Origin of the sequence: Geobacter sp. OR-1 (assembly GCF_000813145.1) — a bacterium.
Lineage (GTDB): Bacteria > Desulfobacterota > Desulfuromonadia > Geobacterales > DSM-12255 > Geoanaerobacter.
In genome coordinates this window covers 1-162581 of the sequence record NZ_BAZF01000009.1, presented here as the reverse complement: position 1 = coordinate 162581, position 162581 = coordinate 1, and the positions used below count along the sequence as shown (strand labels likewise).

133 protein-coding genes, 3 tRNA genes, 1 other RNA gene and 4 pseudogenes are annotated in these 162581 nt (G+C 53.2%); 49 read left to right on the top strand and 92 right to left on the bottom strand.

What is annotated here, in order from left to right; translation table 11 throughout:
* Nucleotides 1-146: 146 nt before the first annotated feature.
* The 5 genes and pseudogenes from OR1_RS11450 to OR1_RS23275 all read left to right on the top strand — a co-directional run.
* Complete coding sequence (locus tag OR1_RS11450; RefSeq protein WP_041971991.1) at nt 147-401, top strand: hypothetical protein; 255 nt, start codon at nt 147-149, stop codon at nt 399-401.
* 335 nt (nt 402-736) lie between these two features.
* On the top strand, nt 737-1804 hold the full coding sequence (locus OR1_RS11445) for a DUF3644 domain-containing protein (RefSeq protein WP_041971990.1): 1068 nt from the start codon (nt 737-739) through the stop codon (nt 1802-1804).
* A 609-nt stretch (nt 1805-2413) separates the two neighbouring features.
* Nucleotides 2414-2572, top strand: coding sequence for a hypothetical protein (locus OR1_RS22300; protein WP_160295242.1), 159 nt, complete (start codon nt 2414-2416; stop codon nt 2570-2572).
* Between the two features lie 45 nt (nt 2573-2617).
* The gene (locus OR1_RS11440) at nt 2618-3121 is read left to right on the top strand and encodes a recombinase family protein (RefSeq protein WP_041971989.1); all 504 of its coding nucleotides are present in this window, start codon (nt 2618-2620) and stop codon (nt 3119-3121) included.
* Nucleotides 3122-3162: 41 nt separating this feature from the next.
* Nucleotides 3163-3744 (top strand): annotated as a pseudogene (locus OR1_RS23275) (recombinase family protein); the annotation flags it as partial.
* A 561-nt stretch (nt 3745-4305) separates the two neighbouring features.
* Here OR1_RS23275 and ssrA read toward each other — a convergent pair.
* The 10 genes from ssrA to OR1_RS11385 all read right to left on the bottom strand — a co-directional run bounded on the left by ssrA (nt 4306) and on the right by OR1_RS11385 (nt 14149).
* Nucleotides 4306-4658, bottom strand: a transfer-messenger RNA (tmRNA) gene (gene ssrA / locus OR1_RS21595).
* A 336-nt stretch (nt 4659-4994) separates the two neighbouring features.
* Nucleotides 4995-5453, bottom strand: a complete 459-nt coding sequence (smpB, locus tag OR1_RS11425; protein WP_041971986.1) for an SsrA-binding protein SmpB — start codon at nt 5451-5453, stop codon at nt 4995-4997.
* Nucleotides 5454-5500: 47 nt separating this feature from the next.
* The gene (locus OR1_RS11420; RefSeq protein ID WP_041971985.1) at nt 5501-6748 is read right to left on the bottom strand and encodes an amidohydrolase family protein; all 1248 of its coding nucleotides are present in this window, start codon (nt 6746-6748) and stop codon (nt 5501-5503) included.
* Between the two features lie 200 nt (nt 6749-6948).
* Nucleotides 6949-7347, bottom strand: a complete 399-nt coding sequence (gene panD, locus OR1_RS11415) for an aspartate 1-decarboxylase (RefSeq protein ID WP_041972009.1) — start codon at nt 7345-7347, stop codon at nt 6949-6951.
* Between the two features lies 1 nt (nt 7348).
* The gene (gene panC, locus OR1_RS11410; protein ID WP_041971984.1) at nt 7349-8200 is read right to left on the bottom strand and encodes a pantoate--beta-alanine ligase; all 852 of its coding nucleotides are present in this window, start codon (nt 8198-8200) and stop codon (nt 7349-7351) included.
* Nucleotides 8201-8340: 140 nt separating this feature from the next.
* Nucleotides 8341-9144: a 3-methyl-2-oxobutanoate hydroxymethyltransferase gene (gene panB, locus OR1_RS11405; protein WP_041971983.1), complete on the bottom strand. Its 804-nt coding sequence runs from the start codon at nt 9142-9144 to the stop codon at nt 8341-8343.
* 235 nt (nt 9145-9379) lie between these two features.
* The gene (locus tag OR1_RS11400; protein WP_041971982.1) at nt 9380-11371 is read right to left on the bottom strand and encodes a methyl-accepting chemotaxis protein; all 1992 of its coding nucleotides are present in this window, start codon (nt 11369-11371) and stop codon (nt 9380-9382) included.
* A gap of 204 nt (nt 11372-11575) precedes the next feature.
* Nucleotides 11576-12664, bottom strand: coding sequence for a 6-phosphofructokinase (locus OR1_RS11395; RefSeq protein ID WP_041971981.1), 1089 nt, complete (start codon nt 12662-12664; stop codon nt 11576-11578).
* Between the two features lie 46 nt (nt 12665-12710).
* Entirely contained in the window at nt 12711-13646 is a 936-nt protein-coding gene (locus OR1_RS11390) for an ROK family protein (RefSeq protein WP_041971980.1), read from the bottom strand.
* Nucleotides 13643-14149: an HIT domain-containing protein gene (locus tag OR1_RS11385; protein WP_041971979.1), complete on the bottom strand. Its 507-nt coding sequence runs from the start codon at nt 14147-14149 to the stop codon at nt 13643-13645. The genes OR1_RS11390 and OR1_RS11385 overlap by 4 nt, the downstream gene beginning before the upstream one ends.
* Before the next feature lie 269 nt (nt 14150-14418).
* Between OR1_RS11385 and OR1_RS11380 the strand changes: the two genes are divergently transcribed.
* The 9 genes from OR1_RS11380 to yrfG all read left to right on the top strand — a co-directional run bounded on the left by OR1_RS11380 (nt 14419) and on the right by yrfG (nt 26606).
* Nucleotides 14419-16674, top strand: a complete 2256-nt coding sequence (locus OR1_RS11380) for an NADP-dependent malic enzyme (RefSeq protein WP_041971978.1) — start codon at nt 14419-14421, stop codon at nt 16672-16674.
* 136 nt (nt 16675-16810) lie between these two features.
* The gene (locus tag OR1_RS11375; protein WP_041971977.1) at nt 16811-17557 is read left to right on the top strand and encodes an energy transducer TonB; all 747 of its coding nucleotides are present in this window, start codon (nt 16811-16813) and stop codon (nt 17555-17557) included.
* Between the two features lie 74 nt (nt 17558-17631).
* A complete protein-coding gene (locus OR1_RS11370) occupies nt 17632-18573 on the top strand; it encodes a MoxR family ATPase (protein WP_041971976.1) in 942 nt (313 codons plus the stop codon).
* Nucleotides 18574-18617: 44 nt separating this feature from the next.
* Nucleotides 18618-19433, top strand: coding sequence for a DUF58 domain-containing protein (locus OR1_RS11365; protein ID WP_237754277.1), 816 nt, complete (start codon nt 18618-18620; stop codon nt 19431-19433).
* Nucleotides 19426-21342: a DUF3488 and transglutaminase-like domain-containing protein gene (locus tag OR1_RS11360; protein ID WP_041971974.1), complete on the top strand. Its 1917-nt coding sequence runs from the start codon at nt 19426-19428 to the stop codon at nt 21340-21342. Before OR1_RS11365 ends, OR1_RS11360 begins: the two co-directional genes overlap by 8 nt.
* Nucleotides 21343-21418: 76 nt before the next feature.
* A complete protein-coding gene (locus OR1_RS11355; RefSeq protein WP_041971973.1) occupies nt 21419-23845 on the top strand; it encodes a tetratricopeptide repeat protein in 2427 nt (808 codons plus the stop codon).
* Between the two features lie 291 nt (nt 23846-24136).
* The gene (locus OR1_RS11350; protein WP_041971972.1) at nt 24137-24364 is read left to right on the top strand and encodes a hypothetical protein; all 228 of its coding nucleotides are present in this window, start codon (nt 24137-24139) and stop codon (nt 24362-24364) included.
* 145 nt (nt 24365-24509) lie between these two features.
* Nucleotides 24510-25895, top strand: a complete 1386-nt coding sequence (thrC, locus tag OR1_RS11345; protein ID WP_041971971.1) for a threonine synthase — start codon at nt 24510-24512, stop codon at nt 25893-25895.
* 18 nt (nt 25896-25913) lie between these two features.
* Nucleotides 25914-26606, top strand: coding sequence for a GMP/IMP nucleotidase (gene yrfG / locus OR1_RS11340; RefSeq protein WP_041971970.1), 693 nt, complete (start codon nt 25914-25916; stop codon nt 26604-26606).
* A 79-nt stretch (nt 26607-26685) separates the two neighbouring features.
* Here yrfG and OR1_RS11335 read toward each other — a convergent pair whose 3' ends face one another.
* The 8 genes from OR1_RS11335 to OR1_RS11300 form a co-directional block, all read right to left on the bottom strand.
* Nucleotides 26686-27996: a homoserine dehydrogenase gene (locus OR1_RS11335; RefSeq protein ID WP_041971969.1), complete on the bottom strand. Its 1311-nt coding sequence runs from the start codon at nt 27994-27996 to the stop codon at nt 26686-26688.
* A gap of 95 nt (nt 27997-28091) precedes the next feature.
* Nucleotides 28092-28502 carry a transcription antitermination factor NusB gene (nusB, locus tag OR1_RS11330; protein WP_041971968.1) on the bottom strand — a complete coding sequence of 137 codons (411 nt, stop codon included), beginning with the start codon at nt 28500-28502 and terminating at the stop codon, nt 28092-28094.
* Complete coding sequence (gene ribE, locus OR1_RS11325; protein ID WP_041971967.1) at nt 28502-28969, bottom strand: 6,7-dimethyl-8-ribityllumazine synthase; 468 nt, start codon at nt 28967-28969, stop codon at nt 28502-28504. The genes nusB and ribE overlap by 1 nt, the downstream gene beginning before the upstream one ends.
* Nucleotides 28970-29001: 32 nt before the next feature.
* Nucleotides 29002-30207, bottom strand: coding sequence for a bifunctional 3,4-dihydroxy-2-butanone-4-phosphate synthase/GTP cyclohydrolase II (locus OR1_RS11320; RefSeq protein ID WP_041971966.1), 1206 nt, complete (start codon nt 30205-30207; stop codon nt 29002-29004).
* A gap of 68 nt (nt 30208-30275) precedes the next feature.
* Nucleotides 30276-30923, bottom strand: a complete 648-nt coding sequence (locus OR1_RS11315; RefSeq protein ID WP_041971965.1) for a riboflavin synthase — start codon at nt 30921-30923, stop codon at nt 30276-30278.
* A complete protein-coding gene (gene ribD, locus OR1_RS11310) occupies nt 30908-32014 on the bottom strand; it encodes a bifunctional diaminohydroxyphosphoribosylaminopyrimidine deaminase/5-amino-6-(5-phosphoribosylamino)uracil reductase RibD (protein ID WP_370543349.1) in 1107 nt (368 codons plus the stop codon). The genes OR1_RS11315 and ribD overlap by 16 nt, the downstream gene beginning before the upstream one ends.
* 46 nt (nt 32015-32060) lie before the next feature.
* The gene (nrdR, locus tag OR1_RS11305) at nt 32061-32513 is read right to left on the bottom strand and encodes a transcriptional regulator NrdR (RefSeq protein ID WP_041971963.1); all 453 of its coding nucleotides are present in this window, start codon (nt 32511-32513) and stop codon (nt 32061-32063) included.
* A complete protein-coding gene (locus OR1_RS11300) occupies nt 32510-32977 on the bottom strand; it encodes a cytidine/deoxycytidylate deaminase family protein (RefSeq protein ID WP_041971962.1) in 468 nt (155 codons plus the stop codon). Before OR1_RS11300 ends, nrdR begins: the two co-directional genes overlap by 4 nt.
* 119 nt (nt 32978-33096) lie before the next feature.
* Between OR1_RS11300 and OR1_RS11295 the strand changes: the two genes are divergently transcribed.
* The 22 genes from OR1_RS11295 to OR1_RS22760 all read left to right on the top strand — a co-directional run bounded on the left by OR1_RS11295 (nt 33097) and on the right by OR1_RS22760 (nt 63959).
* Nucleotides 33097-33654 (top strand): HDIG domain-containing metalloprotein, encoded by a 558-nt coding sequence (locus OR1_RS11295; RefSeq protein ID WP_041972008.1) that lies wholly within the window; start codon nt 33097-33099, stop codon nt 33652-33654.
* A 64-nt stretch (nt 33655-33718) separates the two neighbouring features.
* A complete protein-coding gene (locus OR1_RS11290; RefSeq protein WP_041971961.1) occupies nt 33719-34711 on the top strand; it encodes a MoxR family ATPase in 993 nt (330 codons plus the stop codon).
* Nucleotides 34712-34713: 2 nt separating this feature from the next.
* Nucleotides 34714-35616, top strand: coding sequence for a DUF58 domain-containing protein (locus OR1_RS11285; protein ID WP_041971960.1), 903 nt, complete (start codon nt 34714-34716; stop codon nt 35614-35616).
* A 1-nt stretch (nt 35617) separates the two neighbouring features.
* Nucleotides 35618-36181, top strand: a complete 564-nt coding sequence (locus OR1_RS20835; RefSeq protein WP_052440398.1) for a hypothetical protein — start codon at nt 35618-35620, stop codon at nt 36179-36181.
* The gene (locus OR1_RS11275) at nt 36178-37173 is read left to right on the top strand and encodes a VWA domain-containing protein (RefSeq protein WP_041971959.1); all 996 of its coding nucleotides are present in this window, start codon (nt 36178-36180) and stop codon (nt 37171-37173) included. Before OR1_RS20835 ends, OR1_RS11275 begins: the two co-directional genes overlap by 4 nt.
* The gene (locus OR1_RS11270; RefSeq protein ID WP_082002916.1) at nt 37170-38150 is read left to right on the top strand and encodes a VWA domain-containing protein; all 981 of its coding nucleotides are present in this window, start codon (nt 37170-37172) and stop codon (nt 38148-38150) included. Before OR1_RS11275 ends, OR1_RS11270 begins: the two co-directional genes overlap by 4 nt.
* Nucleotides 38147-38908, top strand: a complete 762-nt coding sequence (locus OR1_RS11265) for a tetratricopeptide repeat protein (protein ID WP_041971958.1) — start codon at nt 38147-38149, stop codon at nt 38906-38908. The genes OR1_RS11270 and OR1_RS11265 overlap by 4 nt, the downstream gene beginning before the upstream one ends.
* A gap of 4 nt (nt 38909-38912) precedes the next feature.
* Nucleotides 38913-40196 (top strand): BatD family protein, encoded by a 1284-nt coding sequence (locus OR1_RS11260; protein WP_041971957.1) that lies wholly within the window; start codon nt 38913-38915, stop codon nt 40194-40196.
* A gap of 287 nt (nt 40197-40483) precedes the next feature.
* Complete coding sequence (locus OR1_RS20830) at nt 40484-41185, top strand: PEP-CTERM sorting domain-containing protein (RefSeq protein WP_082002914.1); 702 nt, start codon at nt 40484-40486, stop codon at nt 41183-41185.
* A gap of 98 nt (nt 41186-41283) precedes the next feature.
* Nucleotides 41284-43692: a PKD domain-containing protein gene (locus OR1_RS11250; protein ID WP_041971956.1), complete on the top strand. Its 2409-nt coding sequence runs from the start codon at nt 41284-41286 to the stop codon at nt 43690-43692.
* 98 nt (nt 43693-43790) lie between these two features.
* Entirely contained in the window at nt 43791-44390 is a 600-nt protein-coding gene (locus tag OR1_RS11245) for a hypothetical protein (RefSeq protein ID WP_152609872.1), read from the top strand.
* Nucleotides 44391-44425: 35 nt separating this feature from the next.
* Complete coding sequence (locus OR1_RS11240) at nt 44426-45169, top strand: YdjY domain-containing protein (RefSeq protein WP_052440395.1); 744 nt, start codon at nt 44426-44428, stop codon at nt 45167-45169.
* Nucleotides 45170-45187: 18 nt separating this feature from the next.
* The gene (locus OR1_RS11235) at nt 45188-46357 is read left to right on the top strand and encodes a prenyltransferase/squalene oxidase repeat-containing protein (protein ID WP_041971954.1); all 1170 of its coding nucleotides are present in this window, start codon (nt 45188-45190) and stop codon (nt 46355-46357) included.
* Nucleotides 46358-46429: 72 nt separating this feature from the next.
* Entirely contained in the window at nt 46430-47623 is a 1194-nt protein-coding gene (locus OR1_RS11230; RefSeq protein ID WP_041971953.1) for a 3-dehydroquinate synthase, read from the top strand.
* A 1-nt stretch (nt 47624) separates the two neighbouring features.
* Entirely contained in the window at nt 47625-47924 is a 300-nt protein-coding gene (locus tag OR1_RS11225; RefSeq protein WP_041971952.1) for a hypothetical protein, read from the top strand.
* Nucleotides 47921-48724: a TatD family hydrolase gene (locus OR1_RS11220; RefSeq protein WP_041971951.1), complete on the top strand. Its 804-nt coding sequence runs from the start codon at nt 47921-47923 to the stop codon at nt 48722-48724. Before OR1_RS11225 ends, OR1_RS11220 begins: the two co-directional genes overlap by 4 nt.
* Before the next feature lie 301 nt (nt 48725-49025).
* Nucleotides 49026-58652: a PKD domain-containing protein gene (locus OR1_RS23025; protein WP_052440394.1), complete on the top strand. Its 9627-nt coding sequence runs from the start codon at nt 49026-49028 to the stop codon at nt 58650-58652.
* A 79-nt stretch (nt 58653-58731) separates the two neighbouring features.
* A complete protein-coding gene (gene eboE, locus OR1_RS11210; RefSeq protein ID WP_041971950.1) occupies nt 58732-59838 on the top strand; it encodes a metabolite traffic protein EboE in 1107 nt (368 codons plus the stop codon).
* The gene (locus tag OR1_RS11205; protein WP_041971949.1) at nt 59816-61183 is read left to right on the top strand and encodes a nucleotide pyrophosphatase/phosphodiesterase family protein; all 1368 of its coding nucleotides are present in this window, start codon (nt 59816-59818) and stop codon (nt 61181-61183) included. The genes eboE and OR1_RS11205 overlap by 23 nt, the downstream gene beginning before the upstream one ends.
* A 2-nt stretch (nt 61184-61185) precedes the next feature.
* The gene (locus tag OR1_RS11200) at nt 61186-61902 is read left to right on the top strand and encodes a UbiA family prenyltransferase (protein WP_041971948.1); all 717 of its coding nucleotides are present in this window, start codon (nt 61186-61188) and stop codon (nt 61900-61902) included.
* A gap of 174 nt (nt 61903-62076) precedes the next feature.
* On the top strand, nt 62077-62838 hold the full coding sequence (locus OR1_RS22765) for a PEP-CTERM sorting domain-containing protein (RefSeq protein ID WP_041971947.1): 762 nt from the start codon (nt 62077-62079) through the stop codon (nt 62836-62838).
* A gap of 365 nt (nt 62839-63203) precedes the next feature.
* Nucleotides 63204-63959 (top strand): PEP-CTERM sorting domain-containing protein, encoded by a 756-nt coding sequence (locus OR1_RS22760; RefSeq protein ID WP_041971946.1) that lies wholly within the window; start codon nt 63204-63206, stop codon nt 63957-63959.
* Nucleotides 63960-64129: 170 nt separating this feature from the next.
* Here OR1_RS22760 and pyrE read toward each other — a convergent pair whose 3' ends face one another.
* From pyrE to rimP, 33 genes are all read right to left on the bottom strand, one after another.
* Nucleotides 64130-64687 carry an orotate phosphoribosyltransferase gene (pyrE, locus tag OR1_RS11185; protein ID WP_041971945.1) on the bottom strand — a complete coding sequence of 186 codons (558 nt, stop codon included), beginning with the start codon at nt 64685-64687 and terminating at the stop codon, nt 64130-64132.
* 36 nt (nt 64688-64723) lie between these two features.
* Nucleotides 64724-66124: an amidophosphoribosyltransferase gene (gene purF / locus OR1_RS11180; RefSeq protein WP_041971944.1), complete on the bottom strand. Its 1401-nt coding sequence runs from the start codon at nt 66122-66124 to the stop codon at nt 64724-64726.
* Between the two features lie 29 nt (nt 66125-66153).
* Nucleotides 66154-66984 (bottom strand): phosphoribosylformylglycinamidine synthase subunit PurQ, encoded by an 831-nt coding sequence (locus OR1_RS11175; RefSeq protein ID WP_041971943.1) that lies wholly within the window; start codon nt 66982-66984, stop codon nt 66154-66156.
* A 1-nt stretch (nt 66985) separates the two neighbouring features.
* Nucleotides 66986-69976, bottom strand: a complete 2991-nt coding sequence (locus tag OR1_RS11170) for an AIR synthase-related protein (RefSeq protein ID WP_041971942.1) — start codon at nt 69974-69976, stop codon at nt 66986-66988.
* Complete coding sequence (locus tag OR1_RS11165; protein ID WP_041971941.1) at nt 69976-71058, bottom strand: mechanosensitive ion channel family protein; 1083 nt, start codon at nt 71056-71058, stop codon at nt 69976-69978. The genes OR1_RS11170 and OR1_RS11165 overlap by 1 nt, the downstream gene beginning before the upstream one ends.
* Complete coding sequence (purB, locus tag OR1_RS11160; RefSeq protein ID WP_041971940.1) at nt 71051-72346, bottom strand: adenylosuccinate lyase; 1296 nt, start codon at nt 72344-72346, stop codon at nt 71051-71053. The genes OR1_RS11165 and purB overlap by 8 nt, the downstream gene beginning before the upstream one ends.
* Before the next feature lie 25 nt (nt 72347-72371).
* Complete coding sequence (locus tag OR1_RS11155; protein WP_041971939.1) at nt 72372-73142, bottom strand: MBL fold metallo-hydrolase; 771 nt, start codon at nt 73140-73142, stop codon at nt 72372-72374.
* A gap of 94 nt (nt 73143-73236) precedes the next feature.
* Complete coding sequence (locus tag OR1_RS11150) at nt 73237-75306, bottom strand: ATP-binding protein (RefSeq protein WP_041971938.1); 2070 nt, start codon at nt 75304-75306, stop codon at nt 73237-73239.
* 82 nt (nt 75307-75388) lie between these two features.
* Nucleotides 75389-76801 (bottom strand): glutamate--tRNA ligase, encoded by a 1413-nt coding sequence (gene gltX, locus OR1_RS11145; protein ID WP_041972002.1) that lies wholly within the window; start codon nt 76799-76801, stop codon nt 75389-75391.
* A gap of 16 nt (nt 76802-76817) precedes the next feature.
* Nucleotides 76818-76994: a DNA gyrase inhibitor YacG gene (locus tag OR1_RS21590; RefSeq protein WP_082002912.1), complete on the bottom strand. Its 177-nt coding sequence runs from the start codon at nt 76992-76994 to the stop codon at nt 76818-76820.
* 4 nt (nt 76995-76998) lie between these two features.
* Nucleotides 76999-78246, bottom strand: coding sequence for a serine hydroxymethyltransferase (glyA, locus tag OR1_RS11140; RefSeq protein WP_041971937.1), 1248 nt, complete (start codon nt 78244-78246; stop codon nt 76999-77001).
* An 87-nt stretch (nt 78247-78333) separates the two neighbouring features.
* Nucleotides 78334-78783 carry a ribose 5-phosphate isomerase B gene (rpiB, locus tag OR1_RS11135; protein WP_041971936.1) on the bottom strand — a complete coding sequence of 150 codons (450 nt, stop codon included), beginning with the start codon at nt 78781-78783 and terminating at the stop codon, nt 78334-78336.
* 8 nt (nt 78784-78791) lie between these two features.
* The gene (gene fabF, locus OR1_RS11130) at nt 78792-80024 is read right to left on the bottom strand and encodes a beta-ketoacyl-ACP synthase II (protein WP_041971935.1); all 1233 of its coding nucleotides are present in this window, start codon (nt 80022-80024) and stop codon (nt 78792-78794) included.
* Between the two features lie 86 nt (nt 80025-80110).
* Entirely contained in the window at nt 80111-80344 is a 234-nt protein-coding gene (gene acpP, locus OR1_RS11125) for an acyl carrier protein (protein ID WP_041971934.1), read from the bottom strand.
* A gap of 94 nt (nt 80345-80438) precedes the next feature.
* On the bottom strand, nt 80439-81176 hold the full coding sequence (gene fabG, locus OR1_RS11120; protein WP_041971933.1) for a 3-oxoacyl-[acyl-carrier-protein] reductase: 738 nt from the start codon (nt 81174-81176) through the stop codon (nt 80439-80441).
* A gap of 29 nt (nt 81177-81205) precedes the next feature.
* Entirely contained in the window at nt 81206-82132 is a 927-nt protein-coding gene (gene fabD, locus OR1_RS11115) for an ACP S-malonyltransferase (RefSeq protein ID WP_041971932.1), read from the bottom strand.
* A 30-nt stretch (nt 82133-82162) separates the two neighbouring features.
* Nucleotides 82163-83143, bottom strand: a complete 981-nt coding sequence (locus OR1_RS11110) for a beta-ketoacyl-ACP synthase III (protein WP_041971931.1) — start codon at nt 83141-83143, stop codon at nt 82163-82165.
* A 16-nt stretch (nt 83144-83159) separates the two neighbouring features.
* Nucleotides 83160-84200 carry a phosphate acyltransferase PlsX gene (gene plsX, locus OR1_RS11105; RefSeq protein ID WP_041971930.1) on the bottom strand — a complete coding sequence of 347 codons (1041 nt, stop codon included), beginning with the start codon at nt 84198-84200 and terminating at the stop codon, nt 83160-83162.
* Between the two features lie 36 nt (nt 84201-84236).
* Nucleotides 84237-84419 carry a 50S ribosomal protein L32 gene (rpmF, locus tag OR1_RS21585; RefSeq protein WP_082002911.1) on the bottom strand — a complete coding sequence of 61 codons (183 nt, stop codon included), beginning with the start codon at nt 84417-84419 and terminating at the stop codon, nt 84237-84239.
* 20 nt (nt 84420-84439) lie between these two features.
* Nucleotides 84440-84979: a DUF177 domain-containing protein gene (locus tag OR1_RS11100; RefSeq protein ID WP_041971929.1), complete on the bottom strand. Its 540-nt coding sequence runs from the start codon at nt 84977-84979 to the stop codon at nt 84440-84442.
* Nucleotides 84980-85156: 177 nt separating this feature from the next.
* Nucleotides 85157-85765: an L-threonylcarbamoyladenylate synthase gene (locus OR1_RS11095; protein ID WP_041971928.1), complete on the bottom strand. Its 609-nt coding sequence runs from the start codon at nt 85763-85765 to the stop codon at nt 85157-85159.
* 1 nt (nt 85766) lies between these two features.
* Nucleotides 85767-86870, bottom strand: coding sequence for an aminopeptidase (locus tag OR1_RS11090; RefSeq protein WP_041971927.1), 1104 nt, complete (start codon nt 86868-86870; stop codon nt 85767-85769).
* Between the two features lie 47 nt (nt 86871-86917).
* Nucleotides 86918-87367, bottom strand: a complete 450-nt coding sequence (gene dut / locus OR1_RS11085; protein ID WP_041971926.1) for a dUTP diphosphatase — start codon at nt 87365-87367, stop codon at nt 86918-86920.
* 18 nt (nt 87368-87385) lie between these two features.
* Complete coding sequence (locus OR1_RS11080) at nt 87386-88642, bottom strand: pitrilysin family protein (RefSeq protein WP_041971925.1); 1257 nt, start codon at nt 88640-88642, stop codon at nt 87386-87388.
* A gap of 125 nt (nt 88643-88767) precedes the next feature.
* Complete coding sequence (pnp, locus tag OR1_RS11075) at nt 88768-90861, bottom strand: polyribonucleotide nucleotidyltransferase (protein ID WP_041971924.1); 2094 nt, start codon at nt 90859-90861, stop codon at nt 88768-88770.
* A 176-nt stretch (nt 90862-91037) separates the two neighbouring features.
* Nucleotides 91038-91304: a 30S ribosomal protein S15 gene (gene rpsO, locus OR1_RS11070; protein ID WP_041971923.1), complete on the bottom strand. Its 267-nt coding sequence runs from the start codon at nt 91302-91304 to the stop codon at nt 91038-91040.
* A gap of 92 nt (nt 91305-91396) precedes the next feature.
* Nucleotides 91397-92293 (bottom strand): tRNA pseudouridine(55) synthase TruB, encoded by an 897-nt coding sequence (gene truB / locus OR1_RS11065; RefSeq protein ID WP_272946195.1) that lies wholly within the window; start codon nt 92291-92293, stop codon nt 91397-91399.
* The gene (locus OR1_RS11060) at nt 92290-93249 is read right to left on the bottom strand and encodes a bifunctional oligoribonuclease/PAP phosphatase NrnA (protein ID WP_041971922.1); all 960 of its coding nucleotides are present in this window, start codon (nt 93247-93249) and stop codon (nt 92290-92292) included. The genes truB and OR1_RS11060 overlap by 4 nt, the downstream gene beginning before the upstream one ends.
* Nucleotides 93221-93586: a ribosome-binding factor A gene (locus tag OR1_RS11055; protein WP_041971921.1), complete on the bottom strand. Its 366-nt coding sequence runs from the start codon at nt 93584-93586 to the stop codon at nt 93221-93223. The genes OR1_RS11060 and OR1_RS11055 overlap by 29 nt, the downstream gene beginning before the upstream one ends.
* Before the next feature lie 144 nt (nt 93587-93730).
* A complete protein-coding gene (gene infB / locus OR1_RS11050) occupies nt 93731-96394 on the bottom strand; it encodes a translation initiation factor IF-2 (protein WP_041971920.1) in 2664 nt (887 codons plus the stop codon).
* On the bottom strand, nt 96391-96987 hold the full coding sequence (locus tag OR1_RS11045) for a DUF448 domain-containing protein (RefSeq protein ID WP_041971919.1): 597 nt from the start codon (nt 96985-96987) through the stop codon (nt 96391-96393). Before OR1_RS11045 ends, infB begins: the two co-directional genes overlap by 4 nt.
* Before the next feature lie 5 nt (nt 96988-96992).
* Nucleotides 96993-98147 carry a transcription termination factor NusA gene (nusA, locus tag OR1_RS11040; RefSeq protein WP_041971918.1) on the bottom strand — a complete coding sequence of 385 codons (1155 nt, stop codon included), beginning with the start codon at nt 98145-98147 and terminating at the stop codon, nt 96993-96995.
* A gap of 49 nt (nt 98148-98196) precedes the next feature.
* Entirely contained in the window at nt 98197-98676 is a 480-nt protein-coding gene (rimP, locus tag OR1_RS11035) for a ribosome maturation factor RimP (protein WP_041971917.1), read from the bottom strand.
* 214 nt (nt 98677-98890) lie between these two features.
* On the opposite strand from rimP, the gene bioB reads away from it, so the two are divergent.
* Genes bioB through bioA form a run of 3 tightly spaced genes read left to right on the top strand, consistent with a single transcriptional unit; the run spans nt 98891 to nt 101949 of the window.
* The gene (gene bioB, locus OR1_RS11030; RefSeq protein WP_041971916.1) at nt 98891-99877 is read left to right on the top strand and encodes a biotin synthase BioB; all 987 of its coding nucleotides are present in this window, start codon (nt 98891-98893) and stop codon (nt 99875-99877) included.
* A complete protein-coding gene (bioD, locus tag OR1_RS11025) occupies nt 99870-100592 on the top strand; it encodes a dethiobiotin synthase (protein ID WP_041971915.1) in 723 nt (240 codons plus the stop codon). Before bioB ends, bioD begins: the two co-directional genes overlap by 8 nt.
* Before the next feature lies 1 nt (nt 100593).
* Nucleotides 100594-101949: an adenosylmethionine--8-amino-7-oxononanoate transaminase gene (gene bioA, locus OR1_RS11020; RefSeq protein ID WP_370543351.1), complete on the top strand. Its 1356-nt coding sequence runs from the start codon at nt 100594-100596 to the stop codon at nt 101947-101949.
* A 30-nt stretch (nt 101950-101979) separates the two neighbouring features.
* Here bioA and hisS read toward each other — a convergent pair.
* A pseudogene (hisS, locus tag OR1_RS11015) lies at nt 101980-103228 on the bottom strand (histidine--tRNA ligase).
* 160 nt (nt 103229-103388) lie between these two features.
* Between hisS and OR1_RS11010 the strand changes: the two are divergent.
* Nucleotides 103389-103571 (top strand): hypothetical protein, encoded by a 183-nt coding sequence (locus tag OR1_RS11010; RefSeq protein ID WP_041971913.1) that lies wholly within the window; start codon nt 103389-103391, stop codon nt 103569-103571.
* 20 nt (nt 103572-103591) lie between these two features.
* Nucleotides 103592-103888: a flagellar basal body protein gene (locus tag OR1_RS20825; protein WP_052440393.1), complete on the top strand. Its 297-nt coding sequence runs from the start codon at nt 103592-103594 to the stop codon at nt 103886-103888.
* Between the two features lie 82 nt (nt 103889-103970).
* On the opposite strand, the gene cydB is transcribed toward OR1_RS20825, so the two are convergent.
* The 8 genes from cydB to OR1_RS10965 form a co-directional block, all read right to left on the bottom strand.
* The gene (gene cydB, locus OR1_RS11000; RefSeq protein ID WP_041971911.1) at nt 103971-105026 is read right to left on the bottom strand and encodes a cytochrome d ubiquinol oxidase subunit II; all 1056 of its coding nucleotides are present in this window, start codon (nt 105024-105026) and stop codon (nt 103971-103973) included.
* Nucleotides 105027-105029: 3 nt separating this feature from the next.
* On the bottom strand, nt 105030-106376 hold the full coding sequence (locus OR1_RS10995; protein ID WP_041971910.1) for a cytochrome ubiquinol oxidase subunit I: 1347 nt from the start codon (nt 106374-106376) through the stop codon (nt 105030-105032).
* 162 nt (nt 106377-106538) lie between these two features.
* Nucleotides 106539-106946: an Rrf2 family transcriptional regulator gene (locus OR1_RS10990; RefSeq protein ID WP_041971909.1), complete on the bottom strand. Its 408-nt coding sequence runs from the start codon at nt 106944-106946 to the stop codon at nt 106539-106541.
* Nucleotides 106947-107034: 88 nt separating this feature from the next.
* Nucleotides 107035-108255, bottom strand: a complete 1221-nt coding sequence (locus OR1_RS10985; RefSeq protein WP_041971908.1) for a tetratricopeptide repeat protein — start codon at nt 108253-108255, stop codon at nt 107035-107037.
* Nucleotides 108256-108443: 188 nt separating this feature from the next.
* Nucleotides 108444-111482: a CxxxxCH/CxxCH domain-containing protein gene (locus OR1_RS10980; protein ID WP_052440391.1), complete on the bottom strand. Its 3039-nt coding sequence runs from the start codon at nt 111480-111482 to the stop codon at nt 108444-108446.
* Entirely contained in the window at nt 111412-116100 is a 4689-nt protein-coding gene (locus OR1_RS10975; RefSeq protein ID WP_160295241.1) for a CxxxxCH/CxxCH domain-containing protein, read from the bottom strand. Before OR1_RS10975 ends, OR1_RS10980 begins: the two co-directional genes overlap by 71 nt.
* 45 nt (nt 116101-116145) lie before the next feature.
* The gene (locus tag OR1_RS10970; protein WP_041971907.1) at nt 116146-120459 is read right to left on the bottom strand and encodes a CxxxxCH/CxxCH domain-containing protein; all 4314 of its coding nucleotides are present in this window, start codon (nt 120457-120459) and stop codon (nt 116146-116148) included.
* Between the two features lie 10 nt (nt 120460-120469).
* Complete coding sequence (locus tag OR1_RS10965) at nt 120470-125794, bottom strand: CxxxxCH/CxxCH domain-containing protein (RefSeq protein WP_082002908.1); 5325 nt, start codon at nt 125792-125794, stop codon at nt 120470-120472.
* Between the two features lie 888 nt (nt 125795-126682).
* Here OR1_RS10965 and OR1_RS10960 point away from each other — a divergent pair.
* From OR1_RS10960 to OR1_RS10950, 3 genes are all read left to right on the top strand, one after another.
* Complete coding sequence (locus OR1_RS10960) at nt 126683-129004, top strand: hypothetical protein (protein ID WP_152609870.1); 2322 nt, start codon at nt 126683-126685, stop codon at nt 129002-129004.
* A 75-nt stretch (nt 129005-129079) separates the two neighbouring features.
* Nucleotides 129080-129439, top strand: a complete 360-nt coding sequence (locus OR1_RS10955) for a response regulator (protein ID WP_041971905.1) — start codon at nt 129080-129082, stop codon at nt 129437-129439.
* 39 nt (nt 129440-129478) lie between these two features.
* The gene (locus tag OR1_RS10950; RefSeq protein WP_041971904.1) at nt 129479-130339 is read left to right on the top strand and encodes a chemotaxis protein CheX; all 861 of its coding nucleotides are present in this window, start codon (nt 129479-129481) and stop codon (nt 130337-130339) included.
* Nucleotides 130340-130436: 97 nt separating this feature from the next.
* Here the strand turns inward: OR1_RS10950 and OR1_RS10945 are convergent, their stop codons facing one another.
* The 5 genes from OR1_RS10945 to cobO all read right to left on the bottom strand — a co-directional run bounded on the left by OR1_RS10945 (nt 130437) and on the right by cobO (nt 134184).
* Nucleotides 130437-131156 carry a DsbC family protein gene (locus OR1_RS10945; protein ID WP_041971903.1) on the bottom strand — a complete coding sequence of 240 codons (720 nt, stop codon included), beginning with the start codon at nt 131154-131156 and terminating at the stop codon, nt 130437-130439.
* A 47-nt stretch (nt 131157-131203) separates the two neighbouring features.
* Nucleotides 131204-132079, bottom strand: a complete 876-nt coding sequence (locus OR1_RS10940; protein WP_041971997.1) for a L,D-transpeptidase — start codon at nt 132077-132079, stop codon at nt 131204-131206.
* A 49-nt stretch (nt 132080-132128) separates the two neighbouring features.
* Nucleotides 132129-133082, bottom strand: a complete 954-nt coding sequence (gene meaB / locus OR1_RS10935) for a methylmalonyl Co-A mutase-associated GTPase MeaB (protein ID WP_041971902.1) — start codon at nt 133080-133082, stop codon at nt 132129-132131.
* Between the two features lie 94 nt (nt 133083-133176).
* Nucleotides 133177-133581: a cobalamin B12-binding domain-containing protein gene (locus tag OR1_RS10930; protein WP_041971901.1), complete on the bottom strand. Its 405-nt coding sequence runs from the start codon at nt 133579-133581 to the stop codon at nt 133177-133179.
* Nucleotides 133582-133653: 72 nt separating this feature from the next.
* Entirely contained in the window at nt 133654-134184 is a 531-nt protein-coding gene (gene cobO, locus OR1_RS10925) for a cob(I)yrinic acid a,c-diamide adenosyltransferase (protein WP_041971900.1), read from the bottom strand.
* Nucleotides 134185-134374: 190 nt separating this feature from the next.
* Here cobO and OR1_RS10920 point away from each other — a divergent pair.
* Nucleotides 134375-134449 (top strand) — tRNA-Val (locus OR1_RS10920).
* Between the two features lie 371 nt (nt 134450-134820).
* Here the strand turns inward: OR1_RS10920 and OR1_RS10915 are convergent.
* Both OR1_RS10915 and OR1_RS10910 read right to left on the bottom strand, forming a co-directional pair.
* Nucleotides 134821-135381, bottom strand: coding sequence for a cysteine hydrolase family protein (locus OR1_RS10915; protein WP_041971899.1), 561 nt, complete (start codon nt 135379-135381; stop codon nt 134821-134823).
* The gene (locus tag OR1_RS10910) at nt 135378-135635 is read right to left on the bottom strand and encodes a helix-turn-helix transcriptional regulator (protein ID WP_041971898.1); all 258 of its coding nucleotides are present in this window, start codon (nt 135633-135635) and stop codon (nt 135378-135380) included. The genes OR1_RS10915 and OR1_RS10910 overlap by 4 nt, the downstream gene beginning before the upstream one ends.
* A gap of 193 nt (nt 135636-135828) precedes the next feature.
* Here OR1_RS10910 and OR1_RS10905 point away from each other — a divergent pair, with 193 nt between their 5' ends.
* The 4 genes from OR1_RS10905 (at nt 135829) to OR1_RS10890 (ending at nt 138833) form a co-directional block, all read left to right on the top strand.
* The gene (locus OR1_RS10905) at nt 135829-136068 is read left to right on the top strand and encodes a hypothetical protein (RefSeq protein WP_041971897.1); all 240 of its coding nucleotides are present in this window, start codon (nt 135829-135831) and stop codon (nt 136066-136068) included.
* A 62-nt stretch (nt 136069-136130) separates the two neighbouring features.
* Nucleotides 136131-137321, top strand: a complete 1191-nt coding sequence (locus OR1_RS10900; protein ID WP_370543350.1) for an Arm DNA-binding domain-containing protein — start codon at nt 136131-136133, stop codon at nt 137319-137321.
* The gene (locus tag OR1_RS20820) at nt 137315-138265 is read left to right on the top strand and encodes an HD domain-containing protein (RefSeq protein WP_052440388.1); all 951 of its coding nucleotides are present in this window, start codon (nt 137315-137317) and stop codon (nt 138263-138265) included. The genes OR1_RS10900 and OR1_RS20820 overlap by 7 nt, the downstream gene beginning before the upstream one ends.
* A gap of 34 nt (nt 138266-138299) precedes the next feature.
* Nucleotides 138300-138833, top strand: coding sequence for a hypothetical protein (locus tag OR1_RS10890; protein ID WP_041971894.1), 534 nt, complete (start codon nt 138300-138302; stop codon nt 138831-138833).
* 74 nt (nt 138834-138907) lie between these two features.
* On the opposite strand, the gene OR1_RS10885 is transcribed toward OR1_RS10890, so the two are convergent.
* The 25 genes and pseudogenes from OR1_RS10885 to OR1_RS21580 all read right to left on the bottom strand — a co-directional run bounded on the left by OR1_RS10885 (nt 138908) and on the right by OR1_RS21580 (nt 162430).
* The gene (locus OR1_RS10885; RefSeq protein WP_041971893.1) at nt 138908-139183 is read right to left on the bottom strand and encodes an integration host factor subunit alpha; all 276 of its coding nucleotides are present in this window, start codon (nt 139181-139183) and stop codon (nt 138908-138910) included.
* Between the two features lie 529 nt (nt 139184-139712).
* A pseudogene (locus OR1_RS10880) lies at nt 139713-140519 on the bottom strand (KUP/HAK/KT family potassium transporter); the annotation flags it as partial.
* 787 nt (nt 140520-141306) lie between these two features.
* Nucleotides 141307-141855 (bottom strand): hemerythrin domain-containing protein, encoded by a 549-nt coding sequence (locus tag OR1_RS10875; RefSeq protein WP_041971892.1) that lies wholly within the window; start codon nt 141853-141855, stop codon nt 141307-141309.
* Nucleotides 141856-141897: 42 nt separating this feature from the next.
* Nucleotides 141898-142563, bottom strand: coding sequence for a respiratory nitrate reductase subunit gamma (narI, locus tag OR1_RS10870; RefSeq protein ID WP_041971891.1), 666 nt, complete (start codon nt 142561-142563; stop codon nt 141898-141900).
* Between the two features lie 2 nt (nt 142564-142565).
* Nucleotides 142566-143099, bottom strand: coding sequence for a nitrate reductase molybdenum cofactor assembly chaperone (narJ, locus tag OR1_RS10865; RefSeq protein WP_052440386.1), 534 nt, complete (start codon nt 143097-143099; stop codon nt 142566-142568).
* A 32-nt stretch (nt 143100-143131) separates the two neighbouring features.
* Nucleotides 143132-144571 carry a nitrate reductase subunit beta gene (narH, locus tag OR1_RS10860; RefSeq protein WP_041971890.1) on the bottom strand — a complete coding sequence of 480 codons (1440 nt, stop codon included), beginning with the start codon at nt 144569-144571 and terminating at the stop codon, nt 143132-143134.
* Nucleotides 144492-146471: a hypothetical protein gene (locus tag OR1_RS10855; protein ID WP_041971889.1), complete on the bottom strand. Its 1980-nt coding sequence runs from the start codon at nt 146469-146471 to the stop codon at nt 144492-144494. The genes narH and OR1_RS10855 overlap by 80 nt, the downstream gene beginning before the upstream one ends.
* A complete protein-coding gene (locus OR1_RS10850) occupies nt 146455-147072 on the bottom strand; it encodes a hypothetical protein (protein WP_041971888.1) in 618 nt (205 codons plus the stop codon). The genes OR1_RS10855 and OR1_RS10850 overlap by 17 nt, the downstream gene beginning before the upstream one ends.
* On the bottom strand, nt 147069-148526 hold the full coding sequence (locus tag OR1_RS10845) for an ATP-binding protein (protein ID WP_041971887.1): 1458 nt from the start codon (nt 148524-148526) through the stop codon (nt 147069-147071). The genes OR1_RS10850 and OR1_RS10845 overlap by 4 nt, the downstream gene beginning before the upstream one ends.
* A 669-nt stretch (nt 148527-149195) precedes the next feature.
* Nucleotides 149196-149272 (bottom strand) — tRNA-Pro (locus tag OR1_RS10840).
* Between the two features lie 8 nt (nt 149273-149280).
* Nucleotides 149281-149640 (bottom strand): MerR family transcriptional regulator, encoded by a 360-nt coding sequence (locus tag OR1_RS10835; protein ID WP_041971886.1) that lies wholly within the window; start codon nt 149638-149640, stop codon nt 149281-149283.
* A 10-nt stretch (nt 149641-149650) separates the two neighbouring features.
* On the bottom strand, nt 149651-149929 hold the full coding sequence (locus OR1_RS10830) for an integration host factor subunit alpha (RefSeq protein ID WP_041971884.1): 279 nt from the start codon (nt 149927-149929) through the stop codon (nt 149651-149653).
* Nucleotides 149930-150022: 93 nt separating this feature from the next.
* Complete coding sequence (gene pheT / locus OR1_RS10825) at nt 150023-152428, bottom strand: phenylalanine--tRNA ligase subunit beta (RefSeq protein WP_041971883.1); 2406 nt, start codon at nt 152426-152428, stop codon at nt 150023-150025.
* A gap of 36 nt (nt 152429-152464) precedes the next feature.
* Nucleotides 152465-153481 carry a phenylalanine--tRNA ligase subunit alpha gene (gene pheS / locus OR1_RS10820; protein ID WP_041971992.1) on the bottom strand — a complete coding sequence of 339 codons (1017 nt, stop codon included), beginning with the start codon at nt 153479-153481 and terminating at the stop codon, nt 152465-152467.
* 77 nt (nt 153482-153558) lie between these two features.
* Entirely contained in the window at nt 153559-153912 is a 354-nt protein-coding gene (rplT, locus tag OR1_RS10815; protein ID WP_041971882.1) for a 50S ribosomal protein L20, read from the bottom strand.
* 150 nt (nt 153913-154062) lie between these two features.
* Nucleotides 154063-154260 (bottom strand): 50S ribosomal protein L35, encoded by a 198-nt coding sequence (gene rpmI, locus OR1_RS10810; protein ID WP_041971881.1) that lies wholly within the window; start codon nt 154258-154260, stop codon nt 154063-154065.
* Between the two features lie 17 nt (nt 154261-154277).
* Complete coding sequence (infC, locus tag OR1_RS10805) at nt 154278-154790, bottom strand: translation initiation factor IF-3 (protein ID WP_041971880.1); 513 nt, start codon at nt 154788-154790, stop codon at nt 154278-154280.
* A gap of 69 nt (nt 154791-154859) precedes the next feature.
* Nucleotides 154860-156770, bottom strand: a complete 1911-nt coding sequence (gene thrS, locus OR1_RS10800; protein ID WP_193377102.1) for a threonine--tRNA ligase — start codon at nt 156768-156770, stop codon at nt 154860-154862.
* A gap of 74 nt (nt 156771-156844) precedes the next feature.
* Nucleotides 156845-156919 (bottom strand) — tRNA-Val (locus tag OR1_RS10795).
* A 56-nt stretch (nt 156920-156975) separates the two neighbouring features.
* A complete protein-coding gene (locus tag OR1_RS10790) occupies nt 156976-158022 on the bottom strand; it encodes a glycosyltransferase family 9 protein (RefSeq protein ID WP_237754276.1) in 1047 nt (348 codons plus the stop codon).
* Between the two features lie 47 nt (nt 158023-158069).
* The gene (locus OR1_RS10785) at nt 158070-158843 is read right to left on the bottom strand and encodes a class I SAM-dependent methyltransferase (protein WP_041971876.1); all 774 of its coding nucleotides are present in this window, start codon (nt 158841-158843) and stop codon (nt 158070-158072) included.
* A complete protein-coding gene (locus OR1_RS10780; protein WP_041971875.1) occupies nt 158840-159961 on the bottom strand; it encodes a DegT/DnrJ/EryC1/StrS aminotransferase family protein in 1122 nt (373 codons plus the stop codon). The genes OR1_RS10785 and OR1_RS10780 overlap by 4 nt, the downstream gene beginning before the upstream one ends.
* A gap of 9 nt (nt 159962-159970) precedes the next feature.
* A pseudogene (locus OR1_RS10775) lies at nt 159971-160394 on the bottom strand (hypothetical protein).
* A gap of 36 nt (nt 160395-160430) precedes the next feature.
* The gene (locus tag OR1_RS10770) at nt 160431-161795 is read right to left on the bottom strand and encodes an NAD(P)/FAD-dependent oxidoreductase (protein ID WP_041971873.1); all 1365 of its coding nucleotides are present in this window, start codon (nt 161793-161795) and stop codon (nt 160431-160433) included.
* Nucleotides 161792-162430: an O-methyltransferase gene (locus tag OR1_RS21580; RefSeq protein ID WP_160295240.1), complete on the bottom strand. Its 639-nt coding sequence runs from the start codon at nt 162428-162430 to the stop codon at nt 161792-161794. The genes OR1_RS10770 and OR1_RS21580 overlap by 4 nt, the downstream gene beginning before the upstream one ends.
* Nucleotides 162431-162581 lie beyond the last annotated feature (151 nt).

The following is a 162581-nucleotide window of genomic DNA, read 5'->3' as shown; positions in this document are numbered from 1 at the left end:
AAAGCAATTGTCTGATGAAATAGTAAGACTTGCTTATAATAACTTAGCATTTAATAGCTTATATTTCGGAAATACTTCTGATGCTAATACATATATCAATAAGATAATTAAATATATTAATACTGAATCTTACTGTACTGCAACATATGGATTATTTAACATTAAAAAACGGTAATATCGATAAAGGATTAAAGTATTACGAATTGGCTATCATAATAGCAAAGTCAAAAGACATGAAAGACAGAATTAGACAAAGAATGAATCTCGAAATTGGCAAATATTATTACAGCATTGGCAATATTAAAGATAGTGTAAAGCACCTTACTAAAGCAATTAAAGAAACAAATGGTTATAGATATGCTGTTAAAGAAGGAAATACTATTTTGAAAGCAATCCAGTGAATTAGTCCAGTTAATTTTATGACAAGAACTGATATAGTTTCCCAATTCGTAAGCCAAGATATTCTCCCAAATAAAATGACTTTCCATGTTGCAAAAATCGAATGGACTGACTCACATTCTCCTGTCATATCATGGGACAAGTATTCAGAACTGGCAGGTTCCTTTTCAGAGTCTCAACAAGAAAAGGAAATAAACCGAATTCTGGCTGATAAGAAATACTTTGGTACTTGCCGCGAATGCAATGAATTGAATCCGGTAGGTTGGATGTTTGATAAACATATTTGCCAGGACTGTGCCGAAAAGAACCATGGTGTAGTTTTCTAAAAGGCCATTAAATGAAAAAAGGTACTCGATTCCTTTTTGAAAAATCCCTTGATTCCCTCCTTCTATCCATCGAACACTTCAACCGCCCTTGGGACCGTGGCCGTCCCGAAGCCGTGCTTATCCTGCTTGACCGTGCTTTTGAATTACTCCTTAAAACTATAATTCTCCATAAAGGTGGCAAAATCCGCGAAACAGGTGCAAGAGAAACCATTGGTCATGAAAAATGCGTCAGGAAGTGTATTACTGAGGTTGGAGTTAAATGCCTTACCGAAGACCAAGGGTTAACAATTCAAATCATCAACAGTTTCCGTGATGCAGCCCAACACGATATCGTTGAACTCTCAGAACGTGACCTTTACACATATAGTCAGGCCGGTGTCACTCTCTACCGTGACCTGATTCGCAAAGAACTCAAAGAAGACCTCAATACATACCTTCCAGGTCGTGTCCTCCCCATATCAACAGAACCACCGAAAAACCTGCACGCCATGATTGAAGCCGATTTTAAAGAAATCAAAGACCTCGTGCATCCTGGTGCGAGGAAACAAATTGAAGCAAAGGCCAAACTGAAAGCGTTGGCAATCATCGAATCATCGCTTGAAGGGATACGCTCTCAACCCACGGAATATGAACTGCAAAAACTCGTTAAAGAAGTGCAAACCGGTAAAACGTGGCAAGATATTTTCCCCGGAGTAGCAAGCCTTGAATTGAGCACAGAAGGGGAAGGTATCGGTATCAGCATTCGGATAAGCAAGAAGGAAGGTGAAGCGGTCTGTCTCGTTCCTGAAGGTACACCCGGTGCTACGGTACTGGCCGTAAAGAGAGTTAATGAGCTGGATTACTATTCGCTCAGCTTGAATGATATTGCGAAAAAACTCGACTTAACTCCACCTAAAACAGGTGCTCTCATGCACAAGTTGGGAATTTGCGATTCAGATGACAACTACAAGAAAATAAAAATCGGCAAATCAGCGTTCAACAGATATTCGATGAAAGCACTGGATTGTCTAGCCAAAGCTGTTCCAACTGTAGATATGTCCGAAGTATGGGAAGAGTATAAAGCAGCAAAGAAAACATAATCGAAATTTATGTTTTTAAGGAAACAAAACCTGCCTTTTAACACCACACCATTAATAACAAGCTGTAAATATTATAGTTTTCACCAAATACAGAGATTATATTTTCAGCCATACCGAAATATACCAACTTATGCAACCATAATGCCATAAAACGCAAAGCAGGAGCGGTTTTACAGAAAAAGCTTGACAAAGTTTATAAACCTGTGCTATTTTGGTTTTCGCATACTAAATCCGTCTTTTTTTCTTAAAGGAGAAAAAGGGGGATTTTTTTATGTTCAGGTGCCTGAACCACACAATTGCTTGCTTTCAAAACCGCATAGCGCAATCCCCCCTCTATCTGTACCCATCATTTGCAACACTCCCCTACAACCATCAGCTTAACAATAAACCAAACCAGAAGCCCGTGACCTTAGGGATAATTCCCGTCACCGGTTCCCTGTCTACATATCCAAATTCATTTCACAAAAATAAAGTAAATCCGCCTCGTGCGGTTGATTAGATATTTAACACTACATCAGCGATGAAGAAAGCGAGGTATTTATAATCTTAATGGCAAATGACGCACTTTTTTTGGGGATAACTTGTTAACCATGCACCAACGGGAAATTGATGAGTAATCTGAAATACAAAGAAGATGAATATTCATCAGGCAACGAATTGGACTTTGAGAGCCAGGATGTCCGCGAATTCCTGGACCACATCGCCCGTGTTCTTGCCAGAAAATACGTTGACTGCATGAAGAGTGCGGCATCGAAAGTTGAGGTGTAGCCAAGGGTAGTAGAGCAGTATAATACAATAAAAAAAGGAGGCAGAATGAAAAAAACAGCAGTCTATGCAAGGTACAGTAGTGATAACCAAAGGGAGGAGAGTCTTCAAGACCAAATCGGCTCATGTTTTGTGTATGCCAAAGCAAATAACCTCTTCATCGACCCACAACACATTTATTCCGATGCTGCAACTTCAGGAACACTGAAGGAACGGGATGGCCTGAACAAGCTACTGCAAGCAGCAAGAGCACATGAATTTCAAGTCGTACTCGTTGATGACCTGTCGAGACTTTCCCGCATGAATGCCCAGATGCTTATTCACATCCAAGAATTAACATTTATGGGAATCGAGCTGCATTCTGTTGCTGACAACCTCAACACGAGCGATGAAGAATCCAAACTTGCATATCAGCTTAAAGGGATTATCAACGAAGCATATATTGATGACTTGAGGAAGAAAACCATTCGCGGCCAATTGGGGCAAAAACTTCGAGGTTTCTTTTTGGGTGAAAAACTTACGGATTCATATCCGAACCGTATGGAAACGTGACAATCGACAAAAAAGGCCGGTCTCGTCCAGAAGGCTACAAAATGTATATCGAACCGATTGAAGCCGCAATAATCAAAAGAATTTTCGAAATGTACGATTCCGGCATGGCTCTGACCAGGATTGGAAAAGTGTTGAACAACGAGAAAATCCCTAGTTGTAAGCAGACAGATGGTGGTTGGAACGAATCTACCGTTAGACGCATACTGAAGAATGAAAAATATACTGGTCTGTGGGTTTGGGGCAAATTACAAAACAAGCGGAATCCAATTACCGGAGCTATTCGACAAGTTCCTAGAGACAAACCTTTACATACCGCAACACATGAAGATTTGCGGATAATCCCGCAAGAACTATGGGACCGCGTTCAAAAACGGCTAGTTGAATTCAATAATAATGGAACATCCCAAGTTGGTAAAGCTGGTGGGTTTCCAACAAAGCAAGTCAGCAAAGTGCATACATTCCCGCATGAACTGCTTTCCGGGGCGATGGTCTGCGATGTTTGTGGCAATACCATCGGGAAAGTCACTGGGAAAGGTGGTGGATATTACGGTTGCATGAAAGCTGTTCGTGGTGGTTGCACCAATAAATTAATGGTCAGGAAAAGCATTGTCGAGCCAATTATCATGGGTGAACTGGCAAAATTGCTCAACAACACAGAAATGCTTAAATTCATCATGACCAAAGTCGAAAAATACGTAAAAGAAATGTGCTCCACTGTTCCTGAGGAAATAGTCGTCAAAAAAACTGAATTATCAAAACTTGATAAGGTGATTCACAACCTCGTTAAGTTCATTTCTGATGGTCGCAGCAGCAAAAGCATTGCTGACTCTCTACAAGTTTCGGAAGAACGGAAGGAAGTTTTATCGACTGAATTGGTAATTTTGGAAGCAACGCACATGAAAGTATTCAAGGCTCCGCCAATCGAGTGGATTACTGACCGGGTTTCAAATATTAAAGAGGTTCTTGAGGAAAAAACAGAGCAGTCAGCCTTACTGATTCGAAAACTTATGGGGCAAATCAGACTAAAACCGGTCACTCCTGACATCGGTAGAGCATATCTCGTTGCTATCTCAAAATTCCAACCCCTTGCTTTATTTGAAGAAAAAAGGCCGTCTCCTAAAAAGGAGCGGCCTTTATCATTAACATCCGACACCGATTGGGACGGTGGTACGAATGCGCGTTCGTGGTGGAGGTGCCGGGAATCGAACCCGGGTCCGAAAGTCATCCACAGAAGGCGTCTACATGCTTGTACCAGTTTTTGATTTAACCACCTGAAGCTCCACTGGCCGGGATTTTCAGGAAGCGGTCCTGCTAAGGTTTCGCTTCAGATACGCAGGCTCTCTCATCGGCTATCCCACATTAATGACGATCTGTCCTTCCCAGCGGGAGTGAGTCGGCAGATCGGTAGCAGGTTATTAAGCTGCTACAGCGTAATTATAGTTATCGGCGTCTATAAACGCTCGGATTGTTTAACGAGCCACCCGAACCTCGGCATGCAACCTTTGCTTATTACCCCCGTCGAAACCTTTACACCCCCATTTCGGATTCGGAAAAAGTCCATCTGCTGTGTTACGCTCGGCTTTCGTCGCTGCGACGTACCTTACAGGTACGTCTCACTCCTCTTTCCTCGCAAGCCTTGCATCTGGAACTTTTTGCGAATCCTCATTCTCTTGGTTCAGAAAAAATCCATCTACGGTGTTACGCTCGGCTTTCGTCGCTGCGACGTACCTTACTAGGTACGTCTCACTCCTCTTTCCTCGCAAGCCTTGCATCTGGAACTTTTTGCGAATCCTCATTCTCTTGATCCGGAAAAAGTCCATCTGCTCTCTATATCTTCAATCTAGCACGTTACATCAGGCAAAGCAAATTAACCCTACCCGCGGTGACGCTCCTTGAGCGCCTGGGCAAGCTCACGCTTATGGTCTTTCTGCTTCAGGTCCTCGCGCTTGTCGTACAGCTTTTTACCCTTTGCCAAGCCGAGTTCGATCTTTACCAGCCCATTCTTGAAGTAAACCCTTAACGGTATCAGCGCATAACCCCGCTCCTGGGTCTTTATAAACAGCCTGCCGATCTCGGCTTTGTGAAGCAGGAGCTTGCGAACCCGGTCGGGATCATGGTTCTCGCGGTTGCCGAAATCGTACGGAGGGATATGGAGGTTGTGAATACTGACCTCTCCCCCGCGGACCAGTGCAAAAGAGTCACCCATGTTCGCTTTGCCGGCCCGGAGCGATTTCACCTCGGTGCCGAGCAGGGATATCCCGGCCTCGAACTTCTCCTCAATGAAATACTCGTGATAGGCCTTCTTGTTGTTGCAGATCAGCTTTTCGCCCATGATGAGGGATAGTAGCAGAGGGTTTTGGATACTGCAAGGAGAACCAGCTACGAATCGATGCGTTCTCCGGCAAGATAGACGGTTGCGACAACAGCGGAATCGAGGAGCAGATCGGCCAGTTTACCGGAGGTCAAAGCACCTGATGGGGAAAGCACCTGGATATCGGCCCGTTTGCCCACCTCAAGGGTTCCGGTCCCGCTGTCGAGATGAAGCGCCCTGGCGCCGCCGATGGTGGCCATTCCGAGCAGTTCGTCGGGGGTGAACATGCGGGGGTATCGCTCAAAAAGGAAGCGGATCTCATCCCACATGGAGAGCGAATCATTGCTCGCGAGCGAATCGGTCCCGATGGCGAGCGGAATCCTGCTCCCCCGGAACAGCATCAGCGGTGGAGCGCCCACAACAAGGCGATCGTTGCTTCTGGGGCAGATCACGATGGCAACACCCCGATCGCGGAGGATGCCGACATCAGCCGGGGTCACGTGCACCGCATGGACACAGGTGGTCATGGGCGTCAGCACCGCGAGAGAGTCCAGATAGGCCACCGGCGACATGCGGCGCGGTGGGGGAAGATAGGGCTCCCAACCGGCCATGGGATAGATCTCGGTGGCTATCCGGCCGGTCGTGTCAAACCAGAAATCTATCTCGTCGGCGGATTCGGCCAGGTGGATCATGGTCGGCAGACCGAAAGAATCCGCCATGCCGGTAATATCCCTCATGAACTGCTCGGAAAGGGTATGCGGAGCGTGCGGGGAAACGCCGGGGAGCAGCGAAGCAGCGGTTATGGTCCTGATCGCGGCTTCCATGTCGGACTTTCTCGCCTCGCACTGCACCGGGTCATGGCCGATGGCTTCCAGATATACCCGCCCGGATACCGGCAGTCTCATGTAGTCGGCAAGAAGAGTCAGGTTGCTGAGGATATCACCGACAGTTGTCGTGCCTGCCGCCAGGGAAATCCGTGCCCCTTCGTCAAGGGAATGCCGAAGCTCATCTTGGGTAAGAGCCCTGCAGATCTTGACCACCTGCACGATCCAGTCAACATACTGCCTCGGCATGTAATCAACCCCTTTGCGAATCTTCCACGAAGGGAAATGCGTGAGCTCCAGATGGGTATGAGCATTCACCATGCCGGGCATCAGAACGCAACCGGGATGGTCTTCCACCGGCCAGGGGAAATCCCTGCGGACATCGTCAAGCGGGCCGACGGCAACGATTCTGCCGTCGCGTACGGCAACAGCGCCGTTGGCTGCAGGCGTTGAGCCGGGATTATAGAGGTATGAGGCAGCAATGATCTTCATGAAGAAAGTCTACCAGTGAATAAATCAAAGGGCAACCGGCGATTGCCGATTGCCCCTCTAAACACTTCACCGTCTCAGGAAACGCGATTTTTTCGCAAGATCAAGGCTGTCGAGGGATTGCGCGGAGACGTACTGCAGTATGTCGCACAAGCGGTCCCGAAGACTTACGCAGATATTGCGTAAAAGGCGCGTTTCCCTCTCTACCAGACGACCTTTTTGAGCCTCGCCTGCCCGGCCTCTTCCTTGCGGGTCGGGAGCATCCGGTTGTTTTCATCGACAAAGACCAGCTTCGGTTCATGCTTGAGCGCCTCTTCGTTCGCCATATCGACAAAGCTGGCGATGATTACCAGGTCCTTTGGCGCAACCAGACGGGCCGCAGCGCCGTTAAGGCAGATCACGCCCGACCCCCGCTCCCCCTCGATGGCATAGGTCTCAAGCCTGCTGCCATTGATGACGTTCCATATTGCGACCGCCTCGTAAGGGATGATGTCGGCAGCCTCCATGAGATCCAGGTCGATGGTGACGCTCCCTTCGTAGTGCAGGTCGGCGCCGGTCACTGTTGCCCGATGAATCTTGCTCTTCAGCATCTTCCTCTGCATTTCAGTCATCCTCCCCCAATACTCCGTTATCTATCAGCCTGGTCGAGCCGATTTTCAATGCTAGCGCCAATAAGGTATTACCGTTGACACGATCGCATTCGGCAAGGGTGGTCGAGTCGCGCAACTCAACGTAATCGATCACTGCGCCCTGTTCACGGCCGATCTCGGCAAGGGCGGACTTCATGATGATCTCCGCCGATAACTCCCCGCCCCGGAAAGCCGACCGGGCGGCCATGATGGCGCGGCTGAGACAGAGTGCGCACTTCCGGTCTGCATCGGAGAGGTATTTGTTGCGCGAACTCATTGCCAAGCCGTCGGCCTCGCGGATTATCGGCATGCCGACGATCTCGACCGGCATGTTCAGGTCTGCCGCCATCCGGCGAATTACCGCGAGCTGCTGGAAATCTTTCTTGCCGAACAGAGCCAGGTGCGGGTTCACGATATTGAAGAGTTTGCAAACCACCGTGGTGACGCCGCGAAAGTGGCCCGGCCTGCTGGCGCCACAGAGCGGCAGGGTCAGTTCCTCGACATTGACCCAGCTCTGAAAACCGGCAGGGTACATCCCGGTTGCGGTCGGAGTAAAGATAACATCGACCCCTGCCTCTGCCGCAATCCGCGAATCCCGCTCCATGTCGCGCGGGTAACGCTCGAAATCCTCGCCAAAACCGAATTGGCTCGGATTCACAAAGATGCTCAAGACCAGCAGGTCGCTGCGCCGGCGCCCTTCACGAAGCAGCGAGGCATGCCCCTCATGCAGAAACCCCATGGTGGGAACAAAGGCAATCCGCTTGCCGCTTTGCCGGGCATCAGCAGTAATCTCCTGCATCTCGGTTATGGATGATATTATCTTCATACCTTAAAACCTAAATGGCACAGCAAAAAGCTCCATATGCAAGGCTTGCGAAAGCTGAGGAACGAGTCGTAGCCGTAGGCTACGTCGCAGTGACGAAGTTTTTCGCGTAACGCAGCAGATGGACTTTTGGCGAAGCCATATCAGTTGAACGAATGCGCCTCTGTCGGAAACTCCCCCGACTTGACCTCGGTAATATAGGCATTCACTGCATCGCTGATGACAGAGCTGACATCTGCGTAACGTTTGACGAATTTGGGAGAATACTTCTCGCACAAACCAAGGATATCGTGCAGTACCAGCACCTGACCGTCACAGTCGGGACCGGCCCCGATGCCTATGGTCGGGATCGCCAGCCTGCCGGTAATCCTCTGGGCAAGCTTCTGCGGAATTCCTTCCAGGACCACGGCAAAAGCGCCTGCCGCTTCGATCGCCAGCGCGTCGGCCATTAGCTGGTCGGCCTGTTCCTCTTTTTTGCCCTGGACCCGGTACCCCCCCATGCGGTGAATCGACTGGGGAGTCAGGCCGATATGCGCCATGACCGGTATATCCATCATGGTGATGGCGCGGATGGTCTCAGCCATATTGGCGCCACCCTCCAGCTTGACCGCCGCTGCCCCGCCATCTTTGATCAACCGGCCGGCATTGGTGCGCGCCAGGGAGAGATCGGTCTGGTAAGAGAGAAAAGGCATGTCAGCAACCACCAGCGCGCGGGGGTTGGCCCTCATTACGGCGCGGGTATGATAGAGCATCTCCTCCATTGTAACCGGCAGCGTGTTTTCATGACCGGCGACAACAACTCCCAGCGAGTCTCCCACCAGGATGACGTCGATCCCGCAGCTGTCCATGATTCTGGCCGTGGGATAATCGTAACAGGTGAGGACGCTTATCTTCGTGCCCTCAGCCTTCATCTTCTGAATATCCAGTATGGTTACCTGTTTGCGCATTTTGCACCAAAACGAAAACGCCCTCCGGGACAGAGGGCGTTTTTTCCATGCGAACGGGGAAATCCCCTGAAAGTGATCGCCGGCTATTGCCTTCCGTCCCGGTTCATTGCTGAATCCAGGCGGTATGTGTGAAATAAAAAAACAGGTGGGGGTTTGTCGGCTCCGCTCTCGTAGCGGGCTGCACCCACACCTGTTTCGATTTAACATAACAGGGTTATATCTGTCTACAAATTTTTCACTCGCTGAACTCTTTCATCATCTCGAGTTCTTTCACTACGGCAGCGCTTTCATTACGCCGTTTCTCCAGGTCCTCGAATATGCCGAGCACCATCTTGCCCACGGACTCTACGGCGTGCTTGATCTCCTTGCCATCGTCGACCTGGCGTCCGGTTGCGCCTGCCATCTCCTGGGTCATCTCCTTGATGGTATTGACCGCTCTCAGGATGTTGCGGGTGGCGTTGGCCTGTTCCTTGGATGCGGTAAAAATCTGGGTCGTCATGGTGCTGACATCTTCGATCGACCGGGTCACCATCTGAACGCTCTTGGCCTGTTCTTCGGTGGAGATCCTGATCTGATTCGTCATATCCATGGCCTGATTTGAACTTTCGAGGATTACCTTAAGGGAATCGCCGGTTTCCTGGCCAAGCAGTACCCCTTTCTGGACGAGATCCTTGGTAAGCGTTACATTGCTGGCCGCGGCCCGGGATTCGGTCATGATCTCCTCGATTATGCCGGTAATCTCTCCGGTCGACTGCCCGGTCTGCAAGGAAAGATTGCGGATCTCATCCGCAACAACGCCGAAACTTTTGCCGTATTCTCCGGCCTGGGCAGCGATAATCGAGGCATTGAGCGCCAGCAGATTGGTTCGCTTCGTAATGTCGTTGATTACCCCGACGATCCCTTCGATCCTGCTGCTGTTTTCCGCCAGCCTTTTGATGCCGTCATAGGAAAGCTCGACCGAAGTCTGAATCTCGTCCAGGGAAGCGATCGTTTCCTCAACTATGACGCTGCTTCGATCCGCCTGCGCCTTGACCTGGCTTGAAACCTTATGGGAAACAACCGTGTTCTTCTCGACGGTAAAGAGGGTCGCGTTGATTTCCTCCATTGCCGAAACCGATTTTTCCACGGTCTCGGACAGGGCGTCCAGGTTCCGGCTTACCTGCTCAATGGCCACGGAAATCTCTCCTACCGAGGCGCTGGTGTCGTCGATAGCGGTCATCACACTCTCCGCAGCCCCGGCTATATGGGCGGTATTCTCGGTAAGAGAATCCACGAATCCTTTCAAATTGATGACATTTCGCGAATGCCCCTCTCTATTTTTCAATAGCGAGACAAATGTGTTCCCCAGTTCCAGGGTCAGGGTGTCAATGGATTTGAGGAGATTGATTCTTGTCAGAGAAGATGCGGCCTGGTCGGCAAACAGCCTGACCGTATCGAGATCGGAGTCATTGAGCGGCCGCTTGCTCACTTTGTTGTCGACTCCGAACACGCCTACCGACTCGCCTTTGATGATGATCGGACAAAGGATGAAGCTTCGAGACCTCAAAGGTTCGATGGTATCGTACGGGGGCTTGATATGGTATTCGGCCGAAAAACTGTTGATATCGTCCACGAGGTACTGCCGTTTTTCTGCCATGCACTTGTATATGATACCTGCCCGCTCGTCAAACGGCAGAACCGCAGTATGCGGATCAAAACCTTCCGTGCGGGCGCTTACCGCAAACCGGAGAGATGAGCGGAGTTCGTCGGTGATCAGGATATTGACCCGTTCATAACCCAGCACCTCGCTCAAACCTTCTGCGCACAGGGTTAACACCTCCTGCGGGTCAATCGTTTTCTGGATGCGGCTGCTTATCTGGTGAAAGCTTTTGATACTGTTGTCAAGTGCCGTGAAGCGGGCTTCAAAGAGCTCTTTCTGTACCACGATCTTCTTGTTCAGATCTTCGGTCTCATGCTTCTGCGCCTTTAGCTCGTCACTGTTGCGGCCGACAAAATAGCCGAGGCAACCCATCACCGCACTTGTCCCGAAAAACATGTAAATATAAAGCGATATCTGCTCGGTACTCTTGGTAGCGTCCGCATACATCCGGGCAAAAAACGGCTTTGACCCATCCCCGAAAAACATGGCGCTCAGAAATGCCCACATGATCGGGGCGCCGACACCGAAGAGCGCGCCCAACATCAGATAACGCAACGATTTACCATTTGATGTCTCGCTTTTGTTCATAAGACGGAACAAACCTCCGTATTTTTTTCAATTAAACGGCAGATCAATGGAAAGCATGCCGGACAGCCGCTGAAAATGGCCTGCATGGCGACCAGATACAGCATAAACGCATCCGGTAATTACTTTCACCCGGCTGTGCTTCTTAATCTTTTATTCGGCGCGGCAACATGAAACTGAAATACCGGATCCGGGCAAACAGGCAGATTACCGCCCCAGCATTATTCCAAGCTCTTCGGCGGCTCTCACCATCTGTCCGCGGGGGTTAACCAGCTTGAGCCTCCGTACCGCTTTTTCAATTCTTACCGAACGGATGACAGTCCCCTTCAGGCAAACCATTTCGCCGAAAATCCCTTTATCGATCAGCTCAAGCGCCTTGATCCCAAAACGGCTGCCAAGACAACGATCAAAGGTGGATGGCGATCCCCCCCTTTGCAGATGGCCCAATACGGTGACCCGGGAATCCATGTCCAGGCATTTGCCGATCCGTTTTGAAACATATTCACCGATGCCGCCGAGCCGCTCGACCTGATGCCGCAGATCCGGGCCGGATTTTACCACCCGGTTGCCACCCTTTTCCAAGGCACCTTCAGCCGCAACAATGATACTGAAACGACTCCCTCTGGACCTTCTAAGCTCTATCGATTCGCAGATCCTGTCAATGGAAAAAGGTATCTCCGGGATCAGAATTACATCCGCTCCCCCGGCAATTCCCGATTCCAGGGCTATCCACCCGGCATACCTCCCCATAACCTCCATGACCATTACCCGGTGATGGCTCTCCGCGGTTGAATGCAGCTTGTCCAGTGCGTACGTTGCCGTTTCCAGTGCCGTATTGTAGCCAAAGGTCACATCAGTTTCCAGAAGATCGTTATCGATGGTCTTCGGGACACCCACTATCGGGACCCCTTTTCGCATCAATTCCAATGCAATCGACAATGAACCTTCACCACCGATGGTTACCAGGGCATCGATTCCCATTCGTTTGATGTTATCAACCACTCTATCGGAAATATCAATAATCTCAAGTTTTCCATTCTTTTCCACCGGGTAGGAAAACGGATTGCCCCGATTGGTGGTCCCGAGGATAGTCCCGCCCCGTGGGAGTATCCCCCTTACTTCATCCAGCCCTAACGGCCGATTCTTCGCATTGTCCAGCAGGCCGTCAAAACCGTCTTCTATGCCGACCACCTCCCAGCCACGCTTGAGAATCGCCCCTTTGACCAGGGCGCGGATGACCGCGTTCAACCCTGGGCAGTCACCGCCACCAGTGAGAATTCCAATCCGTTTTACCATTCAATCCCCCCAGACATTGATGCTCAACCAACCGAAATGCATCGAATCAAAAAGTGCCATACCGGTCAAAAGCAACCGCTGCGGCTCCGAGCACGCCGGCGTCATCGTGCAGATCACCCCGTAGAATCTTAAGCCGCGCTACCGAGGGCCGGTACGCCCTCAGACAGAGTTCGGTACTCATGGCTTCCCGCATGATACCAAAACTGGCGGCAACCCCACCGCCGATAATTATCGCTTCCGGATTCAGGAGGTTAACCGCTGCGGCGGCAGCAGAACCGAGATAACGCCCCGCATCTTCGAACAGCTTGGTCGCCATCAGGTCTCCAGCAGCGGACATTGCGGCAAGCGTTTCTACGGAAGCATCAGGAGAGGATAACATCCCCTGCTCCCGGGCGGTTGCCAGGATTGCGGTGGCAGAGGCATATCGCTCTACGCAGCCGTTGTTGCCGCAAGGGCAGCCTCTCCCGCCTGGAACCACGGTGAGATGGCCGAATTCTCCGGCAAACCCGTCGGCACCGCTCCAGAGTCTGCCATCGAGGATAATCCCGCCGCCAATGCCGGTGCCGATGGTTATCATTATGAATGTCCGAAGTGACCGGCCCGCGCCAAAACGGTACTCGCCAAAGGCCGCAGCATTGGCATCGTTGACTGTCACTACCGGTAAACCAGTCAATGATTGCAGTTCCGTTGCCAGGTTCAGCCCTTCGCAATAGCTGAGATTAACCGAAGAAAAAATCTCGCCGGACGGCGAAATAAGACCGGGCATCCCGATACCGACGCCGAGCATTCCGGCATTCAACGCAACCGCTTTGTCTGAGAGCAGCAGGATATTTTCGGAGAGCTGGGAAATGAATGCGGCCCGATTGCCGCCGGTCGGCATTTTGAGTCTTTCGATCACGTTTCCGTTCTCTGCAACCAGAGCAAGGCGCAGGTTTGTACCACCCACATCTATTCCGGCAACAACTGACTCCCCGTTATTCATGCGGTCTCACCCGGTGCGAGCGAGTCAAAAATAGGCGCAAGACGGTCATATGTAGCAGTGAGCGCCTCGGGAACGACCCTGGTATCCGCGGTAATCGTCATAAAGTTGGTGTCGCCGCCCCATCTCGGGACGATGTGGAAATGCAGGTGTTCAGCTACACCGGCCCCTCCGGCGAGCCCCAGATTCATGCCGATATTGAATCCTTGCGGAGACAATGCCTCAATCAACCCACGCCTTGCCAGGCGAAGGGTCTTGATGAAATCGAGCAGTTCGACATCGTCCAGGTCATCGAGTGATGATGTGTGCCGGTAAGGGATGACCATCAGGTGCCCGTTTGTATAGGGATACAGGTTCAGGATTATAAACGAGGCAACCGACCGGTACAGAATCAGTTTTTCCCGGTCCCTGGCCCGGTCCTGATCAGGGTCGATACAGAATACACAACCTGCAGGCTTATCTTCGTTAATATACGCCATTCGCCACGGTGCCCAAATCCTTTCCATACGATAAACCGCCTCTTGACCTTTATTTGTAATAAGCCTTGGGAAATAGTAGCTGAAAACTGATGTTTGACAACCGAAAGAAGCAGTCTATAACTGCAGTTATATGAAAATATTTTGGTTTTTAATTTGAATAAATCTTGACATACCACAAACAATGGCATTAATGTAGAACGACTTTTGATTTGGGGCGGCACTGCGAGCAAATTGAGCTTTCCCTGCAAGCAACATAGATTTTTACTCTGAGTAAATTTAGGTAAGGGGGTAAGGTAATGGGAAAAAACGAAGATGCATTGGAATATCACTCAACTGGACGCAAAGGCAAGATAGAGGTTATTTCGTCAAAGCCGTGCCTGACATCGCGTGATCTGTCGTTGGCATACACTCCTGGCGTAGCGGTTCCCTGCCTGGAGATCGAGAAGAACCCTGAAGATGCGTACAAGTATACGGCAAAAGGTAACCTTGTCGCCGTTATTTCGAACGGGACTGCCGTGCTCGGCCTTGGCAACATCGGGGCGCTGGCGGGCAAACCGGTTATGGAAGGGAAAGGGGTTCTCTTCAAGCGTTTTGCCGATATCGATGTGTTCGACATCGAGGTAAACAGCGAAGATCCGGAAGAGGTCATCAAGTTCTGCCAGTTGATCGAGCCGACTTTCGGCGGCATCAACCTTGAGGACATCAAGGCCCCGCAATGTTTTCATATTGAGGAAGAACTCAAAAAAACCCTTAATATTCCCGTGTTCCACGACGATCAGCACGGTACCGCCATAATCTCGGCCGCTGCCTTGATCAACGCCCTTGAGCTTATCAACAAGAAGATCGGCGATATCAAAATCATTATCAACGGAGCAGGGGCTGCAGCAATAGCCTGCGCCAATCTGGCCATCTCCCTTGGCGTTAAACCAGAAAACCTTATCATGTGCGACACGAAGGGGGTCATCTACAAGGGCCGGACAGAGGGGATGAACAAATATAAAGACCGCTTTGCAGTTGATACCCAGATGCGGACGCTGGAAGAAGCGGTGGTCGGGGCCGACGTTCTGTACGGGCTCTCGTCCAAAGGCGCATTTACCCCTGATATGGTCCGGGCAATGTCAACAAACCCGATCATCTTCGCAATGGCAAACCCGGATCCGGAAATAACTCCGGAAGAGGCCCAGGCGGTCCGCGGCGATGTGCTCATTGCCACCGGCCGTTCCGACTACCCGAACCAGGTAAACAATGTTCTCGGGTTCCCGTTCATCTTCCGCGGCGCCCTGGACGTCAGGGCGTCTTCCATAAACGAGGAGATGAAGAAAGCCGCAGTTTTCGCCCTGGCAGAGCTGGCACGAGAGGAATGCCCCGATTCCGTATGCCGGGCCTATGGCAATGAAAAGTTTACCTTTGGTCCCCGTTATATTATTCCGAAACCTTTTGACCCGAGGGCACTTCTCCGCGTTGCCCCGGCAGTAGCCAAGGCAGCAATGGATTCCGGGGTCGCCAGGCAACCGATTGAGGATATGGAGAAGTATGTCGAGCACCTGGAAGCCCTTCAGGGTAAAGCCAAGGAGACCCTCCGCGGCATCATAAACAAGGCGAAAAGCGATCCAAAGCGGATCGTGTTCCCGGAAGGCGACAACGAAAAGATCCTGAAGGCCGCGCAGATCCTTGTGGAAGAAGGAATCGCACATCCGATCCTCATCGGCAACCATTCCAAAATACGGTCCGCAATCGAAGAATTGGGGCTGGATCTCAACGGTGTGCCGATAGTTGACCCCGAATCGTTCGCAAAATCAGACGAATATGCAGAGGAGCTGTTCCGGATCCGGCAACGAAAAGGGTTGACCCTTTCGGAATCCAAGAGAATCATGCGGCGCAAGTCGCGCACCCATTTTGGCTGCATGATGGTGCGCCAGGGAGATGCCGATACCCTTCTGGGCGGTATCGACACCCACTACCCCGAAACCATCCGTCCGGCCCTGGAGGTTATCGGGAAACAGGAAGGTCTTGCCAGCGTCCACGGTCTGTACATGATGGTCTTCAAGAAAGGGATTCTCTTTCTTGCCGATACTACGGTCGATATCGATCCCACAGCCGAAGAGCTGGCCGAAACCGCCATCCTTGCCGCTGAAAAGGCGAAGATGCTCGAATTCGATCCGAAGGTCGCCATGCTCTCCTTCTCCAACTTCGGTTCCGTCCATCACCCCGGCCCTCTCAAGGTGAAAAAGGCAGTCGAGATTGTCAAGCAGAAGGCCCCGGACCTGGAAATCGACGGCGAAATGCAGGCGGATACGGCAGTGGTTCCGGAAATCCTGCAGAAGAACTACCCGTTTGCATCCCTTAAGGGGCAAGCAAACGTACTGATCTTCCCGGACCTGAACTCCGGCAACATCTGCTACAAGCTTCTCAACAGAATCGGCGGCGCGGATGCGATCGGTCCGATCCTGATGGGGATGAAAAAACCGATCCATGTCCTCCAGAGAGGTGACGATGTCCTGGACATCGTCAATATGGCGGCTATTGCCGTGGTTGACGCCCAGAACAACTGACCGTACTGCATCCTCTCAAGACCTCATACGGGGTTGCCGCAAGGCAACCCCGTTTTCTTTATTTATTGGCCCGGCATGTGCTATTATGCACCTGTCTCATTAATCATCTTTCCGGCAATTCAGCCGTGCGGGGCTTATGAACGAAGATCTGCTGGACATCCAGGAAGAAAATGCCGAATCGGTCGTAAGACCTTTTTTCCCAAAAATGATTGCCATTTCGCTGGTCATGCACGTTATCTGCGCCATAATCATAACCGGCGGGGGAACGGGTCACCCCGGCGATCCGACCATCAACTACCTCGATCTCACCATGTCCGATCCAACGGCAGCCCCGGCCAAACCAGCTGCGCCGGCAACGGCCGCTGCCGCTACTCCCGAGCCTCCAGAAGCCCAGGCTGCCCCAGCCGCGGAAGAACAGGCGCCCGCCCCTCCCACCGAAGCGGAAAAACTGCGCCAGGAGGCGCAAAATGCCGTTAAAGCCGCTCCCCAGCAACCCGAAGCCATGCAAAAGGTGTCGTTCGGCCTGGGTCTTCTCAACGGGCATTTCGGAACCCTTGCCGATGGCCGGACCCTCCGGAACGATATGCGGGAATACCATCTCGCGCTGCTCAGAGCCATCAACGAAAACTGGTGGCGCAACGGCAACAAGTTCGAAGGGATGAACAGCGCAATCGTCAACATCGTCGTAGCCCGAGATGGCGAAATCCTTGCTGCGCAGATCATGCAGAGTTCCGGCAACCCGACCTATGACCGGACCCTGGTGAAATCACTCCTTGGTGCCGGCCCGCTGCCACCCCTGCCGTCACAATTTGAGTCCCCCGTGTTCACCGCTCCGATACGATTCAACCCGCCGTTAACCATGTTTGGCACCCCCACCGGGTAAAACGCCCGGCGCGCCTTCGCTGCATATTTCTTGCTGTGTGGTACACTTGTGAGCAGTCATAATGAGGTGCCTCCATGAGCGATCCGCAACGTGCGGCGATCCTTGAAGTAATCAATACCGTCGCAACCAGCTACCTTCAGGGCAAGATCAAGGCAGTCAAACTATCTTTCATAGCAATGCTCTCCGGAGGACACATCCTGCTGGAGGACATCCCAGGCCTCGGCAAGACAACCCTTGCCCTCACCATTGCGCAGGTTCTCGGCCTGACCTTCGGCAGGGTCCAGTGCACCAGCGATCTCCTTCCGTCAGATATTACCGGGCTCTCCATATTCAACAGGGACGAAAACCGCTTTACTTTTGTCCGCGGGCCGATCTTCAACAATATCCTTCTGGCGGACGAGGTCAACCGGGCCATGCCGAAGACCCAGAGCGCCATGCTGGAAGCCATGGAGGAACGAAGGGTTACAGTGGAAGGAACGACCTATAAACTCCCCGACCCTTTTCTGGTCATCGCTACCCAGAACCCGACCGAGCAGGCCGGCACCTACCCGTTACCCGAGTCACAGATCGACCGGTTCCTGATCAGGACCGGACTCGGCTATCCGCCGGCTGAAATAGAGCAGGCGATTATCAAACAGGGGGGAATCCGCGAGGAAATCATGAAGATCTCCCCGCTTCTTTCTGCAGAGGCAATCCATGACGCAAGAAGATCGATCCAGGAAAAGATCTACCTTTCCGACAAGGTGACCGGCTATATCATGCAGATTATCGCTGAAACCCGCGCCCACCCGCTGGTGGCGGCAGGGATTTCAACCCGCGGAGGTATCAGCATTGCTCAGGCTGCCAAGGTTCACGCCTATCTGGAAGGGAGGGAATTTGTCGCGCCCGAGGATGTGATGGCCATTGCCGTTCCGGTCGGTGCGCACCGGCTGGTTCTGAAACCGGAAAATGAGCATCTGGACAAGGAGGAGATCCTACGCGCGGTAATAAACGATCTGCCCGTCCCGCTGGCCTGACGATCACCCGCGCCGGCGGATTTTATATCGCAATTACCCTGTTTTTGGGGTTCTCTGCCGTAAATACCGGGAATAATCTCCTTTACCTTATTGTTGCGCTCCTGCTCGGTTTCATGGCCACATCCGGCTTGGTGGGGTGGCTGAACATCAGGGATGTGGAATGCGAGTTATCCTTCAGCGATGAAATATACTGCCATACCCCCACGCTGGTATCTCTGGACATCACCAACCGCAAGCGGCTTATGCCTTCCTACCTGCTCGATGTCCAGGTTGCCGGACAAAAGCGGCTGTTCACCTCTGTCCCGCAAAAGGGAACCGGCAAAAACAGTTTCATACACACATTCAACAGCCGGGGACGGCATTCATTAACTACCGCCACGGTTTCGTCGCCCTTTCCGGTAAATTTCTTTGTCCGGGGGATGGTGGTCCCGGTCGAAAACGAGATCATTGTCTTCCCTGCCCCGGCAGCGGCCGGTATCAACCCGTTCCAGGCGCACACCGGCAGCAGGGGCGAACGTTTTGCTGCTGAACGTGGGTTTGACGGCGAGATGCGCACCATTGCCGAATATACCGGCGTCGAGCCTCTCAAGCAGATCCACTGGCGGCTTTCCGCCCGCCACGACTGGTTCAAGGTCAAGGAGCTTACCGCAACGGCTGCGCAACCGATAATCCTCGACCTAACGGCAGAGAGTTCTCTGCCCCTGGAAGAACGGCTTTCCTGGGCGGTCTTTATAATCAACAAGGGGATCAGGGAAGACAAGGCCATAGGGCTCAGGATATCGAGCGACAAAGTGATTCCTCCGGATAAGGGCCGGGGGCATCGGATCAGGATGCTGCGGGAGCTGGCCCTTTATGAATAGCCCGGCCAAGCTCGTCGAAATCCTGGTCCTGGCCGCCTCGGTTGCCGGGATTCTGCCGCTCTACCCCTATCTGGAGTTTTTCCCAAAAATTTTTCTCCCGTTAGCGGCGCTGGTCGGAATATTCATGACCAAACGAGGAATGAAAGTCCCGCCGGCAATCCTTACGCTGGTTTCCATCGTAGTTTTCATCTACTATGCATTGCAGGCCGGCCACGGCAATGTCGTGGCTCCGGCAGCAAACCTCCTTGCCTCATTTCTCGCCATCCGGCTCATGGGAGAAAAAAGCGGCCGGGCTTTCCTGCAGACATCCGCGTTATCGATCTTCTGCCTGGCCGCATCGACATTGTTCGCTCTCGGTCCGGTCTTTCTCGGGTCCCTGATCCTGCTTGCCTTCCTTCTCGTATGCATCCTTGTGCTGCTGACTTTTCAGGAAACAGAACAATCGATTGTCCTGAACCGCTTTGAACTCCGCTCATTGGGTAAACTCGTCCTGGCAATCACCGGAGTCACCATCCCCCTCATGCTCCTCTTCTTCATCATCCTCCCGCGTACCCAGTTTCCGCTCTGGAATGCCTTTGTCGGCCAAGAAGCGGCATCGGCAGGGATCAGCGACCGGGTGGAGCCGGGGCGGTCGTCAAATATCGATACCGGCCGGGCCGTGGCCTTTCGCGCCGAAATGCCGCCACTGGACAACGAGATGCTGTATTGGCGCTGCACCGTGTTCAACAGGTACAGCACCAATGCGTGGCTGAGGAACGCCCCGCCGGCCGGTGAAGCGGATTTTGCCGGACCAGGCAAGAGAATCCAGCAGACAATCTTTGCCGAGCCGGGCAGACTGCGATATCTGCCGGCTCTAGACCCTCCCCTGCAGGTCCGAGCGGCACGCACATCGACCAGCGCAGATCTGGTAACCTCTCAGAGGATGGGCGGCTTAAACAGGATCAAATATGAAGCCGTCTCGATGCCGGGAGAGACAATCAAGGTCAGAAACGGCATTGACCGGAAATTCTACCTCGGTTTACCCACTGAATTGCCCCCCCGGCTTGCAAAAGCCGCAGATGAAATCAGAAGCCGCGGCAGGAGTGACCGGGAGCGGCTGGCCCTTGCCCGGGAGTTTTTCCTTGCCAGCAAACTCAGCTACACAACCAGCAATCTGCCGACCGGCAAGGACCACCTTGATAAATTCCTGTTTATCGAGAAAAAGGGGCATTGCGAGTATTTCGCCTCCTCTTTCGCACTGATCATGCGCGTGGCTGATGTCCCGGCACGGGTCGTGGGAGGCTACTACGGCGGTGTCTATAATCAGCTAGGAGGATATTTTGTCGTCAGCGATGATATGGCGCATGCTTGGACCGAAGTATTCATCGACGGCGAAGGGTGGCGCAGGATCGATCCGAGCCGATGGTCGGCAGGGTTTGCCGATATCGGCGCAACCAGGGGAAAAGGGTTATTGCAGCGGCTGGCAACAATGCTGGACACCTTTTCCTATTTCTGGAATGTTACGGTCATCACTTACGATCTCGGCAGTCAGCTCAAGCTGGCGAGAAATACCGGCGAGCTGCTCCGAAACGCCGGTATGGCCGACATTCCGAGGCCATCGGCAAAGACGATATTACAGTTTGTCACTGTTGGAGCAGCACTAACGGCAATTTTGCTTCTTGCCCGCTATTGCGGCAACAGGACCGACAAGCAACTTGCCGCTCAATTCATCCGGTTGTCGGGTTACGACCAGCCGCCACCAGGTAAAGGGATCATGGAAATTGCCGCAGAATGGGGGGACAGCGATGCCGAACGTTTTGCCGTTGTCTATTCCGGTGCCATATATACCGACCGGAAGATTTCCACAGCAGAGCGAGAAGAGCTGCAAGCGCTGCTCCGGAAGTTGAAGGCTCGGCGAGCAAAGGCATGATGCTTGACATGAACCGGCTATTACATTACTTTTCAAGACATTACAATAATCTCTAATTGAGCGGTACAGGTACAAATTGAGTACAAAAAAAGACAAATTCATTGAGAGTGCGCAGAAACTGATCATAAAGGGTCAACTGGAAAAGGCCGTAGTTGACCTGGAACAGGCGGTTGCCCTTGATCCCGGCGATCTGAAAGTGCGCCAGAAGCTTGCCGAAACCTTGGTGCGGGTAAACCGGCAGAGTGAAGCGGTCTCGCATTACGAAACCATCGGCAAGTCATTCTCAAACAGCGGCTTCTACCTGAAGGCGATCGCCGTCTACAAACAGATCCAAAAACTGGACCCGGACAATACAAAAATCACCTTAACCCTGGCGGAACTGAACGTAAATCATGGCCTGATCGGTAATGCGCTGTCAGAGTTCAGCCAAGTGGTAAATATTTATCTGAAGACCGGGAAACAGGCTGAAGCGCTGCAGTTGCTGGAAAGAATGCTTGAGATCGATCCGGCAAATCTCAACACTATGCTCAAGATGGCCGAGACCGCCTTGGTTGCCGGCAATATCGACAATGCTTACAACTATTACTGTCAGTTGGCGCAACAACTTTGGGAACGTCCCGACAAGACGCCGTATTTGCGGTTAGCCGAGCGGATCAAAACCCTCTTCCCCGACAAAGAAGACCCGTTTCTATCCTCGGTTTCCACCATGTTGGAACGTGGCGATACAGCCGGTGCCTACGCGAGCCTGAAGACCCATATCTCACAATCACCGGACAACCTCGACGCCTGGCATCTCATGGCTGCCACAGTCCGCAGCATGGGGGACACCCGTCAACTCAGGGTGATTCTCTCCAGGATATCGGAACGTTTCCCCGACGAAGCCGTATCCAAAGAAGAACTGATCAATCTGGCATTAACAGAGCAGGAGATCGACACTGCAGTTGCTCTGTTGGGCGATTTCCGGCAGCTGCTCCTCGATAAAGGTTGTGCCGGAAAGCTGGAGAGCTTCTACACCCAGCTCCAAACCATGGCGCCGCTTGATTCCCGTCCCTTGGAGGGACTCTGCTGGCTATACGAAAAAACCGGGAACCCAAGACTCAACACAACCAGAGAGCAGATTGCGAAACTGAGTAAAGCACCGGCTGAAACCGCAACAATCGAAGAGGCTGCCAGGCCGATCATGGCGGAAGAACCCGCCCCGCCTGCAGCTATTGAAAGTCCGGTCAATGAACCCGACACTGAGCCTCCGGCACCTTTGTCTCTGGAGCCTGAACCTATTGACTGGGAAGAGGATATCGATCTCGGTCTTGATGAAGAACCGAAAGAGCAGCCGGAAGCGTTGCCTGCCGCTGCTGAGATAGCCGTTCCCGAGCCTGAGCAGCCGGAGGCGTTTGCCGAACCCGCAGCAGAGGCAACTGAAACCGAATTTGATATTTCCCGGGAACCGGAACCGGATGAACTCGCGCCGGCTGAACCATTGGCTGTGGAAATTTGTGAACCGGAAATCATCCCTGAGTTTGTGCCCGAAGAACCGGAAGAAATTTCACTGGCAGAACTTGAGCAAGAGGAGTTCGAATCTATCCCTGAAGAGGCAGCATCAAGGGTGATTCTGACAATTGAAAATCCGCTTCCCGTAGAGACTTTCCTAATGCCGGCGGCTGGGGTCGTGGAACCATTGCCGGAGCCGGATATTGAGCCGGAGCAAGCCTCTCCCTGGGACGCCTTAAACGCCGATGAACCCTTAACCGGTATATCACCGACAAGCCACGAAAAGTCTGCTGTTCCTCAGGCAGAAGAGCTGGTGGACCTGCTGGTCGAACACCTGGAATCATTCGACTGGGGCGCCACGGAAACCGGAACCAAGGCGCCCGCTTCCGGGCTTTCGGCCCCGGAAGAGCTGGAATTCGAAATCCTTACCGAACACGGCGAGAACAATGAGGCCCCTGCCTTTGAACTGGAAGACCTGACCAGTTTTACGGAAGCGCTGTTCGGCGAAGAGCCGGCCGAAACAATGGAAACGGCTGACGCAGGGGAGTACAGTCTTGGCAGCCTGCTCTCCGCCTTCAGGAAGGGTGTGGACGAGCAGCTTGACGAAAGCGATACTGAGTCGCATTACAATCTTGGCATTGCTTACAAAGAGATGGGACTGCTGGACGAGGCGATCCATGAATTCCGCTCCGCCGGACGCGACCCGCAACGGGCTGCCGACTGCATTTCTCTCCAGGCGATCTGTCTGCGGGATAAAGGGGATATTACCGGGGCGGAAGCGGTCTTCAAGGAGGGGCTGGATCTGCCGGTACTCTCGAGCGAGGCCCTCCTCAACCTCAAGTATGAACTGGCGCTGCTGTATGAGCTGGCAGACCGCCATCCTGAAGCGGTCAAGATCTATCAGGAGATTGTCCGGATCAACCCTTCGTACCGGGACGTTTCGCTCAAGCTGTCACATCTGGCCGAAGAGGATGATCTCGATATTCTGATTGAGCTTAAAGAAGAAGGGGACTAAGGGTGCATATTTATTTGTTCAGTTCACGAAAATTATCCAATATCATTAATTATCCCTAACTCAGCCACAGACAAGCTTTTATGCCATTTACATCCATGCCGGCACTGTATCCTTTTCCCATACAAGATCTTCGTTGAGACATCCCACTAACTTCCCCTTCGATAATTACATTCTTACTTTTCAGCAAGTTACACGGCTTTATTATTTTTTAATTTATCGTGATTAATCATGGCACAGGCAGTGCATAATAAGAGACAGAGCAATTAAATTGGAGTTTAGAAGGAGGACGCCATGAAAAAGTTAACCACCACATTATCTGCAACTGTTGCTGCCCTGCTTCCCGCAGCCACCGCTTTTGCAGCGTCCGGAGCCCGTGAAGACAACATCGGTTTCTTTGCATGGCTGTTCATGGGATTCTGCGCAATCGTCATAATCGGGCAGTTCGTGCCTGCCATCATGATGATGCTCGGGATGGCGCGAGGGCTTAAAAAAGGAACAGAAGCAAAGACAACCACCTGAGAGGAAGGATACACAACATCCCTGCTCAATGCTGAAGGGCCGCCTGTAAAGCGGCCCTTTTGGCTGCTGCCGCCCCCTTCTCCACTTCCCATTTAACCAATTTCCTGCTAAACTCCCCCAACATCAAATATCATGGAGCCGTGCAATGAAATATATCAGCACCAGGGGCGGTATTGAGCCCTTATCCTTCCGCGATGCGGTCATGATGGGGCTTGCCACCGACGGTGGCCTGCTGCTTCCGGAAACCATACCAGCCATCTCCCCGGAGACGCTGTCAGCCTGGCGGAAGCTCTCCTACCAGGAGTTGGCCTTTGCCATCATCTCGATCTATGCCGACGACATCCCACCCGCAGACTTGAAAGCCCTCATCGACCGCTCCTACGCAACCTTCACCCACCCGGAGATCACCCCGGTGGTGGCAAAGAACGGGGTGGAGATCCTTGAACTTTTCCACGGACCGACGCTGGCGTTCAAGGATGTGGCGCTGCAACTGCTGGGCAACCTGTTTGAATACCTGCTGAAAGAGAGCGGCAAAAAACTGAACATCATCGGCGCCACCTCCGGCGACACCGGTAGTGCCGCAATCCACGGGGTCAGGGGGAAAGAGAACATCAATATCTTCATCCTCCACCCGCTGGGTAAGACCTCGCCGATCCAGGCGCTCCAGATGACCACCGTTACCGACCCGAATGTGCACAACATCGCGGCCCGCGGCACCTTTGACGACTGCCAGAACATCGTGAAGACGCTCTTCAACGACCTGTCGTTCAAGGAGGAGTATTCCCTTGGCGCAGTGAACTCAATCAACTGGGCGCGGGTCCTGGCGCAGGTGGTCTACTACTTTTATGCCTGGCTCCGCGTCACGGATCAGGGGATGCAGAAAGTGGTCTTCTCCGTTCCGACCGGGAATTTCGGCGATATCTTTGCCGGCTACGTAGCGAAGTTGATGGGACTTCCAATCGACAAGCTGCTCCTTGCCACCAATGAGAACAACATCCTCACCCGGTTCATAAATCACGGCGACTACTCCCTCGGCAAGGTGGTCCCCACGGTGTCGCCGTCCATGGATATCCAGCTCGCCTCAAACTTCGAGCGATACCTGTATTTCCTCTATGACCGCGATCCGGCCAGGGTGAGAAACGCCTTTGCCGAACTGGCAAAGGACGGCCGCATCACCTTCAACCAGAGCGAAATGGATCGGGTCCGGTCCGAATTCCTCTCCCTCTCAGTCAACCAGGAGGAAACCCTGGCAGTTATTGCCAACTTTCACAAGGAAACCGGGTATCTCCTTGATCCACACACCGCCGTAGGGGTAAAGGCCGCCCTTGCGCTGGCTGCACCCGGATTGAAGGCGATCTGCCTGGCCACTGCGCATCCGGCCAAGTTCGGCGAGGCCGTTGCCAAGGCCACCGGCCAGGACCCGCCGCTCCCCCCTTCCCTGCTCGGTATCGACAAGCTCCCCAGCAGGTGCGAGACCATGGATGCGGATCTCGACCAGATCAGGAATTTCGTAAAGGAAAGGGCCCATTAAGGGCCTTTACCATATCCGATGACTATCGACTGGAACCTCATCGACACCGTCCTGCTGGACATGGACGGAACGCTTCTGGACCGCCACTTTGACGACCACTTCTGGCTGGAGCATGTCCCCAGCGCCTGGAGCCGCAAGCACCGGGTGCCGCTGCACGAAGCCAAACCGATGCTCTATGACATGTTCCGCTCCCAGGAAAGGACCCTCAACTGGACCGACCTCGACTACTGGTCGGACCGGCTCGGACTCGACATCCCGCTCCTAAAAGTGGAGGTCGATCACCTGATTGCGGTCCACCCCGGCGTAATCGAATTCCTGACCTTTCTCCGGCAGAGCGGCAAAGAGACCTGGCTGGTAACGAATGCTCACTCCAAGACCCTCGACCTCAAGATGAGGAAAACCAGGATAACCGGCTATTTTAACGGGATTATTTCGGCCCATGATCTGGGACTGCCGAAAGAGGAGACCGCATTCTGGGGCAAGCTGAGGGAAAAGATCCCGTACAATCCGGAGCGCACCATACTCGGCGAGGACAGTGAGACCAACCTCGGAACTGCCCGCGCCTACGGCATCCGCTATCTCGTCTATGTCAGCCGGTTCAGCTCCAGCATCACACCCGAGCCGTCAAAGGAATACCATTCGATCCATTACTTCACCGAGCTGCTGCCACCCGTTGCCCAAGCCAGCCTGAATAAGACAATAACCCCATAAACGCAAAAACGGCGCTCGGGGGACAATCCCCGCAGCGCCGTTTTCCAGCAAACTCCGCAACCTCGCTTACCGTTACCGGTTACTCCAGGTTGTCCTCAATCCTGATCAGGATGCTCTTGCCGTTGATCACGTCAAAGCCGTCAATCTCCGCCAGGGCGGCACGGATCTCGCTCTCCTTCGCCTCGTGGGTCATGATGACGATCGGTACCGTCTCGCCGGCGCTCCGCCCCTGCTGGATCATCGATTCGATGCTGATGTTGTGCCCGCCCAGAGCCCCGGCGATCTTGGCCAGCACGCCCGGCTTGTCCTGGGCGCTGAATCTGAGGTAGTACTTGCTGATGATCTCGCCGATCGGCTTGATCGGCAGCGTCGCCACCCGGTCATCCAGATAACCGAGCGGCGCCGTTCTGCGGGTCGCCCCGGCTACGATGCTCCGGGAGACCTCCACCACATCGCCGACCACGGCACTGGCGGTCGGGTCCATCCCGGCCCCCCTGCCGATGAACATCACCGCGCCGACGAAATCGCCGGTCAGCCGGATGGAGTTAAAGACGCCGTCAACGTCGGCGATCGGGTGGCCGACCGGGATCATGGTCGGGTGCACCCTGACCTCGATCTGGCCGTTATCCCGCTTGCCGATGGCCAGCAGCTTGATCTTGTAACCGAAGTCCCTGGCAAAGTTGATATCCAGGGCAGTTACCGAGCTGATCCCCTCGGTGTAGATACTCTTGAAATCGACCCTGGTGCCGAAACAGAGCGATACCAGCAGGCTGATCTTGTGCGCGGTGTCGATCCCCTCGATATCGAAGGTCGGATCGGCCTCGGCATAGCCGAGTTCCTGGGCGGTCTTCAGCACCTCCCCGAAATCGGCCCCTTCCTGGGTCATTCGGGTCAGGATATAGTTGCAAGTGCCGTTCAGTATCCCGAGCACGGTCTGGAAGTTGTTGCCGGACAGGTTCCCCTTGATCGCGGACAGGACCGGAATGCCACCGCCGACCGCTGCCTCGAAAAGCACCTCGACTCCGCGACGGGCCGCAGCCGCGTAAATCTCCTCGCCGTGCAGCGCCAGCAGCGCCTTGTTTGCCGTCACCACATGCTTGCCGTGCTCTATGGCCCGCAACACAAAGGTCCGGGCCGGCTCATAACCGCCGATCAATTCGATCACGACTGCTATCTGCGGATCGCACAGCACCTCGTCCGCATCGGTTGTAAGAACTCCATCAGGGATCACAACCCCGCGATCAGTGACGATATCGAGATCGGCGATCCTTTTCAGCACCAGCCGCGCCCCGGTCTTTTCGGACAGGAGCGTTGCGTTCTGCAGCAGCAGCTTGGCAACCCCGGCGCCTACGGTGCCAAAGCCGACCAGGCCGACATGTATTTCTTCCATTGATTCCCTCTCAGAAAGATGAAGTTATTTTTGGGCACAGCAAAAAGTTCCAGATGCAAGGCGTAGCGTATGCTGAGGAATTTTTGGCCAAGCCGCTATTTTTCCGGCACTCCGGCGGCAATCTCGTCCAGGATACCGTTGATGAACGCCGGCGACTCCTCGGTGCCGAACTTCTTGGCAATCTCGATCCCTTCGTTGATGGTCACATTCCGCGGAATATCCCGGCGATACAGCAGTTCAAATGCGGCCAGGCGCAGGATGTTCAGGTCCACCTTGGACATTCGGGCCAGCGACCAGTTTTTCGACTTCTGCTCGATCAAGGTATCGATCTCGGAGCGGTGCTCGGCCACGCCGGTAACCAGCTCTTCCGTGAACTCCCGTATCGCCTGCGGCGCCCGCTGCCCCTCCCAGAACAGGGCCAGCCCGATGCGGAGCCCGACCGGGTTGAGATCCAGCGCATAAAGGGCCTGCAGGGCGAGTTCCCGCCCTTCCCGTCGAGCCCCCACTATTTAAGCCCCTTGAGGAGGTTGGCGGTCTCGATTGCCGTTACCGCAGCATCGAACCCCTTGTTCCCGGCCTTGGTACCGGCGCGCTCAACCGCCTGCTCGATCGTGTCGGTGGTCAGAACGCCGAACGCCAGTGGACAGCCGGTCTGGAGCGATACCTGCGCCACCCCTTTGGAGACCTCGGATGCGACATAGTCAAAATGGGGCGTAGAGCCGCGGATGACCGCGCCTAGGCAGATCAGGGCATCGTATTTACCCGATTCAGCCATCGCCTTAGCTGCCAGCGGAATCTCGAATGCGCCGGGCACCCTGGCCACATCGATCTTCTTGTCGTCGGCGCCGTGCCGCACCAAGGCATCCAGAGCCCCCTCCAGCAAACGTTCGCCAATGAAGCTGTTGAAACGCCCCAAGACGATCCCGAACTTGAGCCCCTTGGCGTCCAGGTTTCCTTCAATGAATTTCGGCATAATCTCCTCCGGAAAACGACAGCAGGACGGTCTCAGATATTCTCGATGAGATGTCCCATCTTGTCGCGCTTTGTCTTCAGATACTTGATGTTGCTCTTGGTCGGCTCTACCTCTATCGACACCCGCTCGACTATATTGATCCCGTACCCCTCCAGCCCTACGATCTTCTTCGGATTGTTAGTCATGAGCCGGATCTTTTTGACCCCGAGGTTGACGAGAATCTGCGCGCCGATGCCGTAGTCACGCAGGTCGGCCTTGAACCCCAGGGCGAGGTTGGCCTCGACCGTGTCCTGCCCCTGGTCCTGAAGCGCATAGGCCTTGAGCTTGTTGATCAGCCCGATGCCGCGACCTTCCTGGCGCATGTAGAGCACGACCCCCTTGCCTTCCCGGTCGATCATCTCCATGGCAGCATGCAGCTGGTCGCAGCAATCGCAACGACGGCTGCCAAATACATCACCAGTAAGGCATTCCGAATGGACTCTGACCAGGACCGGCTCATCGCCATGGATTTCACCCTTGACCAGCGCCAGGTGCTCAAGCTTGTCGATGTCGTTTTCAAAGGCAATGGCCTTGAAGTCACCACCGTACGACGTGGGAAGCTTGACCTCGGCGGCACGCCGGACGAGAGACTCGTGTTTGAGCCGGTAGGCCACCAGATCGGCAACCGTGCAGATCTTTATCCCGTGTTCCTTGGCAAACTTGCGCAGTTCCGGGAGCCTCGACATGGTGCCGTCGTCGTTCATGATCTCGCAGATCACACCGGCCGGTTTTAGCCCGGCAAGTCGCGCCAGATCGACCGAACCCTCGGTCTGTCCAGCCCGGACCAGAACCCCGCCCGGCTTGGCGCGAAGCGGAAATACATGGCCGGGGCGCGCCAGATCCTCTGCCTTGCAATCGTCGGCAACTGCGGTAAGGATGGTGTGGGCGCGATCGGCAGCCGAAATCCCGGTTGTGACCCCCTTCTTGGCTTCAATGGAAACGGTGAAGGCAGTGCCGAATGACGAGGTGTTGGTGGAGACCATTAGCGGCAGCCGGAGATGATCGCACCTCTCGGCGGTCATACTGAGACAGATCAAGCCGCGGCCGAACCTGGCCATGAAATTGATTGCCTCAGGAGTGACCTTTTCCGCGGCCATGGTCAGGTCACCTTCGTTTTCGCGGTCTTCGTCATCAACCAGGATCACCATCTTCCCCTGGCGGATATCTTCTATCGCATCTTCAATCCTGGAAACAGGCATATGAAGCTCCAAATTCGTTTATAAATGTTCTGCAGCAGACGGAATCGATTGCCCAGCGGACAGTTATCTCATAAATAACCGGCTTTAGCAAGCGCCTCCAGGCTCAGCCCCTTGCCTTTGCCGTCATTCCTGCCCGACATCAGCCGCTCCAGGTACTTAGCCAGGATGTCAACCTCGATGTTGACCTCGTCCCCCGGATGGCGCAGATGCAGCGTCGTTGCCCGGGCGGTGTGCGGGATGATATTGACCGTGAAACCTTCCCCATGCACTTCGTTCACCGTAAGGCTCACGCCGTCCACGGTCACCGAACCTTTCGGAGCCAGGTACCGGGTGAACTCCGCCGGGATGCGGAACTCGAAGACCAGATTGTCGGACTGCTCCCTCCTTCCGGTTACCGTGGCAACGCAATCCACGTGGCCGCTGACCAGGTGCCCACCAAGCCGGTCCGATAGCCGCAGCGCCCGTTCGAGGTTAACCGGAGCCCCGGGATTGAGCCGCTGGAACCCGGCGGTACGGAGCGTTTCCGGCGACACGTCGAACGATACCGACCCGTCTCCTTTGGCGACCACGGTCAGGCAGACGCCGTTGACCGCCACCGAGTCGCCGATGGCAAACTCAGCTAGCGGGAGTGAGGTCGCCACGACCAGGGAGGCGGCTGCGCCATGTTTCTCCAGGCGGACAACCCGGCCGGTATCTTCAATCAGTCCGGTAAACATCGGTAGATCGGCTCTCCTTCCACAATGATATCGTCTCCGCAGCGACGTACCGCAACATTTCCGATCTTGACGGCATCACCCATCCGCTCGACCCCGTTCGCCGCAAACAATCCCACCCCGTCGCCGCCGACCAGCTTCGGCGCATAGAAGAAGAGGCAGCGGTCGATCAAGCCGGCAGCGAGCATCTCCCCGGCCAGACCGGCACCCCCTTCGAGCAGAACCGACTGGATGCCGCTCTCACCGAGTCTGGCCATGAGGTCACGAAGATCCACCCTCTCACCTATTGCCCGGCAGATCAGGACCTCGGCGCCAAGCGCCTCGATGGCCCGAACCTTCGCCGGATCAGCGGTGATGGTGGCGATTACGGTGCGCGCCGATGAGGCAACAGTGAAAACCTGCGCCAAGAGCGGTATCGAGAGCTTGCTGTCCACGATCACCCGCACCGGGTCGCACCCCTTCCTTATGCGGCAGGTAAGCAGCGGATCGTCGGCCAGCACGGTTCCGATGCCGACCATGATCGCATCGCTCACCGCTCTCATCCGGTGCACGAGCCGGCGCGAGGCATCCCCTGTCACCCAGCGGGAATCGCCAGTAGCGGTGGCTGTCTTGCCGTCCAGAGTCATGGCGCTTTTCAGCGTCACATAAGGGAGGCCGGTGGTGATATGCTTGATGAATGGGTTGTTGACGGCACGGCACTGCTCTTCCAGGATACCGACGGCCACCTCGATCCCTGCGGCTTTCACCTTTTCGATCCCACGACCGGAAACCTTTGGGTTGGGGTCCACCATACCGACAAAGACCCTGGCAACACCTGCTCGCACCAGGGCATCGGCGCAGGGAGGAGTCTTGCCGAAATGGCTGCAGGGCTCAAGGGTCACGTAGACATCGCCGCCCCGGGCCAGTTCACCCGCGTCCTGCAGGGCGTGCACCTCGGCATGTGGGGTTCCGGCGCGGCGGTGCCAACCTTTGCCCACCACCTGCCCGTCACGGACGATCACACAACCGACTGCCGGATTGGGCGAGGTCTTGCCGACCCCTTTGCGGGCCAGAACCAGTGCCTGCCGCATGAACCGGTGGTGGATGTCCGCCACGAAAACTCCCTCAGAACTTTCGATTACCATCTTGGAAAAAACCCTGCTATTTTTTCAACAGATCCTGAAGTTCCGCCATGAATTCGGTGATATCCTTGAACGAGCGATAGACCGAGGCAAACCTGACATAGGCCACCTGGTCGACCTGATGCAGTTCGTTCATGACCCATTCGCCGATCATGGTGCTCGGAAACTCCTTTTCTCCGCTTTCCTGAAGCCGAGATTCCAGCCGGTCCACCATCTGTTCGATCTGTTCGACTGAAACCGGCCGTTTCTCGCACGCCTTCTGAATCCCGCCGATCACCTTAAGGCGGTCGAAACTCTCGCGCCGTCCGTCCTTCTTGAGCACCAGGGGAAGGATATCCTCGACCCGCTCGTGGGTGGTGAACCGCTTGCCGCAGGACTCGCATTCGCGCCGCCGGCGGATGGTCGATCCGCCCTTGTCCGGCCTGGAGTCGACAACCTTGGAGTCGTGGAACCCGCAAAACGGGCATTTCATTGCTCTTCCCCCTTGGCATCGGCATCGAAGCGGTCCACGATGACACCGGATTCCGCGATCATGCTAGCGCTGAGATTGTCCGAATACCCGACCTCGTAGACGATCCTCTTGATGCCGGCATTGATGACCATTTTGCTGCAGATGATGCACGGCATGGTGGTGGAGTAAAGCGTTGCCCCTTCGATGGAGGTGCCATGCTTGGCAGCCTGGATTATGGCGTTCTGCTCGGCATGGAGCCCGCGGCAAAGCTCGTGTCTCTCGCCCGATGGGACCCCCATCTGCTCGCGCAGGCAGCCGACGTCAAGGCAGTGCGCGACCCCGGAAGGGGCGCCGTTATAGCCGGTAGCCAGGATATTCCTGTCCTTGACGAGGACTGCGCCGACCTGGCGCCGCAGACAGGTGGATCGTTTTGCCACGAGATGGGTGATCTCCATGAAATACTGGTCCCAGGTAGGTCGAGCCATTGTCAATACTCCGTAAGGTGCGTGTTTGCGCAAAGTTACCCGATAATCGGCCCCAGGTCAAGGAGAGACGGCAACCGCCCCTTGACATCTCTCGGGCCGTGAAGGCATACTTTGATCCCATGAACACTGAAGCGCTCATCGAAAAATATTTTCCCGACCTTGCCGGCCGGGCGATTGTCCTGGAGCACAGCCGGCTGGTGGCGGCAAAGGCGCTCCGCATCGCGGCCACCCTGGGAAACGGCGTTGACTTGAAATTCATCAGGGAAGCGGCCATGTTGCACGACATCGGGATTTGCCGCACCGCTGCGCCCGGAATCGGCTGTCACGGAAGTGACCATTACCTCTGTCACGGCATCCATGGCCGGGCAATCCTGGAAGCCGAGGGTTTGCCGCGCCATGCACTGGTCTGCGAGCGCCATATCGGCGTCGGACTCACTGCCGAGGATATCCGGGACGGGGAGCTGCCGCTGCCGCACCGCACCATGGCGCCGACCTGTATCGAAGAGGAGATCATCTCCTTTGCCGATCTCTTCTATTCCAAGACCCCGGAAACACTGTCAGTTGAGAAAAGCGCAGCCGTCGTGCGCGCCGGGCTAGCCCGGTTCGGCAGCGGCAAGACGGCCATTTTCGACCGGTGGCTAGGACTCTTCGGCAACCCCTCCCCCGGAGCCCCATAATTTCCGGCACTTGTTCTCCCCTGTTTTTGTTGTATTTTTAAAATAAACAACACCGGAGTCCGCATTGTCCGACACAATCGACACTAACAGTGACCAGACCTGCAGGGAAATAGAGTTCATTCCAAAGTTGATCGCGGCAATGGAGAGCGTGATAGTGGGCCAGAAGGCCCTGGTGGAGCGGCTGCTAGTTGCCCTGCTTGCCAATGGCCATATCCTGATCGAAGGGGTGCCGGGTCTGGCCAAAACCACGGTGGTCAAAACCCTGGCCGGCCTGATCGACGCCAGATTCCAGCGGATCCAGTTCACTCCGGACCTGCTCCCGGCCGACCTGGTCGGGACCCAGATCTACAACCCCCGCGATGGCCACTTCTCCACCAGAAAAGGACCGATCTTTGCCAACATCGTGCTGGCCGACGAGGTGAACCGCGCGCCCGCCAAGGTCCATAGCGCCCTGCTGGAAGCGATGGAGGAGCGCCAGGTAACCATAGGCGAATCCACCTACCCGCTCGATGAACTGTTCATGGTCCTGGCCACCCAGAACCCGATCGAACAGGAAGGGACCTACCCGCTTCCCGAGGCGCAGATGGACCGGTTCATGCTCAAGATTTCCCTCGATTACCCGTCGTGGGGCGAAGAGCGGGAGATCATCCGGCGGGCCGGGCATACTGCCAGAAACAAAGAGATGGAACCGGTGCTCCACCCTGCCGACATCCTCCGGGCCCGCTCAGCCGTTGACGCCCTCTACCTGGATGAAAAGATCGAACAGTATATCCTCGACATTGTCTTTGCCACCCGTGATCCCTCCCGCTGCGGCCTGGAAAGGCTTTCCCGCTACATCGAATTCGGCGCATCCCCGCGGGGGAGCATCTATATGGCAATTGCGGCAAAGTCGCTCGCCTTCATCCGCGGCCGCTCCTTTGTCACCCCCCAGGATATCAAGGATATCGCCCCCGACATCCTTCGCCACCGGATCATAACCAGTTATGAAGCGGATATCGATGGTATGACCACCGGCAGCCTGGTTGCCGAGATTCTTGCCAACGTCAGGGTTCCTTGATCATGGCGATCCCGATCCGCAAAGCTGCGCAGGAACAGACGGGCCGGGCAGTCCGGACCCTGCAGATCAAGGCAGCGCGGCTTGCCACCGGCATCTTTGCCGGCGAATACCTGAGCGCATTCCGGGGCCGGGGGATCGAATTCGAGGAGGTCCGCGACTACCAGCCGGGCGACGATGTCCGAACCATCGACTGGAACGTGACCGCGCGGCTCGACCGCCCGTTTGTGAAGAGGTTCGTCGAGGAACGGGAGCTGACACTGCTGATCCTGCTGGACTGCTCCGCATCCATGGATTTCGGAACCCGCCGCGTGACAAAACTCCAGGCAGCAACCGAAGCCGCGTCACTGCTCGCCTTTGCCGCCCTCCGCTCCAACGACCGGATCGGGCTGATGACCTATTCCGGCGAGGTCGAGAGCTTTCTGCCGCCGGCCAAGGGGAAGCGTCATGTCTTGCGCCTGGTGCACCAGGCAGCAGTCGCGTCCCCGGGAAGAGGCGACTCCGGCCTTGAGAGCGCGCTGAACTATCTCCGTAACGGTATCAAAGGAAGGGCGCTGGTCTTCGTCTTTTCGGACTTTTTCGATTCAATCCCGCTGAAACAGCTGGCAGCGGCCTCATTGCGTCACGACCTGGTGGCAGTTACCGTGACCGACCCGGCTGAACATGAGCTACCTGTTGCAGGGCTCGTGCAGTTACGCGACCCGGAAAGCGGCCTTAGCCGCCTGGCCGATTCCTCCAGCCCCGTGGTGCAAGACCACTACCGGAGAGCTGCAGCTAAGCGGCACGAGCTGATCCGGAGCCGGATCGCCGCTTCAGGGGCGGAGATTCTCTACCTGGACACCATGACCCCGCCGCTGCACCCTCTGATCCGTTTTTTCCGAAACCGGGGACGCCGGAGAAGAGGGTGACATGGCCCGACCTGCCCCGATCCTCCTCTGCACAATCTGTATTCCCATCCTCCTGCCAATGATTGCAGCCGCATCTGACGGCGTCATTCGTGACATTCGCGGACCGGTTCCACCATCGGGCATCCCGCCTTTTGCATATACTGCCGCGCTTCTTGCAGCGCTCGGCATTACGTTATGGCAACTGAGAAGAAGGCAAACCGTACGGCCAGACGAAACAGCTCACCGCCAGAGGCCTGAAACTGGCGGCAATGACCTCTCCGGCATCGTTGACAGGTATCGATCAGGAGCAATTCCGCTGACTGTCCTGTTCGACCGGATAAATATCCTGGTCCGATGCCATGTTGCCGGACTGTCGTCCGTTGCTCCCGAGCATCTCACCAATAATGAGCTGCTGGGGATCGCCGTGGCACTGCTGCCGCACGACTCTTTCGTGCAAGCTGCAGATATCCTGGGGCTTTGCGACCTGGTCCGTTTCGGGATGGTTCACCCCGACTCTTGCAGGATCGACCGGGCGCTGGACGCAACGGCGCAGTTACTCAAGGCGGGCTCAGGTGGCGAACCATGACCTTCCATGACCCGCTTGCCTTACTCCTCCTGCTAATCATGCCAATCGTCTTCATAATCCGCAAGCGACGCAACCAGACTGCTCAGCTCAGCTTTACCGACGTACAGATTATGCAGGGACTCCCCAATACGCCACGTCAGCAACTGGCCGCAATGCTCCCTGCTGCCAGATGGCTGGCCATTGCCCTGGCGATCCTCGCCCTGGCACGGCCGCAACTGGTAGTGCGGGAGAAGACAATAACCAGCAGGGGTATCGACATGGCGCTGGCCCTGGACATATCGACCAGTATGCTGGCCATCGACCGGACAGCGATTGCCAAGGGGAAGCCGAGACTCCAGATTGCCAAGGATGTGATCAAAGAGTTCGTCTCCAAGCGCACCAGCGACCGGATCGGGCTCGTTGCCTTTGCTGCCCGCCCTTACCCGGTGGCCCCGTTGACCACCGACCACCAATGGCTGATTAGTGCCGTCGAGCAGCTTGATACCGGCGCCATCGAAGACGGAACCGCCATCGGCGATGCCCTGCTGGCAGCCGTCAATCGGCTCCGGTCCTCCCCGGCTGCCAGTCGAACCATTCTGCTGATCACCGACGGCCGGAACAATTCCGGCGCAGTGGCGCCGGCAGTTGCAGCCCAGGCGGCCAAGGCGCTCGGGATAAAGGTTAATGCCATAGGGATTGGTGGCAAAGGAGGCGCCGATTTCCCGGTTGAGGACCCGTTCGGAGGCATAACTTATCGCGAGGTCAAGGCAGATCTGGACGTGCCAACCCTAACCGATATCGCCCGCATCACCAACGGCAGGTTCTTTCTGGCTGACGATGCCGATGCCCTGAGAACTATCTTCAAGGAGATCGACCGGCTGGAGAAGCAGCCGATCGAGGAGAAGGTCAGCAACAGCGCTCAGGAGCTGTTCGCCCCTTTTCTGCTGGCCGCATTTACCCTGCTGGCGGCCGAGTCTCTGCTCGGCGCAACCTGGCTGCGCAGGATGCCATGAACATGATCTTTGCTGACCCGGAATATATCTGGCTCTTGCCGGTGATAATAGCGGTCGGGTTTCTCTCCCTCCGGCATGAATACCGGCGCAAATCGGCCCTGGAGAGATTTGCCGAGCAGCAGCTGGCGGACCGGCTTACACTGCTGCCGTCGTTCGGACTCCGGATCACCGCAGTTGCTGCCCTGTCAGCAGCCATGGCATTGCTGCTCCTTGCACTGCTGCGACCGCAATGGGGCCTGATCCAGGAGGAGCAGACCCGAAAAGGGCTCGATCTGGTCATTGCCCTGGACGTTTCTCGCAGTATGCTTGCCGACGACCTGAGGCCCTCACGGCTTGCCGTTGCCAAGGCTGCGGTAAACAAGCTGCTGGATCGGTTGTCCGGAGACCGGGTCGGAATCCTCGCCTTCAGCGGAACCGCCTTCACCGTCTGTCCCCTGACCGGTGACCATGCAATTGTGCGCAGGATGATCGACGAGCTCGGGCCGGAGATCCTTCCGAGAGGCGGCAGTTCTATCGCCGCGGCAGTTAAGGAGGCGGAGCGCTCTTTCCGCAATTCTCCGCCGCAGGGGCGTGTCCTGATCCTGATCAGTGACGGCGAAGACCATGACGGCGGAATCGCCGCGGCAGTTCGGCAGCTGCAGATGAAAGGAGTGACAGTACTGGCGGCGTTTGTTGGGACCGAAGATGGCGCCCTGATCCCGGAACCCGGGGAAGGCTTTGTCAAGGACCGCAGCGGCGCGGTGATCAGGAGCCGCGGTTCTCTGGCAACCATCAGGAGCATTGACCCGGAAGCGATAACCTTGAATGGCGACGGTGCCGGTCTCGAGCTTCTGCTGCAGCGAAGCCGCGCCATTGCCACGTCAACCGTGCGCAAGGAACGACGCCAGCGGCTGGCCGAGCGATTCCAGATCCCGCTGGCCGCGGCCCTGGTTCTGCTGGTAACGCTAACCGTTTTCAGCGGGAGGAGAAAGGAATGAGACGGTTTGCGCGACTGTTTTTGCTGATAGCGGCAGTCATGACGATACTCCCGTTCCGATTCGATCTCTCCCGTTACCGGATGGAACGGGGATACCAAAGTTATCAGCGCGGCGACATGGATGGGGCACTGGCGAACTGGTCGCTCCTCGGGGACCGAAATGATGCCGCTTTCAACCGGGGCACGGCGCTGTTCCGCAAAGGTGAGACAGACCGGGCGATCCAGGAATTTAGGGGTGCGGTCAGGTCAAATGATCCGGCCCTGCGGCAGCGAGCACTTTACAACCTGGGCACCGTCCTGCTGACAAGCAGCGCGAAGAAAACCGTGCAACTGCCGGAAAAGGTGCAACGCGATCTTGAAGAGGCGACCTCGGTTCTGGAGAATGCGCTCCGTCTCGACCCGAGCGATGCCGCTGCCCGGCAAAACGAAGCGATCGCCCGCTCGGCGCTTGCCGAGGTAAGGCGTCTGCTCGCGGCAAAAGGACAGGGGGAGCGGATAAAAACAGATGGTTCCCGGTCCGGCAGACAAGATGACCGAAGTGATACCAACCGCAAAGGCGAGCAGAGCGACAAGCCTGGCCGCCCAGGCAAGGCAACGAACGAAGGGGACACTAAAGGAAAGTCTCGTCAGGCCCCGGACATGACCCGCGAACAGGCCGACCGGCTCCTTAACGACGCCCGGGGCCGGGAAACCCTCCGCTCCGCCATATCCGCCGGTTCGAAGCCGTCCAAACCCACCCCTCCGGAAAAGGATTGGTAACAGATTGAATAGATACTGCTTTTACATACTGCTCTTGGCTCTGTTCATCCCGCTCCATAGTGCTGCTGGGACCGTCGGAGAAAATCTGACGCTTGAAATCGAGCTGGCAAAGAAGCAGGCCTATCCCGGTGAAGTCGTACCTCTGACTGTCACCTTCCGGGCAAATGGTGTTACGGTGCGCAACATCGGGTACCCGAATCTCGGACTGAAGGGGAGCGGCCGGATACCCTTCGCCAGCCCGTCTCAGGTAAGCGATGATGACGGTCGCGTATTGGCTTACCGGTTTTCGGGGAGGCTGATTGCCGGGGAAGAGAGCGCTACCATCGGCCCGGCCACCCTGGAGTGCGAGGTCATGGAACCGGCTGCCGGCAGTGCCGCATTTTTCGGCGAAGCCACCCCGGCCAAGGTCACCGTCACATCTCCGGTTGCGCAGCTGCAACTGCTGCCGCTGCCGAACGAAGGGCGTCCGGCCTCGTTCTCCGGAGCAGTGGGACGCTTTAGCGTAACAGTTGTCGGAAAACCTGACACTGTTAATATCGGCGACCCGATCACTGTCATAACGACCATCAGCGGCACCGGCTCCCTTGAAGGTGCACAATGTCCGAATCTGAGCGCTCCGGGGGTGCAAAGCTTTCCGTCCAGATCGACACGTACGGGAAAAGGGCTCAACTGCGAACAGATCGTCATTCCCCGCAATCAAGCCGCTGTCCCGCCGGTCAAGTGGAGCTATTTCGACCCGGCTGGCAAGAAGTACGAGACTATAACCAGGGCAATACCCAGCGTCGTCAACTCTGCCACCCGAGTGCCGGACGCTTCCACTCCACCTGTCCCGGTTCCTTCATCCAAGCCGAAAGCATCCGGCTCGCGCAACATTGCAAAACCTTTGACAATCTCCCTATTGTTGGGGGGAGCACTCTTTCTGGCCATATTTTCCGGCTGGCGGTTGCGTACGCTGAGAAGGGCTGCATGCCGCTCGTTACCGTCCGTTGACCTGGCGCAACTAATCAACGAGGCAGAACTTTCGTTGCAATCAGGTGATGTCGAAAAGTTTTACACTTTGCTTTTCGGAATTCTGCAGCATATTGTTGCCAAGGATGCCGGCATCCCCGCCCACTCCATCTCAGGGGGGAATATCGTGTCCGCTCCGAGCGTCGAAATTTCCGCCCTGTTCCTACACTGCGATCAGGTCCGATACGGACAAATCACCCCAAATTCCGCTGAAATGAATAGCGATTTAAATCTTCTGAAAAAAGTATTCTCCAGCCTGAATTTACCGGTAACGCACTAATACTTCCGGCCTACCCTCACCCACCACATAATCGTTATTCAGACAGTTAAGCACCAATACACACAATATGACGTCTAAACCGTTGTCGATTATTTTTACACTCCCAAAGATTCACATTTATTCCTTAATGATTACAATAAGTTCAATATGGCGTCATTATTGCAAAAATATTTACACCCAAATCGGGTGGCTGGAAAAGCTGACATAATTTAAATAAATGATGAACGTCTTAAACATCGTATCTGATGAATCCATCAGACTTCTAAACAGAAAGCGAGGTAAACCAGATGAAAAAATTAGTATCACTATTGGCAGGGGTGGCGTTGGTGGCAGTCGCAATGTCCAGTTCCGCACTGGCAGCGACCTACCATCTCGCGGACACAAACGGTGCATTCATGTATTGGAATGGCGGGCCAGCAAGCCCCAATTGGGGCACGTTTGAATCGAATAACGCCACTGATGCCGCAGGTCTCGGCTCTTTCAGCCTGACCTTTACCGGTGGCGGTTCCCACAAGGCCGGCGCCTACATCGATATAGAAATCGACCAGTATGTTAACTTGTGGTGGAATGAATACGGCATCGCCCATGGCACGAACTCGGATTCGCGCTTTTCCTGGCAGTTCCTTGCCCCTGTTGGCGACCCGCTTCCTCTTGACACCTTGATGAATCTCGACAACAGCATTCTGACGGGTCCTGAGGATATGGCTGTTGCCATGCTCTGGGACTTCACGCTGGCCGACAATCAGAAAGCAACAATTACTTTCAACTCGACAACCACAGCTCCGGGTTCAGGTTTTTTCCTTGAGCAGTACGATGACGGAACGTTTGATGGTGAGATCCTTTCCGACCCGGCATCCGTTTATTTTACAAGCGAGATCAGAATTACCAATATCGACAACAACCCGGTCCCCGAGCCGTCTACCATGCTGCTGCTCGGTGCAGGGCTTGCAGGTCTGGGGATATACTCCCGTCGCCGCAACCAGAAGTAAGCTGAACATTTAATGAAATGGCGAGAGACCGGACAAGTGCCGGTCTCTCGATTGTCAATGTCGCAAAGTTAATAACGACTAAATATAAGGAGGTTTTTATGAAAGTCAGACAGTGGTTGAAAAATACCTTTCTCCTGACCGCTATCCTGTCACTGCTCCCCCTAACTGCCTTCGCTGCCGCACCAGAGGTTAAGACCGTCCCCTGGGTCGCCACCAACACGTTGATCCCGCATGACACCTACTCCGGCAAAGCCATCTTCCTCAAGGGAACAAGCGATGTCCAGGGTGCAAACATCAAATACATCTGGGACTTTGGGGACGGCTCACCAGTAGCTACTAGCACGGTCTCAAACCAGTACATTATCGAAGCGCTTCACACCTATACCGGCGCCGTCGGCACAATCTTTACCGCCACTCTGACCGTCCAAAATACCACCACTGGGGAAACCGGCAGCAAGAACTATTTCGTCAGGATTCAGGAGAAGAAGCTCCCGGTCGAGGTAAACATCGCAATCGACGAAGGGTTATGGACGCTGCACAAAGCCATGAGCCGATCGACTTCCGGCGGCGTGATTCATGGGAACTGGGCTTCATGGAACGGCTATTTTGCGCTGCAAGGGGCCAACCTCAACGCCTTCGAGGTCAATGGCCATCTTGAAGACGGTCCGGCTTACGACCCCTATACCGAGACGGTCAAGCGCGGCATGAACACACTGTTCACCTACCTTTCGACAGAGGGAACCCCGTTACAGGCGCTAGGCAACCCTGACTCCAACGGTAACGGCTTTGGCATTCGCGTTAATCAGGGCAACCAGTATTACCAGGGCGGCGGCATGATGGATGCCATCATCGCCAGCGGTACCCCGGACAAGCTGGCAACAACCGGCCCGGCCAATGTGGCCGGCCGGAAGTACAAGGATATCGTCCAGGACATGGTGGATTACTATGCCTACGGCCAGTATGACAACGCCAGCTATGGTGGATGGCGGTACAGCACTAACGAATGGCCGGACAACTCTGCCTGTCAATGGGCCGCCATCGGCATGATACCGGCTGAACGCAACTGGGGGCTTACGGTCCCGGCGTGGGTCAAAAATGCCAACAAGAACTGGCTGGCCTATTCCCAGCATCCCAATGGGTACTTCGGCTACACCGATTATAACTATATCTGGCTCGGCCCGTTCGCAACCACTGCCTCAGGTATGGTGCAGTTGGTGTGGAACGGCATCGGCCGCGGTACAACTGCATGGGACAAAGCGGAAACGTTCATGCGCAACAACTTCGATAATACCGGTGGTTATGGCACATATGGCATGAAGCCATACAACTATTACGCCATGTTCTCCTTTACCAAGTCGCTGCTTCTGCACCAGCCGCCGATAACCATACTACACTCGACAACCGGCGGCGTCCCCGACATTGACTGGTATGCAGCAGAAACAGCAAAGGGTGACCCGACAAACGGTATTGCGAGAACCCTTGTTGATGCACAAGCCAGTAATGGATCCTGGTGGTCCCATAGCCCGATCGGCCAGGATGCATTCGAGACTGCCTGGGCAATCATGATGCTCAAGCAGACCATGTTCGAGGCTGGTGCTCCGGTAGCAGTGGCAACCGCGACTCCGAACCCGGGCGTGGCTGGCCAGACCATTAACCTGAGCGGTTCAAACTCGTATCATCAAGACCCGACAAAGACTATCGTCAAGTGGGAGTGGGATCTCGACAACAATCTCACCAACGGCTTTGAGGCGACCGGACCGAACGTCAGCAAATCATGGCCAGCAATTGGCAACTATCCGGTCACACTCCGCGTGACCGACAACAACTCGCCGGCCAAAACCGCCGATACAACACTGACTGTCGTGATATCGATTCCTCCTCTTGCACCGACAGCAAATGCCGGCGGTCCATACAACTTCTGCCCCAACAAGACCTGGTTCCTGGACGGCACCAAATCGAGCAACCCGGATAACGGCCAGAGCGAGCCGGGCATGCCTGCCGACTTCATCAAGTCATATCAGTGGGATCTTGACGGTGACAACGTGTTTGATGACGCCAGCTCTGCCCAGCCAGACGTTACGGCATTCTTCTCTGGCAAGCCGTTGGGCCAATATCTGATATCTTTGAAGGTGACCGACAACACCGCGGCATCGTTCCCGAGCAGTGGTTTCGGCGATCTGAGCAGCACCGCGTCTGCCGAGGTAATACTGAAGGCAGCAACAGACCCGGCCTGCAATGCCTGCACTGTCCTTACAGCTCGGCCGAAGAGCGGCAAGGTTGGCTTGACATGGGTGAAGAAGGCGACTGCAGCCAGCTACAACATCTATCGCAGCACTGTCCAGGGCGGACCGTACATCAAGATCGGGACCGCACCCGGCAGTACGATCGCCTACTTCGACGGCGCCGTTACCAACGGCACCACCTACTACTATGTGGCACGGGAAGCCGGGGCAAGCGGCAACGAGTACTGCCAGTCCAACGAAGCATCGGCTAAACCGACTCTGTAATATCTTAGTCTCACTCTGATTATTGAGGGGGCCTGTTAACTCAGACCCCCTTTTTTCTCTCCGAAAGGTGGCATATGCGTTATTTACGTGCGGCAATCATGTCCCTATGCTTAATTGCCATAGCCCTTGCCGCTTCGGCGTCGTCTCAGCCAAGGGTTTCCGGTGTGGTCGGTCAGGAAGGCGCATGGGTGCTGGCAATCATCGAGACCGATGCCGGAACATGCAGCGTGGTTTCGAAAGGTGACCGAATAGGCGATGGCATTGTTTCCGAGATTTCAGCGCGAGGCCTGCAGGTTACATACGGCACTGAGACCGAGTTCCTCCCGCTGTTGGGCGGGACCTTCACCAAAACCAGCGACCACCTGCCGGCTGATGCCGCGCGGACAACATCGCTCAATGTCTCGCGCAATGATACGGTCACCGCACTGGAACGGCCTGATGGCAACAAGAAGCAGTCGGTCAACGAGATCATAGGGCTCCCCCTTTCGGCGCATATTTCCGCGATTAACGGCACTATAGTCACCTCCCAGCAAGAGGCCGGAAAAGTGCTGCTTGAACAACTTAAAACCGGCAGAGTTTCGCGACTCAACGTTTCCGGCGTTCCCGGCATGACCGAAATATACCTAGTCACTGATCCTCCCCCGGAGCTGCCGGAGAATGCCGATATACCGCCGTGGGAACGCACAAAACCCCATTAATGCCCCCAATCCAGAACAAAAGGAGAACTTGTTAAATGCGAACGTCCCTGTATGTGCTATTCATGTTATTGCTATTCTCCTCTGCATTTGCCGACGGCCCGCCGCCGCCGCCGCTATTCGACCCGAACGCCGTTACCCCGCCGATTGAAGGCGCTCCCTCCTCATTCAGCGGAAAAGGGACCGATACGATGATAGATAAGGTATCGCCCGGTATCTATCGGCTCGGGGCAATCCAAATCGACAAGGGGAATAAGACCATCTCGTTCCCGGCAGAAGTCAACATGGGCAAAGGGATGCTGGAATATCTCCTGGTGCGGACTGGCGGTAAAACCCATGAAAGTCTGCTGAGGACAAAAGTGGAGCCTTATCAGTTGCAGATCGCCTGCCTGCTGATTGGGCTTGAAGGGACCAACAACCCTCTGAGCTTTCAGGGTGATCCACGAGTACCGGAAGGGACACCTGTGGAGATACAGTTGAAGGTCGCCGACAAGAATGGTACATTTATCGAGCTTAATCCGACCCTCTGGCTGGCAAAGATGGTTGATGCCAAAATCCAGGCTGTGACTGACGGTTCATGGGTCTTCACCGGCTCAATAATCCGGGACGGGCGGTTTCAAGCCCAGTCAGAAGGGTCAATCGTCGCTATCTACCACGATCCGGCCGCCATGATCGACAATTCTTCACAAGGAGCGGAAAGCGACAAGGTGTGGTTGGTAAACGAAGGGTCTGTCCCTCCTGTCGGCACTCCGGTAACAGTCACCATCAAACCCGCGAAGTAGGAAAGGAGAGATTTACCGATGAAGAAGCTCTGTATTGCGATGACGTCTGTCCTTATGTTTGCGCTCCCCTTATCCTCAATGGCCGCCGAAAAAGTCGTTGCCAAGACGAAACCGGACCTTTCCTTGAAACTCGAACTGGAAAATGCCATCGGCAAGGGGCTTACCTGGCTGGCAGCAAAGCAGCAACCTACCGGCAACTGGGCTCAGCCTGAATATCCGGCGCTGACCGCATTGGCACTGACCGCCTTCCAGGGTGATCCATCGAAATTTTATAAAAGCAAATACGAGCAGAATATCAAGAGCGGCTATGACTATCTGGTCAAGAGCGCCAAGCCTGACGGCGGCATCTATGGCAAGGATCTGGCGAATTACAACACCTCCATCTCCATGATGGCACTCTTGGTGGCCAACAACTCGGCGTACGAACCGCTGCTCAAAAAGGGTCGCAAGTTCCTGGTCGGCCTGCAGGACGATTTCGGTGAAAAAGGGATGGGCGACGATCCGCTGGACGGCGGCATCGGTTACGGCGGCAGCTACAAGCACTCGGACCTGGCCAACACCACCTTTGCCCTTGAAGCGCTCTACTATACCCGCTTTCTGAAGAGCGACGTGGCCAACGATCCGGACGCAAAAGACCTGAACTGGAAGGCAGCGATACAGTTCATCAGCAGGACCCAGAACCTCCCCGGTTCCAATGATCAGAAATGGGCCAGTGACGATCCGGCCAACAAGGGTGGCTTTGTCTATTTCCCGGCCGACAGCAAGGCAGGAGAGCAGAAAATCGAAGGGGACAAGACGGCGCTCCGCTCATACGGAAGCATGAGTTACGCCGGGCTGCTGAGCTTCATCTATGCCCAGGTGGACAAAAACGATCCGAGGGTAAAAGCGGTTATCGACTGGCTCTCCAAAAACTATACGCTTGCAGAAAACCCAGGAATGGGCCAGGACGGCCTGTACTACTACTTCCACACCATGGCCAAGGCACTTTCCGCCGCCGGAGTAGATACCTTGACCACGAAGGACGGAAAAAAGATCAACTGGCGGCAGGATCTGGCCAGAAAACTGCTGGATCTGCAGCGGGAAGATGGTTCCTGGGTCAACCAGAACGGCCGCTGGTGGGAGCGAGACCCGAACCTCGTGACCAGCTATGCAACGATTACTCTGGAGATCCTGCATCGGGGTTTATAAGCTGACAGAAGCGTTCTGTGGAAACCGGTAGCCAGCAGTTCGGTTCCCCAGCCGTTGAGCCCGAGGAATGCCATGCGGACAATAACTCAAAAATTTGCGGTCAGCTACTCTTACCAGGTGCTTTTTACCAGGGGGCTTTTCGACCCGGGCAACGTCACCCTTGCCGGGCTGCTCGGCCAGACCGGCAAATCGCCTAATCGCGCCCTGGTTGTGATCGACAGCGAAGTTGCCAGACTTACAACAGGGCTTCTCGAAAAGATCAGCAACTATGGCAAGCAGCATGACGCCCTGATCGAGTTTGCCGCCCCTCCCTTTATCGTCCGTGGCGGAGAGATCTGCAAGCAGGAGCCTCAGGAGGTCGACAAGATTCACTCGCTGGTTGAACGGCATCGCCTCTGCAGGCACTCCTTTATTATTGCCATCGGCGGTGGAGCGGTACTCGACGCCGCCGGGTATGCAGCGGCAACGGCTCACCGCGGCGTACGCCTGATCAGGATGCCGACCACAGTACTCGCCCAGAACGATGCCGGCGTCGGTGTGAAAAACGGGGTCAATTCCTTTGGCAGAAAAAATTTCCTCGGCACCTTTGCGCCCCCTTTTGCCGTAATTAACGATCTCGACTTTCTCCATACCCTTCCCTCCAGAGAACTGCGCTCAGGGATTGCCGAGGCGGTGAAGGTGGCTCTAATCAGAGATCGCAGCTTTTTCGATTCTCTCTACTCGGACCGGAAACAGCTGGCACTTTTCGAACCTGCAGCCATGGAACGAATGATTTTCAGATGCGCCGAGCTCCATCTGGAGCATATCGCAACCAGCGGAGACCCGTTTGAGTTCGGCTCATCCAGGCCGCTTGACTTCGGCCACTGGAACGCCCATAAACTCGAAGAATTGACCGGCGGCGAGATCCGTCATGGTGAGGCCGTTGCCATCGGCATTGCCCTCGATTCTCTTTATTCGAGTCATTCCGGCCTGCTGGGCGATCTTGACCTGCGCCGCATCCTGTCGCTTCTGGAAGATCTCGGGTTCAGCCTTTATCACCCGGCCCTCTCATGGCTGGATGTGGAAAAGGCGCTGCGGGAATTTCAGGAGCACTTAGGGGGAGAGCTCACTATCCCTCTGCTTGAGGGGATCGGAAAGAAGATCGAAGCACATCAACTGGATACAGAGCTGATGCGACACTGCATTAATCTACTGGCTGAACGAAGATCACTGCTGCCGGTATCGCTACCTGCCGATCCCGCACCGGTTAGAGCCAAGGAGAACTGACATGCCCCCCTACCAGCAGATGACCGCATCCGAGATCCTGGACCTGTATTTTATTGAAAATCGCGCCCGGCTTCTCGATATCGCCTCATTCCTTGACCGGATCGACCGTTACGAAGGTGCAGCAGAAGCCAGGCAGGATTTCCGTTACCAGGCATTTGTCAAGGCATTGGGACTTCTCGGCAATGAGGGACAGGGGCGGACCGAGGCAATCCAGAGTTCATTCAGCGATCCGACCTCAGAGCCTTTGACAAGCGCCGTCGGCCTTAAGGCGTTCGGCGCTTGGGATGGGGGTAAGCGATGAAGGCGATCGATCCCCATATCCACATGGTATCGCGGACAACCGACGACTATCTGAAACTTGCCATCAGCGGAATACATACGGTATCGGAACCAGCCTTCTGGGCCGGGTTTGACCGGAGTTCCGCCGCCAGTTTCCGCGACTACTTTTACCACCTCACCGTGACCGAACCGGCCCGGGCAGCAAGGTTCGGCATCAGGCACCACTGCTGGATCGGTCTAAACTCCAAAGAGGCGGAGAACCTGCACATGGCCGAGGAGGTGCTGGCGATCATGCCGGAGTTCCTTGATGCCCCTACGGCCATCGGCATCGGCGAAGTGGGATTGAACAAGAACAGCCGCAACGAAATCAAGGTACTGGAACAGCAACTGGAGATGGCCGTGAACCGGAACGAACTGCTCCTGATTCATACCCCGCATCTTGAGGACAAGCTGAAAGGGACCCGGATCATAATGGACATGATCCTGTCAGAGCCGCGCATCAAGCCGGAACGGGTGCTGATCGACCATGCCGAGGAACACACCATCAGAGAGATCAAGGCGAACGGTTTCTGGTTCGGCCTGACCCTGTACCCGAACTCCAAAGGGAGCCCGGAACGGGCCATCGATGCCGTCGAGATCTACGGCACGGACAGGATCTGCATCAATTCGTCCGCAGACTGGAGCGTCAGCGATCCCCTGTCGGTCCTGAAATGCGCCAATGAAATGAGAAGACGCGGCCACCCAGAAGAGCAGATCAACAAGGTGTTCTTCGAAAACCCGGCACAGTTTCTCGGTCAATCCCCAAAGTTTTCTATCGGCTGAGAGCAGGTCCACTCCATTTTCATCACAGACCTGGACGGTAATTATCACAGGTGCTATCAACCTGATAGACTGCCCCATCGTATTACCTAATCCCCTCCTGATTATTCACCTAAAGTTTGTCGATTTTTTTTACACATCGTATTACCACCAAATAAATTTTCTTTATTATTAGCATGTTACCTAATGGCTCAGTTTTTGCTCCTTAATTAAAACGATGTTGGAATAACCATTTATTTAATTTTTTATAATCAAATATTTCAGCCATTCACTTTTCATTCAGACTCTTAGTAAGGGGAATTCTATGAAACCGATCAAATATTCCTACCTGTCAGGGCTGTTTCTTCTGATCGTGTGCTGCTTTCTGCCGGCATCGTCCTACAGTCTCTATACCACCGACTGTTCCGGTAATTTCGAGGTAAAAACCGTCTACGACAAGAACGACACGGTATGTGTATCCGGACAGGCGCTCTCCAAGATAAACCTGTACGATTTCTACCCATGTACCGACGCCTACATCATGGATAACCGTATCTGGAGCGGCGGCGAGACACTGGCCGATGTCATGGGATCGGAAAACCGCCTCTGCAATTACATGATGGGTGGTTTTCTCGACGAGGTCATCGCACTCCCCCCACTGAAGGTCGGCAAATACGATGTGGTCTTTGATAACGGAGACGCCAAGTTCGGCGCCGGGGATCAGGTCGAGAATAGCGGCGCCGGTTATCTGTTCGAGGTTGTTGACCTTGGCCATCCACCTGTTGATTCATCGGCGTTGAAAAGCGCTGCGCAGGGAATATCTCTCGGTTACAGCGATGCCATAGACAAATGGAATGGTGCCTGCAAACTGATGGATGCCATGAGCGGCGCACTCAGCCTGATGTCCGGGGATGTCGTGGGTGCGGCTATTGGCGTTCTCGGCAGCATCACCGGCATTGCCACCGACTATAACGGTGCGGTGATCAACATGGCCACGGATCTTATCGGTGCCTTTGACAAGGATAAAACACCGCAAAAGGCATCGGGCATCTACGGCAATATTGCCAAGCATTGGTACGATCTCTATGAGGATCCGCCCGATGCCAACTTTACTGCCCTCGCCCCCCTTGATTTTGCAGCAATTAACGCCGAACTGGCTGCGGCATCGGTTCAAGGAGCATACCCCTTCCAGGTCAAGGGGAGTGACGCTCGGGAAGCGGTGCTGATCAAGATAGCCAACCGTTCCGTCGAGCAGGGGGCATTGGTCAAGGCGCTCAGGCAATCATTCGAAAAGTACCAAGGTGCTGCAGCAGTATCCAATTACGAGTATGCCTTCAGTCAGATCGAACAGGCAAAACAGTATGGCGAGTGGCTGGCTGGAAACTTGGCCGCCATGAAGAGCGATCTGCAGAACGTAAAGAACGTATACACATCTTACGGAACTGCTGACCAAGTAATTCATGTTGCCGACATGCAGGCATTGAAAGACAGGGTCACAGCATCGGGACTAACGGCAGAAGAGATTCAATCTCTGAAGAACGTCGGATACAGTGATGCCCGAGTCCAACTCCTTACCCAGTACGTAAAATCGCTTCGGGTACCTGCCGCCGACTTCTCCCTGGCAAGTTCGATCAACGCAATCACAGCCCAGATTGATACCGCCATCCCTGCAGTACAGACATTCAACACCAATGCTCTGGCTACCATGAACAACCTGGTGACTGAATTCACCCTTCACCGTCCTCTCGCTGATGCAGGCGGGCCTTACCTCGGAACGGCCGGCACCCAAATCTCGCTTAGCGGCGCCAACTCTTCCGACCCGGATGTCGGCGATACGCTCAGTTATGCTTGGGACCTTAACGGTGACGGCAATTTTGACGACGCCACCGGCAAAAACGTGCTTTATTCTTGGGCCAAGCCGTTTTCGGGACTGATCGGACTGAAAATTACCGACTCCACCAACAGGAGTGCCGTCGGATATGACCAGGTCATTATTTCTGCAGGTAATGCTCCGCCAGTCATCTCGTCATTCTTGCCAGCAGCCACAAACCCGAGCGCAAGCATAGTGCAGCCGTTAACCTTTACCGTTGCCGCTTCCGACCCGGAAAATGACCCGCTGACCTATGAATGGACCGTGGATGGCACGATTGTGGGAACCGGCACCAGTTTCACCTTGACTCCGGGTGCAACTGAGAGCGGAACAAAGCTAGTACTCGTGACGATCCGTGACAACAATGTTGCCAGCAGGGACACCGTCGAAGGGCGAACCGTAAGGATATACTCCGATGCCGACGGTGACGGCTACGACTCATCTGTTGACTGCAACGACAACGATGCTACGGTTCACCCCGGAGCCATCGAAATTCTCAACAACGGCAAGGATGACGACTGCAATCCTGCCACCGCGGACTTTGTCTGCGGCGGGCAACCTCCGACAACGTTCTACCGTGATGCCGATGGCGACGGATTCGGTAATCCGGGACAAAGCGTCCAGGACTGTTCCGCACCTGCCGGCTATGTCACCAACAACCAGGACTGTAACGACGCCGACGCGGCTATACATCCGGGAGCAGCAGAAGTTTGCAACGGCAAGGATGACAACTGCAACGGCCAGATAGATGAAGGAGTTACCACTGCATTTTATGCGGATGCGGATGCTGACGGTTACGGCAACCCTCTAACTGCGGTTCAGGCCTGTTTTGCACCGGCTGGACACGTGACGAACGGCACCGATTGCAATGACGCAAACGCTGCGATCAATCCGGGCGCCACGGAGATCATGTACGACGGTATCGACAACGACTGCAATCCGCTGACCTTCGATACAGCGGATGCGGATGGTGACGGGTATCCGAGCAATCTGGATTGCAACGACAATGATCCGACCGTAAACCCGGGACGGCGGGAGATCCTCCACAACGGCAAGGATGACGACTGTAATGCAGCAACTATGGACAACTGGTCCAAGAGCTTTGTCCTCGGCATCGACGATTCCTCCTGGATCTACTACGCCAAGAGCAACGGCGACGGCACCTTCAGCAATTACCGGACTCTGGACTATCTAGGAAGCTCCTATTCACGCGGCATCATCATCGAAGACTTCAACGGCGACGGTTTCCTCGATTTCATTGCCGGTCGCGGTGACGGCTCCATGTTCCTGTTCCTTAATGACGGCAATGACAATTTCGTCAACAAAGGAGTAGCCGCTACCCATCCGAGTACTGGCAGTTATGCCATGGACATGGCAGCCGGCGACTTCAACAATGACGGTCTGCCTGACTTTGTCGCCAATGGCAACACCAACGTCCTCGCTGTATTCATTAACGACGGCAAGGGCGGGTTCACCAGAACGACCATAACCCTTCCCAATACCGGCCGTGGCCTTGATGTAGCCGACTTCAACGGTGATGGCAATCTGGATATTGCTGTTTCGTTCTCCGGAACGAACAACGTCTGGGTATACCGCGGTGACGGCACAGGCAAGTTCACCGGAGCCTCGATCGGCACCGCCACAACTTCGGGAAATGACAATTATGCACTGGCAGCAGCCGACTTTGACAACGACGGCAAATCCGACATTATCGTCAGTGGCAGCTCCAACGGCGACGCCTATTTCTTCAAGGGGAATGGCGACGGGACCTTCCTGACCGGCGGGCTGGTGCCTTCATTGGACATCAACAACTATCACAGCTCAATGGACGCCTATGACCTTAATAATGACGGCAATGTTGATATTGTCATGGGGGACTACAGTTACAACAACAAGCTGTTTTTCGTTCCCGGCAAAGGTGACGGTACATTCGGCACCCGTACTGCCATAAGTCCGACGGCAACACGTTCTAACCTGTTGGCGGTATCGGCTCCGCCAACCGGTAACAGGACTGCAGGGTTCCCCTTTGCAGTGATCTCTCCGAAAACCCAATCCACAGCGGTCGGTTCGGATGCGAACTTAAGCGGCAGTTTCTCCTACGATCCGGATGGCTCCATTGCGGCCTATAACTGGGCTTTTGGTGACGGCAGCACCGCCTCAGGCATGACCCAGGCCCACTCTTTTGCCGCAGAAGGGCGTTACCTGGCAAGCCTCGTTGTAACTGACAATGCCGGGAATAAATCTGCCGATACCGCAGTGGTATATGCCCTGGGAGCCCCGCCTGTTGCCAATGCCGGCGGCCCTTATTCGGTCGGCGAGGCCAAGGCAAGCAATGGGCGCTATACGGTCAATCTCGACGGTTCCGGCTCGAGCGATGACAGCGGCATCGTGAGTTACGAATGGGACTTCGGTGATGGCCTTAGCGATGACTTCACTGACGGAAACGCCAGCGGCTGGACGCCGATGGCCGGCAGCAGCTGGACCGTGAACGGTGGGGCGTACGAACAGACCAATGCCAGTCCGGACAGAACCGACACAATGATCGGCAATGCCAAGTCCGGTGATTACACCGTCGAGACAGACGTGATGCTCGTCTCCGGCAGCGGCCAGGAAGCACAGCTCATCTTCCGGGCGCAGGACACGAACAATCACTATGAATTCATATTCAGGGGAAGGGGGCAGAACGACCTCCTGCTCTACCGGCAACTAAACGGCAGTTTTGGTCAGCTGGCCCAGATCGCACTTCCATTCGTGCCCCAGCTGAATACCTGGTACCACCTGAAGGTCGAGGCATACGGCAACAACATCAAGTGCTACGTAAACGACTCACTGTACTTCAATTACAACGACACCTATTTCGCCACCGGTATGGTCGGATTCTCGACCTACCGTACCGATGCCAAATTTGACAATCTGAATGTCTATTCACGCTCGTCCGGACCGGCTGCGACACATCAGAAACCGACCCATCTCTATGCGGAAGGGACATACACCGCAACCCTCAAGGTAACAGACAAGGCTGGACAGACCGCGGCTGCCACCACCCAGGTGACGGCTGCAAAGGGAACCCCGCCGCTGGCCGATCCAGGCGGCCCATATATCCTTGACGAAACAAAAGCCAACCAGAATACCTGGGCTGTAGCCTTTGACGGCAGCGGTTCCAGTGACGACACCGGAATCGAATCATACGCCTGGAACTTCGGTGACAACACGACCGGAACCGGGGCCAAGCCATCCCACACCTACACCGGTGTAGGCGCAAGAACCGTTACTCTTACGGTTACCGACAGGTCTGGCCAGAGCGACACAAAGACCACAACAGTAACGATATCGGCGAATGCCCCTCCTGTCGCCAATCCGGGAGGACCTTATAACGTCAACGAAGACCAGGTAGTCAACAAGCACTGGACCATCAACGCCGACGCTTCTGCGTCGACCGATGACGTGGCCATCTGGAAGTACGAATGGAACTTCGGCGACGGGACCCCGGTGGTGACAACTAAGACCGTATCCCACACCTACGTAACGCCAGGCACCAATACGATAACCCTGAAGGTCACGGACCACGCGAACCAATCACATACCACTACCACCACCGCATCGGTCGTTGCCACCGCCGCACCCACGGCAAACGCAGGCGGTCCGTACTTCACCGAGCCTAACATGCCGGTCAGTTTCGACGGCACAGCTTCCACCGACAATACCAGTATCCTTTCCTATTCCTGGGACTTCGGTGACGGTACATCCGGCAAGGGGGCTCAACCGACCCATGCCTACGGCACTACAGGGACCTACACCGTTACCCTGACGGTGAAGGACGCGGCCCTGCTGACCGCCACCGCGACCGCCACCGTGACCGTGACTATCGGGAATGCACCAACAGCAAATGCAGGGGGACCGTACTTGTCGAATATCGGTCTGCCGGTTCGGCTGAACGGCTCGGGATCAACCGATGATTTCGGCATCAAAGGCTACAAATGGAGCATCGGCACGGCCAACTACCTCGTTAATGACAGCTTTAACGGTACAATCATCGATACCGCAATATGGTTGTACCCTGCCACAGGCGTGACGCAGAACAATGCGGTAACCCTTACCGGCAGTGGGGGATGGGGTTCTCGCTACCTGTTCACCAAAAATGATTTTACCCTAGACGGAACAGGGATAATCACCGGCCAGGTACTGCAGACGGCCAGCGGGAATCTGATGTTCGGTTTCAAGAATACTAGCACCAATTACAGCTATGAGCAGATGCCGTACGCACTCTATTTCGACAACGGCACGCTGAGAGTTTACGAAAGCGGTTCCCACCGTGCCCAGGTGGGGTCGTATTCGCTTAACGTTCAGTACGACGCCAGGGTGGAACTGAAAACATCGCCATCCGGAGCGATCGCCGGAGCCCGCTACTACTACAAGCCGGCATCATCCGGCGATTGGGTCATGCTGTATGATTCAAGCTATGTACCAGCCTACTCGACCTTCAAGGCAGGGGTTTCCTATTATACAGGGACGTTCATCATCGACAATATGGCGCTTACAGCCGGCCTTCAGATCCTGCAGGGCGAGAAGCCGGTATTTACGCCGAGTAGTGCCGGTACCTTCCCGGTCCAGCTCACCGTTACCGACGGCGCTGGCCAGAGCGCTACGGCATCATCGACCCTGACGGTCAGTTCTGACCCGCTGGTCATAACCGCACCGTGGCAGTTCACCGGCGGGGTAGAAGTACCGCATGACACCTGGAGCGGCGAAGAAGTGATTCTCAAGGCCGTAGTAAAATCAGGCAAAGCGCCGATCACCTATGCTTGGGATTTCGGCGACGGCACATCTTCGACGCCGGCAACGGTAACCGACACCTACAATCTCTCGGCAAAACACACCTACACTGCTGCCGACGGGACGCCGATAACGGCCCGGATAACCGTAACCGATGCCGACGGCAAGAGTTCTTCGGATACCTATCCGATCATCATTCGGACCAAGACCCTTAATGTCGAGGTAAACAAGTCGATCGACGATGCATTGTGGTATATCCACACCACCCAGGACAGAACTGGCGGATCATCAGACGGTCGCTGGTCCGGATACTCCAGCCATTACTCATCAGCAACAGCTTCTGCACTGCACGCCATGGAAATAAACGGCCACCTGGAAATCGGGGATTTCAGCAACGATCCATATGTGGAGGATGTCTCGCGCGGGATGAGCTATATGCTCTCAGCTATTCGACAGACTGCCATAAACGATCAGGCTTACGGAGACCCGGACCTGAACGGCAACGGCATTGGTATTGAAGTTACTGACGGCCAGCCGATATACCAGGGTGGTCAGGTCATGATGGCCCTGGTTGCGTCCGGCACGCCGAACATGAAGGCAACTTCCGGCGATACGGGCATAATCGGCAGAACCTATCGCGACATAGTCGAGGATATGGCAGAGATGTATTACTGGGGACAGGTGGATGAAGGGTACTCTTCCGGCGGCTGGCGCTATGGCTGGAACGGTGATGCCGACAACTCCGCCTGCCAATGGGCAGCCCTCGGTTTTGAGGCGGCCGAAGAACAGAACTGGATCAAGATCCCCCAATGGGTCCGGGACAGGAACCTGGTATGGCTTGCCAACAGCAGAAACGGGGATGGGAAAGGGTACGGATATGCTGGCCCCGGCAATGGTGAGGCAACGACACCGTCCGGTCTCGCTCAGTTGGCTTTCGACCGCGTCCCGACGACCGACCCGCGCTGGAGTCTGGCTGAAAACTTCCTGGCTTCATACTGGAACAATTGGTACAACGGCAAGGAAAACTATTACGCATTTTATGCCCTTGCCAAGGCAATGAGGATCGCCAAGCCCAAGGAAGTCGTCATCATGGGCGAAGGGACTGCCAACGCCATAGACTGGTACAATGACCCTGACCGCGGGATTGCCCGTACCATCGTCAATGATCAGAACGCAAACGGAGAGTTCGTCTCATCTTCCGGGTATGTCACCGGTGCCTTCAAGACGGCGTGGGGCGTCATTGTCCTGACAAAGACCCTCTTCGTGCTGCCTCCGGTAGCCATTGCCGGCAACAACATGGTTTGGGGGATCGACTGGCCGCTTACTTTTGACGGCTCAAAATCCTATCATCTCGATCCATTCCGTAAGATTGTCAAGTATGAATGGGATTTCGACGGCGACGGCGTCTACGACTCCAGCAGCGACCAGCCAACGGCAACCCATACCTATACACAGCTCGGTACCTTCAAGGTTACCCTGCGAGTTACCGACAACAACGCCCCGCCCAAGTATGACACCAACACCATCACAGTGATTGTTGCGGTGCCGCCGCATGCACCAATAGCCGACCCGGGAGGGCCGTATGTCGGCTATGTCGGGATTCCTTTACAGCTTGATGGCAGCAAATCGTACGACATCGACCCGACCGATATCATCACTGCCTACGGTTGGGAACTGGACGGTGCCTTCCCGTATAACTTTACCGATGCCACCGGCGCCAAACCGACCTTCACCTGGAACACTCCGGGCACTTATAATATCGGTCTCAAGGTTGTTGATAATGGGGTGCTTAATCCGCCCAACTACGACAAGCTGACTTCCGAAGCGCGTTGGGCTACAATTACCATCAGGAGCAACAATCCACCAGTGGCCAATGCCGGCGGTCCCTACACATTAAACGAGGGAGGAACAATTCAACTTGATGGTTCCGCATCATCTGACCCGGATGGCAACCCGCTCACCTACTCTTGGGACCTGGACAACGACGGCACCTTTGAAACCTCGGGCAATAAGCCGTCATTCAGCCGCCCGGATAACGGCTCGTTCACAGTGCGGCTCAAGGTCTCGGATGGCGCTCTGGAGTCTATAGCCACCACAACTGTTGAAGTTCTGAATGCGCCGCCGATCATTAATCAAATCCCGGGGGCAACCATAAACGAAGGCGGGACCTATACGTCAACCGGAAGCTTTGTTGATCCGGGCGCAGACACATGGACTGCTACCGTGGACTATGGGGACGGCAGCGGAGCCCAACCTCTGGCCCTCACTGGCAAGGGTTTCTCCTTGAATCATCTTTATCCTCAAAATGGGGCCTTCACTGTGACCGTAACAGTGACTGACAAGGATAGCGGCGCCGGAACAGGCAGTGCCCTGATCACTGTGAATAACGTTGCTCCGGTCGTTGAGGCCGGACCGGATGCAAATCTGGTGGGATCCGGTTCCTTCTCCAGTAGCGGTTCATTCATTGATCCGGGAGCGGACAGCTGGACGGCAAAGGTCAATTACGGCGACGGAACCGGTGATCAGGCTCTAGCCCTGAATCCAGACAAGTCGTTTGCTCTGAACCATCTATACTCTGCAAACGGCAAATTCACCGTGACCGTAACAGTCAGCGACGCCGATGGTGGCAGCGGCACCGACACCGCCACGGTCAATGTATCGCCTCTTCCCCAGGCCGATATCGCCATCACCAAGACGGTCGACAAGACCAGCCCCGGCATCGGGGAGAACGTCACCTTCACCGTGACAGTGACCAACAGCGGCCCGGCCAACGCCACCGGCGTGCAGGTGACCGAGCTGCTGCCGACCGGCTACACCCTGGTGACTGGTCTCCCCTCCCAGGGGACCTACAACCCGCCCAGCGGCATCTGGAATATTGGGACGCTGAACAACGGCGCCAGCGCCACCCTATCCGTCACCGCTACCGTGCTTCCCACAGGTCTCTACAACAACACGGCGAGCCGCACCGCCTCCACGCCTGCTGACCCCAACAGCGCCAATGACAGTTCCACAGTGGTCGTGAGACCGCTTGTGCCGGTTCAGACAATCTTCAATCTGACGGCACGCCCCAAATCGGGCAAGGCCGGTCTGGTATGGAGCTGTGTGCCCGGCAAAGTCACCTACAACGTCTTTAGAAGCACAGTTGCCGGCGGTCCATACGCAAGAATAAAAACTGGGCATACCTACTGCAACTATGCCGACGTTGGCCTGACTAACGACACAACTTACTACTGGCGAGTCACCTCTGTGGATGCCACCGGACTTGAGTCGCTCTATTCAAACGAAGCGAACGCAAAACCTACACTCTGATCCAGGCAATCAGCCCCGCGCTACTTCTATAGCTTTCAGGAAGTAGCGCGGGGCGTTTTTTTGTCGTACAATTGCCTGCATGATCACCTATTGCACCAATATCCATCCCGGCGAAACCTGGGACGCGGTGTTTGGAGCTCTTCAGCAGCATATTCCTGCCGTCAAATCGGCGGTATCCCCAAATGCCCCGTTCCCCATCGGCCTGCGTCTCCCGAACCTTGCGGCAGTCCAGCTGACTGCAGCAGAAAACAACCGCTTCCAGCGCTGGCTTGAGGAACAGGATTGCTTCGTCCCCACTTTGAACGGCTTTCCGTACGGTTCGTTTCACAATTACCGAATCAAAGAGAACGTCTATCTACCGGATTGGCGATCCCCGGAGCGCTCCGCCTACACCATTCGGCTGGCCGATCTCCTCTCGACCTGGCTGCCGAAGGCAATTACCGGATCGATATCAACTGTCCCGTTAGGGTTTAAGGGGGCAGCCCGCAAAGATGACCTCCCCACGATCCTCAAACAGCTGGAAGCGGTGCTTTCCCACCTGGCGAGGATTTACGAGCAGTCCGGAGAGAAAATCCTGCTGGCGCTGGAACCGGAACCTGGCTGTCTCCTGGAAACTACCGCCGAGGTCTGCCGTTTTTTCAACGACTTTGAGCTTCCGGAACGGCTGCGCCGGCATCTTGGACTTTGTTACGACTGCTGCCACCAGGCAGTGGAGATGGAAGATCCTGTTGCGTCGCTTGCCGAGCTGAGAGGGGCAGGGATCGAGATCGCAAAGGTCCAGATTTCATCGGCAATCAGAATTAAAGACCCGGCGGCGACTCTGCTGCAGCCGTTTGCCGAACCCTGTTACCTGCACCAGGTTGTCATTCGCCGCCAGGATGGTAGCATTACTCGGTATGCGGACCTTCCTTCAGCCCTTACCGGCCATGACCGGCAATCAGGGGACGAGTGGCGCTGCCATTTCCATGTGCCAATATTCCAGGAACGGTTTGGAGATCTGGGGACAACTCGATCATTCATTCAGCTGCTCCTGCCTGTCGTGCCGACCGGCGTACTCCTGGAAGTCGAGACTTACACCTGGGATGTTCTGCCGAAGGCACTCCGGTGTGAGTCAGTGACCGACTCGATTATCCGCGAAATTTCCTGGCTCAAGGAGCAGCTCAATGCAGCGCACTGTGATCCTTAATGTCGTCGGCCTTACCCGATCGCTGCTCGGAGGACCGTGCACCCCGCGGCTAAATCATTTTCTTCCATCTTCCATTCCGATAAGGACAATAACACCTGCTGTCACCTGCTCGGTCCAGTCAACCTACCTGACAGGCAAGATGCCGTCCGACCACGGTATCGTCGCTAACGGCTGGTTTGAACGCGATCTCGGCGAGGTCATGTTCTGGAAGCAGTCCAACCGCCTCGTCGCTGGGGAAAAAATCTGGCACGAGGCGAAACGCCGCAACCCGGGCTTTACCTGCTCAAACTGCTTCTGGTGGTATGCCATGCAGACCGACGCTGACATCACCATGACACCACGCCCCCTTTACTGTGCCGACGGCCGTAAACTGCCGGACTGCTATACGGTCCCTCTGGAGTTGCGCGACAGATATAACAGCCAGTTTGGGCAGTTTCCGTTATTCCATTTCTGGGGGCCGGCAACCTCGATCGTTTCCAGCGAATGGATCGCCAATGCCATGGCGACGGACAGGGAATTTTCACCAACCCTGCAACTCGTCTATCTCCCGCACCTTGATTACTGTCTGCAGAAGTCGGGGCCAAGGGGCGACGTCTCCGGGGATCTGGCCGAAATTGATGCCCTGTGCGGCAAATTGTTTGATTTCTTCGACGGGCGGGGGTGCCGGGTCGTTGTCCTCTCCGAATACGGCATCACCCAGGTGTCACGCCCGATCCACCCGAACCGGATCCTGCGCGATGCCGGTTTCCTCTCCCTGAAGATCGATCAAGGGCGCGAATACCTCGACCCGATGATCAGCAGGGGCTTTGCTGTTGCCGATCATCAAGTCGCCCACCTGTATGTCCGGAATCAGCAGGACATTCCGGCGGTCAAGCAGCTTTTCACAACGGTTCCCGGAGTAGAACTAGTGCTGGATGCAGATGGCAAGCGAGCCCACGGACTGGACCACCAAAGGTCTGGTGAACTGGTACTAGTTGCAGCTGCCGAAAGCTGGTTCTCCTACTACTGGTGGCAGGACGACAAAAGTGCCCCCGATTATGCCAGAACGGTTAATATCCACGCCAAGCCGGGTTACGATCCGTGCGAGCTGTTTCTCGACCCGGCTATCCGTTTCCCCAAACTGAAAATTGCTGTGACCCTGGCAAAGAAGATCCTGGGGTTCCGTTACCTGATGGATGTTATTCCTCTTGATGCCGCTCTGGTTAAGGGTTCGCACGGTAGAATCACCGACAATCCCGACGATGGACCGCTTTTCATGACCAGCGCTCCGCAACTACTTGAAGGGAGCGAAATCGAGGCAACTGCAGTTCGTGATCTTATTCTGCGGCATGTTTTCGACGCCTGATCATGGTTTTTTCCTCAACCATCAAGCCGTACCTCGATCTCTGCAGGATCAGCAACCTGCCGAGCATCTGGACCAATGTCCTCTGCGCATTCATGCTGGCGAACGGACAGTTTGCACCCGAACCATATATTGTGCTGGGAGTTTCTCTTTCGTGCTTCTACCTGGCAGGTATGTGTCTCAACGATATCTGCGACGCTGGCTATGACCGGGTTTACCGCCCTTCGCGTCCGATCCCGTCGGGACGGGTCTCCATGGCCGGGGCGGTTGCGCTCTCAGCCGCTCTTCTAGCGACAGGTTTTCTGCTCCTCGCCTTCCTTCCGTATCGACAGGGTCTGTTTGCCGCCCTGCTGCTTCTGGCAGCGATCATTTGGTACGACCTGCATCATAAGAAGAATCCTTTGAGTGTCCTGTTGATGGCCTCCTGCCGCTTTCTGGTATTTGCCGTGACCGCGCTGGCCACAACCGGGACGTTCCCCCCACAGGTAATCTCTGCCGGTGGCATTCAGTTCATATACGTCATAGGGATCAGTCTGGTAGCGCGACATGAATACAGCCGGAAGGAGCCGTTTACCTGGCCGGTGATACCTCTGATGCTAACCGGGATATGCATCTTGGACGGAATCCTACTGGCATTACTTGTCTCCCCGGTTTGGCTGGTTGCCGGACTTGGCGGTGCGCTGCTGATGTGGTTGGGACAGAAATTCGTGCGAGGGGACTGATTATTGTTGTTCTCCAGCATAGTGTCGAAATATTTTACGTTTGTGTAATCGTTCCTGGCACCCGCAAGTTAACCCACTATATTTACAATCTTTTTTCATAATGGCACACGTTTTGCTGCATGTGTTTATACTAATTGGTAATTTCATATTTATCTTTAAAAGAAAGGGGGAAGTATGAATAAGCTTATTGTGTATCTATGCTGTTTAACGTTTATCTTATCAATGGCGGTATCTGCGGGGGCAGAAATAATCAATGGGGGATTTGAAACCGGAACCTTGACAGGGTGGAATTCTTCCGGGCAGACAAGTATCGTAAGTGCAGGTTTCGACCAACGGACTAACAACAATCTCAATAAGGTCGGAATCGGGTCCAACGCAGCTAAAGTAGGGGATCAAAATGCGTGGGGGTATAGCGGTAACCAGTATAGCTCCATTTCCCAGCAATGGGTAAAGACTGATACCTTTTCCCATCTTTACTTTGCTTGGGCAGCAGTAGGTCTTGTGCCAACCAACGGCTTTCCTCATTCCTACGATGAAACCCCATGGTTCCAGATTAAAGTCGTTGACATTACAACCGGCGGTTCAATTTTGTTTTCTGAAGACTATTTCACTGGGAATATCGGCAGCATAACGCCGGGATGGCTTGCAGGGGCTACACACAACGGGGGTTTGGGAACTGATGATGCTGGAATCTGGTACTATCGTCCGTGGGATACATTTGATCTGGATCTGGCAGGAATAGCCGACAACGACGTGCTTAAAGTAACGCTAACTACTAGAGACTGTGATCCAAGCGGCCATGCATCTTACGCATACCTTGACGGCTTCGGCTCAATTCCACCCGTTATTAACCCAGTTCCAGAACCTTCAACCATGCTCCTCCTTGGAGGAGGTCTTGCTGGATTAGCATTGTGGAGAAGAAAGAAGCAGCACTAATTAACAGGAAACTGCCCAAAAAGGACGGCCAAGTTGACCGTCCTTTTTTATTAATAGCCCCACAACTGCATTTCTGAATCTCTAACCTCTTCCAAGCAAACCATTAAACAACGATGTCGGGCTTCTTTACACAACCAAACAATAGCCCCACAGCCATTAAACCATGCATTTCAGTATGTTAGCAAAATAATCATTAATCAATTAATATCAATTGATAAAATCAGCTGTCGATATTTTTTTACACAGAATAAACATTTTTTGCATTAGTATATATTTATGTATCATATCAGCTTAATACTAAAGCATTATTTGCCAATGGCATATATCCTGCTTCTTACGGTTGAATCTCAACAAATGGAGGCAATATGAAATCGCGATTAATTACTCTTCTCGCATGCGGCTTGCTGCTAACAGCAGCAATGGCCACAAAAGCCCAGGCAGCATTGGTGGATCTTGGACCTGGGTCATTCTCCCCGCTCGCCTCGGTTATCACCTTTAGCGAAAAGCCGCTGTATACCACAAACCCGGTATACACATTCACCGGCCTTCCCAGTTACGGAAACTTGACGGTCAGCTTTGGTGGTAATTTTGTCGGTCAGGCTGCGGGCGGCTCTCCGGTAACCTTGACCGATCATTCGCCGAACGGCCCGCTTGCACTTGATCCGAATGCTCCCCTGACCCAGATCGTGGGTGACGGAGCAGCGCCGACATCACCGGTGCTCAGCGGCTCTCCCATTTTCAACGGTCCGATTTCCGTACTGTTCAGCCAGCCTGTTGCCGGAGTCGGGCTGTCCGGTGGCTATTTTGACGCGATAGGCGGCACAACCATCGAGGCTTACGATATCAACGGCAACATCCTGGGGAGCATCACCAATACCCAGCTCGGTATCGAATTTTACGGCCTTGCCGACTCGACCGGGGCAAACATCATTTCCGGCATCTCATTCTTCATCACCGGCAACGAGCCTGCCGGATTCGGGATCGACAACCTTACTTTCGGCGCAGCTGATCAGATCATCGATCCAGGCGTCACCCCGACCGTTCCGGAACCTTCCACCATGCTCCTCCTTGGCGGCGGCCTTGCCGGCCTGGCTTTCTGGAGAAGGAAGAAGCGCGCTTAATCCGAACATGCAGCCAATACAGAAAGGGCGATCAAATGATCGCCCTTTTTTTATGGTTCACATATATAAAAATCGGCACTCCAGTCGAATTACGACGAAGTGCCGATTAGTCTTTTGTTCATTACAGCCATAATGGAGAGCAATTGCAGGCGACTACTGACAAATCCAGGTCAGACTGCATCGCCGGTCAACTCCCGGCGGCCGAAAATTGCCTTCAGGGAGTACCCCTCCGCTTCGATGTTCTCGCGCCCCCCCTCTTCACGATCGACCAGGGCAACAATCCCCAAAACCTTCAGCCCTTCTTCTTCGGCCCTCCGGACCGCTTTCATGGAGGAGCCGCCCGTGGTCACCACATCCTCGACAATCACCACTTTTGTCCCGGCGGGAAGATTTTTGCGCCCCTCAAGCCATTGCCCGGTGCCATGCCCCTTTGGCTCCTTCCTGATGATGAACGCATGCAAAGGATTGCCATCCAGCAGGGCGGCAACAGATGTGGCAGTGGCAATCGGGTCGGCGCCAAGGGTAATGCCGCCTACTGCCTGCACCCCGGCGAATTCCCTGGCAGCCTGGTAGAATAGTTTCCCAACCAGAAACCCCCCTTCGGCGTGAAGTGTCGTCTGCTTACCATCAAAATAAAAGTCGCTTTCTCTTCCGGAAGCGAGGGTCACCCTCCTCTTTTCATAGGACAGCTCCATAATGATCTGCTTCAGTCGTTCACGGTCGGTCATCTCTTCTTGCTCCTTTAAGAATATTAGTATCCGAAACTAGAATAAGTCGAGTTGCGGCTCAGGGCCGAGTCGGGGAAATCCTATCGGATAAACGCCGGAAAAACAGGCATGGCAAAACGATTCCTTATCTCCGCCCACAGCGGTCAGCAATCCTTCAGAGGATAGATACCCGAGAGAATCTGCGGTAATATAGCGCCGAATCTCTTCGAGGGTATGCGAAGAGGAGATCAGCTCCTTCCGGTTCGGCGTGTCAATGCCGTAATAGCAGGGATAACTGGTGGGAGGAGACGAAATCCGCATATGGACCTCGCTGGCGCCGGCCTGACGAACCATCTTCACAATTTTGCGGGATGTGGTGCCACGGACGATCGAATCGTCGATAACCACAACCCTCTTCCCCTTCAACAACTCGCGGACAGGGTTCAACTTGATCTTGACACCGAAATGCCGGATCGACTGCGCAGGCTCGATGAATGTCCGGCCTACGTAATGGTTTCTGATCAGTCCCAGTTCGAAACGGATTCCGGATTCCTCGGCATACCCCATTGCAGCCGGCACCCCGGAATCCGGCACTGGGATGACGATATCGGCATCGACTGCATGTTCCCTGGCCAGCTGCCGACCCAGCTCCTTCCTGACCTGATAAACATTCCGGCCGAAGATGAATGAATCCGGCCGGGCAAAATAGACATGCTCGAAAATGCATTGGGAGGTCTTGACCTTCTTGAACGGAAAGAGCGAGGTCATTCCGCCGCGGCCAATGACAATCATCTCGCCCGGCTCGATTTCGCGAATGAACTCGGCCTCGATCAGGTCGAGGGCACAGCTTTCAGAAGCAACGACGTAAGACTCGCCCAATTTCCCCAGGCACAGCGGACGAAAACCGTGCGGATCACGCACCGCCACCATGCGGGTCTCAGTAATGAACAGGAGGCAGTAAGCCCCCTTGATCCTGTTTAAAGCTTCAACAACCCGATCCTCCAGGCTGCTGGCCTTAGAAGCGGCAAGGAGATGGACTATGATCTCAGTATCCATGGTAGTCTGGAAGATAGAGCCCCATGCCTCCAACTCGGCTCTGATCAGCTGGGAGTTGACAATATTGCCGTTGTGAGCGACCGCGATTGCACCGCGAGAGTAATTCACCAATATCGGCTGGATATTCTTCGAAACCGAATCGCCGGTGGTGGAGTACCGCACATGGCCGATGGCTGAATCACCCGGAACATTGCGGAAAATCTCCGGATTACCGAACACATCGGCCACCAGACCCATGCTCTTGTGGGAATATAAACGCTGTCCGTCCGAAGATACGATCCCGCAAGATTCCTGCCCGCGGTGTTGCAGGGCATAAAGACCCAGATAGGTAAGGTTTGCCGCCTCACGATGATTATATATTCCGAAAATGCCACACTCTTCTTCAGGCCGATACAGGTTCATATAACCCTTTCTTGGTTGATGAATCATGGTTACACAAGATTGTTTCGAACATACTCTGCTGCGTTGCGATAGAGAATCAAGCCATCCCCGGTTTCGGGGAGCTGTTCGCGACTCCATCTGGGGTGTTGGGTATAATGGACGAAGGCCTCGGGATGCGGCATGAGCCCCATAAGACGTCCGGTCGGATCGCACAGGCCGGCAATGGCATTCTGTGAACCGTTGGGGTTAAGGGGGAAATCCATGGTCGGCGCCTGGAATTTTTCATCTGCATACTTCAGAACTGACAGATGTCCGGCCTCGATCCGGCCCATGGTGTCCTGGTCAGTGCAGAGAAATTTGCCTTCGCCATGCCTGACCGGCAGGTAGATCCCGTTCACTATGCCTTTGGTATAGATGGAAGGAGAATCGGCATCAACCTTCAGGTAACACCACCGGTCCTGGAACCGGCCGCAGTCATTGTGGGTAAGGGTCGCGGTCTGGTTCAGGTGATTGCCGTCCAGAGCCGGGAGCATCCCCATTTTGACCATTAGCTGGAACCCGTTACAGACCCCGAGGATCAGCTTGCCATTATCGATAAACCGGATGAACTGTTCCACCAGCCGTTCTCCGGTGCCGGAAACCCTGGCGTTGGTAAGGCGATTGGCCTGGGCCTTGGCGCTCCCCAGGTCATCGCCGTCCAAAAACCCGCCGGTAAGATTCAAAAAATGGAAGTCATCCAAAGTTATCTCTCCGGACAGGATTTCAGCGATATGGGCTATGACCGCTTCGTCAAAACCACCCAAGCGGCAGGCATGCGCCGCCTCCGTTTCACAGTTGGTGCCGTTTCCGGTTATTACTATTGCACGTGTTTTATCCGACATTTCAGAGTTCCCTCAATGTATTCTGCCAGGATTCCTTAAGCTCGGCAAGTCCTGCCTTGATCACTTCGGACCCGTTCAGGCCAATAATCGCAAGCAACGGCTCCGCCGTTACCACACCCACACAGGCGAAACAGTTGCCGCTCATGAGCGATTCAAATTCCCCCCGCCTGTCCGGACGGACGGTCACAAGATGACGCGATGCGGACTCGCTGAACAGGAGAGTGAGATCGTTTCTCCCAGCCTGGTCCCCGTGCCATAACACCTTGGCAAGATCCATTGAGATGCCGAACCCTCCGGCAAAAGCCGCTTCTGCCGCAGCCACGGCGAGTCCGCCATCCGAGAGGTCGTGACATGATGCGACAGTTCCTGCCATCACCGTCTCGTGATAGGCCTTATATCGGCGATAAGCCCTTTCAGCATCTACTTTTGGGACCTTATTGCCGACCAAACCCTTCATGGCCAGGAACTCGGACCCGCCGAGTTCATCAGCAGTCTTGCCGAGCAGGTATACTAGGTCCCCCGGCCTCTTAACATCCATGGTAACGGCCTTGCGGCTGTCATCCATCTTGCCGATCACCGAGAACAGGAGCGTCGGTGGAATGGAGATCTTGGTCGTACCGTCGTAAAAATCGTTTTTCATAGAGTCCTTGCCCGAGATCAGCGGCAGGTTGTAAGCCAGGCAGAGATCGTACAGGGCCTGGTTCGACCGGACCAATTGAGCCATCTTGTAAGGACCGTCCGGAGTCTTCTCCGACAGAACCGGATCGCACCAGCAGAAGTTGTCGAGACCGGCAACCAGTTCCAGAGAACCGCCGACAGCAACATAGTTGCGCAACGCCTCATCAATGGCGTTGGCAGTCATGTGATAGGTATCGATATCCGAATAACGTGGGCAAATGCCATGTGCTGTCACCACCCCCTCGAAGGAGTCGAGTATCGGCCTTACCACCGCTGCGTCGGACGGACCATCGTTGGCAACGCCGGTAAAAGGCTTGACCACAGAGCCCCCCTGAACCTCGTGATCATAACGCCTTACAACAGATTCCTTTGAGCAGATATTGAGGGAAGAAAGAAGCGCCCGCAGATCGTCGGCATAGTCGGCCTTTCCCTCCAGCACCGGCTCTGTATGGACCGGCGGGGTCCACTTTGCCGGAAGCTGCATCGGCGGAAGCCCTTCGTGCATGAATTCCATCGGGAGCGAGGCAACCGTCCTGTCGCCGAAAAGGATGTGAAAAACTCCCGTGTCGGTAAACTCTCCCAGAACGGTAGACTCCACGCCGAACCGCTTCGACATGGCCATAAACTCATCGATCTTTTCAGGCGGCACAGCAAGAGACATCCGTTCCTGTGCCTCGGAGATCAGTATCTCCCATGGGTTGAGCCCTGGGTATTTGAGTGGCGCCTTGGCAAGATCCATACGACACCCGCCGCATTCGCCCGCCATCTCACCGATGGATGACGACAGCCCGCCGGCACCGTTATCGGTAATAAACCGGTAGAGACCCTTGTCGCGCGCACGGATCAGAAAATCGAACATACGCTTCTGGGTGATCGGATCGCCGATCTGGACGGCTGTAACCGGCGAGTTCTCGTTCAGTTCCTCGGACGAGAAGGTAGCGCCATGAATGCCGTCCTTGCCGATCCTGCCGCCGGACATCACGATCAGGTCGCCGGGCATAATGCTCTTCTCGTGCCCGGGGCGACCGTTGACCTCGGCGGGCATCAGACCGGCAGTACCGCAAAAAACCAGCGGCTTGCCGCAGAACCTCTCGTCGAAGACGATAGAACCGTTGACAGTGGGGATGCCGCTCTTGTTCCCGCCGTGTTCCACCCCTTCGATGACCCCTTCATAGATGCGACGCGGATGAAGCAGCCGCGCCGGCAGCGGTTTGTCGTAAAAAGGGTCGGCAAAACAGAATACGTCGGTATTGAAGATCAGCTTTGCGCCTTGGCCGGTACCGAACGGATCCCTGTTGACCCCGACGATCCCGGTCAGCGCTCCGCCGTAAGGATCGAGCGCGGACGGGGAATTATGGGTTTCGACCTTAAAAACCAGCGAATGAGTATCGTTGAATCGAATCACACCGGCATTGTCCTTGAATACCGAGAGACAGAAATCCCGGTTGCCCAGCCTCTCGCGAACATCTTTGGTAGTCCGCTGGATAAAGCTTTTGAAGAGCGACTTGATCTCGGTGCGGTTGCCGTTTTCATCCTCGTAGTGTACCGTTCCGGCAAATATCTTATGTTTGCAGTGCTCCGACCAGGTCTGGGCAAGGCATTCAAGCTCAACATCCGTTGGCTTGGCCCCGAGCCCCTGGCTGCGGCGCATCTCGATGACCTTCGGGTCGCGATAATGCCCCTGGATGATCTTCATCTCCTCCAGAGTCAGGGCGAGAACGCCATCCTTGCTGATCCGCAGCAGCTCTTCGTCCGAGACCTCCAGATCGATCTCCCGAACCTCGGCCCTGGTTTCACCGGACACCTTCGGCACATAGGCAGGGAATCCCCTTTTGGCGGCAAATTCGGCAGAAGAAACAACGGCATAGCGCTGGATCAGTGTGTTGCAGAGCAGCCCGCTGGCAATCTTCTCGACGTCTGATTGCTGCAGATCCCCTTTTATCAAATACTGGACCGAGTAATAGACCCCTTCTTCAGAAGAAAATGGGCGGGGAATCAGGTATTCGGCCGCTTCACGTGCGGTTCTCCCGACATTGTCGGTAACTCCCGGGCGGAATCCGACCTCAACCGCAAAATCAAAGTCTTTCCCCTGAGGTCGATCAACGGTCCAGGTCTGAATAACCGGGTCGCAGAAAGGACCGGCAGCGATCTTTTCCAGAAGATCGCGGGATAGTTCGGCGTCCACGGTGTAGACGTCTATCGATCTGACTTCATGAACCGGGAGATGGAGGAAGTGCGATATTTCATCACATATCCGCTCTCCGCGGGCATCTCTGACATCTTCCCCAAGTGCAATCTCGATTCGGTGTGCCATCAGTCTTCCTTATGAAGGTAAATGGTCCTGGTTGGAAACGGAAATACGATGTCCGCTTCGCCAAACCTTTTAATTATCAGTTCGTTTATCAAGTCAGTGGCAACGAACGCCTTGGTATAATCCGCTACCCAAAAGAATAGCGTCATATTGAGGGCGCTGTCGCCAAATGAAGTAAAATAGGCCTCCGGAGCCGGATCCCTGAGCACGATGTCGATCTCCAAGGCAGTCGCCACCAGGGTCTTTTTCGCCAGCTCGACATCGGTGCCGTAGGCTACCCCGACAGACACCTTCCCCTTGGCCCTGATATCCGGAAATGCCTGGTTAATGACCGTAGTGTTGCATAAATCGGAGTTGGGAATGATCAACAGGGTATTGTCCACCGTCTTGATCTTGGTGGTACGAAGCCCGATATCCGCGACATCGCCCCAATTGCCGTCCTTCAGGTGAATCCGGTCGCCGATCCGGAATGGCCGGTCAATCATCAGGGTGAAACCGGAAATCATGTTGGCAAGGGTATCTTTTGCCGCCATGCCGATGGCCAGGGAGCCGATTCCGAGAGCAGTCACAAGGGATAAAATGTCGTAGTTGAAATGCTTCAGAACTATTATCAGCGCTGTGCCGACAAGGAATATCGTTACCAGTTTCTCGGCAAGGGGAAACAACTGCCGGTCGATCCCCTCGCCATGCCTCTGAACCAGACGGGCGGCATACCATTCGAGGATTTCGTCGGTACACCGGTAGGCCACATTCGTGAGGATAGCGATGTTGAAGATAAACACCAGACCGGAGGCTATCAGATGGACCTTCTGCGGCAATGACAGGTAGCTGATTGCGTAGTAAAGGCCGGCAAATACCACCAGAAGCGAAATGGGTGGGGTTATCCGCCGGAGTATCCGATCGTCAAGATCTGTTGCGGTAACAGAGGTGAAACGAGGCGCAACATGGACCAGGACCCAACGTACCACCTTGGATAACCACCAGAATCCGGCAAAAATCAATAATGCTACCAGGATCTCCTTGACCCAGAAGAGATACAGGCTATCCGATTCCTGCAGTCGATAGAAATCAAGGATTCTATTCACCGAATACCCTCTTGAATATTGTGTCCACATGTTTCAGATGGTATTTCAGGTCAAACGACTCGCGAATCCGAGCTTCGCCCAATGCGCCGAAGACTTCGGGATCGGCCAGCAGTTCGGTGAGGAAATCCTTCCCTTCCTGCCAGACCTTCATGGCGTTCTTTTGCACCAGCCTGTAGGCATCTTCGCGTGAAACTCCGGCCTGGGTGAGATCTAGCAGTATCTTCTGGGAAAAAACCAGCCCCTTCATCTGGTTGAGATTCCTGATCATGTTCTCAGGATAGACGACCAGATTTTTTATGAGGCCATTCAGGCGACGGAGGGAGAAGTCGAGTGCCACCGTGGCATCCGGGGCTATGTACCGCTCCACTGAACTGTGAGAAATGTCCCGTTCATGCCAGAGGGCCACGTTTTCGAGCGCCGGGATACATAGCGAACGAACGTATCTCGCCTGTCCGGTGAGATTTTCGGAAAGGATCGGGTTCCGCTTGTGCGGCATGGCAGACGAACCCTTTTGCCCTTTGCTGAAAAATTCTTCGGCCTCCAGCACCTCGGTCCGCTGGAGGTGACGGATCTCGATGGCAATCCGCTCCATGGAAGAGGCAATAACTGCCAGCGTGCAGAAATACTCGGCATGCCGGTCTCGGGGAATGACCTGGGTGGAGACCGGCTCGGGCTTGAGCCCCATCTTCCCGCAGACGTACTCCTCGACAAACGGATCGATATTGGCAAAGGTACCGACAGCGCCTGAAATCGCGCCGGTAGCGATAGTTTCCCGGGCAGCGGCCAACCGTACCCGATTCCTCTTCATCTCGGCGTACCAGGAAGCAAGTTTGAGCCCAAAGGTAACCGGCTCGGCATGGATGCCGTGCGAGCGCCCCATGCACACCGTATCCTTGTGTTCCATTGCCCGCGCCCTGATCGAATCGAGAACCATGTCAAGGTCTGTCAACAGCTCGTCCGCAGCCTGGACCATCTGCATGGAGAGACAGGTATCCAGCACATCCGAGGAGGTCATCCCCTGGTGGATAAAGCGGGCCTCTGGACCGACAAATTCGGCAACCGAGGTCAGAAAAGCTATCACATCGTGTTTGACCTCCAATTCAATGGCATCTATGCGTGCTATGTCAAAGTTACCTTTTTCTCGTATTACCGGAATCACTTCTTTAGGAATTACCCCCAGTTCGGCCTGGGCCTCGCAGGCCAGTGTTTCAATCTCAAGCCAGATGCGAAAACGGTTTTCCGGCTCCCAGATTCGGGCCATTTCGGGTCGGGTGTAACGTGGAATCATTGCTGGAACCTCTCTATCTCATTAATTAGATTGTGAGCATTGCGCTTGGCTGATACTGGTTGCCGACAAAAAGTTGCGGATTGCAGGAGTTCTGTCCGGCGAGAAAAGCCGCTGTCGCGGCAACGGCCTTGTCCGGGTTGTTGTTCACCTCTGAAAGATGGGCCAGAAACAACCCTTCCAGTGCTTCATGATGAAGTTCACGGAGCAGCTCCACCGACTCGGCGTTTGACAAATGACCATGCCTGGACCTGATTCGTTGCTTGAGATGCCATGGATAAGGGCCGTTCATGAGCATCTCTTCGTCGTGATTGGATTCCAGGACCAACGCCCGGCACCCTTTCAGCTTGTCCTGCACCAGCCTTGTGGCAATTCCCAGGTCAGTCGCAATACCGGCCCTGCCTTCAGTGCTTTCAATAATAAATCCCACAGGGTCAACGGCATCATGCGTTATAGGGAAGGGATCAATAAGAATATCACGAAACACAAACTGATTGCCAGACTCGAACTCAAACAGTTCGCATCCGGCAAAATGCTTGTTCGTCACTTCAAGGGTTCGATGACTGACGATTACCGGAATCTTGAGCTTGCGGGACAGTACCCCGACTCCGGAGATATGGTCGGAATGTTCATGGGTAACGACAATCGCGTCAATGGACTCAGAAGCCAGTCCCCTGCTGGTAAGCCTTTTGCAAATCTCTCTTCCGGAACAACCGGCATCGACAAGGATTCTGGTCTCGCCAGCCTCGATAAAAACGGAGTTCCCCTTGCTGCCACTAGCCAGCAGACAGAGTTTCATAATCAACATCTCCGGTTCGGGTTTGGGGAATGGTCCAAACGACTATAATAAACACGTATCTATACATCAACGCAACAAGTCGTTCAAGGAGAAATCAGATGATATTCATGTATTCAATAGTGGCATCAACAGCGAGAGGATTCAAGGGAAGCAAAATATGAAAAGTAGAACCGGGAAATTTCTCCGGACTGTATCCAGCTGATTCAACCCATATTTCTCCGCCGTGCATCTCAACTATACCCTTGGCAATGGCTAACCCGAGACCGGCGCCTTTCGCTTTGAAAGCAACCTTGCCGGTACTGTGTTCCTCGATCTTGCCTGCCTCGTAAAATTTTTCGAAAATCCGGATCTTATCTTCGCTATCAATACCGATACCGGTATCGGAGATGGTGATTTCAACGAAAATATGATTTTCCTTCTCGTTGGTTACCGCTGTCAACTGCGAATGACCGATATCCGGACCCCGCTGGCCGACAATATATTTTGCCGAAGTTGTAACGGTTACGGCCCCTCCGTCCGGAGTAAATTTAATCGCATTACCTAAGACATTGGATAGCAGCTGCATAAGACGAATGCTGTCCCCCCTGATGGGTGGTATAGATTCGTCAAGATTTACCACCAGTTCCTGGTGCCGCATGTTGAAAAAGAACCTTAGTTCATTTACGGCCTCATCCACCAACCGGTTCATATTAATATCTTCCAGTTTCAACCTGAGCCGCTTTTCGTCAATCATCGACAGATCTACCATGTCCTTGACAATCGCATCGAGACGTACAGCGGCATTAGAGATGTTTTCCACCATCTCGAGAACAGTACTGTCGATCTGATCGGCCATATCCGACATGATCAGTTCGGCATAGCCCATTATCACGGTAAGCGGCGTCTTCAATTCATGAGATGCCAGGCCGAGGAACGAATCCTTCATCTTGTTCAATCGTGCCAGATCTGCAGCGCTTTTCCCAAGATTAAGCAGAGTTTCGCGTTCCTTGGTAATATCCCGGAATATGGCCTGGGCGACAAACTGGTTGCCGCTTCTGCTGGTACTCATATTTACCCGGGCAAGGATAGTCTCGCCATTTTTCCTTGTGAACTGCATCTCCTCGCTTACATGTTCACCGGCAAGGGACTTCCTGAAAAGTGCATGTATCCGCGGAATGTTTTCAACATTCAGAAGCAGCAATAACTTGGTCAGCTGCAAACCAGCCACTTCGGCAGAGGAATACCCGAAAAGATCCTCGGCCATCTTGTTGACCATGCGAATGATCTCGTCGCTGCCGATAAGCAGTATGGCATCACCTGAGTCTTCCATAAGAGATTTGTATAGATGTTCGGAACGCTCCAATTCATGACTCAGGTTTTCCAGTTTCTGATAGGATTCCCGAAGTTCTTCATGCGTCCCGGCCAAGTCGCGATAATTACGCTGAATCTCCTCGTCACGGCTTCTGAGGGACTCGGACATGAAATTGATATTTTTTGCCAATTGGTTGAATTCATAGATAGGTACTTCCTCAATCTTCGTGTCGAATGCCCCCCGGGCAATCATCTTAACCCCTTCCAGCAGCGACGCGATCGGCTTGAGGATGCTTCGATTGACAAATATGACCAGAAATGAAAATGACCCGAGAAGGGCGGCAACCAGGACAAAACACGACCTGACTATCTTTGTGTTCAGGCGTGCATATACACTGTCGAGTGGGAAGCCGACATGTATTATTGCACTGAGCTTCCCGTCTGCAGAATAGGCATCGGTAACGGTATCGTAATATTGGTGAGGAGACCCGATAATCCTTGCGACACGGCGGTCTTTGGTGGTTATGGTTTTGGTGACGTCATTGAGTTGAAGCTGGAGAAAAACAGGATTGTTCAGAAACAGGTAACGACCGGTAGGGTCTGTGACGATACAATAGGTAATCTCAGGATTGTTGCCGACAAGCTCACGGCATTTTTCAGAGATCCCCGAAACATCTTTCAGTTCCAATCCAAGTCCGACAACCTTTTCCGTGTAACTTTTCATGGAATTGCCGATATTCTGGGCGCGAAGGACAAGGATATTTACGTATTCACGTTTATCCTCGACTATCTCCATGGCAGAAAGACAGAAGATGAGAATAAACAGAAAGATAAAGGAAAAAAAAGTTATCCTGAATTTGAGCGTGTTTTTCATGCCAGTCGCCATGATGCGGCTTGACTAAGAAGAATCGGAATACTATCGGAAGTATTGGCTTTTGCCATATATATTATTCCGGCTAATGAACAGGTAAGTTTTTCGCAACAGCAACCGCACGGTCCAGTCGGGTTAAGGTTACTTTCTTCCCGAGAGTTTCGACAACTTCAAATATACCCGGCGCTGCTGTTTTGCCGGTTAACGCCACCCTTGCCGGCTGCGCAACCTGTGGGAGTTTGACCCCCATATCGGTGCAAAGCTGTTTGAATGCGGCTCCTATTGTCTCGGCGTCAAATGATTCCAGGGCTGAAAGCCGGATCTTCAGCTCGGCCAGCAGAATAGAACTTTCGGGAGTGAGAAACTTTTCAGCAGCAGCTTCATCGAACTCATAATCTTCCCGGAAGTAAAAGAGTGCGCCGTCGGCCATTTCGATCATTGTCCTCGCCCGCTCTTGGAGGGTCTTAACTACTGCGGGCAACGACGGGCCGGCGTCCGGATCCACCCCGCGTTCATTGAGAAACGGCACCAGAAGGCCGGCCAGCCTTTCCGGATCGCCATTTTTGATATAATGGGCGTTCAACCAGAGGAGCTTATCCGGATTGAAAACACCGGCTGATTTACCGACCGCTTCGATTGAGAACTTCTCAATCAGATCTTCACGGGAAAATATCTCCTCATCGCCGAAACTCCACCCCAGACGAACCAGGTAATTGACCATCGCCTCGGGAAGAAATCCCATATCCCGGTAGGCCATCACGCTCGTAGCACCGTGACGCTTGGATAAACGAGTTTTATCGCTGCCAAGTATCATCGGTACGTGGGCAAACTGCGGAACCGCTTTCCCAAGCGCCTCATAGAGCAGGATCTGACGGGGGGTGTTGTTTATGTGATCGTCCCCCCTTATGACCATCGAGATCCCCATGCTGGCATCGTCGATTACGACTACGAAATTATAGGTCGGCGTGCCGTCGGAACGCTCAATGATAAGATCGTCCAACTCCTCATTGTTGAACGAGATCGGACCTTTAATCAGGTCATTAAACGCGGTCACACCTTCCTCAGGGGCACGGAAACGGACAACTGACGGCCTTCCGGCATCAGCAACCGTCAAATTACGGCAGGTCCCGTCATACTTGGGCTTGCGTCCCTCCTTCATTGCCCGTTCGCGCTTCGCCTCCAGCTCTTCCGCGGTGCAATAACACCGGTATGCCTTACCCTCATCAAGAAGCTTCTGCACGTACTCCTTGTAAAGCGGGAAGTTGTCCGATTGGTAGAACGGCCCTTCGTCCCAGTCCAACCCCAGCCACTCCATCCCTTGAAGTATTGCATCAACCGATTCCTGGGTGGAACGGGCAACATCGGTATCTTCGATACGAAGAATAAACACCCCTTTAAGCTTTTTTGCCAAAAGCCAGTTAAAGAGCGCGGTGCGGGCACCGCCGATATGCAGGTATCCGGTAGGGCTCGGGGCAAAGCGAAGGCGAATCTTGTTCATGCTGACCTCAAAATTATCATTCAGTTTCAGGATAGGCGTCATCCGGTAGTTGTTCACAGGGGACAGCGTATTCCCCGGCTGCCCATGCCCCCAGGTCGACCATCCGGCACCTGTTACTGCAAAAGGGGCGGTCGGGATTCCCTTCCCAGACCACAGCCCTTCTGCATATGGGGCAATTCACATCAGGCGCCATGATGCTATTTCAACCTGTGGGCGTACAGCGGAAAGCGCCTCATGAGATTATTGATTTCTGACTTGATAGCTTCAAGTTTATCTTCGTTGCCGATATGAGCAACCGCATCAGCAATAAAACCGGCCACCAGTTCCATTTCAGGCTCTTTCAGGCCGTGGCTGGTTGCAGCGGGTGTACCGATCCTGATGCCGGACGTCACGAACGGCGAACGGGTCTCGAACGGTACGGTGTTTTTGTTCACCGTGATCCCGGCCTTATCCAGCGCTTCTTCGGCAGCTTTACCGGTAATATCGGTTCCGGAGAAATCAACGAGCATCAGATGATTGTCCGTGCCTCCACTTGTGAGCTTGAAGCCGCGCTTTACGAGCGCTCCGGCCAATGCCTTGGCATTTTTCACTATCTGCTGCTGATATACCTTGAATTCAGGCTGGAGAGCCTCCTTGAAGGCGACTGCCTTTGCCGCGATGGCGTGCATCAGCGGACCGCCCTGAATGCCTGGGAATATCTGCGAATTCAGGTTTTTGGCAAACTCCTCACGGCAAAGGATCATTCCGCCGCGCGGACCACGCAGGGTCTTGTGGGTCGTGGTGGTAACATATTCGGCATACGGAACGGGACTGGGATGCAAACCGGCTGCCACCAGACCGGCAATATGTGCCATATCGACCATTACCACCGCACCGACCTTATCGGCAATCCTCCGGAACGCCTGAAAATCGATAATTCGCGGGTAAGCGCTGGCTCCGACAACGATCATTTTCGGTTTGTGTTCATCGGCGAGACGCTCGACCTCTGCATAATCAATGGTTTGCGTTTCAGGAGATACTCCGTACGGAACGATATTGAAAAAGCGGCCGGAAAAATTAACCGGGCTGCCATGGGTCAGATGGCCCCCATGAGAAAGATTCATCCCGAGGACAGTATCGCCCGGTTTACATGCAGCAAAGTAGACTGCCATGTTCGCCTGCGACCCGGAGTGCGGCTGGACATTGGCATGCTCGGCGCCAAAAAGCTCCTTGGCACGGTCTATTGCCAACTGTTCAACTATATCAACCTGGTGACAGCCGCCGTAATAACGCTTGCCGGGATACCCTTCGGCATATTTATTCGTAAGCAGAGATCCTTGGGCCTCAAGCACAGCCTCGGAAACAAAGTTTTCCGATGCAATCAGTTCGAGGTTGAACTCTTGCCGTTCGGTTTCACGCCTGATGGCGCCAGCGATTTCCGGATCGAATTTCTCTAGAATTGACATCTCCTTCTCCTTGTATACGCGATGTAAAAAAAGCAAACGGGACATTTAGTCCCGTGTTGTTTATAGTAGCGCATCAAATTCTAAAATCTAATTGCAGAATGACTTTTCCAGTTGCGCGATTTTGTCCAGGCGCGCCTGGTGCCGCCCCCCTTCAAAGGTGGAGTCAAGCCAGGCGGCAATGATTTCGCAGGCCTTTGACTGGTCAATAACCCTACCCCCTAAAGCAAGCACATTGGCATTGTTGTGTTCCTTGGCCATCCTGGCCATGAAACTGTCGGTCACGAGTGCGGCACGGATTCCCGGAATCTTGTTGGCGGCAATGGAAATACCGATGCCGGTGCCGCAAACCACAATCCCGCTATCGACATCGCCGCCGGCAACAAGTCGTGCCACTTTTTCACCAAAATCCGGGTAATCTACCGACACATCCGAATCGGTTCCGACATCCATTACCTCGATACCTCGATCTTTGAGGAATAAGACAATCTCCTCTTTAAGCTGGTATCCCCCATGATCGCTGCCCAAAGCGATTTTCATATCCCCTCCTAAAGCTTCCTGAAGAGAATAGAGGCGTTTGTTCCACCAAAACCAAAATTGTTACTCATCGCATATTCGATTTTTGCGTCACGAGCAGTGTTCGGGACATAATCGAGATCGCACTCCGGATCGGGCTCCTGATAATTGATAGTCGGTGGTACAACTCCCTTGTTCATTGCCATAAGGGTGAATACCGCCTCTATACCGCCTGCGGCGCCAAGAAGGTGTCCCGTCATCGACTTGGTGGACGATACCATAACCTTTTTTGCATGATCGCCAAAGACACTCTTTATTGCCATGGTTTCATAAAGGTCATTCATGGGAGTCGAGGTGCCGTGTGCATTTATATAGCCAACCTGTTCCGGATTAATGCCGGCACCTTTAAGTGCCATTTTTATACAGCGGGCAGCACCTTCGCCGCCAGGGGCAGGCGCTGTAAGATGATAGGCGTCGCCGGTAAGACCATAACCGACAACCTCGCCGTAAATTTTCGCACCGCGCTTCCGAGCCGACTCATATTCCTCAAGAACTACTATGCCGGCACCCTCGCCCATGATAAACCCGTCGCGGTTCTTCTCAAAAGGTCTGGAAGCAGCGGCAGGGTCGTCATTTCTCGTCGAAAGAGCCTTCATAACGGCAAATCCGCCGATACCGAGAGGAGTAACGGTAGATTCCGTACCTCCGGCAATCATGGCGTCAGCATCACCACGCTTGATGATGTGATAGGCATCGCCGATCGAGTGTGTCCCGGTTGCGCATGCCGAGACCGAAGATATGTTGGGTCCCTTGGCACCGTACTTCATGGAAATATGACCAGGTGCAAGGTTTATGATGAGCATGGGGATGAAAAACGGAGATATCTTCTTATATCCGCCTTCGATGAGCGCCTGATGATACTTTTCAATCGTAGGCAGCCCTCCAAGGCCTGCGCCGACAAGCACTCCGACCCGTTCGGCGTTGCTGTCATCAATTACCAGACCTGAATCTTCCATGGCAAAATGTGCTGCAGCCAGAGAATATTGGATAAAGAGATCCATTTTCTTGATCTCTTTTTTGTCGATAAAATTTTCCGGGTTGAAATCCTTGACCTCCCCAGCAATACGGACAGGGAATTCTGAGGCATCAAAACGGCTGATGCTGGTTATCCCTGACCTACCCGCGGTCAGGGCACTCCAATTCATTTCATTGCCGGTCCCCAGGGGTGATATGACGCCGACCCCAGTCACCACAACTCGTCTCATAGGTATTGTCTCCTGAATACCAGAAAAAGGGTGCCCTCTTGAGGCACCCAAGAAAATCGAAGCTTTCTTTCCCAGTAGAGAAAGGCCTAGGTATGCTCGGTTATATAATCAATGGCATCCTGTACGTTCTGGATCTTCTCGGCGTTCTCATCAGATATTTCGATATCGAACTCCTCTTCGAGTGCCATTACCAGCTCTACGGTATCAAGGGAATCAGCGCCGAGATCATCCATGAACGAAGCCTCGTTGGTAACCTGAGCCTCATCGACTCCCAGCTGTTCCGCAACTATTTCCTTGACTCTTTTTTCTATTGTCGACATTCCTCATACCTCCATTGATGGTTTACCTTTATCAGGCAGTGTGTGCGTGTCTTTGCTTCTTAACATGATTCTATAAATTTGCAAACGGTATTTTTTACATGTACATCCCGCCATTGACGGCAATTACCTGACCGGTTATGTAGCCGGAACTCTCGGCAGCCAGAAATACAACGGCATTTGCGATATCTTCCGGCGACCCGAGACGCTCCAGGGGAATCTGAGCAGTCAGTTCCCCGCGCACCTTTTCCGAAAGGGCGTCTGTCATTGCCGTGGCGATGAACCCCGGGGCAACTGCATTTACTGTTATATTCCGCTTTGCCAGTTCCCTGGCATTAGATTTTGTGAGCCCGATAAGCCCGGCCTTACTGGCACAGTAGTTTGCCTGGCCGGCATTACCCATCTGCCCGACGATGGAAGCAATATTGATTATCCTCCCGGAACGCTGCTTGGTCATGACCTTTGACACAGCCCTTGTGCAGAGAAATGCACCTTTGAGATTGACGGTCAGAACTGCATCCCAGTCTTCATCCTTCATCCTGAGAAGAAGGCCATCACGTGTTATCCCGGCATTGTTCACCAGAATGTCGACACGGCCAAACTCCTTTACAGCGGCGTCTACCATCTTTTCCGCATCTTCGGCCACGGTTACATTTCCCTGAACGGCAACAGCCTCAACGCCTGACTTTTTCAGTTCCGCCACCACAGCTTCTGTGGCAGCGAGGTCAATGTCTACTGCCACGATCTTTGCACCCTGCGCTGCAAGCGCCAGTGAGATGCTACGCCCTATACCACGAGATGCACCGGTAACTACGGCTACCTTTCCATTTGGCATTGCCTGGCTCCTTTTGAACAAGTCGGAAATTATCTACTAAGCCCCTGCAACGAGGCAACATCCTCAATATTTGCCGATGAGGATTCCTTGGAAATCCTTTTAACCAATCCGGAAAGGACTTTGCCGGGCCCGATTTCCAGAAAAGACGATACTCCGGATGAAACCATGAAAAGGATCGAATCCTCCCACCGGACCGGGGCACTCACTTGCCTGACCAGCAGATCCCTGACCCTGGCAGGGTCAGAATTCGGGGTAGCTTCCACATTGGTTACTACAGGCACCGAAAGTGAATTGACCGGAACCGCATCAAGAGTTGCAGCCAGTTTTTCTCCTGCAGGTGTCATCAGAGAGCAATGGAACGGAGCGCTTACCGGCAGCAACATCGCCTTGCGAAACCCCTTCCCTTTCGCAATCTCGATGGCCCTGTTTACAGCAGATACATGGCCGGCTATGACAACCTGCCCAGGGGAATTGAAATTGGCCGGAGATACTACTTCTCCCTGAGCCGCTTCAGCACATATTTCGGCGAGAACCGCAGGTTCAACTCCCAGGATTGCGGCCATGGCGCCTGTTCCGACGGGAACAGCCTCCTGCATGAAAGCACCGCGGGACCGGACAGTCCTTACCGCGTCGGCAAACGACAAGGCGCCCGAGGCAACCAAGGCGGAATATTCGCCCAAGGAATGCCCGGCCAGAAAATCAGCGGTAATTCCGGTTTCGGATTCAAGGACGCGAAAAGCGGCAATACTTGCCGTCAAAATTGCCGGTTGGGTGTTGGTTGTCAGTTTAAGCTGTTCTTCAGGGCCATTGAAGCAGAGTTGCGAAAGGCCGAAACCAAGCGCTTCATCAGCTTCATCAAAAACTTCCTGAGCGACTTTGAAGTTTTGGGCCAGATCCTTCCCCATTCCGGCATATTGGGAACCTTGACCCGGAAAAATAAAAGCACGTTTAGACATTGATATCTCCATGGAATGAGTCTAGCAAAGCTACCAGCGAATCAGCGCGGACGCCCAGGTCAATCCCCCACCAAATGAATCCAGAAGCAAGAGGTTACCAGGATGAATATGCCCGGCGCGGTTTGCTTCATCTAGGGCAATAGGGATGGATGCTGCCGACGTGTTGCCGTATTTATGGAGGTTGACAAAAATCTTATCTGGGTGAATGCCTAGACGCTTGCCAATTGCGTCAATGATGCGTCTGTTCGCCTGGTGAGGGATGAACAAATCCAGATCCGCAAGCCCGACACCATTTGCCTCAAGGGCCTCGTTGGCAGCCTCTTCCATTGCCCTTACCGCAAGCTTGAAAACCTCGTTCCCTTGCATTTGAATAAACATGAGCCGTTCATCAACCACCTTTTGCGTTGCAGGGTTTCTATTGCCAGCCCCTGGTTGATGAAGTAATTCCCAGTAACTGCCATCACTATGTATATGGGTTGACAGAATGCCGTTCCCATCTTCTGAAGCACCGACAACCACTGCTCCGGAACCATCTCCGAAAAGACAACAGGTGTTGCGATCGCTCCAGTCGACCACGCGGGAAAGAACTTCTGCGCCAATTACAACGGCTTTACGGATAGTTCCGGTCATTATCATCTTTTCAGCGAGTGATAATCCGAACAAAAACCCGGAACAGGCAGCCGAGATATCAAAGGCGACAGCACGTGAGGCCTTAATATTATTCTGAACAAGGCATGCCGTCGCCGGAAATGGGAAATCAGGGGTTACGGTGGCAACAATGATCAGTTCGATCTCGTCTGCGGAAACCCCGGCCATTTCAAGGGCACGCTCTGCGGCTTTGGTTGCAAAGGTGGAGGTGTATTCACCGGGAGAGGCTATCCGGCGCTCGGTTATTCCGGTCCTTGTGGTTATCCACTCGTCGGTGGTATCAACCATCCGCTCAAGATCGATATTTGAAAGTACCTTTGCCGGCACTGCACAACCGGTTCCGAGGATTGCTGCCCGCACCATCCGTTCCCCCACTGACTCAGTCGACTGCCGTTTCTTTGGTTAACACTTCCGGCTGAAGAGAACGGGCAAAGTTTTCCTGAAGCTTTTCCGCCATCTTCTGATTGACGCCGCGCTGGGCATACTCATGGGCGAAACGGATGGCATTCTTGATCGCCTTGGTATTGGAACCACCATGACAGATCATGCCGACTCCATCTATACCAAGAAGTGGAGCGCCGCCATATTCGGCATAATCCACTTTTTTCATGAAACGGTGGAATGCCGGACGAGCAAGCAGAAAACCGATTTTAGGAAGGAAACTTTTAAGAATCTCCTCCTTCAGCATCTTGCCAACAGCTTCAGAAAGGCCTTCCGAAAGTTTCAGGACAACATTGCCGACAAAGCCGTCACAAACCACGACGTCTACAACTCCGGCAAAAATATCCCGACCTTCGATATAACCTGAATATTCAAGGGGAGCTTGTTTGAGAAGTAGGTTGGTTTCCCGGGTAAGTTCGTTCCCCTTGCTCTCTTCCTCTCCATTGGAAAGAAGGCCTATGCACGGGTTTTCGATACCCATGATCGACCGGGCATAAACTGAACCCATTATGGCAAAGTGAACAAGATGAATCGGTTTGCAGTCGACATTTCCTCCGACATCAAGGACAAGCGTCCTGCCTTTGAGGGTTGGAAATATCTGCGCGATGGCGGGGCGCTCAATACCTTTGATCCGTTTAAGAACGAACATCCCTGCAGCCATTGTAGCGCCGGAATTACCCGCGCTGACCACTGCTTCGGCTTCGCCGCTCTTTACCAGTTCAAAGGCAACACGTATTGATGAGTCTTTTTTCTTGCGTATTGCATCTGAAGGGGAGTCATGCATCCCAACAACTTCGCTCGCATGCTTGATAAGAATATCAAGCCCCTTGGAGTCATGAAGAGACAGTTCGGCACGAATCCTGTCCTCATCGCCTACAAGGGTTACGGGTATGCCGAATTCACGGGCAGCGTTGACAGCCCCCTCCACCTCGACACCTGGAGCGTTGTCTCCCCCCATTGCATCTATAGCAACTCTCATAGCATTTAACCAGTCAGGGTGGCAATATAATCAGATTTAGAGATCTTCTGTCTTGAGAACTTCTTTTCCTTTGTAAGTCCCGCATGTGGGGCATACCCTGTGCGGCTGCTTCGGCGACTTGCACTGCGGGCATACTGAAGAAGCAGGGGCGGTAAGGAAATCGTGAGCCCTTCTCATATTCTTGCGCGATTTGGACGTCTTTTTCTTGGGTACTGCCATATGTTTGATTCTCCTTTAGGTTATCTTTCCACCTTGAAATTCTTTAATGCACTAAAAGCAAACCCCGAACGATTGTCCGAGCAATCACAAACCGTTGTATTCAAATCAACCCCGCATGATGGGCAAAGCCCGCGACAACCTTCGCTACAAAGCGGTTTGAGTGGAAGTTCTATTAACACATGTTCGGCGATTTCCGGCGAAACATTTATCTCTTCACCTTCATAATACGCCGAAACGAGCTCTCTTTCGCCAAGCTCCACCTCCTCATCCGGGACAAAGCTGCCGGTGGACTTTGAATAGAAAACCGTAAAATTCGACTTCAGGGTCGTTTCGTACGATGCCAGACACCTTGAGCAGTTAAGCGCCACGACCACTGTTACATCAGCTTCCAGACGAATATGGTCGTATTCTCTGACAACTGTCACATCAACAGTAAGAGGAGAGCGGAACAGACATTCACCCTCATCCTGTAACGCCTTGAGAATAGGGTGCTCGTCAATTGCCTCAACAGCAGCTAAGCTACGCACCTTGTCAGTAATGTCATTGACACGGACGATCATGAAACACACCCGCCCCTTGTCGTTCAAAGCTTTTCAGTATAGTGATACAGAAAGAGTTGTCAAGGAATTTTGCTTCAACAGCAAACTGGTCAGGAGATTCTCTTACCGTATCGATAATGAAATTGCAAGAATTAATGAAGAATAGTCCCTGGAGGGAAAACTAATGCACTGCCTGATTTATCCGCACCAACTGACATCGCCCACACCGACCCTTAGAACCTCCGGCCGATCACCGATAAGACTAATTACGGAGCTTACATCTGCGGGGAGGAGCCCACCATCAACAATGATATCCAGATCGTTTCCCATCTCATCGACAATTAGCCTAGGGTCGCCGATAGGATCTTCCCCGGAGCGATTGGCGCTCGTAGTAATTATCGGATGTGAAAGCCGTCTCACGATATCCAGGCAAATTCTGTTGTCAGGGATTCTGATTCCCACTGTTTTCTGTTTAGTTAGGAGAAGTTCCGGAACAATACTCCCAGCGTCCAAGACAAAGGTAAATGGACCTGGGAGATACCTTTTCATAACTTTGAATGCATAATTGCTGACTTTGGCATAACGCGCCACTTCGGAAATATTCGCACAGATAAAGGAAAACGGCTTTTTCTTCTCCCGGTGTTTCAGCTGATAAATCCGCTCTATCCCGCGCTTATTGAATATACTGCAGCCAATGCCATAGGTAGTATCTGTGGGATAGGCGATTATACCCCCTTTTTCGAGTAGTTCTCCTACCATGCCTATGAGTCGAGGCTGCGGATTTTCATGGTTTATTGCAAGCAGCATTTTACCCGTCCGGGTTTAGACAGGTCAGCTCCTTATGGACGAACAGCCCGTCTTTTTGAATCAGTGTATCATCGAACCATATCTCACCATCACCGGCCAGAATCTTTACCATGTCCCAGTGAACCGCGGATTTATTACCATTGTCGCACTCGTCGTAACATTGGCCGGGAGTAAAGTGGATAGACCCGAATATCTTCTCATCGAAAAGAATATTTCGCATCGGCCGACGGATGCCGGGATTAACCCCGATAGCGAATTCACCGATGTATCGAGCCCCCTCATCGGTATCGAGGATCTTGTTCAACTGCTCATCCATGCCCGAACAAGTCGCCTTGACTATCTTCCCCTTCCTAAACTCAAGCCTGATGGCGTTGAATTCCTTGCCCTGGTAGATAGTCGGACAGTTATAGGTAATATGACCTTCCACCGAATCCTTCATCGGTGCGGTGAATACCTCTCCGTCCGGAATATTGAACCGGCCGTCGCATTTGATGCCGGGGAGCCCGGCAATGCTGAACGACAGATCGGTGTCCGATGCGGCGATCCTGACCCGTTCCGCCCGGTCCATCAGTTTTTTGAGCTTTTCCTGCTTGCGCGATTCGGCTTCCCAGTCGATGCAGCAGGCGGCAAACACATAATCCTCGTACTCCTCCAGACTCATCTTCGCTTCCTGGGCGCCCCCATGGGTTGGGTAACGGGTGATCACCCAGTTGGTGTTTTTGACCCGCCAGTCCTGGATCGGTCGCATTACCTTCGCATGGGCGATCATTTTTTCCTGGTCGGCATTGGCCATTACCATGGAATTGTCCGCAGCCGATATGGCGATAAAAGCATTGACCTGCTTCATGAAATCCAACTTATGCTGGGGAAAGAAGCTTACTTGGGGCTTGGTCGCATCCCCGTAAAATCGGCGGGTTATCTCCGGTAATGTAAAGTCGTACTCGACATATTTCGCCCCCTTTTTCAGGCAAAGGGAATAGATCTCCTTCACCAGTGGAGCGGCCTCGAACCCGGATGCGGAGATAAGCACTACATCTCCTTTTTTAACCCTGGTCGAGTAGTTTACCAGTACATCTGCCAGCCGATTAATACGCGGGTCTTTCAAGACAACCTCCAGCTATTTGAAATTGCATCCAACAACCATTTCGACTTTCAACGTCCGGTGTGGCCAAACCCTCCAGCACCACGTGCAGTCTCTTCGAGTTCCTCGACTTCAATCAGAGAGGCCTGAACCACCGGAGCAATCACCATCTGCGCAATCCGTTCGCCACTTCTCACCATGAAAGGCTCTTCGCCGTGGTTGATCATAATCACACCGATTTCGCCCCTGTAATCAGCATCTATGGTGCCTGGTGAGTTGAGCATCGTAATGCCGTGCTTTATAGCCAGACCGCTCCTCGGCCTTATCTGGGCCTCGTAACCATCGGGAAGCACTATAGCCACACCGGTGGGAACAAGCATGCGCTTGCCAGGATGCAATGTCCTTTCTTCATCCAGTTCGGCATAAAGATCCATACCGGCAGAGTGGGAGGTCATATACTCGGGCAAAGGAGTCGATGACCGGGGATTAATTCTCTTGATAAGAACAGTGACCTGTTTCATTGCCATACCCATAAGAGTTTATATTGCAAGGGAGGACGCCGAAGGGAGAGTCAAGCCGGGCTTTCCCAAAAGGACCAGATTAAGCGAGCTTTCTGAAAAAAGTTCGCAGGAGAGTTCCTGCACCGAATCAGCAGTAACAAGGTCAAAACCGCTCATAATATCCTTAAGCGACTGGTACCTGCCAAAATATACCTCGTTCTTGGCCAGCTTGGACATACGGTTGTCGCTGCTTTCCAGTGAAAGAAGGATATTCCCCTTCAGTTGTTCCTTGGCAGAAGAAAGCTCTTCCGCTGTGAGCGGATCGACTTTCAACCGGCGCATTTCGCGCAGTATTATCTCAATCACTTCATCCATTCGTTCCTGACCTGTCCCAGCATATACAACCAGTGAACCACTGTCGGAATGGGAAGCAATATATGAGTAGATGGAATAAGCCAGACCCTGTTTTTCCCTGACCTCCTGGAAAAGCCTTGAACTCATGCTCCCCCCAAGCACCGCATTGAGGATATACGACTCATATCTTCGGATGTGATTCTGAGGAAGAGCCCGGGTACCGAGACATAAATGGAGTTGTTCCAGGTCCTTTTCACAATGAAGAACGCCATTGCCATGCGACGGCTGGTTTGTAGTTTCCTTGGACTTGCATGGGCCGAGAGTCTCAAAAAGATTTGCAACAAGCCGAATCAACGCTTCATGTTCCACATTTCCGGCGGCCGCAATAATGATATTGTCCGCACAGTAGGTCCCGCTTTTATGGGCAAGGAGGAAATCGCGGGTCAACGATTCCACACTCGCTTCAGTGCCCACAATCGGGCGACCGAGGGGATGCTCTTTCCAGAAATTCTGGCAATAAAGATCATGAATGAAATCGTCAGGAGTATCTTCAAGCATGTTGATTTCCTGAAGAATGACTTTTCTTTCTTTCTCGATTTCATCACTGTCGAATTTTGAATTCAGAAAGATGTCGGCCAACAGATCAACTGCCATATCAAGATGGGTACTGAGGACCTTGGCATAGTAACAGACATATTCGCGACCGGTAAAGGCGTTGAGTACCCCTCCTACAGCATCTATCTGTCGCGCGATATCAAGTGACGAGCGCTTTTGGGTCCCCTTAAACATAAGATGCTCTATGAAATGTGTCACCCCGTTAACTTCCAGGGATTCATGGCGCGAGCCGCTGGTGACCCAGATCCCAATTGAAACTGAATGAACTGATGGTATCTTCTCGGAGACCACCCTGATGCCGTTATCTAATATTGTTTTATTTACCATGTCGATACTATACCGTGAAACAGTTAAATTGCCAGTATGAGACCAAGAACAGATTAAAGACAAAAAAATTGGGTGGCCAGTTACGTTCGACCACCCAATCGATACCACATTTTAAAGCACTTAAATCAGCTTTCTCCGAGTGAAGCGCCAAGCGCCTCCTTACGGGAAAGCTTGATTTTGCCCTGCTTGTCGATTCCGATGCACTTGACCAGGACCTTATCTCCCTCATTAAGAATGTCGGAGACGTTCTTAACCCTTTCCTTGTCAAGCTCGGAAATATGAACCAAGCCGTCGGTGCCAGGGAAGATCTCTACAAAGGCACCAAAGTCCATGACCTTCTTGACTGTCCCCATGTAGAGCTTGCCCTCTTCGGCTTCAGCGGTAAGGTCTCGGATCATCTGGATTGCCTTGTCGCATGCTGATTTGTCATTGCTGGCAATGTTAATTTTACCGGAGTCCTCGATATCGATTGTAACTCCAGTGGATTCGGTTATGCTCCTGATGGTCTTGCCGCCTGAACCGATAACGTCCCTGATTTTGTCGCTCTTGATCCAGATAGTAGTAATTCTGGGGGCAAAAGAGGAGAGTTCCGTACGTGGGGCAGCAATACTCTCGGCCATTTTTCCGAGGATGTGCAAACGACCTTCGCGAGCCTGAGCCAGCGCAGTCTTCATGATCTCTTTTGTAACGCCGGTTATCTTGATATCCATCTGCAGGGCAGTCACGCCATTGGCGGTACCGGCAACCTTGAAATCCATATCCCCGAGATGATCCTCGTCACCCAGAATATCGGAGAGTATCGCGACATCGTCACCCTCCTTGATGAGCCCCATTGCAATCCCCGCCACCGGGGAGGTAATCGGTATCCCGGCATCCATCATGGAAAGCGATCCGCCGCAAACGGTCGCCATAGATGATGAGCCGTTGCTTTCCAGGGTATCAGAAACAATTCTAATGGTGTACGGAAAATCGTCATGTTTTGGCATTACCCTTTCCAGAGCCCGCTCGGCAAGAGCGCCGTGACCGATCTCCCTCCGCCCCGGTGCAAGGCGAAAACTGGTTTCCCCAACGGAAAACGGCGGGAAGTTGTAGTGAAGAATAAACCGCTTCTTGCTCTCACCGTAAAGAGAATCAATGCGTTGCTCATCTATGGATGTTCCGAGAGTTGCCGCAACCAGTGCCTGTGTCTCACCCCGGGTAAAAAGCGCGGAGCCGTGAGCACGGGGGAGCAATCCAACCTCTGTAGCGATGGGACGGATGGTCTTCGTATCCCGGCCGTCGATCCGCTCGCCGTCCTTGATGATATGCTCACGCACCAGCTCGTACTCGAAATCTCCGAGAAAACCCTTGATCTCTTTATCGCGCCCGTCAAACGAGGATGAAAGCGCCTCGATAGTTTCAGTTTTAATGGCATCGATCCGGTTATGCCGGTCGCCCTTTGCTTTGATCCGGACAGCCTCTTTCATCGAGGCATATGCCAACTCACGGACCCGCCCTTTCAACTCTTCATCCACCGTTACCGGAATGATCTCACGCTTGGTAGCGCCTGCCTTAGATCGCAGTTCGGACTGCGCATCCAGTATCTTCTGCACGGATGCGTGCCCGAAGAATACCGCCTCCAGCATCACCTCTTCGGAAACCTCGGCTGCGCCCCCTTCAACCATGCATACGGCATCCCTGCTTGCTGCAACTACAATTTCAAGATCGCTCTGCTCGAGCTGCTCTGCAGACGGGTTTGCAACCAGTTCGCCATTGACACGCCCCACCTTCACCCCGGCTATAGGACCGAAAAACGGGATATCTGAGACTTCCAGAGCCGCAGATGCTCCGATCATGGAGAGAATGCCGGGATCGTTGTCGCGATCCGCAGAGACAACTGTTGCCATGATCTGGGTGTCGTTCAGAAAATTTTCAGGGAAAAGCGGGCGTATCGGCCGGTCAATAAGACGACAGGTCAAGGTTTCGTTGTCTGAAGGACGCCCTTCACGCTTGAAGAACCCTCCCGGTATCTTGCCACCGGCATAGGCCTTCTCCTGATAATTGACGGTAAGAGGAAAAAAATCCTGCCCCTCTTTGGCCGACTTTGCGGCAACTGCAGTAACAAGCACCATTGTGTCGCCACAACTGACGACCACTGCGCCGTTGGCCTGCTTTGCCATCTTGCCGGTGGAAATGGTGACTGTCCTGCCACCAAGTTCTGCCTGTACGGTATGTTCCATTTTTAACAGCTCCTCAACTTTTGATGGTGTTGGGGCCGTCGATAAAAAGGATGACGGGCAAACATTGCCGGTCAGCCGCTTTATCCACGCCCCCAACAAAAAATAAATGGGCCGTCAAGCCCATTGTGAAAAAACTAAAAGGCAATATACCCCAGTAAGGGATATACTGCCTTTGCTTACCTGCGGATGCCAAGTTTCTCGATAATTGCCTTGTAACGTTCGACATCGCGTGACTTGATATAGTCGAGCAGTCTCCTGCGCTGGCCGACGAGTTTAAGGAGACCCCGTCGACTGTGATGATCCTTCTTGTGAATCTTGAAGTGCTCGGTGAGGTAGGTAATCCTTTCGGTAAGGATTGCAATCTGCACTTCCGGCGAACCGGTATCACTGTCATGACGCTTGTGGCGACTGATTATCTCCTGCTTTTTTTCAGTCAAGAGCATGCACACACCCCCTTTCTATAGTTTTTTCAACATAAAGCTGATTGCAGACGAAGTGAGTAATAGCACAACAGCTGTGCAAAGTAAAGGAAAAGCTAGACAAAAACCCTGAGTAAGCGAACTGATTCCAAAGAATTACCTTCGGCTACTGCCAAAAGAGAACCATCCCTTTCAAGCAGAACCCGCGCCCCTCTTTCCGGCCATTTTCCGAATAATACGTTTCCCGGACCTGGAGCCACTCCATGGGCTATTCTCCTGGCAGCAGCATCATCCAGCTCAATGGTGTCAATATGTGCAAGAAGCTCACGGGCAGAAACGATATACTCATCCAGAGTGTCTGTGCGCACTATCTCTTCGAGCTGTTCCAAATTTACGCCGGAATCCAGAGTAAATGGGCCGCTTGCAGTTCTGGCAAGAGAAACGAGATGTGCTCCACAGCCGAGTATTTCACCTATGTCATTTGCAAGGGTCCTTACATAGGTCCCCTTGGAGCAGTTTACGCAAAAAGTAACCTGGGGAAGTTCGATCTTTTCGATAACAAGCGAAGCAATGAAAATAATTCTGACCGCCCTTGTTACCTCCTCCCCCTTTCGGGCTATCTGATAAAGCGGTACGCCATTCTGTTTGATTGCCGAGTACATCGGGGGAATCTGCTGCAACTCGCCGGTGAACTGTTCTGCGACCCGGAAAATCTGATCATGGGCAAGATGTTGCCATTCGCGCTGCTGTAAAATGCGTCCTTCACAGTCCTGAGTATCGGTGGATAGCCCAAGGCGCATGACTGCACGGTATTCTTTCCTGGACTCATCAAGAAATTGAATCGTTTTGGTCGCGTCACCGAGCGCAACAGGCAGCACGCCGGTGGCAAACGGATCAAGAGTGCCGGTGTGGCCGGCCTTCTTTTGACCGATCAGCCTCCTGACCCGGTTAACTACCGAATGAGAGGTCATACCGGCGCACTTGTTTACGACAAGAAAACCGCTAAGGGTCACAGAACTTTATCCAGGTGGGAAAAAAGACGATCTCTGACTTCAGTGAAGGTGCCATCCATATTGCAGCCGGCAGCGTTATGATGTCCACCTCCGCCAAAAGCGGCGGAAAGGCTCGCTACATCCACCTTCCCTTTGGAACGGAAGCCGATCTTCCATGAACCTGGCTTCAGTTCACGGAAAAGGAGCGCAACCTCAACCCCATTGATGGATCGCGGGTAATTAATAAATCCGTCGGTCAATTCCGGTCCAGTACCGGTCTTTTCGTACATATCCATGGTGACAGTTACGGAGGCCACGTCACCTTTTGGTGAAAAAGTCAGTGTCGGCAGAACCTGGGCAAGAAGTTCAAGCCGTTTTCGAGGCTGACTTTCGTACAGCTTTTCGGCTATATTCCATGCATTTACACCGCATGCGATCATTTCGCCTGCAATTACAAAAGCCTCAGGATTCGAATTCGAATATCGGAACGATCCAGTGTCGGTTATAACTGCAGTATATATGCTTTGGGCTATCTCATTGGTTATGGAATGACCAGCGGCCTTGATTATCCGGTAGATAAGCGCACCAGTGGCACACGCATTTGAATCAATCAGGTTAATAAGTCCAAATTCGTCACAGGAAAGATGATGGTCGATATTGATAAAAGCGCCGATATTCGGACACGTGACAACTGCCTTGCCAGCCCTACCGAATTCACCGACGTCAAGCACAAAACAGATGTCATAATGCTTGTCGGGTATCGTCTGCGATACCGCCTCAGCCAATGGCAGAAACCTATAAAGATCAGGAACCGGATCACAGAAGTGAATGGTGACGTCCTTGCCGATTGATTTGAGATAGGACGCCAACGCAAGGCTCGACCCTACTGCATCGCCATCCGGGCTCTCATGAGTGGTAATGAGAAACGTGTTAGCGGTAGCTATCGTTTCATTGATCTTCTGAATCGTGGTGCTCATGCGTTTTTATCTCTCGCAATAGTTCATCTATCCGGCTGCCGGTATCAAAAGAAGTATCGTATCGGAAGATTATTTCGGGGACATAGCGCATATGAAGCTTCTTCCCCATTTCGCGGCGAATGAATCCGCGGGCACTGTTCAGGCCTGCTTCGGTCCCTTTCTTCGCCTCATCATCACCGATGACTGTAAAGTAGATCGTTGCATAATGCATATCATCAGTCACCTTCACACCGGTGACCGTAACAAAACCGATACGTGGATCTTTAAGCCCCTTAATCAGAAGCCCTGTGACAATCTCGTGTACCGCCTCCCCAACTTTTTCTGATCTTTTGTACATAATCCCTTTTTGATGCAATTTGTCAAAGGGACGTGAATTTTTCGCAAGGTCAAGGCGATCGAGGGGTGACGCGGAGGCGTAGCAGCGCTACGCCGCACAAGGAATCCCGACGATCAACGCAGAGATTGCGGAAAAGTCGCGTCCCTATAATGTGGCGGCGACTTTTTCCATTTCAAATGCCTCGATTATATCACCCTGCTTGATATCGTTATAGTTTTCGAGACCGATACCGCATTCATAACCGGTCGCAACTTCCTTGACATCGTCCTTGAAGCGGCGAAGGCTCGACATCTTGCCGGTATAAATCACGACGTTATCACGCAGCAAGCGAACTTGCGCATTCCGGACAACCTTGCCATCCTGAATGTAACTACCGGCGACATTGCCAATCTTGGGAACGGAGAATACTTCACGTACCTCAGCCCGGCCAAGATACTTCTCTTTGAAAGTAGGCTCCAAAAGGCCTTCCATGGCTTTTTTCACGTCTTCTACAGCATCGTAGATAACATTGTAGAGACGGATATCGACCCCTTCCTTCTCGGCCATACCCTGGGCCTTGACCTCCGGCCTGACACTGAAACCAATTATAATGGCATTTGAGGCAGTGGCAAGGTTTACATCGGATTCCGTTACCGCACCAACTGCGGAATGAATGACATTGAGGCGCACCGCATCAGTAGACAGCTTGCGGAGTGACTCGCCGACAGCTTCCACAGAGCCCTGAACATCGCCCTTGACGATAACGTTGAGGTCTTTGACCTCGCCGCTCTGGATCTTCTTGTAAAGGTCATCCAAGGAAAGCTTGCTATGCTTGGCAAGTTCCATCTCCCGCTGCTTGATCTGCCGCAGCGTGGCGATTTCCTTGGCCTGTTTTTCATCCTTCATGGCCACGAAAACGTCGCCGGCATCAGGCACGCCGGAAAGTCCGATCACCTCAACAGGCATCGCCGGGCCGGCTTCAAGAACCTTTTCCCCACGGTCATTCTGCATTGCCCTGACGCGGCCGGAATGGATCCCGACTACGCAGTAGTCACCCATCTTCAGGGTTCCTTCCTGCACAAGGACTGTCGCAACCGGTCCACGACCCTTGTCCAGTTTGGCCTCAACAATGGTACCTTTGGCCTGCTTATTCGGATTGGCCTTCAACTCCATGACATCTGCCTGCAGAAGAATCATTTCAAGCAGTTCTCCCAGGTTCAGCCGTTTTTTGGCAGAAACCTCAACCATGGTGGTGTCGCCACCCCAATCGGAGGACTGCAGGCCGAACTCGGTAAGCTCCTGCTTGACGCGGTCAGGCTTAGCATCAGGTTTGTCGATCTTGTTGATGGCAACGATGATAGGGACACCGGCGGCTTTCGAATGGTTAATTGCCTCGCGAGTCTGGGGCATGACACCATCATCGGCTGCTACCACAAGAATAACGATGTCGGTAACTTTTGCTCCTCTGGCACGCATGGCAGTAAACGCTTCATGACCAGGAGTATCAAGGAAGGTGATCTTCCTGCCGTTCAATTCGACATCGTAAGCACCGATATGCTGGGTAATCCCGCCTGCTTCGCCGGCGATAACGTTGGCTTCCCGGATAGCGTCGAGAAGAGAGGTCTTGCCGTGATCGACATGCCCCATAATGGTAACAACCGGCGGACGCATCTCAAGGGACTCCGGCGCATCCGGAACGGCTTCGACAATCTCCTCAAGGTCTATCGCCACGTTTTCAATCTCATAACCGAAATCCGCGGAAAGAATGGCTGCAGTATCGACATCAAGAGGATGATTGATAGTTACCATCATTCCTTGCTTCATCAGAACCCTGATGAGATCGGTAGCCTTAACTCCCATCCTCTTGGCAAGCTCGCCAACGGTGATCGATTCGGAAATCCGGATGATCCTCTTAATCGCCTTGGGCGTTGTAATTTCAGTCTTGCGACCTTCAGGTGCCCGTTGTTCCTTGTTCTTTTTCTTACCCTTGCCGGACTTGGGCCCGGGCTCGAAAATCCGTTCGCGCTTTTCAGCAAGGTCGGCCTTGCGTAATACCTCTTTTTTACGGTCCACGCCCTTCTTGGGCGAACCCGGTTTGCCGCGATCTCCGGCTGGAGGAGTTGCCATATCGACTTCGATACGTTTCTTGGCCTTGCGGTCGTCGGCAACTGCAGTGGTTGGCTGAGCAGCGTCGGTTGCCGGCTTTTCACGTTGAGATACCGGGCGCTCGGCAGGACGTTGTTGAGAAGTTCTATCCTGCGGCCTTGCGGAAGGTCGTTGAGAGTCGCGCCGGTCGGTCGGCGCCTCCTTGGTACGGACTCCGGGGATCTCCACCCTACCGAGGATAACGGCACGGTTTGCCGTAGCTTTCTGGACCGGGGGAGGTTCCTTTACTAGCACCGGCTCAACCTTCGGAGGCTTAGGCGGCTCAGGCTGAATGGTCTCTACCGGCTCTTCAGTCTTAACAGGCTCAACGGTTATCGGGGCCTCCTGTTGAGGCTCTTCTGCAACCGGTGCCGGTTTGACGATCTCTGCCTTTACAGGTTCCGAAACAGGTTCAGGAGCAGGCGTTGGCGGCTCTTCAGCCTGCTCAACAATCTTCGCTCTTCTGCGGATGACCGTACTAGTGACCCTTACTTCTTCCTTGGATACTTCGCGGGCTGGCATTGAACCCTTGGGCGCAGGGGATTCCAACCTCTTTGCATCCGCCTCATCAATCATGGCCATATGGTTCTTAACCTCGACCCCGGCAGCTTTAAGCCTTGTCATAAGCTCCTTATTGTCGATGCCCATTTTCTGGGCCAATTCATATACGCGGACTTTGCTCATTCATGCGCCCCTTCCTCAGAGAAATTCCTGAAGCGATCAATCTCTTTTATCACAACCGCCACAAAATCACCGTTCTGCACAGCAACTGCGCTACGAAGCCCTTTTCCAAGCAAAGCTCCGAACATGTCCCGGCTCAATGCGCGGTAACACGGTATCGATTCTCTTACAGCAATATGTTCGATTTTATGCCCGATTTCATTTGATACGTCATCGGCAATTATTACCAGCCCGACATTCTTTCTCTTTACTGCTTCAACAACCATGTCACTGCCGGATATCACCTTACCGGCCTTGTTGGCAAGAGCTATATAAGAGGCAACCCTGTCTTTAAGCCTTTCAACAACATTCTCAGCAAAAACATGCCTGTCTGATACAATGACCGGAGTCTTGAATACTCGTGAAAACTGATTTCTTTTCAGAGCTGCTTCGAGACAACTCCGCTTCAAGCAGGTATATGCACCCCGCCCAGGCAATTTTGAAAGAATATCCAGAACCAGACAACCATCAGGGGCCATTACAAAGCGAAGCAGATCCTGTTTAGCCTTTACATCGCGACATCCAAGGCAACTGCGCTCCGGGCTGTTTTTGGCCATTTCCTCTATTGAACCTCAACTTCGGAAGGTGCCGCGACTTCATCTGACGATGCCTCGGAATCCGAATTCACACTTTCGATCAACGTCCCGTCATATGAGGCAAACTCGAGCAGTTCACCTTCTGCCTGACGCGTTTCGCTCTTCATGTCGATCCGCCATCCGGTCAGTTTGGCAGCCAGACGAACGTTCTGTCCCCGCTTTCCAATGGCCAGAGACAGCTGATCATCGGCAACGACAATCTCCATGGCACGGTTCTCTTCATCGATGAAAACTTTCGTAACTTGAGCCGGCGAAAGCGCATTGCACGCAAATCGGGCAATATCTTCGGACCAGGGGATTATGTCGATCTTTTCCCCTCTAAGTTCGGAAACCACATTCTGAACCCTGCTTCCCCTCATGCCAACGCAGGCGCCAACAGGATCAACATCGGAATCGTGAGAGTAGACCGCGATCTTTGCCCTGCTGCCAGGCTCCCGGACAACCCCCATGATCTCAACGATCCCTTCGGCAATCTCGGGAACTTCAGCCTCGAACAGCTTAACCAGCATGCCGGGGTGAGTCCTCGAAAGAATTATCTGCGGGCCTTTGGTTGTCATCCGGATATCAGTTATCAACGCCTTGACGCGATCGCCCTGCCGGTAAACCTCACGAGGCGCCAATTCCTTATTCGACAGTATCGCCTCGGCCCGACCCAGGTCAATAATAAGGTCTCCCTTCTCGTACCGGCGCACCAGTCCGTTGACAACTTCGCCAACCCGATCCTTGAATTCGTTGAATATCGTCTCTCGTTCTGCCTCACGAACCTTCTGAATTATCACCTGTTTTGCGGTCTGGGCGGCTATACGGGAAAACTCGCTTGACGGAAGTTTCATCCCGATCGAATCGCCTATCTCGACCTCAGGGTCTTCTTCTCGGGCCTCATCCAGAGTGATCTCCTTATAGGAGTCCTGCACCTCTTCAACGACCGTGACGAACTCGAACAGTTCCACCTCGCCAAGATCAGGATTGTAGTGGGCCTCAAGATCACGCGTATTGCGATACTTCTTGTTAGCGGCAGTAAGAACGGCCTGTTCCAATGCCTCAAGGATCACCTGCCTGTCAATCGCCTTTTCCTTGACGATCTGATCGATGGTGTGTTTTAGATTAAAATTTGTTTCCACTGAAGTTTCTCCTTGGCAATAGTCAAAGATGCGCCGGATAAATTACTAGTTAGAACTCGAATTCCAGATTTGCCTTAGCAATTATATTTAATGGAATATCAGCCAGCTGTCCTTCTTTGAGCTGAATCCGAACGATACCATTCTCAATCCCGATCAAGGTACCCAAAAAAGTCTTGCGCTTGTTCCCTGCAGAATCCGGTAGCAGCTCAAAGGTTCTAAGCTTTACCAGCCTGCCAGAATAGCGGACATAGTCCTGTTCGCGCTTTATAGGCCTATCAAGCCCAGGCGAAGAAACTTCCAGGGTGTAATGCTCGCGGATAAAGTCTTCCACGTCCAGAAGCTGGGAGAATTCGTGACTGAAATCAGCACAGTCATCAAGAGTCACCCCGCCGTCCTTGTCGATAAAAAGCCTCAAGACCATGGTCCTGCCGGCGCGCTGATACTCAACATCCACCAATTCCAAACCAAGGGAAGCAGCCAAACTCTCGGCAAGGCTTGTAACTTTTACTAAAACTGAATCCTGTGACATATAAAATTTACCAAAAAAAAGTGAGCCGTAAGAGCTCACTTTTTAGTAGTGAACATGAATTGTGCGTAATATTTAGCATCCATATACCAAAATAGCAAGCATTTTTTAGGAGATTCTTTTGGTTTAGGTTCAATGAAATTGATTAATGTCATTTGTCAACCACAGAAGCAATTCAGGTTGACAAGCATTTGCACAACATGATAGTTACCTCAACATGAACAACAACATACACGAATTATCCAAACGTATCATCAACGGCAGCGGCATTACCAATGAAGAGGCGCTTGCTCTCGCTGGCCTTAAAGGCTCAGATCTTTATGAACTGTTTGTAGCCGCCTCACGGGTGAGAATCCATTATCTCGGCGACTCGATCCATCTCTGCTCGATCATCAATGCCAAATCCGGACGCTGTCCTGAAAACTGCTCGTTTTGTGCCCAGTCAGCGCACCATAAAACAGATGCGCCGGTATTCCCCCTCGTTGACGAAGAAGCCATAGTTGCAGCGGCAAAACGCGCGGCAGACGAAGGGTCGCAATGCTTTGGTATTGTGACCAGCGGCTCCGGAATCAGCAAAGGGAAAGAACTGGACCGGATCATTCGGGCCATCAGACGGATCCGCACAGAAACCGGAATCACGCCTGCATGCTCTCTCGGCATCATCGACCTTGAAACCGCCAAAACACTCAAGGATGCAGGCGCCGGGACCTACCATCATAATCTTGAAACCGCACGCAGCTTTTTCCCCAACGTATGCACCACCCACAGCTACGATGAAGATATTGCCACCGTAAAGGTTGCCAAGGAAGCGGGATTGAAGGTCTGTTGCGGAGGGATACTGGGGCTTGGAGAAAACGTGGCGCAAAGAATTGAGCTGGCGTTTACCCTGCGTGACCTTGCCGTCGATTCCGTGCCGCTCAACTTCTTGAACCCGATTCCCGGCACCAGTCTGGAAGGGGCATCAAATATAACACCTATGGAATGTCTGCAGGCAATTGCCCTCTTCCGCCTGATACTACCCGACCGACAGATACCGGTATGCGGGGGACGCGAACATAACCTCCGCGACCTGCAATCCTGGATATTCCTGGCCGGAGCAAGCGGCACCATGATCGGAAACTACCTGACCACTGCCGGACGCCAGCCGGAACAGGACTGGCAGATGCTGAAAGACCTTCAACTGGAGGTTACCACCTGTGGCTAAAGGGGTTTTCATAACCGGTACCGACACCGGTGTCGGCAAGACTGTTGCCGCTGCCGCTATAGCGCGATTATTGAAGCGACGAGGCATTGACGTAGGTGTGATGAAACCGGTAACCAGCGGCTGCAGAGACTGTAACGGCAAACTTGTCTCTGACGATGCCGAGCTGCTTGCCTGGAGTGCCGGAATACCTGATGTAACCTGGGAAATCGCACCATACCTGCTCCGCAATCCAGTTGCACCGTCCGAGGCTGCCTCTCAAGACGGGGTCCGGATCGATTTTTCCGTCATAAAAGATGCGTTCAACAGTCTGGCATCCCGGCACGAATTTATCATAGTTGAAGGTGCCGGAGGCTTGATGGTGCCGCTTGCAGGTGGATTTCTCATTGCCGATCTCATTACATACCTTGACCTTCCAGCCCTGGTGGTTTCCCGGCCGAATCTGGGCACGATAAATCACACCCTTTTGACAACCTTTAGCGCAAGGCAGATGGATATCCAGGTCTCGGGCATTGTAATCAACAGTTTCCCTGCCGAGCCGAATGACGCCGAATTGTCCGCACCTCACCTGCTGGGCTCTCTGGCAAGCGCCCCGATACTCGGTGTATTTCCAAAGATTGAAGAGACGGATCTCCATCTGGTTGTGGAACAACTGACCGATGCGATAACAGACCACCCACTAACCCCGTTTCTTCTCAAGGAGCTCGGCATTGTCTGACATCAACGACACAAGAACACTCCGGGAATACGACCGAAAACATATCTGGCATCCGTTCACTCAGATGAGGGAATGGGAAGAATCCGATCCGATTGTCATAGTTCGTGGCGAGGGTTGCTGGCTGATCGACAGTCTCGGCAACCGTTACCTTGACGGAGTCGGTTCAATCTGGACGAACGTCCACGGCCATGCCGTGCCGGAAATTAACCAGGCGGTCAAGGACCAGTTGGACCGGATTGAGCATGCCACCCTGCTTGGTCTTGCAAACGACAAGGCCGCCATCCTGGCAAAAAGGCTTGTCGATATAGCGCCGCCGGGGCTAACCAAGGTGTTTTATTCCGACAACGGATCAACGGCTGTGGAAATCGGCCTGAAAATGGCGTTTCAATACTGGCAGCACAAGGGAAGACCGGAAAAAACCCGCTTCATTTCATTTCGCAATGCCTACCATGGCGATACCATCGGCGCAGTAAGCGTGGGCGGGATAGACATCTTCCATGCCGTCTTCAATCCGCTCCTGTTCAAGGCTGTCCATGCGCCATCCCCTTATTGTTACCATTGCGAGCTCTGCCTTGAAAAAAACCACGCGGATTGCAACCGTGAATGCCTCAACGAATTAGAAAGGCTCATTACTGCCAATGCCAACGAGCTGGCCGGACTAGTCATAGAACCGCTGGTACAGGGGGCGGGCGGGATGATCGTGCAACCTCCCGGATTTCTGAAACGCATCAGGGAGCTATGCGACAGATTCGAACTTCTAATGATAGCCGACGAAGTGGCAGTGGGGTTCGGCCGGACCGGCAGCATGTTCGCCTGCCAGCAGGAAGGGGTAACGCCAGATATCATGGCCCTTTCCAAGGGTATAACAGGCGGATATCTTCCGCTGGCCGCCACCATGACAACGAAGGAGATATACAACGCATTTCTCGGTGAATACCGGGAGATGAAAACCTTTTTCCACGGTCATACCTTTACCGGAAACCCGGTCTGCTGTGCGGCCGCCCTTGCCAGCCTCGACCTCTTTGAAGAAAACCGGCTTATTGAGGCACTGGAACCGAAAATTGAATATTTATCGGAACGATTGAACAGTCTGTCGAAATTGCAGCATGTCGGCAATGTTCGCCAGTGCGGAATGATAGCGGGAATAGAGATGGTCCGGGACAAAACGACCCGTGAACCATACAACTGGGAAGAACGAGTTGGTATGCAAATCTGCCAGGAGGCGAAGAATCACGGCCTGTTTCTGCGCCCCCTGGGGAATGTGATTGTTGTTTTCCCGCCACTGGTCATATCGCTGGAAGAACTGAAATTCCTGCTGGACGGGATAGAGACCTCGATTATCAATATCTGCGGGTAACCTTTGATCGCAGTTTAGTTGCTGAGACTGCTAGCTCCCTAATACAATGGCAATGGCATCAGCCACCAGACTGACATCTCTCTGCGTACCGGCATCCATATCCTTTAGCTGTGCGGTTCCCTTGGCAATCTCGTCGCCTCCGATTACCAGCGTAAAGCGGCTATTGAACTTATCAGATCTTCTTAATTGGCTTTTAAGGCTTTTCCCGTCGTAATCTATCTCCACGCTGACGCCTTTGGACTGCAACTCTCCCATCAGCTTGAATGCACACTGGCGCGCGTCATCCCCCAAGGCGGCTATGAACAGATCCGGCCGGCCGGCAAAATCCCTTTCAGCAAGAAGCAGGGCCACTCTCTCAACTCCCATGGCAAATCCGATTCCCGGGATTGCAGGTCCGCCCAGTTCCGATATCAGCCCGTCATACCTGCCACCGGCAGCAACCGCACTCTGAGAGCCGAGCAGACCCGTAACCAGCTCAAAAGTGGTACGGGTGTAGTAATCAAGACCGCGGACCATCCTTGAATTTACTGAGTATCCGGTTCCGGAGATGTCCAGGTAACGTCTTGTCGCCGAAAAATGCTCCTCACAACCAGAACACAGATTGTCGAGTACGGACGGCGCGCCCTGAGTCGCTTCTTTGCAACCAGCAGCCTTGCAATCGAGGGCCCGCAGGGGATTGGTTTCAAATCTCCTTTTGCAGTCATCGCACAGGAGATCGAGCCTTGAACGAAGAAACTCCTTGAGGGCCTGACGGTAAGCGGGCCGGCATTCCGGGCATCCGAGCGAGTTGATCTCAAGATGGGGCTCGGTCAAACCAAGCTCAGCAAAAAAACTGACAAAGCATGTTGAGAACCTGGGCGTCTATCATTGGATCATTGACACCGGTAACCTCGGCGCCGATCTGATGAAACTGGCGGTAACGCCCCTTCTGCGGTCGCTCGTATCGAAACATCGGTCCCATGTAATAGAGCTTGGAAACGGAATCCAACGCATAGAGCTTGTGCTCAATGAAGGCGCGCATAACACTGGCGGTCCCTTCCGGTCTGAGCGTTACCCTGTTTTCGCCTTTATCGACAAAAGAATACATCTCCTTCTCGACTATATCTGTCGCATCCCCTATGGATCGAGCAAACAGCTCGGTCTTTTCCAGTATCGGTATACGTATCTCGCTGAATCCGTAAAGGCCGAAAACCTTGCGTGCAGTTGCTTCAATATACTGCCACTTCTCGACCTCTCCGGGGAGGATGTCATTGAATCCTTTAATACCGGTTATTGCCATACGTTGCCTGTCTCCTGTCAATAAACTCGATCTGAACTGGCATAATGTATCTTCCTGCACGACGAATTTCAACCACTAACCCGCTGTTCAAGCCTTGACACAAGATATTTCTTAATTTTTCACAAAAATTGCCGATAATATAGACACATAGGAGGGAGTTATGGAACTGTCCGATCTTGCCGGTATCGTCTTGCAGATGTCCCAAAGAAATAACCGCGAGGGATTGAGCCTGATGATGATAAAGCAGGCAGCAGAATCTCAGAAGCAGCTTGTGAATATGCTTGAAAGCCTGACCGTTCAACAAACGCCTGACCCACGCTTCAACGTGTCATTTTATGCCTAGGGAGTGGAGAAAGGTTTCCCATGAATTACATTAACAGCATAGCGCAAAGTGGCATCGAGGCAGCAACTGCAAAACTGGCAGTCACTGCTGACAATATCGCCAACGCAACCACCGACGGTTTCAAGGCAGCCCGCGTCGATACGACGACAAAAGAAAACGGAGGTGTGGATGTAGCGGTCGTCAAGACCGACGACCAGGTGGACATCTCAAAAGAAGCAGTCGAAATGCTGTCGACAGTCAACGGTTTCAAGGCAAATCTGCAGGTGCTGAAAGCCGATAAAGAGATGACCAAAAGTATCCTGGACCTTATCTCCTAGGTTCGCACCTAAGACAGGCAGCATTCCAAATGAAAAGGGCCGCGATATCGTCGCGGCCCTTGGATTTTTTCTGAATGTATTATCAATAAGCCTGTGGATCACCTAAGACGTCCTCTGTCCTAACCGGAGCCCTAAACACCCTGTAAACCCATATTTTATAGCATATTACCGTAGGCACCATTATTAACGCCACAATAGTCATGATCTGAAGGGTCAGCAGACTGGACGATGAGTTGAAGATCGTCAGGTTTGACGCCGGATCAAGACTTGATGGAATCAGGTTGGGGAACAACCCGGTTACACCGGTAAAAACTACAAATACTATGGTGAGGCATGAGAAGAGAAATGCCTTGTGCAAGGCGCCCTTGATGGCAAAGAGCTTTACCAGCAACAGCGACACAACCGCGATCAGCGGAATAAGCAACAGGATCGGCGCTTTGAGAAAATTATCATACAGTTTCGTTGCCGGATAGGTATAACCGAGGAATGCCACGGCAACTACCAGCAGAGGGAACCAGAGCTTACCGGCAAGGGCACCGGCCCGTTGGCTCAGATCGCCGGTAGTTTTAATCGCTGCATAGAGCGCACCGTGAACTGCAAACAGCAGTACGAACAAGATACCGGTCACAAGACCGTATGGATTAAGCAGACCGATCAGCGAGCCGTCATAATTGAAACTGAGAGCAGCAAAGTCATTCCTCATCGGAATGCCTTTGAAGATATTCCCGAAGGCAACGCCAAACAAAAGGGCTGGAAGAAAGCTGGAAACTATCATGGCTTTATCCCAGGTTTGTTTCCAGGCACTGCTATCCACTTTACCCCTGAATTCAAAAGAGACGCCTCGTACGATCAAGGCAAAGAGCAGAAGAATAAGGGCAGAATAGAGATTGCTGAACATCAATGCATAAGTTGTAGGGAAAGCCGCAAAAGTGGCGCCACCAGCTGTAATCAGCCAGACTTCGTTTCCGTCCCATACCGGGCCGAGGGTATTTATCAATACGCGTTTTTCAGTGTCGTTTTTTGCGAGAACCCCGGCAAGAAAACCGGTTCCCAATACAAAACCGTCCAGCATGAAATATACCGCCCACAAAACTCCCCACAGCACGAACCAGATAATTTGGAATACGGAGATATCCATGAGTTATGCCCTCCCCTGAACGTTTATGATACTGGAGACATCTTTATCCGGTCCCTTTTTGGCGTATTTGACCAGCAGGAAGATATCGATAGCGCCCAACATTCCGTACAGCACCGTGAAACCGATAAGAGACAGGATTACCTGAGTAGATGTAATTGATTTGGAAACGGCGTCAGCGGTTTTCAGCACTCCGTAAACAATCCACGGCTGCCGCCCCAATTCGGCCACAAGCCATCCCAGCTGTTCGGCCAGATAGGGGACAGGGATAGCACATACCATAAGGGTAAGGAATGCGCGATACTCGATGAATTTCTGACGACGCGACAGGATAATCCCAGCCAGACTGGAGAGAATCATGAACACCCCAAGCCCGGTCATCAACCTGAAGCTGAGGAATGTCGGCGTGACCGGCGGGCGGAGTTCCTTAGGGAATTCCTTGAGCCCTTTGATTTCGCCGGTCGCATCATGGAAGGCCAGGATACTCAACATGTTTGGTATGCAGAATAGGTCTACAGTGTTGCACTCACGCGCCACATCAGGAATCAGCAACAGGCTCATGCCGACGCCACGCTTGGTCTCCCATTGTGACTCCATGGCAGCAAACTTGGTAGGTTGGTGTTCGGCTATTTCAACAGCATGCATATCTCCTGTGACAGCTATACCGATGGTGGCCACAAAAGCCCACACCGCAGCCATCTTGAAAGATCGGACAAAGAAATCGTTTTCGTTTTTCCTTAACAGATGCCAGGCGGAAACACCCATGATCACGAAACCAGCTAATGCATAACCTGAAAGCAGTGTGTGGACGAATTTGATCCAGCCATAGTCGTTGGTAAGAACAGCCAGAAAATCATTCATTTCGGCCCTGTTATTACGAATTACATAACCAACCGGTTTTTGCATCCAGGCATTGGCCAGCAGGATAATCAGTGCGGATACGTTTGTGGCGACCGAGGCCAACCAAATCGAAGCCAAATGCGCCTTTTTGGATATCTTGTTCCAGCCAAAGATCCAGACTCCGATAAATACTGATTCCAGGAAAAATGCAAGAGTGGCCTCAATAGCCAATGGCGCGCCAAAGATATCTCCGACATACCGGGAATACTCTGACCAGTTCATACCGAATTGAAACTCCATCGTGATTCCGGTAACAACCCCCAAAGCAAAGTTGATCAAAAACAATTTGCCCCAGAATTTGGTCATGCGCAACCAGGTCTCATCTCCGGTAGTAACGTATTTTGTCTCCATCCAGGCTGTCATTATTGACAATCCTAGTGTAAGTGGAACGAATATCCAATGAAACATGCCTGTTGCCGCAAACTGCAGCTGACTGAGAGTGAGGACATTCATGAGGTGATACTCCTTTCAGGAAAAGATTTAGTTCTACATGAAGGGAAGTACACATCGTATTACGTTTTCATCCGTCACCTCCGGTTTAATTTGTATAAATTAAGCAAAAAAACCTAATACTCATTAAAAGGCCTTTTTGGTCCTTTAAGCGGGCAAAAAAAATCATTCGCCTTTAGAAAGCTCTTCAATTGTAACACTGCCTAGGATTTGCACAACTTTGCTTTGCACTTCTCGCCATACCGGATGGACCAGACAGGTTCGGCTGAATTCGCATCCAGACTCATCCATCATGCATCTATTCGGCATTATTGGGCCTTCTACCGCCTCAACAACTTCAAGCAAGGTTATTTTTGCGGGTGGGCGCCCCAGAACAAAGCCCCCCCCTGTGCCTCTGAATGAGTTTACAAGGCCGATCTTGGCGAAACTTTGCAGAATTTTTGCTAGAAATGTCTGAGGAACACCGGTTGACTCTGCAATCTCGCTAATAAGAGCCACAGAACCGGGCTTTAACCTAGCCAGATAAATTATACCACGGATTGCATATTCACCCTTTCGGGTCAGCTCCATCATAAAAGCCCTTTAAGACCGATTTTGTCTTTTATAGCGTGACTAATAATTATTGTCAAGCCATAATTATTGTATTGATTGATGCATAAGATTATTTACCGTACTGCTTGTCCAAAGAGGCGAGCCACTCCTGATAAACCGCCTGATAATCAAGGGTTAAATCTGATAAAGCTGACGAAACCGCATCGGTAATCCCTTTACCAGCACCCAGGTTAAGCAGGATATCCTTTATTTTATGCCAACCGAATGTCGAAATAATGTATTTTACGAAAGAGTAACTCTGTTGATAAGCAAGTGCTGCCTCCTTTGGATTCAGAGCAGCAAATGAACGCTCCATGGTCGACAATGGCAAAATCGACTTCTGCTTCACCGCGATTTCAAGCTCTTTCAGGGGATGACTAAAATCGCGCCTCCCTTCTAGTTCAGCAAGCCCTTCATTCAGCCACATCGGACAGTTTCCAGAAGTAAGATCCTGAACAACTACATGGGTGTATTCGTGAAACAGCAACGAACTTAGAATGCTATTCATATCCGAAGCCCCGCCTACAGGCAATCTAATCTTCCCGTCATAAAGACCTCCTGACCAATCCGGGCTCTTGGTCAAAGTCCGGTAATCGGATTTGGTATAAATCAGTACCGGGATTTTCATATTCGGGAAATGATTCAAATCTGACCCGACACGATTATAGGCTGATTCCAGGACATCAAGGATGCTGTCCGCCAGTTTTGAACTCCCCCCGGCATCGAAGGAAACGACAAACCTGGAACTGAACCCTTTGTCCATCTTCTCTTCAACCGCAAGTTCTCTGCGAGCCTTATCGGTCAGGCTTAAGATTTCCTTATGACCAGGCTGGATTTCAAGGGCTTTCTCCCAGACCTCAATCGCTGAGCGCAGATTCCCATTATCATAATGAGCTCGCCCGAGAATTAACAAGAGATCAACTGAGTCGCCTCCCATTCCCCTGGCACTTTCAAGCTCGACAATGGCAGCGTCATACTGCTTTGCCGAATAGAGCCCAATTGCAGAAAGGACTCTATACCTTTGGTTATCAGGGAAGAGTTCAGCGGCATTGTCAAATACCCTTGCGGCTTCCTGGTATTTACCTTCTGATATCAAGCGGTTACCAAGGAGAGTATAAACTTCGGCAAGGTTTTTTTTCAGGACAAGGTCATAGGGAAACAGACTTGAGGCTTGTTGAAGGTTTTCCAGGGCCTTTTCGATCTCACCCTTTTGCACTAACTGAAGGGCATAATCGTTCAAGAGCAATGGATCAGACGCGGTGGCCGTCCTGCTCGTACCAGCAATGGCCATTACTATGAGGATTACCGCCAGATAAAGATAAGATCGATGCCAAGACATGAAGCAACTATATCAGAAGTTCATAGCAGTTGAATATATGTATTAGCTGCCTAAGCCTGCTCAATAAAATAGCTAAGGGACATTTTGCTGTAATGCAAAATGTCCCTTAGCTCACTCCCGAAATTTCCGACTATGCAAAATTACCAGTTGGTCCTGGTGTTCCAGATCTGGTTCGACGGCACCCAGGCCGAGCCACCGGCAGTCGCACTATTGTGGCAGTTGGTGGTGTAGGCGGCATCCGGGGTGGTACCGGTTGTGGTCGTGGCACCGAAGGCCCACGGTCCCGGATACTTTGAGGTGCTCGGAGTGCCTGTCCAGCGAGCGCCACCCGCCGGGAACCGGCCGGCACCCTTGCCGGTAGTGATCGCAGTGGCGGCCATCATATTGCCGTTGTTGGTGGTCGGATTGTTCCCGGCAGTGGCGGCAACTGTGCCGCCGCTCGCTACCCGGCCACGGTGCTTGACGTCAAGGCAGTTGGTGACCATGAGACGCGGCAGTTGTGATACATGCGGCGCATGGCACTTGGAGCAGGTGTACGAATGGACCACGTTGCCGGCATTGCCGGTGCTGGTGGAGCCCCAGCCGGTTACGGTGTTGTGGATCCTGGAAGTGGTCTTCCAGGTCGGAGCCGTACCGCCGGCGTTCGGCGCAATCGCGCTCTGGTTGTGACAGGTCAGGCAGAGTCCGCCGGAGGTTGCTGACGTCTGGGTCTGCAGGGTGACCGCGGAGGTTCCGAACAGGCCGAAGGTCCGGCTTGGTACTGTCGCCGGCAGATGGGTCCGGTCGGCCTGGAAGGTGTTCTGGTCGATGTTGTATAGCGGGTCGCTGCCGCCGCCGACGCCGGGCAGGGTGTTCTCACGTGATCCACCGCCGCGGCTCCGGTTGGTGTTGGCGGGCGCTACGTCCTCAGCATACGGCGAGGTGAGCCAGGTGCCTTTGAGCAGCGGTACGCCGTAGACCGGGTTAGCGACCTTGGTGGTGTTCTGCGAGACGCCGTGCGGATCGTGGCACGGGGTGCAGAGGCCGTTGATGGAGCCGCTTACTGTTGTCCCCATGGTGGCGCTGACGCCGAAGTGACCGCCGGCCGGTTTGGCCATTGACTTGCCGTACCGGGTAGAAACCATCCCTTTGTATGGATACCTCTTTACTGAGTTTGTCGAGTAAGCACCGAAGTATGGGGTATCCCAGTAACCGTTCAGGGCCTGTGAGGAGCCGAAGATGTCGTTGTAACCCCATGGTGAGTAGCCGCCAAGTGCAAGCGCACTATTCTGAAGTCTGGTGTTGTGACAATCGAAGCAGACTGCAGCACCGGCGTTATAACTGTTGTACTCACCTGTAGAAGCTGTATGCGCTGTCGGCTTGTACTTGTTGGTGTAACCGCCGGTACCGGCCGAGGAGATGTGCTTGAGGATCGCACCTTTGTATTTGCCGGTGGCGCTGGAGTAGGAGCTGGTCACCCCTGCTGCCGCGGAACCGTGGGAATTGTGGCAGTCGTAGCAGTTGACATTGACGTTGCCGGTGAAGTTGGCCACATCAACCTCGTAACCGGTGGTCGAAGACCAGCCCATCTGGTTGTTGGCCGCGTTGCCATGGGCAGAGTAAGCCTTCTTGAGATGCTTCTTCCGGTTGGTATTGGCTGTGGAGTACTGGCTCCATGTGGTGGTGGTGCTGTTGCTGTACTTCTCTTCGATGCTTCTGGAGTCCCAGGCGTACCTGCTCGGCGATTTGCCGTCGCCGAACGGATCGGCCGGCGGGCTGGTGGTGCTGTGGCAGCCGAGGCAGTGGCTGTTAATCTTGTTGACTTGGTTACGCGAACCGTTGGCGGTGTAACGGATGAAGTTCGCGCTTCTCGCCCCGCCGCTCCAGATTACCAGGTCTACGGCAGCCTTGGTGGTCTTCTGGTGGTAGGAAGTGGTATTGCCGGAGGCATCGGCCTCCATATGGCAGAAGTAGCAGTCGGCATTGGTGACTGCGGAACCGTCGCCCTTCTGGATATGATGCGACTGGGCATTGAACTGGCCGGCAATGGCGGCACGCATGTTTGGTGCCGAGGTGCCGGTCGCTGCCTTGACCGAGGCGTGGCAACCGAGGCAGCTGCCGCCGTCGACAACACCGTTGATGTGTAGCGAAGGATCGTTGAAGGTCATATTGTCAGGGTTCAAATGCTTGTGGCACCCATTGCAATTCGTTGCCGTATGATCGTTCTGAGGCGGATACCCATGGCACTGGGCGCAATCGCCAGATCCCGGGTTATTGCCGCCTGCAACACCATCACCAAGAGTTGCCGAACCGGTAAGTAATAGAGAACTCCAAGCAGGGTTTGCTCTCGATGGGTTGCTTGCCGGAAGGCTGGCGCCATGGCAATAGGTATTACTGCAGATCCCGGACATGTATGAAGGATTGAGACCGTCAGTCTTGGCCAGCGCGTTGAAAGAAATCTCGGCCGGAGGAGCGGTATCGTAATGACCGGTAGCATTCACGTTGTCAGTTGGGAGGGCAATTGAAGCGGCATGACATTCGGCGCAGCTCATCGACCGGGAATACTTATAGGAAGTCGACGAGATATGGTTGAAGTGCGCTCCGACCTTAGCATCGCTGTTTGCAGTTGCACCGTTGAGGGCATTCCAGCCGGGGGTGCGATAGCCGTGACATTTCTGGCATTTTGGCTTGCCGCTGTCAGCCCCCCAGGACAACGTATTGTTGCCACCGTGGCAGATCACATTGCTGCATTGGGCATTACCCGGGTTAAAGCTGGCCGCAGCGCCGGCCTTTAGCGGGTCTAGGTAGACATTGGGAGATCCGTTCAGGTGGTATCTTACGGCGGTGTAATCTTTCAGGACGCCGGAAACACTTCTGCTAACGGTCTTGGCATGGCATGCAGAGCAGATTGTGGTGTCGGATGTTACCCCGACATGGCCCGGGTGGCTGTTTGCAGTCGGACTCGGCACAGGGCCGCCGTTCGGATAATCCGGAGCACCGGCGAAGCTGCCGCTGGTACCGTGGCAACTGGAGCAGCCATAGGTAGCGGAAACGTTCCAGGCGACCGGGTTTTGATAGACGATTGCCGCCGGATTACCATTACTGTGGCAATAGATATTGGTGCAAAGTTTAGTTGACGGATTGTACTTGACGCTGCCGCCGCCGTGCGAACTGGAAAAACTCGGCAAATCTGTTGGCATGGTTCGCATAGTTGCTTATGGAACTGTTGGTTGCGACGGTCTTGGCATGGCAATCGGCGCATAACAGGCCGTTACCCAGCCCCAGACTCGTATTGACCGCAGGGTTTAGGTGGTTCTGGTGTCTAGCGGAAAGGGTATTGCTGGTTGCGTTACCATGACAAGACGTACAGGTGGTTGTAAGTGAAGTCCAGTTGGGGTTGCTGTATGTAGGTGTCGCTTGTCCGTTTGAATGGCAGTAGACATTGGTACAGCTCGGAGATGTCCAGGTGCCGCCATACCGGGCATCCATGACAACGTTTCTGATCTTGTTGACATGGTATTTTGCCCCGGTGTACTGCTTGAGAGCCAGGTCATTGCCGGCATCAACCGTCTTGGCGTGGCACGATGCGCAACGGAATCCGTAGGTCGTAATCTCCACATGCTTGGCATGCTTTCCGGAAAGGGCCGAATTGTTCCCGCCGTTTGCGGAGGCGTTACCATGGCACCCGGTGCAATTGGCCGGGACAGAGGTCCAGGACTGAGCCACGAATGCCGGACTGGTTGCCTTGCCGTCGCTGTGGCAGTAGCCATTGGAACAGTTTGTACCGTTCCAGGTGAACTTGGCGAATGCGGCGGTTGATGAGATATTCCGGTAGCCGTTTATATGCCTGCGTTTATCGGATATGGAGGTGTTATTGCTCATTACCGTTGCGGCATGGCACGAATAGCAGCTGACATTGGCATTCCCCGCCTCATAGTAGCCCCTGATATGCCTGGTATGCGGCTTTGACCAGGTAGGCGCAGTGTAGTCATCAAATGCGGAGTTATGACACTCGCCGCACCGGAACTTGGTCGAGGTCCAGAGGAATGCGGTCTTCCCTGCTCCACCGCGGCCATCGGAATGACAATAGACATCACAGGTAGTTCCGGAAGAGAAGAGGTAACCGGCACCGTCCTGGCGTTGTCCGGTTCCGTACTGCACAGTGTTGGGCCTGGCGGCGCCCGCAGGCACAACCGGAATATTGAAGACGATCTGGGCAGCAGCACCGTTGACACTGACCGGCCCGTTCACATGGTCGGTAAGCGGCGCCACATTGTGGCAGGTACCGCAATAGAAAACGTGGGCGGTCTGGGTCGAAGAGTTGGTATTGGTCCAGCCGTTGGTGTTGCTCACGCTGGTACCGCTGCCGTAATGCTTGCGGTGGGTCGATGAAAGCCCGAAGGTGGCGCTATTGTTGGACTGGTGACAGGAACCGCAGTTTACCGTGGTAGCCGTCCAGTTCGGGTTGTTCCGGCCGTGGCAATAGGTGACGCTGCACTGCGAGCCACTGTAAACACCGCTCCGGTTGGCGAATTTGGCCATCCGGACATCCCTGGCTCTATTCAGGTGCATACCACCGGGGATCAGGTTGTAACTTGAGTCGGTAGTCAATTTGTGGCAGGTGTCGCAGGTGAGCACCTTGTGGTTGATCCCAGAGTCGCCGCTATTGGCCAGATGCTTCGTGTGTCTGCCGGTTGAGATCCTGGACTCGCCGTTCAAGCCGGTGCCGTTATGGCAATAATCGCAGGCAACCGTGCCTTCCGCACCGTTAACGATCGAAGTCCAGGCGGTCGGATTCCTGTAGGCGGGAGTGGCCTGGCCGCTGGAGTGACAGTAGATGTTGGTGCAGTTACCGGAACTGTATGTTACCCCGCCATTGGAGAGCGGCCCCCAGGAAACCGTTCCGGAACCGTTTACATGCAGGCCGGTGCCGGTCGGAAGGATCGAGGTGTTGTTGGCATACACTACCGTATTGTGACATTCGTTGCAGTTGAACCGAGTCGCACCGAATTTGGTTGTCTGGTTGTTTATGTGGGCTTTATGCCCAAGCTTGCTCATCGGATTGATCGAGCCTGCAGTACCGCCATGGCAGCCGGTGCATCTGCTCCCGGACATGCTTCCTCCCACCCAGTTGGGAGTGGTTCCGCCGTAATGACAGACAACGCTACTGCAGCTGGTGCCGTTCCAACGCATCGTCCCTCCGGCCAGGCTACCTCCGGTGACATTTATGAACCCGTTGGGATGCCGATCCCTTCTGCCGGAGATCAGGGTATTGTTGCCCGATGCGGTTGCCGCATGGCAGGCATTGCAGGTGGCGGCAGTCGAAAGCGTGGATGTCAGGTGTTTGGTGTGCGCGCCTGACCAGGTCGGATCGGCATCACCGGCCTTGTTGTGGCAATTGCCGCAGGTAGTGGTAGATGAGTCCCAGGACATTATGTTTACCGGCGCACCACCCCGGCCATTGGAATGGCAATAGGTCGCGCAACTGGTTTCCTGGGAATAGAAATAACCCGCACCATCGGAAACTACTGTAGTCCCTCTGGTGACGACGGAGATCCCTCCGGCGGGATATTGCCGCTCAGGCGGAATTACGAACGGCAGATTTATGACTACTTCGGCGGCAGCACCGTTCGGCATGGCCGGGCCGTTCACATGATGCGTATTCGGATCTTCGGAATGGCAGGTGCCGCACATGAATACGTTGTTTGTGGCAGACTTGTTGACATTGGTCCACCCCTCATTGGTGTTCCAGACCGGCGCCGTGCCGGAGTTGTAATGCTTTCTGTGGGCATTCGACAAACCGCTCGACGTGGTGTTGGTCGCACGATGGCACGTCCCGCACTGGTTGATGGTCGTTGTGCCCCAGGTCGGGTTGTTTCTGCCATGACAGTAGGTATTGTCGCAGCGGCGCGTCGTTCCGCCGACCCATGAACCGGAGCGGTTGGCAAACTTGGCAAAGGTGATGTCCCGCTGTCCGTTAAGATGCGTGCCGGTATGATAGTCGATGGAAGCACCATCAGGCCCGACGGTTGCGTCGTGACACTTGTCGCACCCCACCCCATTGTGCAGAATTCCGCCAGCCGGGCTCTGCCGGACATGGTTGTTATGCCGCTCGTCAGTCATGACCGTGGTATCGGCGATGGTCCCGCCGTGGCAGTAGTCGCATGAGACACTCCCCTCAGTGCCGTCTGCCACTTCCGTCCAATTTTTTTGCGGCGGCCTAAAATTACCATTTCCGTCCGAATGGCAGTATATGGTAGCACAGCCGTTGGTCAGGTAAGACTGCGCGCCGCCCCCGTTGGTCTTGGCAAGCGGTCCCCAGGCGACATCTTTCGAACTGTTGGCATGGAGCCCTTTGTTAATTATGTAACGGTTGGACGAATCAACGGTACTGTTGTGGCATTCATAACACTTGAAATCAAAATGGTCGAACTTCTGACTCCTGTTGTTCACATGAGCCTTGTGGGCATTCTTGTTCATCGGCGTGGCAGACAACTCATCATTGCCGTGACATCCCGAACAGTCTCCGGCTAGAGAACTGCCCCACTGGGGCGTCTTGTCGAAATGACAGTAGACATTGCTGCATGTTCCGTAGACTGGACTGGGGGCCATATTGCCGGTAGACCCGGCATTAGCCGCCACTCCGGAACCGTCTGCCTGATATTGCGCCCCGGCAACCCTCGGTTCTGTGGCGCTGAACTGCCAGCGCACGTTACCCTGAACATGCGAAATATCCGTGGCAGGATGGCAGAAGTTGCAGTCGTAGCCATAACCGGTTGCGGAACCGGCGTGAACAGCGTGGCTCCCCATTGTCGGCGGATTGGAAGATGTCGCTCCATGACATGAGCCGCAGGCACTCTGGCCGGAGGCATCCCATCTCGGGGTCTGGTTGGTGCCGCCGGTAAGCGGCGCTTTGCCAGGCGCTCCGGCGCCATGGCAATAGACATTGGCACATCTGTTAGCCTGAAGCGGATCCGTCTGCCCAGGGGCAATCACTGTAGATGCAGTCCCGGAAGCAAAAGGGTATCCCCTTCGCGACGATGTGAACGGAGTGTAAGTTCCGCTTGTCACCTTGCCGCCGAAACCGAAGAACCCGATATCAATAGTGCCGCTCTGGCTTGGCATCCGGGCTGTACCGTTATCGATATAATGGCAGGTATCGCAAACCAGACTCCTGCCTGTTACGTGAGTGGCATGTGCCCCAGCGGCACTGGTTTGCAGAGCAAAGGAAGGTTTCGGTTTACCGATAAGCCCGGTATCGCCGCCTCGAGCCGATGAAACGGGCGGGTTACCGTGACAGCCGCCACAGGCCGCCTTGAAACCGGTATTATGGGCGTGACAACTGGTGCAGACCTCCTTGGGGCTGGGGTGTCCGAGTCCGGCACTGTTGTTCGCGCTGTTCGCATTATGGAATTTGTTCTGGCTATGACAGACCTCGCAGATGCGGTTCGAGTCGGCATGCGCCCTGGTGTCGCCACCCATCCCAGTCTGATTGGTGAACGTTACTGAGACTGATTGTTGTCCGTTGGGCCACAGATCGCCGTCCGGGGTATGGATCACGGTACGGATGTTCTTCAGGTTCTCCCGGTTATTCGGCTCATGGCAGGTATCGCAGGTGAACTGTCCGTATTTCCCACCCGTAACCCCCCAGCCGTTGGGCCACTTACTGCTGTTGGACCCGGTATCGACGCTGTTGTGCAAAAGGTCGGCACCCTGGGAACCTGTAGCTGAGAGCAATACAACAACCATTATCCCGAAGGCGGAAAGCAACCCTTTAAGATCGCAACTTCTCTTTATCTCAAGATTCCTTCTCGTCATATTAATTTCACCTTTATTAAGCCGGATGGTTGTCATGATCCCCCCTTACTGCCGTGCATGACAGCTGACACACTTGAGTTGTCCGCCCCAGGTAATGTCGGGCTGATTGACATGGCATGCAGTCAGGCAGGTCTTGGTTGCCGGGTCCCAGGAGGCAACGCTGAGATCGAAACTGTCGTAAGAGTCTGATGACTTGTAGTTGCCGTTCCGGGTCCACCCGAGCGCATTGGCAACATTGGAAAGCTGTGCCTTGGTCTTGAATGTTATCGGTGCAAACTGGACATCCTTTGAGCCGTTTACATGCAGAGCGGTATTGGCGATCAGTCCGGTCTGGAGAGGGGTACGGGTAGATGAGTTATGGCAGCCGGCGCAACGGAACAGGCTGCTGCTTCCGTCCATGGCGTAAGTATCGATTGCCGTGCTGCTGGCAATGCCGCTATGGCAGATGTAACAGGATATAGTCGTGGCAACCCCATCATTGCCATGAGCCATGCTGCCGACAGACGAGAACCCGAGGAAACCGTTCTGCTTGTTACCCTTGCCGGTATTCATGAAATGGATGCCGACCATGTGACCGGTTTCCCGGTAAGGTGCCTTGCCGACGTTGCCGATGGCAGTCTGCGGGTTGTAGTGCGACTGACCGGCATACTGCGGTGGGTTGTCATGGCATGACCCGCAACGGTTCGGACCAAACGCGCCGCCATACCAGTTCGGAGTCTGGCGGTAATCGGCCGGCGCAAGAGCAAGCGCTCTGCCGTTGGAATGACAGTAAACCGTCTCGCAGGTGAGGCTGCCGCTTCCTTTGGTATAACCGCCGGAATCGGTGGTTACCTGGTTGTTGAGGCTGTTCAGGTAGCTCGCGCCAACCTTGTTGGCAGCCAGAGTTAGGTCAATCGTGCCGTTGCGGTGTTTTGAGGGATCGGTCGGGTGGCAGTTGGCACAGCCGAAACGGTACGATGTGCCGACCGACTTGTTGGCAGTGTACTGATAGAAGGTAACGATGCCGCTATCGACGAGATTGCCGATATGCTTGGCATGACCGGATGAAAGGTTGGCGTGGCACACCTTGCACCCGGCGCTCGACGGGTCGCCCCAGGTGGCGTTGCCGCCACTGTGGCAGGTGATGTTGGAACATACATTGACGCCGTTCCAAGAGGCCGTTGCTTCATTGGCACGATTGAAATTAACGTTCCTGGTGCCGTTCAGGTGCAGTGAACCGGCTTTTATCGCTGTTCCACCTGCGGTGACGGTATCGGTATGGCAGGTATCGCAACTAGTCGCACCGGTAGCAGTATGGGCCTTGTGGCTGTTTGCGTACAGCTGGTTGATTCCAGCATTGGCGTAGTTCGGTTCACCGGCAATGCTGGTGAAGGTGCCGCTACCGGTTGCCGCGCCATGACAACCGATGCAGTTGTCGATTACCGGCCCGGCACTCCAGCTGACCGCCACCCCTGCCCCAGCCTTGCCGTCCGAGTGGCAATAAGCGGTGTTGCACGCCGTGCTGTTCTTGCCGGAATATAAACCGCTGTAATCCGCAAAGCCGTTACCATGGTTGCCGATGCTGGCGATGGAACGGTCGGCCGTGACGGTACGGGCATGACATGCCGAGCAGGTTATGTTATCGCCATTTATTGCCGCCTGATTGATATGGGCCGAGTGCTTGCCGGTCGCAATCGGATTGGCACTGGAACTGTTGCCGCCATGGCATCCGGTACAGTCGGTCGGCATGGTCGCCCCCCAGACGGCATCAGCAGAACCGGTGCCGTGACAGCTGATATTCGAGCAGGTTTTTCCACCCGGATAATCGAACGATTTCCCGCCACCCTTGGCAACCTCGATGGAGCGGTTCAGGTGGTTTGCCGGGGTTGTGATCGAGATACCATCAGTTGTTGTCGCTGCATGGCAGTACCCGCAAGTCGAAGCCCCGGAAACACCGACATGTTTTTCGTGGCTGTTGGCATACAACAGACCCTGGCCACTGCTGGCGTAATTCGGTTCGCCCGCAACAGATGCAAAAGCCGGGGTTGCAGATGCGCCGTGACACCCTTTGCAGTTGATAATTGCCGGGCCGCTTATCCAGCTGACCGCCATCCCTGTCCCACCCTTACCGTCCGAGTGACAGTAAGCTGAATTGCATGCGGCGCTGTTCTTACCGGCGCGGGCGCCGGAGAAATCAACAAAACCGTTGCCGTGCAAGGTCTGATTGACTACGGCCTGATCCGAACTCACCGTAAGCGCGTGGCATTCGGCACATCCGAAGTTTTCGCCGTTTACTGTTGCATTGTTGAGGTGCTGGGTATGCATCCCGGTCTTGAGCCATTTGGCGCCGGTCGAAGCATTGCCGCCGTGGCAGCCGGTGCAGTCGGACGGAAAGGTGTCGCCCCAGACGGCGTTAACTGATCCGGAGCCGTGACAGCTGATGTTGGCGCAGGTCTTGGCGCCGATATAATCGAAGTTCTTACCGCCGCCTTTCTGAACGTCAATCACCATGTTGGTATGATTGCCGGTCAGGGCATCCCCGGACGCCACAACTGTAGCGCTGTGGCAGTAAACGCAGGTTGCCGCACCGGAGCTGCCGACATGCTTCTTATGGCTGTTTGCCCTGACCGCACCGGCTCCGGTCGTCACATAGTTGGGCTCTCCGGCAATACCGCTAAAATCAGGAGTGGCATCGCTGCCGTGGCACCCTTTGCAGTCAAGGCCAGCACCGCTGTTCCACCCTGATGCCGTGGTCATCTTCTGCGTGCCCTTGCCGTCAGTGTGGCAGTAAGATGCAGAGCAAACGCCGGTAGCACCGGTATAGGTCGAGCCGTTGCCTGCTTTGGCACCGGAGTAATCGGCCAGCAGGTTTACATGGTTCCCCCTGCCGCTCATGGTGATGTCGCCGGTAACCGTCCGGGCATGGCAGGCGTCACAGTTATAATTAACCCCCAGAAGACCGGCGTTGTTGATATGGGCGGCATGCCTGCCGGTGGCCATCGGCGCCACAGATCCAGCGTTGCCGCCATGACACCCGGAACAATCGGTCGGGAATGAGCTGTCCCCCCAGACCGGAGCAACCCGCGGTGTCCCGGACTTGCCATCGCTGTGACAGGCAACGTTGCTGCACTGGCCGTATGTCGGACTGGGAGCAAGATCGTTGGTCGCTCCTGCGTGTTCGTCGGCAAGCGACCCGGCGGCCCGGTAAAGGGCAGCAGCGACCCGCGGATCATTATTGGCACCGAACTGCCACCTGACGCTCCCTTGGACGTGAGACACATCGGTGGCGGGATGGCAGGTCGAACACTGGAATGCATAACCATTAAACCCTGCCGCAGAACCGGTATGCTTCACATGGCTGCCAAGAGTCGGCGGGTTGTCGTTGGTAGTCCCGTGGCAGTTGCCGCAGGCATTCTGGCCCTGGGCATCCCAACGCGGCTGCTGGTTCAAACCTCCGCCAAGCGGCGAATGGCCCGGTGCGCCGCCGCCGTGGCAGTAAACATTCTGGCACCGGTTCGATTCCTCATAGGTGGTCTTTGCCTGGGCAATCATGGTCTGGGCAGTGCCGGAAGCGAACGGGAATCCCCTGGTCGCCGAAGAATACGGGACATACGTGCCGTTGGTGACCTTGCCCCCGAAACCGAAAAAGCCGATCTGAATGGTGCCGCTCTGGTTGGGCATCTTGATGCTGCCATTGTCGATGTAGTGGCAGGTATCGCAGACCATGTTGCGCACCTGGGTGTGGGTATGATGCGCCCCCACCTGACCGGGCTCAAGCACTCTCGAAGGACGTGGAAGCCCGATCAGTCCGGTATTGGTCCCGAAAACCGCAGATGTCGGCGGATTACCGTGACACCCGCCGCAACCGGCCTTGAATCCGGTATTGTGCTTGTGACAGTTGGTGCAAATATCCTTTGGGGTAGGATGGCCGAGACCTTCGGTGTTATTTGCCGAGTCAAAGTTATGGAACCGGTTCTGGCTGTGGCAGACCTCGCAGATCCGATTGGAACTGCCTCTGGCCCTGGTATCGTCGCCCATGCCGGTCTGGTTGAGAAAGACAACCTGGACATCCTGTGCGCCGTTGGGCCAGGTATCGCCATTCATGGTGCTGATGACCGGCTTGATGTTCTTGAGGTTGTCGCTATCGGGCGCATGGCAGGTGGCACAGGTGAATTTGCCGTACTTGCCGCCGGCTACCCCCCAGCCGCCCTGGGCCTGCCACTTTGAGGAAGCGGTGTCCGCACTGTTGTGAATCAGATCGACGGCATCGGATCGGGTCGGCAATAACAGTGGCAGTGCCAGCAGCGGCACCAGGAAAACCAGCAGATATCCAATGCTTCTAGTATTCATGGTTGCTATTCTCGCAAGTATTGATCTCATGTCCGCCCCCCTACTGGTTCGCATGGCAGCTTGAGCATTGCAGCCCAGCGCCCCAGGTGATCCCCGGCTGGTTGACGTGACAGGCCGTCAGACAGGTCTTGGTCTGCGGATCCCAGGTGGAAACGCTCAGGTCGAAACTATCGTACGAATCGGCGGTCTTGTAGGAGCCTTGGCGACCCCAACCGAGCGCATTGGCCACATTGGACAACTGCGCCTTGGTCCTTACCGCAACCGGCGCAAAGGCTATGTTTTTAGCTCCGTTGATATGGAGAGAGGTATCGACGATACTGCCTGGCTGCAGCGGGGTTCTGCTGCCGGAGCTATGACAGCCGGCGCATTTGAATTTGCTGGTGGTGCCGCTCATGGCATAAGTGTCGATCTGGGTGCTGCTAACCACGCCGCTGTGGCACAGGTTGCAGGTAATGGTCGTGGCGAAAGCCGAGTTGCCGTGAGCCATGTTTCCAGAGGAAGAGTAGCCGAGGAAACCGTTCTGCTTGTTACCTTTCGAGGTATTCTTGAAGTGAATGCCGATCATGTGCCCGCTCTCCCAGGCCACACCCCGGCCATTATCACCAAGTTGGCTGTTGGCGACATAATGGGACTGCCCGGCATATTGCGGCGGGTTGTCATGGCACATACCGCATTTGTTGCCAGAATAACTACCGCCATACCAGTTTGGAGACTGGCGGTAATCACCGGCAACCTGAGCAAGGCTCTTGCCGCTGGAATGGCAGTACACGAGGTCACAGGTGAACTGCGTGGGAGAGGTTCTTGTATAGCCTTCAGCAGAGGTTGTTACCATGGTATTGAGGCCAGCCAGGTAACTCCTGCCCGCCTTGGTGCTGGAGACATCGATATCCACCGTGCCGTTGCGATGCTTGGCACTGTCGGTCGGATGGCAGTTGGCGCAACCGTAACGATAGACCGATCCGGACGACCTGTTTGCCGTATAGTTGTACATGGTCACGTAGCCTGCGCTCATCAGGTCACTGATGTGGGCGGAGTGGGCACCGGAAAGAGAGGGATGGCAGACGCGACATCCGGCACTGGAGGCATCGCCCCAAATGGCAGTGCCGTTGTTGTGGCAGGCGATGTTGGTACAGGTGCGATTACCCGCCGTCCAGACCGCAGTCAGTTCTTTTGCCCTGTTGAAGTCAACATTTATCTGGCGGTTCAAGTGAGATGAACCGGCCTTGATGACAGTGCCGCTGACGGCTACCGTATTGGTATGGCAGATATCGCAGGATGCCGCGCCGGTCTGGCCGGTGATCTTCTTGGTGTGGTTTTCGTGGCTGTTGGCCCTTAACCCGGCCGCAGTTGCATAGTTCGGCTCGCCGGCAACGCTTATAAACGAGCCCGCCTCTGAAGCCGCGCCATGGCAGCCATCACACCCCAGTGCCGGCCCGGTTGACCAGTCAACCGACCTTCCGGAGCTTCCTTTGCCGTCCGAATGACAGTATGAAGTTGCACACGCTGTCTTGTTCCTCCCTGCCATGGAGCCTGAGTAGTTGGTGAAACCGTTGGCATGGGTCAATGCATTGCTGATGTCGGTGTCGCTGGTTACTGAAACGGCATGGCAGGCGATACAACCGAAGTTGGCCCCCAAAACATTGGCATTATTGATATGCGCCGTGTGACGGCCTGTGGCAAGCGGATTTGCAGAGCCGCTGTTGCCACCGTGACAACCGGTACAGTCCGCCGGGAACCCCTGACCCCATTGAGCCGAAGGCGATCCGGCACCGTGGCAGCTGATACTGGCGCAGGTCTTATCTCCCTGTGTCCAGGTGAATGACTTTCCCCCACCCTGATCAACGTTAATGATCCGGTTGGTGTGGTTGCCGACAACTGCCGTACCGGCTTCATTAACCGTGTTGCCATGGCAATATACGCAGGTCGTTGACTGAGAAACGGTCCCCACATGTTTCTGATGACTGTTGGCCTTTGTCTGGGCGGCTCCGGTGCTGACGTAGTTAGGCTCACCGGCTGCAGAGACGAATGCCGGCGCGCCATCAGATCCATGGCACCCCCTGCAATCAAGGGTGGAGCCACTGTTCCAGCCGGTAGCCGCTGTCATCTTCTGGGTCCCTTTACCGTCGGTATGGCAGTAGGTGGCCGAACAGACACCGGTCGAGGTTGCATAACCGGCATCACCGCCAGCCCGGACACCGGAGAAGTTCTTATAACCATTGCCGTGATTGGCAGGGAAGGCAAAGGAGCGCTCGTCAGGATTGATGGTCTTGGCGTGGCACTCGGTGCAGCTGTAGTTGCTGCCGAGCAGCGCGGCATTGTTCATGTGCGGGGTGTGCGCTCCCGAAGCGATCGGAGTGCCGCTGGCTACGTTATTGCCGTGGCAGCCGAGGCAATTGGCCGTAAGCGGCGCCCCCCAGGTCTGTGTGAATGACCCCTTGCCGCCGTGGCAGCTGATATCGCTACAGGTCTTGCCTGTTGATGCCCAGGTGAAGCTTTTGCCGTTACCCGGCGCCACATCGATAACTCTGTTCGTGTGATTCCCGGTGATAGCGGTCCCGTCTACGGCAACAGTAGCAGCGTGACAGTTGATACAGGCAGCTGCCGCAGTATCGACATGGTTCTGGTGGCTATTGGCCCGGATGGAACCGGCACCGGTACTGGCATAGTTCGGTTCACCCGCTGAAGAGACAAAGGCCGGGCTGGCGTCGGAACCGTGGCACCCTTTGCAGTCAAGCGTAGCAGGAGACTTCCAGTTGGTCAGCGTCATATCCTTCTGCGCGCCTTTACCGTCACTATGGCAGTAAGAGGCAGAGCAGATACCGGTTGCCGTTGCATAACTGGATCTGCTGCCGGCAAGCGGGCCGGTGTAGTTTTTAAAACCGTTGCCGTGATAGGCAGGATCGGCAATGGTGCGATCGGAACTTACTGTCAGGGCATGACAGGTTATGCAGGGGTAATTCGTCCCGAGCAGCGCGGCATTGTTCATGTGGGCCGCATGCTTGCCCGATGTCTGCGGAAGGGAACTATCGGCATTGTTCCCGTGACAACCGGTACAGTCAGCAGGGAACGACTGCCCCCATTGCGCCGGAGCAGCACCGCCATGGCAGCTTATTGCGGAGCAGGTTCGTGAAGACGAATCGTAGCTGAAACTCCTGCCGCCGCCTGACGCCACACTGCGCGTACCGTCAAGATGCTTGGTAGTCGCAGTCAGAGCGCCGGTTGCATCAACAGACTCATTATGACAGAATACGCACGACGTCGCCCCTATTCCTCCCATGTGCCGCTTGTGACTGTTCGCCCTGGGCGTTCCGGCGCCACTATTGACATAGTTCGGTTCGCCGGCCGCGGAAACGAAGTCAGGTGCGGCGTCAGTACCATGGCACCCCTTACAGTCGTTGATGGCCGGGCCGCTGTTCCAGTCCACGTTAATTCCTGCGGCACCCTTGCCGTCGCTGTGGCAGTAGGCCGAATTGCATGCCGCCTTGTTCTTCCCGCTAAATGCTCCGGAGAAATCCTTGAACTTGTTGACGTGATTCGCAACATTGCCGATCGTCATGCCAGAGCTCAGGGTGTTGGCATGGCAGTCGGCACACGCTATGTTCCGTCCCAGCACTCCGGACTGGTTGATATGCTGGGAGTGCATGCCGGTATCGATCGGAGACCCGCTCGCCACGTCGGCCTTGTGACAATCTGCGCATCCCTGCAAGCCGGCGCCCCACCCGACCGTTTTGGTTGTACCGTTGCCATCGCTGTGGCAGTAGTTGGCAGCGCAGCTCCCATAACCATTCCCGGCAACATTCGGGCTCTGGCTGTAGCTTCCGCCCAGCGAACCGTCGAATAACACATCGATACTGGAATCGGCATGCTTTGTCGGCTGATCATTACCGGCATTTTTGTGGCATTCATTACAGCTGAAACCGTAGTCAGTTATGTGTCTGCCATGGGCGCCGGTGACCATGGGCGAGGAATCGGTCCGGATACCGCCGTGACAGCCGTCGCAACCGATTCTGCTACCACCCCAGGCCACGGTTTTGTAGGATGTCGCCTGACCCGATCCGTCAGGAGACTGCACGTTGCTGTGACAGTAGATATTGGTGCAGTTTCCGTATACCCCGGTAGTGGCGAGGTAGGCAGTGGAAAACTGGTTGAACCCTTTGTAGGTTGCGGATGGCGAAAGCGATGAAAGGTTGATCTTCACATGGCCGTTAACCATGTGCCGATTGGGCGTGTAGTAATCATCATGACAGAAGGCGCAGCGGGTCTTGTCATTGCCGAGCTTGGCGACATGGGTTTTGTGGGCGCCGGTTGAGATGTTTCCCATCACCGGAGTAGGCGGATTCGCCTGAGTCGTGCCGTGACATGACGAGTTTTCGCAACTCCCTAAAGGACCCTGGACCCACGACACCGCCTTTGTTGTCCGGCCTGATGAATAATTCCAGAATCCGCCGTGACAGTAAACGTTACAGGATGTTACATCAGGGGCACGAGTAAGGGTTGTTTCCGGATTGCTGGGAGCAACGGCAAAGTTGTTTCTGAAGCTGGCGGCACTTGTCCCGATGATCTCCCCCCTGGTCACAGTTCCTGAGAATGGTGGCCAGGTGTCCTGATCAATCTTGAATCCGAATTCAATCGCGTCATTGCCCGCATAGCCATGGCCATAATTGTTGTGACAGACCTGACATTCGAACCCCAGGATATTTCGATGTTTGTTATGGGCGCCGATGTTTTGCGGAGGTGTATCCACAGTACCGCCAAGTGCAAGCGTCGGCGGTGTTACCATCCCAGAAGGCCCGCCATAATAAGAATTGTCGATCGGCGGATACCCATGACAAACGTTGCATGCCTTTGGATCGGGTGGTTTATAACCGACGTTGTGCTTGTGGCAGTCTGTGCAATCCTTGCGATTGCTCTTATGGGATGTGTGTGTTTTGTCGGAGATCTTTGACGCGCTGTACTGATGATAAATCGTATTGTGATGACAGACTTCGCAGACGTTGCGGGAAGTTTGGGTATTTACCGTCCTCAGGTCATTGCCGAAAATCCCTACCGCACTGTTGGCGCCACCGGTGTATCTATTGAAAATCACCGGCCTGGCGCCTGTCGGTGTGATGACATTCGATTTAAGCTTCTTGACGTTCATTGATGCTGCTTTTTCATGACAGGTCTGACAGGTATAACTCGCGCCCCAAGTGCCGTATTTTGTACCCAGGTTCGCACTGTTATGAAGCATCTCAGCCGGAGAGGCGCTGGCAAGAGCCGGCAATAATAACAATGCCGTTATGCAGGCCAGCTTGAACAAACTGCCGGTCATCCGCTCGATACAATTTCCTATTGGGCCTAAAAGCGAACTTACAGGACGGTTCATACCGTTTCCCCCGCAAAGCCTACATCAGAAGTAGTCATTATTTTGATACCTATCAAACCTTCAGAATTTTTCTGATTGACAGTCCACCAGACTTAATTTGATACCCGCATGTTCCAGGTGACAATGCCCTGGCAAAAGGTGATACGAAAAGGTATAGACTGGTCAGATAGATGCTGGCGGGGACCTTCCGGAGGAAGGCGCAGAAGTAACGGACGTAACTTTGGATGAGTTTTGCTCAGCAAGGAGCAACCCCAAAAAAATCTTCGGGGCTAGAAAGATGAGGGTACAATAAAGCGGATCAATGGTTTGTAAATACTTTTTTGATTCACAACTTGCTTCAGTGACACTCAACTCTTCCAGATGAGGGGACGACTGACTGGCGTGAGGCAGCCCTGAAACGGAGTCCCCCATCCTGATAAAAGCAATGGATATCATCGCAATAACAACAAAATAAAAGATATATTTTGATTTAAAAGTTAACATCGATAGCAGTATTCCAATATCCGAACATTCGGTTAAAAAACCAGATTAACGTAGTTAAAAAGCTGTTTTAACCTTCATTAATTCAAATCGCTTTTGCAACTAGCTGATTTGCCAAAGCTACTAATTCGCGGCGTATTTTCTAATGAGAACATGCACGAATAGAGCCACAACAAATAAACGCATTTTTTATAATTATTTCAAATTATTATTTATTATTGAATGTATTCAAATATGCAAATAAAACCAAAACAAAAAAAACCAGAATAAAGGCAATGGTGCGCATACCTTCACAGACTTCGCAAAGATCCATGTATGTGGGCATCCTGTACGAGTTTGAACTTGCACAGCCATCACCCAACGAGTATGATTTAAAACTTATGTAACGTTAACATAGCGGGGACAGCAATGTCGTACTCAACCAAGATGATTATTTTCCCATTATTATTGTTGTATGCGGTTATATCTACGAACACTGTTTTTGCCGAACCCCCTCCACAGCCTGTAATTACCCTGGAAATTTCCGGAGTAATGGACTCCGGAGTCTACGCTAACCCGGTAACGCCCCAAATCCGGGTGCTCGGGAGTGACGCTAATTTCGAGGCAGTGCTTAATAATGCTCCATATGATTTCAAGGAAATATCGTCTGAAGGTGAATATCAATTGGATGTTTCCGCGGTAGATAAAACAGGAAAACCCACCAAACGATCCGTTAAATTTGTTATTGATCGAACTGCTCCGGTCACAACGGCCAATATCAATCCCCCGAAGCACAACTCTCCCAAAGCCCAGTTTCTTTCCTACGCCAGCACAATCGAACTATCGGCAGAAGATTCAGGCCCCGGGAGATCGGGCATTGACAGAATTGAATACCACTTCGGCGACGCCACCGAGTGGAAAAGTTTCCATGAGCCTATCGAGCTGAACCTGCTTTCCAGAGGGCCCCATATCCTCTCATTCAGAGCCATAGACAAAGCAGGCAACACTGAGCAGACAAAGATTCTTTCTTTTGTCCTCGACACAACACCGCCAAAGAGCAAAATTGAAATCGGCACCCCTATCTACAAGAATAGTGACGGGAAATCCTTTGTTTCCGGCGCCACTGCATTCACAATAACCGCAAACGATGAAGATTCCGGTCTCGCCCAGACTGAATACCGGATTGATGGCAAGGGATGGCTTTCTTACCGGGAGGCATTCCGGATTGAAGACGAGGGAGAACATAAAATTGAATTCCGGTCCAGTGACAACGTCGGCAATATTGAGGATATTCAATCAATAAACATTGCCTACGACTCAACCCCTCCAATAACTGACTTGAGTACTGACGACAAGAAGGACGTTTCTTCGGAAATTTTGTATACCAATAAACCTTTAAGGCTTCTTATATCGGCAACAGACATGCTTTCCGGCGTAAATAAGTCCGAATACCGGATAGATCAAGGGCCCTGGCAGCTATATTCGCCATTCACCGTTGACGACAAGAAAAACCATCTTGTCTCTTTCCGCAGCTCAGACAATGTCAACAATATGGAAATAACAAAGTCGGTTGAAGTTCATATCGATAAAACCCCGCCGGTAACAAAGATCAACATCGGCTCACCAAGCCTGAATATCTCCAAAGGCCACCCGACAGTAAACGACAGTACCTTTTTTTACCTTGAGGCAACGGACAATCAGTCAGGAGTAAGCCGTTCCGAGTATCGGGTCGACACTGGGGAATGGTCTCCATATGAACCTTTCACAATTCAGGATGGGGGGAAGCACTCAATCGAATTCAGAAGCATTGATAAAGCCGGTAACATGGAGACAGCTCGATCAATGGCAGTGATGGTTGATACTGATCCGCCAACCTCGATGATAAGCATTGACCATAACAAGACAGAGTACGGGGATACCATTTATTCCGTTAAACCGGTCAATCTTTCGCTATCAGCGATCGACAGTGAAGCTGGAGTCAAAACCTCACAATACAAGCTTGACGATGGCCCCTGGAAAACTTATCAGCCATTTTCAATTAGCGATGAGGGTATCCATCTTGTAGAGTTCCGGAGTGTCGATCAACTTGATAATGCGGAGCCGACAAGATTTGTAAAAATCATAATCGATCATCATCCACCGGTCACATCACTTATGATCGGAGAGCCCAAACAACCCGGTCAGGAACAAGTCCAGATTACCGACAAGACAGTGCTTTCGCTGTCGGCAAACGACGAACTGTCCGGCGCTGCCAAAAGTGAATATGTAATCATAGGAAAGGGTATGCGCCAAGGCTCTGAGCCGTTCACCATATCGACTCCGGGAGAATACGAAATCAGGTACTGGAGCATGGACCGGGCCGGGAATAGAGAACCGGAAAAAGTTTCTCATATCAAGGTTGTCATCCCTCCCCCGCCGCCACCGGTTATTGAGGACAAGTCAACGCAGGGCAACGGCCCGGGAACTCAGATCGCCTCAGGGCAACGATCTGATTCAGAGATCCCTGAATCAATCCGGATGACCGCTGAACCCATCCCGTTGGTGAAAAAAGAGATTAAGCCGGAAACTAAGCCGATACCTAAAACTAAGCAGAACCCTGAAGATGAGACATACCTGAAAGACCATTTCCAGGAAGATCCTTTAGGGCCAGGTGAGTTCAAAGATGATTTCGGCAAGAGCCACACAAAGGAATATCTCGGCATCGGTGGAATAAATGCCCTGATTATTACCATTATTTTCCTCATTCTCTAATCGATTCAAGACGAAGCGTTTTTACCCGATAACATATAATTGCCACACCGCATTTCCCGGATAAGGAGAATTAACATGAAAAAGGTTTTGCTTGTAGATGACAGCATTTCCGTAGCCCGCCAACTCGAAAAGATCCTTGTGGAAAGTGGGGATTTTCAGGTTGTTGGACAAGGTAAAAATGGTCTTGATGCTATCAAGATGTTCCAGACCCTCCATCCGGACATAATCTGCATGGACATGAATATGCCCGGCATGGATGGCATAACGGCCTTACGTACTCTTATGTCCTTGGACAAGACCGTGAAGGTCGTAATGATCACTTCTCTCGGCGGAGTCGGAGACAAGTTCAACGAGGCGATCAAGCTCGGGGCAATGAATGTCATTTCAAAGCCTTTTGAGGCAGAGAATGTGCTGAAAATCCTGCGTGGACTATAGAGTAAAGGCACTGATCACAAGCACAGAAGGAGATACATTATGGCGGTAAAGTTTTTTGGTCAATTCCTGGTGGAACAGGGTGCTATTTCCCGAGAAGCGCTTCTCAAGGCGATAGAACTCCAGGAATCCGTAAACAAAAGCATCGGAGATATAGCGATAGAAATGGGGTTGATGACCCAGGCCGATGTAGAACAGGTAAACCTTGCTCAACGCTCAGAAGATCTCCGCTTTGGGGACTTGGCGGTAAAGATGGGTTTTCTGACCTCGGAAGCCCTGCAAAAGGCGTTGCAGAAACAGTCCGAGTCTCATCTATATATAGGCAAAGCGATTGTCATGACAGGAGGACTCGATGCCGAGCAGATTGATCAATATCTGGCAGCATTCAAGGCTGATCAATCACTGTATGCCACAGACCGGGTATTGCTGCCTTCCGAACTGAAACATCAACCGTTATGGGAAATGATGGCCGACCTTAGTTATAAAATGTTGACAAGAGTTGCCCGTCTCACCTTCAGACCGGTTCCTTGTGAGATTGTAAAACGTTTGGAAGATTTTCACATAATTGCAGCAATGGATTTCACCGGTGATGTCAGATGCAGATATGTTTTTTCGGCCTCGGAAGAAGTCCAGACGCAGGTGGCCAAAGCCATTCTCAGCCAGGAAGAGGTATCGCATGAACCCAAGGAAGTGCTCGACGACACAGTCATGGAGTTCATAAACGTTGTCTGCGGCAATATCGCCGCTAAATCGGTGCAACAGGGGATCGCTCTGGATATACTCCCGCCTGAACTGCTTACAAGCGAAGGGGGGATCGACATCCCGGCAGGTTATACAGGATTGAACTTCCCCATTTGCCTTGCGGATGGCAAGGCATCAATAACAATCATAATTTATCCTTGACCGATATTATACATTGAATGAACAAAGCCCTGTATGGCAGATGCCAGCAGGGCTTTGTTTTATTGCGTTGAAAATCCGCAGGGAATTTTGTTAAAGCCTATTTTTGACCGCCTAAAATACCTTCAATTTTTTTCTCGTCTGCTCCGACGACTTCCTGGTCGTTAATAAAGAAGGTCGGAGTACCCTGAACCCCGACTTTTCTGGCAAGTGCAATATGCTCCTGAGCCAAGGCTTGTATAGCCTCGCTATAGGTAGCCCCCTGAGGAGCAGCCTTTCCAGCCATCATATCTTCATAGGCGGCAGCTTTGTCTTTAGCGCTGAGGATATGGTGAATTTTGGTGATTGCCTGGGGATGTGCAAACGGAGCAAAGAAAATGTACCGGGTTACGTCTTTCCGTTTATTGAGAAACGCCGAGGCCTTGCGGCAATAGGGACAATCCGGATCGGTAAATTCAATTACCGTGTTTTTCCCGGTACCGACTTTAACCGCTTTTTCAAGAGGGAGGGTCTTGACCAGTTTGAGTGTATTCTCCCGTAACTCTTTCTTTCGTTCCGCGGACAATGCCTTACGATCCTTGGTATAGATCTCTCCGACAAAGAGGTATTCCTTCTCAGGAAAGAAATAGAGGATATTCTGCCCGGAAACCACCTCGTACATCCCCGGGAGACTGGTCTCCTTCATGCTTTCAAAGTTAAGGTCAGGAAAGGCCTGGCGCAGGGCGACATCCGGCTTGACCACGGACGGTGCCGCAAAAGCAGACAGGGAAATCAGGGTTAAAACCAAAACAGAAAAAAATACCCGCAAAGATGCTTTCATTTAATCCTCCTGAAGAGTTTTTGATTCCTTTACAAAGCTATATTCATCTAGTTATTGGACATCTGGACAACAGATCGATAAGGAGTTGTACTCAAAACCCGGGGAAGATCCCCGGTTATCTCCACCTCTGGCCCGTCCTCCAACTCCTCCAATTCCCCGGTATCATCTTCGTATTCGTTTTCTCCAACAGCCCAATCGTAAAGCTTTTTGGAATCCAGCAGTACCGGTATTTCCGGTATGCCGTACATCCGTTTCTGCATGGATTCATCGAACAGACCGACACAGCCGTGGGATGCCGGTTTTCCCGGCAGGTCTCGGGCATGAATCCAATAGGAAACATTGTCCTTTCCGATATAGAAACGCATCGCATTGTCCATCGGGTATTGAGCGCTATTGTCATCGGTCTGATAAAGCGATGACGTATGATTTCGATGCCGGGCGTCGATGCGGAATATTCCGGTAGGGGTCTCGGTACCTTTCTTTCCGGTTGCAGCCGGCATCGAAAACACGAGCTTGCCGTATTCATAAGCACCGATCCATTGTTCGGTGATGTTCACGACAATATACTTTTCATGCCGTCTGGCAGGTTCGTACTCGCGCGGCAACGGCGTATAATTACGGATATCATCCATTTTTTCCGGAACTTTTATGGTCATGCCGGGATACAAATGCCTTCTGTCGATACGGTTAAATCGGGCCACTAACGGCCAATCCTTGCCGAACAGAAGGTCAGGCGTATCTTGGGGACGAATAAATTGCGGACGCCACTTGATTCCTGCAATGCTTGGATAAGCAACCCTGGTAAGATCCTCTTTGGCGGGGTCTTCAGGATTAGCTGCCGGATCAGAGATTGCCGACGGCCCTGACAGGATTATCCATCCGGCAAGCACCAGAGATAATGACGTCACCAGAACCTTCAGCAGGCTCCTTACCCTTCCGGACACAACTTTACTGGAAACAGGCCCTTTCAGTTTACTCCTCCCTGATTGCAGCACGTTCCGCAAGCACTGTGTCGACAAGCGTATAAGGGTCGGTGCGGCGTCCAACCAGATCATCGACAAAACAGTCAAATCTGCCGTCTGCCCTGAGTGGCATCATGACCTCGGCAAATAGACGCTCCTTCAGTATCTCCATGAAAATCCGGGCGCATTTCTCGGCCATGAACCGGTCTATTGCACCGGACCCGAACAGATAAGAGCGGTGCGATTCGAATTCATCAACAAGCAGATCGATTCCGGTGCCTCTGCTCGCTTCGGTCTTTAATACTTTCGGTTGCCAATCGCCATCTTTCCTGACGTTCATATCAAGCATGGCGCCCAGTTCACGGGCAGTCCTGTCCGCATCCGGCCGATCAGCCTTGTTGACCACAAACACATCGCCGATCTCCAGTATCCCCGCCTTGATGGCCTGGATATCATCCCCGAGACCGGGAACCATGACTACCGCTGTAGTGTGAGCCATCCGAACGATATCCACTTCATCCTGGCCTACCCCTACTGTCTCGATAATGACAACATCCATCCCCATCGCATCCATGACCAGGGCAACATCCCCGGTCGAACGCGAAATCCCGCCAAGATAGCCTCTGGTGGCCAGGCTGCGGATAAAAACCCCTTCATCATCAGCATGACGATTCATCCTGATTCGGTCACCCAGGATTGCCCCACCGGTAAAAGGGCTGGTAGGGTCAATGGCCACAATCCCGACCCGTTTGCCGCGTTTCCGGTATTCAGCGGTTATCTGATCGACAAGCGTAGACTTCCCTGCGCCGGGCGGGCCTGTAATCCCGATAAGGTAGGCTTTACCAGCATGTGGATACAGCGACTTCAATTCATCATGCGCAGATTCGAACCCATCGTCAATATCCCGCATAAGGCGAGCCGCAGCGCGGATATCTCCGGCAAGAATTTTCTCAGCCAATGGCATTGCTACGTTACTCCATTTTCCATTGTTCTATAAACGACAAGGCAAAGGCGAGGAATACCCTCGCCTTTGCCCAACTCGTCATCAATGTCTATTCTCAAGCTCTAGGCCTGATATTCTCGCGAACCCATTTCACAATGTCTTCAGTGGAAGTCCCGGGAGTAAAGACCTCTTTCAGGCCGGCACCTTTGAGGCCCGGAATGTCATCCTCCGGAATGACGCCGCCGCCAAACACCCCGATGTCATCTGCATTTTTCTCTTTCAGCAGTTGGCAAACCTTTGGCAGGAGCGTGTTATGAGCCCCCGACAATATTGAGAGCCCCACACAGTCAACATCCTCCTGGATCGCTGCCGAAACAATCTGTTCCGGGGTCTGGTGCAAGCCTGTATAGATGACCTCAAAACCGGCATCCCTGAAAGCCCTGGCAATGATTTTTGCCCCACGGTCATGACCATCCAAGCCAGGTTTACCAACCAGCACGCGCAAAGTTCTTTCAGCCATCACATCTCCTTTTTCAAATCAGTATTGATCACCGCAACTCAATATAACTATCTGAAATAATATAGAGGTAAACTACTTCTCAATGCCGACTCTGGCTGGAATTCCTGCCTTGTAATAATGTTTGATTTCGCGCATCTCGGTAACAAGATCGGCCACATCAATTATCCTTTGATCCGCGTTTCTACCGGTCAATACCAGTTCGACACAATCGGGCCGCGAGTGAATCAGCTCCAGAACCTGCTCCACCTGCAGAAGGCCAAAATGGATGGCGCCATTGACCTCATCAAGAATAACCAGGTCGTAATCACCCGAAGTCAGCGCCTCTGCACCGCATTTTAGCGCCTCTTCCGCGAGTCTGCGATCCTCAGGGTCCGGATTGTCGCGGTCTACCCACCCTCCCCTGCCGAACGGGATAATGGTTAACTCAGGAGCCAGGCGTTCCGCGGCAAAATGTTCACCATAAGGCCCGCCCCCCTTCATGAACTGAATCATGCAGACCTTTAAACCTCTGCCATAAGCCCTGAAAGCAAGACCCAAGGCTGCCGTGGTCTTGCCCTTGCCATTACCCGTATAGATCTGAACCTGACCCTTGTAAAGTTGCATCAGACCCTCATCCTTCAAATCCCAATAAGATTAGGCCGTAAGGTAATTTTTTGCGGAATATATCAGGTGAACAGTTGGAGGTCAAGGCGAAATGGAGCTAAAGCGCCGACATAAGCGACTCGGGAAGCAGTCAATCCTGAAATCCTTCTTGACAGCATAATCGGCATCTGCTATTGAAGCATACAAACAAGGGCGCATAGCTCAGCGGGAGAGCACTGCCTTCACACGGCAGGGGTCGTAGGTTCAATCCCTACTGCGCCCACCAATAATATCAAGAGGTTAGCGAGTCCAGCTGCCTCTTTTTTTTGTCTGTGCCCATCCTGTGCCCAAATTGTGCCCATCCCTCCAAAGTCACTTGACGATCAGTAGGCAGGATTTTGACCCCTACCCTTGCATTTTCACTCATTTGACCCCTACCGTCCCCCGATAGTAGTCATTGCTGGAATCGACACCGAATGACCACTACCCTGTCTCTTGTATTACATTGATTTAACTGATTAATTCTCAGGTTAACAGGGGTAGTGGTCATATTTTTGATCGATGACCCCTGCCCTGCCGTGCCCACTTTTTATGAGGTTTGTGACCAAATTTCTGCAAATGTCTTAAAAGAGGATTTGGCCATACGAACTGACGATTTTATTCTGTAGCGGTGATGTTCTCAAGGATATCATCCACTGCCATTGTCTTTGCATAGACGCTTCCGAGGGCAGCCATGAAGGAGGCGTGAACCTGTTTTGCCGGCACCGTAACGCCGTTGAAAGAGAGTTCCCTGGTGGCGCATGCATCGTGAGCCAGGATGATGCTAAATCCGAGGTCAAAGGCGGTACGTACGGTGGCATCGACACACATATGGCTCATCATGCCACAGACGAGCAGCGTTCCAATTCCATCTGCCTTTAGTCGTTCCAGAAGGTCAGTTTCCCTGAAACTGTTCGGATAGTGTTTGTTGATAACAGTCTCTTCTGGAAGAGGTTTCACGCAATCGTGGATCTCCGCGCCCACCGTGCCCGGCAAAAAAAATGTACTGCCAGGTCTTATTGATGAATGCTGTACATGGTATATTGGCCACTTTTCCTTGCGGAATTGGGAAAGGAGGCGCGCAGTTGCTGACGCTGCCTGGATGCTTCCTTCAAGTTCCATGTTACCGTTCGAGAAATAGTCATTTTGAATATCGATTATTAGAAGAGCAGTTTTCATATTTTCGTCGTTTTCTCCTCTACCGACACTTCCTCATCTGGGACATACTCCATAATATCGCTCACCTTACATCCGAAATATCGACAGAGCTTGTCAATATTATCAGTCGTGGTGTTGTAACCCCGCACTCCGGATATTTTTGACAGCGTGGTCCGATGAATACCTGTCTCATGCGCAATTTCTTCAAACGTAAGCCTTTTCCCTGACTTAAATTCTTGATCCGCAATAATTCCTTTTAATCTGAACCGAATCATATCTCTCCTCCATTACATGTAAGTAGTCCAAAGCAATATGCTGTCTTTCTATATAGCACGCCAGAACATCTCTCACAACACATATGCTTCACCAAACTATTTTATGTCGCTCTAATACATTATATGTGATTGACAGTCGCGTTTGTATTTATTATAATGCATTTACACTACAAATGACGAAGGAGATCATCAAATGGCACAAGCAACCTACATAACAACCGAGGAACTGGCAGGTCGACTTCACTACGACAGCAGGTACATCAGAGAGTATTTAAAAGATTCAGTACTACTTGAGGGAATCCACTACATCAGACCGTTCGGCCGAAGGAAAATCCTGTTCATCTGGGAGACTATAGAGCGCGACATGTTGAAATGCTCTGCCGAGGAAATGCCTATGATTCCGCTTGCGAGAGGGGGTGTTGTTAATGGGTAGCATCCGTACGCGTAAAGAGAACAGATCGGCTTACCGCCGCAAACGAAATCGCCGTCCGTAGCATCCGTACGCGTAAAGAGAACAGTCTGCTGATGTTCGATTTCAGGTATCAGGGCATCCGGTGCCGTGAACAGACAACCCTGCCGGAGACTTCTGATAACCGCAAAAGAATGGAAAAGGTGCTCAAGAAGATCGAGGCCGAGATCACCCTCGGCAGTTTCGACTACAGTGCCTACTTCCCTAATTCACCGTTGGCATGCAAATTCGCCGCGGCAAAAGAAGAAGTAAAGACACCGGAAAAGTCTACGACGACAGCCACCCCGTTGTTTGAGGAGTTCGTCTGGACCTGGTACGAAGAAAATTCTCTACAGTGGAAATTTTCGTATAAAGAGACCTTGAAGGGAACCTTCAACCGCTACCTGATCCCCGAGTTCAAAGGGAAAGAAGTCGGCTGCATCACCAAGGCTGAAGTCCTGAAGTTCCGCTCCACACTCGCCAAAGTACCGAACGGAACCAAGACAGGACTTTCAGCTGACCGGATCAATCATATCATGACGCCATTGCGCATGATAATGGCAGAAGCAGCCGACCGATACAACTTTACCACACCTTGCAATGGGATTAAACAGCTCCGTGTCCCGAAGACCGACGTTGATCCGTTTACACTTGAAGAGACCAATCTGTTCCTTGCCAATATACGCCCGGATTTCTCCAACTACTACACGGTCAGGTTTTTTACCGGCATGCGCACCGGAGAGATTGACGGCCTCAAGTGGCAGTATGTCAATTTCGACCGTCGCGAGATCTATATCCGCGAGACCATCGTCTTTGGCCAGGAGGACACTGCCAAGACCCAGGAGTCTCACCGTACCATCCAGATGTCGTTGCCGGTTTACAATGCCCTTAAATCACAGTCAGAGGTTACCGGCAAATTGAGTACCTTCGTGTTCTGCAACCGGAAAGGCGAACCGCTCAACTATCACAATGTTTCGAACCGGGTCTGGTACCCTGCCCTCAAGCGGCTTGGCATCAAAAGAAGGACCCCTTACCAGACTCGGCATACTACGGCAACGTTATGGCTTGCAGCAGGGGAAAACCCTGAATGGATCGCCAGGCAAATGGGTCATGTAAATACCCGGATGCTGTTCACTGTGTATTCGCGCTTTGTTCCAAACCTGACAAGACAGGACGGATCAGCCTTTGACAAGCTGCTTTCCGAGAAAGTCGGCACGAAGGGAGACAACAAATGTTAATCGCAGACCTTGTACATAGCCATGGAACAGCCTTCTCAGGTGAATACCGTATCCGTGCTCTCATGCTTGGCACTTCCCGAAGTGGTGCGCCGTATGCCTCTTTTGAGCTTGGCGACATGACAGGATCGCTCAAGAGCTATCTCTGGATTGACGCCGATTACGGACCGCCGGACCTAACGGAGATGGGTCATGTATCGGTCAGTGCCAGGCTGGAGTGCCTGGACGGGAAATGTGTCTGTCTCGTCAATTCGATACAGACCATAAAGGAATTCGTTGCACACCCGGTTGAGTTGATCCCGGCTTGGCAGTGCCCCCTCATTTGCCTGATGCCATACCTGCATCAAACGGTGATGGTAATCGAAAGCAAGCCGCTCCGGAACTTCCTGATCAGTATTTTCGGTGATGATTCTATTGCCCTGCCGTTCGTAGCTCTTCCTGCCAGCAGAGTCAATCATCACTCTTATGGCGGCGGGTTGCTGGAACACAGCCTGGAATGTGCAGAGATTATTATCTGCATGCCGCAGTTTTCACGCGAGACAAGGGAACTCGGCATTGTTGCGGCCCTGATGCATGATGTCGGCAAAATCAGAACGTTGTCCAATACATCGAAATTGAGCCATGTCGGCTTTTTGCTCAACCATGAAGCGCTGACCCTCGAAGTCCTCAATCCGCATCTTCAAAAGCTAGATCATGAGTGGTCGGACGGTGCCCTGGCGCTGCGTTATCTTCTGACCTGCAAGAATCACACGTATCGACGATTTTCGCTGATGACCATTGCCGAGGCCGTTCAAGCTGCCGACCGCATAAGCACCGGCTTAAGCCGTGAACTGAGCGCCTTCTCCGCCCTCCCCTCGTGGCGAAATGCCACGAAGTCTCTGTTCAAGAACGGCTTCTGGCGTCCGCTGCCTTATCAGGAAGGCCACGACAAGAGCCACAGCCGGTAATTTAAATATTCGCATCGATAAAAGGAGTTATCACATGGGAAAATGTGTCCGCATAGTCAACCATAGAGACAATCGCTTCAAGCTACTGGCAGAGACCCTTATTCGTGCCGCCAAGCTTGAGTTCCTCAACGCCCCGCCGCGCATGCTCAAGAAGGAGTATGCCTTGATCAGCACGCGGATGTGCCTGATCGACACTACCACGGATGCAGAGAAACTGCTCAAAGCCATCGAAGAGGTTCTTCTGCGCAATATATCCATCAACATGTCAGGCACTTCCTGCCTCAACTGCACATCATTCTATGAATGTCCGAATGTGGCGGAAGAGATTCCGGAGACAAACGATGCATTGCCCCCACAACCATATCCATACGGGGAGGATGCAATGAAACTTTGTAGCGAGTATCATCCGGACTGGGACAAGTTTGACGATGCAGCAAAGTTATATCCGGAGATACTGATCAGACTGGAAACATCCTTCGGCATTGTGCTGGATCGCAAACGGGTTGTTGGCAAACTGCTAGACGTTATGGGGAAATGGTCAAAGAGTGCAGGAAAGAGAATTCAATAGCTTCGGATTAACTCCTGTACCCCATCCTGGAACGATTCCGGATGGGGTACAGTTTTATCAACAGAGGTCGGATATCACTCGTTGATTGAGTTGCGCAGCAGGTTGCTCGGCTTGAAGGTCAGCACCCGGCGTGCATCCAAGGTGATCGACTCTCCGGTCTGCGGGTTTCTCCCCTTCCGCTCTTGCTTCTGCTTGACAACAAAGTTGCCGAACCCGGAGATTTTTAACGTCTCACCCTTCTCCAAAGTCTCCTTCATGATATCCAGTACTGCTTCAACAATCTCACCAGCTTCCTTCAAAGTGAGATTGGATACATCGCTAACCTTCTGGACCATATCAGCTTTTGTCATACCAGTCCTTTCATTACTTCTTCGTGCAAGTCAGGACTTTTTACACGGCATGCCGGATGCTTGTCAACAGTCAACCATTTCGGCATGCCGAAATCACAATTAGGAGTTTACGCAGAAGCTGGTGTGACCAAGATGATCATTCAGCACCTAGATGGCGAGGTTGTAGTGTCTGGACCATATCAGATTTTGTCATGACATACCTTTCAGAACACTTTCATGTAAATCATGACATTTTTTACACGGCATACCGGGCATTTGTCAATATCTCAGCATTGTTCCATACGGGTCATGAAAGTCATAATTGCAGACTAGGGACATTCCATAAAGATTGAACTGCTATGCAGACTTTCATTCCTGCTGAGCAAGCGATTAGAGAAATCAGGGATGAAAAGTCCCTAACCCAAAAAATAGTAATAGACCTGCGACCTTCTCCCTAGAGTAGGATTGATTCCGGGGAGAAGGTCATATAAGTTAGATCATACATCCTTTCTTGGAACGAAACCATCGCAGGAAGTAAGACCCCGCCAGTCTATATTTCAATTCGTATTCCCAGCTCAACGACGCGCTCGGGGGGTATCCTGAAGAAATCGGTCGCAGGCAGGGCGTTACGGGTCATGAAGGAAAACAACTTCTCCCGCCAGAGCATCATTCCGGGGCGCCTCAAGGAAGGTATCAGAGTCTCTCTGGCGATGTAGAACGTGGTGGTATCCAGATTAACCATCAGGCCTAATGATTCACATTCCCGTAATGCTACCGGCACATTGGGGCTTTGCATAAAGCCGTAGTTGACGATCACCTGGGAGAATCCCTGTTCCAGTCTGACAACTTCGAGCCTCTTCTCCGCTGATACCCGCGGGATTTCTCTGGTAACGACGCTGAGGAGTATGACCTGTTCATGCAGGACCTGGTTATGGGCAAGATGATGGAGTAGTTGAGGTGGTGTCCCGGGAATCGGCTTGATTAGGAATACTGCAGTGCCCGGAACGCGTAGTGGCGGTTTTGCAGCAATCCGGAGCAGGAAGAGCTCGATAGGTTCCTTTGTCTCTTCGAGACGTTTTGCGAGGATTTCCCTACCGCGTCTCCAGGTCGTCATCATGGTGAAGACAATCCCCCCCGCTGCCAGGGGAAACCACCCTCCGTATTCAATTTTAAGCATGTTTGCTCCGAAAAAGGAAAGGTCCACAGTCAGGAACAGCAATGTGACCAGACCAGCAGTTACTCGATGCCACTTCCATCTACCTACTGCTACAAAATATGCAAGCCCCACTGTAATCACCATAGTGGTCGTAACAGCCACGCCATAGGCCCCAGCGAGTCTGCTCGAAGAACTGAAGCCGAATCCACCGAAAGGCCGGTGGTTACAACCTGCGGCGGATTACCCCGTTTCACAACCTGGGCCCAGACGGTATTGTATGGTGGGAGGATCACGGCAGTGTCATATGATGGGTTGAGACAGTGCATCCCCAAGTCGTTCCAGGCAAAAACAACGTATTGCAACTTTGCTGTTGCAGCTACGACATCGCTGGCGCTGGCAGCATTTGAATTGTTCGCGCTATCGCTACAGGAGGTTAAGGCAAGTAATGCTGTCAGGCAAACAAGTGAAACCCAAAAAGTAACTTTGCCTGTTTTTCTCATACATCCCCCATGCGCATTAGTTATTTTATTACATCTCTGCCTCAGTAATTCTCTTAAGCAGATAAAGCGCAACTAATATGCCAAGGGAATCCTGTGGCTTTGCCTGGTTCAACAGCCTTATTTTACTAGGTAAACAGAGGAGGGTTTACTAAATGGATGGAAAAACAGGTTGCAACATTTGTGACAGCAGACAGAAAACAACTATGTACTATATTGGATCGGTTGCAATCTTTTAAAAAATGGTTGCGACCTGGATTACTTCGAGGTGGTGCTCGCCATTAACAACGGCGATCTTTCGGGCCACGAAAGAAAAATTGCCGCCACAGCAGAAATCGATCCTATTGCTTCAAAGACCTTGGCGAACCGGAAATCGGTGGCGACAATCTCGCCGATAGTTTTAACAAAAGTGGTTTAAAATTTTGTTTTGTGCATGGTTTTTCCCTAATTGAAGAACAGTGTAAAATGGCAATCTCCCTTTTGTGAGACCTTTATTTCTCAGCCAGAGTGGCTGCCAACTGTTCAAACCGGTGATGGACGTCCAAACCGATAGTTCTTTCCACCAGTTCAAATTTCTCTACCAGATCCTGTTGTTCTTCCTCGTTCAGAATCTTGTCGGTCATGGGAAAGAGGAGATAGTCTTCCTTCCAGATATGGTTAGGGTAGAGATTCACCAATCCTTGCAGGCTTGTGCGCAAAAGGTTATGGCCCTCCGGCTTTCCCTCCACATAAGCCTCGGTGGCCTCGCCCAGCTCCGCAACGAGCTTCCTGCCATTCTGATGCTCATGAATGAGAATCCCCAGGGGACAGCCGTTCACCGGCACACCTTTTGATTCAAGGAGTGGGAAGAGTATGCTCTCTTCTTTGCCGTGATGGCATTTATCAGCAAATACTTGCATGAACTCCACCAGATTCCTGAGAATCCCGACCTCCGGCTTCTTTCCTTTGTCCAAATCTTCAACCAAGATTGCCATAACGCCCACAACCTTCTGGATGATGTGATGTTCCTCTTCGAGTGTCTGTGTTGCCCTTTTTTTCATCTGCTCCTCCAATCGATTTATCAGTTTTCACTCACCAATGGTTTAATGTTTGTTCCACCATACCAGCTGCCAGGAGCGCAGCAAGTAACGGGCGGGAAAGGTGAAGATATGTACCAGTCTGGTAAAGGGAAATAGCAGTATGATTATGACTGCATTCACCATGTGAAGCTTTACTGCAACAGGCAGATGGACCACTGGTGATGGATCGGGGTGGAGAATCGCCAGGGAGCGAAGCCACGGAACAGCGGTGTGGAGATACCAGAGCGAGCCCCAACGGTAAGTCATGGCAACATGAACCCCCAAAGCCACCTGCAAAAAAAGAAGCGCCAGCAGAAGCCAGTCCATGCCCGAGGTCACTGCCCGAATCTTTGTGTCTACCAGCCGTCGGAGGATCAGGATGACTATGCCGACTAAAGTCAGCATTCCAAGCGCCATTCCAACCACCTCCAATGCAGTGAGCCGGTCGGGCCCACCGAGGAGAAAACCCCACCAGCCGGGAAAGATAATGGCCAGCAGGTGAGCAAGCAGGATCGGAATTATACCGTAATGCCAGGGGACCACTCCCCAGAACAGGAGCCGGTGCTCCAGGAGTTGTGCAGAAAGACTGGAAAGGGAAAACCGGTCGTTGAAATATCGATAGAACCCACCAACGATCGCCAGGGCCGTTGCCACATAAGGAAACACAACATAGAGGAGCATATCTGCCATGATTAATCCTCCTCTGACTCAGAAGTATTGCTCCCTGGATAGTCTCCCATCAGCAAAAGAAGTGACTGAAGCGCCTCTCGGTATGGGTTCGTTGATTTGGTAAACCCTTCAAGCATTTTTCCTAGAGCCGGAATCATGCAGTCCGTGATGAGCTCACCCTCCACTTCCCCAGGCTCCCGGCTGGCAAGAAAACGAAGGATGACGCAGAGATGGTCCGGCAGATCATCTCCAGCAGCGAACCCGTTGGACCGGTAGTGCTCCCGGAGCCGGGCCATGAACATGCCGCGCCGGTATTCCTCGCCGAACAGCTGATACCCGATGTAAGGGGAACATAGCGGTTGCAGATCGAACGTTACGGTATATATCTCTTCCAGCTTCTCAAGGGGATTTCCCACAACGAATTCCCGGAACTGCTGCAAAAGTTGAGTGGCTTGCCCATGGGCCCTTGCGATAAGCGGTAGAAGCTCTTCGAGCCTTTCGACGAGAACTGGCGCCGGGTAGTCTAGGATATCGGCATAAAGTCGATTTTTCTGCATGGGTGTTGCTCCTCAGAAGCTCAGATTATTACCTACCAACCTCTTTTTGGCGGGCGGATGAAGCCTGCTCCAGTCGACTCTTTCCGCTCAAACGGGTCGGTCGTGGCCTCGATAGCCATTTCCCGCAGGAATGGTGGAACTACATGACGCTCCGCAAAGGTCGCAAGTGAGGTCATCCTGTAGATCGCCTCAGCCTCTTGAGAAGTGGACCCTGCTTCCTCCAGTGCCTGTTGTACCAGCTCCTCCGGGATATCTCCCACCGTCTCACGCCGTCGATGAAGGCGAACAGCATGGAGTTTCCGGTATGCTGCCCGGACCGGCTGATCGTTGCCAGCGGCAAAGAGCGCAGCGAAGTAGCGGATGGGAAGACGCCCCGTCACCTGATCGTCAAAAGGGAGACCGCCCAAATCGTATTTCCCATCTTCCATGGTGGCGGCAACAGGCAGGAGTGGCGGGACATAGAAGAGCATGGGAAGTGTACGGGCCTCGGGATGGAGCGGAAGCGCCAGCCCCCATTCTTTGACGAAGTTATAGACTGGCGATTTCTTAGCCGCTTCAATAATCGCCTCGTGAACGCCGTCTTCCCTGGCCTTTTGACACACTCTCGGGTCGCCTGGATCGAGAATTAGTTCTCGCTGGGCCTCCACCAGTTCATGGTCAGGGAGGGACGCGCACCGTTCGATTCCATCCGCGTCATAGAGCAGGGTACCAAGATAGCGAATCCTGCCAACACAGGAGTGAAAACAGGCCGGTGACTGGCACGTCTCCTGCCGTGGATAGCAGAGAATGCATTTCTCCGATTTCCCGGTCTTCCAGTTGAAGTAGACCTTCTTGTAAGGGCAACCGGAGACGCACATCCGCCATGCCCGGCACTTCTCCTGGCTTACGAGGACAATCCCATCCTCCCCACGCTTGTAGATGGCTCCGGTCGGACATGCGGCAACGCATCCAGGGTTGAGGCAATGATTACAGATCCGAGGGAGATGAAAAAAGACCAGCCGCTCAAGAAGGAATAGCTGTTGTCGCTCCTCTGTGGTCAGTGCGGCAAGGTTGATGTCACCGGCGGCGTAGATTCCCGAGCCACCCAGGTCATCGTCCCAGTTGGGACCCGCTTCGATCGTCATTTCTCTGCCGGTGATCATGGAAACCGGCCGCGCAACCGGCTGGTCATCCCCTGACGGAGCGCTGGTCAAGTCACCGTAGCGGTAGCTCCACGGCTCGTAGTAGTCATCGAGGGAAGGAAGGGATGGGTTGTAGAAAATGTTCGCCAGCCCTTCACCCCTATTGTGAAGACGCAAACGGACAGATTTGCCCCGTTTCTCCCAACCACCACGGTACTTACCCTGGTCCTCCCAAAGGGTGGGATAGCCGGTCCCTGGCTTTGTTTCCACATTATTCCACCACATGTACTCGGTGCCATGACGATCGGTCCAGATGTTCTTGCAGGCAATGCTGCAAGTGTGGCAGCCGATATACGGTCAAGTCATTGTGCAGCTGAACTGGGTCTCCGTTATCACGGTAAACTTCTCTCGCTTTCTCAATCCTTTCGCGCAGGTCGAGTACAAGCTTGGTAACGACCTTCTCTTTCGGAACAAACCTGCTGCCGACATAATATTTTGCCTTTACTGGTTCTGTGCTATCAGCGCTATTCTCTTTGGCTTCCGCCGCTTCCGGAGCGTGGGCATTTGCCAGTTCGAAGCAGGCACAGCGGTAGAGTCCTTTCAGGCGCTCGATCTCATTTGCCGTGTAATGGACAGGAACCACGCCGAGAGGGTCATTCTTTCCGGTAATCGACATTGCTGCGGTAATGTCGGACCCGGGCATTCTTGTCAGTAAACTATGGAGGCATCCGGAAATACGTTGCAAGGACTGTCGTCCGCCTTCACGATGACGAAGATCGCTGAAGAAATGATCGGCGGCCTGCTCAAGGTCGGCTGGCTTGCTATGAAAAATTCTCACTGATCGGAAAGAGGGGTTCATCTTGTTTAAACGGCGACCGATAATGGCAGTAGCCTCAGTCGGGATATCAATGGTAAAGCGCACAGCGAGAGGCAGGGCCTGGGCTTCCAGTATGGATTTAGGTACAAGTTTCAATCTGGGAACAAATGGCTTGATGACCCAGGTGGCATCCTGTTCGCTGCTCCAGCAGATACCAAGTGCTGCTTCGCACGCAGCCGCAGCAGGCACCCGTACTGTATTGGCAGCCGTTTTTGTACTCGCAGAAGTCCAGAAGACTATTGCCAGAAATGTTGCCAGTTCTTGGGATTTTACTCCACAGATGTCATCATCCCTTATGGCAAGTCTTTTCAGTTCTTTTAGAAATACCCCAATTTCATGGGATGTGAGTTGATCCCAGTCGGTAGCCAACCGTTGGTTGTGTAACGCTATGGCAGATGCCGCCATCTTGGCAATTATGTATTGCTGGCCCGGACTTAGACCACCGGATGGGTCAGGACCAGGCTCAGAACAATCGAGGAACTCTTGAGCGGATTCGAACTCATCAGGCGCACACAGGCTTTTCTTTCTGGCTTTCTGCTCGGCAATACTCCCCTTTGTGTATGTGATTACATCAATTCTTTCTCTCTTTGCCGGTTCATCGTCATCGCCGAATTCAACAGTCTGCCGCGGTTTCTTAAATGGATTTTGGTTTCGCTTCCCGCCCCCCTTCCCTTTCTCCTTTCCCTGTGTCAACCCGAGGGCCAAATTAAAGAGAGCTATAAGAGGTTGGAATTCTTCATCTTTCACAAACCTTATAAAGGCATGACGATACTCTTCCAGAGTTACGACTGTCAGTGGCAGCGCCGAAAGAATCTTAGCGTGCTCCGAATGGGCCAATTTACGGACAGCGCGGCATGCCAATATCTTTGCGTTCTTATGCAGATAAGGGTTTTGATTTTCCAGCAACATGAGTTTATAAATTGACAGGCAGAGGTAGGCTTGCAACAACCTGTAACGGTGCAGCTCGGCAGGATTCGATGGAGAGCACCAGAGTGCCACACCCAGGGGGTGTGACTCGTAATAACTATGAAACGGCGGGACGTCGGTTTTGCTGCTGGAGTTAAACATCTTTGGGAGAGAGTTGTTAATCTCATTACGCCTGCTGATAATAACCAGGCAGTAGCGTTCCCAATTTGCAACCTGTTTGACAAGTTCGCCTTGGCGACTGTAAGCATTCAATATGGCAGTAAAATAATTGAATACAGTCGCAAGATTTTCAAAGATGGCAAAAGAAGATTCGATCTTGGGTGGTGGGTTAACAAAGCGAAGCATTTCGTTAAAGACGAATCGTGGCAACCTGTCTGCCTTCAGTACGGCAAAAAGTGGTGACCAGACGCCCAAATCGCAATAATTTTCATCAATCTGAAGGTTCATTCTTTTTTACAGGGGCAACTTCAACCTGAGCGGCTTCCTTCTTGCCCTGTTTTCCTGATGAGAAAGAGGATAAGGCTGCGGGCGTGACATGAATCGCTCGTGCAAAAGCGCTCTTACCCTCATCCAGGGGTGGCTGCCAAACCTGTTTTCTTATGCCCGGCTGATCGACCCTCTGATAGATCTCGGCCGCGGATGTCTCTGTTCTGAGCAGAAGCGGCCCCACAACGATATCCATATATCGAAGCAGTGCCAATTGCTCAGCAGATGTGTGTTTATCGAGAATAAGTACGTGGATCTTTTGAGTCGGTGGCAGTAAGAAAGCTTCCAGTTCAAAGATTCTCTTCCCACAAACAACATTCAATTTACCCCTTTGTTCCAGGGCAACGACTGGATGCAGTTGGAGGAGTAGGTACAGGACTTCCGGTTTCAGTCCCTTGTCTATTGCAAGCGTGTAGTCAGCCTGGTTGTAGTGAAGTGATGGAGGCACCGATTCGCTGTATGTCAGTTCTAGTCTCAATCTCTCGATCGAGACCATATCCCTATGCATTTTCAGCTCAACCGCCTTATGCTCCTTCTGCTTTGTTCCTGTAGGGTTTTTCATTCCAGTGCCGAATCCGGACCGACTGACATGAGGATACTCTTCAAGTCCATGCAGATTATGCCTTCTTCCTCGAGCAGTCTTACGGTTTGTGGATGTAACTCATCATGAGAGATGAGAGCAAAGTATTCCCTTCTGTCCTTTCCCCCCCATTTGACATGAACAGCCTTGTCCTTGAACCTTTTTGCATCGGCAGCAGTGAACTTATTCCCGTTAAGTTTGCATTCACCAAAGAAGATCTGGTTACTATCACTATCCAGAGCGACTATATCAATTTCAACGGTACCGTTCCTGTTCCAATAGCCGCCAATCTTGTCAAATCCGAACGGGACTAGTGATCCGTTGTTCCTGGTAGTCAGCAGGTCCCTGATCAAGACCTCAAAGGTCCATCCCATATACGTCGACAGATCTTTTTGAATTTTCTCCCCCAGGCGATGAGATTCTCCCAGACCTATCAGGCTCTGGTTTCTATATATGTACCGAAACCAGAATTTGAGGAGTGGATCAGAAACATGATATCGGCCGGATTTCTGATCTTCCCGCGAAGAGGTAACCGGCAACCTTCGTTCGACAACCTGGTAGTAACTGACCAGCTCATCAAGATATTTGCTTATGCTGCTGACACTGATGCCGGCGCTGTCTGCGATGCGCGCCATCTGGGTTTCGCCGCTGGCGATCACCTGTAATATTGAGAAATACAGATGGTAATTTTTGCCGAATTCTTCTATCAGTAGTTCTCGTCCTTCGTTCTGGAGTATGGCATCAGGTTCGCAGAACAGACGAACCAACCGCTCTTCCATACTCTTTTTGAACAACTTGTGACGATCAAGGAGAAAATAGTACTTAGGGACTCCGCCAAACATTGATGTGTACGGGAGTAAATGTTTTGAGGGTTCCAAGGCGTTATCACCTAGTATCTCGGCCACTACATCGGACGTAAGTGGCTTGAGGTGTATTTTGGCAGTCGCCCGGCCAAACAGAGGTTCCTTGTTCCCTTCGAAGATGTCCCTCATCAAGGTCTGTATTGAACCGATGCAGATAATGGCACCCGATAAAAGATGCTTGTTTTCGTCCCACAATTTTTGCAGGGTTGAAAACACGGAATCATCCACCTGCTGAAAATTCTGAAACTCATCAAATACGACGTAGAGAGGTCCATTGCTCATCTCATGAAAAATAAAGGAGAAAAGCGCTTCAAAGCTTTTCACCTTGGCTGATTTAAGAATAGGTATTCGTTCTGCCAGAATTTCGGTGAATTCATCTAAAAGCACATGAGGCTTCTTTTTGGACACGAAAAAGTAAAGAAAATCGTTTCGTCCGGCCGAGAAATGCCTGATCAATTCGGTTTTACCAATTCGTCTTCTACCGGATATTACAAGCAGATGTGCGTTACCTGACGATTTGACTGTAAGCTCGCCAAGACGATCAAGTTCTCTTGTGCGGTTGTAGAATTTCATTTCAGTCTACCTATTCATTCCTTTTTGTATCATTCCATATTGCATTATAACCTAGGCACAAGCAGGCAACAAGAGGTAATAATACACTTAAGTATGATACGTATTTGCATCATATAAAACACAATCATACAATTTACCCCATTAAAAATGATCAAAATAAGGGTATCATAGGCAGGGCGATGTTCAATAAACTTAATTTTACTATCTCATATCTGGGCCCAGATGTTTGTGGTTAACGGGGATAAAAAGAGGTTAAGCGGAAAAGATCATTTAGTTATACGAGATATAATACTATGTAGTTATGGATAGTTATGTCGTTTAATACCATTCTAACCAATACAGTACAAGACCTTCATTTTACCTTCACACGGCAGGGGTCGTAGGTTCAATCCCTACTGCGCCCACCATGATTCATCGATGGCCAGGTCAACAAACCTGGCCATTTTTATTCAATCACTACAGCATGTTACCAATCATACATTCAAAATTTGCATTCATGTCCCATCCCTTTATAACTGGTTTCAGATAACCTGATCCGCGTATGGCCCAAATCTGGCCCACACATGTCCCCAAATAGAAATACTCTTTCACCGCCAACCCCTGTATTGTTCTCATAACCAAAACCATAAACAAAGGGGCTACGGAAATTCCGTAACCCCTTTGTTGAAATGGTCGGTGCGACTGGATTCGAACCAGCGACCACCAGACCCCCAGTCTGGTGCGCTACCAGGCTGCGCTACGCACCGATAACCTGTCAGCTTTCTAATATATTTCTGCAGATCTGCAGTTCTGTCCTGATCTCGTGCAGCAGGGATCTTATCGTTTCCGATGATTCCCGGGGTTCCTCAGGAGGGGTGGGCGGTGGGGCCGCCATGCCGGTGATCACCCGGCGGGCTCCTTCTATGGTCAACTTATCCTTGTAAAGAAGCTTACGTATTTTGATCAGCAATTCCAGGTCGTCCCTGGAATAGAGCCTTTGCCCGGTCGAGCTTTTTCTGGGCTTCAGCTGGCTGAATTCCGTTTCCCAAAACCTTAGTACCGACGGGTTCAGAGTCAGCGCTTTGGAGATTTCACCTATCTTGTAGTACAACTTGTCCGGGAGAGGGAGGTCCATCTCCGTTGGACTATTCAGCGTTCAAGGAAGCCTTTAAAACCTGGCTCGGCTTGAAGGTAAGGATCTTTCTGGCCGTAATCGTAATCTCTTCGCCGGTCTGCGGGTTTCTGCCGCGGCGGTCAGCCTTGTCTTTTACTACAAAATTTCCAAAACCGGCGATCTTGATCTTGTCACCGGTCTCAAGGGTTCCCTTGATAATATCGAAAACCAGTTCAACGAGCTCAGCCGAATCTTTCTTGGAAAACCCGACTTTTTCATAAATCTTTTCTACTATGTCAGCTTTGGTCATATCTACCTCAAAATATCTAAATTTGTTGAATTAGTTCCGTTACTGACGGCCGGAAGGTATATAGCACAGGGGGGAATTATAATCAACCCCTTTTTACCTGATGGCAGCGCCGAGATTATTCACCAGGGCGTTGACTACACGCTGATGGAGCGCAGTTACTTCCTCGTCGGTCAAGGTACGGTCCGGGAGCCGGTAACGCAATCTGATCGCGATACTCTTCTGGCCTGCCGGGATATGCTCACCCTTGTACAGGTCGAACAGGAACAGCTCCTCGATTTCCTTGATCTTCAGGGCGCTGACACAGGCGCTGATGGCATCTGCGGCGACCGAATCGTCGAGAAGCATGGCAATGTCACGGGTCGCATCAGGGAACCGGGAAGGCGCACTGATTGCCACCTTCTCGCTGACTTTGGGGACCAAGCGGTTCATATCCAGTTCGAAGTAATAGACCGGCTTTTCAATGGCATAATTCTCCTGCACCGTCGGATGAATCTCTCCTATGGAGCCGATCCGCTCCCCGGCTGAGAACACGGTACAGGCCTTGCCAGGATGGTAGAACGGCTCGATCTCTCGCGATTCAAATTTCACTGCCGGTACATTCAAGGCATCAAAGAGATTTTCCACGACCCCCTTGGCATCGAAAAAATCGACCTCGTCTTTCCCCTGGTTCCACCCCTCGGGGCTTCTGAGCCCGGAGAGCAGCCCGCCAAGGACCAGCGGTTCGCTGGGAGAATCGTCGTCAGGCTTGACGAGATACACTCGGCGCAACTCGAAAATACGCTGGTTGAACACCCTGAAGTTGGCATTGCGGGCGGATGTTTCCAGAAGACCGGGGAGCAGGGTCGTACGCATGACCGCATGTTCGTCGATCAACGGATTCAGAAGCTTGACATGGACCGCACGGTGGTCGTCCGCGGGCAGAAGCATCTTTTCCGGCACATCCTGCGGGCTGAAGCTGAAGTTGACGACCTCGTTGAAACCGGAACTCACCAGCAGGTCCCGCACCTTACGTTCGAGACGCTGATGAAGCGGGGGGCGGTCTGAACTTACCCGTGCGTACGGCATCGTAACCGGGATGTTGTCATAACCGAACATCCTTGCCAGCTCTTCGATCAGGTCAATCTCCCGCTCCAGATCCACCCGGTAGGACGGTACCGTGACCCGGCACAAATCGGAACCCTCAACAGCTATGGAACATTCTAGGCTTTCGAGAATCTGCCGCGTATGTTCAGGGGTGATGGCAATCCCCAGCAACTCCTCGATACGATTCTGCCGCAAGGTAATGGCCCGCGGAGAATAAGGAGCCGGATAGACATCGATCATCCCGGCGGCAATGGTACCCCCGGCTAGTTCGCAGATCAGCGAGGCGGCCCGGTCCAGGGCTGTCGGCACGGCTTCGATATCGGCGCCGCGCTCGAAGCGATGGGACGATTCGGAATGGATCCCCAGCCTCTTGCTGGTTCGGCGAATTGCTGAAGGGTTGAACCAGGCGCTTTCCAGAAGAATATTGACAGTCGAGTCGGAGATCTCTGAATTCTGTCCCCCCATGATCCCGGCCAGAGCCACTGCCCGGCCGCCGTCACGGATAGTGAGATCTTCGGCGGTCAGTGTCCGCTCCTGATCGTCCAGGGTGGTAAACCGCTCCCCTTCCCCTGCCCTTTTCACGACGATCCGCCCTTCGACCAGTTGATCGTGATCAAAGGCATGGAGCGGGTGGCCATACTCCATCAGCACATAGTTAGTGACGTCCACGACGTTGTTAATGGAGCGCATCCCCACGGCCGTGAGTCTCTCCACGAGCCAGGAGGGAGACGGGCCGATCTTGCAGCCGCTGATATAACGGGCAGCATACCTGGGGCAGAGGTCTGCGTCCTCGATCGTCACAGAGGCGAACTCGTTAGCCTTTCTGTCCCCTTCAACAATACCGAACTCCTGCTTTCTGACCTTTTTGCCAAGCTTGGCAGCGACCTCGCGGGCAATGCCGATGATGCTCAGGCAATCCGAACGGTTCGGCGTCAATCCAATCTCGAAGATCACATCCTTCATCCCCAGCGCATCGAATACAGGTACGCCGAGTTGCAGGTCCTGCGGCAGGATCATGATGCCGGCGGATTCATCGGCAATCCCCAACTCCTTTTCCGAACAGAGCATGCCGCATGATTCCTCGCCCCGGATTTTTGACCTCTTGATCTTGAAATCACCCGGCAGGACAGTGCCGATCTGGGCCAGGGCGACCTTATCGCCGGCCTTGAAATTCTGGGCGCCGCAGACGATATCGAGGATCTCGCTGCCGTTGTTCACCTTGCACACGGAAAGCTTGTCCGCATTGGGGTGCTGGGCCTTTTCCTGCACCAGGGCAACGACAACGCTGTCCATTCCGGTGAACCGCTCCTCCATCCGCTCCACCTCAAGTCCGAGCATGGTGAGCATGGCCGAGAGATCGGCAGGAGATAGATCGACATCGACAAATTCTTTGAGCCAGTTATAACTGATTATCATATCCGTTTTCTTTCAAGAACCGTGGATGAGTTACGTCTAGAACTGCCTGAGGAATCGGAGATCATTTTCAAACAGCAACCGCATGTCGTTGATCCCGTACTTGAGCATTGCAATCCGTTCGATCCCCATGCCGAAGGCAAAACCGGAAACCGATTCCGGGTCGTACTGCACATGCCGAAAGACCTCGGGATCAACCATGCCGGCACCGAGTATCTCAAGCCAGCCCGACTGCTTGCAGACCCGGCACCCCTTGCCTTTGCAGATCACGCAGGCAATATCGACCTCTGCGGACGGCTCCGTGAACGGGAAAAAGCTCGGGCGCAGCCTGACGCCGATCTCCTTGCCGAAGTACTGGGTGACAAAAATGGTCAAGATCCCTTTAAGATCGGCAAAGGTAATCCCCTTATCGACCATGAATCCCTCGATCTGGTGAAACATGGGGGAGTGGGTCGCATCATAGTCGCAGCGATAAACCGTGCCCGGAGCAATGACCCGGACCGGAGGCGCATGATTGAGCATGGTCCTGATCTGGACCGGAGAGGTATGAGTTCTCAGGAGCAGATCGTTTTCAACGAAAAAGGTGTCCTGCATATCCCTGGCAGGGTGATCCTTGGGGAAATTGAGCGCCTCGAAGTTGTAGTAATCGAGCTCAATCTCCGGCCCTTCGGCGACCTGAAACCCGAGGCCGGCAAAGATGTCACTCACCTCTTCGATAACCATCGATACCGGGTGCTTTGAGCCCTTTGGCTGCTGCCGGCCCGGCAGGGTCACATCGATCCGTTCGCTGCGCAGCTTCGCATCCCTGGCATTTTTCCTGGTCTGCTGAAGGACCGATTCAATCCGCTCTTCCAGCAGGTCTCTGACCGCATTGACCACCTGACCGAGCTTTGGACGCTCCTCGGGCGTAAGGGCGCCGATACCCTTCATTACGGATGTCAGCTCCCCCTTTTTCCCGAGATATTTTACTCTCAGGTTCTGGAGTTCCTCTTCACCGGAAATTGCGGCTATCTCCTGAAGGGCCCTGGTTTTGAGCTGTTCCAGTTGTTCATTCATGGACATGATTGTTGGCCTTTTGATAAAAAAAGGGAAATGAGAGTAGCTCCCATTTCCCTTTTATCGGTTCGCAAGCTTTAGACGCTGGCTTTTGCCGTGGCGGCGATGGCAGAGAACCCTGCAGGGTCGGACACTGCGATATCAGCCATAACCTTGCGGTCAATAGCGACATTGGCCACTTTGAGGCCATGGATCAGCTTGCTGTAGGTAAGCCCGTTCAGACGTGCTGCGGCATTGATGCGGGTAATCCAGAGGGCACGGAAATCCCTCTTCTTGACACGTCGGTCGCGGAACGCGTAATTAAGGGCGCGATCCACCGCCTCGGTGGCACTCCGGAAAAGTTTACTCCTGGCACCGCGGTACCCTTTTGCGAGCTTCAACACCTTGTTTCTTCTCTGTCTCGCTTTAAATCCTCGTTTTGCGCGTGGCATGTTCTACTCCTCTTTTTCTTGTATTTCACCTGATCCGCAAGGGGAGACGTTTCCTCACGGTTCTCGGCAACTGTTGCAACGTGAATTGGAAACAGTGAAAGTGAAGATATTTCTTCACAATCACATTTCACCATTCACGGCTTTTACCTTTTACATGTACGGAATCAGTCTGGCAATATTCTTCGCGTCCACACCCTCGACAATGGCCCCTTTGCGCAGGTTGCGCTTGTTCTTGCGGGTTTTGGAGGTCAGGATATGGCTGGTAAAGGCGTGGCTTCTCTTGATCTTTCCTGTTCCGGTTTTCTTGAAGCGCTTTGCAGCGCCGCGGTTGGTCTTAATCTTTGGCATTTCAATCTCCTTGCGATCTATTTTTTCGGGGCGACAATCATATACATGCTGCGCCCTTCCATTTTCGGTCTTACTTCTATAACTGCAACTTCCTGAAGCTCTTCAGAAATCTTTTCAAGGATCTCCAAACCAAGATTGGTGTGCGTTATCTCACGACCACGGAAAACCATGGTAATCTTGGCCTTGTTCCCCTCTTCAAGGAACCGCTTGACATGCTTGACTTTAAAATCAAGGTCATGATCATCGGTCTTGGGTCTCAGCTTCACCTCTTTCAGCTGAACCTGAACCTGCTTTTTCTTGGCTTCCTGAAGCTTCTTGCTCTGCTGATACTTGAATTTTCCGAAATCCATTATCCGGCATACCGGTGGAACCGCTGTAGGTGAAACCTCTACAAGATCGAGTTCCTTTTCTGCCGCCATAGCCAAAGCCTCACCAAGTGTGAGTATGCCGAGCTGCTCGCTCTCCGGGCCGATGACCCTTACTTCACGAGCCCTTATGGCCTGATTGATGTTTACGGTCGGTTTAGCTATGGTACCACCTCCTGATTAAAAAGAATTCGTACTTGCTCCATCTGCCGCAAAATTCTTAACATAGCGGAATTATTTGTGGTTTGCAGATTCCTTGATAATAAACTCCGCAAACGAATCGGCCTTCATCGGCTCCAAATTGCTGCCATCCCGGAACCGGGGGGTGACGGTCGCGGTTTCTACTTCACGATCGCCGATGACCAGCATGTACGGAACCTTCTGCAATTGCGCTTCACGGATCTTAAACCCGAGCTTTTCGTTCCGGAAATCCTTCTGAACCCTGATTCCGGCTCCCCGCAAGGTCTCGTAAACCTGCTGCGCATAAGGCTGCTGACTGTCGGTGACGGTCATGACCATTGCCTGCACCGGGGATAACCAGACCGGGAAGTTCCCGGCAAAGTGCTCGATCAGAACGCCGATAAACCTCTCGATCGAACCGAGTATGACCCTGTGGACCATGACTGGGCGTTTGCGCTCACCATTCGCATCCACATAAGTCAGATCGAACCGCTCTGGCAGGGTAAAATCGCACTGGATTGTAGCACACTGCCACCTTCTGTCAAGACAATCGCGCAGTTTGATATCGATCTTGGGCCCATAAAACGCGCCATCGCCCTCATTAATCTCGAACTCGCGACCGCTGTCCTTCAGAGCCCCGAGAAGGGCGTTGGTCGCCCGCTCCCAGTCCTCGTCCGAGCCGATGGATTTATCCGGCCTGGTGGAAAGTTCCATCTCATACTGGAAACCGAATATCCCCATGACGTCGTTGACAAAGGAAATGACCCCTTTGATCTCGCTGTCAAGCTGTTCCGGGGTACAGAGGATATGGGCATCGTCCTGGGTAAAGCAGCGGACGCGCAGCAGTCCGTGCAACACGCCGGCACGCTCGTGACGGTGAACCGTCCCCAGCTCGAAGAACCGGAGCGGCAGGTCGCGATAACTCCGCAGATGAGACTTGTAGATCATCATGTGCGACAGACAGTTCATCGGCTTGATGCCGAACCCCTGTTCGTCGACTTCCGTAAAATACATGTTCTCACGATAGTTCTCGTAATGCCCGGACCGCTGCCAGAGCTCGGTCTTGAGGATCTGCGGTCCGACAACTATGTCATAATCTCTCTTGAGATGCTCTTTCCGCTCGAAATCTTCGATGATGGTCCGGAGCAACGCCCCTTTCGGGTGCCAGATTGCAAAACCTGCCCCCACTTCATCGGAAAAGGAGAAGAGATCCAGCTCGCGGCCTAGTTTACGATGATCACGGCGCTTCGCCTCCTCCAGCCGCTCAAGATAGGCGTCAAGTTCCTTCTTGTCGCTAAAGGCGGTGCCATATACCCGCTGGAGCATCCGGTTGTTTTCATTCCCCCGCCAGTAGGCGCCGGCAATGGAGGTAATCTTGAATGCCTTGCACCACGAGGTCGACGGCAGATGCGGACCACGGCAAAGATCGACAAAATCCCCCTGACGGTAAAGGGAAACCGTATCGGCATCGAGATCGCTGATGATCTCGACCTTGTAATCCTCGCCCATATCCTTGAACAGAACGATTGCGTCGTCTTTTGACAGCTGCTCGCGCCGGATCGGGATATCGGCCTTGGCCAGCTCCCGCATCTTTTCTTCGATCTTCTCCAGATCTTCAGGACTGAAAGGCTGCTCCACATCGAAATCGTAGTAAAAACCGGTCTCGATCGAGGGGCCGATGGTCACCTTGGCTGCGGGAAAGAGTGCTTTGACCGCCTGGGCCATCAGATGCGACGTGGAGTGCCGGATAATGTCCAGCCCCTCGGCGCTTTTATCGGTAATGATTGCCACCTCGGCAGCATCAGTTAGCGGCGCATAAACGTCGACCAGCTCGCCGTTGACCTTTCCGGCAATGGCTGCCTTGGCAAGGCCGGCGCCGATGGCCGCCGCAAGGTCGCGCACTGTTGCGCCTTCAGGAAGAGAACGGCTGGAACCGTCCGGCAATTTAACGGCTATTACGCTCATTATAAGCCCCTTAACAGAAAGAGGCATCGAACATCGATGCCCCGTATCCGCCGTTTGGTGCAGACTGGAATGCATGGTAGGCGCGGGCGGTTTCGAACCGCCGACCCCTAGCGTGTCGAGCTAGTGCTCTACCCCTGAGCTACGCGCCTGTAAGCAAAACGAAGGTGATTATTATCAATGCCGCTCTTTGTTGTCAAGCAAATTGTTAGACAATCAGGCTGTTTTTACGGGCCAGACACGAAATGACGGCGGAATATACCTCGTCAGGCGAAATTTCCGCAATGCATTTCGCTCTGTTTAGGCATGTTGGCGTATAACCGAATCTGGTGCAGGGTGAGCAGGAGAGCCCTTTGTTGACTACAACGTGGTTATCCCCCCTGGGCGCCCATTTGGCGGCGATACCCGACCCGAACAGCGATACCGTGGCCTTCCCCAGTCCGACCCCGATATGCAACACCCCGGAATCGCCGCTCACCAGGAGAGCACCGCGGTCGATTACCGCAGCCGTTTCCAGCAGGCTGGTCTTCCCGGCCAGGGATATTGCCGGGAGCCCCTGCACTATTCCGTCCCCCTCAGCGGCATCTTCCCGGCCACCGATCACGACCACCGGGATGCTCCGCTCCGACAACCTTCGGGCCAGAGTCCGGAACCGGTCCATGCCCCAGCGCCGTTCCGGGATGCTGGCACCGGGGAAAACGGCCACAAACCGGTTTGCTTCCAGACCGCTCAGGAGTCCGGCAACCTTGTCGGCAGCAGCGGCTGGTACCGACAGCCAGGGAAAAACAACATCAGCCGGAGTGTCTATCCCGAACGGTTGCAGCAGCCGGTAAAAACTCGCGGCCTCGTAATCATCTTGTGAATACGGAACCGGGTAATTGAACAGCCTGCTCCGTTCATTGGTGGCAAAGCCGACGAGCACAGGGGCGCCGATAAGCCTGGCAACTGCCGCGGAGAGACGATGCCACTGCTCGGAATCGATCACCACGTCATAGGAACTGCGCATTGCAGCAACAAGCTCGCCTGGAACATCATAACGCCTTGTCGTGCGGATCTCCCGGCACAGACCGAAGATAGCGGCATTTCTCTTTTCCGCGAGCAGGTCAATGGCGGCATCCGGGAACTTCTCTCTTATTGAGTTGATTGCCGGGATCAGATGAACCGCATCGCCAATTCCGCCCGGTCGGATCAGAAGGATCGACAATGGCCCGCCCAGCGGGATTGTTCCAGCAGGCGGTGCCGCTAAAAACCGCACAAGAAAGGCTCCTAACAACTGGTCCAGTTTCTTGAGCAGGGTTATCTTCACCCTTGTACCACACCGCCGACACAGATGTTCCACGTATCGAATCCCGGTTCCCTGCCGGTCAGCCATTCAGTGAAAAATACCGGGATCATGCCGTGGGAAGCGAACAGGGACTGCATCTCCGGCACGAACAGGTAACGCATGCGATGGCATTCTTTGACCCGGTTGTGGGCCTGCGTCTTCCGGTTAAATATATGGACCTCGTAGTTCACATCCACCACATTCTCGTTCGGATGCATCACAGGCTCTGCGATTCTGGTAATTTCCAGCTCTTCGTCTGCCAGACGCTTGACCCGCACCGATGGCCGGTCTTCGAGAACTGCCGGGCCATACCAGCAATCGAAGAGAAAAAGCCCGCCCGGTTGCAGGTGCATACTGGCCGTGGCAAAGAGCTGTTCAAGATCATTATTGGCGGTCATATAACTCGCTACATGAAATAAAGAAACGACCGTATCAAACCGCTCCGGTATACGGACACTCCTGACGTCCCCATGCGAAAACGCAAGTTTCTCCCGCATGGCGTCGGACAAAACCTGGCGCCGCTGTTCCGCACTTGCCAGCATCCCTTCGCTCAGGTCGACGCCATGAATCCGGTATCCCCGTTCGGCCAGAAGCTCGGCATGGCGCCCGGTGCCGCACCCGAGCTCAAGTATGGCAGACGCCGACGGACAGTGCGCCCTGATGAGCTGTTCGACAAAATCCACCTCGGTCGCATAATCCTTGTCGCGATAGAGAAGATCGTAATAGCGTGAATAATCGGCGAAAACCGTCATGAGAAAAGCTCCCTCAACCGTAGAGCAACTACATCCATCTGGGCATCATTAAGGGCAAGGCCACTGGGGATATAAAAGCCCCGCAGCGCCAGGCGCTCGGCAACGGGGTGACTCTCCCCGCCGAACAGCCCCATACGCCGGAATACCGGCTGCTCGTGCATCGGCCAGAAAAACGGCCGGGTACCGATGTTGCGCTCTCCCAGAAGCTGCATCAGCTGCTCGGCAGCCATCGCTACCGAGTCGTCAATCACCACCCCGTAGACCCAGTAGATATTATCGGCGTAATCGGTATGGGCCAGCGGCAGCTGTAACCCGCTGGTGCCGGACAGCAGATCGGTGTAACGCCTGCCCATAAGGTGCTTCCGGGAGATAAAATTGTCCAGCCGTTCCAGCTGGGCCAGGCCGAGAGCAGCCTGCAGATTCGTCATCCGGAAATTGAACCCCAACTCCTCGTGCACGAAGCGTTTTCCGGTCTGAAAGCAGAGATTGCGAAGCGAACGGCACCGTTCGGCGAGGAGATCGTCATCGGTAACGACCATGCCGCCTTCTCCGGTGGTCACATGCTTGTTCGGATAAAAACTGAACGTGGACAGTTCGCCGAACGATCCGCAGGGACGATCACGATAGGACAGGCCATGGGCTTCAGCGGCGTCTTCTATCACTTTCAGCCCGTATCTCGCCGCAATATCGAGCACCGGCCCCATATCGACGGGCAAACCGTAAGTATGTACAGCCATGATCGCCTTGGTGCGCGGGGTAATCACACCTTCAATCTTGCTCACATCCATGTTCCAGGTGAGGGGATCGCTGTCGACCAATACCGGCCTGGCACCGGCCCGGACAACTGCCGCAGCGCAGGATATGATGGTGAACGCCGGCATGATCACTTCATCGCCTGCCCCGATCCCCAGCGCTGCCACCGCTGCTTCGAGTGCTGCAGTGCCGTTGCAGACCGCTATGCCGTGCTTTCGCCCCACCCTGGCAGCGAATTTGGCCTCGAACTCCTTGACAAATGGCCCTTCAGAGGATATCCAGCCAGTATCAATACACTCGAGCAGGTACTTCCTCTCGTTGCCGTCGAGAAGAGGTTCGTTTACCGGGATAAAGTCATTGTCCATTGGCTGCGCCTAGTTCCCATCTTCTGTTGAGACGCCGTTAAAGCGGGTCTTGTCCTGATCCCCGGCATACGGCCCCTGCTTGACCTCGATCATCTCGACCTCTTCCAGGACTTCAAAACCATGGCCGCCTGATGCCAGCAGGATGACATCCCCTCCCGACAAAATGCGGCTCTCCAAAAACCTTTGGCTGTCATCGTAAAAATCCACCCGAAGCTTGCCCCGCTTCACCAATAACACCTCCTGGGTGTAGATAACCTCACGCGGTACCGGCTCATGCAGATGAGATTCAATGATCTTTCCGACCGGATGATGCATATAGGCAAGCTGCTGGGAATAGTTGACCGGAGTGAAAAAACTGCACCCCCGCCTCCCTGAAATCATTACGGACAATTAGAGCGATCACCTGCTCTCCGGCTTTGATAGTTTCAAGCATTCCATACTCCCAGGAGTAAGCTGCCACTGCAAATTGTCATTTCTGATTCCCGCCTTTGAAGGTCTGTTCGGTCGCACCGGTCATGATCCGGTCCACCACCTCCACCCCCTGCATGAATGAGTGGTCCATGTTCCCCACCTCATACTGCCAGGCGCCGAACCGGCCACGGGAATAGACCCCTTGCGCCTCAAGGTATGGGTGGATAACCGCGAGCGCCCGGTCTCTGGTCAGTGACGGGACCGGGTAGGAGTATGGGATATCGATGAGGTAGCGGCTGACAATATCATTTGCCTGTCCGGATTCGATCATACCTGAATTTACGAGACCGGCTATCGTTGTCGCGATGATTGTTGCGCTATCAACCGGTTTATGCGGCGAATAGGTCGTTTCGCACATCAGGGAGAAGAACCGCCCGACATCTCCCCTCGGCACATTGTTCGGAGAATAATTGTAAAAATTGGTGACCCGGTAAAACGGGGAGCTGCTTTCCGGAAAATACATCCAGCATTTCGGGTCGACCCGCCTGCCTGAGAACCCGAGACCCACTATGAGTCCGCTGTTGTGAACAAGCCCGGAAACGGCATCACGCAACGGCTCAGGGGCATCGACCGATTGCTCGACCAGGACATCGACCGGAGAGCTGTTGATCAGGATGTCGTAATGGTACTCCTCGCCGTTCCGGCACCGAACGACCTTATTGCCAAAGTCTATTGCGCAGACATCGCATCCGAAGCTGATCCGGTCTTTGAACGGCCGCACGATCCCCTCGAAAATCGCACCGGTACCACCCTGTTTTGGAAACCGGAACCGGTTGTTCGGCCCCCAACTGACATCATCGCGCTGCTCCGCAATGTTCCGTTCGATCCGGCTAAGATCCACAACACTGACTCGCTCACCGATCCACTCCCTGCTCATCGATTCGAGCGGCATCCCCCAGACCTTACTGTTGTATGGCTCCATGAAATACTTGACAATCCCGGCGCCAAAAACCGACTCCATCCACTCCCGGAAATTTGCAGCAGCAGACGGATCTCCGGACAGTGACCGCAGTCCATGCAGGCACTCCTGCAATGCTTCATCCGGGAGGTGCCGGATATTGTTCTGGAACGGGTATGGGACCCAGGTGCCGAGGATACGGACCCAGCTCTCGCGGAGATGTTCGTAATATGCATCTCCCAGTGACTCCTCGACCGCCCGGTCAAAATAGTCGTAATGCGAGAAGAGGACATGCCCCCCTACGTCCCAGGTAAAACCATTGCTGTCGACATACGAAGCGGCAAGACCGCCGACATGGTCGCTCCGCTCAAGAATCCGCCAGTCCGCATGCCCCAGCTTGTCCAAGTGGTATGCCGCCCCAAGGCCACATGGTCCGGCACCGATGATAACAAATTCATATTTCATAAGAACCGGAAAAACCCTATACCGTCGTTCGCTCTGCCAATCAAACCAAGGAGTTTTCTATCCCGCTCCCCTAATATTTTTACTTCAGCTTTTCCGTTGTATTGTAGCTCAATTTCACGCAGACCTTTCATGACCCCTTCCCGGGACAGGACATCATGAAATACTATGCAGCCCCCCTCTTTCAGTAAATGAACGGAGATATCAAAATTATTCATAACTGCTTCGTAGGAATGCTCTCCATCAATGAATATGAAATCAAATCTCCGATCCCAACTTGAATCAATAGATTGAATATCACCCATCTGTTGAACATTGTAATGTTTACCGGCATCAGAAATTGGACACGCAAGGCAAGTACCGCCGTACACACCGAAAAATGCGGTAATTATGTCAAGATTGCCCGGAAGGAATTTGCTATTTAATTGTTGCATATAGAATTTTGGATTTACAAAAACTCTATGAGGTATATTTGGATCAATACTGGTCAAGTGACCTTTCCATTCAGATACAACTTCCAAAATCCAGCGGGAAGAGACTCCAATAAAACTGCCAACTTCAAGAATACATTTTGGTTTGTGCTTAAGGAGAATATTTCTTAGAAGCAACGCATCGGTTGGCTTTAAACTGCCATGCAAGGCATGACGGGTTTTTTCCTTATAAAGAATATGTTGTTCGTTTTTTTCAACAAATAAAACAATTCAAGCCATATCCTCGAATATTTAAGTAAAGCACAGATCATTCTTTGCCCTTCTATCAATTGACAACAGGAAAATATTTAGGCTTTAT

Bases quoted from the DNA above. Each gene is read 5' to 3' on its own strand.
- OR1_RS10955 (WP_041971905.1), top strand. From the start codon at position 129,080: ATGAAAAAGGTTTTGCTTGTAGATGACAGCATTTCCGTAGCCCGCCAA.
- OR1_RS10785 (WP_041971876.1), bottom strand. From the start codon at position 158,843: ATGACGGTTTTCGCCGATTATTCACGCTATTACGATCTTCTCTATCGC.
- OR1_RS11155 (WP_041971939.1), bottom strand. From the start codon at position 73,142: ATGAAACTCTGTCTGCTGGCTAGTGGCAGCAAGGGGAACTCCGTTTTT.
- OR1_RS10910 (WP_041971898.1), bottom strand. From the start codon at position 135,635: ATGATTCGGTTCAGATTAAAAGGAATTATTGCGGATCAAGAATTTAAG.
- rplT (WP_041971882.1), bottom strand. From the start codon at position 153,912: ATGCCACGCGCAAAACGAGGATTTAAAGCGAGACAGAGAAGAAACAAG.
- OR1_RS20835 (WP_052440398.1), top strand. From the start codon at position 35,618: ATGGCCCGACCTGCCCCGATCCTCCTCTGCACAATCTGTATTCCCATC.
- yrfG (WP_041971970.1), top strand. From the start codon at position 25,914: ATGACTATCGACTGGAACCTCATCGACACCGTCCTGCTGGACATGGAC.
- OR1_RS11080 (WP_041971925.1), bottom strand. From the start codon at position 88,642: ATGGTAAATAAAACAATATTAGATAACGGCATCAGGGTGGTCTCCGAG.
- OR1_RS10845 (WP_041971887.1), bottom strand. From the start codon at position 148,526: ATGAAATTCTACAACCGCACAAGAGAACTTGATCGTCTTGGCGAGCTT.
- fabG (WP_041971933.1), bottom strand. From the start codon at position 81,176: ATGCCAAATGGAAAGGTAGCCGTAGTTACCGGTGCATCTCGTGGTATA.
- pyrE (WP_041971945.1), bottom strand. From the start codon at position 64,687: ATGACCGACCGTGAACGACTGAAGCAGATCATTATGGAGCTGTCCTAT.
- panC (WP_041971984.1), bottom strand. From the start codon at position 8,200: ATGAAGATAATATCATCCATAACCGAGATGCAGGAGATTACTGCTGAT.
- narI (WP_041971891.1), bottom strand. From the start codon at position 142,563: ATGGCAGATATGCTCCTCTATGTTGTGTTTCCTTATGTGGCAACGGCC.
- OR1_RS10945 (WP_041971903.1), bottom strand. From the start codon at position 131,156: ATGAAAGCATCTTTGCGGGTATTTTTTTCTGTTTTGGTTTTAACCCTG.
- glyA (WP_041971937.1), bottom strand. From the start codon at position 78,246: ATGTCAATTCTAGAGAAATTCGATCCGGAAATCGCTGGCGCCATCAGG.
- infB (WP_041971920.1), bottom strand. From the start codon at position 96,394: ATGAGCAAAGTCCGCGTATATGAATTGGCCCAGAAAATGGGCATCGAC.
- OR1_RS10980 (WP_052440391.1), bottom strand. From the start codon at position 111,482: ATGCCAACAGATTTGCCGAGTTTTTCCAGTTCGCACGGCGGCGGCAGC.
- panD (WP_041972009.1), bottom strand. From the start codon at position 7,347: ATGCAGAGGAAGATGCTGAAGAGCAAGATTCATCGGGCAACAGTGACC.
- dut (WP_041971926.1), bottom strand. From the start codon at position 87,367: ATGAAACAGGTCACTGTTCTTATCAAGAGAATTAATCCCCGGTCATCG.
- OR1_RS11150 (WP_041971938.1), bottom strand. From the start codon at position 75,306: ATGAAAAACACGCTCAAATTCAGGATAACTTTTTTTTCCTTTATCTTT.
- smpB (WP_041971986.1), bottom strand. From the start codon at position 5,453: ATGGGCGAAAAGCTGATCTGCAACAACAAGAAGGCCTATCACGAGTAT.
- OR1_RS10770 (WP_041971873.1), bottom strand. From the start codon at position 161,795: ATGAAATATGAATTTGTTATCATCGGTGCCGGACCATGTGGCCTTGGG.
- OR1_RS11060 (WP_041971922.1), bottom strand. From the start codon at position 93,249: ATGAGCACCACGATTCAGAAGATCAATGAAACGATAGCTACCGCTAAC.
- gltX (WP_041972002.1), bottom strand. From the start codon at position 76,801: ATGAACAAGATTCGCCTTCGCTTTGCCCCGAGCCCTACCGGATACCTG.
- fabD (WP_041971932.1), bottom strand. From the start codon at position 82,132: ATGTCTAAACGTGCTTTTATTTTTCCGGGTCAAGGTTCCCAATATGCC.
- OR1_RS10850 (WP_041971888.1), bottom strand. From the start codon at position 147,072: ATGAAAAACCCTACAGGAACAAAGCAGAAGGAGCATAAGGCGGTTGAG.
- OR1_RS11100 (WP_041971929.1), bottom strand. From the start codon at position 84,979: ATGATCGTCCGTGTCAATGACATTACTGACAAGGTGCGTAGCTTAGCT.
- OR1_RS11275 (WP_041971959.1), top strand. From the start codon at position 36,178: ATGACCTTCCATGACCCGCTTGCCTTACTCCTCCTGCTAATCATGCCA.
- OR1_RS11250 (WP_041971956.1), top strand. From the start codon at position 41,284: ATGAAAGTCAGACAGTGGTTGAAAAATACCTTTCTCCTGACCGCTATC.
- OR1_RS10875 (WP_041971892.1), bottom strand. From the start codon at position 141,855: ATGAAAAAAAGGGCAACACAGACACTCGAAGAGGAACATCACATCATC.
- OR1_RS11170 (WP_041971942.1), bottom strand. From the start codon at position 69,976: ATGGCACACCGAATCGAGATTGCACTTGGGGAAGATGTCAGAGATGCC.
- OR1_RS10890 (WP_041971894.1), top strand. From the start codon at position 138,300: ATGGGAAAATGTGTCCGCATAGTCAACCATAGAGACAATCGCTTCAAG.
- OR1_RS11045 (WP_041971919.1), bottom strand. From the start codon at position 96,987: ATGGCCAAAAACAGCCCGGAGCGCAGTTGCCTTGGATGTCGCGATGTA.
- OR1_RS10885 (WP_041971893.1), bottom strand. From the start codon at position 139,183: ATGACAAAAGCTGATATGGTCCAGAAGGTTAGCGATGTATCCAATCTC.
- nrdR (WP_041971963.1), bottom strand. From the start codon at position 32,513: ATGAAATGCCCGTTTTGCGGGTTCCACGACTCCAAGGTTGTCGACTCC.
- pheT (WP_041971883.1), bottom strand. From the start codon at position 152,428: ATGATAATCAGTTATAACTGGCTCAAAGAATTTGTCGATGTCGATCTA.
- OR1_RS11440 (WP_041971989.1), top strand. From the start codon at position 2,618: ATGAAAAAAACAGCAGTCTATGCAAGGTACAGTAGTGATAACCAAAGG.
- rpmI (WP_041971881.1), bottom strand. From the start codon at position 154,260: ATGCCAAAGATTAAGACCAACCGCGGCGCTGCAAAGCGCTTCAAGAAA.
- plsX (WP_041971930.1), bottom strand. From the start codon at position 84,200: ATGAGAGTTGCTATAGATGCAATGGGGGGAGACAACGCTCCAGGTGTC.
- OR1_RS11370 (WP_041971976.1), top strand. From the start codon at position 17,632: ATGAGCGATCCGCAACGTGCGGCGATCCTTGAAGTAATCAATACCGTC.
- OR1_RS11320 (WP_041971966.1), bottom strand. From the start codon at position 30,207: ATGCCTGTTTCCAGGATTGAAGATGCGATAGAAGATATCCGCCAGGGG.
- ribE (WP_041971967.1), bottom strand. From the start codon at position 28,969: ATGCCGAAATTCATTGAAGGAAACCTGGACGCCAAGGGGCTCAAGTTC.
- OR1_RS11295 (WP_041972008.1), top strand. From the start codon at position 33,097: ATGAACACTGAAGCGCTCATCGAAAAATATTTTCCCGACCTTGCCGGC.
- OR1_RS22300 (WP_160295242.1), top strand. From the start codon at position 2,414: ATGAGTAATCTGAAATACAAAGAAGATGAATATTCATCAGGCAACGAA.
- OR1_RS11245 (WP_152609872.1), top strand. From the start codon at position 43,791: ATGTCCCTATGCTTAATTGCCATAGCCCTTGCCGCTTCGGCGTCGTCT.
- eboE (WP_041971950.1), top strand. From the start codon at position 58,732: ATGATCACCTATTGCACCAATATCCATCCCGGCGAAACCTGGGACGCG.
- OR1_RS10905 (WP_041971897.1), top strand. From the start codon at position 135,829: ATGGCACAAGCAACCTACATAACAACCGAGGAACTGGCAGGTCGACTT.
- OR1_RS20830 (WP_082002914.1), top strand. From the start codon at position 40,484: ATGAAAAAATTAGTATCACTATTGGCAGGGGTGGCGTTGGTGGCAGTC.
- OR1_RS11450 (WP_041971991.1), top strand. From the start codon at position 147: ATGGATTATTTAACATTAAAAAACGGTAATATCGATAAAGGATTAAAG.
- OR1_RS11300 (WP_041971962.1), bottom strand. From the start codon at position 32,977: ATGGCTCGACCTACCTGGGACCAGTATTTCATGGAGATCACCCATCTC.
- OR1_RS10960 (WP_152609870.1), top strand. From the start codon at position 126,683: ATGTCGTACTCAACCAAGATGATTATTTTCCCATTATTATTGTTGTAT.
- OR1_RS11285 (WP_041971960.1), top strand. From the start codon at position 34,714: ATGGCGATCCCGATCCGCAAAGCTGCGCAGGAACAGACGGGCCGGGCA.
- OR1_RS11420 (WP_041971985.1), bottom strand. From the start codon at position 6,748: ATGAAGATCATTGCTGCCTCATACCTCTATAATCCCGGCTCAACGCCT.
- OR1_RS23025 (WP_052440394.1), top strand. From the start codon at position 49,026: ATGAAACCGATCAAATATTCCTACCTGTCAGGGCTGTTTCTTCTGATC.
- bioB (WP_041971916.1), top strand. From the start codon at position 98,891: ATGAACAACAACATACACGAATTATCCAAACGTATCATCAACGGCAGC.
- OR1_RS11400 (WP_041971982.1), bottom strand. From the start codon at position 11,371: ATGAACAAAAGCGAGACATCAAATGGTAAATCGTTGCGTTATCTGATG.
- OR1_RS11315 (WP_041971965.1), bottom strand. From the start codon at position 30,923: ATGTTTACCGGACTGATTGAAGATACCGGCCGGGTTGTCCGCCTGGAG.
- OR1_RS10995 (WP_041971910.1), bottom strand. From the start codon at position 106,376: ATGAATGTCCTCACTCTCAGTCAGCTGCAGTTTGCGGCAACAGGCATG.
- OR1_RS10930 (WP_041971901.1), bottom strand. From the start codon at position 133,581: ATGGCTGAAAGAACTTTGCGCGTGCTGGTTGGTAAACCTGGCTTGGAT.
- OR1_RS11390 (WP_041971980.1), bottom strand. From the start codon at position 13,646: ATGAATAACGGGGAGTCAGTTGTTGCCGGAATAGATGTGGGTGGTACA.
- cydB (WP_041971911.1), bottom strand. From the start codon at position 105,026: ATGGATATCTCCGTATTCCAAATTATCTGGTTCGTGCTGTGGGGAGTT.
- OR1_RS11095 (WP_041971928.1), bottom strand. From the start codon at position 85,765: ATGCTGCTTGCAATAAACCATGAAAATCCGCAGCCTCGACTCATAGGC.
- OR1_RS10855 (WP_041971889.1), bottom strand. From the start codon at position 146,471: ATGAACCTTCAGATTGATGAAAATTATTGCGATTTGGGCGTCTGGTCA.
- OR1_RS11335 (WP_041971969.1), bottom strand. From the start codon at position 27,996: ATGGAAGAAATACATGTCGGCCTGGTCGGCTTTGGCACCGTAGGCGCC.
- OR1_RS11225 (WP_041971952.1), top strand. From the start codon at position 47,625: ATGCCCCCCTACCAGCAGATGACCGCATCCGAGATCCTGGACCTGTAT.
- OR1_RS11265 (WP_041971958.1), top strand. From the start codon at position 38,147: ATGAGACGGTTTGCGCGACTGTTTTTGCTGATAGCGGCAGTCATGACG.
- acpP (WP_041971934.1), bottom strand. From the start codon at position 80,344: ATGTCGACAATAGAAAAAAGAGTCAAGGAAATAGTTGCGGAACAGCTG.
- OR1_RS11220 (WP_041971951.1), top strand. From the start codon at position 47,921: ATGAAGGCGATCGATCCCCATATCCACATGGTATCGCGGACAACCGAC.
- OR1_RS10780 (WP_041971875.1), bottom strand. From the start codon at position 159,961: ATGGACAATGACTTTATCCCGGTAAACGAACCTCTTCTCGACGGCAAC.
- rpsO (WP_041971923.1), bottom strand. From the start codon at position 91,304: ATGCTCTTGACTGAAAAAAAGCAGGAGATAATCAGTCGCCACAAGCGT.
- OR1_RS10950 (WP_041971904.1), top strand. From the start codon at position 129,479: ATGGCGGTAAAGTTTTTTGGTCAATTCCTGGTGGAACAGGGTGCTATT.
- meaB (WP_041971902.1), bottom strand. From the start codon at position 133,082: ATGCCATTGGCTGAGAAAATTCTTGCCGGAGATATCCGCGCTGCGGCT.
- rpmF (WP_082002911.1), bottom strand. From the start codon at position 84,419: ATGGCAGTACCCAAGAAAAAGACGTCCAAATCGCGCAAGAATATGAGA.
- OR1_RS11360 (WP_041971974.1), top strand. From the start codon at position 19,426: ATGAATAGCCCGGCCAAGCTCGTCGAAATCCTGGTCCTGGCCGCCTCG.
- rpiB (WP_041971936.1), bottom strand. From the start codon at position 78,783: ATGAAAATCGCTTTGGGCAGCGATCATGGGGGATACCAGCTTAAAGAG.
- OR1_RS10990 (WP_041971909.1), bottom strand. From the start codon at position 106,946: ATGATGGAGCTGACCCGAAAGGGTGAATATGCAATCCGTGGTATAATT.
- OR1_RS11445 (WP_041971990.1), top strand. From the start codon at position 737: ATGAAAAAAGGTACTCGATTCCTTTTTGAAAAATCCCTTGATTCCCTC.
- OR1_RS10985 (WP_041971908.1), bottom strand. From the start codon at position 108,255: ATGGCCATTGCTGGTACGAGCAGGACGGCCACCGCGTCTGATCCATTG.
- purB (WP_041971940.1), bottom strand. From the start codon at position 72,346: ATGATTCCACGTTACACCCGACCCGAAATGGCCCGAATCTGGGAGCCG.
- cobO (WP_041971900.1), bottom strand. From the start codon at position 134,184: ATGCAACTTTACAAGGGTCAGGTTCAGATCTATACGGGTAATGGCAAG.
- pheS (WP_041971992.1), bottom strand. From the start codon at position 153,481: ATGAATGAACAACTGGAACAGCTCAAAACCAGGGCCCTTCAGGAGATA.
- OR1_RS11240 (WP_052440395.1), top strand. From the start codon at position 44,426: ATGCGAACGTCCCTGTATGTGCTATTCATGTTATTGCTATTCTCCTCT.
- OR1_RS11110 (WP_041971931.1), bottom strand. From the start codon at position 83,143: ATGGTGCGGGCAGCAATCCTCGGAACCGGTTGTGCAGTGCCGGCAAAG.
- OR1_RS11270 (WP_082002916.1), top strand. From the start codon at position 37,170: ATGAACATGATCTTTGCTGACCCGGAATATATCTGGCTCTTGCCGGTG.
- OR1_RS20825 (WP_052440393.1), top strand. From the start codon at position 103,592: ATGAATTACATTAACAGCATAGCGCAAAGTGGCATCGAGGCAGCAACT.
- purF (WP_041971944.1), bottom strand. From the start codon at position 66,124: ATGAACCTGTATCGGCCTGAAGAAGAGTGTGGCATTTTCGGAATATAT.
- narJ (WP_052440386.1), bottom strand. From the start codon at position 143,099: ATGCAGAAAAATCGACTTTATGCCGATATCCTAGACTACCCGGCGCCA.
- OR1_RS22760 (WP_041971946.1), top strand. From the start codon at position 63,204: ATGAAATCGCGATTAATTACTCTTCTCGCATGCGGCTTGCTGCTAACA.
- OR1_RS11055 (WP_041971921.1), bottom strand. From the start codon at position 93,586: ATGTACAAAAGATCAGAAAAAGTTGGGGAGGCGGTACACGAGATTGTC.
- OR1_RS10965 (WP_082002908.1), bottom strand. From the start codon at position 125,794: ATGAACCGTCCTGTAAGTTCGCTTTTAGGCCCAATAGGAAATTGTATC.
- OR1_RS21590 (WP_082002912.1), bottom strand. From the start codon at position 76,994: ATGGCGCCTGATGTGAATTGCCCCATATGCAGAAGGGCTGTGGTCTGG.
- OR1_RS11175 (WP_041971943.1), bottom strand. From the start codon at position 66,984: ATGTCGGATAAAACACGTGCAATAGTAATAACCGGAAACGGCACCAAC.
- panB (WP_041971983.1), bottom strand. From the start codon at position 9,144: ATGCGCAAACAGGTAACCATACTGGATATTCAGAAGATGAAGGCTGAG.
- pnp (WP_041971924.1), bottom strand. From the start codon at position 90,861: ATGGAACATACCGTACAGGCAGAACTTGGTGGCAGGACAGTCACCATT.
- OR1_RS11235 (WP_041971954.1), top strand. From the start codon at position 45,188: ATGAAGAAGCTCTGTATTGCGATGACGTCTGTCCTTATGTTTGCGCTC.
- OR1_RS10835 (WP_041971886.1), bottom strand. From the start codon at position 149,640: ATGGACCTCCCTCTCCCGGACAAGTTGTACTACAAGATAGGTGAAATC.
- OR1_RS10915 (WP_041971899.1), bottom strand. From the start codon at position 135,381: ATGAAAACTGCTCTTCTAATAATCGATATTCAAAATGACTATTTCTCG.
- fabF (WP_041971935.1), bottom strand. From the start codon at position 80,024: ATGAGACGAGTTGTGGTGACTGGGGTCGGCGTCATATCACCCCTGGGG.
- OR1_RS20820 (WP_052440388.1), top strand. From the start codon at position 137,315: ATGTTAATCGCAGACCTTGTACATAGCCATGGAACAGCCTTCTCAGGT.
- OR1_RS11350 (WP_041971972.1), top strand. From the start codon at position 24,137: ATGAAAAAGTTAACCACCACATTATCTGCAACTGTTGCTGCCCTGCTT.
- OR1_RS11380 (WP_041971978.1), top strand. From the start codon at position 14,419: ATGGGAAAAAACGAAGATGCATTGGAATATCACTCAACTGGACGCAAA.
- OR1_RS11385 (WP_041971979.1), bottom strand. From the start codon at position 14,149: ATGGAAAGGATTTGGGCACCGTGGCGAATGGCGTATATTAACGAAGAT.
- OR1_RS10970 (WP_041971907.1), bottom strand. From the start codon at position 120,459: ATGAGATCAATACTTGCGAGAATAGCAACCATGAATACTAGAAGCATT.
- OR1_RS11395 (WP_041971981.1), bottom strand. From the start codon at position 12,664: ATGGTAAAACGGATTGGAATTCTCACTGGTGGCGGTGACTGCCCAGGG.
- rimP (WP_041971917.1), bottom strand. From the start codon at position 98,676: ATGTCACAGGATTCAGTTTTAGTAAAAGTTACAAGCCTTGCCGAGAGT.
- OR1_RS11205 (WP_041971949.1), top strand. From the start codon at position 59,816: ATGCAGCGCACTGTGATCCTTAATGTCGTCGGCCTTACCCGATCGCTG.
- OR1_RS11230 (WP_041971953.1), top strand. From the start codon at position 46,430: ATGCGGACAATAACTCAAAAATTTGCGGTCAGCTACTCTTACCAGGTG.
- OR1_RS11375 (WP_041971977.1), top strand. From the start codon at position 16,811: ATGAACGAAGATCTGCTGGACATCCAGGAAGAAAATGCCGAATCGGTC.
- thrS (WP_193377102.1), bottom strand. From the start codon at position 156,770: ATGAGCGTAATAGCCGTTAAATTGCCGGACGGTTCCAGCCGTTCTCTT.
- OR1_RS10975 (WP_160295241.1), bottom strand. From the start codon at position 116,100: ATGACGAGAAGGAATCTTGAGATAAAGAGAAGTTGCGATCTTAAAGGG.
- OR1_RS10830 (WP_041971884.1), bottom strand. From the start codon at position 149,929: ATGACCAAAGCTGACATAGTAGAAAAGATTTATGAAAAAGTCGGGTTT.
- OR1_RS11010 (WP_041971913.1), top strand. From the start codon at position 103,389: ATGGAACTGTCCGATCTTGCCGGTATCGTCTTGCAGATGTCCCAAAGA.
- OR1_RS22765 (WP_041971947.1), top strand. From the start codon at position 62,077: ATGAATAAGCTTATTGTGTATCTATGCTGTTTAACGTTTATCTTATCA.
- OR1_RS11200 (WP_041971948.1), top strand. From the start codon at position 61,186: ATGGTTTTTTCCTCAACCATCAAGCCGTACCTCGATCTCTGCAGGATC.
- thrC (WP_041971971.1), top strand. From the start codon at position 24,510: ATGAAATATATCAGCACCAGGGGCGGTATTGAGCCCTTATCCTTCCGC.